At 73.8% G+C, this 225,851-nt stretch carries 205 protein-coding genes and 3 pseudogenes (1 of these 208 running past the window's edge); 105 read left to right on the forward strand and 103 right to left on the reverse strand.

From position 1 onward, the window contains the following. On the reverse strand, positions 1 to 598 hold a 598-nt coding region (locus ACTMTJ_RS18800; protein ID WP_441218253.1), incomplete at its 3' end, for a cellulose binding domain-containing protein. Between the two features lie 237 nt (positions 599 to 835). Here ACTMTJ_RS18800 and ACTMTJ_RS18805 point away from each other — a divergent pair. Further along, entirely contained in the window at positions 836 to 3,049 is a 2,214-nt protein-coding gene (locus ACTMTJ_RS18805; RefSeq protein ID WP_441218255.1) for a DUF6055 domain-containing protein, read from the forward strand. Positions 3,050 to 3,193: 144 nt separating this feature from the next. Then, positions 3,194 to 4,408: a serine hydrolase domain-containing protein gene (locus ACTMTJ_RS18810; protein ID WP_441218257.1), complete on the forward strand. Its 1,215-nt coding sequence runs from the start codon at positions 3,194 to 3,196 to the stop codon at positions 4,406 to 4,408. A 4-nt stretch (positions 4,409 to 4,412) separates the two neighbouring features. On the opposite strand, the gene ACTMTJ_RS18815 is transcribed toward ACTMTJ_RS18810, so the two are convergent. After that, positions 4,413 to 5,030 (reverse strand): putative glycolipid-binding domain-containing protein, encoded by a 618-nt coding sequence (locus ACTMTJ_RS18815; RefSeq protein ID WP_441218259.1) that lies wholly within the window; start codon positions 5,028 to 5,030, stop codon positions 4,413 to 4,415. An 87-nt stretch (positions 5,031 to 5,117) separates the two neighbouring features. On the opposite strand from ACTMTJ_RS18815, the gene ACTMTJ_RS18820 reads away from it, so the two are divergent. After that, entirely contained in the window at positions 5,118 to 5,648 is a 531-nt protein-coding gene (locus tag ACTMTJ_RS18820; protein WP_441218261.1) for a CGNR zinc finger domain-containing protein, read from the forward strand. Positions 5,649 to 5,703: 55 nt separating this feature from the next. Continuing rightward, positions 5,704 to 8,055, forward strand: coding sequence for an Hsp70 family protein (locus ACTMTJ_RS18825; RefSeq protein ID WP_441218263.1), 2,352 nt, complete (start codon positions 5,704 to 5,706; stop codon positions 8,053 to 8,055). A gap of 16 nt (positions 8,056 to 8,071) precedes the next feature. Here the strand turns inward: ACTMTJ_RS18825 and ACTMTJ_RS18830 are convergent, their stop codons facing one another. From ACTMTJ_RS18830 to ACTMTJ_RS18865, 8 genes are all read right to left on the reverse strand, one after another. Then, positions 8,072 to 8,533: a hypothetical protein gene (locus tag ACTMTJ_RS18830; RefSeq protein WP_441218265.1), complete on the reverse strand. Its 462-nt coding sequence runs from the start codon at positions 8,531 to 8,533 to the stop codon at positions 8,072 to 8,074. A 67-nt stretch (positions 8,534 to 8,600) separates the two neighbouring features. Further along, on the reverse strand, positions 8,601 to 9,524 hold the full coding sequence (locus ACTMTJ_RS18835; RefSeq protein ID WP_441218267.1) for an aminoglycoside phosphotransferase family protein: 924 nt from the start codon (positions 9,522 to 9,524) through the stop codon (positions 8,601 to 8,603). Positions 9,525 to 9,646: 122 nt separating this feature from the next. After that, a complete protein-coding gene (locus tag ACTMTJ_RS18840; protein WP_441218269.1) occupies positions 9,647 to 9,841 on the reverse strand; it encodes a hypothetical protein in 195 nt (64 codons plus the stop codon). A gap of 182 nt (positions 9,842 to 10,023) precedes the next feature. Next, a complete protein-coding gene (locus ACTMTJ_RS18845) occupies positions 10,024 to 10,461 on the reverse strand; it encodes a hypothetical protein (RefSeq protein ID WP_441218270.1) in 438 nt (145 codons plus the stop codon). Between the two features lie 122 nt (positions 10,462 to 10,583). Continuing rightward, positions 10,584 to 13,427 (reverse strand): BTAD domain-containing putative transcriptional regulator, encoded by a 2,844-nt coding sequence (locus ACTMTJ_RS18850; protein ID WP_441218272.1) that lies wholly within the window; start codon positions 13,425 to 13,427, stop codon positions 10,584 to 10,586. 164 nt (positions 13,428 to 13,591) lie between these two features. Then, positions 13,592 to 14,224: a response regulator transcription factor gene (locus ACTMTJ_RS18855; RefSeq protein ID WP_441218274.1), complete on the reverse strand. Its 633-nt coding sequence runs from the start codon at positions 14,222 to 14,224 to the stop codon at positions 13,592 to 13,594. Between the two features lie 62 nt (positions 14,225 to 14,286). Continuing rightward, positions 14,287 to 15,855, reverse strand: a complete 1,569-nt coding sequence (locus ACTMTJ_RS18860; protein ID WP_441218276.1) for a flavin monoamine oxidase family protein — start codon at positions 15,853 to 15,855, stop codon at positions 14,287 to 14,289. 126 nt (positions 15,856 to 15,981) lie between these two features. After that, a complete protein-coding gene (locus tag ACTMTJ_RS18865) occupies positions 15,982 to 16,818 on the reverse strand; it encodes an aldo/keto reductase (protein WP_441218278.1) in 837 nt (278 codons plus the stop codon). A 179-nt stretch (positions 16,819 to 16,997) separates the two neighbouring features. Between ACTMTJ_RS18865 and ACTMTJ_RS18870 the strand changes: the two genes are divergently transcribed. Further along, a complete protein-coding gene (locus tag ACTMTJ_RS18870) occupies positions 16,998 to 17,780 on the forward strand; it encodes a hypothetical protein (protein ID WP_441218279.1) in 783 nt (260 codons plus the stop codon). A gap of 91 nt (positions 17,781 to 17,871) precedes the next feature. Beyond that, positions 17,872 to 18,261, forward strand: a complete 390-nt coding sequence (locus ACTMTJ_RS18875; protein WP_441218281.1) for a VOC family protein — start codon at positions 17,872 to 17,874, stop codon at positions 18,259 to 18,261. A gap of 2 nt (positions 18,262 to 18,263) precedes the next feature. Here the strand turns inward: ACTMTJ_RS18875 and ACTMTJ_RS18880 are convergent, their stop codons facing one another. Continuing rightward, complete coding sequence (locus tag ACTMTJ_RS18880) at positions 18,264 to 18,986, reverse strand: DUF899 family protein (protein ID WP_441218282.1); 723 nt, start codon at positions 18,984 to 18,986, stop codon at positions 18,264 to 18,266. A 152-nt stretch (positions 18,987 to 19,138) separates the two neighbouring features. Here ACTMTJ_RS18880 and ACTMTJ_RS18885 point away from each other — a divergent pair, with 152 nt between their 5' ends. After that, positions 19,139 to 20,716 carry a carboxylesterase/lipase family protein gene (locus tag ACTMTJ_RS18885; RefSeq protein ID WP_441218284.1) on the forward strand — a complete coding sequence of 526 codons (1,578 nt, stop codon included), beginning with the start codon at positions 19,139 to 19,141 and terminating at the stop codon, positions 20,714 to 20,716. Positions 20,717 to 20,722: 6 nt separating this feature from the next. Here ACTMTJ_RS18885 and ACTMTJ_RS18890 read toward each other — a convergent pair whose 3' ends face one another. The 3 genes from ACTMTJ_RS18890 to ACTMTJ_RS18900 form a co-directional block, all read right to left on the reverse strand. Further along, positions 20,723 to 21,172 (reverse strand): ATP-binding protein, encoded by a 450-nt coding sequence (locus ACTMTJ_RS18890; RefSeq protein WP_441218286.1) that lies wholly within the window; start codon positions 21,170 to 21,172, stop codon positions 20,723 to 20,725. Positions 21,173 to 21,252: 80 nt separating this feature from the next. Further along, positions 21,253 to 21,903 carry a response regulator gene (locus tag ACTMTJ_RS18895; RefSeq protein ID WP_441218288.1) on the reverse strand — a complete coding sequence of 217 codons (651 nt, stop codon included), beginning with the start codon at positions 21,901 to 21,903 and terminating at the stop codon, positions 21,253 to 21,255. Continuing rightward, positions 21,900 to 23,051, reverse strand: a complete 1,152-nt coding sequence (locus ACTMTJ_RS18900) for a sensor histidine kinase (protein ID WP_441218290.1) — start codon at positions 23,049 to 23,051, stop codon at positions 21,900 to 21,902. Before ACTMTJ_RS18900 ends, ACTMTJ_RS18895 begins: the two co-directional genes overlap by 4 nt. Before the next feature lie 130 nt (positions 23,052 to 23,181). Here ACTMTJ_RS18900 and ACTMTJ_RS18905 point away from each other — a divergent pair, with 130 nt between their 5' ends. Continuing rightward, the gene (locus ACTMTJ_RS18905) at positions 23,182 to 25,248 is read left to right on the forward strand and encodes an MMPL family transporter (protein ID WP_441218292.1); all 2,067 of its coding nucleotides are present in this window, start codon (positions 23,182 to 23,184) and stop codon (positions 25,246 to 25,248) included. Here ACTMTJ_RS18905 and ACTMTJ_RS18910 read toward each other — a convergent pair. Continuing rightward, positions 25,225 to 27,171, reverse strand: a complete 1,947-nt coding sequence (locus ACTMTJ_RS18910) for an outer membrane protein assembly factor BamB family protein (RefSeq protein ID WP_441218294.1) — start codon at positions 27,169 to 27,171, stop codon at positions 25,225 to 25,227. The genes ACTMTJ_RS18905 and ACTMTJ_RS18910 overlap by 24 nt on opposite strands. Before the next feature lie 167 nt (positions 27,172 to 27,338). Between ACTMTJ_RS18910 and ACTMTJ_RS18915 the strand changes: the two genes are divergently transcribed. Both ACTMTJ_RS18915 and ACTMTJ_RS18920 read left to right on the forward strand, forming a co-directional pair. Then, positions 27,339 to 27,923: a LemA family protein gene (locus tag ACTMTJ_RS18915; protein WP_441218296.1), complete on the forward strand. Its 585-nt coding sequence runs from the start codon at positions 27,339 to 27,341 to the stop codon at positions 27,921 to 27,923. Between the two features lie 7 nt (positions 27,924 to 27,930). Then, positions 27,931 to 29,730, forward strand: a complete 1,800-nt coding sequence (locus tag ACTMTJ_RS18920; protein ID WP_441218298.1) for a DUF2207 family protein — start codon at positions 27,931 to 27,933, stop codon at positions 29,728 to 29,730. Here ACTMTJ_RS18920 and ACTMTJ_RS18925 read toward each other — a convergent pair. Then, entirely contained in the window at positions 29,648 to 30,916 is a 1,269-nt protein-coding gene (locus ACTMTJ_RS18925) for an MFS transporter (protein ID WP_441218300.1), read from the reverse strand. The two genes, ACTMTJ_RS18920 and ACTMTJ_RS18925, sit on opposite strands and share 83 nt — an antisense overlap. Before the next feature lie 108 nt (positions 30,917 to 31,024). On the opposite strand from ACTMTJ_RS18925, the gene ACTMTJ_RS18930 reads away from it, so the two are divergent. Together ACTMTJ_RS18930 and ACTMTJ_RS18935 are read left to right on the forward strand one after the other, a co-directional pair. Next, complete coding sequence (locus tag ACTMTJ_RS18930; protein ID WP_441218302.1) at positions 31,025 to 32,440, forward strand: basic amino acid/polyamine antiporter; 1,416 nt, start codon at positions 31,025 to 31,027, stop codon at positions 32,438 to 32,440. Positions 32,441 to 32,456: 16 nt separating this feature from the next. After that, positions 32,457 to 33,701 (forward strand): arginine deiminase, encoded by a 1,245-nt coding sequence (locus ACTMTJ_RS18935; protein ID WP_441218304.1) that lies wholly within the window; start codon positions 32,457 to 32,459, stop codon positions 33,699 to 33,701. Between the two features lie 466 nt (positions 33,702 to 34,167). On the opposite strand, the gene ACTMTJ_RS18940 is transcribed toward ACTMTJ_RS18935, so the two are convergent. Then, positions 34,168 to 35,787 (reverse strand): hypothetical protein, encoded by a 1,620-nt coding sequence (locus tag ACTMTJ_RS18940; RefSeq protein WP_441218306.1) that lies wholly within the window; start codon positions 35,785 to 35,787, stop codon positions 34,168 to 34,170. A gap of 70 nt (positions 35,788 to 35,857) precedes the next feature. On the opposite strand from ACTMTJ_RS18940, the gene ACTMTJ_RS18945 reads away from it, so the two are divergent. From ACTMTJ_RS18945 to ACTMTJ_RS18975, 7 genes are all read left to right on the forward strand, one after another. Next, a complete protein-coding gene (locus tag ACTMTJ_RS18945; protein WP_441218308.1) occupies positions 35,858 to 37,006 on the forward strand; it encodes a CapA family protein in 1,149 nt (382 codons plus the stop codon). Positions 37,007 to 37,030: 24 nt separating this feature from the next. Continuing rightward, entirely contained in the window at positions 37,031 to 38,602 is a 1,572-nt protein-coding gene (locus tag ACTMTJ_RS18950) for a hypothetical protein (RefSeq protein WP_441218310.1), read from the forward strand. Further along, positions 38,599 to 39,102 carry a GNAT family N-acetyltransferase gene (locus ACTMTJ_RS18955; RefSeq protein ID WP_441218312.1) on the forward strand — a complete coding sequence of 168 codons (504 nt, stop codon included), beginning with the start codon at positions 38,599 to 38,601 and terminating at the stop codon, positions 39,100 to 39,102. Before ACTMTJ_RS18950 ends, ACTMTJ_RS18955 begins: the two co-directional genes overlap by 4 nt. A gap of 190 nt (positions 39,103 to 39,292) precedes the next feature. Beyond that, positions 39,293 to 40,510 carry a sensor histidine kinase gene (locus tag ACTMTJ_RS18960; protein ID WP_441218314.1) on the forward strand — a complete coding sequence of 406 codons (1,218 nt, stop codon included), beginning with the start codon at positions 39,293 to 39,295 and terminating at the stop codon, positions 40,508 to 40,510. Between the two features lie 15 nt (positions 40,511 to 40,525). Then, positions 40,526 to 41,170 carry a response regulator transcription factor gene (locus ACTMTJ_RS18965; protein WP_441218316.1) on the forward strand — a complete coding sequence of 215 codons (645 nt, stop codon included), beginning with the start codon at positions 40,526 to 40,528 and terminating at the stop codon, positions 41,168 to 41,170. Positions 41,171 to 41,728: 558 nt separating this feature from the next. Then, positions 41,729 to 42,178 (forward strand): DinB family protein, encoded by a 450-nt coding sequence (locus ACTMTJ_RS18970; protein ID WP_441218318.1) that lies wholly within the window; start codon positions 41,729 to 41,731, stop codon positions 42,176 to 42,178. 136 nt (positions 42,179 to 42,314) lie between these two features. Then, a complete protein-coding gene (locus ACTMTJ_RS18975) occupies positions 42,315 to 44,840 on the forward strand; it encodes a SpoIIE family protein phosphatase (protein WP_441218320.1) in 2,526 nt (841 codons plus the stop codon). On the opposite strand, the gene ACTMTJ_RS18980 is transcribed toward ACTMTJ_RS18975, so the two are convergent. Together ACTMTJ_RS18980 and ACTMTJ_RS18985 are read right to left on the reverse strand one after the other, a co-directional pair. Then, entirely contained in the window at positions 44,821 to 45,471 is a 651-nt protein-coding gene (locus tag ACTMTJ_RS18980; RefSeq protein WP_441218322.1) for a hypothetical protein, read from the reverse strand. The genes ACTMTJ_RS18975 and ACTMTJ_RS18980 overlap by 20 nt on opposite strands. Before the next feature lie 14 nt (positions 45,472 to 45,485). Further along, complete coding sequence (locus ACTMTJ_RS18985) at positions 45,486 to 46,178, reverse strand: helix-turn-helix transcriptional regulator (RefSeq protein WP_441218324.1); 693 nt, start codon at positions 46,176 to 46,178, stop codon at positions 45,486 to 45,488. Positions 46,179 to 46,269: 91 nt separating this feature from the next. Here ACTMTJ_RS18985 and folE point away from each other — a divergent pair, with 91 nt between their 5' ends. The 3 genes from folE to ACTMTJ_RS19000 are packed head-to-tail and all read left to right on the forward strand — an operon-like array spanning position 46,270 to position 49,253. Next, entirely contained in the window at positions 46,270 to 46,866 is a 597-nt protein-coding gene (folE, locus tag ACTMTJ_RS18990; RefSeq protein WP_441218326.1) for a GTP cyclohydrolase I FolE, read from the forward strand. A gap of 39 nt (positions 46,867 to 46,905) precedes the next feature. Continuing rightward, a complete protein-coding gene (tal, locus tag ACTMTJ_RS18995; protein WP_441218328.1) occupies positions 46,906 to 48,036 on the forward strand; it encodes a transaldolase in 1,131 nt (376 codons plus the stop codon). Further along, the gene (locus ACTMTJ_RS19000; protein WP_441218330.1) at positions 48,033 to 49,253 is read left to right on the forward strand and encodes an NAD(P)/FAD-dependent oxidoreductase; all 1,221 of its coding nucleotides are present in this window, start codon (positions 48,033 to 48,035) and stop codon (positions 49,251 to 49,253) included. The genes tal and ACTMTJ_RS19000 overlap by 4 nt, the downstream gene beginning before the upstream one ends. 2 nt (positions 49,254 to 49,255) lie before the next feature. Here ACTMTJ_RS19000 and ACTMTJ_RS19005 read toward each other — a convergent pair whose 3' ends face one another. Further along, positions 49,256 to 49,846, reverse strand: coding sequence for a hypothetical protein (locus tag ACTMTJ_RS19005; RefSeq protein ID WP_441218332.1), 591 nt, complete (start codon positions 49,844 to 49,846; stop codon positions 49,256 to 49,258). Positions 49,847 to 50,019: 173 nt separating this feature from the next. Here ACTMTJ_RS19005 and ACTMTJ_RS19010 point away from each other — a divergent pair, with 173 nt between their 5' ends. The 3 genes from ACTMTJ_RS19010 to ACTMTJ_RS19020 all read left to right on the forward strand — a co-directional run bounded on the left by ACTMTJ_RS19010 (position 50,020) and on the right by ACTMTJ_RS19020 (position 52,858). Continuing rightward, positions 50,020 to 50,931, forward strand: coding sequence for a hypothetical protein (locus ACTMTJ_RS19010; RefSeq protein WP_441218334.1), 912 nt, complete (start codon positions 50,020 to 50,022; stop codon positions 50,929 to 50,931). A 3-nt stretch (positions 50,932 to 50,934) separates the two neighbouring features. Then, positions 50,935 to 52,071: a sensor histidine kinase gene (locus ACTMTJ_RS19015; RefSeq protein WP_441218335.1), complete on the forward strand. Its 1,137-nt coding sequence runs from the start codon at positions 50,935 to 50,937 to the stop codon at positions 52,069 to 52,071. A 100-nt stretch (positions 52,072 to 52,171) separates the two neighbouring features. Then, a complete protein-coding gene (locus tag ACTMTJ_RS19020) occupies positions 52,172 to 52,858 on the forward strand; it encodes a response regulator (RefSeq protein WP_441218337.1) in 687 nt (228 codons plus the stop codon). 8 nt (positions 52,859 to 52,866) lie between these two features. On the opposite strand, the gene ACTMTJ_RS19025 is transcribed toward ACTMTJ_RS19020, so the two are convergent. Continuing rightward, on the reverse strand, positions 52,867 to 53,544 hold the full coding sequence (locus ACTMTJ_RS19025; RefSeq protein WP_441218339.1) for a response regulator: 678 nt from the start codon (positions 53,542 to 53,544) through the stop codon (positions 52,867 to 52,869). Next, positions 53,541 to 55,472: an ATP-binding protein gene (locus tag ACTMTJ_RS19030; RefSeq protein ID WP_441218341.1), complete on the reverse strand. Its 1,932-nt coding sequence runs from the start codon at positions 55,470 to 55,472 to the stop codon at positions 53,541 to 53,543. Before ACTMTJ_RS19030 ends, ACTMTJ_RS19025 begins: the two co-directional genes overlap by 4 nt. A gap of 208 nt (positions 55,473 to 55,680) precedes the next feature. On the opposite strand from ACTMTJ_RS19030, the gene ACTMTJ_RS19035 reads away from it, so the two are divergent. Next, positions 55,681 to 56,283 carry a hypothetical protein gene (locus ACTMTJ_RS19035; RefSeq protein WP_441218342.1) on the forward strand — a complete coding sequence of 201 codons (603 nt, stop codon included), beginning with the start codon at positions 55,681 to 55,683 and terminating at the stop codon, positions 56,281 to 56,283. 1 nt (position 56,284) lies between these two features. Here ACTMTJ_RS19035 and ACTMTJ_RS19040 read toward each other — a convergent pair whose 3' ends face one another. The 3 genes from ACTMTJ_RS19040 to ACTMTJ_RS19050 form a co-directional block, all read right to left on the reverse strand. Further along, positions 56,285 to 56,959, reverse strand: coding sequence for a class F sortase (locus ACTMTJ_RS19040; protein ID WP_441218344.1), 675 nt, complete (start codon positions 56,957 to 56,959; stop codon positions 56,285 to 56,287). Next, positions 56,949 to 57,608, reverse strand: coding sequence for a hypothetical protein (locus tag ACTMTJ_RS19045; protein ID WP_441218346.1), 660 nt, complete (start codon positions 57,606 to 57,608; stop codon positions 56,949 to 56,951). The genes ACTMTJ_RS19040 and ACTMTJ_RS19045 overlap by 11 nt, the downstream gene beginning before the upstream one ends. Before the next feature lie 172 nt (positions 57,609 to 57,780). Then, positions 57,781 to 58,452, reverse strand: a complete 672-nt coding sequence (locus ACTMTJ_RS19050; RefSeq protein WP_441218348.1) for an LPXTG cell wall anchor domain-containing protein — start codon at positions 58,450 to 58,452, stop codon at positions 57,781 to 57,783. A gap of 265 nt (positions 58,453 to 58,717) precedes the next feature. Between ACTMTJ_RS19050 and ACTMTJ_RS19055 the strand changes: the two genes are divergently transcribed. The 5 genes from ACTMTJ_RS19055 to ACTMTJ_RS19075 are packed head-to-tail and all read left to right on the forward strand — an operon-like array spanning position 58,718 to position 63,327. Beyond that, on the forward strand, positions 58,718 to 59,302 hold the full coding sequence (locus ACTMTJ_RS19055) for an RNA polymerase sigma factor (protein ID WP_441218350.1): 585 nt from the start codon (positions 58,718 to 58,720) through the stop codon (positions 59,300 to 59,302). 34 nt (positions 59,303 to 59,336) lie between these two features. Continuing rightward, positions 59,337 to 60,023, forward strand: a complete 687-nt coding sequence (locus ACTMTJ_RS19060; protein ID WP_441218352.1) for a hypothetical protein — start codon at positions 59,337 to 59,339, stop codon at positions 60,021 to 60,023. 4 nt (positions 60,024 to 60,027) lie between these two features. Next, positions 60,028 to 60,402 carry a hypothetical protein gene (locus ACTMTJ_RS19065; protein ID WP_441218354.1) on the forward strand — a complete coding sequence of 125 codons (375 nt, stop codon included), beginning with the start codon at positions 60,028 to 60,030 and terminating at the stop codon, positions 60,400 to 60,402. 1 nt (position 60,403) lies between these two features. Continuing rightward, positions 60,404 to 62,536, forward strand: a complete 2,133-nt coding sequence (locus ACTMTJ_RS19070; RefSeq protein ID WP_441218356.1) for a bifunctional polysaccharide deacetylase/glycosyltransferase family 2 protein — start codon at positions 60,404 to 60,406, stop codon at positions 62,534 to 62,536. Continuing rightward, positions 62,533 to 63,327: a class I SAM-dependent methyltransferase gene (locus tag ACTMTJ_RS19075; RefSeq protein WP_441218358.1), complete on the forward strand. Its 795-nt coding sequence runs from the start codon at positions 62,533 to 62,535 to the stop codon at positions 63,325 to 63,327. Before ACTMTJ_RS19070 ends, ACTMTJ_RS19075 begins: the two co-directional genes overlap by 4 nt. A gap of 194 nt (positions 63,328 to 63,521) precedes the next feature. Here ACTMTJ_RS19075 and chrA read toward each other — a convergent pair whose 3' ends face one another. The 3 genes from chrA to ACTMTJ_RS19090 are packed head-to-tail and all read right to left on the reverse strand — an operon-like array spanning position 63,522 to position 69,090. Then, the gene (chrA, locus tag ACTMTJ_RS19080; RefSeq protein WP_441218360.1) at positions 63,522 to 64,673 is read right to left on the reverse strand and encodes a chromate efflux transporter; all 1,152 of its coding nucleotides are present in this window, start codon (positions 64,671 to 64,673) and stop codon (positions 63,522 to 63,524) included. Beyond that, positions 64,670 to 65,383, reverse strand: coding sequence for an arsenate reductase/protein-tyrosine-phosphatase family protein (locus ACTMTJ_RS19085; RefSeq protein ID WP_441218362.1), 714 nt, complete (start codon positions 65,381 to 65,383; stop codon positions 64,670 to 64,672). The genes chrA and ACTMTJ_RS19085 overlap by 4 nt, the downstream gene beginning before the upstream one ends. A gap of 38 nt (positions 65,384 to 65,421) precedes the next feature. Beyond that, entirely contained in the window at positions 65,422 to 69,090 is a 3,669-nt protein-coding gene (locus ACTMTJ_RS19090; protein WP_441218363.1) for an SCO7613 C-terminal domain-containing membrane protein, read from the reverse strand. A gap of 180 nt (positions 69,091 to 69,270) precedes the next feature. Here ACTMTJ_RS19090 and ACTMTJ_RS19095 point away from each other — a divergent pair, with 180 nt between their 5' ends. From ACTMTJ_RS19095 to ACTMTJ_RS19105, 3 genes are read left to right on the forward strand one after another with little or no spacing between them, the layout of a single operon-like run. Next, the gene (locus ACTMTJ_RS19095) at positions 69,271 to 70,371 is read left to right on the forward strand and encodes a cellulose-binding domain-containing protein (RefSeq protein ID WP_441218365.1); all 1,101 of its coding nucleotides are present in this window, start codon (positions 69,271 to 69,273) and stop codon (positions 70,369 to 70,371) included. A 55-nt stretch (positions 70,372 to 70,426) separates the two neighbouring features. Then, entirely contained in the window at positions 70,427 to 70,789 is a 363-nt protein-coding gene (locus tag ACTMTJ_RS19100) for a VOC family protein (RefSeq protein ID WP_441218367.1), read from the forward strand. A gap of 48 nt (positions 70,790 to 70,837) precedes the next feature. Continuing rightward, a complete protein-coding gene (locus ACTMTJ_RS19105; RefSeq protein ID WP_441218769.1) occupies positions 70,838 to 71,194 on the forward strand; it encodes a tetratricopeptide repeat protein in 357 nt (118 codons plus the stop codon). On the opposite strand, the gene ACTMTJ_RS19110 is transcribed toward ACTMTJ_RS19105, so the two are convergent. After that, the gene (locus ACTMTJ_RS19110) at positions 71,182 to 72,447 is read right to left on the reverse strand and encodes an exo-beta-N-acetylmuramidase NamZ family protein (protein WP_441218369.1); all 1,266 of its coding nucleotides are present in this window, start codon (positions 72,445 to 72,447) and stop codon (positions 71,182 to 71,184) included. The two genes, ACTMTJ_RS19105 and ACTMTJ_RS19110, sit on opposite strands and share 13 nt — an antisense overlap. A gap of 87 nt (positions 72,448 to 72,534) precedes the next feature. On the opposite strand from ACTMTJ_RS19110, the gene ACTMTJ_RS19115 reads away from it, so the two are divergent. Then, on the forward strand, positions 72,535 to 74,256 hold the full coding sequence (locus ACTMTJ_RS19115) for a serine hydrolase (protein ID WP_441218371.1): 1,722 nt from the start codon (positions 72,535 to 72,537) through the stop codon (positions 74,254 to 74,256). Positions 74,257 to 74,265: 9 nt separating this feature from the next. Here ACTMTJ_RS19115 and ACTMTJ_RS19120 read toward each other — a convergent pair whose 3' ends face one another. After that, complete coding sequence (locus ACTMTJ_RS19120; RefSeq protein WP_441218373.1) at positions 74,266 to 74,475, reverse strand: hypothetical protein; 210 nt, start codon at positions 74,473 to 74,475, stop codon at positions 74,266 to 74,268. A 384-nt stretch (positions 74,476 to 74,859) separates the two neighbouring features. Here ACTMTJ_RS19120 and ACTMTJ_RS19125 point away from each other — a divergent pair, with 384 nt between their 5' ends. The 3 genes from ACTMTJ_RS19125 to ACTMTJ_RS19135 all read left to right on the forward strand — a co-directional run bounded on the left by ACTMTJ_RS19125 (position 74,860) and on the right by ACTMTJ_RS19135 (position 78,834). Beyond that, complete coding sequence (locus tag ACTMTJ_RS19125) at positions 74,860 to 75,066, forward strand: heavy-metal-associated domain-containing protein (protein WP_441218375.1); 207 nt, start codon at positions 74,860 to 74,862, stop codon at positions 75,064 to 75,066. Between the two features lie 104 nt (positions 75,067 to 75,170). Next, entirely contained in the window at positions 75,171 to 77,966 is a 2,796-nt protein-coding gene (locus ACTMTJ_RS19130) for a BTAD domain-containing putative transcriptional regulator (protein ID WP_441218376.1), read from the forward strand. Positions 77,967 to 77,976: 10 nt separating this feature from the next. Continuing rightward, positions 77,977 to 78,834 carry a DUF3626 domain-containing protein gene (locus tag ACTMTJ_RS19135; RefSeq protein ID WP_441218378.1) on the forward strand — a complete coding sequence of 286 codons (858 nt, stop codon included), beginning with the start codon at positions 77,977 to 77,979 and terminating at the stop codon, positions 78,832 to 78,834. Here the strand turns inward: ACTMTJ_RS19135 and ACTMTJ_RS19140 are convergent. After that, entirely contained in the window at positions 78,818 to 79,585 is a 768-nt protein-coding gene (locus tag ACTMTJ_RS19140; protein ID WP_441218380.1) for an AbfB domain-containing protein, read from the reverse strand. The genes ACTMTJ_RS19135 and ACTMTJ_RS19140 overlap by 17 nt on opposite strands. 115 nt (positions 79,586 to 79,700) lie before the next feature. Between ACTMTJ_RS19140 and soxR the strand changes: the two genes are divergently transcribed. Then, positions 79,701 to 80,195 carry a redox-sensitive transcriptional activator SoxR gene (gene soxR / locus ACTMTJ_RS19145; RefSeq protein ID WP_441218382.1) on the forward strand — a complete coding sequence of 165 codons (495 nt, stop codon included), beginning with the start codon at positions 79,701 to 79,703 and terminating at the stop codon, positions 80,193 to 80,195. Beyond that, the gene (locus tag ACTMTJ_RS19150; protein ID WP_441218384.1) at positions 80,192 to 81,283 is read left to right on the forward strand and encodes a calcium:proton antiporter; all 1,092 of its coding nucleotides are present in this window, start codon (positions 80,192 to 80,194) and stop codon (positions 81,281 to 81,283) included. Before soxR ends, ACTMTJ_RS19150 begins: the two co-directional genes overlap by 4 nt. A 56-nt stretch (positions 81,284 to 81,339) precedes the next feature. On the opposite strand, the gene ACTMTJ_RS19155 is transcribed toward ACTMTJ_RS19150, so the two are convergent. Genes ACTMTJ_RS19155 through ACTMTJ_RS19170 form a run of 4 tightly spaced genes read right to left on the reverse strand, consistent with a single transcriptional unit; the run spans position 81,340 to position 85,790 of the window. Further along, positions 81,340 to 81,861: a pyridoxamine 5'-phosphate oxidase family protein gene (locus tag ACTMTJ_RS19155; protein ID WP_441218386.1), complete on the reverse strand. Its 522-nt coding sequence runs from the start codon at positions 81,859 to 81,861 to the stop codon at positions 81,340 to 81,342. A 29-nt stretch (positions 81,862 to 81,890) separates the two neighbouring features. Beyond that, complete coding sequence (locus tag ACTMTJ_RS19160) at positions 81,891 to 82,658, reverse strand: hypothetical protein (RefSeq protein ID WP_441218388.1); 768 nt, start codon at positions 82,656 to 82,658, stop codon at positions 81,891 to 81,893. A 46-nt stretch (positions 82,659 to 82,704) separates the two neighbouring features. After that, positions 82,705 to 83,478, reverse strand: coding sequence for an SDR family oxidoreductase (locus ACTMTJ_RS19165; protein ID WP_441218390.1), 774 nt, complete (start codon positions 83,476 to 83,478; stop codon positions 82,705 to 82,707). Beyond that, positions 83,475 to 85,790, reverse strand: a complete 2,316-nt coding sequence (locus ACTMTJ_RS19170) for an FdhF/YdeP family oxidoreductase (RefSeq protein WP_441218392.1) — start codon at positions 85,788 to 85,790, stop codon at positions 83,475 to 83,477. Before ACTMTJ_RS19170 ends, ACTMTJ_RS19165 begins: the two co-directional genes overlap by 4 nt. A gap of 11 nt (positions 85,791 to 85,801) precedes the next feature. Between ACTMTJ_RS19170 and ACTMTJ_RS19175 the strand changes: the two genes are divergently transcribed. Both ACTMTJ_RS19175 and ACTMTJ_RS19180 read left to right on the forward strand, forming a co-directional pair. After that, positions 85,802 to 85,954, forward strand: a complete 153-nt coding sequence (locus ACTMTJ_RS19175; protein ID WP_441218394.1) for a hypothetical protein — start codon at positions 85,802 to 85,804, stop codon at positions 85,952 to 85,954. Positions 85,955 to 86,010: 56 nt separating this feature from the next. Continuing rightward, positions 86,011 to 86,892: an AraC family transcriptional regulator gene (locus ACTMTJ_RS19180; protein ID WP_441218396.1), complete on the forward strand. Its 882-nt coding sequence runs from the start codon at positions 86,011 to 86,013 to the stop codon at positions 86,890 to 86,892. A gap of 195 nt (positions 86,893 to 87,087) precedes the next feature. Here ACTMTJ_RS19180 and ACTMTJ_RS19185 read toward each other — a convergent pair whose 3' ends face one another. The 3 genes from ACTMTJ_RS19185 to ACTMTJ_RS19195 all read right to left on the reverse strand — a co-directional run bounded on the left by ACTMTJ_RS19185 (position 87,088) and on the right by ACTMTJ_RS19195 (position 88,846). Next, positions 87,088 to 87,474 (reverse strand): DUF6896 domain-containing protein, encoded by a 387-nt coding sequence (locus tag ACTMTJ_RS19185; RefSeq protein WP_441218398.1) that lies wholly within the window; start codon positions 87,472 to 87,474, stop codon positions 87,088 to 87,090. 61 nt (positions 87,475 to 87,535) lie between these two features. Continuing rightward, a complete protein-coding gene (locus tag ACTMTJ_RS19190) occupies positions 87,536 to 88,171 on the reverse strand; it encodes a DUF4232 domain-containing protein (RefSeq protein WP_441218400.1) in 636 nt (211 codons plus the stop codon). A gap of 258 nt (positions 88,172 to 88,429) precedes the next feature. Continuing rightward, positions 88,430 to 88,846 carry a DUF6010 family protein gene (locus ACTMTJ_RS19195; protein ID WP_441218402.1) on the reverse strand — a complete coding sequence of 139 codons (417 nt, stop codon included), beginning with the start codon at positions 88,844 to 88,846 and terminating at the stop codon, positions 88,430 to 88,432. 92 nt (positions 88,847 to 88,938) lie between these two features. Between ACTMTJ_RS19195 and ACTMTJ_RS19200 the strand changes: the two genes are divergently transcribed. Beyond that, positions 88,939 to 89,682, forward strand: a complete 744-nt coding sequence (locus ACTMTJ_RS19200; protein ID WP_441218403.1) for an SAM-dependent methyltransferase — start codon at positions 88,939 to 88,941, stop codon at positions 89,680 to 89,682. Here ACTMTJ_RS19200 and ACTMTJ_RS19205 read toward each other — a convergent pair whose 3' ends face one another. From ACTMTJ_RS19205 to ACTMTJ_RS19215, 3 genes are read right to left on the reverse strand one after another with little or no spacing between them, the layout of a single operon-like run. Continuing rightward, positions 89,683 to 90,513: an AfsR/SARP family transcriptional regulator gene (locus ACTMTJ_RS19205; RefSeq protein ID WP_441218405.1), complete on the reverse strand. Its 831-nt coding sequence runs from the start codon at positions 90,511 to 90,513 to the stop codon at positions 89,683 to 89,685. A gap of 2 nt (positions 90,514 to 90,515) precedes the next feature. Next, complete coding sequence (locus ACTMTJ_RS19210; RefSeq protein ID WP_441218407.1) at positions 90,516 to 91,037, reverse strand: hypothetical protein; 522 nt, start codon at positions 91,035 to 91,037, stop codon at positions 90,516 to 90,518. Next, positions 91,034 to 92,080 (reverse strand): LuxR C-terminal-related transcriptional regulator, encoded by a 1,047-nt coding sequence (locus ACTMTJ_RS19215; RefSeq protein ID WP_441218409.1) that lies wholly within the window; start codon positions 92,078 to 92,080, stop codon positions 91,034 to 91,036. The genes ACTMTJ_RS19210 and ACTMTJ_RS19215 overlap by 4 nt, the downstream gene beginning before the upstream one ends. Before the next feature lie 176 nt (positions 92,081 to 92,256). Here ACTMTJ_RS19215 and ACTMTJ_RS19220 point away from each other — a divergent pair. After that, positions 92,257 to 93,222: pseudogene (locus ACTMTJ_RS19220) on the forward strand (lysylphosphatidylglycerol synthase transmembrane domain-containing protein); the annotation flags it as partial. A 42-nt stretch (positions 93,223 to 93,264) separates the two neighbouring features. Here the strand turns inward: ACTMTJ_RS19220 and ACTMTJ_RS19225 are convergent. Further along, positions 93,265 to 94,341: a cellulose binding domain-containing protein gene (locus ACTMTJ_RS19225; RefSeq protein ID WP_441218410.1), complete on the reverse strand. Its 1,077-nt coding sequence runs from the start codon at positions 94,339 to 94,341 to the stop codon at positions 93,265 to 93,267. Between the two features lie 90 nt (positions 94,342 to 94,431). On the opposite strand from ACTMTJ_RS19225, the gene ACTMTJ_RS19230 reads away from it, so the two are divergent. Continuing rightward, positions 94,432 to 95,178 carry a DUF4184 family protein gene (locus ACTMTJ_RS19230; RefSeq protein WP_441218412.1) on the forward strand — a complete coding sequence of 249 codons (747 nt, stop codon included), beginning with the start codon at positions 94,432 to 94,434 and terminating at the stop codon, positions 95,176 to 95,178. Between the two features lie 155 nt (positions 95,179 to 95,333). Here ACTMTJ_RS19230 and ACTMTJ_RS19235 read toward each other — a convergent pair whose 3' ends face one another. Further along, entirely contained in the window at positions 95,334 to 96,302 is a 969-nt protein-coding gene (locus ACTMTJ_RS19235) for an NADPH:quinone oxidoreductase family protein (protein ID WP_441218414.1), read from the reverse strand. A gap of 78 nt (positions 96,303 to 96,380) precedes the next feature. On the opposite strand from ACTMTJ_RS19235, the gene ACTMTJ_RS19240 reads away from it, so the two are divergent. Beyond that, complete coding sequence (locus ACTMTJ_RS19240; protein ID WP_441218416.1) at positions 96,381 to 97,718, forward strand: MFS transporter; 1,338 nt, start codon at positions 96,381 to 96,383, stop codon at positions 97,716 to 97,718. On the opposite strand, the gene ACTMTJ_RS19245 is transcribed toward ACTMTJ_RS19240, so the two are convergent. Continuing rightward, positions 97,707 to 98,966 (reverse strand): CehA/McbA family metallohydrolase, encoded by a 1,260-nt coding sequence (locus tag ACTMTJ_RS19245; RefSeq protein ID WP_441218418.1) that lies wholly within the window; start codon positions 98,964 to 98,966, stop codon positions 97,707 to 97,709. The two genes, ACTMTJ_RS19240 and ACTMTJ_RS19245, sit on opposite strands and share 12 nt — an antisense overlap. An 88-nt stretch (positions 98,967 to 99,054) precedes the next feature. Between ACTMTJ_RS19245 and ACTMTJ_RS19250 the strand changes: the two genes are divergently transcribed. Then, on the forward strand, positions 99,055 to 99,729 hold the full coding sequence (locus ACTMTJ_RS19250) for an RraA family protein (protein ID WP_441218420.1): 675 nt from the start codon (positions 99,055 to 99,057) through the stop codon (positions 99,727 to 99,729). A gap of 22 nt (positions 99,730 to 99,751) precedes the next feature. Here ACTMTJ_RS19250 and ACTMTJ_RS19255 read toward each other — a convergent pair whose 3' ends face one another. The 5 genes from ACTMTJ_RS19255 to ACTMTJ_RS19275 all read right to left on the reverse strand — a co-directional run bounded on the left by ACTMTJ_RS19255 (position 99,752) and on the right by ACTMTJ_RS19275 (position 105,329). Continuing rightward, positions 99,752 to 100,381, reverse strand: a complete 630-nt coding sequence (locus ACTMTJ_RS19255; protein WP_441218422.1) for a DUF3267 domain-containing protein — start codon at positions 100,379 to 100,381, stop codon at positions 99,752 to 99,754. A 109-nt stretch (positions 100,382 to 100,490) separates the two neighbouring features. After that, entirely contained in the window at positions 100,491 to 101,030 is a 540-nt protein-coding gene (locus tag ACTMTJ_RS19260) for a hypothetical protein (protein WP_441218424.1), read from the reverse strand. A gap of 87 nt (positions 101,031 to 101,117) precedes the next feature. Next, positions 101,118 to 101,939 carry a sugar nucleotide-binding protein gene (locus ACTMTJ_RS19265; protein ID WP_441218426.1) on the reverse strand — a complete coding sequence of 274 codons (822 nt, stop codon included), beginning with the start codon at positions 101,937 to 101,939 and terminating at the stop codon, positions 101,118 to 101,120. Between the two features lie 845 nt (positions 101,940 to 102,784). Beyond that, complete coding sequence (locus tag ACTMTJ_RS19270; protein ID WP_441218428.1) at positions 102,785 to 104,200, reverse strand: hypothetical protein; 1,416 nt, start codon at positions 104,198 to 104,200, stop codon at positions 102,785 to 102,787. A 322-nt stretch (positions 104,201 to 104,522) separates the two neighbouring features. Continuing rightward, a complete protein-coding gene (locus tag ACTMTJ_RS19275; protein ID WP_441218430.1) occupies positions 104,523 to 105,329 on the reverse strand; it encodes an MBL fold metallo-hydrolase in 807 nt (268 codons plus the stop codon). 18 nt (positions 105,330 to 105,347) lie between these two features. Between ACTMTJ_RS19275 and ACTMTJ_RS19280 the strand changes: the two genes are divergently transcribed. Further along, the gene (locus ACTMTJ_RS19280; protein ID WP_441218432.1) at positions 105,348 to 105,731 is read left to right on the forward strand and encodes an MmcQ/YjbR family DNA-binding protein; all 384 of its coding nucleotides are present in this window, start codon (positions 105,348 to 105,350) and stop codon (positions 105,729 to 105,731) included. Next, positions 105,718 to 106,830, forward strand: a complete 1,113-nt coding sequence (locus tag ACTMTJ_RS19285) for a hypothetical protein (RefSeq protein WP_441218434.1) — start codon at positions 105,718 to 105,720, stop codon at positions 106,828 to 106,830. The genes ACTMTJ_RS19280 and ACTMTJ_RS19285 overlap by 14 nt, the downstream gene beginning before the upstream one ends. Positions 106,831 to 106,906: 76 nt before the next feature. On the opposite strand, the gene ACTMTJ_RS19290 is transcribed toward ACTMTJ_RS19285, so the two are convergent. The 8 genes from ACTMTJ_RS19290 to ACTMTJ_RS19325 form a co-directional block, all read right to left on the reverse strand. Further along, on the reverse strand, positions 106,907 to 108,652 hold the full coding sequence (locus ACTMTJ_RS19290) for a WD40 repeat domain-containing protein (RefSeq protein WP_441218436.1): 1,746 nt from the start codon (positions 108,650 to 108,652) through the stop codon (positions 106,907 to 106,909). Further along, positions 108,633 to 110,264, reverse strand: a complete 1,632-nt coding sequence (locus tag ACTMTJ_RS19295) for a M28 family peptidase (RefSeq protein WP_441218438.1) — start codon at positions 110,262 to 110,264, stop codon at positions 108,633 to 108,635. The genes ACTMTJ_RS19290 and ACTMTJ_RS19295 overlap by 20 nt, the downstream gene beginning before the upstream one ends. A gap of 170 nt (positions 110,265 to 110,434) precedes the next feature. Continuing rightward, positions 110,435 to 112,579, reverse strand: a complete 2,145-nt coding sequence (locus ACTMTJ_RS19300) for a multicopper oxidase family protein (RefSeq protein ID WP_441218440.1) — start codon at positions 112,577 to 112,579, stop codon at positions 110,435 to 110,437. 242 nt (positions 112,580 to 112,821) lie between these two features. Next, a complete protein-coding gene (locus tag ACTMTJ_RS19305; protein WP_441218442.1) occupies positions 112,822 to 113,775 on the reverse strand; it encodes a hypothetical protein in 954 nt (317 codons plus the stop codon). 40 nt (positions 113,776 to 113,815) lie between these two features. After that, positions 113,816 to 114,370, reverse strand: a complete 555-nt coding sequence (locus ACTMTJ_RS19310) for a flavin reductase family protein (RefSeq protein ID WP_441218444.1) — start codon at positions 114,368 to 114,370, stop codon at positions 113,816 to 113,818. Then, positions 114,345 to 115,541 carry an acyl-CoA dehydrogenase family protein gene (locus ACTMTJ_RS19315; RefSeq protein WP_441218446.1) on the reverse strand — a complete coding sequence of 399 codons (1,197 nt, stop codon included), beginning with the start codon at positions 115,539 to 115,541 and terminating at the stop codon, positions 114,345 to 114,347. The genes ACTMTJ_RS19310 and ACTMTJ_RS19315 overlap by 26 nt, the downstream gene beginning before the upstream one ends. Positions 115,542 to 115,548: 7 nt before the next feature. After that, a complete protein-coding gene (locus tag ACTMTJ_RS19320) occupies positions 115,549 to 116,361 on the reverse strand; it encodes a hypothetical protein (RefSeq protein WP_441218448.1) in 813 nt (270 codons plus the stop codon). After that, positions 116,339 to 117,778 (reverse strand): hypothetical protein, encoded by a 1,440-nt coding sequence (locus ACTMTJ_RS19325; protein ID WP_441218450.1) that lies wholly within the window; start codon positions 117,776 to 117,778, stop codon positions 116,339 to 116,341. The genes ACTMTJ_RS19320 and ACTMTJ_RS19325 overlap by 23 nt, the downstream gene beginning before the upstream one ends. Before the next feature lie 68 nt (positions 117,779 to 117,846). Between ACTMTJ_RS19325 and ACTMTJ_RS19330 the strand changes: the two genes are divergently transcribed. After that, positions 117,847 to 118,542: a nitroreductase family protein gene (locus tag ACTMTJ_RS19330; RefSeq protein ID WP_441218451.1), complete on the forward strand. Its 696-nt coding sequence runs from the start codon at positions 117,847 to 117,849 to the stop codon at positions 118,540 to 118,542. Here the strand turns inward: ACTMTJ_RS19330 and ACTMTJ_RS19335 are convergent. Then, positions 118,521 to 120,011 (reverse strand): arsenate reductase/protein-tyrosine-phosphatase family protein, encoded by a 1,491-nt coding sequence (locus ACTMTJ_RS19335; protein ID WP_441218453.1) that lies wholly within the window; start codon positions 120,009 to 120,011, stop codon positions 118,521 to 118,523. The genes ACTMTJ_RS19330 and ACTMTJ_RS19335 overlap by 22 nt on opposite strands. 349 nt (positions 120,012 to 120,360) lie before the next feature. Here ACTMTJ_RS19335 and ACTMTJ_RS19340 point away from each other — a divergent pair, with 349 nt between their 5' ends. Continuing rightward, entirely contained in the window at positions 120,361 to 121,029 is a 669-nt protein-coding gene (locus tag ACTMTJ_RS19340; protein WP_441218455.1) for a class I SAM-dependent methyltransferase, read from the forward strand. 3 nt (positions 121,030 to 121,032) lie between these two features. Here ACTMTJ_RS19340 and ACTMTJ_RS19345 read toward each other — a convergent pair whose 3' ends face one another. Together ACTMTJ_RS19345 and ACTMTJ_RS19350 are read right to left on the reverse strand one after the other, a co-directional pair. Continuing rightward, positions 121,033 to 122,346 (reverse strand): LuxR C-terminal-related transcriptional regulator, encoded by a 1,314-nt coding sequence (locus tag ACTMTJ_RS19345; protein WP_441218457.1) that lies wholly within the window; start codon positions 122,344 to 122,346, stop codon positions 121,033 to 121,035. Between the two features lie 170 nt (positions 122,347 to 122,516). Further along, positions 122,517 to 122,963: a hypothetical protein gene (locus ACTMTJ_RS19350; protein WP_441218459.1), complete on the reverse strand. Its 447-nt coding sequence runs from the start codon at positions 122,961 to 122,963 to the stop codon at positions 122,517 to 122,519. 96 nt (positions 122,964 to 123,059) lie between these two features. On the opposite strand from ACTMTJ_RS19350, the gene ACTMTJ_RS19355 reads away from it, so the two are divergent. Next, the gene (locus ACTMTJ_RS19355) at positions 123,060 to 123,614 is read left to right on the forward strand and encodes an RNA polymerase sigma factor (RefSeq protein ID WP_441218461.1); all 555 of its coding nucleotides are present in this window, start codon (positions 123,060 to 123,062) and stop codon (positions 123,612 to 123,614) included. Next, a complete protein-coding gene (locus tag ACTMTJ_RS19360; RefSeq protein ID WP_441218463.1) occupies positions 123,607 to 124,380 on the forward strand; it encodes a zf-HC2 domain-containing protein in 774 nt (257 codons plus the stop codon). Before ACTMTJ_RS19355 ends, ACTMTJ_RS19360 begins: the two co-directional genes overlap by 8 nt. Here ACTMTJ_RS19360 and ACTMTJ_RS19365 read toward each other — a convergent pair. Further along, positions 124,361 to 125,086 carry a class I SAM-dependent methyltransferase gene (locus tag ACTMTJ_RS19365; RefSeq protein WP_441218465.1) on the reverse strand — a complete coding sequence of 242 codons (726 nt, stop codon included), beginning with the start codon at positions 125,084 to 125,086 and terminating at the stop codon, positions 124,361 to 124,363. The genes ACTMTJ_RS19360 and ACTMTJ_RS19365 overlap by 20 nt on opposite strands. A 73-nt stretch (positions 125,087 to 125,159) precedes the next feature. Further along, positions 125,160 to 125,909, reverse strand: coding sequence for an arginase family protein (locus tag ACTMTJ_RS19370; protein ID WP_441218467.1), 750 nt, complete (start codon positions 125,907 to 125,909; stop codon positions 125,160 to 125,162). 150 nt (positions 125,910 to 126,059) lie between these two features. Between ACTMTJ_RS19370 and ACTMTJ_RS19375 the strand changes: the two genes are divergently transcribed. The 8 genes from ACTMTJ_RS19375 (at position 126,060) to ACTMTJ_RS19410 (ending at position 133,290) form a co-directional block, all read left to right on the forward strand. Continuing rightward, positions 126,060 to 126,839 (forward strand): alpha/beta fold hydrolase, encoded by a 780-nt coding sequence (locus ACTMTJ_RS19375; protein ID WP_441218469.1) that lies wholly within the window; start codon positions 126,060 to 126,062, stop codon positions 126,837 to 126,839. Between the two features lie 153 nt (positions 126,840 to 126,992). Then, positions 126,993 to 128,294 carry an ABC transporter substrate-binding protein gene (locus tag ACTMTJ_RS19380; RefSeq protein WP_441218471.1) on the forward strand — a complete coding sequence of 434 codons (1,302 nt, stop codon included), beginning with the start codon at positions 126,993 to 126,995 and terminating at the stop codon, positions 128,292 to 128,294. Next, a complete protein-coding gene (locus ACTMTJ_RS19385; protein WP_441218473.1) occupies positions 128,291 to 129,247 on the forward strand; it encodes a carbohydrate ABC transporter permease in 957 nt (318 codons plus the stop codon). The genes ACTMTJ_RS19380 and ACTMTJ_RS19385 overlap by 4 nt, the downstream gene beginning before the upstream one ends. 2 nt (positions 129,248 to 129,249) lie before the next feature. Then, the gene (locus tag ACTMTJ_RS19390; RefSeq protein WP_441218474.1) at positions 129,250 to 130,161 is read left to right on the forward strand and encodes a carbohydrate ABC transporter permease; all 912 of its coding nucleotides are present in this window, start codon (positions 129,250 to 129,252) and stop codon (positions 130,159 to 130,161) included. 98 nt (positions 130,162 to 130,259) lie between these two features. Continuing rightward, positions 130,260 to 130,757, forward strand: coding sequence for a hypothetical protein (locus tag ACTMTJ_RS19395; RefSeq protein ID WP_441218476.1), 498 nt, complete (start codon positions 130,260 to 130,262; stop codon positions 130,755 to 130,757). Positions 130,758 to 130,793: 36 nt separating this feature from the next. Next, complete coding sequence (locus tag ACTMTJ_RS19400; RefSeq protein ID WP_441218478.1) at positions 130,794 to 131,735, forward strand: GlxA family transcriptional regulator; 942 nt, start codon at positions 130,794 to 130,796, stop codon at positions 131,733 to 131,735. A gap of 154 nt (positions 131,736 to 131,889) precedes the next feature. Beyond that, positions 131,890 to 132,873 (forward strand): TIGR04222 domain-containing membrane protein, encoded by a 984-nt coding sequence (locus ACTMTJ_RS19405; protein WP_441218480.1) that lies wholly within the window; start codon positions 131,890 to 131,892, stop codon positions 132,871 to 132,873. A 24-nt stretch (positions 132,874 to 132,897) separates the two neighbouring features. Then, entirely contained in the window at positions 132,898 to 133,290 is a 393-nt protein-coding gene (locus ACTMTJ_RS19410; RefSeq protein WP_441218482.1) for a VOC family protein, read from the forward strand. 35 nt (positions 133,291 to 133,325) lie between these two features. Here the strand turns inward: ACTMTJ_RS19410 and ACTMTJ_RS19415 are convergent, their stop codons facing one another. Together ACTMTJ_RS19415 and rho are read right to left on the reverse strand one after the other, a co-directional pair. Then, the gene (locus ACTMTJ_RS19415) at positions 133,326 to 134,168 is read right to left on the reverse strand and encodes an alpha/beta fold hydrolase (RefSeq protein ID WP_441218484.1); all 843 of its coding nucleotides are present in this window, start codon (positions 134,166 to 134,168) and stop codon (positions 133,326 to 133,328) included. A 15-nt stretch (positions 134,169 to 134,183) separates the two neighbouring features. Further along, a pseudogene (rho, locus tag ACTMTJ_RS19420) lies at positions 134,184 to 135,347 on the reverse strand (transcription termination factor Rho); the annotation flags it as partial. 304 nt (positions 135,348 to 135,651) lie between these two features. Between rho and ACTMTJ_RS19425 the strand changes: the two are divergent. Both ACTMTJ_RS19425 and ACTMTJ_RS19430 read left to right on the forward strand, forming a co-directional pair. Then, positions 135,652 to 136,695, forward strand: coding sequence for an AAA family ATPase (locus ACTMTJ_RS19425; RefSeq protein WP_441218771.1), 1,044 nt, complete (start codon positions 135,652 to 135,654; stop codon positions 136,693 to 136,695). A 9-nt stretch (positions 136,696 to 136,704) separates the two neighbouring features. Then, positions 136,705 to 138,534 (forward strand): vWA domain-containing protein, encoded by a 1,830-nt coding sequence (locus ACTMTJ_RS19430; RefSeq protein WP_441218486.1) that lies wholly within the window; start codon positions 136,705 to 136,707, stop codon positions 138,532 to 138,534. Here ACTMTJ_RS19430 and ACTMTJ_RS19435 read toward each other — a convergent pair. The 3 genes from ACTMTJ_RS19435 to ACTMTJ_RS19445 are packed head-to-tail and all read right to left on the reverse strand — an operon-like array spanning position 138,531 to position 141,561. Continuing rightward, on the reverse strand, positions 138,531 to 139,442 hold the full coding sequence (locus ACTMTJ_RS19435; protein WP_441218488.1) for a sulfotransferase family protein: 912 nt from the start codon (positions 139,440 to 139,442) through the stop codon (positions 138,531 to 138,533). The genes ACTMTJ_RS19430 and ACTMTJ_RS19435 overlap by 4 nt on opposite strands. A 5-nt stretch (positions 139,443 to 139,447) precedes the next feature. Beyond that, complete coding sequence (locus tag ACTMTJ_RS19440) at positions 139,448 to 140,344, reverse strand: sulfotransferase family protein (RefSeq protein WP_441218490.1); 897 nt, start codon at positions 140,342 to 140,344, stop codon at positions 139,448 to 139,450. Further along, the gene (locus ACTMTJ_RS19445) at positions 140,341 to 141,561 is read right to left on the reverse strand and encodes a glycosyltransferase (protein WP_441218492.1); all 1,221 of its coding nucleotides are present in this window, start codon (positions 141,559 to 141,561) and stop codon (positions 140,341 to 140,343) included. The genes ACTMTJ_RS19440 and ACTMTJ_RS19445 overlap by 4 nt, the downstream gene beginning before the upstream one ends. Positions 141,562 to 141,597: 36 nt before the next feature. On the opposite strand from ACTMTJ_RS19445, the gene ACTMTJ_RS19450 reads away from it, so the two are divergent. From ACTMTJ_RS19450 to ACTMTJ_RS19460, 3 genes are read left to right on the forward strand one after another with little or no spacing between them, the layout of a single operon-like run. Next, a complete protein-coding gene (locus tag ACTMTJ_RS19450) occupies positions 141,598 to 142,506 on the forward strand; it encodes a sulfotransferase family protein (RefSeq protein WP_441218494.1) in 909 nt (302 codons plus the stop codon). After that, a complete protein-coding gene (locus tag ACTMTJ_RS19455; RefSeq protein ID WP_441218496.1) occupies positions 142,499 to 143,263 on the forward strand; it encodes a sulfotransferase family protein in 765 nt (254 codons plus the stop codon). The genes ACTMTJ_RS19450 and ACTMTJ_RS19455 overlap by 8 nt, the downstream gene beginning before the upstream one ends. Continuing rightward, positions 143,260 to 144,675, forward strand: coding sequence for a hypothetical protein (locus tag ACTMTJ_RS19460; protein WP_441218498.1), 1,416 nt, complete (start codon positions 143,260 to 143,262; stop codon positions 144,673 to 144,675). The genes ACTMTJ_RS19455 and ACTMTJ_RS19460 overlap by 4 nt, the downstream gene beginning before the upstream one ends. On the opposite strand, the gene ACTMTJ_RS19465 is transcribed toward ACTMTJ_RS19460, so the two are convergent. Both ACTMTJ_RS19465 and ACTMTJ_RS19470 read right to left on the reverse strand, forming a co-directional pair. Continuing rightward, positions 144,659 to 144,928, reverse strand: coding sequence for a hypothetical protein (locus tag ACTMTJ_RS19465; RefSeq protein WP_441218500.1), 270 nt, complete (start codon positions 144,926 to 144,928; stop codon positions 144,659 to 144,661). The two genes, ACTMTJ_RS19460 and ACTMTJ_RS19465, sit on opposite strands and share 17 nt — an antisense overlap. Then, positions 144,925 to 145,743 (reverse strand): phytanoyl-CoA dioxygenase family protein, encoded by an 819-nt coding sequence (locus ACTMTJ_RS19470; RefSeq protein WP_441218502.1) that lies wholly within the window; start codon positions 145,741 to 145,743, stop codon positions 144,925 to 144,927. The genes ACTMTJ_RS19465 and ACTMTJ_RS19470 overlap by 4 nt, the downstream gene beginning before the upstream one ends. Positions 145,744 to 145,822: 79 nt before the next feature. On the opposite strand from ACTMTJ_RS19470, the gene ACTMTJ_RS19475 reads away from it, so the two are divergent. Next, positions 145,823 to 146,575, forward strand: coding sequence for a helix-turn-helix domain-containing protein (locus ACTMTJ_RS19475; RefSeq protein WP_441218504.1), 753 nt, complete (start codon positions 145,823 to 145,825; stop codon positions 146,573 to 146,575). Between the two features lie 106 nt (positions 146,576 to 146,681). On the opposite strand, the gene ACTMTJ_RS19480 is transcribed toward ACTMTJ_RS19475, so the two are convergent. From ACTMTJ_RS19480 to ACTMTJ_RS19500, 5 genes are read right to left on the reverse strand one after another with little or no spacing between them, the layout of a single operon-like run. Then, positions 146,682 to 147,470, reverse strand: coding sequence for a sulfotransferase family protein (locus ACTMTJ_RS19480; RefSeq protein ID WP_441218506.1), 789 nt, complete (start codon positions 147,468 to 147,470; stop codon positions 146,682 to 146,684). Further along, positions 147,467 to 149,038, reverse strand: coding sequence for a flippase (locus ACTMTJ_RS19485; protein WP_441218508.1), 1,572 nt, complete (start codon positions 149,036 to 149,038; stop codon positions 147,467 to 147,469). Before ACTMTJ_RS19485 ends, ACTMTJ_RS19480 begins: the two co-directional genes overlap by 4 nt. After that, entirely contained in the window at positions 149,035 to 150,015 is a 981-nt protein-coding gene (locus ACTMTJ_RS19490; protein ID WP_441218510.1) for a Wzz/FepE/Etk N-terminal domain-containing protein, read from the reverse strand. The genes ACTMTJ_RS19485 and ACTMTJ_RS19490 overlap by 4 nt, the downstream gene beginning before the upstream one ends. A 1-nt stretch (position 150,016) precedes the next feature. Beyond that, positions 150,017 to 151,414, reverse strand: a complete 1,398-nt coding sequence (locus ACTMTJ_RS19495) for an O-antigen ligase family protein (protein WP_441218512.1) — start codon at positions 151,412 to 151,414, stop codon at positions 150,017 to 150,019. Between the two features lie 23 nt (positions 151,415 to 151,437). Then, positions 151,438 to 152,667, reverse strand: a complete 1,230-nt coding sequence (locus ACTMTJ_RS19500; protein WP_441218514.1) for a glycosyltransferase family 4 protein — start codon at positions 152,665 to 152,667, stop codon at positions 151,438 to 151,440. Between the two features lie 317 nt (positions 152,668 to 152,984). On the opposite strand from ACTMTJ_RS19500, the gene ACTMTJ_RS19505 reads away from it, so the two are divergent. Then, positions 152,985 to 153,920, forward strand: a complete 936-nt coding sequence (locus tag ACTMTJ_RS19505; protein WP_441218516.1) for a DUF2332 domain-containing protein — start codon at positions 152,985 to 152,987, stop codon at positions 153,918 to 153,920. Between the two features lie 43 nt (positions 153,921 to 153,963). On the opposite strand, the gene ACTMTJ_RS19510 is transcribed toward ACTMTJ_RS19505, so the two are convergent. Both ACTMTJ_RS19510 and ACTMTJ_RS19515 read right to left on the reverse strand, forming a co-directional pair. After that, entirely contained in the window at positions 153,964 to 154,263 is a 300-nt protein-coding gene (locus tag ACTMTJ_RS19510; RefSeq protein ID WP_441218518.1) for an STAS domain-containing protein, read from the reverse strand. Next, the gene (locus tag ACTMTJ_RS19515; protein ID WP_441218520.1) at positions 154,263 to 154,661 is read right to left on the reverse strand and encodes an ATP-binding protein; all 399 of its coding nucleotides are present in this window, start codon (positions 154,659 to 154,661) and stop codon (positions 154,263 to 154,265) included. Before ACTMTJ_RS19515 ends, ACTMTJ_RS19510 begins: the two co-directional genes overlap by 1 nt. Positions 154,662 to 154,830: 169 nt before the next feature. Here ACTMTJ_RS19515 and ACTMTJ_RS19520 point away from each other — a divergent pair, with 169 nt between their 5' ends. The 3 genes from ACTMTJ_RS19520 to ACTMTJ_RS19530 all read left to right on the forward strand — a co-directional run bounded on the left by ACTMTJ_RS19520 (position 154,831) and on the right by ACTMTJ_RS19530 (position 157,141). Beyond that, positions 154,831 to 155,346 carry a SigE family RNA polymerase sigma factor gene (locus ACTMTJ_RS19520; protein WP_441218522.1) on the forward strand — a complete coding sequence of 172 codons (516 nt, stop codon included), beginning with the start codon at positions 154,831 to 154,833 and terminating at the stop codon, positions 155,344 to 155,346. Then, the gene (locus tag ACTMTJ_RS19525; protein ID WP_441218524.1) at positions 155,343 to 156,551 is read left to right on the forward strand and encodes a hypothetical protein; all 1,209 of its coding nucleotides are present in this window, start codon (positions 155,343 to 155,345) and stop codon (positions 156,549 to 156,551) included. The genes ACTMTJ_RS19520 and ACTMTJ_RS19525 overlap by 4 nt, the downstream gene beginning before the upstream one ends. Before the next feature lie 62 nt (positions 156,552 to 156,613). Beyond that, positions 156,614 to 157,141, forward strand: coding sequence for a GrpB family protein (locus tag ACTMTJ_RS19530; RefSeq protein ID WP_441218526.1), 528 nt, complete (start codon positions 156,614 to 156,616; stop codon positions 157,139 to 157,141). Positions 157,142 to 157,407: 266 nt separating this feature from the next. On the opposite strand, the gene ACTMTJ_RS19535 is transcribed toward ACTMTJ_RS19530, so the two are convergent. Continuing rightward, positions 157,408 to 158,991, reverse strand: coding sequence for a DHA2 family efflux MFS transporter permease subunit (locus tag ACTMTJ_RS19535; RefSeq protein WP_441218528.1), 1,584 nt, complete (start codon positions 158,989 to 158,991; stop codon positions 157,408 to 157,410). 437 nt (positions 158,992 to 159,428) lie between these two features. Between ACTMTJ_RS19535 and ACTMTJ_RS19540 the strand changes: the two genes are divergently transcribed. From ACTMTJ_RS19540 to ACTMTJ_RS19585, 10 genes are all read left to right on the forward strand, one after another. Then, positions 159,429 to 161,165, forward strand: coding sequence for a cellulose-binding domain-containing protein (locus tag ACTMTJ_RS19540; protein WP_441218530.1), 1,737 nt, complete (start codon positions 159,429 to 159,431; stop codon positions 161,163 to 161,165). Between the two features lie 121 nt (positions 161,166 to 161,286). After that, the gene (locus ACTMTJ_RS19545; RefSeq protein WP_441218532.1) at positions 161,287 to 161,817 is read left to right on the forward strand and encodes a SigE family RNA polymerase sigma factor; all 531 of its coding nucleotides are present in this window, start codon (positions 161,287 to 161,289) and stop codon (positions 161,815 to 161,817) included. Further along, the gene (locus ACTMTJ_RS19550) at positions 161,814 to 163,028 is read left to right on the forward strand and encodes a hypothetical protein (RefSeq protein ID WP_441218534.1); all 1,215 of its coding nucleotides are present in this window, start codon (positions 161,814 to 161,816) and stop codon (positions 163,026 to 163,028) included. Before ACTMTJ_RS19545 ends, ACTMTJ_RS19550 begins: the two co-directional genes overlap by 4 nt. A 25-nt stretch (positions 163,029 to 163,053) precedes the next feature. Continuing rightward, complete coding sequence (locus ACTMTJ_RS19555) at positions 163,054 to 163,638, forward strand: hypothetical protein (RefSeq protein WP_441218536.1); 585 nt, start codon at positions 163,054 to 163,056, stop codon at positions 163,636 to 163,638. Continuing rightward, positions 163,635 to 164,690 (forward strand): peptidoglycan-binding protein, encoded by a 1,056-nt coding sequence (locus tag ACTMTJ_RS19560; protein WP_441218538.1) that lies wholly within the window; start codon positions 163,635 to 163,637, stop codon positions 164,688 to 164,690. Before ACTMTJ_RS19555 ends, ACTMTJ_RS19560 begins: the two co-directional genes overlap by 4 nt. A 43-nt stretch (positions 164,691 to 164,733) precedes the next feature. Then, positions 164,734 to 165,402, forward strand: a complete 669-nt coding sequence (locus ACTMTJ_RS19565) for an ABC transporter ATP-binding protein (protein ID WP_441218540.1) — start codon at positions 164,734 to 164,736, stop codon at positions 165,400 to 165,402. A 67-nt stretch (positions 165,403 to 165,469) separates the two neighbouring features. Beyond that, a complete protein-coding gene (locus ACTMTJ_RS19570; RefSeq protein ID WP_441218542.1) occupies positions 165,470 to 166,663 on the forward strand; it encodes an ABC transporter permease in 1,194 nt (397 codons plus the stop codon). Positions 166,664 to 166,682: 19 nt separating this feature from the next. Beyond that, complete coding sequence (locus ACTMTJ_RS19575) at positions 166,683 to 168,356, forward strand: RICIN domain-containing protein (protein WP_441218544.1); 1,674 nt, start codon at positions 166,683 to 166,685, stop codon at positions 168,354 to 168,356. A 134-nt stretch (positions 168,357 to 168,490) separates the two neighbouring features. After that, on the forward strand, positions 168,491 to 169,399 hold the full coding sequence (locus ACTMTJ_RS19580; RefSeq protein ID WP_441218546.1) for an intradiol ring-cleavage dioxygenase: 909 nt from the start codon (positions 168,491 to 168,493) through the stop codon (positions 169,397 to 169,399). 28 nt (positions 169,400 to 169,427) lie between these two features. After that, the gene (locus tag ACTMTJ_RS19585; RefSeq protein WP_441218548.1) at positions 169,428 to 170,225 is read left to right on the forward strand and encodes an SAM-dependent methyltransferase; all 798 of its coding nucleotides are present in this window, start codon (positions 169,428 to 169,430) and stop codon (positions 170,223 to 170,225) included. Between the two features lie 316 nt (positions 170,226 to 170,541). Here the strand turns inward: ACTMTJ_RS19585 and ACTMTJ_RS19590 are convergent, their stop codons facing one another. Beyond that, on the reverse strand, positions 170,542 to 171,537 hold the full coding sequence (locus ACTMTJ_RS19590; RefSeq protein WP_441218550.1) for a DUF5937 family protein: 996 nt from the start codon (positions 171,535 to 171,537) through the stop codon (positions 170,542 to 170,544). 60 nt (positions 171,538 to 171,597) lie between these two features. On the opposite strand from ACTMTJ_RS19590, the gene ACTMTJ_RS19595 reads away from it, so the two are divergent. From ACTMTJ_RS19595 to ACTMTJ_RS19605, 3 genes are all read left to right on the forward strand, one after another. Next, the gene (locus ACTMTJ_RS19595) at positions 171,598 to 172,776 is read left to right on the forward strand and encodes an MDR family MFS transporter (RefSeq protein WP_441218552.1); all 1,179 of its coding nucleotides are present in this window, start codon (positions 171,598 to 171,600) and stop codon (positions 172,774 to 172,776) included. Positions 172,777 to 173,634: 858 nt separating this feature from the next. Next, positions 173,635 to 174,663 carry a trypsin-like serine peptidase gene (locus tag ACTMTJ_RS19600; RefSeq protein ID WP_441218554.1) on the forward strand — a complete coding sequence of 343 codons (1,029 nt, stop codon included), beginning with the start codon at positions 173,635 to 173,637 and terminating at the stop codon, positions 174,661 to 174,663. Between the two features lie 43 nt (positions 174,664 to 174,706). Further along, positions 174,707 to 175,123, forward strand: a complete 417-nt coding sequence (locus tag ACTMTJ_RS19605; protein ID WP_441218556.1) for a permease-like cell division protein FtsX — start codon at positions 174,707 to 174,709, stop codon at positions 175,121 to 175,123. Between the two features lie 32 nt (positions 175,124 to 175,155). Here the strand turns inward: ACTMTJ_RS19605 and ACTMTJ_RS19610 are convergent, their stop codons facing one another. Further along, positions 175,156 to 176,088 (reverse strand): sulfotransferase family protein, encoded by a 933-nt coding sequence (locus ACTMTJ_RS19610; protein ID WP_441218557.1) that lies wholly within the window; start codon positions 176,086 to 176,088, stop codon positions 175,156 to 175,158. A 41-nt stretch (positions 176,089 to 176,129) separates the two neighbouring features. Here ACTMTJ_RS19610 and ACTMTJ_RS19615 point away from each other — a divergent pair, with 41 nt between their 5' ends. Genes ACTMTJ_RS19615 through ACTMTJ_RS19630 form a run of 4 tightly spaced genes read left to right on the forward strand, consistent with a single transcriptional unit; the run spans position 176,130 to position 179,640 of the window. Continuing rightward, complete coding sequence (locus tag ACTMTJ_RS19615) at positions 176,130 to 177,281, forward strand: glycosyltransferase family 4 protein (protein ID WP_441218559.1); 1,152 nt, start codon at positions 176,130 to 176,132, stop codon at positions 177,279 to 177,281. Then, positions 177,268 to 178,206, forward strand: a complete 939-nt coding sequence (locus tag ACTMTJ_RS19620; protein WP_441218561.1) for a glycosyltransferase family 9 protein — start codon at positions 177,268 to 177,270, stop codon at positions 178,204 to 178,206. The genes ACTMTJ_RS19615 and ACTMTJ_RS19620 overlap by 14 nt, the downstream gene beginning before the upstream one ends. After that, a complete protein-coding gene (locus ACTMTJ_RS19625; RefSeq protein WP_441218563.1) occupies positions 178,206 to 179,213 on the forward strand; it encodes a glycosyltransferase family 9 protein in 1,008 nt (335 codons plus the stop codon). Before ACTMTJ_RS19620 ends, ACTMTJ_RS19625 begins: the two co-directional genes overlap by 1 nt. Positions 179,214 to 179,223: 10 nt before the next feature. Continuing rightward, positions 179,224 to 179,640, forward strand: a complete 417-nt coding sequence (locus ACTMTJ_RS19630; protein ID WP_441218565.1) for a DUF2267 domain-containing protein — start codon at positions 179,224 to 179,226, stop codon at positions 179,638 to 179,640. A 444-nt stretch (positions 179,641 to 180,084) separates the two neighbouring features. Here ACTMTJ_RS19630 and ACTMTJ_RS19635 read toward each other — a convergent pair whose 3' ends face one another. Then, positions 180,085 to 180,942, reverse strand: a complete 858-nt coding sequence (locus tag ACTMTJ_RS19635; protein WP_441218567.1) for a glycosyltransferase family 2 protein — start codon at positions 180,940 to 180,942, stop codon at positions 180,085 to 180,087. Next, positions 180,917 to 182,413, reverse strand: coding sequence for a D-glycero-beta-D-manno-heptose 1-phosphate adenylyltransferase (gene rfaE2 / locus ACTMTJ_RS19640; RefSeq protein ID WP_441218569.1), 1,497 nt, complete (start codon positions 182,411 to 182,413; stop codon positions 180,917 to 180,919). The genes ACTMTJ_RS19635 and rfaE2 overlap by 26 nt, the downstream gene beginning before the upstream one ends. Positions 182,414 to 182,433: 20 nt before the next feature. Between rfaE2 and ACTMTJ_RS19645 the strand changes: the two genes are divergently transcribed. Continuing rightward, the gene (locus ACTMTJ_RS19645) at positions 182,434 to 183,558 is read left to right on the forward strand and encodes a glycosyltransferase family 9 protein (RefSeq protein ID WP_441218571.1); all 1,125 of its coding nucleotides are present in this window, start codon (positions 182,434 to 182,436) and stop codon (positions 183,556 to 183,558) included. 180 nt (positions 183,559 to 183,738) lie between these two features. On the opposite strand, the gene ACTMTJ_RS19650 is transcribed toward ACTMTJ_RS19645, so the two are convergent. Next, a complete protein-coding gene (locus tag ACTMTJ_RS19650) occupies positions 183,739 to 184,752 on the reverse strand; it encodes an NADPH:quinone reductase (RefSeq protein WP_441218573.1) in 1,014 nt (337 codons plus the stop codon). Between the two features lie 83 nt (positions 184,753 to 184,835). After that, complete coding sequence (locus ACTMTJ_RS19655; RefSeq protein ID WP_441218575.1) at positions 184,836 to 185,879, reverse strand: TRM11 family SAM-dependent methyltransferase; 1,044 nt, start codon at positions 185,877 to 185,879, stop codon at positions 184,836 to 184,838. A gap of 118 nt (positions 185,880 to 185,997) precedes the next feature. On the opposite strand from ACTMTJ_RS19655, the gene ACTMTJ_RS19660 reads away from it, so the two are divergent. From ACTMTJ_RS19660 to ACTMTJ_RS19690, 7 genes and pseudogenes are all read left to right on the forward strand, one after another. Next, positions 185,998 to 186,318: a PadR family transcriptional regulator gene (locus tag ACTMTJ_RS19660; protein ID WP_441218773.1), complete on the forward strand. Its 321-nt coding sequence runs from the start codon at positions 185,998 to 186,000 to the stop codon at positions 186,316 to 186,318. Then, a complete protein-coding gene (locus ACTMTJ_RS19665) occupies positions 186,315 to 187,382 on the forward strand; it encodes a hypothetical protein (protein WP_441218577.1) in 1,068 nt (355 codons plus the stop codon). Before ACTMTJ_RS19660 ends, ACTMTJ_RS19665 begins: the two co-directional genes overlap by 4 nt. Before the next feature lie 38 nt (positions 187,383 to 187,420). After that, positions 187,421 to 188,173 carry a glycoside hydrolase family 16 protein gene (locus ACTMTJ_RS19670; RefSeq protein ID WP_441218578.1) on the forward strand — a complete coding sequence of 251 codons (753 nt, stop codon included), beginning with the start codon at positions 187,421 to 187,423 and terminating at the stop codon, positions 188,171 to 188,173. A gap of 75 nt (positions 188,174 to 188,248) precedes the next feature. Further along, entirely contained in the window at positions 188,249 to 190,753 is a 2,505-nt protein-coding gene (locus ACTMTJ_RS19675; protein WP_441218580.1) for an ATP-dependent Clp protease ATP-binding subunit, read from the forward strand. Between the two features lie 251 nt (positions 190,754 to 191,004). After that, positions 191,005 to 191,721: a SigE family RNA polymerase sigma factor gene (locus tag ACTMTJ_RS19680; protein WP_441218582.1), complete on the forward strand. Its 717-nt coding sequence runs from the start codon at positions 191,005 to 191,007 to the stop codon at positions 191,719 to 191,721. Beyond that, a complete protein-coding gene (locus ACTMTJ_RS19685; RefSeq protein WP_441218584.1) occupies positions 191,711 to 193,063 on the forward strand; it encodes a hypothetical protein in 1,353 nt (450 codons plus the stop codon). Before ACTMTJ_RS19680 ends, ACTMTJ_RS19685 begins: the two co-directional genes overlap by 11 nt. A gap of 53 nt (positions 193,064 to 193,116) precedes the next feature. Continuing rightward, positions 193,117 to 193,937, forward strand: a pseudogene (locus ACTMTJ_RS19690) (transposase family protein). Positions 193,938 to 194,887: 950 nt separating this feature from the next. Here ACTMTJ_RS19690 and ACTMTJ_RS19695 read toward each other — a convergent pair. The 4 genes from ACTMTJ_RS19695 to ACTMTJ_RS19710 all read right to left on the reverse strand — a co-directional run bounded on the left by ACTMTJ_RS19695 (position 194,888) and on the right by ACTMTJ_RS19710 (position 198,658). Continuing rightward, entirely contained in the window at positions 194,888 to 195,202 is a 315-nt protein-coding gene (locus ACTMTJ_RS19695) for a hypothetical protein (RefSeq protein ID WP_441218586.1), read from the reverse strand. Between the two features lie 10 nt (positions 195,203 to 195,212). After that, positions 195,213 to 196,886: a sodium:solute symporter family protein gene (locus tag ACTMTJ_RS19700; protein WP_441218588.1), complete on the reverse strand. Its 1,674-nt coding sequence runs from the start codon at positions 196,884 to 196,886 to the stop codon at positions 195,213 to 195,215. A gap of 92 nt (positions 196,887 to 196,978) precedes the next feature. Further along, the gene (locus tag ACTMTJ_RS19705; RefSeq protein ID WP_441218590.1) at positions 196,979 to 197,992 is read right to left on the reverse strand and encodes a LacI family DNA-binding transcriptional regulator; all 1,014 of its coding nucleotides are present in this window, start codon (positions 197,990 to 197,992) and stop codon (positions 196,979 to 196,981) included. 72 nt (positions 197,993 to 198,064) lie between these two features. Further along, a complete protein-coding gene (locus ACTMTJ_RS19710; RefSeq protein ID WP_441218591.1) occupies positions 198,065 to 198,658 on the reverse strand; it encodes a nucleotidyltransferase domain-containing protein in 594 nt (197 codons plus the stop codon). 72 nt (positions 198,659 to 198,730) lie between these two features. Between ACTMTJ_RS19710 and ACTMTJ_RS19715 the strand changes: the two genes are divergently transcribed. The 6 genes from ACTMTJ_RS19715 (at position 198,731) to ACTMTJ_RS19740 (ending at position 205,665) form a co-directional block, all read left to right on the forward strand. Continuing rightward, entirely contained in the window at positions 198,731 to 199,639 is a 909-nt protein-coding gene (locus tag ACTMTJ_RS19715) for an NADP-dependent oxidoreductase (protein ID WP_441218593.1), read from the forward strand. Beyond that, complete coding sequence (locus ACTMTJ_RS19720; protein ID WP_441218595.1) at positions 199,640 to 202,351, forward strand: histidine kinase; 2,712 nt, start codon at positions 199,640 to 199,642, stop codon at positions 202,349 to 202,351. A gap of 7 nt (positions 202,352 to 202,358) precedes the next feature. After that, positions 202,359 to 203,012 carry a response regulator gene (locus ACTMTJ_RS19725; RefSeq protein WP_441218597.1) on the forward strand — a complete coding sequence of 218 codons (654 nt, stop codon included), beginning with the start codon at positions 202,359 to 202,361 and terminating at the stop codon, positions 203,010 to 203,012. A gap of 245 nt (positions 203,013 to 203,257) precedes the next feature. Continuing rightward, positions 203,258 to 204,787 carry an alpha/beta hydrolase gene (locus tag ACTMTJ_RS19730; protein ID WP_441218599.1) on the forward strand — a complete coding sequence of 510 codons (1,530 nt, stop codon included), beginning with the start codon at positions 203,258 to 203,260 and terminating at the stop codon, positions 204,785 to 204,787. A 51-nt stretch (positions 204,788 to 204,838) separates the two neighbouring features. Further along, entirely contained in the window at positions 204,839 to 205,432 is a 594-nt protein-coding gene (locus ACTMTJ_RS19735) for a DUF2975 domain-containing protein (RefSeq protein WP_441218601.1), read from the forward strand. After that, positions 205,432 to 205,665 (forward strand): helix-turn-helix domain-containing protein, encoded by a 234-nt coding sequence (locus tag ACTMTJ_RS19740; protein ID WP_441218603.1) that lies wholly within the window; start codon positions 205,432 to 205,434, stop codon positions 205,663 to 205,665. Before ACTMTJ_RS19735 ends, ACTMTJ_RS19740 begins: the two co-directional genes overlap by 1 nt. A gap of 180 nt (positions 205,666 to 205,845) precedes the next feature. Here the strand turns inward: ACTMTJ_RS19740 and ACTMTJ_RS19745 are convergent, their stop codons facing one another. Continuing rightward, on the reverse strand, positions 205,846 to 207,021 hold the full coding sequence (locus tag ACTMTJ_RS19745) for a cellulose binding domain-containing protein (RefSeq protein ID WP_441218605.1): 1,176 nt from the start codon (positions 207,019 to 207,021) through the stop codon (positions 205,846 to 205,848). A 257-nt stretch (positions 207,022 to 207,278) separates the two neighbouring features. Here ACTMTJ_RS19745 and ACTMTJ_RS19750 point away from each other — a divergent pair, with 257 nt between their 5' ends. Both ACTMTJ_RS19750 and ACTMTJ_RS19755 read left to right on the forward strand, forming a co-directional pair. Next, a complete protein-coding gene (locus ACTMTJ_RS19750) occupies positions 207,279 to 207,734 on the forward strand; it encodes a DUF2690 domain-containing protein (protein WP_441218607.1) in 456 nt (151 codons plus the stop codon). A gap of 91 nt (positions 207,735 to 207,825) precedes the next feature. Further along, on the forward strand, positions 207,826 to 208,818 hold the full coding sequence (locus ACTMTJ_RS19755; RefSeq protein ID WP_441218609.1) for a DUF5937 family protein: 993 nt from the start codon (positions 207,826 to 207,828) through the stop codon (positions 208,816 to 208,818). On the opposite strand, the gene ACTMTJ_RS19760 is transcribed toward ACTMTJ_RS19755, so the two are convergent. The 6 genes from ACTMTJ_RS19760 to ACTMTJ_RS19785 form a co-directional block, all read right to left on the reverse strand. Further along, positions 208,801 to 209,445, reverse strand: a complete 645-nt coding sequence (locus ACTMTJ_RS19760) for a hypothetical protein (protein ID WP_441218611.1) — start codon at positions 209,443 to 209,445, stop codon at positions 208,801 to 208,803. The two genes, ACTMTJ_RS19755 and ACTMTJ_RS19760, sit on opposite strands and share 18 nt — an antisense overlap. Positions 209,446 to 209,456: 11 nt before the next feature. Next, positions 209,457 to 211,616 carry a glycoside hydrolase domain-containing protein gene (locus ACTMTJ_RS19765; protein ID WP_441218613.1) on the reverse strand — a complete coding sequence of 720 codons (2,160 nt, stop codon included), beginning with the start codon at positions 211,614 to 211,616 and terminating at the stop codon, positions 209,457 to 209,459. A 141-nt stretch (positions 211,617 to 211,757) separates the two neighbouring features. After that, complete coding sequence (locus tag ACTMTJ_RS19770) at positions 211,758 to 212,129, reverse strand: nuclear transport factor 2 family protein (RefSeq protein ID WP_441218615.1); 372 nt, start codon at positions 212,127 to 212,129, stop codon at positions 211,758 to 211,760. Beyond that, on the reverse strand, positions 212,129 to 212,950 hold the full coding sequence (locus tag ACTMTJ_RS19775) for a VOC family protein (RefSeq protein WP_441218617.1): 822 nt from the start codon (positions 212,948 to 212,950) through the stop codon (positions 212,129 to 212,131). Before ACTMTJ_RS19775 ends, ACTMTJ_RS19770 begins: the two co-directional genes overlap by 1 nt. Beyond that, positions 212,947 to 213,366: an ArsR/SmtB family transcription factor gene (locus ACTMTJ_RS19780; RefSeq protein ID WP_441218618.1), complete on the reverse strand. Its 420-nt coding sequence runs from the start codon at positions 213,364 to 213,366 to the stop codon at positions 212,947 to 212,949. Before ACTMTJ_RS19780 ends, ACTMTJ_RS19775 begins: the two co-directional genes overlap by 4 nt. 54 nt (positions 213,367 to 213,420) lie before the next feature. Beyond that, entirely contained in the window at positions 213,421 to 213,798 is a 378-nt protein-coding gene (locus ACTMTJ_RS19785; protein ID WP_441218620.1) for a nitroreductase family deazaflavin-dependent oxidoreductase, read from the reverse strand. A gap of 51 nt (positions 213,799 to 213,849) precedes the next feature. Here ACTMTJ_RS19785 and ligD point away from each other — a divergent pair, with 51 nt between their 5' ends. Beyond that, positions 213,850 to 215,427 (forward strand): non-homologous end-joining DNA ligase LigD, encoded by a 1,578-nt coding sequence (ligD, locus tag ACTMTJ_RS19790; protein WP_441218622.1) that lies wholly within the window; start codon positions 213,850 to 213,852, stop codon positions 215,425 to 215,427. Between the two features lie 4 nt (positions 215,428 to 215,431). Here ligD and ACTMTJ_RS19795 read toward each other — a convergent pair whose 3' ends face one another. The 9 genes in view from ACTMTJ_RS19795 to ACTMTJ_RS19835 are tightly spaced (at most 18 nt apart) and all read right to left on the reverse strand, a layout consistent with a single transcriptional unit that may run on beyond the window. After that, positions 215,432 to 216,523 (reverse strand): DUF4185 domain-containing protein, encoded by a 1,092-nt coding sequence (locus tag ACTMTJ_RS19795; protein WP_441218624.1) that lies wholly within the window; start codon positions 216,521 to 216,523, stop codon positions 215,432 to 215,434. Positions 216,524 to 216,541: 18 nt separating this feature from the next. Then, entirely contained in the window at positions 216,542 to 217,288 is a 747-nt protein-coding gene (locus tag ACTMTJ_RS19800; protein WP_441218626.1) for an SDR family NAD(P)-dependent oxidoreductase, read from the reverse strand. Then, a complete protein-coding gene (locus ACTMTJ_RS19805) occupies positions 217,285 to 218,238 on the reverse strand; it encodes a hypothetical protein (RefSeq protein ID WP_441218628.1) in 954 nt (317 codons plus the stop codon). Before ACTMTJ_RS19805 ends, ACTMTJ_RS19800 begins: the two co-directional genes overlap by 4 nt. Next, entirely contained in the window at positions 218,235 to 219,449 is a 1,215-nt protein-coding gene (locus ACTMTJ_RS19810) for an enolase C-terminal domain-like protein (RefSeq protein ID WP_441218629.1), read from the reverse strand. Before ACTMTJ_RS19810 ends, ACTMTJ_RS19805 begins: the two co-directional genes overlap by 4 nt. Next, a complete protein-coding gene (locus ACTMTJ_RS19815; RefSeq protein ID WP_441218631.1) occupies positions 219,446 to 222,472 on the reverse strand; it encodes a glycoside hydrolase family 38 C-terminal domain-containing protein in 3,027 nt (1,008 codons plus the stop codon). The genes ACTMTJ_RS19810 and ACTMTJ_RS19815 overlap by 4 nt, the downstream gene beginning before the upstream one ends. Positions 222,473 to 222,487: 15 nt before the next feature. Further along, the gene (locus ACTMTJ_RS19820; RefSeq protein ID WP_441218633.1) at positions 222,488 to 223,294 is read right to left on the reverse strand and encodes a carbohydrate ABC transporter permease; all 807 of its coding nucleotides are present in this window, start codon (positions 223,292 to 223,294) and stop codon (positions 222,488 to 222,490) included. After that, positions 223,291 to 224,232, reverse strand: coding sequence for a carbohydrate ABC transporter permease (locus ACTMTJ_RS19825; RefSeq protein ID WP_441218635.1), 942 nt, complete (start codon positions 224,230 to 224,232; stop codon positions 223,291 to 223,293). Before ACTMTJ_RS19825 ends, ACTMTJ_RS19820 begins: the two co-directional genes overlap by 4 nt. Next, entirely contained in the window at positions 224,232 to 225,500 is a 1,269-nt protein-coding gene (locus tag ACTMTJ_RS19830; RefSeq protein WP_441218637.1) for an ABC transporter substrate-binding protein, read from the reverse strand. Before ACTMTJ_RS19830 ends, ACTMTJ_RS19825 begins: the two co-directional genes overlap by 1 nt. Continuing rightward, positions 225,500 to 225,851 carry the 3' end of a FadR/GntR family transcriptional regulator gene (locus ACTMTJ_RS19835; protein ID WP_441218639.1) on the reverse strand. Its footprint extends 374 nt past the window's final position, so only the last 352 of its 726 coding nucleotides appear in the window; the start codon falls outside the window, past its right edge; the stop codon is at positions 225,500 to 225,502. The genes ACTMTJ_RS19830 and ACTMTJ_RS19835 overlap by 1 nt, the downstream gene beginning before the upstream one ends.

Genomic DNA, 225,851 nt, shown 5'->3' on the forward strand with positions numbered 1-225,851 from the left:
TCGCCAAATAGTAATAACCGTTGTAATACTGCATCCACGGATCCGGACCACGCATCTTGATCGGGTTGGTGAACGTGGTGCGCGGCGGCCCGGTCGTCGGCGGCGCCGTGGTGGGTGGTGCCGTGGTGGGTGGCGCGGTGGTGGGCACGGACGTCGTGGGCGGCGGTGTGGTCGGGCCCGTCGAGCCGTCGCAGGCGACGCCGTTGAGCGCGAAGCTCGTGGGCGCCGGGTTGCTCGAGTTGTTCCACGAGCCGTTGAAGCCGAGGCTGACCACGGCGCCGGTGCCCAGGCCGGCGTTCCAGGTCTGGTTGCGGGCGGTGACCTGGGCACCGCTCTGGCTGAAGACGGCGCTCCAGCCCTGGGTGACCTGCTGCCCCGCGGTGAACGACCAGGTCAGGGTCCAGCCGTTGAGCGGGTCGCCGAGGTTGGTGAGGTCGACGGCACCGGTGAACCCGCCGGGCCACTGCGACCCGACGCGGTAGGTGACCGAGCAGCCGGCGGCCGCCGAGGCCGAGGTCACGGCCGTGACGGCACCGACCGCGCCGAGGGCGCAGACGGCCAAGGCGGCGATGATGGAACGCGGACGCGCGAGGCGCATGGTGGCTCCCGAGGACAGGCGATCATGACGGAGGCGGTCGCCCGGGAGCCGCTCCGGCCTCAAGATAGCCAGTCAGATACATCGATGCAACTCGCCGCAAAGGATTGAGATCAATCGCTTGACAGGCCCGCATGGCGCATCCACGATGTGTTGGCTGGGCCGCGTGCGCATCCTTTCCGGGCAGGGATCAAGGAGGCCTATCCCGTAACCCTGTCCCGACACGTTTGGATGCCAACGATGAAACCTCGGCCCACTTGGCGCCGCTGGCTGGCCGTCTTCGCCCTCGCCGTCCTCGGCACGGCGCCGCTGGTCGTGCCGCAGCTCACCCCGGCGGCGGAGGCCGCCGCGAAGACGGTCTGGATACCTGAGCGCTGGGTCAGCACCGGCGAGGTGCCCTGGGCGCAGAACCGGACCAAGGAGTCGGCCAACTTCATCCTGCTGTGGGGTGAGAAGTCCGGCACCAACCCGCTGACGGCGCCCGGCGAGTTTCGCTTCGACCCGGACAACATCCTCAGCCAGCTGGAGAGCCTCTACTCCTACTACGTGAACACGATGCGGTTCACGCCGGAGACCGGCCTGCTGGCGCAACACAAGATTATTGTGATTGTCACCCGGACCTGGAACCGGACCGCGCTGGACGCGTGGGCGACCGGCGGCTCGACCGACGGCCGGGTCGGCGTCATCAACATCGCGCCCGGCGCGGCCCAGCCCGGCTCCTGGGGCCTGGCGCACGAGCTCGGCCACGTCTTCCAGAACTACACGTTCCTGGGACGCTCCGGCATGGGCTTCACGCACGCGTCGGCCGGCACGTTCTGGGAGGCGAGCGCCGAGTTCATGGCGATGCAGGTGTACCCGCGCACCGCCGCCGGTGACCTGACCCGCTGGCTGCGCACGGAAAACCTGTACTACTCCTCGTCCCGCCACCACTACGGCGCCTGGATGCTGCCGCAGTACATCAAGGACCGCGACGGCATCGAGATGTTCAACCGGATTTGGAACGAGGCCCGCAACACCGAGCACCCGCTCGAGGTGTACCGGCGGATCACCGGCATCAACCAGGCCGAGCTCAACCGGCGGATCGGCGAGTACGCCCAGCGCAACGTCACGTGGGACTATTCCAACCGGGCCGACTTCATGCCGTTCATCAACAGCGTGTACGGCGCCGGGTTCCTCAACGCGTACAAAGGCGTGCCGGTGGAGGCGGTCAACGCGAGCGCCCGCCACTACCGCATCTCCGACGCGATGGCGCCGTCCGACTACGGGTACAACAAGATCCAGCTGGTGCCGGACAGCGACGGCGCGCTCGTCCGCCTGCACCTGAAGGGCCACGCGGAGACCGGCGCGACCGGCTGGACGTTCGGCTTCGTGGCGACCCGCAACGGCGCCAGCCCGCGGTACGGGCCGCTGACCCAGGGCACGTCCGGGCAGATCAGCTTCCAGCTCCAGCCCGGTGAGAACCAGGTCTTCCTCGTCGTCACCGGTACGCCGGCGAGCGCGGTGCCGAAGTACGCGTTCCTCGACGGGTGGCCGAAGAACCGCCGTTACCCGTACGAGTTCCGTATCTCGGGTGCGATCCCGTCCGGCCACGAGCCCGGGTACTCCAAGCCCGCGGCGACCAACGGCGGGCGCTGGCACTCCAACGGCGGCGGCTGGGTCGGCGGCGGCGCGAACGTCGCCTCGACCGCCTACGTCGGGCCGCGCGCGGCCGTCTACAGTGGATCGGTGACGGGCAACGCCCGCATCGAGGACCTCGCCTGGGTCAACGGCGGCACGGTCACCGGCAACGCGGTCGTGAAGGGCAACGCGATCGTCCAAGGTGGAGTGACGATCGGCGGCACGGCGGTCGTCGGCGGCGACGCCGAGCCACCACACGGCCCGACCGGCGGCAGCTGCAACTCCGGCACGTACCTGATGTTCAACCCGAGCCGGGGCTGCGACGGCGGCGGCCCGGAGGCGGATGTCAACCCGGCGCACGGCACGTTCACGTCCGAGGAGCTGGCGATCACCGGCACCAACCCGACCACCGCGCCGCCCACGACCGCACCGCCCACCACCGCACCGCCCACGACGGCTCCCCCGACGACGGCTCCGCCCACCACGGCGCCGCCGACCACCGGGCCGCCGACCGGTGGGCCGGCCGCGTGCCGGGTGGCGTACACGGCGAACTCGTGGAGCAACGGCTTCACCGGCGACGTGACTATCACGAACACCGGCGGCGCCGCGATCAACGGGTGGACGCTGACGTTCTCGTTCGCGAACGGCCAGCAGGTCACCAACAGCTGGAACGCGACGGTGACGCAGAGCGGGTCGGCGGTGACCGCGCGGAACGCGGGCCACAACGGCTCGATCGCCGCGGGTGGCACCGCGTCGTTCGGCTTCCAGGGCACCCACGGCGGCACCAACCAGCCGCCGTCGGCCTGGTCGCTGAACGGCTCCGCCTGCACCACCTGACCACTCAGTCAACCGGGGCGGGCTGCCGCGCGGTCCCGCCCCGGTCACCCCCTGACGTGAACGCGCCAACCTCTCCGGGCGACCAGTGACACATAGATGAACGAACGGTGTCGCCAATCCTGCCAAAACGTGGACCATGGACTGATGGCATGGCGAACGCGGGAGTCCGGGCCCATCTCGGTCCACGGGTACGTGCGCAAGGGCTTCGAGTCCGTCCGGGACGCGTTCGTGGAAAATCTGGTCCGCCGCGGCGAGCTCGGCGCGGCGTGCTGCGTCTACCAGGACGGCGAGCCGGTGGTCGACCTGTGGGGCGGCGTGCGCGACGCGACGACCGGCGCGCCCTGGTCGCGCGACACGATGGTGCTGGTCTTCTCCACCACGAAAGGGCTGGCCGCGATGACCCTCGCTCTGGCCCACTCGCGCGGCTGGCTCGACTTCGACGAGCGGGTCAGCGCGTACTGGCCGGAGTTCGCCCAGCGCGGCAAGGACCGGGTGACCGTCCGCCAGCTGCTCGCCCACCAGGCCGGGCTCTTCGCGCTCGACCGGCCGATCGGCCGCGGCACGGTCCGCGACCTCGACCGCCTCGCCGGGGTGCTCGCCGCGCAGGCACCCGCGTGGGAGCCGGGCAGCCGGCAGGCGTACCACGCGCTCACCCTCGGCTTCTACCAGGGCGAGCTGATCCGCCGCGTCGACCCGGCCGGCCGTTCGCTGGGCCGGTTCTTCCACGAGGAGATCGCCGCGCCGCTCGGCCTCGACTTCTACCTCCGCCTGCCCGGCACCGTGCCGAACGTGCGCCTGGCCCGGATCCAGCGGCCCAACCCGCTCAAGGTGATGGTCAGCGTGTCGCCGGGCCTGCTGCTCGGCGCGCTCAACCCGCGGTCGAGCATCTTCCGCTCGGTGGTGAGCGGCCCGCCATGGCTGCCGATGCACCGGCAGCGGATCTACGCCCGCGACCTCGAGGTGCCCTCGGCGCTCGGCGTGGGCACGGCCCGCGCGATCGCCAAGGCGTACGGCGTGTTCGCCACCGGCGGCCGCGAGCTGGGGATCGCCCCGTCGACGCTGGCGGAGCTGGCCGCGCCCGCGGTGCCGCCGCGCAACGGCCTCCGCGACGCGTACCTGGACGGCGAGATCCCGCACTCGCTCGGCTTCATGAAGTCGAGCGCGGCCTGGAGCTTCGGCGGGTCGGCCGCCTACGGCACGGCGGGCATCGGCGGGTCGCTCGGCTTCGCCGACCCGGAGACCGGCATCGGGTACGCCTACGTCACCAACCGCATGGGCGCGGCCCTGACCTCGGACCCCCGCGAACGCGCCCTGCGCGCCGCCGTCCCGGTCCTGAGCGTCGCCGGCGTGCCGCGCTGAGCGCTCAGGCGGCCCAGGCGCCGACCCGGCGGCCGAGCGACGGGTAGTCGACGACAAGTCCGTCCGCGTCGACGTGCAGGGCGGCCTCGAAGTCGCCGCTCACGAAGTCGATCACCGCGCCGCCGTCCGGGGCGGGGCCGCGACTTGTGTAAGTCTGTGGCGAAAGGTGCACGGCCAGGTCGGGCACGGATATCCAGGCCATCCGAAAGTCCACAGTGACCTCTTCGCCCCGCCGCCCGGCGGCGACGAGGTCGTGGCGGAGCACCGGCATGGTGTTGGTCAGCGGGCAGAGGCCGAGGTCGCAGTCGAGCGCCCCGCGCAGCGCGGCCGGGTCGGCGACGCCGGCCGGGCCCAGGTGCCCGTCGCCCTCGCCGGCGACCGAGGCGGCCCACACCCCCTCGCGCGCCGACAGGTCGAGTGCCCGCCACCACCCGGTGCCCGCGGTGTGCACCCGGACCCGCTCGGTGACCCAGCCGGGCCCGGTGGTCAGGACGAAGTTCAACGCGTACGAGCCTGTGGTGCTGGCGCCCCGCGCGCTCAGCGAGTCGCCGGACAGGGCGACCGCCGCCGTGTCCGCCCGCTCCGGGTCCTCGCCGCGCCAGATGACGAACCGCTCCACCATGATCCCCTCCTCGTAACCGCCTATTCGATTAGACGGTTACATCCTGCGCCGCGCGGGCGTAACCGGTCAAGGGTTACGATGGTGAACATGACCGAGGCGCTGGACCAGGTGCGGGACTTCCTCAACACGTGGGAGGTCCCCAACGACACGCGGGTGCCGGTCGACCACCTGGAGGCGCTTGTGTCCACACCGGAGCGCTGGGCACGCGCCTTTCCGGACCTGCCCCGAGCCGCACGCGCCGACCTGGCCGACCTGCGGGCGCTCCGGGCCGACCTGCGCGCCGTCCTCGGCCACACCCACCCGGTCGGGCTCGGCGACCGGCTGGCCCGGCACGACCTGGTGGTCACGCTGCGGGAGCCTCCGCACGAGCCGGCGGTGCTCATCCGGCCGGCACGGCCGAGCGCGGCGGGCGACCTGCTGGCGGCGGCGGTCAACGCGGTCGCGGCCGGGCGGTGGCACCGGCTGAAGGCCTGCCCCGACTGCCAGTGGGTCTTCTACGACACCAGCCGAAACGCCAGCCGGACCTGGTGCGCGATGACCCCCGGCGGGCCGGCCGGCCGGGGCTGCGGCGGCATCGCCAAGACGCGTGCCTACCGGGCCCGCTCGCGGACCCGGTAGCAGAACCGGCTGACCGGGTGGTGTGCGCGTTGACGTGCATCGCTACGGTGGCGGCGTGCTCGGACTAGAACCCTCCCGGCTGGGCGTCGACCTCGGCACGACGCACACCGTCGCCGCTCTCGCGGTGCATGGTGCGCGCGTGCAGCAGTTGCTCTTCGATTCCAGCCCACTTCTTTCCTCCGCGGTCTACGCCGAGGCCGGCCGGTCGCCGGTCGCCGGGCGGGACGCGGAGCGCGCGGCCCGCATCGACCCGACCCGCTTCGAGCCCAACCCGAAGCGTCGGATCGACGACGGCAGCGTGCTGCTCGGCGACCAGGAGTACAAGGTCGCCGACCTGTTGGCCGCGATCCTGCGCCGGGTGGCCGACGAGGCCGGCCGGGTCGGGGGCGGTTCGCCCGGCGCGACCGTCCTCACGTACCCGGCGAACTGGGCGACGACCCGCCGCGGGCTGCTCGCGGACGCCGCGCAACGCGCCGGCCTGCGGTCCTTGACCCTCGTGCCGGAGCCGATCGCGGCGGCGGCCTACTTCACGACGGTGCTCGGCCGCCCGGTGCCGCCCGGCGCCGGGCTGGTCGTCTACGACCTGGGCGCCGGCACGTTCGACACGAGCGTGCTGCGCCGCCGCCCCGACCAGGGCTGGGAGGTGCTGGCCAGCGAGGGCGTCGACGTCGGCGGCCTCGACCTCGACGCCGAGATCGTCGAGCTGGTGGGCGAGGCGATGTCCGCGCGCGACGCGGCGCAGTGGGCCCGCCTGCGCGACTCCGGCGAGGAGGGGGTACGCCGGATGCGGCGCGCCCTCTGGGACGACGCGCGGGCCGCCAAGGAGCAGCTGTCCCGGGCGCCGTCCGCGGCGGTGCAGGTGCCGCTGTTCGACACCCACGCGCACGTGACGCGGGAGCAGTTCGAGGCGCGGGCCCGGCCGTGGCTGGCCCGCACGGTCGAGCTGACCGCCGTCGCGCTGGGCCGCGCGGGGCTGGCGCCCGGGCAGATCGCCGGGCTGTTCCTGGTCGGCGGGTCGAGCCGGATCCCGCTGGTCGGCACGATGCTGCACCAGCGTCTCGGCGTGGCGCCGACGGTGATCGAGCAGCCCGAGCTGGTGGTGGCGCTCGGCAGCCTCGCGGCCGCGCCGGCGGGCCAGCGGGCGGCCGCGCCGATACCCGCCCCGCCGCCGTACGCCGTCCCGCCGCCGGTCGCGCCGGCATCCGGTGCCCCGGCCCCGACGCCGATGTCGCCGGCCGCGGCGGCCCCGGTGTCCGGCACACCGCTGGCCGGCACGCCGGTTTCGGGGGTGCCGGTGTCCGGCAGCCCGACGTCCGCGCCGCCCGGCGGCCCCTCGCCCACCTCCGGGCCGCCGATGCCGCTGTGGCCCGACCCGGTCGCCGCCGCGCAAGCCCCGGCCACCCCGCGCCCGCGCAAGCGCACCGGCCTGGTGCTGGCGGCCGCCGCCGCGGCCGTCCTGCTGGTGTCGGTGGGTGGGGTCACGAGCTACAACCTGCTGTCCGACGACTCAGGCCGCGACAGGTCCGCAGGAAACTCCAACGGCGGAAACCCCAGCGGCGGAAACCCCAGCATCGCCGTGGGCGGCAAGCCGCAGGAGGCCGCCGAGCCCGGCGCGGACCAGCAGACCGCGAAAATCGACAAGACCATCTGGTACGGCGGCCGCAAGGTCAGCTTCGGCGAGGCGACGTACGACTCCACAAAGGACCCGCCACTCACGGTCACGGCCGCGATGGAAAACCTGACCGACCGCTCGGTGTACGCCGGCATCGACATGGCCCTGAGCCTGGACGGGCAGAGCTACCAGGGCACCGTCGAGTCGTCGGGGCCCGTGCCGGCGAACGCGAAGAGCAACGTGGTCTTCGGCTTCGGGCTCGAGCAGGCGCCCTCGCGTCTGGCCGACAGCGTGCTGACGGTCGGCGGCGGGGGTGAGCTGAAGGCGGTGGTCCCGTTCCGCGAGGGCGGCGCGTTCGAGCCGCTGGAGCCCAAGGCGGTGGTGACCAACAAGCCCGTGAAGGCCGGCGCGCTGTCGATGACGGCCAAGACCTGCGAGGTCCGCGGGGACAACCTGAAGACCGGCTACCAGGTCAAGGAGGACCAGCGCTTCCTGGCCTGCGTCGTGGACATCAAGTACCACGGCGCCAGCGGACGCCCCGGCGGGCAGAACATCGACGACACGAACTTCCGGCTCCGGCTCCCCGACAAGTCGACCGTGGAGGCGCCGACCGACGCGCCGATCGACCTGCTCAACCCGAACGAGGTGGGCAAGGACCAGTACCTGGTGTTCACGCTGACCTGGCCGGCTCCCGGCGACTACGCGGTGCAGCTGCTCGACCTGGGCTGGCTCAACAACGACAGTCCGTCGCCGGCCAGGACCGGAAACATCGCCTTCACGATCCCGGAGTCCTGACCGGCGGCTCAGACCTCTACGCGCGGCGGGTGAACGTGGCGACCCAGTTGACCTCCCACGTTTCCCCGCCGTCCGTCGAGAACGCCTGCTCCCACCGCGGGTGCGCGGTGTCCACTGAGGACCAGCGGTAGCGCACGCGGATCGGTGTGCCCTCCCAGGTGTCGTCGCACTCGAAGACACCCACCCCGTCCTCGAACCGCCCGACGACCGGCACGTCGAGCTGGCCGCCGCTGCCCTTGGAGGCCCACCAGATCCGCCAGACCTTCTCGTCCGGGCTGTACAGCCGCAGGGTGAGCCCCTCGATGTCGCGCTCCGGCGCCCGGAGCACGTCGAAGACGCCGTTGCCGTCGAGCAGCACCTGGCAGTCGAGCGTCGCGTCGAACTCGTACCAGTCGTCGCTGCCGACGAGGACCTTGGTGAGCCGGCGCTGGCGGCTGTCCCAGCTGCCGGCGAGGAAGTCGAAATCCGTGTTCGTCATGGCGGGCACGCTAGGCCGCCCTACCTGACATCTGGTGTCAGGTAGGGCGGGCCCTTTCACGGCGGGTTCAGCCGGCGGTGCGGGGCAGCGTGGTCATGGAGCGCGTGTCCGCGAGGATGCGGGCCAGCGTGCGGCGGCCCATCCCGCTCATGGTCGGGTTGCTTTCGCGGTAGTACCAGACGGTGCCCATCGCCTGCTGGAAGGCCCACGCCTGCCCGCGCCGCCACTCCAGGTCGCCGCAGCCGAGGTCGGCGCGGAGCACCTCCCGCGGCCCGGCTTCGAGCAGGTGCCAGGCACCCACGAGGTCCAGCGCGGGGTCCGCCGGCCCGAAGCCGCCCGCGTCCAGTACGCCGGCCAGCCGGCCGCCGGCGACCAGGATGTTGCCGGGGATGAGGTCGCCGTGGTTCATCAGGTCGGGCGCGTCGCCGCGCGGGAGGGCGCGCAGGGCCGACCAGGTCCGCCGCAGCAGGGGCACGTCGAGCAGGCTCTCGCTGTGCCGGAAGCAGGTCTCCATCCACTCGTCGTGCGCGGTCAGGTCACCGCCGCGACCGCTGCCCCGAAACGTGCGCCCGCGCGTGCCGATCGCGCGGACGTCGCCGATGAACGCGGCCAGGTCGTGCGCGAACGGCACCGACTCCCCCGGGTCCTCGTCGGTCGCGACCACGCCGGGCAGCCAGGTCTGCACCGACCATGGCAGCGGATAGCCACGGCCGGGCTCACCCAGCGCGACCGGCTCCGGCGTCGGGAAACGCGTGCGGCCGGCCAGCTCCGCGGCCGCCTCCGCCTCGGCGGTCAGCCAGCGCCGGGTGGCCTCGACGTCGCCCGGCTGGAGCGGGAAACGGGCGGCCAGGTCGTCACCGATCCGGAAGATCGCGTTGACCGTGCCGGCCGACGCGACCTCCTGGACCGGCCGGCCGCGCCACCGCGGAAACTGCTCTTCGACCAGCTCACGCACGGTCTCCGGGGACACTCTCAGCTGATCGGCATGCATCCGCACACCCCAACCGTCGCCGGTCCCGGTCGCCCGCGGCAACCGACTTTCACCGGGGCCCGCACGGGCTTTTCCAGGCGACCTGCCCGCGGACACGGGCGAATCGGCCTCTGAACGGATCGTCAGAGCAGCGACGGGGCGCGCTCGGGGACCTCGATGTCGTCGGTCTCGCCGTGGGCGCACACGCACACGCCGAGCTCGGCGACGAGGTGGGCGCGGACCGGGGTGTACTCGTTCTTGTGCAGCGCCGGGAGCGGGCGGTCGCACTGGTCACAGCGACGGACGCCACTGGCGGTGCCGGCGCGGATGTCGGTCATTCGGAAAGCCTCCTCGTGGGACGGACGTGCCGCGCGCCTCAGGGGTCGGGCCTCGCGCGCAGACCATCCACGATTACCCTCTGCACGCCCATCATGCCAATCGGTGGATCACACGTGAGGCACTTCACGAACAAACGCCGAGGGTTCGCCCGATGAGCGGATTCTCACAAAAGCGCACATCGCTACGGGCTGGAGCGTTTGCGGCGTGCGGGTGGGCGGCCCCAGGCGACGGCCTCGGTGGGGCTGCCGGTGGCGACGTACGAGAGGGTGAGCGCCCACATCTGCTCCGGCGTGATGCGGGTCTGCGCCGGGTGGAAGGGCGTCGGGGTGCCGTCGAAGCCGAACATGATGTCGCGGTGCCACAGCCGCACGCCGCGGTGCACCGCGTACCCGGTCGTGGGTCGCCCGAACGGGAACGCGAAGCCGCGCTTCTGGTGCCCGACGCCGAGGTGGAGTCCCCGGGTGACGCGCAGGCCACGCGCGTCGACCCGGGCTTCCAGCGTGACGACCACCGGCTTGTGGCTTTCGTGGATCGACACCAGGAGCGGAACGACGTCCTCTGTGCGGTCGAGGTCGTAGCGGTGGCCGTCGGCCCAGGTGGCCAGGTACTGCACAGACATCTGCCGGACGCCCTTTCCGAACAGCACTCACATTTTGTCGAGCACAGTCAGTAAAGACGAGGACGCTCCGGGGTCACAACGGCCTGATACCACTCCGGCCCGGCGATACCGCCACCTCTGCCCTAAGGACTTACCAGGCCCCCGCGCGCGACCTGGTCGAGGCGGGCGCGCACCTCCTGGGCGGTCGCGTGCCCGAGCACCTCCAGCAGCCGGAGGGCGCGGCGCCAGGCATCGCGCGCCGCGGCGGCGTCACCCAGCTCGCGGTGGCAGTCGCCCAGGTGGACCAGCGCGTCGGCCTCGTTGTAGCGGTCGCCGAGGTCCTGGAACATCTCCACCGCGCGGGTGTACGCGGCCACCGCCTCGCGGCGCTCGCCCAGCCCGGCGTGGATGAAGCCGAGGCTGTCCCAGGTGCTGGCCACCGCGTTCGCGATGCCGAGCGCGCTGAGCGCGTCGAGCGCCTGCCGGCAGTGGGTCAGCGCCTCGCCGAAGTGGCCGAGCATCGCGTGGCACCAGCCGGTGTCGTTGAGCGCGCTGGCCACGCCGGCCGGGTCCTCGGCCGTCCGGTACAGCTCCAGCGCCCGCTGGCTGGACGCGAGCGCCAGGTCGTAGCGGCCCTGCTGGCCGTGCAGGTAGGCCAGGCCGCGGTGGCTGCGGCCCTGGTTGGCCCGGTCGCCGACCGCCTCGAAGAGGCCGAGCGCCGCGGTCAGGTGCTCCTCCGCCTCGTCGAGCTGGTTGAGCCGGGCGTACGCGCTGCCGAGGCTGCGGTGCGCGGCCGCCTTCACGCTGACGTCGCCGAGGCGGCGGCCGGCCGCCAGCGCGAGGGTCTGCATGGCGACCTGGTCGCGCCAGTGGCCGTGCCGCTGGAAGATGTCGGAGAGCGTGAGTGCGAGGCGGCACAGGTGGGTGTCGAGCGAGTAGCGGGCGGCCAGCTCGACCGCGGCCACCGCCGAGTGGTGCTCGACGGTCAGCCAGGTGCGGGCGGCCGCCGCGTCGTCGATGTCGGCCGGGGCCGCACCCTCCACAGTGGTCGGATCCGGCTCGAGCTCCCACTGCGGGTCGAGCAGCTGCACGGCGGCGCGGGCGGAACGCGTGTAGTGGTCGAGCATCCGGGCCACCGCGGCGCGGCGTTCCGGCTCGGGGTCGGTGTGCTGCGACCGCTCGGCGGCGTACGCGCGCAGGAGGTCGTGCAGCAGGTAGCGCCCCGGCGACGGCTCGCGGACCAGGCTGGCGTGCACGAGCTCGTCGAGGCCGGCACGCGCGTCGCGGGCCGGCACGCCGGCGAGGCTGGCGACCGTGGCCGCGGCGGCGTCCGGGCCGGGGTGCAGGGCGAGCAGCCGCAGCAGGCGCGCCGCGAACGGGCTGAGCCGCTCGTACGACCACGAGAGGATGGTCTTCAGGTCGATCGCCGGGTCGGTGTCCACAAAGGAGTCGAGCGTGCCGTGGTCGGCCGAGAGCTGTGCGGCGATCGCGGCGACCGTAGTGTGCGGGTTGAGCACGCCGCGCGCGGCGACGAGGCTCAGTGCGAGCGGCAGGCCGCCACAGAGCCGGACAACGTTGTCCACCTCGGCGTCGTCGTCCGCGCCGACCAGGTGGCCCAGGCGGCTGAGCAGGTACGCGCGGGCGTCGTCGTCGGGCAGCACGCACAGCTTCGTCGGCCGGGCCTGCTCGATCGCGACGAGGCTGGGCAGCTGCGGCCGGCTGGTGACGACCACGAGGCAGCCCGGCGAACCGGGCAGCAGTGGCCGCACCTGCTCGGCGTCGCGCGCGTTGTCGAGCAGCAGCAGCATCCGGCGGCCGGCCATCAGGCTGCGGTAGAGCGCCGCCTGCGCGTCGAGCCCGTCCGGCAGCTGCCGCGGGTCGACGCCGATCGCGTCGAAGACCGCCCGGAGCGCCTCCAAGGGGCCCATCACCACGCCGGACGGGTGGAACCCGCGCAGGTTGACGTAGATCTGCCCGTCCGGGAAACGGGCCGCGATCCGGTGTCCCCAGTGGACGGCCAGGGCGGTCTTGCCGGTGCCGGCCATGCCGTGGATCGTGGCGATCAGCATCACCGGTGGCGGCGCGCCGCCGGCCGGCAGCAGCCCGTCGAGCGCGACGAGCTCGGCCACCCGCCCGGTGAAGTCGGGCAGGTCGGCGGGGAGCTGCGCCGGCGTGGCCAGGGTGGTGCGCTGCTTCGGCTGGAGCGGTGACGCGGGGCGGGGCTGCGGCTCGGGCGGGTCGGCGCGGAGGATCCGCAGGTGCAGGTCCTGGAGCTCCGGGCCCGGGTCGACGCCGAGCTCCGCGGCGAGCGCGTCGCGGGCGTCCTGGTAGACGGCGAGCGCCTCGGCCTGCTGGCCGGAGCGCCACAGGGCGAGCATCAGCAGGCGGCGGAAGCGCTCGTCGAGCGGGTGCTCGGCCACCAGCGAGGCGAGCTGGTCGCCGGCCGACACGTATGCCCCGAGGTCGATCTCGGCGGCGAGCAGGGACTCCAGCGCGTTGAGCCGGAGCTTGGCCAGGTGGGCCCGGTAGCGCTCCATCGGCTGGCCGGGCAGACCGGCCAGCGGCTCACCCGCCCACAGCGCCAGCCCGCGACGCAGCAGGTCGGCCGCGCCCGCCGTGTCGGACCGCCGCCGGGCCAGCTCGGCCTCGCCGACCAGCTGCCGGAACGTGGCCAGGTCGAGCTCGTCCGGCCGGACGTCGACGAGGTATCCCGCGCCGGCCGACCTGATCACCGGCGCGGCCGCGCCGTCGGGCGTGAGCACGCGGCGCAACCGGTACACGTACGTCCGGATGGTGGCCTCCGCCGACCGGGGCGCGTCGTCGTCCCACAGGGTCTCCATCAGCTGCTGGATCGAGACCGGCACGCCGGCCTGGAGCAGCATGGCGGCGAGCACGGTCCGCTGCTGCGGCGAGCCGAGCTCCAGCTCCGTCGGTCCACGCCGGGCCCCCACCGGCCCGAGCAGGGTGAACCACAAACGGTCATCCACGCATTCCCCCCGAATGCATCCTGCCGTTGATCTCCGGGTGGGAACGACGCCCCCCGCGCGTCCAGTGCCCGGAGGCACGCCATGCTACCGGGCCACGCGCCTCCCGTGGGTACCCCGCTGCCCTCGCGACCGTCGATGGCTGCCCCGGCGCACACTGTGGACGGTCAGAGCGCTCCCGTCCGGATCGCGTACGCGACCGCGTGGGTGCGGTTGCGCAGGCCGAAACGGTTCATCACGCCGTAGATGATGTTCTTGACGGTGCGCTGCGAGTAGTTGAGCTTCAGCGCCACCTCGCCGGTGTCCAGGCCGTCCGCGAGCAGGCGCAGCACCTCCAGCTCACGCTCGGTGAACCCGCTGACGGTCAGGCCGCGCGGGCCGAGCACGTCCCGCTGTACCGTGCGCAGCTGCTCCAGGAGGCGGCGGGTGACCGCCGCGGGCAGCTCGGCCCGGCCGGACGCCGCGGCCACGACGGCGCGCGCGATCTGGTCGAAGCCGGCCTCCCGGCGCGGCAGCAGGGCGGCGAGCCCGAGCTCGACCGCGCGCAGCAGGTGGTGCTCGCGGATCTCCTGGGCGACCAGCACGACCGCGGGGTCGCGGTGCCGGGCGGCCCGGCCGAAGCGCTCGATCCCCCCGAGCACCTCCTCCGTGACCTGGTCCACGACGGCGAGCAGCACCCGCGCCGAGCGCTGGCGCTCGCCGAGGTACACCTCGACGGCGGCCTGGGTGGCCAGGCCGGCGACGACCCCGTCCCGGGTGAGCTGGTCGCCGGCGAGCACCGCGACCCCGACGACATCCACCGATCCATCAAGCACGCGGCGCGTCGACAGCCGATCGCCACCCGATAGACGAGGCCGGGTGTTCAGCGCCGGGCGCACACCGGCTCGCGGGTGAGGTCGTGCACCGCGAGGGCGGCGCGTACTCCCGACTCGATCGCGCCCTCGACGGACGACCGCTTGAGCGAGGTGTGCTCGCCGGCGAAGTGCAGCGGCCCGACCGGCGCCGCGCCGGCGAGGTGGTGCGCGGTCAGCTGGCCGGGCGCGAGCACCGCCTCGCCGGTGGCCCAGCCGCCGGTGGCGCCGTGGCCGGTGTAGAAGGCCTCGATCCGGTTGCCGTACACCTCCTGGAGGCCGCGCAACGCCCGCGCGTACCGGTCGTCGGGCTCCATCGCGTCCCACCGCACCGCGCCGCCGCCCCGCGCGTGGCTGGCCAGCACGACGCCGCCGTCGGTGCCCGGCACCGGCCCGCCGGGAAACGACGCGAGCCGGTTGGTGGCGCCCGACCTCGCCACCCGCCCGCCGCGCGCCGCCGCGTACCGGTCGTAGAGGCCCGGCGCGAGCGCGTCGAGCTCGCGCCGCCACTCGTCCTCGGTGAACTCCCACCACCGCCGGTCGAACTCCAGCCGCACCGTGGTCACCGGCTCGTACCGTAGCGCCATGACCGCGCGCCGCTTGGCGGCCGGTAGGGACGGCTCGATCCGCACCTGGCGCAGCGCCGCGAAAGGCAGCGTCACGACCGCGGCGTCGGCCGGGAACCCCTCCCGCCGGCCCCGGCTGGACAGCGTCTCCACCCACACGCGCGGGCCCTCCGTGGCCACGTGGGTGTACGGCGCGGCGGGACGGGCCGGGTCGTAGTACTCGATCCGGGTCACCCGCCGGTCGAGGCTGACCATGTCGTCGAGCACCGGGCCGAACGCGTACGGCAGCCGCCAGCTCCCGCCCTCGATCTCCCAGCGGGCCGCGCGCCGGCCGGCGTGCAGGTGGTGCAGATAGAAGTCCACAAAGGACATCGACATCCGGTACCCGACGTGCTCCAGCCGCCCGATCGCGGATACCGCCGTGGTGTCGAGGCCGGCCCACTCGGTGAGGAACCGTCCCAGCGACAGGCGGTCGAGGTCGTGCACGAGCCGCGCCCACCCGACCACGCGGCCGTCCGGGCTGTCCGCCGTGTGGTAGTCCGCCACGGCGTCCAGTACCTCGTCGAGCAGGTCGACCGCGGTGTAGCCGGCGGGCACGACCGCGGGCGCGGCCGGGCGGCGGCGCAGCCCGAGACCGTCCACGAGGGACAGGGCCAGCGTGTGGGTGTCCGGGATGGACACTCCGCCCGGTTCCGCGTACGGCAGCGGGTCCGTCGCCGCCAGGCGTCCACCGATGCGGGCCGGGTCGGCCTCCAGGATGTGCACGTCGTGGCCGGCCCGCCGCAACGCGGAGGCCGCGCAGAGCCCGGCGATGCCGGCGCCGAGCACCAGCACCCGCAGCGGGCGCTCAGACGGTGACGGACCGTCACCGAGAAGCGCCTCCCGGTGCCGGCGGCGCCGCTCCGCGCCGTCCGGTCCCATGGCGGCCAGCTCATCGCCCAACCGCAGGCAGTCCTGCCATTTGTCCTCGGCGTGGCCGTCCCCACGGCGCACACCGTCCCCCCACGAACGCATTTCCGACGCCTCCCCCTGGCCGTCCCCTGTGGACGACCGTCACCCAGCGTGTGCGGGAGGCATAAACACCGGATAGACGTCCGCTAGCCGACCCGGGTCGGGCGGTGCGGCGGGCGGCCTCGGTCGTCAGTGCAGGTCGAAGGTGTCCGGGTGCGGGCCGACCCGCCCGGCCTCGCCCTGGCTCAGGCCGTCGATCGCGGCGACCTCGTCGGCGGAGAGCGCGAAGTCGAACAGGGCGAGGTTTTCCGCCATCCGCTCGCGGTGCGTCGACTTGGGGAAGACGATGTCGCCGCGCTGGATGTGCCAGCGCAGGATGACCTGCGAGTTGGCCCGGCTCCGCGCTTCGGCGATCTTGGTGATCACCGGGTCGTCGAGGACCGCGCCCTGCCCCAGCGGGCCCCACGCCTCCACGGCGATGCCGTGCGCGTGCGACGCGGCGCGCGCGGTGTCGTTGGGGAAGTACGGGTGTGCCTCGATCTGGTTGACCGCCGGGACCACGCCGGTCTCGCCGACGACGCGGTCGAGGTGCGCCGGCTCGAAGTTCGACACGCCGACCGACGTCAGCCGCCCGCCCTCGACGAGCTCCGCCATCGCCTTCCAGGTCGAGACGTAGTCGCCGTCGTACAGCATCGGCACCGGCCAGTGGATCAGGAAGAGGTCGAGGCGCTCGACGCCGAGCTTGCGCAGGGTCTCGTCGAACGAGCGGCGCACGTCGTCCGGGCGGTGGTTGCCGTTGTCGAGCTTGCTGGTGACGTACACCTCGTCGCGGGGGATCCCGGACTCGGCGATGGCCCGCCCGACGCCCTCCTCGTTGGCGTAGCCCTGTGCGGTGTCGATGTGCCGGTAGCCGAGCCGGAGCGCCTCCCCGACCGTCTGCGCGGTCTGCTCCGGCGGGACGAGGAACGTGCCGAACCCGAGCTGTGGGATGGCCGTACCGTCGTTGAGCTGGACGTTCGGAATCATGGCACCACCCTAGTGCGGTCCGGCCGCGGCAGCCGGTCGATCGGCGGCCGCCCGGGGTGACCGGGGCTGGCAGCGAGACGGCAGCGATCCCGCGGCGCACGGCAGCGGCACCGCAGGCCGGTCTGCTCGGATGGATCGGCAGATGTCCGGCCACGGGGGCTCGGACGGAAAGGATCGATGTGCGAGCACGTATTGCCACGCTCGGGGTGCTGCTGGTCGCGGCGGTGCTGGCGCCGGCCCCGCCCGCGAGCGCGGCGCCGTCCAGCCCGCAGGCGACGGTGGTGTGCGACACCGCCACCAACACGATCACAGCGCGGATCTCCGGCGGCGGGTTCACCGGCGGCAGCCTCCCGGTCACCGTCCACTTCGACGTGATCGCCGGCAGCTACGTCACCGCGACGGCGCAGGGCACGATCCCCCAGGTCGGCACGCGGGTCACCAAGCAGGCGGCGACGTCCGACAACACCATCGACGTCGTCGGCTACCAGCGGGCCTGGCCCTCGGCCGGCTACCGGTTCTACACCGAGACGGTCCGGGTGACGGTCGTCAACGACAACACCGGCGGGACCATCGCGCAGCGCGACGGGTACTGCGCGTACGACACCCGCACGACCTACACGTTCACCTGCGACCAGGCCACCCGCACCATCCGCCTGGACGTCGCCGGACGCGGATACCCGCCCAACCTGGCGATCCGCGTCGTGTACACGCACCGGTACGTGTACCAGATCCGCCCCGATGAGCCCGGCTTCGGCACGATCTTCCCGGACCGCTACCAGCCCGTGCGGGTGGGCCCCGACGGCACCTGGACCCAGGTCGGCTTCGAGGGCGTGGCCGGCGAGACCCCGCCGGTGTACCTGTACCACCACTTCACGATCCGGGTGGAGGAGGTGCGCAACGGCTGGCCCCTGGTCGTCGGCCGCGGCGAGGCCACCTGCCTGTACAGCGACAACCGCCGCTGAGCGCCGGCGACCAGACGATCAGGATTCGAGAAGCGAAGGCGCACCCGCCGCGAATAGCGTGACTGGCGTCCACCGGAGAAGGAGAAGGATCGTGGCGGTGAAGGCCAGCGTCATCATGCTCGGCGTCAAGGACGTGGAGCGGGCCAAGAAGTTCTACGTCGAGGGCCTGGGTTGCGAGGTCGTGCAGGACTATCCCGGCTTTGTCCGGTGCCGCATGGGCGACGGGTCCTCGGACTTGGCGCTCTACGAGTGGGAGGCGGTGGCGCGGGAGGCCGGCGTCCCCGCGGAGGGATCCGGGTTTCGCGGGGTCTCGTTCCACTTCCTCACCGAGGCCCGGGACGAGGTCGACGAGACCTTGCGGGCCGCGGAGGCCGCCGGCGGCGCCGTCGTCCGGGCGGCGGCCGCCGAGCAGTGGGGCGGGTACGTCGGCTACTTCAGCGACCCGGACGGCTACCTGTGGAAGGTGGCCACCGCCACCTGACGTCAGGACCCGGCGGTGAGGTCGTCCGACCGTCCGGCCTCGATGCGCGACCACTGGGCGATGGGGCGCCCGTCGACCCGCGTATGGGTGCCCCAGTCCTGTGGCCAGCCGGGCGGCGAGTCCTCCCACGGCTCCTGGCGTCCGTACGCGGTGAGGTCCATGAGCGCGTAGTTGTAGTCCATCGCCTCCGCGCCGCGGCCGGTCGTCCAGTACGTCTCGAAGACGCGGTCGCCGTCGCGCAGGTAGCACACGAGATGGAACAGGCCGATCTGGCGCCCGACCAGGAGCGTGTCGACGGACTCCTCCGCCGAGTACCACGGCATGCGCCAGCCCATGAAGTCGCGGTAGCGGGCGCTTTCGGCGTACGGGCCCTGGCAGAGGACCGCGAACGTGATGTCACGGGAGTGCAGGTAGGACAGCTCACCGACCTGGCCGGCGACCCAGGTGCAGCCCTCGCACTGCTCGGCGGCGGGGTGCCCGTGGTGCCACATGAAGTAGTAGGCGACGAGCTGGCGGCGCCCTTCGAACGCGTCGATCAGGGTGAGCGGTCCCCGCGGCCCGGTCAGCGCGGTGCCCGGGTCCACCTCGACCATCGGTAGGCGCCGCCGGGCCGCGGCGATCGCGTCGCCTTCGCGGGTATGCGCCTTCTCGCGGACCCGCAGCGCGTCCAGCGCGGCTTGGAAGGCCGCGCGGTCGACGACCGCGGGCTGTGATCGATCCTGCATGACCGCGTCCTCCTTAAATAGCAACCACTTGGTTGCCACTCAATCTATAGCAATCAGCTGGTTGCGTCAACCGGTCGTACGCGCGCTGACGTAGGGCAAGACGGTGCCGTCGACGTACGTGCCGGCGCCGGCCGCCGCCGATACTTCGCGACATGTCGATCCGTGCCCTCGCCCGGTCCCTGACCGCGGCCGCCGCGCTCGCGGCCACGTCCCTCGTCGCCTCCCCGGCGCCGGCCGGCCCGCACCCGCCCGAACCAGGGGTGGTCCGGGTCGACTCGGGGTGGCTGCGCGGAAGCGTCGCCGTCGACCACGTGACGTACTCGGCCATCCCGTACGCCGCGCCTCCGGTCGGCCAGCGCCGGTGGCGACCGCCCGCCCGGCCGCGGCCCTGGTCCGGGGTCCGCGACGCCACGGCGCCGGGCCCGGTCTGCCCGCAGCGGAGCGTGGCCGGGCTCGTGGGCGCGGAGGACTGCCTGCACCTCGACGTCACCGTGCCGCGGGACGTCCGGCCCGGCGAGCGGCTGCCGGTGCTGGTGTGGCTGCACGGCGGCGGCTTCGTCTCCGGCGCGGCCCAGGAGTACGGCGGCGCGCGGCTGGCCACCGCCGGCCGGCTGATGGTCGTCGCGGTGAACTACCGCCTCGGCGCGCTCGGCTTCATGTCCACGCCGGCGCTCGACGGAGGCGGCGGAAACTACGGGCTGATGGACCAGGCGGCGGCGCTGGGCTGGGTGCGCCGCAACGCGGCGAGGTTCGGCGGGGATCCGGGCAACGTGACGCTGGCCGGCCAGTCCGCCGGCGCCCGCGCGGTGTGCGCCCAGCTCGCCTCGCCGCTCGCCCGCGGCCTGTTCCACCGGGCGATCGTCCAGAGCGGCGCCTGCGACAACCCGGTGCCGACGCCGGCCGCCGCCCAGGCGGTCGGTGCCCGCGCCGTCGCGGAGGTCGGCTGCGCCGCGGCCGCCGACGTCGCCGCCTGCCTGCGCGGGCGCACGCCGGGCGAGCTGCTGGCGACGTTGCGCGGCGTGGGGACGGCGGTGAACGCCCGCGCCGCGGACAAACCCTGGGGCCCGGTCGCCGGCACGGCGGTGCTGCCGCGGCAGCCGGGCGACGCGTTGCGGGACGGGACCGCCGCGCGGGTCCCCCTGCTGGTCGGTGGCACCCACGACGAGATGCGGGCGTTCGCCTCCGGTGCGGCCGCGCTGACCGCGCCGGAGTATGACGCGATGATCACGGCGACGTTCGGCGACCGGGCCGGGACCGTGCTCGCGGCGTACCCGGTGACCGGCTACGCCAGCCCGGCGCTCGCGCTGGCGACGGTGCTCGGCGACTGGGGCGGCTTCGTCGGCGCCTGCCCCGTGCTGCGCACCGCCGAGGCCGCCGCCGCCCGCCAGCCGGTCTACGCGTACGAGTTCGGCGAGGACAGCGGCCAGGTCACCGCCGACGGGTTCCCGATGGGCTCCTACCACGGGCTGGACCTGCCGTACACCTGGACGGTGAACGCCGCCTGGAACCAGTACCCGCCGCTCACGACCGGGCAGCGGCGGCTGTCGGAGACGATCATCGGCTACTGGTCGGCGTTCGCGCGCACCGGCGACCCGAACGGTCCCGGCCGGCCGCGGTGGCCCGACTTCCGCTCCGGCGGCACGGTGATCGGCCTGTCGACCGCCGGTGTCGCCCCGGTGCCGTACGCCGCCGACCACCACTGCGACCTCTGGGCAGCGCTCCCCCGGTGACCGGGGTCAGGCGAGCGGCTCGCCCGGCCGCCGCAGCGGCGTGCGCATCCGCACGGCGGTGCCGGACGGGCCGCTCTCGATCCGCATGCCGCCGGTCATCCGCTGGGCGATCCACAGGCCCATCCCGCCGTTGGGGGACGGCGCCGGGCGCTCGCGCGGCGCCAGGTAGGGGCCGACGGCGAAGCCCTGGCCCTTGTCGCGCACCTCGCACCACAGGTCGCCGTCGCGCCAGACGAGCAGCTCGCCGGCGCCGCCGCCGTGGCGGATCGCGTTGGCCATCAGCTCGTTGACCGCGATCACCCAGTCGTACGCCTCGTCGGGGGTGAGGCCGCATTCGCGGGCCACCTCTTCGAGCCGACGGCGGACGGCGGGCAGCTCACCCTCGGCGAACGTGGTCTCCAGCAGGGAGTCGGCGGGACGGGGCAACCGGTCGTCCGGATGCCGCCCGACCACCATGCTCTCTCCCATCCCCCGCGCCAACCGCGTGCAACGGGAAATGTACCCGGCTGGGACACGGCAAACCCGCAACGTGGCGGTCAGGTGTCGCGGCGCGGCGTCACGCCCGCGTCGTACGCGTGGATGATGGCGGCGGCCCGGTCGCGGACGCCGAGCTTGAGGAAGATGGCCGAGACGTGGCCCTTGACTGTGCGCTCACTCAGGTGGAGGGCGCCGGCTATCTCGGCGTTGTTGGCGCCGGACGCGATGAGGCCGAGCACGTCACGCTCACGCTCGGTGAGCGCGTCGAGCGACGCGAGTGGCCGCGTCGCGCGGCGGCGCACCGCGTCGAGGACGCGGCCGGCCACCCGCGGGTCGAGCCAGGAGCCGCCGCGTGCGGTGACCCGGATGGCGCCGACCAGGTCCGCGGCGGGTGCGTCCTTGAGCACGAACCCGGCCGCGCCAGCCTCGATCGCGCCCCAGAGCACCTCGTCGTCCTCGAACGTGGTGAGCGCCAGCACCCGCGGCGGCTCCGGGTCGGCGAGCAGCTGCCGGGTCGCCTCCACGCCGTCGAGGACGGGCATGCGGATGTCCATGAGGACGACGTCCGGGCGGTGCGCGCGGGCGGCCGCGAGGCCGGCCCGCCCGTCGGACGCCTCGCCGGCGATGGCGAGGTCGTCGTGCGGCGACAGGATCAGGCGCAGACCGGCCCGCACCAGTTCCTGGTCGTCGACGAGCACGACCCGGATCATCCGTCCACCGCCACGGTCTTCAGCGGGAGTACCGCCTCGACCACCCAGCCGTCACCGTCCGGGCCGGCCGACACGGTGCCGCCGAGCCCGGTGACCCGCTGGCGCATCCCGGCGAGGCCGGTGCCGCCGCCCGCGCCGGGGCGTCCGGGTCGGCGGGCGGGGCCGTTGCGCACCGCGACGACGAGCCGGTCCGCCTCCCGGCCCAGGCTCACCACCGTCTCCGCGCCCGGTGCGTGATGCTCCACATTGGATATCGCCTCCTGGACGACACGGTACGCGGCGAGCCCGGTATAGCTGTCCACGGTGGACAGGTCGGCGGGCAGCTCGGCGCGCACCGCCATGCCGGAGGCCGCGGCGGTCTCCAGCAGCCGGGCGATGTCCGGCGCCCCCGGTGGCGGCGGCTGCGCGGCGGGCCGGTCGCCGCCCGGGTCGCGGAGCAGCCCCACGATGCCGCGCACCGACTCCAGGCTCTCCCGCCCCACCCGCTCGGCCCGCTCCAGGGCCTCGGCGGCGGCCGCCGGGTCGCGGTCGAGGACCTGGCGCGCGCCGACCAGGTTGAGGAGCACGACGCTGAGCCCGTGCCCGATCGCGTCGTGCACGTCGAGCGCGATCCGTCGCCGCTCGGCCGCGGCCGCGGCGGCGTCGAGCCGGCCCTGCGCCTCGGTGAGCGCGGCGACGAGCTGGCGCTCGCGGCGCAGGATCCGCCCGATCAGCCAGGAGAAGCAGGCACCGGTGCCGAAGAAGATGGCCGCGGGGTAGTCCTCGCGCCACTCGCCGTACCGCCACACGTGCGCCATCGGGATCAGCACCGCCGCCGCGAACCCGGTCCCCTCCGCCGCGGGTGACTCCCCCGTCGCGGCGAGCCAGGCCACCGCCAGCAACGCCAGGAAGATGGCGCCCGGCGCCGGGTAGGCGACGCTGACGAACCCGGCGGTGCCGATGCCGGCCACCACCATCACCCACGGCCCGACCCGGACCTGGCCGGCCAGCAGCGCCCACGGGACGAGCGCGGCGACGAGCGCCGCCACCAGGCCGGCCGAGACGCCGGCGGTGGCGAAGACCAGCAGCGCCGCGGCGAGCGCCGCGAGCGGGAAGGCCAGGCCCGTGGTGAACGCGCCACCCCACGCCCGCAGCCCTCGACCGTCCACGACCGCAGGGTACCGCCGGGCGGATGCCGCCCGCCCCGTACCGTGGTACGTCCCGGACCGGACCGGGGTACGCCGTACGACCGGCCGCGGTCCGATGTGGCGGGTGGGGTCCGGGCCGCAGATTCAAGGCATGTTCGCGAGAATCGGTCACCTCACCGTCCGGCGGCGCCGCCTCGTGCTGGCGCTGACCGTCCTCTTCGTACTCGGCGCGGGCGCCGCGGGCTCCGCCCTCTTCGGCAGGTTGGGCGACGGCGGGCTCACCGACCCGGGCGCCGAGTCGTCCCGCGCGGCCGCGTTCGTCGCCGCGGCGGGCGTGCCGGCGCCCGAGCTGGTGCTGCTCGTCGAGGCCGGCGCCGGGGTCGACGACCCGGGCGTGGCCGCCGCCGGCCGCGCGCTCACCGCCGCGATCCAGGCCGAGCCCGGCGTCACGACCGCCCTGTCGTACTGGTCGGCGGGGGGCGGGCCGGCGCTGCGGTCGACCGACGGCCGCTCCGCCCTCGTGGTGGTCGACCTGCCGGAGGAGGCGGCCGAGCGGGTCGCCGACACCTACGCGGGCCGGCACGGGCCGCTCACCGTGCGGGTGGGCGGGGCGTACGCGATCGACACCGCGATCGGCGAGCAGCTCGAACGCGACCTGATCCGCGCCGAGGCCATCGCGGTGCCGGCCACGCTGCTCCTGCTGCTGCTCGTCTTCCGCGGCCTTGTCGCGGCGGCGCTGCCCTTGGCGGTGGCGGCGGTCGCGGTCGCCGGCGCGCTGCTCGCCCTCGCCGGAGTCGCCCGGCTCACCGACGTCTCGGTGTACTCGATCAACCTGATGACCGGTCTCGGCTTCGGCCTCGCGATCGACTACTCCCTGTTCATCCTGACCCGCTTCCGGGAGGAGCTGGCGGCCGGCCGGGAGACCGGCGAGGCGGTGGTGCGGACCGTGGCGACGGCCGGGCGTTCGGTGGCGTTCTCCGCGCTGACCGTGGCCGTCTCGCTCTCCGCGCTGCTGGTGTTCCCGCTGTCGTTCCTGCGGTCGTTCGCCTACGCCGGCGCGGCGGTCGTGCTGGCCGCGGCGGCCGCCTCGCTGCTCACGCTGCCCGCGCTGCTGGCGGTCCTCGGCCCGCGCGTGGGCCGCGCGCGCCGCACCGGAAACCTGTGGGGCCGCCTCGCCCGCGCGGTGATGCGCCGGCCGGTGCCGGTCGCGGTCGGCACGATCGCGGTGCTGCTCGCGCTGGCCAGCCCGTTCCTCCGGGTCGACCCGGGGCTGCCGTCGTACCGGTCGCTGCCGGCCTCCAGCGAGGCGCGCCAGGTGGCCGAGTTGCTGGACGGCCGGTTCGCCGGCGACCGGACCGGCGAGTTCGCGATCGTGCTCCCGGGCGTGCGCGACGGCGCGGCGGTGGCGGCGTTCGCGGAACGGGTGCGCGGGGTCGGCGGCGTCGCCGAGGTCACCGTGCGCGCGGCGGCGGCCGGCGCGTGGCTGAGCGTCGTGCCCTCGGTGGTGCCGCGCTCGCCGGACGGGGAACGGCTGGTCCGGGACATCCGGGCGCTCGGCGCGCCGTTCGGGTACGCGGTCGGCGGCGACGCGGCCGCGCTCGTCGACGCCAAGGCGGCCATCGCGGGCCGGCTGCCGCTCGCGCTCTCGGTCATCGCGCTCACCACGGCGGTGCTGCTGTTCGCCGCGTTCGGCAGCGTGCTCGTGCCGGTCAAGGCGATCCTGCTCAACCTGCTGTCGCTCACCGCCACGTTCGGCGCGATGGTGTGGATCTTCCAGGAGGGGCACCTGTCCGGGTTGCTCGGCTTCACGGCCACCGGGCAGCTGGACGTGACGATGCCGATCCTCATGTTCTGCGTGGCGTTCGGGCTGTCGATGGACTACGAGGTCTTCCTGCTCTCCCGGATCAAGGAGGAGTACGACCGCACCGGCGACAACACGCACGCGGTCGCGACCGGGCTCGCCCGTACCGGCGGGCTCGTCACGGCCGCCGCGCTGCTCCTGGCGATCTCGTTCGCGGCGTTCGGTGCCAGCGGGATGAGCTTCCTCAAGCTGATGGGGATCGGCCTCGCCCTCGCCGTGCTGATGGACGCGACGGTGATCCGCGGGCTGCTCGTGCCGGCGTTCATGCGGCTGGCCGGTGACGCGAACTGGTGGGCGCCGGGAGGGCTCAGGGCCCTCCCGGCGCGGATGGGGCTAAGGGCTGGTGCAGGTGAATGACGCGGGTACCGCGTTCGCGCCGGTCCAGCTGGCCAGGAAGCCGAACGTCGTGCTGCCGTTCGCGGGCAGGTTGCCGTTGTACGCGACGTTCCGGACGGTCACGTTGGCGCCGCTGGTGGTGGCCGTGCCGTTCCAGGCCTGGTTGACCCGCTGGCCGTTGGCGAACGACCAGCCGACCGTCCAGCCGGTGATCGCCCGGGTGGCGCGGACGGTGACCTCACCCTGGAAGCCGCCCGGCCACTGGCTGACGATCCGGTACGTGACGCCGCACGCGCCCGGCGGCACCGTCGTGGGCGGCGCGCTCGTGGGCGGCGTCGTCGGGGGCGTGGTGGGTGGCGTGGTCGGCGGGGTCGTCGGCGTGCCGGGCAGCCCGAACGAGTAGAACGTCGTGCTCGTCGTGCCGCCCCGCGAGTAGCCGTTGCCCCAGTACAACCGGCCGCCGACGATCGCCGGGCCGGCGTTGGACGAGCCGGCGCCCTGGAACCGCCACAGCACCTGGCCGGTGTCCGCGTTCAGCGCGTACATCCAGTTGTTCATCGAGCCGACGTAGACGACGCCGTTGGCGTACGTGACCGGGCCGATCGCGCGCCCGCCGTTGGGTTCCGGGATCTGCCAGAGGATGCGCCCGGTCGCCGCGTCCAGCGCGCCGAACGAGCTGTAGTTGATCGTCTGGCCGTCCGGCAGCGTGTGCTGCGCCCCGCCCATGTTGCTGGAGGTGAAGAAGATCCGCCGCCCGTCGTTGGCGGTGCCCCACTCGATGCCGCCCTGGGTCGAGCCGGGCCCGATCGAGGCGCTCCAGATGATCGCGCCGGTGGCCGCGTCGAGCATCCAGACCTCGCCGCTCTTCTGCCCCGCCATCACCGCGCGGCGGGTGGTGCCGTTCGGGGCGGGCAGATCGAACAGGTGGGTGCCGTCGCCGGTGTCGTGGTCCGGGCCGGGGTTCGGGCAGTTGTTCGGCGGGAAGCCGGGCAGGCAGCCGAAGTTCCACTCGTCGAAGCGGGCCGGCCCGGTGTTCCACTTGATGGCGCCGGTGGTCGCGTCGAGCGCGACGATCGAGTCCATGGCGTTCCACGACGGCAGGCACTGCTGCGGCGTGCCGCCGTTGGCCTGGCACTGCGCGGCGCTCTGCGGCACCGAGTAGTTCTGCCCGGTACCCACGAAGATCGTGTTGCTGGCCGGGTCGATCGTCGGCGTGCTGCCCCACACCGAGGCGCCGCTGAAGATGTCCGCGCCCGGCCCCTGGTCCGGCAGCATGTACGACTTCCACCGCCGCTCGCCGGTGCTCGCGTCGAACGCCACGAGGCTGCCCCGGAACGTGCAGCAGTCGTAGCCGGCCTCGCCCGCGTGGGTGAACTCCAGGGAGGAGACGCCCTGGTACAGCACGCCGTCGTAGTAGAGGGCACCGCCGGTGAGCACCGCGTCGGGGTGCGGGTCGGTCGCCACGTTCCAGCGGAGGTCGCCGTTGGCCGTGTCGACGGCCAGCAGCCGCGCGCCGGTCTGGGTGCCGATGTAGACGGTGTTCCCGACGACCACGGGGTGGGTGCGGGAGACGATCGTGTCGGTGGAGCCCACGTACGACCCGACCGAGCGGGACCAGATCACCGCGCCGGTGTTCGCGTCGACCTTGTGGAACCAGCCGCCCCAGTCCGGGATGTAGACCGCGCCGTCGACCACCGCGGGCGTCGCCGAGACCGGCCCGCGCGTGGTGTACGTCCAGGCCTGCCGCAGACCGCCCACCGTCGACGGGCTCAGGATGGTCTCCGTCGGGTTCGAGCGGGTGTTGCTGATGTCGTGCCCGCCCATCGCCCACTGTGGATCGTCCGCCGCGTCCGCGGGTGTGGCGACCACCACCGCGAGAGCCACCGCCGCGGACACCACGGCCACCGCGGACGCGGCCACCGCCCTACCGATAACAGATCTCACACCGCCCCCTAATCCTGATCGAATCGATGGAGGTAAATATACATGAGTGTCGAAAAGCTTCCGGAAATCGACCGTCGCTTCGGTCCGATGCCCGACATTCCCGCGACTTCACCGCCGCCGGGGCGCACCATCGGGCCGACACCAAGATTTTTTCACCTGGAGTGCATATGAACGGTGGCCTCGTACTGGGCGTCGCGGGTGGACTCGTCTGCCTGCTGGGCGTGGTCGTCATCGGTTGGGCGCTGGCCGCGTACAACCGGCTGATCCGGCAGCGCAACCAGGTACAGGCGTCGTGGGCGCAGATCGACGTGCAGCTCAAGCGCCGCTACGACCTGGTACCCAACCTTGTCGAGACGGTGAAGGGTTACGCCGCGCACGAGCGGAGCACGCTCGACGCGGTGGTCGCGGCCCGCAACAACGCGGTCGCGGTGGCGGCGCACGACCCGGGCGTGGGCGGACGGGCGGCGGCGGAGAACATGCTGACCCAGACCCTCGGCCGGCTGTTCGCGCTCGCCGAGGCCTACCCGGACCTCAAGGCCAACCAGAACTTCGCCGCGCTGCAAGGCGAGCTGGCCAACACCGAGGACAAGATCGCGTACGCGCGGCAGTTCTTCAACAGCGCCGTGCAGACCTACAACACGAGCGTGCAGTCGGTGCCGACCAACATCGTCGCCGGCGTCGGGGGCTTCCGCGTGTGGGAGTACTTCGAGGCCGAGGGCGGCGAGCGCGGCCCGGTCCAGGTCCGCTTCTAGGCCGCCGATGGACGACCGAGCGGCACTGGACCTGGTGGTCGGCGGCGTCGCCGTCGTCGGGTGGTTCACCGCGTACGGGCTGGCCCGGCTCTTCACCCGGCCGGCCAGCCCGCCGCCCGAGCCGGCCACGCCGGACCTCGGCCCCGAGCCTCCCGCCGTGGTGAGCCTGCTGGTCAACCGGTGGGCGGTCACCGAGGACGCGGCCGAGTCGACGCTGCTCGACCTGGCCGCGCGGCGCTTCGTCGAGCTGCGCCAGCCGGGCGGCGACCCGATGCAGACCACCGCGCACCTGCCCGCCACGGTGCCGGACGAGAGCGGGTTGCGGCCGTACGAGCGGCGCGTGCTCAGCCGAGTCCGCGGCCTCGCGGTGGGCGGCGTCGTGCCGCTGACCGCGCTCACCTTCCGCGACGAGTCACAGGCCAAGACGTGGAACAAGCGGCTGCGCGCCGAGGTCGTCGCCGACGCCCGCGCGGCCGGCCTGTCCCAGCGCCGCTTCGGGTCCGGCCTGGTCGCCGCGCTGATGGGCCTCGCCGTGCTGGCCGCGATCGTCACCGGCGCCGCGTCGTTCCACTATGGAGTGTGGAGCGGCTCCGAGGACAACGGCGGGTTCGCGACCGGGTTCGTCACGTTCCTCGTGCTCGCCGGCATCGTCACCATCTCACCCGGCGAGCGGGACACCCCGCTCGGCCGGCAGGCCGCCGCGCGCTGGCTCGGGGTACGCGACTGGCTGCGCGGGCACGAGCAGTTCGCCGACCTGCCGCCGGCCGCGGTGACGGTCTGGGACCGCTACCTCGGCTACGGCGCGGCGGTCGGCGCCACCCACCTGGCCAGCGCCGTCCTCGACCTGGGCATGGGCAACCGCGAGCTGGTGTGGTCGTCGTTCGGCGGCACGTGGCACCGAGTACGGGTCCGCTACCCGCGCCTGTCGACCCGCTACGGCCGCACCTCGGGGAAGCTGATCACCCGCGCGGTATTCGCGGTCGTCGCCGGCCTCGGCCCGCTGGTGTTCGCCGCCAACGTGCTGGAGCGGCTGCCGGAGCGCGTCGCCGACGGGGTCGTCGTAGCCTGCTTCCTGATCCTGCTCTACGGCGCCTACCGGCTCGCCCGCGCCCTCGTCGACCTCGCGACCGAGCGCACGATCACCGGCGAGGTGCTCTGGACGGAGGTGTGGCTCTCCGAGTCGCAGGGCGAGGACCGGCCGTCCCGGCCCTGGCTGCACTACCTGGCCGTGGACGACGGCACCGACGACCGCACCACCGCGTGGGGCCTGCCCAGCGAGTGGGCCGGCCGCTGCCACGACGGCGACACCGTCACCATCCGGGTACGGCCGTGGAGCCGCCGCGTCCTCGACCTCGACGTCGTCGGGCACGGCCGTTCCCGGGAGCTCTACGAGCCGCCCACCGGTGACATCGCCACCCCCACACCGGCCGCCGCGCCGCGCGCGGACGCCGGCGACCTGCTGACCGTCGAGGAGGTCGAACGGGCGCTGGGCCGGCCGGTGCGGGCCGGCGACACGACGGCACTGGGCGGGGTACACAGCGGCGCGCAGTTCCTCTCCGTCGACCGGGGCCGGCCGCTGCTGCTCGTGCAGACCCTCGGCGGCACCCCGGCCCGGTGGGCCTGGCGGGCCAACTCGCGCGGCCAGGCGCTGCCCGGCATCGGTGACGGCGCGTTCGCGGCGGGCGAGCGGGCGGCGCTCCGGGTCGGCGAGACCACCGTCGTGCTCACGCTGATCGGCGAGGCCCGCGACCGCCAGGCGTACCTGCCGTGGCTGGCCGCCCAGTGCGCGGCCCGCGTCCGCTCCTGACCGGGCCCGCCCCGGTGGCGGCGGCCAGGACGGCTGCGGCGAGACCGGTCGTGGCGGCCAGGGCGGCCGCGGCGAGGAACGTGGCGGGCGTGGAGGTGGCCGCGGCCAAGGGACCGAACGCGAGCGGGGCGGCGAACTGCCCGGCGAACCCGGCGGTCGCCAGCAGCGCGGTCGCCTGCCCGCGCCGGCCGGGTGGGGCGTGGTCCCCGGTCAGCACGGTGAGCGCGGGCACGGCCACGCCCATGCCGGCGCCGAAGAGGGCCGCCGCGGCGAGCGGCAGCAGCGGGCCGGCACCGGCGGCGAGCGCGAGCGACGCGAGGGCCCAGGCCGCGAACGCGAGCCGCAACAGTCCACTGTGGCCCAACCGGGCCCGCAGGCGCGGGTACGCGAGGCCGGCCCCGCTCATCGCCACCGACAGGCCGGCGGTGTAGCACGCGACAGCGACCGTGCTGGTGACGCCGAGCTCGGCGAGCCGCACCGGCAGGAAGACCAGGACGGCGTAGAGCAGCGCGGTGGCCACGCACTGGAGGGCGTAGGTGCCCACCAGCGCGGGGTTCCTCAGCAGCGCCCGCGCCGGCGGCTCCGCGTTCGCGGGCGGCTCCGCGTTCGCGGGCGGCTTTGGGTTCGCGGGCGGCTTTGGGTTTTCGGGGAGGTGCCAGGTGAGGGCGGCCAGCGGGAGGGCGAGGAGGTAGACGGCGAAGGGCGCGTGCCAGGAGAGCGCGCCGAGCGCGCCGCCGGCGAGCGGCCACGCCACGCCGCCGAGGCTGATCGCCGTGGAGCGCCAGCCCATCACCCGGTCGCGGCGGGCGCCGTCGTAGCGGTCGAGCAGCGCGACGGTCGTCCCGGTGAATACGAATGCGGCACCGACGCCGAACAACAGCCGGGTCGCGATCAGCACCGGGTACGCCTCGACGACCAGGCCAGCGCCGCCGGAGAGGCCGTAGAGCAGCAGTCCGGCGGCGAGCGGGCGGCGCGTACCCCACCGGTCGACGACCCGGCCCACGAAGGGCCCGGCGACCGCCAGCGACGCGCCGTGGACGGTGACGACGAGGCCCGCGGCGGTGGCGCTGATCCCCCGCTCGGCGCGGAGCAGCTCGACGACCGGCGACAGCACCGCCCCCGCCATCACGGTGAGGGTGGAGCCGAGCAGCAGTACCGCGAGCGCCCCCGAACGCCGTCCTGCCACCCGGCAAGCGTCTGACCTCAAGCGGGGTTGAGGTCAAGGCTGTTGCCGGTTCGCCCGGATTAGTCCTGAAATCGGGCTACGGTGGTCGGGACAGCGTGGGGGAAGCGCATGACCGACCTCGACACCAAGGCCGCCGCTCCACCGACCGCGAAGCTGACGTTCTGGACGATGACCGCGATGGTCGTCGGCTCGATGGTCGGCGCGGGCGTGTTCTCGCTGCCGCGACGGTTCGCGCAGGAGACCGGCGTGGCCGGCGCCCTGATCGCGTGGGTGGTGGCCGGGACCGGCATGCTGATGCTCGCGTTCGTCTTCCAGATGCTCGCGCTGCGCCGCCCGCACCTCGACGCCGGCGTGTACGCGTACGCCAAGGCCGGCTTCGGCGAGTACCCCGGCTTCTTCTCCGCCTTCGGCTACTGGGCCAGCGCCTGCGTGGGCAACGTGACGTACTGGGTGCTCATCATGTCGACCATCGGCGCGATCGCGCCGGCGCTGGGCGAAGGTGACACGGTGCTCGCGGTGGTGCTCTCCTCGGTCGGTTTGTGGGCGTTCTTCGTCCTCATCAGCCGCGGCATCAAGGAGGCCACGGCGATCAACCGGATCGTCACCGTGGCCAAGCTCGTGCCGATCGTCGTCTTCGTCCTGATCGCGGCCTTTTACCTCGACCCGGGCGTGTTCGCCGACAACTTCGCCGGCGCCGACTACGCCGGCTCGCTCTTCGACCAGGTGCGCGGCACGATGCTCGCCACCGTCTTCGTGTTCCTCGGCGTGGAAGGCGCCAGCGTGTACTCCCGGCACGCCCGGCGCCGCGCGGACGTCGGGCGCGCGACGGTGCTGGGGTTCCTCAGCGTCTTCGCCGTCTTCGCGTCGGTGACGATCGTGTCCTACGGCATCATGCCGATGTCGGAGATCGCGGAGCTGCGGCAGCCGTCGATGGCCGGCGTGCTCGAGGAGGCGGTGGGCACCTGGGGCAAGGTGTTCGTGAGCATCGGGCTGATCGTGTCCGTGCTCGGCGCGTACCTGGCGTGGACGCTGATGGCCGCCGAGGTGCTCTTCGTCGCGGCCAAGGACGAGGACATGCCGCGCTTCCTGCGCCGGCAGACCGCCACGGACGTGCCGATCGCCGCGCTGGTCCTCACCACGGTGCTCGTGCAGGTCTTCCTCGTCGTGACGCTCTTCTCCGACGACGCGTTCAACTTCGCGCTCGACATGACCAGCGCGCTCACCCTGATCCCGTTCCTGCTCGCGGCCGGCTACGCGGTGAAGGTCGCCCGGGGCCACCGCCGCGACCTTGCCGTCGCGGTGCTCGCCACCGCCTACACGGCGTTCCTGCTGTTCGCGGCCGGCCTCAAGTACGTGCTCGTGTCGTTCATCGTGTACGCGCCGGCGACCGTCCTGTTCGTGATGGCCCGGCGCGAGCAGGGCCGCCGCCTCTTCTCCCCCGGCGAGGCCGTGCTGCTCGCCGTCTCGATCGCCGGCGCGGTGCTGGGTGTCGTCGCGCTGGCCGCTGGCTGGATCAGCCTCTAGGCACAGGGGGTTTCCGATGACGGGTTCCGGCTACGGCGTCCACTCCGAGGTCGGCCGGCTGCGCAAGGTGCTGGTCTGCGCGCCCGGCCTGGCCCACCGCCGCCTTACCCCGACCAACGCCGACGACCTGCTCTTCGACGACGTGATGTGGGTCGAGAACGCCCAGCGGGACCACGCCGGCTTCGTCGACGAGCTGCGGCGGCGCGGCGTCGAGGTGGTCGAGCTGCACGACCTGCTCACCGAGACGGTCACGCTGCCGGAGGCCCGCTCGTGGCTGCTCGACCGCAAGATCGTCCCGAACGAGGTGGGCGTCGGGCTCGTCGACGACACCCGCGCCTTCCTCGACGAGCTCGCGCCGCGCCAGCTCGCCGAGTACCTCATCGGCGGGCTCGCCACCACGGACCTACCGGACGAGTTCCGCCCGGACTACGTCGCGCTGGCCCGCGAGTCGACCGGCGTCCGCCAGTACCTGATGCCGCCGCTGCCGAACACGCTCTACACCCGGGACACCACCTGCTGGCTGTACGGCGGGGTCACGCTCAACCCGCTCTACTGGCCGGCCCGCCACGACGAGACCACGCTGATGAAGGCCATCTACCAGTTCCACCCCGACTTCGTGGGTGCCACGGTGTGGTGGGGTGACCCGGACCGGGACTGGGGGCAGGCCACGTTCGAGGGCGGCGACATCATGCCGGTCGGCAACGGCGTCGTGCTGATGGGCATGAGCGAACGCACCTCCCGCCAGGCGATCGGGCAGGTCGCGCAGGCCCTCTTCGAAAACGGCGCGGCCGAGCACGTGGTCGTCGCCGGCATGCCCAAGCTCCGCTCCGCGATGCACCTGGACACGGTCTTCACGTTCGCCGACCGCGACGTGGTGACGCTCTACCCGTCCATCATGGACACCGTGCACGCCTTCTCCATCCACCCCACCGAGCGCGCGCCCGGCATCGCGGTCACCGACCACGGTGGACGGTCCTTCGTGGACGTGGTGGCGGAGGCGCTGGGCCTGCCCGGCCTTCAGGTGATCGAGACCGGCGGCGACGTCTACGCCTCGGAACGCCAGCAGTGGGACAGCGGCAACAACGCGGTCGCCTTGGAGCCCGGCGTCGTCTTCACCTACGACCGCAACACCCAGACCAACAAGCTCCTCCGCGCCGCCGGCATCGAGGTGATCACCATCGTCGGCGCGGAACTGGGCCGCGGCCGCGGCGGCGGTCACTGCATGACCTGCCCCATCATCCGCGACCCGGTCCCCTACTGACCCGCGTTCCGCGATCCAGGCGCCATAGGTGGTCCGGAGCTTCCGGAGTATGGGTCGGCCGCCGAAGCCGATTTTCCAGGAGAATTGGGCTACCGCGACGTCCGTCGTGGTCCAGACCGCCGCTCCCGCGGCCTCACCCGTCCGCCGCTGGTCGCGCTAACCCCGTCGGGTCGCGCGACGGTCGCCGTTTGTCCACAATGTCGCCCTCCGCAGCGCAAAGACTCCGGATCTAGGAGAGTTAGGCCGCCATACCCTCGACCTTCGCGGTTTGGCCGGGCTTGAGGCCCGACCAAGCAAGGCTCCGCAAGCCCCGGTGTCCCCCGCGCTCCATGATCCTTAGCCCAACACCCGGAGTCTCTCCGGCGTGTTGTCCGGTTTCCGGGCTAACGATCACCACGCCTTCCAAAAGCGTCGGGGATTTCGGCGCGCGCCAGCTCGCCGCCGACCGGAGCGGTGCCCCCGGGAGCTAGCCCGCGGGGGCGAGGGGGTCGGGGCGGGGTTGGGTGACGACGCCGAGGGGTTCGGGGCCCACCGGGATCCAGTTGACGTGGCGGCCGCGCAGGGCCTGCTGCCAGCCGGCCACTTCGAAGAACTCCAGGTGGGTGCGGATCAGCCAGATCCGGGCGCCGGGGGTGAGCAGGCGTTCGGCGCGGGCCACCGCGTCCTCCAGCGCGGGCTGTTCGCGGGCGGCGGCCACGACGACGTGGGTCCGCGGGGCGTAGTCGGCGGCCCAGCCGTTGCCGAAGTCGGGGTCGGGGACGAAGGTCGGCGGGTCCGGGCGCCAGTAGTAGGCGAAGCCGAAGTTGCCCCAGGAGTTGACCAGGACGACGTCGCCGGGGCGGCGGTTGGCTTCCACGTAGCGGATCTGGTCGCGGATGTCGTAGCGCACGTAGCCGGCGGCGAAGTGCTCGGGCTGGCGCGGGTAGATGCCGGGCGGGGCGTAGTAGCGCAGCCAGCCGGCGTTGGCCAGCGCGAACGCCGCCACCGCGGCCGTGGCCACCACGGCGGTGAGCGGCAGCCGCCACCGGCGGGCGAGGCTCGCGATCCCGACCACCCCGATGCCGGCGCTGACCGCCGTCGACACCAGGAGGAAGTGCGAGGTGCGCAGGTCGAGCACCGGGTAGGCGTGCAGGTAGCCGGCCACGATCATGCCGGCCGGCAGGGCGACCGTCGACGCCGCCGCCACCGGACGTCCGGTCTTCGCCATCGTGACCACGCCGGCCAGCGCCAGCAGCGCGAACACCGGCCACGGCAGGCCGAGCAAGTCGCCCAGGCCGTCCAGCCGCGACGACAGGTAGCCGGGCAGGCTGGGGCCCTCGGTGAGGCTGAGGAAGTAGCCGTTCCAGTAGGTCTCCAGGCTGTCGATCTGCCCGCGCCGGGAGACGGTGAGGTAGACGGCGGCCATGGCCAGCCAGCCGGCGACCGCCACCACGGCGGCCCGGCGCAGGCCGGCGCGGTCGCGGCGGAGGAACGCCACGAGCACGAAGGCGCCCAGCGCGGCGCCGCCCACCAGCAGGGCCGGATGGCTGACGAACATGGCCAGCGCCGCGCAGCCGGCGAAGACGCCCAGCCGGCGGTAGCTCCACCGGGACTCGGCCCACGCGGCCAGCGCCAGCAGCGCGACCGCGACGGCGCCGTCGGCCGTGTACTGCTTGAGGTCGTGCCGCACCTGCTGCGCCGGGAGCAGAAGGGCGCCGGCGGCGCCGGTCAGGCCGGCCAGCACCGCGTACGCGCGCCGCTCCCAGCCGAGCAGGCGGCCCAGCGCGTAGCCGGCGGGGACCGAGGCGGCCAGGAAGAGGAACGGGAGCAGGCGCAGGCGTTCCGGGTCGTCGCCGGGGATCGCCCGCATCAGCAGCGTCCACCCCACGGGGGTGGGGCCGGTCAGGTCGAGCGCCTGCCGCAACGACGCCCGCGCGGACATCGCCACCCACGACTCGTCCAGCCAGAACGGCGCGCGCAGCATCGGGCCGAGACTGTGCACGGCCGGCACGAGGGCCAGCAGCAGCAGGACCGCGCCGGCGTCGACGAGCCGCGCCGTGCGCGCGCGGACGGCGGTGACCGCGGCGCGCGCGGGGCGGTACAGCACACGGCCATGCTAGGGAGTGCTTTCGGCGATCTGGTCCGTGGGTGGCCGGGCCGCGCCGAGAATGCGGCATATGCGAGGTAAGCCGTTGGTAGTCGGCTTGGCGCTGGTCCTGGTGGTACCGGGATGCCGCGAGGGCGATCCGGAGGCCGCCGCCCCGGCGCCCTCCCCCACGCCGCCCCGGCCGATGACGCTGACCGTGGCGGCCGCGGGTGACCTCTTCGTGCAGCCGGCGCTGGTCGCCCAGGCCAAGGCCGACGCGGAGGCGGCGGGCGAGGGCGGGTACGACTTCGGCCAGATCATGGCGGCGATCGTGCCCACCGTACGGGCGGCCGACATCGCGGTGTGCCACGTCGAGCAGCCGCTCGGGCCGGAGGGCGGGCCGTTCACCGGGTTTCCGATCTTCAACGCGCCGGTGGAGCTCGCCGACGACGCGGCCGCGGCCGGGTTCGACACCTGCTCCACGGCCTCCAACCACACGCTGGACTACGGGCCCGAGGGGGTCGACCGCACCCTGGATCACCTCGACAGGGTGGGGCTGCGGCACACCGGGTCGGCCCGGTCGGCGCGGGAGGCGGCCACGCCGAACGTCTTCGACGTGCACGGGGTCGCGGTCGCCCAGCTGTCGTACACGTTCAGTTTCAACGGCATCGACCGCCCACCCGGCCGGCCCTGGATCGCCAACCTGATCGACCCGGACGCCATCCTGGCCGAGGCCCACCGCGCCCGGAAGGCGGGCGCCGAGATCGTCATCCTGTCGATGCACTGGGGCACCGAGTACCAGAACGAGGCCGACGCGGGCCAGGTCGGGCTCGCCAACCAGCTGCTCGCCAGCCCGGACGTCGACTTGATCGTCGGGATGCACGCGCACGTGGTGCAGCCGTTCGAGAAGATCGGCGACAAGTGGGTGGCCTACGGCCTGGGCAACCTGCTCGTCCGCTTCCAGGACGGCTCGCCGGAGAACACCGCCGACTCGGTCCTGCCCACCTTCACGTTCACCGAGGTGGCGCCCCGCAGGTGGGAGGTCACCGGGGTCGAGGTACGGCCGGTCTTCATGGAGTACCACCCGAAGGCCCGGCTGGTCGACCTCGCCGCGGCCAAGAGCGGCGGCGGTGCCCGCGCGGGCGACTACGCCCGGATCCACGAACGGATCGCCGGGTACGTGACCATGCGGGGCGCCGCCGCGGCCGGCCTCCAGGTCACCGACGGCCCGCCGAGGTAGACACGACCGCCTAACGTGTTCGCCGTGACGGACGGGAGCGCGTTCTCGGACTGGTTGATGTCCGACAACTGGCAGGACTACCGGCAGCAGCGGGCCATCCGCGAGCTGGGCGACGAGGTCACCTCGCTGAGCTCCTCGCTCTACACGCAGCAGCGGGAGAGCAGCCGCCTCCGCTCCGAGCTGAGCAAGCTCCAGGGCTCGGTGGAGATGCGGCTCGACCGGCTGACGCGGGCGTTCGACGCGTTCGTGGAGCTGAGCGACCTGCGGATGACGCTGGCCATGTTCGACCCGCCGGCGCTGGTGCGGCACCGGGCCCGCCAGGTTGTCGCCGCGGCGAGCCAGGGCCAGGCGCCGCCGGCCGCGGACGTCGCGGACGTGCCCGGCTACTGGCTCGCGCCGGCGACGGTCGCGCTGGTGGCGCTGCTGCGCGGGGAGGACGCCGCCGCGCCACTCGCCCTCGCCGCCGAGCGGGACGCGGAGCGGACCGCGCTGCTCGTCACGCTGACCGGCGCCGTCACCGGCCGCGCCGAGCTGTACGCGAAGTGGCTGCCCGAGGCGTTCGGCCCGCTGCCCGCCACCGGGCCGGTCAGCCGCGCCGTCCGGACACTGTGGACCGAGGCGGCGGCGGGGCGGTTCGGCCCGGAGGGGCGGGCGCTGCTGGGCGAGCGGCTGGTCGCGCTCGTCGAGGGGCTCGACCCGGAGCCGGAGCAGGTGGCGGCGCGGGCGTGGCGCGCGCGGGTCGACGCGCTGCCGGCGATCGTCCACCGGCCACAGTCCATCGTGGAACCCGTCGCGGACGCCGAGGAGGCGTTGGCCGCCGGCGCCCGGCTCGCCGCGCTGCGCGAGCTGTGTACGAGCACCGCCGGCGGGACGGACGCGCCGACCTCGCTGCCCGGCGTGCTGCGTGCGCTCGTCGACGAGGGTTCGGCCGAGGAGGTGCCGCTGCTGCGCCGGTCGGCCGAGCTGCGCGCGGTCATCGAGGGCGAGGAGCACGCGCCGGACGAGCCGTGGAACGCCCCGGCCGGCACCGCCCTGGAGCTGTTGCTCGCCGACGCGTTCGCGCCGGACGGCACGCCGCTGGCCCGCGCCGCCCGCGCGGCCGGTGCCCGGTGGCTGCTGGCGGACGCGGAGCGGCTGGCCGCCGACGCCGCCACCGACCCGCCGCGCGAGGCGACCACCGCGGTCGAGCACCTGCCGGTACGCGTGCGCACCGGCGCGCCGCCGGACGGGCTCGACGCGGTGCGGGCGAAGATCGACTCCCGGTACCCCGAGGAAGCCGTGCCCACCAAGGCGACCATCGCCACGCTCGCCGGCGGCGCGCTGCTCTGCCTGTCGCTCGTCGCCTGGCCCGACGGCCTGGCCGTGTTCGGCACGCTCGCCGGCGCGGTCCTGCTGGTCGCCGCCGGCGTCCGGTGGCGGCAGGAGCGGCGGCGGCGCGCCGACCGCCACGAGCGGCACGCCACCGACCTCGCGAACGCGCGGCAGCGGGCCGAACGCGCCACCACCGAGCTCGGCGAGCTCCGCGACCGCCTCGCCGTTACGGCACAGCGCGCCGCCGACGACCTCGCGGCGGTGAAGGCTAGCGTCGCGGCATGACGACCTTGCACGGCGAGCGGGTGACGCTCCGGCCGGCCGCGGAGGGCGACGTGGACGCGCTCGTCGCGATCCGCGCGACGCCCGAGGTGCGCCGGTGGTGGGACATGGCGGCCGAGGAGGACTACGCGGCCGCCGTCGTGGAGGAGCTGGACCACACCTACGCGATCCTCGCCGAGGGCGAGATCGTCGGCGCCATCCAGTGGTACGAGGAGGAGGATCCGCAGTACCGCCACGCGGGCCTGGACATCTACCTGGACCCGGGCCGGTCCGGGCGGGGGCTCGGCACCGACGCGGTGCGCACGCTCGCCCGGCACCTCGTCGACGACCTCGGCCACCACCGGCTCGTCATCGACCCGGCGGCGGACAACGTCGCGGCCATCCGGGCGTACGAGAAGGCGGGCTTCAAGCCGGTCGGTGTGATGCGGCGGTACGAGCAGGGCCAGGACGGCACCTTCCACGACGGACTCCTGATGGACCTCCTCGCCGGCGAGCTCACCTGATCGGTCACCGCGATCCAGGCGGCGACGGCCGCGGCGAGCACGATCACGCCGGGTACCAGGAAAGGGGTCTGATGGGTCATGGGGCTCAGGGTGTGCGCGGCGCGCCCCCACCCGGTAGCCGGCGGTCCCGAGTCCTGGAGTAGGGCTGGCCGGGTAGTGCGGCCGCCGGCCGGGAGGCACGCTGTGGTGCATGTTGCGGCGTGCGTGGCGGGCCACCTTCGGCCCCGAGACCTGGCGGCGCCTGCTGTACGCGACGATCTCGGCGCTGCTGGCGGTGCCCGGCGGTGTGTACGCGCTGTTCGTGCTCGGCGAGGCGTTCTCGGTCATCGGGGTGCTGCTGCTCGCCGCCGGCCTGCGTGGCGCGCGGGCGTGGGGCCGGCTGCACCGCGCGCTGATCGCCCGCCTCCTGGACACGCGGATACCGGAGCCGCCGCCACGGTCCTGGCCGACGGGCGTGTTCGACTGGGTGCGGAGCAGCCTCACCGACACGACCGCCTGGCGGGCGCTGCTCTTCCTCGGGCTCAAGCTGCCGCTCGGCATGGTCCAGCTGGGCATCGTGCTCGGCGTGTGGGCGACCGGCGCCTTCTCCCTGCTCTATCCACTGTGGTGGTGGATGGCTCCGGGCGGCGCCCTCACCGGGTTCGACACCTGGCCGCGGGCGCTGGCGCTGGCCGCGGGCGGCGCCGCGCTGCTGGCGGCCGCGCCGTGGGTCACCCGCGGTCTGGTCGGGGTGGACGCCGCGCTCGCCCGCGCCCTGCTCGGCCCGACCGAGAAGAGCCTGCTCCGGGAGGGGCGGGCGGCCGCCGTCGACCAGTCCGCGGCCCGGCTGCGGCGGATCGAGCGCGACCTGCACGACGGCGCCCAGGCCCAGCTGGTGGCCCTGGCCATGCAGCTCGGGCTGGCCCGGGAGGAGCTGCGCGACGGCGAGGTCACCGCCGCGCTCGCGCTCGTCGACACGGCGCACGCCCGCGCCAAGCAGGCCATCGTCGACCTGCGCGACCTTGCCCGCGGCATCCACCCGCCGGTGCTCGACGGCGGGCTGCCGGCCGCGTTCCAGAGCCTGCGCACCCGCAGCGTGATCCCGGTCGACGTGATCGTGGAGCTGCCGGAGCGGCCCTCGCCGGCGGTCGAGGCGATCGTCTACTTCACCGCGGCGGAGCTGCTCACCAACGCCGGCAAGCACAGCGGCGCGCAGCGCGTGACGCTCGGGGTGGCGCCCGCCGGGCCGGGCTGGCTGCGGCTGACCGTGACCGACGACGGCGTGGGCGGAGCCCGGCCGCACCCGGACGGCACCGGCGGCCTCACCGGGCTCGGCGAGCGGCTCAAGGCGGTCGGCGGCCGCCTCGACCTGGCCAGCCCGCTGGCCGGGCCTACGGTGGTGACCGTCGAGCTGCCGCTGCGCGCGTGAGGAGGTGACATTGTCGTGCGGGTCGCCATCGCCGAAGACTCCGCGCTCCTGCGGGACGGCCTGCTGCACCTGCTGCACCGCCGGGGGCACCAGGTCACCGCCGCGGTCGGTGACGCCACCGGCCTGCTCGCCGCCGTCGCCGCGGAGCCACCCGACGTGGTGGTCGTCGACGTGCGCATGCCACCGACGTTCACCACCGAGGGGCTGCGCGCCGCGCTCGCCCTGCGCGCCACCCACCCGTCGGTCGGCGTGCTCGTGCTCTCCCAGTACGTGGAGACGCGGTACGCGGCCGAGCTGCTCGCCGGCCGCTGCGACGGGCTCGGCTACCTGCTCAAGGACCGGGTCGCGGACGTCGGCGACTTTCTCGAGGCGGTGCACCGGATCGCCGGTGGCGGCACCGTCCTGGACCCCGAGGTGGTCAGCCAGATCATGGCGGCCAGCCGCCGCACCGCGACGCTCGACACGCTCTCCGCCCGGGAACGTGAGGTCCTCGCGCTGATGGCCGAGGGGCGCACCAACAGCGCGATCGCCGAGGCGCTGTTTCTCAGCACGGCCTCGGTCGAGAAGTACGTGACCGCCATCTTCCTCAAGCTCGACCTGTCCCCTTCGGACACCGACCACCGGCGGGTGCTCGCCGTGCTGCGGTTCCTCAACGCCTGACCCGCCGCCCCGCCTCCGCGACGAGCTGGACGCGTGGGGCATCACCGCCGCGATCGGCGAGGACCGGATCTTCCCCACCCTCCCGACAGCGCGTCCGCCGCTGGTAACGGTCGAACAAACGCGGCGATGTGGCTCGCGGCCCACGCCGACCCGCGCCAATGGGAAACACCCGGGGACCGCGCACAACATCAACCACGACGTCGGTCAGCCGGTCATCTGCTTGCGGTGGACGCCCTGCGGAATGCCGCCCAGATATGACGTGAATTCGCGACGGCTAAAAACGAAGGGAGCGGCGCCCGATTGACAGTGGCACCGGTAGAGCGAACCAGGCCCAGTCACACAGCCGTGGTCCCTTCGCGCCACGGCCCGCTCGCCGCCGCCACGCCGCGAAGACCCAGGTCGCGACGAAGCGGGGCGGGTCTACCGCACGTGCTGCCCGGGCATGGCCCATCCTGACGTCATGAACGGACCAGACAAGCCAGGCCGGCCCTGGACGCCTTCGGACCGGACCGGTGGCCCACTCGATGGCGTGTTCGACCAGGTACCACCGTTCCTGGCATGACTCCCGAGGTGGAGCAGCTTCGGGCCACGCTCGACGGGCTGCGTGCCGGCGTCCTCAAGAAGCTGGCCGGCCTGAGCGACGACGACGCGCGGCGCAGCACGGTCGGCTCGGGCACAAACATCGCCGGCCTGGTGCAGCACCTGACGTTCGTCGAGTCGATGTGGTTCGAGGAGATCGTCGCCGGCCGGAAGCCCACCAGAGGCGATCGGTCGATGCGGGTCGACCCTTCGGTTCCGCTCCGGACGCTGCGGGCCGAGTACCGCGCCGCGTGCGCGGCGAGCAACGAGATCATCGCCGCGGTGGGCGAGGGTGACGCGCCGGTGGTCCGCAACGGGAAGACCCGCGATCTTCGGTGGGTGCTGCTCGCCGTCATCGAGGAGACGGCCCGGCACGCCGGCCACGCCGACATCATCCGCGAGCAGATCGACGGCCAGACCGGCCGCTGACTTCCGTATCCGATTCAGGCCCGCGACCGGGAGGTGGCGTGCCCCGTGGGACACCGGCGCCGCCGCCCGCGCGATCGTCGGATTGCTGACCGTCCTGGGCGCCACGACGCGGGTACGAGATGCGAGGCTGTCCCCCATGAGACCCGCCGCCGACGCCCGGGCCCGATGGGCGCCGGTGTGGATCGTCACGGTGGTGGCCGCGGGTTACGGGTTGGGCTCGGGATGCGCGTGGCTGCTGTTCCGCGCGTCCGACGTGGGCGCGGTGTTCTTCCCGCCGGCGGGCGTGACGCTCGGCGCGTTGCTGCTCGCGCGGCGGCGGCACTGGGTGTGGGTGCTCGGCGCGGCCGGCGCGGTCGAGCTGGCGGTCAACCTCTGGCAGAGGCTGCCGCCCGGAGCGGCCTGCGGTTTCGTGCTCACCAACACCCTCGAACCGCTGGTCGGCGCGGCGCTCGTGCGGCGCTTCCGGCCCGGACCGATCGACCTCACCCGGGTGCGCGACGCCGCGGTGTTCCTGGTCTGCGCGGTGGGTTTGGGGCCGCTGGCCGGCGCGCTCGTCGGGGCGACCACCAGCGCGTGGACGTCCGGTGCGGGGTGGTGGACGGCGCTGGGCCAGTTCTGGGCCGGCGACGGGCTCGCGGTGCTCACGCTGGGGTCGGCGGTCGTCGGGCTGGCCACGCTGCGCGCGCGGCCGCGGCTGCGCCGGCTGTGGCGGGCCGCGCTGATGCTGGCCGCCACCGCGGCGCTCACCGCGATCGGGTTCTGGCCGCGGGACGTGCCGCTGATCTACCTGCCGGTGCCGCTGCTGCTGGCGGCAGCGTTCGGCGGGCGGGTCGCGACGGTCGGCGCGGCCGGCTTCGTGATGGCGTTCGTGGCCAACCTACAGAGCGCGGCCGGGCGCGGGCCGTGGGCTGTGCTCGCCGACCAGCCCGACCTCGAGGCGGCCACGCTCCAGGTGTACCTGGCGTTCGTGGTGGTGGGCGCGTGGGTCCTCGCCATCGCGGTGGCCGAGCGCGACCGGGCGCGGGCCCAGTCGCGCCGCGAGGAGCAGGCCCGCCGCCGGCTGGAGACGCTCCAGGCGGTGACCGCGGGGCTGGCCGGCGCGGCGACCGGCGAGCAGGTGGTCCGCGTGCTCGTCGAGAAGGGCGTGGCGGTGGTCGCCGACCACGGCTACGTGACGCTGCTCGACCGCGACGGCGTCCACCTGCGGATCTGGCCGACCAGCACGGTGCCGCGCACGGTCGTGGCGCGGTTCGCCGAGGTGCGGCTCGGTGACATCCGCCGCCTGCCGGTGGTCGACGTCGTGCGGGAGGGGCGGCCGGTGGTGCTCGCCTCGCAGGCCGAGATCGCCGAGCGGTACCCGGCGATCATGGAGGTGAACGCGGAGGTCGCCACCCGCAGCCTGCTCGTGGTGCCGGTCCGGGTGGCCGAGCGCACGCTCGGCGCGCTGGCGTTCGCGTTCCACCGGGACGCCGCGGTGGGCCCGGAGGTCGCCGCGCTCGCGCAGAGCATCGCCGACCTGGCCGGGCAGGCGGTCGACCGGGCCGAGCGGTACGAGGCCGAGTACAGCGCCGCCCACGAGCTCCAGCGCTCGCTGCTGCCGCGGATCTCCGGCCACCTGCCGGGGGTGCGGGCGTGGGCCGCGTACCACCCGGCCGAGCGAGGCAACGACGTCGGCGGCGACTGGTACGACGTCTTCGAGCTGCCGGGCAGCAAGGTGGCGATCGCGGTCGGCGACGTCGTCGGCCACGGGCTGGGCGCCGCGGCCGCGATGGGCCGGCTCCAGCAGGTGCTGCGCTCGACCGCGCTCGCCGGCGCGTCGCCCGCCGAGGTGCTGGAGAGCCTCGACGCCGCCTCGCTCGCGATCGACGGCGCCGCGTACACCACCGTCGGCTACGCCGAGTACGACCCGATCGACCAGACCCTCACGTACGCCACGGCCGGCCACCTGCCGCCGCTGCTGGCCACCGGCGACGGCGCGCGCTACCTCGACGGCGGCCGCTCGCAGCCGCTCCAGCTCGCCAACCGGCCGCGCGCCGAGGCGACGATCGCGGTGCCGGAGGGCGCGATGCTCGTCTGGTACTCGGACGGGCTCCTCGAACGCCGCCACGAGATCATCGACGTGGGCCTCGACCGGCTCGCCAGGACCGCCGAGACGCTGCGCGACGCCGACCCGCAGGCCTGGTGCGACCGCGTGGTGACCGCGATGACCGAGGGGTCGGCGACCACCGACGACGTGGTCGTGATGTGCCTGCTGCTGGGCGGGATCACCGCGCCGGCGGACGTGGCCGGCGTCCTGCGACTCACGCTGCACTCGGTCCGGGACCTGCCGACGACCCGCCGCGCGCTGCGGACCTGGTCGGCGGCGCACGACCTCTCCGCCGACCAGACCGACGCGCTGCTCATGACCGCCAACGAGGCGCTGATCAACTCGCTGGAGCACGCCTACCACGGGCGCCCGGTCGGCCCGGTGACGCTGACCGCGGCGCGGGGCGAGCGGCGGGAGATCCGCGTTGAGGTCGACGACCGCGGCCGGTGGCGGCCCAGCTCCACGGATGGCGAACGCGGCCGCGGGCTCGACCTGATCAACCAGATGGCCCGCCGCGTGGTGGTCAACCTCAGCCGCCACGGCACCCGGGTGACCATCACCGTCCCTGAGTCGTGAACCAGTCGTGCGGCAGGTCGAGAGACGGGTAGCGGCCGACCAGCGCCCGCCAGGTCCGCCATTCGTCGCCGCCGACCGACTTCCGCAGCGAGGCCCGGTCCGTCACGCCCACCTCGCGGGCAAGCTCGGCCACGACCGCCGGATCCGGGCGCCCCGCGGCGTACACGAGAAGCAGCCCCAACGAGAGGAAGGGCCGCGCCTCGGCGTCGTAGCGCCAGGTGCCCGGCACCTGCTGCCGGCACCAGGCGAGGAAGCGGACGGCGGCGTCGGTCGCGTCCGGACCCAGCGCCAGTGCCGACTCCACGAGCGCGGCCAGCTGGTCGGCCGGCGCGGGCGTGTCGTCGGCCCGGACCAGCACCATGCAGGCGAACAGCCGCGCGATGTGCCCGCGCGGCTCGTCCGGGCGCCAGGAGCTGGTCAACGCGAGGACCTCGCGGGGGTTCCAGTCCAGCTCGGCCGGCAGGTGGCGGACGACGAGCAGCTCCTCGATCTCCCGCCGGTACTCCTCGACCCGCATGCCGTAGTCCATCTTGGCGATCTCGCACACGATCGCCGCGTCCATCCAGGGCCGCAGCCAGTCCCGCAACGCCATCTCGTCCGGCCGCGGCTCGGGCGTCCACTGTGTCGCCACGCCTCAGACCGTACCTACCGCGGCACAGGGGTGACGGTGACGCAGCACCTGCCGGGCGCGGGCGCGAGCCTGGCGCGGAGGTCGGCGGCGGGCAGGGCGTCGAGCACGCCGGCGATCAGGTGCAGGTTGATGCCGCAGACAAGCGCGGTGTAGCTCTCCGCGAGCTGGTGGAACGGGCAGTTGCTCAGCGTCACGCCGTCGCCTTCGACGCGCGGCTCGTAGCCGGTGCCGGCCAGCACCTGGCTGACCGCGGCGAGGTGGTCGCCCGGCGGCGCGCCGTCCCTGGCCCGCCGCGCCAGCTCCGCGCCGGTGGCCCGGGCCGCGTCGGCCAGTGCCTCGTCGAGCGGGACGCCGGTCTCCTGCGCGGTGGTGATCGCCCGCGCCATGACGTGGCCGGCCAGGTCGTACCGCCGCTCGGGCACGCTGACCGCGATGCTGCCGGCGGCCCGGCGGTAGAGCTTGGCGGGGCGTCCGGCGCCCGGCCCGCCACGGCCCGGCGGCCGGCTGTACTCCGCCTCCAGCAGGCCGTCGTCGACGAGCTTGTCGAGGTGGAACTTGGCCAGGTGGTGGGCCACTCCGACGCCGGCCGCGGCCTGCTCGCGGCCGACCGGCTCGGGCTGGCCGGCGACGTACTGGTAGAGCGCGCGGCGGACCGGCTCGGCGAGGGCCGCGAGCTTGGTCACGCTGGCGTCGAAGTCATCCGGCACGTTCCATATTCTAACGGACACTCTCCTTGACGAAAGAGATTCCGGCGTTCTAACGTCAACTTTGATGTCCGTTACAGGAGGGGCCTGTCGCATGACCGTCGACGTGACCATCGCGCGCGAGGATCGGAGGCCGTCCGTCGACCTCGTGGCGGCGGAGCTGGCGGCCGAGCGGTTCCTCGCCGCGCTGGGCGTCGACCTCGACGGCGACGGGCTCGGTGAGACACCGGCCCGGATGGCCCGCGCCTACGCCGAGCTGTTCGAGCCCCGGCCGTTCCGGATGACGACATTTCCCAACGACGAGGGCTACGACGAGCTCGTGGTGGCGCGGGAGATCCCGTTTCGCACCGTCTGCGAGCACCACCTGCTGCCCTTCGCGGGCGTGGCCCACGTCGGATACCTGCCCGGCGAGCGGATCGTCGGGCTGTCCAAGCTGGCCCGCGTGGTGGAGCACTTCGCGGCCCGGCCGCAGGTGCAGGAGCGGCTGACCAAGCAGGTCGCCGACCACCTCGCCGCCGAACTCCAGCCGCGCGGCGTGGGCGTGGTGCTCCAGGCCGAGCACGCCTGCATGACGCTGCGCGGCGTCCGGGCCGCCGGTGCCACCACGGTGACCTCCACCCTGCTGGGCACGCTTCGCACGGACCCGCGCTCGCGCGCCGAGTTCTTCGCGCTGGCCGGCGTCTCCGGCTGATCGAGCGCCGCGGCGACGCGGCGGGAAACGAGGATCGCCATGACGAGTCCACTGGACGCGCTCACCGGCGCCGGTGTGTCGATCTGGCTCGACGACCTGAGCCGCGAGCGGCTGACGTCGGGCAGCCTGGCCGGCCTGGTCGCCAGCCACCACGTGGTGGGCGTGACCACCAACCCCACCATCTTCGCGAAGGCGATCGGCGACGGTGCGGCGTACGAGCCGCAGCTGCGCGACCTGGCCGCGCGCGGCGCCGGCGTCGAGGAGGCGTTGCGCGAGCTGACCACCCTCGACGTGCGGTGGGCGTGCGACGTGCTCCGGCCGGTGCACGAGGCCACCGGCGGCGTCGACGGCCGGGTGTCGATCGAGGTCGACCCGCGCCTGTCCGGCGACACCGAGGCCACCGTCGCCGAGGCGCGTTCGCTGTGGTGGGCGGTCGACCGGCCCAACCTGTTCATCAAGATCCCCGCGACCCGGCCGGGGCTGGCGGCGATCTCCACCTGCCTCGCCGAGGGGATCAGCGTCAACGTCACGCTGATCTTCTCCCGGTCGCGCTACGCCGAGGTGGTGGAGGCGTTCCTCGACGGCATGCGGCGGGCCCAGCTGGCCGGCCTCGACCTGTCCCGGATCGCGTCGGTGGCCTCGTTCTTCGTGTCCAGAGTGGACACCGAGGTCGACGCCAGGCTCGACAAGATGGCGACACCCGAGGCGGCCGCGCTGCGGGGCCGGGCCGCCGTGGCGAACGCCCGCCTCGCCTTCCAGCACCACGAGGCGTTGCTCTCCTCGGCCCGGTGGGCCACGCTCGCCGCGGCCGGCGCCCGCCCGCAGCGTCCACTGTGGGCGTCGACGTCCACGAAGGACCCGGCGTACCCGGACACCCGGTACGTGGTCGAGCTGGTCACCTCCGGCGTCGTCAACACCATGCCGGAGAACACGCTGCGGGCCGTCGCCGACCACGGGCGGGTGCCGGCCGACTCGGTCCGCGCGCACTACACCGAGGCGCGGCGGGTCATCGAGGACCTGGCCCGCGCCGGCGTCGACTACGACGACGTGATGGAGCACCTGGAGCGCGAGGGGGTCGCGACGTTCCAGGCCAGTTGGGACAAGGTGGGCGAGCGGCTCGCCGCCGTCCTGAGCGACCACGAGGACCGCCGGGAAGGGAGTCGGGCATGACCGCCGACGAGACGTTCGTGATCGTGGGTGCCGGCCAGGCCGGCGCGATGGCCGCGCAGACCCTGCGCGAGGAGGGGTTCGACGGCCGCGTCGTGCTGATCGGGCAGGAGCACGACCGGCCGTACGAACGGCCGCCGCTGTCCAAGGACTACCTGATGGACAAGGCCGAGCGGGAGAAGATCTACGTACACCCCGAGAGCTGGTACGCCGAGCACGACGTCGACCTGCGCCTCGCCACGACCGTGACGGAGATCCATCCCGCCACGCACCGGGTCACGCTCGCCACCGGCGAGGCCATCGGGTACACCAAGCTGCTGCTGACCACCGGCTCCACGCCGCGCCGCCTGCCGGTGCCCGGCGCCAACCGCGACGGGGTCCTCTACCTGCGCCGCGTCGGCGACAGCGACCGCGTCAAGGAGACGCTTCGGTCCGCGTCGCACGTCGCGGTCGTCGGCGGCGGATGGATCGGACTGGAGGTCGCGGCGGCCGCCCGCACCGCCGGCGTGGCGGTTACCCTGCTGGAGGCGGCCGACCTGCCGCTGCTCCAGGTGCTCGGCCCCGAGGCCGCCGCGGTCTTCGCCGGCCTCCACCGCGGCAACGGCGTGGAGCTGCGCTGCGGCGTCCAGGTCGCCGAGGTGACCGGGTCCGGCGTCCGCCTCACCGGCGGCGACCAGATCGACGTCGACGCGGTGGTCGTCGGCGTGGGCATCACCCCCAACACCCAGCTCGCCGAGGAGGCCGGCCTCACCGTCGACAACGGCGTGCGGGTCGACGCGCGGCTGCGGACCTCGGACCCGGACGTGTACGCGGCCGGCGACGTCGCCAACGCCATGCATCCCCACCTGGGCAAGCACATCCGCGTCGAGCACTGGGCCAACGCGCGGCACCAGCCGCGGACCGCCGCCCGGGCCATGCTCGGCCAGGACGTGGCGTACGACCGGCTGCCGTACTTCTACACCGACCAGTACGACCTCGGGATGGAGTACACCGGCTACGCCGAGCCGGGCGGCTACGACCAGGTGGTCTTCCGGGGCGACCTGGAGCGCCGCGAGTTCATCGCCTTCTGGCTGTCCGGCGGGCGGGTGCTGGCCGGCATGAACGTCAACGTCTGGGACGTCACCGAGCCCATCCAGGCCCTCATCCGGTCCGGAAAGCCGGTCGACGTCGAGCGGCTCGCCAACCCGGGCGAGCCGCTCGAAAACCTCGTCGAGGGTTGACCTCAGTCGTTGCGCTCGACGTGCAACGACCAGCTGTCCAGCGTGCCGGTCAGCATGTTGTTGGCCCCGACGTCGACCAGCCGCCACTCCACCTCCACGGTGTGCGGACCCGGTCCGGTCACGATCGCGCACACCTCGAGGGCGTCGGACTGGCCGGCGTCGGTGGTGAAGTTGACGGCGCCCGGTGGCTGCACCGCACCGTCGACCAGGACGCGCACCTGCATGGCGTCGACCGCGGCGGCCAGGAGGTTGGGCTGGCCGGTCAGGTCGGCCTCGCCGGTGAACGTCACGACCAGCTGGTCGGTGTCGGCCGCCCCCGCCGGGCCGTCGACGTCGACGGTCGCGAACGTCAGCGGGTTCCACATGACGCCGGTCTCGCCGATGGTGGTGACCCCGGTCTCGGTCAGGACGACGGCGCTCAGCTGCGCCTTGCCCTCGCACACCAGGGGCGGCACGGGATCGAGCTGTGCCTGGTTGACCGCGGTCGCCACCGGCTCGGCGGCGGCGGTCGCGTGGCCCGTGGCGATGGCGCCGAACACCACCGCGGCCACCGCCGGGATCACGAACAGTTTGCGTTTTGCCCATACACCCATGACGTCCTACTCCCTCTCCCCCGTGCCGCGGTCTGCGGCACCCGGCGACCGTCGCACCCGGGGGTCAGCGTGGCGTCAGCGCCGGGTCAGCGCGGGATACCCCAGCGGAGGTACCCGGACCGTCCCCGGCGGGGTGACGATCGCGGCGCCGGGCGGACCTAACGTCCCGGAGCATGAACGCGCTTCTCCGGCAGGCATGGCTGGCGGTCCGTCCACTGACGGCGCAGCAACGGTTTCTGGCCCGGTGTGGCACGCTGCTGCTGGCCTCCGGCGTGCTGCACGTGGCGGTGGCCATTGTGGACTGGTCGCCGTGGTGGGGCCCGGTGACGTGGCGCAAGCCGGTGGTGTTCGCGCTCTCGTTCGGCATCCTGGCCTGGTCGGCGGTGTGGGTGCTGCGCCAGCTCCCGGCGAGCCGCTTCGGCTGGGTGCCAGCCGGCCTGCTCGGCGGCGGCGCGGTCGCGGAGATCGCGATGATCACGACGCAGCGGTGGCGGGGCGAGCCGTCGCACTTCAACCCGGAGCCCGGCCTCGACTCGGCGATCTGGTCCGCGATGGCTCAGGTGGTGATCCTCGTGGCGGTCGCCCTCGCGATCCTGCTCGGCTGGGCGCTGCTGCGCTTCGAGGGCACGCCGGCCGCCCGCGTCGCGGTGATCGTCGGCCTGGCCGGCATCCAGGTGGCCGGGTACATCGGCTTCGACATGGCGGCCACCGGCGAGGCGGTCGTCGACGCCACCGGGCGGGTGCCGGAGTCGGTGCGGTTCGGCGCGGAGGGCAGCGCCAAGCTCGCGCACGCGCTCGGGCTGCACGGGCTACAGACCCTCGGTGTGCTGGCGGTCGTTTTCGGGCTGCGTCCACTTCCCGGGCGTACCCAGGTGTGGTTGATGGTCGTGGCCTCCGCCGGCTACGCGGGCGTCTTCGCCTCGGTGGCCCTCACCGCCTACGCCGGGCGGCCCTGGACCTCGCCCACGGCGGCGATGGCGCTGCTCGGGCTGGCCGGCGCGGCCGCGGTGGCGGCGGTGTACGCGTTCGCGGCGCGACGCCTGCTGCCGGTGCTTGGGCGGCGGCCGGCCGGCGTGGTGAGGTAAGGCGTGCACCGGCTGGCCGCGCTCGTCTCGTGGATCAACGGCCTGCCCCCGCGGGCCGTCGACACCGCCCTGGCCGCCCTCGCGGTGGCGCTGCTGGCCGGCGAGCGGCTCACCAGCACGCCGCCGCTGGGCGCGCGGCTGCCGGCGGCGCTCGCGCTCGCGCTGGTGATGGGCGGCAGCCTCGCCTTCCGGCGGGTGGCGCCGGTGGCGTCGTTCGCGGTCGGCACGGCCGCGCTCGCCGGCGACGCCCTCTGGCTGGAGCCGGCGGCGCTCTCCCCGGCGGTCAACCTGGTGGGCCTCTACTCCGTCGGCCGCGAGGCCAGCCCGCGCCGGTCGCCGTGGGGGCCGGTGATCATGCTGCCCGGCATCGCGGCGTACTTCTACAGCGAGCCCGCATCGCAGGCGATCGTGCCGCCCACCACGGTGTTCGTGTGGCTGCTCGTCTGGGCGGCCGGCTACGCCGGGGCCCGCCGCCGGGAGCGCCAGGAGAGCGACCGGCGGCTGATGCGCCGGGCGGCGGTCACCGACGAGCGCGCCCGCATCGCCCGCGAGCTGCACGACCTGCTCGGCCACACGATGAGCGTGATGCTGGTCCGGACCGGCGCCGCCCGCGTGGTCCTCGACGGCGACCCGGCGAAGGCCCGCGAGATCCTCGCCGGCGTCGAGCGCACCGGGCGGGAGGCGCTCGACGAGCTCGACCGCGTGCTCGGCGTGCTGCGCCGCGACGAGGGCGCCGACCTGCGCCCCGGCCTCGACGCGCTGCCCCGGCTGGTGCGGCGCACCGAGGAGGCGGGCATGCGGGTGCGTGTCCGGGTCGAGCCGGAGCGGCCCGAGCTGCCCGGCAGCCTCGACCTGTCGGCGTACCGGATCGTGCAGGAGGCGCTGACCAACGCGTTCCGCCACGGCCGCGCCGCCTCGGCCACCGTCACGGTGCGGTGCGACGGGCGGCGCGTCGAGGTGGAGGTCGAAGACGACGGGCGCGGCCCGCGCCCCGGCTACGAGCCGGGCCGCGGGTTGCTCGGCATCGGGGAACGGGTGGCGGTCTTCGGCGGCACCGTCGAGCATGGCCGCGGCGAGGCGGGCGGCTTCCGGGTGCGGGCGGTGCTCCCGGTGCCCACCGCGACCGCGGAGGTGGCGTGAGCGGGGCGAGTTGGCGCCCCGCCGACGAAGTCGGGGTTTCGGGGCGGCGGAGGAAGACGTCGCCGCCAGTGCCGCACGAGCGAGCGAACCGGGAGGCGGCGTGACCATCCGGGTGGTGCTGGCCGACGACGACGCGCTCATGCGTGCCGGCCTCACGGTCGTGCTCGACAACGCGACCGGCGTCGAGGTGGTCGGCGAGGCCGGCGACGGGCTCCAGGCCGTCGAGGTGTGCCGCGCCCGGACGCCCGACGTGGTGCTCATGGACGTGCGCATGCCCGGCATCGACGGCATCGAGGCCACCCGGCGCGTCGTCGCGGCCGGGCTGCCGTGCCGGGTGCTGGTCCTGACCACGTTCCGCCACGACGAGTACGTGTGGGGAGCGCTCCGGGCCGGCGCCAGCGGCTTCCTGCTCAAGCGGGCCTCGCCGGAGCGCCTCGTCGACGCGGTGCGGACCGTGGCGGAGGGCGACACGCTCCTCGACCCGGCGGTCACCCGCGAGCTCGTCGAGCACTTCGTGCTCTCGTCAGGAGCCTCGGGTGTGCCCAGCGGTGACGACGCGCGCCGGGTCGCGATGCTCACCCAGCGGGAGATCCAGGTGCTGCGCCTGGTCGCCGAAGGGCTGTCCAACGCGGAGATCGCCGACCTGCTGGTCATCGCCGAGTCCACCGCCAAGACCCACGTCAAACGCATCCTCGCGAAGATCGACGCCCGCGACCGCGCCCAGGCGGTGGTGCTCGCCTACCGCGCCGGCCTGATGCTCCCCGGCGCCACCCGGACCCGGGAGTAGCGCGCCGCTCAGGTGGCCGTCCGCCGCGGGGCGTGGCCGGTCTCGTAGGCGTAGATGACGAGGTGGACGCGGGTGGTCGCGTCGAGCTTCGTCAGCAGCCGGCTGATGTAGGTCTTCACGGTCGCCGGGCCGATACCCAGCCGGGCGGAGATGTCCGCATTGGACAGTCCCTGGGCGACGAGGGTGAGCACATCGCTTTCGCGGTCGGTGAGCTCGGCCGCGGCGGCGCGGTCGGCGGGTGCCGGGGTGTGCGGCGTGGTGGCGAAGACCTCGACGAGCTTGCGGGTGATGGACGGGGACAGCAGCGACTCGCCGGCCGCGGCGACCCGTACCGCGCGCAGCAGCTCTTCCGGCGGCGTGTCCTTGAGGAGGAAGCCGACCGCGCCGGCGCGGAGGGCGCCGAAGACGTACTCGTCGAGGCCGAAGGTAGTGAGCATGACGACGCTGGTGCCGGCGCAGGCCGGGTCGGTGGTGATGCGGCGGGTGGCCTCGATGCCGTCGAGGACCGGCATGCGCACGTCCATCAGGATGACGTCGGGGCGGGTGGCGCGGGCCAGCCGGACCCCTTCTTCGCCCTGGCCGGCCTGGCCGGTGACGGTGATCCCCGGCGCGCCGGACAGCAGGGCGACAAAGCCGGCGCGGACCAGCTCCTGGTCGTCGACCACCACGACGCGCAACCCGGTCACGTCGCCACCCTACGGTCGGCGTTCAGGCGCAGTGCCGCCTCCACCCGAAATCCCCCGCCGGGCAAGGGGCCGGTCTCCAGGCGGCCGTCGAAGAGCGCGACCCGCTCGCGCATGCCGGTCAGGCCGTAGCCGGCGCCCGGCGACGCGGCCGGGCCGGGGCCGTCGTCGTCGACGCGGACGACCACCTCGTCGCCGGCGAGGTCCAGCACCACGGTGGCGGTCGCGCGGGGCGCGTGCTTGCGGATGTTGGTCAACGCCTCCTGCACCAGCCGGTACGCGGTGATCTGGACGCTCGCCGGCGTGCCGCGCACGGCGTCGGCCACGGTCAGCGACACCGGCCCGTGCGCGGCACGGTGGGCGGAGGCGAGCAGCGGCAGCTCGTCGATGCCCGGACTCGGCGACAGCGGCGCGTCGGCGTGCAGGACGCCGAGCATCCGGCGCAGGTCGTCCAGGGCGCTACGGCTTGCCTGTTCGATCGCGGCCAGCGCGGGCGCGGCCGGGTCGCCGTCGCCGGTCTGGTGCCGGGCGACCGCCGACTGCACGGCGATCCCGGAAAGGGTGTGCGCGACAACGTCCTGGAGTTCGGCGGCCAGCCGGAGCCGCTCGGCCAGGACCGCGCGTTCGGCGTCGACGGCGGCCCGGCGCAGCGCCTCGGCGGCCCGCGCGGCGGCGGCGTCACGGTCCCGCCGCCAGCGCCGCACGATCAGGCCAAGGCCCCACGGGACCAGCGCGGCCGGGGCGGTCGAGTCCTGCAAACCGCCGCCGGTGGCGGGCAGGTCGAGCAGGACGACCAGGAGGTCGAGGGCGGCTATCACGCCCAGGCAGGCGGCCGAGACCGCGAACGGGCGCCACGCGGCGACGGTGTAGAGGGCGACGAACATAGCCAGACCGGGTATGTCGGTACGGGCGTCGACGAGCGTCAGCAGCAGGGCGGCGCCGGCCGAGACGGCGAAGACCCGCACCGGCGCGGTGCGGCGCAAGGCCACCGACAGGCAGCCGAGCAGCACCAGCCCCACCACCGCGACCGACGGATCGGCGTAGTCGTGCGCGACGGACGGATCGGCCACGAACACGTTCGTCAGCCCCAGGACGGCCAGCGCGGCCGCGAGCGCCGCGTCGACGACCCGATCGTCGACCTGCTTGCGGGCCGGCTCCGGCGGCGGTGTGACCGGCTCGGCCACCGCGGCGTCCGCGCGCAGCAGGCCCAGCATCCGGCGCAGGTCGTCCAGGGCCGCCCGGCTCGCCCGCTCGATCGTGGACAGCGGCCCGTCGCCGGCGCGCAGCAGGTACCGCGCCGAACCGGCCTGTACCGCGATCACGGTCAGCGTGTGCGACACGACGTCGTGCAGCTCCCGTGCGATGCGCAGGCGGTCGGCGAAGACCGCCCGCTCCGCGGCGACGGCCCGCGACCGCTCCGCCGCCAGCGCCCGGGCCCGGGCCGCGTCGCGGTCGGCCCGCCACCGGCGGGTGAACCGCCCGATCGTCCACGCCGTCGTCACCGCGAGGAAGTCGAAGACGGCCAGCGGATGCTCGAAGTACGGGACGCGCAGCACGACCAGCAGGCCGAACCCGGTGTACGCGGCGGCGAGCGCGACCGACGCCGGCCGCCGGCCGCGGTGCGCGGCGACCGCGTACAGGCCGAGCATCAGGCAGAAGGCCGCCTCGCCGACCCGGTACGACAGTGCGCCGAGCGCCGTTATGGCGACGGTGACGGTCAGCGAGACGGCCAGCGGCCACCGGCGCCGCACCACGAGTGGCAGCCCGGCCGCTACCGCGAGCAGCACGCTGACGGCGCCGGGATCGCGGAACTCGTACGCCACCGCCGGGTCGTCGGTCACCACGCTCGCCACGGCCACCGCGGTGACGGCCAGGCCGAAGGCCGCGTCGAGCAGCTGCTCGCGACGGCTCAAGCCTCGCGCGGCGTCCATACCCGGCAGCGTAGGCGTGCCGCGGCGGCACCGGTTCCACCGTGCGGCGCCCCCCGCGTTCCGCCCTGAGGGGGAACCGCGGGCGCCGATCCGACCGCGAGCGGAGCCGGCCGGCCCGCCCGGTGGCGGCTGCGCCGGGGCGGGTGTGTGGGCGAGGGTTCGAGGCGCCAACGTCCGGGTTGGCCGTCCGCACCCTATGGAGGAACCGATGTCCACATCCACCCTGGCACCCGACACCGGGACCGCCGGTGCCACCAACCGCACCGCCGTCATCGCCGCCGCCCTCGTGGGCGCGGTCGCGTCCGCCGGGTACGTCTCCGGTGTCGTGTTCTCCAGCGGCATGAGTGACGCGGAGGCCCAACGTGCCCCGCTGACCGTGGTGGAGTCCCTGCTGACCGGCGGCGCGTACGTGGTGCTCGCCATCACCCTGACGGGCCTGGCCGCCGGCAGCCGCCTGCCCCGCTGGCCGCTGGCGCTGTCGGCGGCGGCGTGCGCGTTCGTCGCCATCCAAGCCTGGACCGTCGGCACCGTCTTCGCCTGGCTCGCGACCGAACTGCCCGAAGCCCAGCTGGACGCGGTCGGCCAGGACACGTTCCTGTTCGGCCTCTTCATCTACCCCATGGGCGTGCTCTGCCTGGCCGGTTACACCGCGCTGGCGATCGTCGGCTGGCGCCGCGGCGCGTTCTCCCGGGGCGCGAGCGTCGTGCTGGTCCTGGCCGGCCTCGCCGCCCTGCTCGGCCCCTTCCCACCCACCGGTCTGCTCGGCGCGATCGGCATCGCCTGGCTCGCCCGCACCCTGAAGAGTCGGTGACTCAGGCGATGCCGGTCAGGGTGGCGAAGACGATGACGTTGTCGGGGTACTCGCCGCGGACCGGGTCCCAGCGCCCGCCGCAGGTGACCAGCCGCAGCTGCGGAGTGTCCGGGTCGGCGTAGACCCGGGCGGTCGGAAACGCGGTCTTGGCGAACTCCTCGATCGACGTGACCGTGAACAGCGCGGTGCGCCGGTCCTCCCGCGTCACCTGGATCTCGTCGCCGGGCGCGATCCTGGTCAGGTACCAGAAGACGGCGACAGCCTTCTTGGAGTCGACGTGGCCGACGAGGACGGACGCGCCCCGTTCGCCCGGCGCGGGACCGAGGCGGTACCAGGCGGCGCGGTGGGCGCGCTCGTACGGCGGTGTCTCGATCGTGCCGTCCGGCCGCAGGCCGACGGTGTCCAGCGCGGCGCGCAGGTTGATCGACGGGATGACGATCTTCGTGGGGGCCGACCGGTCGAGGGCGGGTGACCGCCGTGCCAGCACCGCGCGCAGCGGCTGGCCGGTCGGCGACGGCGACGGCGGCGCGACGACGAGTGGCGGCGGGCCGTCGGGCACGAGGCTCGCGGACCGGATCTGCCAGATGCCGGCGGCGGCCACCAGGACGGTGGCGGCGCACCCCGCCCACCAGGCGATCCGGTGGGCGGGGTGCGGTGCGGGCCGGTCAGGCGCCACGGCGGCGCCGGCGGGCCAAGACGAGGCCGAGAGCGCCCGCCCCGGCGAGGGTCAGGGCACCGATGCCGAGGGCCATGCCGCCGGTGGTCGCGACGCCGCCACCGCCGCCGGTCTCCGGCGCGCCGCTCGGTACGACCACCGGGCCGGTCGTCGTGTCCGCGCTCGGCACCGGGCCGGGCGTGGTCGGCGTCGGCCCGGGTGACTCGGACTCGCTCGGCGACGGGCTGGGCGACTTGCTCGGCGACGGGCTGGGGCTGCTGGACGCCGGGCAGGTGTGCGTCAGGTTGAAGGACTTGCCTTCGCCGGTGATCTCCGCCGTCGCGGCGGTCAGCGTCCAGCCGGCGGGCGTGGTGATCCACGCCTTGCTGGTGCCCTTGTCGTCCACGATCGCGCCGCCGTCGGTCGGGATCGTCAGCGAGCCGTTCGCGCCGAACGTGGCCGTCACCGAGACGAACTCGCCCTTGTTTCCGGGCAGGACGAAGACCCACACGTCCTTGTCCGGGAACGGGCCGCCGCCGAAGTCACAGCCGTGGTCTTCGTGGTCCTCGGCGGTGGTGGGCACGTTGCCCGGGTTGATGCTGATGGTGGCGGCCCACGCGGCGGTCGACGGCCCGAGGGCCAGGAGTCCGGCGGCAGCCAGTACGGCCAACCGCGCCACCCAGAAGCGAAACACAATAATACCCCCGTATACGGACAAGCTCGACAGAGCTTACGTCTACGGGGCCGGAGTCCCAGGTCAGCGGGCGGCGTGTCGCATGTGGAAGGTCACCCGACAGCGCCACCGGCCTTCGCGGGTGCGGAAGGCCGGTGGCGCCCGAGCCCTACACCTCGGAGTCGAAGACGTGCGCCTCCTTGCGCCGGCGCAGCGCGAGCAGTGCCGCGCCACCGGCCACCAGCGCGACACCCAGCACCGCCGTCGCCAGCACCGCGCCGCCGGTGACCGGGAGGCTGCCGCCGCCGGCACCGGCGCCGGGCGTGCCGGACACCGAGCCGCCCGGCGTCGCCGGCGACGTCGTGCTCGGCGACTCCGACTGGGACGGCGTGGGCGTCGGCGTTTCGCCGCCGTTGCCGCCGCCGGCCGGGCAGGTGTGGGTGAGGTTGAACTTGTCCGCGGTGCCGCTGATGACGGCCGTCGCACCGGTCAGCGTCCAGCCGGCGGGCGTGGTGATCCACGCCTTGCTGGTGCCCTTGTCGTCCACGATCGCGCCGCCGTCGGTCGGGATCGTCAGCGAGCCGTTCGCGCCGAACACGGCCGTCACCGAGACGAACTCGCCCTTGTTTCCGGGCAGGACGAAGACCCACACGTCCTTGTCCGCGAACGGGCCGCCGCCGAAGTCACAGCCGTGGTCTTCGTGGTCCTCGGCGGTGGCGGGCACGTTGCCCGGGTTGATGTCGACCGTCGTGTCGGCCCAGGCGGGTGACGCCGCCGCCAGTCCGACCACCGCCGCCGTCCCGGCCACCGCAGCCAGCCGCCCCCACCAACGTGTACCCATCGCGAGATCCCCTCCGAGCATGAATGTCGCGACGATGTCAGCAGACCGGCGACAGCCGGCGCGACCCGCGATCGGACCGACACCGCGGCGCGATGGGACGCCCGCCGCCGACGTCCGGACAGACTTCGCGGGAACGCCCGATTTCCGGTAACGCGGCTCCGCCGTTCTTGCGTCGACCAGGCTCAAGTACGGCCGTGTCTGCCCTGCTCAGGGACGTTGTAGCCTGCTCCGTCGGCACTTCCGATGATGCGACGGGACCGGGCTTTTGCAAGACCAGGACGACGAACTCGCCGTGGCGCTCGACGCCGCGCTGCGCGGAGACCCCGCCGCGTTCGCCGTCCTGTGGCGGGCGCACCAGCCGCCCCTGCTGCGGTACCTGCGCGTGATCGTCGGCGAGAGCGCGGAGGACGTGGCCTCGGAGACCTGGCTACAGGCCGCCCGCGGCCTGCGCGGCTTCACCGGCTCGCCGGCCGGGTTCCGGGTGTGGCTTTTCACGGTCGCGCGCAACCGCGCGATCGACGAGCGCCGGCGCGCCCGCCGGCGTCCGGAGGAACCCCGCGACCTGGCCGAGCGGGACCTGCCCGGCAGCCGGCCGGACGTCGCCGACGAGGTGCTCGAACGGTCCGATGTCGACTGGGCGCTGCGGGTGATCGCCACGCTGCCCAAGGACCAGGCCGAGGCCGTGATGCTGCGGGTCGTGGCCGGGCTCGACGTGGCGCAGACCGCGCAGGTGCTGGGCAAGCGGCCGGGCGCGGTGCGGATCGCCGCGATGCGCGGGCTGCGCCGCCTCGCCCAGCACGACGAGGTACGCCGGCGCCGGGGCGATCCGGGTCACACGGACGGGGTGTAACGCGATGCGAGGCCGGGACGCATTTTCCAACGCCATGGGTACACCACGCGGGCCCCGGATCGGGCCGGACGACGCCGAGCGCCTGCTCACCACCGGGCGCGATGCGGCGCACCCGGGCCTGAGCCGGCTGCTCACGGCCGCTGCCGCCGCGCCGCGGCCGGGCGAGCTGGCCGGGCTCCGCGCCGCCGTCGCCGCGTTCGAGCAGGCCGGTCCGGCGGCCCGGCCGACGGTCGTGCCCCGCCGGCGCCGCGCGGTGCGCCCGCTCGCGGCCGCGGCCGCGCTGGCCGCGATGCTCGCCGGTGGCGTCGCCGTGGCCGCCGAGACGGGAAACCTGCCGGGAGGTCCCGTCACGGAACGCAGCACCCCGGCGACCGGCGCGCCGCCGGAGAGCACCCGCCCGGCACCCGAGCGCGGCCCGAGCGGCACCCCCACCGCCCCGTCGCCGCCGGCCGAGCGCGGCAGGACGGTCAGTCCGACCCGGCCGGCGCCGACCGTCCACGGGCTCTGCCAGGCGTGGGAAGCCCAGCGCCGCAACCCGAACGGCGCGCCGATGGCGGCCGAGGCGATGCGCGACCTGGCCGCGGCGGCCGGCGGCGAGAACCGGATCCCGGCGTTCTGCGCCACGGTGCTCGCGAGGCCGGGCACGCACCCGCCGACGCCGAGCCACCCCGGCGGGAAGGCACCGGGCAAGCCGACACCGAGCCCGGCCAAGAAGGGGTAGGCCGGTGAAGCCGGTCTTCGTGGACCGCACCGGACAGCGCCGCCGCCTCGTCCGGGTCGCCGGGGCGGCCGCCGGTCTGCTGCTGGCGCTCGCCTCGCTGTTGCTGGTCGCGGGCTTCACCGGCGCCGGGCCGGGCCACCTGCCGCTGTTGCCGCAGCCGGCGGGTGGCGCGCCGACGGCCCCGCGCTCCCCCGCCGCGACGAGGCCGGCACCCGCGCCCGCGCGGGCCACCGTCCCGGCGCCGGCCGACCGGCCGTCCACCGTGCCACCGCCGACCGCCACCGCGCGGGTCACGCCCACGCCGACGCCGAGCCGGACCAACCACCGCCGGGTGCCGACGCACACGCCCGGCAACAACAGACCGTCGAAGCCGAGCTGAGATGTCCCGGCACGTACGGCGGCGCGAGCCGCGCGCCCACTGGGTGCTGCTGGCGCTCTTCATGGTGGTGCTGCTGGCCGGCCTGTCCTTCAACGGGTACGTCTCGCACGCCGGCGCCGAGGGCAGCGGCCCCGACCTGACCGGCGACGCCAGCGGCCCGGCACCGGCGGAGGTGACCGGAGCCGGCCCGGTCCTGCGCGTCGCACCGGACGGCACCGTCACCAGCCGCACGATGCCGCGCCGGACGATCGCGCTGACCTTCGACGACGGCCCCGATCCACAGTGGACGCCGAAGATCCTGGACGTGCTCGCCGAGCACCGCGCGCACGCCACGTTCTTCCAGATCGGCTCCCAGGTCAACGCCCACCCCGAGCTGGCCCGCCGGGTGGTCGCCGAGGGGCACGAGATCGGGGCGCACACGTTCAGCCACCCGTGGCTCGCGGACACCCCGGCGTGGCGCCGGGGGCTGGAGCTGACCCTCACCCGCAACGCCATCGCCGCCGCGACCGGCCGCGCGCCGGTGCTGGTCCGGCCGCCGTACTCGTCCGAACCGGCCGCGGTGACGGCGGCCGACTTCGCCGCGATGCGGCAGGCCGGCGGCGCCGGCTACCTCACCGTGCTCACCGACCTGGACACCGAGGACTGGCGCCGCCCCGGCGTCGCGGAGATCGTGGCGAAGGCCCAGCCGGCCAAGGACCGCGGCGCGGTGGTGATGATGCACGACTCCGGCGGCGACCGCACGCAGACCGTCGCCGCGCTCGACGCGCTGATCCCGAAGCTCCAGGCGCGCGGGTACCGCTTCACCACCGTCTCGGAAGCGCTCGCCCTCCCGCCGGCCGCCGAGGCCTCCACCGGGCAGCGGATGCGCGGGCACGCCCTGGGCTGGGCGCAGACCGGCGGCGCGTGGCTGAGCCGCGCGCTGACCGTGCTGATGGTCGCCGCGGTGGTGCTCGCGGCGGTACGCCTCGCCGTCCAGTTGGTCTGCGCCCGCGTCCACGTGCGCCGGGTACGCCGCCGGGCCCGCGAGCCGCTGCGCTACCTGGGTCCGGTGTCGGTGGTCGTCCCGGCGTACAACGAGTCGGCCAACATCGCCGCCACCGTCAAGTCGCTCGTGGCCAGCGACTACCCGTGGGTGGAGGTGATCGTCGTCGACGACGGCTCGACCGACGGCACCGCGGACATCGTCGAGCGGCTGCGCCTGCGCGGCGTCCGGGTGGTCCGCCAGGCCAACGCCGGCAAGCCGGCCGCGCTCAACACCGGCATCGCGCACGCGCGCGGCGACATCCTGGTGCTCGTCGACGGCGACACGGTCTTCGCGCCGGACGCCGTCGGCCGCCTCGTGCGGCCGCTGTCCCACCCGGACGTCGGCGCCGTCTCCGGCAACACCAAGGTGGCCAACCGCCGCGGCCTGCTCGGCCGGTGGCAGCACCTGGAGTACGTGATCGGCTTCAACCTCGACCGCCGGATGTTCGAGGTGCTGCGCTGCATGCCGACCGTGCCCGGCGCGATCGGGGCGTTCCGCCGCGCGGCCGTGGTGGACGTCGGCGGCGTGTCCGGGCAGACCCTCGCCGAGGACACCGACTTCACGATGGCGCTCATCCGGGCCGGCTGGCGCGTGGTGTACGCCCCGGACGCGATCGCCTGGACCGAGGCGCCCGCCTCCCTCAAGCAGCTGTGGCGCCAGCGGTACCGCTGGTGCTACGGCACGATGCAGGCGATGTGGAAGCACCGCCGGGCGCTCGTCGAGCGGGGCGCGGCCGGGCGGCTGGGCCGGCGCGGCCTGGGCTACCTGCTGCTCTTCCAGGTCGCGCTGCCGCTGTGCGCCTGCATGGTCGACGTGTACGGCGTCTACGGCCTGCTCTTCCTCCCCCCGGCCAAGGTGGCCGCCGTGTGGGCCGGGTTCACGCTGCTCCAGGTGGCCACCGCCGCGTACGCGCTGCGCCTGGACCGGGAACGCTACGGACCACTGTGGACGCTGCCGTTCCAGCAGGTGGTGTACCGCCAGCTGATGTACCTGGTCGTCATCCAGTCGACGGTCATGGCACTGGTCGGCGACCGCCTGCGGTGGCACCGCATGGTCCGGATCGGAGCGGTCGCGCAGCCGGATGCCGTGCGGATACGATCACGCTCATGACCGACACGCCCACCGATCCCGTCGCCCACAACCGCCGCGCCTGGGATCGCGAGGTGGAGCAGGACAACGAATGGTCGCGGCCCGTGTCACCCGAGGTCGTCGCGAAGGCGCGGGCCGGCCAGTGGTCCATCGTCATCATCGGGTACGAGCCGGTGGACCCCACCTGGTTCCCACCGGACATCGCCGTGTGTGACGTGCTCTGCCTCGCTTCGGGCGGCGGGCAGCAGGGCCCGGTGCTCGCCGCGGCCGGCGCCCGGGTGACCGTCTTCGACAACTCGCCCCGCCAGCTCGCCCAGGACGAGATGGTCGCCGAGCGCGAGGGGCTCGACCTGCGCACGGTGGTCGGCGACGCCCGCGACCTCGGCGCGTTCCCGGACGCCTCGTTCGACCTTGTCGTCCACCCGGTCTCCAACCTCTTCATCCCCGAGCTGGCGCCGGTGTGGCGCGAGTGCCACCGCGTGCTGCGCCCCGGCGGCACGCTGCTGTCCGGCTTCCTCAACCCGGACGTCTACCTATTCGACGCGCACGCGCTGGACACCCGCGGCGAGCTCGTCGTCCGCCACCGCCTGCCGTACAGCGACCTCACCCACCTGGAGCCCGGCGAGCGCGAGCGGCTGTGGGGCGCGGAGGCTCCGCTGGAGTACAGCCACACGCTCACCGAGCAGATCGGCGGCCAGATCGCCGCCGGCTTCACCATCACCGGCTTCGCCGAAGCCCCGCACCACTCGGACGCGACGGCCGGCTGGCTGTCCGGCTACTTCGCGACGAAGGCGGTAAAGCCCGCCGCCTAGACATCACCCATCTGCCAACCGATCGTGGTATCTAACTGTCCCTCCAGCGACGGATACGTACCACGATCTGCTGGCGTGACAGGCTGTGCGCGAGCTTGGCCCGCTTGCCGCGGCCGTCGTCGCCGGCCGCGCGCGGTGCGATTTTGAAACCGCGGCTTCGACGCGGCGGCGACCCTGGTCCGAAGCGTTCCCGGTCACGTCGGGAGTGGGCCGCCGGCGAGGGCGACCACGACACCGACCGCCGCCGCGCAGAGCAGGGTGGTCACCACGCCGCGGCGGGCGGCGAGGAGCAGGACGGCGGCGCCAACCGTGACCGCGTACTGCCAGGGCTCGGTGAGGGCCAGGGTGAGCGGGATCGCCGAGCCGAGGATCGAGCCGATCGCGGCCGGGCCGGCACCGTCCAGGAAGGCGCGTACCCCCGGGTTGCCGCGCAGCCGGTCGAAGCGGTGCGCGCCCAGCAGGATGAACGCGAACGACGGGCTGAACGCGACCGCCGCCGCGAGCAGGCCGCCGCCGACGCCGGCGGCGGCGTAGCCGACCGCGGCGACCGTGTGCACGACCGGGCCGGGCGTGATCTGGCCGAGCGCGACGGCGTTGAGAAACTGGCCGTCGGTCATCCAGCCGTAGCGGTGCACGGCGTCCGACTGCATGAGCGGGATGATGACGAAGCCGCCGCCGTACGACAGGGCGCCGACCTTGAGCGCCACCCAGGCCAGCGGCAGCAGCGCCCCGCCGCCGATCACGGCCGCGGCCAGCAGCGGGGTCAGGTGTGCGCCGGCGGTCGTGCCGGTGCGCCGGCTGGCCTGCCGCACGCCGACCTCGGCCGCGCCGCAGGCCAGCAGCAGGAGCACCAGCCACGGGCCGAGCAGGGCCGCGCCGGCCAGCCCGAGCGCCGCGTAGGCGACCCAGCGCGCGCGGCCGTCGGCGCGTCGCCAGCTCGGTGGGATCAGGCCGATGCCCGCGTGGACGGCCACGGCCGCGACCGCCGCACCCGCGCCGGCTCCAGCGCCGGCCACCCACAGTGGTGGCTTGCCGGCCAGGAACAGCGCCGACAGGGCGAGGATCGCCGCCAGGCCCGGCCCGATGAACGCGATCCCGCCCACCACCGCGCCGAGCCGGCCGCGCACGTGCCAGGCGCAGAAGATGGCCAGCTGGGTCGAGGCCGGGCCGGGCAGCAGGTTGCAGGCGGCCACCGCGTCCTCGAACGCCTTGTCGTCCAGCCACTTCCGCCGCTCGACGCAGAGCTGCCGCAGGAGCGCGATGTGCGCCGGCGGCCCGCCGAACCCGATGCACCCGATCCGCCCCCACTCCTTGAGGACGGTGGCCAGCCCCACGGCCTTGCTCAACGTGCCTCCACGCGGTGCAGCAGGTAGTGGATGCGGACGGTCAGCTCGTCCGCCGTGCGGGCGAAGCCCGGGAGGCCCTCGCGGGCCGGGTCGGGGATGCTCCAGTGCACGACCTCCGGCTCGCCCGGGAAGTCGGGCGCCACCAGACGGACCTTGTCGCACAGCGTGACCACGTGCCCGAAGCGCTTGCCGGCGAACTCGTCCAGATGCTTGCTCCGCCGCCCCGACATGTCGATCCCCCGCTCGGCCATCACCCGTACCGCGTCCGGGTGGACCGGCTTGGGGTGGCTGCCGGCGCTGAACACGGGCACCCCCGGCCGGGCCCGCTGGAGCAGCGCCTCGGCCATCTGCGAGCGCGCGCTGTTGCCGGTACACAGGAAAAGGACCGCCCCCGGCGGCGCGCCGTGGCCGGGTGGCGGCGGGACCAGCGCGAGCGCCGGGTGCAGCGCGGCGCCCGCCGCGGAGAGCAACGCGCCGCACCGGGCCAGGTCGGCGGTGTAGAACGCGACGCGGGCGTCGGCGGCGCTGCGCCGCGCGGACACCAGGCCCGCGGCCCGCAGGCGCCCCAGATGGTAGGAGACGAGGCTCTGCGGCTCGCCCACCAGCACGGTCAGCTCGTCGACCCGCCGGTCGCCGCGGGCCAGGGCGGACAGCAGCCGCCACCGCACCGGGTGCCCCGCCAACGCGAGGAAGATCGGCGGCTCACCCATGGGCCAGACGATACGTCAAGCTGGTTTTATAGATCTTGCTAGGTCATGCGGGCGATGGCGCCGCGCAGGCGGCGGAGGTCGCGCAGGCGCCGCTCGTAGGTCATCGCGACCGCGATCAGCACGAGGCCGCCGACCGCCAGGTAGGCCCAGCGGGGCAGCAGGTCCCACACGAGGACCTCGTGCAGCGCGACCGCGACAAGCGTGCCCCCGCCGACCACGAGCGGCGCCTGCCGCTTCTCGTAAGCGCCGGCCAGCACGGCGAGCAGCGCGCCGAGCCCCAGCAGCAGGCGGCGCACGCCCTGGCCGTCCGCGACGAGGATCGAGGCGAGGCTGGGCAGCAGCGCCACGGCGAGCCCCGGCGCGTAGCCGACCCAGCTGCCGATCGCCGGCCGGGCGCGGAGCGCGACGTGCCCGGCGACGAGCGCGAAGGCGGCGGCCGGCAGCGTGTACGCCTCGGTGAGCGCGACCGACTCCGCGGTCAGCAGCAGCCACCATGCCAGCAGCACGCTCCCGCCGGAGACCAGGGCCAGCGCGCGGCGGGCGGTCTCCCCGGGCGCGACGGCCCGCGCCGCGACGGCGGCCGCCCACAGCGTGCAGACGGCGGCCGCGTGCCGCGCCTCCCCGATCGTCAACACCAGCGCCACGGCGGCCGACGCGTGCGCCGCAGCGTCCAGCGCGACACGTTCCATCCTTCGGCCCCGCAACCGCGGCAGCACGACGAGGCCCAGCGCCAGCGCGGCCACCCCGAGCAACGGGTACGCGCCGCGCGCCAAGGGCTGCCCGCCCGCCAGCGTCGCCGCGATCGCGAACGCGCCACCCGCGGTCACGGCCGCGAGCCAGCCCCCGGTCCGCACCGCCTCGGTCGCGCCGGCCGCTCCCACGACCGCCGCGGCCACCACCACGAAGCCCAGGCCGGAGAGCGTCGCGGCCTCCGTCGGCAGCAGGCCAGCCAGTCCGGGCGCGGCCATCAGGCATCCGATGGGTACGCCGTACGACCGGCCGCCACGCCGGAGCGTGAACGCCAGGACGACGGCCGTGCCCAGCGCGAGCGACGCGCCAGGCACCACGGGCCACGGTGCTTCGGCGGCGGCGACGACCGCGACGACCCCGACCAGTCCGGCGAGCACGGCCGCCGCACGCCACCCGACCAGCGCCAGCGCGGCGGCGAGGAGCAGCACGGCGGCCGGCCCGCCCGACGGCAGCCCTGGATCGGCATCGGCCGGCGCACCGTTCCAGATGTCGCCGAGCCACCGGAACGGCTCCAGGAAGAGCACATAGGACAGTGGAACGAGGACGGCCAGCAGCACGAGGCCATGCGGGACGGCCGCGGCGACCAGCGACTCCCGGCCGTTCGTCGGGCCGCGACCCGCGCCACGGCCGCCGGCCCGGGACCCGCCGTCCGCGGGCCGGACCGCACGGTAAGCGGTGGCCAGCACCAGCAGCCCGAGCGCCGGGTAGAGCCCGGTCGGGTCGCCCGCGCCGGCCAGGTCCGGCCAGAGCGCGGCTCCCGTGACGGCGACCGCCAGGGCGGCGACCGCGTAGGGCCGGGCCGCCCGGCCACCCAGCACCGCGACCGGCAGCAGCAGGAGCGTGGCGGCGACAAGACCGGCCCGCGCGGGCCAGGGCTCCGCCGCACCGCCCGCGAAGACGCCGCACGCCGCGGCCGCCGGCCACGCCACGAGCCCGACCCCGAAGGCCACCCGCCGCACGATGTCCACCCCGTTCGCCCGGCCGCGCGCGCCGGGCGCCGGCGGGATCACGCCGGCCCGGTCGCCGAACGCCGGCGGGATCACGCCGGTCGGGTTGCCGAGCGACGGCACGCGCGCGCCGGTCCGTTCGGCGAGCGCCAGCGCGGCGACGCCGATCGCGACGAGTGTGCCCAGCGCGGCGGTGGCCGACCACGGCCGGATGAGGCTGACCAGGATCGCGTGGCCGGCAAGGACCGCGGCCACCGGACCGGCGACGGCGGCCACCCGCCAGTCCGTGCGCCGCGCCGCGGCTCTCGCCGCCGGCGCCACATCGGGCCGCCCCACTGGGGCCACGTCGGGCCGGGCCGCCGGCGCCACATCAGGCCGCGCCGCCGGGACCACATCAGGCCGCCCCGCGGGGGCCACGTCGGGCCTTGCCGCCAGCGCCGCCTCGGGGGTCGCCGCCGGGGAGGCGGGCCTCGCCGGCAGCAGCCCGAGCGCGAGCACCGCGGCGGCTGCCAGCTCCAATGGCACCAGGGCCCACCACGGCACCGGCAGCGCGAGCAGCGCCACGGCCGCACCCGCCACCGCGATCCCCCGGCGCCAGCCGGCCGGCGCGGCGAGCGCGAGCGCCGCCGTGGCGAGCGCGACCGCGGCCGGCACCTGCCAGTCGAACGGCGGGCCCGTGCCGGAGCCGCCCTCCCAGGCCGGCAGCGACGCCGCCACGGTGCCGAGCGCGTTGGCCGCGGCCATGCCGGCGGCCACCGGCGCCAGCAGGGCGACCGCGACCACCGCACCGATCCGGGCACCGAGCGCGTCCGGGTAGGTCAGCGGGCGCCGCGCGAGATGGGCGGCCAGCGCGAGCCCCAGCACCGTCGCCGCGGCGGCCACCAGGAGCACCGACGGGGCCAGCTGCGCGAGCGGCCGGACGACCGCGCCGCCCAGCGCGAGCACGGCCACCGCCGCCGCGACCGTCCGCAGTGGAGCGGAGCGGGCCAGCCGGCCGGCGGCGACCAGCGCGGCGGCGGACAGCAGCGCCGCCCCGCCGACCAGTGCCGGCACGGCTACCGGGCCCGGCTGGAGGAGCGCGACGAGGGCGGACACCCCTGAGAGCACCTGTCCGCACCCGTACAGCGCCCATGCCACCACCCGCAGCTCGCGGCCGGCCAGGCGGGCTACCGCGAGGCTCGCGACCGCCGTCACGGTGAAGGCGAGGGACCAGCCGCGCACACCCGCCTCCCACTCGGCGGCGAGCAGCGGCGCCACCGGCTGGATCGCCGCGAGCGCGGCGAACCGGGGCGCGGCCAGGCAGGTCGCCAGCCCGTACCCGACGCCGACCGCGGCGGTGACCGCGCACACGCCGGCCGCGTAGCCGGCGCCGGGCACCCCGCCGAGCCCGAACAGGTCGACGTACCAGGCGCCGTACCCGTCGAGCACGACCAGCAGCATCGCGATCGCCGCGAACGTCTCCCCCGTGCCGCGCAGCCCGCGCCGCGCGGCGAGCGGCGGCACGGCGAGCGCCAGGAGCGTGACCACGCCGAGCGCGACCGAGCGGCCGACCGCCCCGTACGTCGCCCACGCCACGCCGGTGAACACCACGGCCGCCGCGCCGACGAGCAGGCCGCCGAGCACGAAGAGCAGGTTCTGCACGGTGACCGGCCGCGTCTCGGGCCGCACGGCCGGCGCGGGAGCGTGGACCGGAGTCGGCGCCGTAGCGGAGACCGCGGCCGGCGCGGGAGAGAGGACCGCGGCCGGCGCCGCCGTCCCGGCCCGCACGTCGACCCTCGACTGCCGTACCCCGATCGCCAGGCCGTCCCGGCGCTCCCGGAGCGCGCGGAACTCCCCCGCGAGCGCCGTGTACGCGTCCAGCGCCTCCTGGACCCGGGGCGCGAGCGCGGCGAGCTCCGCGTTGAGCCGCACCACCTCGGCGGCCCGCGGGTCGGGCGCGCGGCCGCAGCCACCGCACCCCGCGGTGAGGTCCGCGGGCGCTCCGCACACCGGACATGGGTACGTCGTCATAGCCGCATCCTGCCAACCCGCCCCCACTCGGCACAGAGTGCGCGTACTCAAGCCCTACGGATTGACAGCCATCTAATCCCGAGGGAAGATCGGCCCTGGTCGCCTCGCGTCACCGGGCGGGACGTGACGGCACTCTGCCGTGCCGGCGGGCATCCGCCGGCCATTCCCCCCGGAGGACACATGCACCGACGACCAGCCCGCACCAGGCTGTTCACCGCCGCCCTCGCCGCCCTCGTCGTCGGATCGGCCGGCGCCGCGGTCGCCACCGCGACCACCGCGTTCGCCGCCACCGGCTGCCGGGTCGCCTACACGGTCGCCTCGCAGTGGGCGGGCGGCTTCACCGCCAACGTCAGCGTCACGAACCTCGGCGACCCGCTCTCCGGCTGGACGCTGCGGTGGTCGTACGCGGCCGGTCAGACCGTGACCCAGGCCTGGAACGCCACCGTGACGCAGAGCGGCAGCGCGGTCACCGCCGTCAACGCCAGCTACAACGGGAGCCTGGCCACCAACGGCAGCACCTCGTTCGGTTTCAACGGCGGGTGGAACAACTCGACCAACCCGGTGCCCACCAGCTTCACGCTGAACGGCACCACCTGCACCGGCAGCACCACGCCGACCACCGGCCCCACCACCGGCGGGCCGACGACGAGGCCGCCGACCACCGCGCCCACGACCCGGCCGCCGGGCAGCACACCGCCGGAGAAGACGATCCGGGTGTACTGGCTCAAGCCCACCGACGTCGCGTACGACCAGCGCTACCCGGACGGCATCGCCAACGTGATGCGCGAGGCGCAGCGCTACTACCGGCAGGAGCTGGGCAAGACGTTCACGCTCAACAACCCGGTCGTCGAGGTCGTCGACGGCGACCACCCGCGCTCCTGGTACGAGAACACCCCCAACGGCAACGAGTGCTACTGGTGGGTGGTCTTCAACATGCAGCAGGAGCTGATGCGCAAGCTCAACCTGCGCGCGCCGGACAGCCGCTGGATCAACGTCGGCGAGATCAGCGCCGAGGCCTCGTGCTCCGGCGGCGGTGGCGGCAGCGGCTGGGTGATCCTCAGCGGTCACGACGCCGACGGCGCGGCCGGCATCGGCGGCAACATGAACCGCTGGTACGGCGGCATGGTGCACGAGCTGGGCCACGCGTTCGGCCTGCCCGACTCCACGTCGACCGACGGCACGCCGATGTCCGCGTCGTTCTACAACTACCCCAACACCCATTTCAGCCAGGCGCAGAAGAACAACATCCTGAACGGCCCGTACGGCAGCTTCCTGTCCTAAATGGTCCTTGGTTATTCCGGTGCCCGCGTGCCGGGCACCGGAGTAGCCTGGCGCGGTGCGGTTGAACCATCTCGGGCTGCCGGTCCGCGACGCCGAGCGCAGCGTGCGCTTCTACGCGGCCTACTTCGGGTTCGATCCCGCGACCGCCCAGGTGTACGACGACGGCACCGTCATCGTCCGCGACGCCGCCGGCTTCGACCTCGCGCTGCACACCGTCGACGAGGTCGAGCCCTCGCCCGCGTTCCTCCACTTTGGATTCCGCTGGCCCGCTCCGGACGGGGTGCGCGCCCTGCTCGTCCACCTCGAGGCCGGCGGCGTCGAGATCCTCGAGCGCTACGACGAGCCGGCGTACGTGGCCGTCAAGGTCCTCGACCCGGACGGCCACCGCGTGGAGGCCTACTGGGAGCCGCCCGGGTAGGTGGCGGCGGCGGAATACGGCGCCGCCGCCGGGGCGTTGTCCCACTTCGTGAACATGTTCGACGAGTATCGGCGGGGCCTGCTGTTCATGCGGATGGGAGAGCCGGCCAGCGCCGCGCGCATCCTCGCACCCATCGTGTCGGCCGAGCCCGCGAACGCCGAGGCGCGCCTCCAGCTCGCGCTCGCCTACTTCGCCACCGCCCAGCTCAACCGGGCCCGCGACGAGCTGAGCGTGCTGGTCGAGCGCGACCCCAGCGACCACTACAGCCACCACGTGCTCGGGCGCACCCTGGAGCGGCTGGGCCGGCCGGCCGAGGCGCTGCCGCACCTGCGCCTGGCCGCCGCGATGTCACCGGTCCCCGAGTACCGGGACGCGGTGGACCGGGTGTCCCGTCAGCGCGGGTAGAGCAGGTAGGGGCGGCGGCGCGCGGTGAACGCGGACAGCTCCGCGCGCCACGCGCCGACCGCCTCGTCGACGCTCGCTCCGGCGTCGAGCATCGTGCGGAGCCGGGGCGAGCCGGTGAGCTTGTCGATCCAGTACGGCCGCTGCGGATCCCACGCGTCCGCCCGCCACGCGAACGACGGGTATCGCCTCGCCTCGGCGAGCATCGCCACGCCGGTGCGGACCGGGTCGTACGCGCGCCGGTCGGTGACCTTCACCTCGACGCCGGCGCAGAGCACACCGGTGAACTTGTTGAACGTGGGCGTGAAGTACGCCTCGCGGAACTCCACGCCGGGCAGCCGCAGCGCGTTGAGCCGGTCGCCCCAGTGGTGGTCGAGCTCGGGGCCGCCGACCAGCTCGAACGGGCGGGTGGTGCCGCGACCCTCCGAAATGGACGCCACCCCCTCGAACATGCACGTGCCCGGGTAGACCAGCGCGGTGTCCGGGGTGGGCATGTTGGGGCTGGGCAGCACCCACGGCAGGTCGGTGTCGGCGGCCATGAGGCGGCCGTGCCAGCCCCGGCAGGCGACCACCTCCAGCTCGACCCGGGCGCCGGCCTCCGCGGGCAGGAACTCGCCGTTGTAGAAGCGGGCCAGCTCACCCACCGTCATGCCGTGCTGCTGGACGATCTCCTTCTTGCCGACTCCCGACGTGTACCCGGCGGTCATCATCGGCCCGTACGCCGTACCCCCGGCGGGGTTGGGCCGGTCGAGCACCACGAAGCGGAGCCCGGCGCGGGCGGCGGCGACCATGGCGTCGTAGAGGGTCCAGATGTACGTGTAGAAGCGGGCGCCCACGTCCTGGATGTCGAAGACCACGGTGTCGACGCCGGCGGTGGCGTAGAGCTGCTCCCACTTGGCCTGGCTCGCCCCGTACGCGTCGTAGACGGTCAGGCCGGTGCGCGCGTCGACGCCGGTGCCCTCGCTGCCGCCGGCCTGCGCCGAGCCGCGAAAGCCGTGCTCCGGCCCGAACACGCCGGCGATGTCGACCCGCCCGCTGGCGTGCATGAGGTCGACGAGGTGCCGGTAGCGCCGGTCGACGCCGGTGGGATTGGAGATCACGCCGACCCGCTGCCCGGCGAGCGTGGCCCAGCGGCTCTCGACGAGGCGGTCGAGCCCGGTGCGCACCGGGTGGCGATCACCGGCCGCCGCGGGTGAACTGGTGACGAGCACGCCGGCCGCGCCGACCGAGCCCGCGAGAACGTGACGGCGTCGCATCCTCGTAACGTAGTCCCATCGCTCGATAGGTGGCAAGAATCTCCTGAATACTTGAATCGTCCGAAAATTAGTTCCATCCTGGGGCGCATGTGGAAAGAGCTGCTGCTCGCGTCCGTCACCACCCTGGCTCCGAGCGTGACCCCCGGCGACGTCCACTTCGCGCACGACACGCTGCGCCGGGGCACGCCGGCCCAGGTCGGCCTCGACGCGGCGCCGATCGCCCGGATGGTCACCGACGCCGCCGCCTACCTCGTGCCGACGCCCGACCATCCGAACTGGCCCACGTACGCCGGGGCGGTCGTGCTCGCCGCGAAGGACGGCGTGATCGTGCAGCACGCCGCGGTTGGCGACGCGGTGCGGTACACGGCGGTGGGCCCGCCGCCCGGCCGGGTCGGCGAGGAGCTGCCGCCCGCGGAGCGCATCCCCATGCGCAAGGACACGATCTTCGACCTCGCGTCGATCTCCAAGCTCTTCACGACCGTCGTGGTGCTGCGCCAGGTCGAGGCCGGCCGGGTCGACCTCGACGCGCCGGTGGCCCGCTACCTGCCGGAGTTCGCGGCCGGCGGCAAGGCCGATGTGACCGTTCGCATGCTGCTCACCCACACCTCGGGGCTGCCCGCGTTCCTTCCACTGTGGAGCAGCCACCCCACGCCCGAGGCCCGCCTGGCCGCCGCCGTCGCCACGCCGCTCGCCACCGGCGCCCGGCCCGGCGGCCAGTACGTCTACTCCGACCTCGGCCTCATCGCGCTCGGCGAGCTGGCGCACCGGGTGACCGGTCACACCCTCGACGTGCTGGTCCGCGACCAGATCACCCGGCCGCTCAGCATGGTCGACACCGCCTACAACCCGCCCGCGTCGCTGCGCTCCCGCATCGCCGCGACCGAGTACCAGCCGTACGCCGGCCGGGGCATGGTGTGGGGCGAGGTGCACGACGAGAACGCCTGGAGCCTCGGCGGCGTCGCGGGCCACGCCGGCCTCTTCTCCACCGCGGCCGACCTCGCCGTCTTCTGCCAGATGCTGCTCAACGGCGGCCAGTACAAGGGCCGGCGCGTCCTGCGCGGCTCGACTGTGCGGGCCATGCTGGTCAACTACAACGCCGCCCTCGAGCCGTCCTACCCGGAGAGCGACCGCGGCCTCGGCCTGGAGCTCAACAAGCACTGGTACATGGGCCCGCTCGCGTCGCCGGTCTCCTTCGGCCACACCGGCTTCACCGGAACGTCCATCGTGGTCGACCCGCTCTCGCACTCGTTCGTGATCCTGCTCAGCAACCGCGTGCACCCGGACCGCGGCTGGGGCGGCAACAACCCGGCCCGGCGCGCGGTCGTCCGCGACTTCGGCGAGGCGACGCCGGTGCGCCCCCCGTCCCGCGCCGCCTGGCGCGCCACCCCCGGCGACGCGGCCACCGCGACGATGACCGCGCCGCTGCGCCGGCCGGCCACGTCGGGCACCCTCTCCTTCGACCTGTGGTACGACACGGAACCCCGCGTCGACACCGTCCGCGTCGAGTCGACAGTGGACGGTACACAGTGGTCCCCGCTCCCGCTCACCCTGCGCCGCGGCGGTGACCGCTGGTCGGCCGACGGCATGGTCACCGGCTACGGCGGCCGCACCTGGTGGCGCGCGACGGCCGCCATCCCCGACGGCACGACCGCGGTCCGCTGGACCTACACGACGGACGTCAACTCCCAGGGCCGCGGCGTGTACGTCGACCGCGTCCTAGCCCTCGGCCGCGGCGCCCCGCTCTTCACCGGCGAGGGCGCCGACGCCAGCCGCCTCGTCCTCGACCGCTGGGTCGAGGCCCGCCGCTGACCGACGCGATCAGTCCGGTCCGACGCTGGGGTCCGGCGGCCCGGTGGGGATCACGCTGCCGTCCTCGCCGGCACGCGCGCCGCTCGGGTTGCCGGATCCGGCCACTCCGGGCAGCGGCCCGATCGGCTCGCGGTCGGCACTCTCGTCCGGCTGATCGGTGTCCTGCCCGCGATCCGCCGGCGCGTCGGGAAACCTGTCCCGCTCGTCCTCCGCCGCCACCACGACCACCTCCGCTCCGCGCTCTGGTACCCCGCGGCAGCGGACGGAAACGACCAAGCCTCCTGGACGCGTTGACGTGCTCGACGTCCTCGATCGAGCCGGTGCGGCTGTGCGCCGGGATGGCGAGCGCCTTGTCGAGGCCGGCCGGCAGCGCCGCGTCGACCGCGGGTGCCCCGACCATCTTCAGAAACTGACGGCGATCCAGCGCGTCCATACCGCGGCCCTCCCCCACCTGTGGAACCCAGTTCCCGGAAGCTAACCGCGCGGGGTGGACGGCACGTGTCCGGTTTGCGGCCTCTTCGTGTCCTGTGACACACGTCCGTCCCCATTGCATACCCCTACCCCGTACCGGTATCTTGACAGTGACAAGGGAGGTGCTGGGAGATGCCGACCGCGACATACACCGTCGAGGGCATGGTCTGTCCTCACTGCGCCGCCGCCGTCGGCGCCGAGCTCGAGCGGGTTCCGGGCGTGACGGAGGTACACGTCGACCTGGCCGCCGGCACCGCGACGGTGACCAGCGAACAGCCCCTGGACCGCGACGCTGTCCGCGCCGCCGTCGCGGAGGCCGGGTTCCGGCTGAGGCCGTGACCAGCGGCGAAGCGCCCGTGAAACAGGGATGAAGTCGCGTCCTGGTTACGTCGTGGCCAGGCGCTCCGGAAAGCCAACGCAGGCAGAGGAGCCAGGGGGACGACATGCGTGCCACGGGGGTACGGGGACCCGCCGACGTGAGCGTCACGCTGCACGTCGGTGTGCTGGGCCCATTGGATGTTCGACTCGACGGGCGGCTGGTGCGGGTGGCGACCGGCCGCCTCCAGGCGCTGCTCGCGGTGCTGGCGATGTCGGCCGGGCGGGCGGTCCCGCCGGACCGGCTGGCCACCGCGGTGTGGGGTGAGGAGCAGCCCGACCACGCCCGCCGGAGCGTGCAGCTGTACGTCACCCGGCTCCGCCGCACGCTCGGCACCGCCGCGATCCGCACCCGCGCCGACGGCTACGTGCTGGTCGCCGACCAGGTGGACGCCCTGCGGTTCCAGGGACTGCTGGACGCCGCGGCCGCCGCGCCGGACGACGCCGGGGAGCGGGCCAGCCTGGTGGCGGCGCTGGCGCTGTGGCGGGGCGCGCCGTTCGACGGCATCCGCGCCGCCTGGCTCGACCGGGTGGAGGGGCCCCGGCTGCTCGACCGCTACCTGGCCGCCGTGGAGCGCCGCATCGACCTCGACCTCGCCGCCGGCGCGGAGGGCGAGGTGGTCGGCCAGCTGTGGGAGCTGACCGCGCGGCACCCGCTGCGCGAGCGGTTCTGGGAGCAGCTCATGACCGCCCTGTACCGCGCCGGGCGGCAGGCCGACGCGCTGGAGGCGTACCGGCGGCTGTACCGCGCCCTCGCCGACGAGCTGGGCGTCGCGCCCGGCGCCGGCGTGCGCGACCTGCACCGGCGGATCCTGGCCGGCGACCCCGGGCTGCGCGGGCCGGCCGGTCGGGGCGTCGCGAGCGCACCTGTGCCGCGCCAGCTGCCCGCCGCGATCCGGGGCTTCTCCGGCCGCGCCACCAGCCTCGCCGGCCTCGACGCGGTCGCGCGCCGCGCCGACGAGGCGACGGCGATCGCGGTCATCTCCGGCGGCGGTGGCGTCGGCAAGACCACGCTCGCGGTGCACTGGGCACATCGGACGGCCGGCCAGTTCCCGGACGGGCAGCTGTACGTCGACCTGTGCGGGTTCGGGCCGTCGGGGCACGCGCTGCGGCCGGTCGAGGCGGTCCGCGGGTTCCTGGAGGCGCTCGGCACCCCGCCGACCGCGGTGCCCACCGACCTGCCGGCCCAGGTCGGCCTCTACCGCAGCCTGGTCGCCGGCAAGCGGGTGCTCGTGCTGCTGGACAACGCCGCCGACGCCGAGCAGGTGCGCCCGCTGCTGCCCGGCGCGCCCGGCAGCGTCGCCGTAGTCACCACCCGCCACCAGCTGCCCGGCCTCGTCGCCGAGGGGGCGTACCCGGTAACGCTCGACGTGCTCACCGACGGCGAGGCCCGCGAGTTGCTCGCCGGCCGGCTGGGCCGGGACCGGGTGGCCGCCGAGCCGGAGGCGACCGAGCGGATCCTCGCGATCTGCGCCGGCCTCCCGCTCGCCCTCGCGATCGTGGCGGCCCGCGCCACCACCTCGCCGCGGCACGGCCTCGCCGCGCTCGCCGCCGAGCTGGGCGAGTTTCGCACCTGCCTGGACGCGCTGGCCAGCGCCGACGCGGCCACCGACCCGCGGGCCGTGTTCTCCTGGTCGTACTGCCGGCTCGGCCCCGCCGCGCAGCGGCTCTTCCGGCTGCTCAGCATCCATCCCGGGCGGGAGGTCGGCGCGCTCGCCGCGGCCAGCCTCGCCGGCGTCCCCGGCGCGAGCGTGCGGCCGGTCCTGGCCGAGCTGTGCCGGGCCCACCTGCTCACCGAGCACGCGCCCGGCCGCTACTCCTTCCACGACCTGCTCCGCGCGTACGCGGCCGAGCTCCTCGACGACCACGACACCGCGGCCGACCGGCGGGCCGCGCTGCGCCGCCTCCTCGACCACTTCCTGGGTACCGCCGCCGCGGCCGCCCTGCTCATCGAACCGCTGCGCGACCCGATCGCGGTCGTGCCGCCGGCGCCCGGGGTCACGGCCGAGCCGTTCGGCAAGCGCGAGGACGCGCTCGCGTGGCTGGACGCCGAGCGGCCCGCGCTGCTCGGCGCGGTGCGGCTGGCCGGCGAGGGCGGCTTCGACGCGCACGCCTGGCAGCTGGCCTGGTCGCTGGCCGACTTCCTGCACTGGCAGGGCCGCTGGCACGACCGGGTCGCCACGCTGCGCACCGCGCTCGCGGCGGCGGGCCGGCTGGGCGACCACGCCGAGGAGGCGCGGGCCCACCGCTGCCTGGGGCTGACCTACACCCGCCTGGAACGCTACGACGAGGCGCACGCCCACCTCCGGCAAGCCCTCAAGCTCTACCTCAGGTTGAACGACCAGGTCGGCCAGGTGCGCACCCACCAGAGCCTCTCCACCGTGCTGGAACGGCAGGGCGACCACCACTCCGCCCTGCGGCACGCCGAGCGGGCCATGGAGCTGTACGCGCCGGCCGGTTCGAAGGCCGGGCTGGGCCGGCTGCTCAACTCCGCCGGCTGGTGCCACGCCCAGGTCGGCGACCTGCGGCAGGCCCTGGCGCACTGCGAGCGGGCGGCCGCGCTGGCCCGCGAGGCCGGCGACTGGGTGGCGGAGGCGGCCACCTGGGACAGCCTCGGCTACATCCGGCACCGGCTCGGCGAGCACGGGCCGGCCCTGGCCGCGTACCGGCACGCCCTCGACCTGCGCCGCATGATCGGCCACCGGTGCGGCGAGGCCAACACGCTCGCCCGGATCGGCGACACCCAGGACGCGATCGGCGACCGCGCGGGCGCCCGCGCCTCGTGGCGGGACGCGCTCGCGATCCTCGACGACATGGGCGAGCCGGCCGCGAACGCGGTACGCGCCAAGCTGGGCGTCGGCTGATACTTGCCGCATGCCCCTGCCCCACGAGCTCGCGATCGCCCACGTCACGTCGCTCGCGACCGGTGCGGCGACCGACCCGTCCCACCGGGTGACCCTGCACTTCCACCCGGACCGGCTCGTGGGCGGCCCCGACGGCGTGCCGATCCTGGAGGCGATGGCGCGTGACGGGCGCTACCGGTCGCAGTTCGAGACCGGCACCAGCAACGGCGGTCTGACCGCGTACGAGGGCGGCGACCGGTGGCTGTGGGAGAGCCGCATCTTCGCCCGGGTCTACAACACCGGTCCGGCCGCCGACCGCCCGAAGTACGGCTCGCTCAACTTCCGCCGCCGCGCGGTGGGCGGCTCACCCCGCTTCGGCTCGGCGCACCTGCGCCTGGCCGCCGCCACGCTGGCCCGCACCACCTTCTGCTACCCGGACAGCCACCTCCAGCCGGCGCACTTCGGCGTCGCGTCGCGGGTGTCGACGCTGGTCGCCATGGCCGAGGCGGACGACCGGGAGCCGCTGGACGACTACGTCGAGGCGCACGTGCACGGCCCGCTCGACCTCGCCCGCGACGTGGAGGCGCTGGTGCTCGACCCCTGCTACCGGGGCACCCGGGTCGAGGAGCTCGCCGGCAAGCTGGGCTGCCCGGTCGAGTGGCACGGCGGATTCGCGCTCACCGTCGACGAGCTGCGCAGGCATCCGGACTACCGAGGTCCGGAATTCGTGCGGCTGGGCGAGCGGATCGCCCGCGACGGCCGCCTCGACCCGGCCGCGGTCGGCGACGCCTCGCGCACCGGCCGGTACGACGAGCAGGCCCTGAAACGCGTCTGGCACTACGTGGCGAGGTTCGGCAGCCCGGAGATGAGCCCTACAGCGCGCCCTTGACCGCGAACGTCATCGCCGACCGGGCCGCGCCGCTCGCCCTGGCGATGTAGAGCCGTGAGCGCTCGTGGTACAGGTACCGGTCCGGGTAGTTGTACGACCGCAGTGACATGTCCCGGCCGGCCAGCCCCGCCCCGGCGCAGAAGGTCGCGTCCGCGGCGAAGATCGCGCTGCTGTCGCGCCGGTGCAGGTGGATCGCGAAGTCCTGGTGCCGCAGGTAGAACCCCGGATAGTTGACCGCCTCCAGCGACACGCACCGCGCGTCGGCCAGGCCGGCCCGCACGGCGAACGTCGAGTCGGCCCGGTCCAGCGACGGGCTGCCCGCGCCGATGCGGTCGATCCGGCCGACGAAGTCGCGGTGCCGCACCCGGAAGCCGGGGGCGGTGACCGGCTCCAGCCCGACCCGGGTACCCGGGCTCAGCGCCGGCGCGCTCGGGGTGGTGGTGGGCGGCACCGGCGTCACCCGCGCCGGCACGCTCACCGGCGGCCGGGCCGGCGCGGTCCGCCCGCCGTCCGGGCTCGTGGACGGCGCGGTCGGCGGCGACGGACGGGGAGTCAGCGGCGCGGGTGCCGTGGGCCAGTAGCCGGCGTCCTCCGATACCGGCGGCGTCTGCGCCAGCGCGGCCGGAGGGAGGTCGTCGCCGCTGGTCATGCTGGCGCCCAACACGACGAGCCCGACCATCGCCAGGGCCACCAGCGCGGCGCGACCCTGCCACGGAAGCGTGCGGGCGTGCCGGCGCACTGCCGTCCTCATGGGTGTAGACCTCCCCAACACTCGGCATACTCTGTCATTACCGACGCTTTGTGACCAGTATTTGTTACACGCAAGCTCAAGTCGCCTTGAGATCAAGCTGGTAGCGTCGGTTCACGTGTCGAAGGAGCCGGATGACGCGCTCGCCATCGGCGAGGTGGTGCGGCGCACCGGGGTCGCCGCCTCCGCGCTGCACTACTACGAGCAGATGGGCCTGATCGCCGCCCACCGCACGTCCGGCAACCAGCGCCGCTACGCCCGCCACATGATCCGGCGGATCTCACTGATCCTGGTCGCCAAGCGGCTCGGCATCGGCCTGGCCGACGTGCGCGAGGTCTTCGCCACCCTGCCGATGGAGACGGTCCCGACCGTCCGCGACTGGCAGCGCGTCTCCCGCCGCTGGCGCACCCAGCTGGAGGAGCGCAAGCGCGAGATCGAGCAGCTGGAGCGGGAGCTGACCGGTTGCATCGGCTGCGGCTGCCTGTCGATGACCGTCTGCCAGCTCCTCAACCCCGAAGACGAGCTCGGCGCGCGCGGTCCGGGACCGCACCGGCTGGGGCCGTCCGCCGACCCGCCGGCACACCCGCGACGCGAGCTGAAGGTGATCCAGTGACCCGCGTCCTGGCCGCGCTCCGCTCGTGGACGACCTCGGTGCCGCTGGCCGCCGCCGTGCTGCTCGCCGCCGTGTGGGGGCGCCACCCGGGCGTGTTCCTCGCCGTGGTGATCGCCATCGCGCTGGCCGGCGCGGTGCTCGCGGCCGTGCACCACGCGGAGGTGGTCGCGCACCGGGTCGGCGAGCCGTTCGGTTCGCTGGTGCTCGCGGTCGCGGTCACCGTCATCGAGGTCGGGCTGATCGTGACCCTGATGGTCTCCGGCGGACCGGAGACCGCGTCGCTGGCCCGCGACACCGTGTTCGCCGCCGCGATGATCACGATGAACGGCATCCTCGGCCTCTGCCTTTTCGTCGGCGCGGTACGCACCGGGCTCGCGGTGTTCAACGCCGAGGGCACCGGCGCGGCCCTGGCCACCGTGGCGACGCTCGCCACGATGTGCCTGGTGCTGCCGACGTTCACGACGAGCAAGCCGGGCCCGGAGTTCTCCTCGGCGCAGCTGACCTTCGCGGCGGTGGTCTCGCTGCTGCTGTACGGCCTCTTCGTCGTGACACAGACCGTGCGGCACCGCGACTTCTTCCTGCCGGTGGAGACCGACGAGCCGCGACCCGACGCGCACGCCGCGCCGCCGTCCACGCGCAAGGCCGGGGCGAGCCTGGCGCTGCTGCTCGTCGCGCTGGTCGGCGTGGTCGGCCTGGCCAAGGTCGAGTCCAAGTCGATCGAGGACGGGCTCGCGGCCATCGGTCTGCCGCACGCGTTCGTCGGCGTGGTGATCGCGCTGCTGGTGCTGCTGCCGGAGACCATCGCCGCGGTACGCGCCGCGCTGCGCAACCAGGTCCAGATCAGCATCAACCTCGCGCTCGGCTCGGCGATGGCCAGCATCGGCCTGACCATCCCGACGATCGCGGTGGCGTCGATCTGGCTGGACGGCCCGCTGCTGCTCGGCCTCGGCCCGACCCAGATGGTGCTGCTGGCCCTGACGGTGGTGGTCGGCGTGCTCACGGTCGTGCCCGGCCGCGCCACCCGCCTCCAAGGCGGCGTACACCTGGTGCTGCTCGCCGCCTTCATCTTCCTGGCGATCAACCCCTAGCGAGACGACGCGCCGCCGCGACGCGCGAGCAACCGCGGACGCGGGCAGACAGAGGATCAGCGCGCGAAGCGCCAGCGGGTCGCGCCGTGGGGTTCGGCACCGGCGACGCCGACGACCGTGTGGAAGGTGAAGCGGTAGACGTGCCACGGGGGCGGGCCGGCGCTGGGCGCGCTGAACGGCGCGGTCAGCGCGTCGCCCTCGACCTGGCACGGCCAGCCGCCCGCGCGGTAGCCGGCGGCGACCCGTTCGAGCGTCTCCGGGTCGGTGACCCGGGCGGCGCTGCCGTCCAGGACGAGGTCGATCCCGGGCAGGCGGGCGGAGATCGTGCAGAGCGGGTTGACGGCGAGGTCGCGGGCCTTGCGGGCGGCCGGGCTACTGGTGAAGTAGAGGTCGCCGTCGAGCCACTGCGCGCCCACGCCGGCGGCGTGCGGGGTGCCGTCGGGGCGGCACGTGCCGAGGAAGTGGGTGACATCGGCGGTGGGGTCGCCGGCGAGCGCGTCGCGGGCGCGGCTCCACTCCAGCGGGGCGTTGCCGTAGCGGTCGAGGTTGGTGGTCTCGGTGGGCTCGATGTCGGTCATGGTTGTCAGACTGCCCGAGGCCGGCCGACTCATCGGTCGTACGCGGCGAAAAGTGCCTGCCGGAGCCGCTCGTACTCGGCCGGCGTGCCGATCGCCGCGCGGTGCTCCGGGTGGAGCAGGTAGTGGTTGACCGCGTCGGCGAGGAACACCGGGTTGACCGCCACCAGCTGCGGCACCGGCGCGCTCTCCACCTTCCGCCACAGGCGGGCCACGCCGCGCCTGCGCACCAGGCCGGGCCGGGAGAGGCGGATCCGGTTGGGAGTCCAGCGTGACACCCGTGGCGTCGGCCCCACCGCGACCGCCTCCCAGGGCACCACGTACCCGCTGTTGACGTCGAACAGTCCCAACCCGTCCGGCCGCAGCTCGACGCGGGAAAGGTCGAGGAACGACGCCAGCACCCACGGCACGGAGAGCAGGAGCAAGAAGGTCACGAGCACGACTATCAGCACGGCGAGCCCGGTGAGGACCGAGTCCTCGCCGTCCGTGAAGTCGCGCAGCTGCGAACCGAGGAGGAACAGCGGAAGGGCGATCCCCGCCGAGGTCTGCGCGGCGACCTGGAGGTGTGCGGGCGGTGCGACGAACGCGCCGTCGCGGACGTCGAAGACCGCGGGGAACGTGGCCCGGCGCGTCCACAACATCACCGCGATCGTCCCGAACAGCACCACGATCGGCAGGGCCACGCCGACGACGAACGTCCGCACCGTCCCGCCGCGGTCGAACCGCCACCCGCCGGCGACCAGCCAGGACACCGCCACGAGTACGGTGGCCGCGATCAGCAGCCGGGCGCGCGTCCTCATGGCGTGCATTGTGGAGCCCGCGCGCCACTCCGGGCAAGATCGCACCTCAGGCCTTCGCGGCCCAGACCTCCGCCTCGAACTCCTTGCCCTGTTGGCGGGTCGCCTCGGGAAAGACCGTCCGATATGGATGCTCGTCGGACGGTATGACCCGTACCATCGTGTCGATCATCTCCTGTGGATCGTACTGATTGTCCAGATAGGAGCTGAAGTCCGGGCTGTCGAGCAGCGCGGTCTCCGGCCGCCACCACTCGTACATCGCCTCCACGCCGGTGTCGTTGAAGCCGGTGTGGAACGGGCCGGGGTTGATGGTCGCGACGCGGATGCCGCGCGGGCCCAGCTCGCCCCGCATCGCCCAGGCCAGCGCCTCGATGGCGTGCTTGGTCGCGGCGTAGACGCCGATCCACGGCCGGGTGCGGATACCCGCCACCGACGACACCCACACCACCTTGCCGCTGCCCCGCTCGACCATCCGCGGGGCGACCGCCCGGACCAGCTCCAGATGACCGAACACGTTCACCTCGAACGAGCGGCGGATCCGCGCCATCGGGATCTCGACGACCGCGCCCGCCTCCTGTACACCGGCGTTGAGCACGAGGATGTCGACGTCGCGGCGGGCGGCGTGCGCGCGGTCGGTCGGGTCGGTGACGTCGAGCTTGACGACCTCGAGCCGGGCCCGTCGCCGCCACGCGTCGGCGCGCAGGTCGCGTACCTGTGGCCACACCTCGGCGCCGGCGACCACGTCGTGGCCGGCGCGGGCCAGGCCGAGCGCGGCGCCCCGGCCGAGGCCGCTGCCCGCGCCGGTGATGAGGATCCGGCTCATGCGGGCGTCACCTCGACGACGAGGTGCTTGGTCACCGGCTGGCCGCTGTCCGGGCTGACGTCGGCGAGTCCACACAGGACGTTCAGCTCGGGCATGTAGCCGGCGGCGCAGCCGCGCGCGATCTCGTACCGGACGGCGCGGTACCCGTACGCGTGGCGGCGGGTGCCGTCCTTGGAGAAGCTCGTGACGTCGACGAGGTCGAACTCGCCGATCCCCCGCTCGCGCATGTCCTCCTCGTTCATGAAGACGACCGTGCGCAGTCCCTTGAGGCCGCGGTACCGGTCGTCGTTGGAGTAGATGCTGGTGTTGAACTGGTCGTGCGACCGCACGGTCGCGAGCACGAGCCGCCCCGCGCCGGGGTCGACGCCATCCGGCAGCGGCGCATGGGAGAACTCGGCCCGCCCCGACGGGGTCAGGAAGACGCGCTCGCGGGCGGGCTGGCGGATGCGGAAGCCGTGCGGGTGGCGGGCGCGCCGGTTGAAGTCCTCGAAGCCGTCGAGCACGCGCGCCATCGTGTCGCGGACGCGGTCGTAGTCGTCCACGTAGGACAGCCACGGCGTGCGGCTGTCCGGCAGCGTGGCCCGCGCCATGCCGGCGAGGATCGCGCACTCCGAGCGCTGGTGCGGCGAGCCGGGCTCCTTCATCCCGTACGAGATGTGCACCATCGACATCGCGTCCTCGACCGTGACGCCCTGCGGGCCGCCGGCCTGGACGTCCCGGTCGCTGCGGGCCAGGCACGGCAGGATCAGCGCGCGCTTGCCGTGTACCAGGTGGCTGCGGTTGAGCTTGGTGCTCACCTGCACGGTCAGGTCGCAGCCGCGCAGCGCCTCGGCGGTGGCGACGAGGTCGGGCGCGGCGAGCGCGAAGTTGCCGCCCAGCGAGACGAAGACTTTGACGTCGCCGCGGCGCATCGCGTCGACCGTCTCCACCACGCCGAAGCCGGGCTCGCGCGGCGGGTCGATGCCGCAGACCTCGGCGAGCCGGTCGAGAAACGCCTTCTCCGGGCGGTGGTTGACCCCGCAGGTGCGGTTGCCCTGCACGTTGCTGTGCCCGCGCACCGGGCAGGGGCCGGCTCCCTCGCGGCCGATGTTGCCGCGCAGCAGCAGCACGTTGACGATCTCGCGCACGGTGTCCATGCCGTGCTCGTGCTGGGTGATCCCGAGGCACCACGCGATGATCACGCGGTCCGACCGCCGGTACGAGTCGGCGAGCGCGCGGATCCCGGCCTCGTCGATCCCGCTGTCGTGCGTGAGCCGCGACCAGGGCGTGGCCGCCACGAGCTCGCGGTACCCGTCGAAACCGTGCGTGTAGCGGTCGATGAAGTCCCGGTCGAGCGCTTCCGGCGTCTCCAGGAGCGCCTTCGCCACGCCGCGTAGCAGCGCGAGGTCGCCGCCGATCCGCACCTGCACGTTCATCGTGCCGATCCGCGTGGTGCGGAACCTTGCCATGTCGGCGTACTCGTGCGGCACGATCGTGCGCCGCGACGCCGCCTCGATCAGCGGGTTGATGTGCACCAGCCGCGCGCCGCGGCGGTCGGCCTCGGCGAGCCAGGTGAGCATCCGCGGCGCGTTCGAGGCGGCATTGTCGCCCATCAGCCAGATCGCGTCGGCCTGCTCCCAGTCGTCGAGGTCGACCGTGCCCTTACCGGTGCCGATCGCCGGCGTCAGCGCCCGCCCGCTCGCCTCGTGGCACATGTTCGAGCAGTCCGGCAGGTTGTTCGTGCCGAACTCGCGGACCCACAGCTGGTACAGGAAGGTGGCCTCGTTGCTCAGCCGCCCGGACGTGTAGAACGCCGCCTGGTTGGGGCTGTCCAACCCGCGCAGCGTCTCCCCCACCAGCGCGAACGCGTCGTCCCACGAGATCGGCCGGTACGAGTCGGTGGCCGGGTCGTAGCTCATCGGCTCGAACAGCCGACCCACCGCCTCGAGGTCGTGGTCGTTCCATCCGGCCAGCTCGCCGACCGTGTGCGAGCCGAAGAACTCGGCGTCGGCACCGGCCGGCTCCAGCTCCCAGGCGGCGTGCTTGACGCCGTTTTCGCAGACGTCCAGCTTCAGCCCGTTCGGGTCGTCCGGCCACGCGCAGCCCGGGCAGTCGAAGCCGCCGTCCTCGTGGTTCATCACCAGCAGCGCGCGGAACCCTTCGACCGGCTCACCCGCGCGGGCCAGCACGCTCCCGACGCTGCGCGCCGCGCCCCAGCCGGCGGCCGGATGATGGTACTCGTGGCGCGAGTGGTGCCCGGTCGGCGCCGGGCCGCGGCCCAGCGCCGGCGTGCCGGGTGCGGCGGCGAGCATCCGGTCTTCCGTTGACGTCATCGTCCCCCCTCGTGTGGCCCGACCGTAGCCCCGGCGCGGGCGAGCCCGGGCGGTTTCCACGCCAGGCCGGGCCGGCCTCACCCACAGCGGGCGCCGAGGGGCTCACCTGGATGGCGCGGCTGCTCGTCGCGCTCGGCTTCCCGGTGAACGAGCGGCGCGGCTAGGCCCTCCACGAGGCCGCCGCTTTGCACGATCCTCCCGCGCGTGGGAATGTCGGAGCATGTACCTCGACGCGCTCCGCACCCTGCTGGCCCGGCACGTGCGGCCCGACTCGACCACCGCCGTCGAGGGCGTGCTCATCTCCAAAGTGGAGCGGCCCGCCCCGCCCTCGGCGTCGATGACCGGCACGGTGTTCGCGCTCATCGTCCAGGGTGCCAAGCGCCTCGCCCTGGGCGACCGCGTCTACGAGTACCGCGCCGGCCAGTACCTCGTCGCCTCCGTCGACCTGCCGGTCACCGGCCACTTCACCGAGGCGCCGGCGCTCGGCTTCGGGCTGACGCTGCGGCCGGAGACCATCGCCGAGCTGCTGCTGCGAGCCGGCCCGGCAGACCTCCCCCGCGCCGGCGGCCCCCCATCCGGCATCGCGGTGAGCGACGCGCCGGACGAGCTGCTCGACGCCGTCATCCGGCTGGTGCGCCTGCTCGACCAGCCACGCGACCGCGCCGTGCTCGCCCCGCTCGCCATCCGCGAGATCCTGTGGCGCCTGGTCACCGGCCCGCAGGGCGCGGTAGTCCGCCAGCTCGGCCTCGCCGACAGCAGCCTCACCCACGTCGCCCGCGCGGTGCGGTGGATCCGCGACAACTACCGCGAGCCGTTCCGCGTGGAGGACGTGGCGCAGCTGTCCGGCATGAGCGTGTCCGCCTTCTACCGCAACTTCCAGGCGGTGACCGCGATGAGCCCGATCCAGTTCCAGAAGCAGATCCGCCTCCAGGAGGCCCGGCTGCTGCTGGCCACCAACCCCAACGACGTCGCCCGGGTCGGCCACCACGTCGGCTACGACAGCGCGTCCCAGTTCAGCCGCGAGTACCGCCGCCAGTTCGGCGTACCACCCAGCCAGGACGCCGCCCGCCTCCGCGCCCCCGCGGCGCTCACCCTCCCCTAGACGATCTACCCCTGAGCTACCGCGACGTCCGCCGTGGTCCAGACCGCTGCTCCCGCGGCCTCACCCGTCCGCCGCTGCCCGCGGGAGCAAACGGTCCGCGACTGGCGCGGACGGGGGCAAATCTGCTTGAAGGCGTTGGCGCACCCTGGACTGGCGATCACGGTTCAGGCGCGGCGTCCCTGACCGTGAACCGCTCTAGGACGCGAAGGCGAAGGTGGCGTCGTCGATCTCGCGCAGTGTGCCCTCCGCGACCAGGTCGCCGCAGGTGGCCGCGATCTCGTCCAGGGAGACGTCGGTGTCCTCAAGGTAGGAGCGGATGTCCCAGGTCTTGAAGCACGAGGAGTCGCCGCCACAGCCGTCGAGGTGCACCGGCGCGCCCGCGCGTGTGGTGACCGTGTAGCCGATGCCGTGCACGAAGTACTCCTCGCCGCCGGGCAGGGTGCCGCGGCGTGGGGCCGCTCCGCGGATCACGCGGCTGACGAGCTCCTTTGTGGACGTGACGCCCAGGTGGTGCTCGACGGCGGCCTTGAGCTCGTGGAAGACGGCGACCGCGGCGCGGACCTCGGCTGCCGCGTCGGCCATCGCTCGCGCTGCCTGTCGCTCCTCCACGGCACCCCCAACGACCACGCGAAGCATAGCCGTTTCACCGATAGGCGGCCCAGGGCGCGACGCCCACCTTGACGGTATTGCCCAGGTCGACGCCGCCGTCCAGCGCGATCACCTGGGGCCGGTCGCCACCGGAGACGGTGACTTCCAGAAACTCGCCGAGCGTGGCCCGCACCGACGGGTCGGTGACGAGGTTGCGCCACAGCAGCGCGGTCGTCGCGCGTTCCCCCGGCTTGAGCGTGACCGTGGCCGGCGCCGCGTCGAAGCGGGGCACCGTGGCGATCCCCGACGAGCCTTCGCTCACCAGCACGTCGAGCGGGCGCCGGTCGCCGTCCAGGAGGCGCACCGCCGGGTGGCCGCGCACGGTACGCGTCGCGGCGCCGCAGTTGACCACCACGATCTGGAGCACCCGCAGCCCCATCGCGGCTTCCTGCTCGCCCTGCCGCACCGAGAGCCCGGACTCCGGGCAGGCCGCCGGGGTGGGCGAAGGCGGCGGCGCGGACGGCGGGGCCGTGCCAACCCCGGGCAGCGCCCCGCTGCCGCTCCACGAGACGGGTGACCTCGCGCCGTCACCCCGGGCCGCGTCCACCGCGACGATGGCGGCGACGACCAGGGCCGGCACGACGAGTGTCACCAGCGGCGCGAGCCGCCGGATCCGCGGCGAAAACCTCACGCGCAGAGCATAGAGTTCGATCATGCGTGCCGCGCCCGGCCCCACCCGCGCCGATGCCGCGACCACCGGCCTTGGGCTTGCACCGCGGGGCTGGCAGCGGAGGCCGGGGGTTTCGGCGAGCGCTGCGAGCCGCCGGCCGCCGCGGTCTCCGGCCGGAAATGCACCCCAAAAAACGCTCCGCTGCGCTCCACGTTTCCCCGGGGGCCCCGCGCGGCGGTCCGCAGGTGACGCGGGCCCGGGCAATCCGGCCTGTGAACGTCACGGTCCCGGCGTCGGGGACGTCCTGGTGAGCAGGCCGCGGGCGGCCGTCGTCACGGAGGGGCCGCCGGCCAGGCACCACAGGGCGATGACCGGGTCGCAGATCGCGCAGCCGAGCGACGAGTCGTGGGCGAACGGCAGGATGGGCTCGCCGCGCAGGTGGTGGACCACGTCCCAGGCGGTGTGCAGCAGCCAGCCGATCCCGATGAACGTCCACGACCCGAGGCCGCGGAAGGCGACGTAGACCATCACCGCCGTGAAGGCGATCTCGGCCACGCCCAGGCCGCCGCCGCTGAGGTAGGCGGCACCGGCGCCGGCGACCATCAGCGCGTTGAACGTGCGGCGGTGCGGCTCCCTGATCAGCGACATCAGGGTGACGTACAGGACACCGACGAAGAGTGGGACGACCACGGTCATGCCGCGAATCTACGAAGCCCGCGCGCCGCCGGGCAGTGGCCGAAGTGACAAGCACCAACGGGTACTGGCCAACATCGTGTTTGACTTCGGGGGTGGATCGACAACGACTCAGCAGCATCGCGCACGCGCACCACCCGATCGCGGCACCGGTCTCCGGGGTGAACGCGAACCGGCTCCTGCGCCGGGCCGACCGGCGGGCGGCCGCGCGGATCCTCGACCTGGGGTGCGGTGCGGGCGCGTGGGCGTTGCAGGCGCTCGCCCACTACCCCGACGGGCACGCCGACGGGGTCGACACAAGCCCCTACGCGCTGGAGCGGGCCGCCGAGGCCGCCGCCGCGCGGGGGCTGGCCGAGCGGCTGGCGCTGCACGAGCGGGACGCCCGCGCGTACGTGCCGGACGGTGACTACGACCTGGTGCTGTGCGTGGGCGCGACGCATGTGTTCGGCGGGTTCGGCGGCACGCTGCGGGAGGCCGGGCGGCACGTCAACGCGGACGGCATCCTGCTGGTCGGCGAGGGTTTCTGGCAGGTGCCGCCGACCGCCGCGGCGCTGGCCGCGCTCTCCGCCAAGCCGGAGGACTACAGCGACCTGGCCGGCCTGCTCGACCGGGCGGAGGAGGCCGGCTGGACGGCGCTGTACGCGCACGTGAGCGACGCCGCCGAGTGGGACGACTACGAGTGGTCCTGGATCGGGTCGCTGACCGAGTGGGCGCTCGACAACCCCGGCCACCCCGACTCCGCGGCCGCCCTCGCCCTCGCCCGCGAGCACCGCGAACAGTGGTTGCGGGGCTACCGCGACGTGCTGGGTTTCGTCACGCTCGTGCTGCGCCGCGCCTGATCACGGCCGGGTGCGGGGCCGGCGGCGGTGGCGCAGCCGCAGGCGGTGCGCGGTCCGGGCGGCCGCCGCCGGCCCGGCCACCGCCAGGTCGTGTACGAGCACGGCGCGGTGGGCGGCCCGCAGCTCCGGTCCGGGTATGACGCCGAGCTGCTCGGCCAGCAGCTCGCGCACGCACCGGAACGCGTCCAGCGCCTCCGCCTGCCGCCCGGACCGGTAGAGCGCCACCATCAGCCGGCACCACAGCGACTCGCGCAGCGGCTGCCGGGCGGTCAGGTCGCGCAGTTGCGGCACGAGGTCCGCGTGCACGCCGGCGGCCAGCAGCAGGTCGATGCGTCGCTCGGTCGCGGCGTACCACTCCTCGGCCAGCGCCGGCGCGTGCTCGGCGACGAGCGCGTCCGAGCCGACGTCCTGAAGCGGCTCGCCGTGCGCGCGCCAGCAGTCCAGGGCGCGTTCGAGCAGATCCAGCTCGGCCCCGCCCTCGGCGGTGCGGGCGGCGCGCAGGAGAGCGCGGAACCGGTACACGTCGACCGCGTCGGCCGGGACGGCGAGGGCATACCCGCCGGCGGTGCCGCTGATCACGTCCATGCCGAGGTCCTGCCGGAGCCGGGTCACCACAGTGGACAGTGCGCGGCGGGCCGGCGACGGGACGCCCTCGCCCCAGAGGTAGCGGGCCAGCGCGGCGGTGCCGACCGTGCGGCCGGGCGCGAGCGCGAGCGCGGTGAGGATCACCTGCCGGCGCGGGGCGGCGAGCGCGACCGGCCGCCCGTACGCGAGCACCCGCACCGGGCCGAGCAGGCCGACCTCCAGGGCACCATTCACTGCGGCGCGCATACCTACCAGCACCCGCCGCACGCCGGGCTGCTCTCCACACCCGGGTTGTAGCTCAACCTGACGTCCACCAGGGGGTCGTCGGTGGGGAGGGGCCGCACCGCGACGGCCGCGTTCGACACCGGGTCGCGCTCCACCTTCACGCAGACGACCCGCACCTTGTAGTCGGTGACCGCGCAGATGGCCGCGACGTCGGTGGGCAGGTAGGCCGCGCCGGCGTACAGCGTCGGCGCGGTCGGCGCGTACTCCTGGAGGCTCCGTACCTCGCCGCCGAGCTTCTCGACGTAGCGGCCGTACCCGTACGTCGGCCGCGAGTCCGCGGGGGCGGCGCAGTCGAGGTGCCAATCCAGCGTGAGGAACTGGTCCCCCGCCCTCAGCTCCGCCCGGTCGATGCCGCCGGTCGTACACGTCATGGGCGTCCAGCCGCCGAAGAGCCCTCCGCCACCGGCGGGGCCGCCGGCCCGCGCCGGGCCGGCGGTGGCCACCACCGCCACGGCGGCGGCCAGGAATGCCACTACTCGTCTCAACGCTCACTCCCTTCCGCCATCTCCCCGCCGGCCGGGCCGGGCGGCATGATCGCCCGCATCGCGCCGAGGGCCAGACCCAGCTGGAACCGGTTTTCCACACCGAACCGATCCATCAACCCCCGCAGCGTGTACGTCAGCGTGCGGGTGGACATCCCGAGATGCTTCGCCGCGGTGGCGTCCGTGTGCCCGTCGGCAAGCAACGCGACCACCGCCTTCTCCCGTTGGGTGAGCACGACCGTTGGTACTCCGTTTCGCCGTGGATCTGTCGCGCCACTCCATTGGCGGACAAACAAGGTGAGCAGGGACTCGACGGCGGCCGGGTCGGTGAACTCCCACGTGCCGCGGTCGAGGGCGAGCGGGTCGACGGCCACGAGGGCCACCCGCCGGTCGAAGATCATCATCTTGTACGGCAGCCGTTCGGCCAGTCGGTGTTCGCCGCCGAGCCGGACGAACTCCGCCGTGTACGCCGACGACCGGTCGCCGTCGGCGGGTGGCCGGCCGAGCGAGCGCACGCGCACCCGCCGGCGCAGCAGGTCGGCGTCGATGGCCGAGCCGATCGTCAGGGCGTCGGTGGTGAAGACCTGCTCCGGGTTCATCGCGAGGTGCTCGCCGCGCTCGACCGCCACGAGCTGGGCGATGCGCCGGCGGGTCGCACCAAGGTCCGGCAGCAGCCGCCCCTTCGCCGGCCCGGGCCGCGGTCCGCCCGGCTCGGCGCCGGCCATCGGGGCCAGCCGGCGCAGCGCGCGCCGCCGGACCGCCTCGACCGCCGCGTCCGGGGCGACCGCGCGCCAGCTGCCGGCGTCGACGCCGTGCGACGGCCCCGGACCGCCGCCTTGGACGAGGCCCGCGTCGACGAGCTCGTCGAGCGCGACCCGCACCCGGCGCGCGGCCAGGCCCAGGTCCGCCGCGACCTCGGCCGCGCGCTGGTCACCGAAGCTGACCAGGCACCGGTACACAAGGTCGGCGTCCGCGCTGAGACCCCAGCGGACCAGCGACGGAACGGCCTGGCCGAGCGTCAGCACCCCCGTGTTGCTGCCAGCCACCTACACCCTCCCCGTTGGATGGCGGTACGGACGCATACAAACACAGGGCGGCGGGGTTGTCTTTAATCACAAGATCGACTAAGGAGATCCGTTGCCAAATTCCGCAACGCGCGGGCCGGTAGGGTGAGGTGAGGTACTCAGGCTCTTCTCAGAGCCCGCGGGGGAGCATGGGGGGCATGGCGGCAACGCGATCACGGTGGCGCCGGTGGCGGCTGCCACTCGTCGCGGCGGTGGCCGTGGTGGCCCTCGCGGTCGTGGGGCTGCACGGGCGCCTGCCCGACCCGGGCGAGGTCCTCCGCGACATGGCCGGCGCCGACTACGGCTGGCTCGCGCTCGCCGCGTTCCTCCAGGCGGTGTCGCTCGTCGCGTTCGCGTACCAACAGCGGCGCATCCTCTCCGCCATGGGCGTGCGGCTGGGCCGCCGCGACGCGGTGGGGATCACCCTGGCCAGCACCGCCATCTCCATCGCGCTGCCCGCGGGCGCCGTCGCCTCCACCGGCTACACCATCCGGGAGTACGAGCGGGCCGGCGCCACCCGCCAGCTCAGCACCGCCGCCGCGGTCGTGTCCGGGCTCACCGCGATCGGCGGCCTCGGCCTGCTCTACGTCACCTGGGCGGCCGCGATCGTGGCGCAGAAGTCGACGGCGTTCGAAGACTGGCGGCCGCTCGCGGTCGTGGCCGTGCTCGCCGCGCTGACCGCCGTGGCCGTCACGGCCGGGCGCCGGCTGGCCCGCCCCGGCCGGGCCCGCCGCGGCCGCGACGTCGAGGGCCGCGTGTTCCGCGCGGTGCGGCGGCTGATGGTGCTCGCGCGGGACGCCTGGCGGGCCGGCGCCGACCTGCGCGCCCGCGACTGGGCGGCCGGGCTGGCCTACGCCACCGTCAACTGGCTGGCCGACATCGCCTGCTTCGCCGCCACCGCCCGCGCGTTCGACCTGCGGATCAGCATCGGCACGCTGGCCGCTATCTACCTCGCCGTGCAGATCGTGCGGCAGGTGCCGCTCACGCCCGGTGGCGCCGGCATCGTCGACACCGCGTTCATCGCCGGGCTCACCGCCGCGGGGGCGACGGCGGTGAGCGCGACCGCGGCGGTCCTGGCCTACCGCCTGCTCTCCACCTGGCTCGTCATCCCCGCGGGCGGCGTAGCGGCACTCCTGCGCCGCTACGCGATCGCCCGCGCGGCCGCCTCAGCTGAACGAGACCGAGTAGCTGTTGGTGGTGAAGTCGAGGCCACCGGCGGACGAGGTGATCTCGTACCCCAGCTGCACGTCACCGACGGTGATGTCGCCGAACCAGCCACGGCTCCGGATCCAGTTCATGACGGCGAGAACGTCCACGCTGCCCGCGTTGGTGTTACCGCTCCGGATGAACGAGAAGACCTGGTTCGCACCGTTCGATCCCGAGTAGACCTGCCACGTGTGGCCACCGACGGTGGCGGTGGTCTGAAGTGAGCCGAGCGGGCCGACCGGGCCCACCTTGTTCAGCCACAGCATGATCTCGTAGGCGTGGTTGTTGTCCCAGATGTCGTACGCCGTGGCGTACGCGCCACTGTTGGGCACCGTGACGTTGAAGCTGCTGGTGAGCGTGCGCAGCGAGCTCAGCGTGCGGTTCACGTTGCGGGTCGCGTTGGGGTAGGACTTGACGCCGCCCGTGTTCGGGTGGTTGGCCGTCACGCCCCAGTTGCTGAACGAGTTGGCCCAGATCGTCTGCGTGCCCGCCCCGCTGCCCCAGATGTTGTTGTAAAGCGTGTAACCGCCGTTGGTCCACGTCCCCCACTGCTCGGACGAGGTCCACGCCACCCCACCCGGCGGCCGCGTCGTGGGCGGCGCGGCGGTCGTGGGGTTGGGGCTGCCCGGCGTGGTCGCGCCCGTGCAGGTCACCCCGTTCAGCGTGAACGACGTGGGCGTGGAGTTCGTGCCGTTCCAGGTGCCGTTGAAGCCGGGCGTGACCGTCGCGTTGGTGGCGAGGCTCGCGTTGTAGGTCTGGTTGCTGACCGTGACGTGCGCGCCGCTCTGGCTGAACACGCCGTTCCACCCCTGGGTGACGGTCTGCCCGTTGGCGAAGTTCCACTCCAGCCGCCAGCCGTTCAGCGGGTCGCCCAGGTTGGTGACGGCGGCGTTGGCGGTGAAGCCGCCCGGCCACTGGTTCACCGTGTACGCGACCCGGCAGCCGGTGGCCGCGCTCGCCTGGGCGGCGGCCACGACCGCCAGCCCGGTCGCCAACGTCAGCACGGCCGCCAGGGCCATGCCGGTACGTGGTCTCATGCCGATACCCTTCTATATAGTTGGACGTCCATACAAACTGTGCCAGCCCACAAGGACGACGACAACCATCAATATTGTGGAATCGTCGGCGTGCCCTTCACCGGAAGCCACCCCGCCGCCGTACTCCCCCTGATCCGGTGGGGCCTGCCACCCTCCGCCCTGGTGATCGGCAGCATGGCGCCCGACCTGCCCTACTACCTACCGGCGCCGGTGGACGGCGCCACCACGCACAGCCTCGCCGGCGTCTTCGGCGCCGACCTGGTGCTCGGCCTCGTCATGCTGGGCGTGTGGCAGGCCCTGCTCGCCCCGTTCGCGGCAGCGATCGGCCCGGCGGCGCTGCGCGACCGCCTCCACCCACCGGCACCCGGCCGCCCGCGCCCCGCCGCCCGCGCCGTGCTGGTGGTGGTCGCGCTGACGCTGGGCGCGGCCACGCACGTGGTGTGGGACTCGTTCACCCACGTAGGACGGTGGGGCCCGGCGCACATCGACTGGCTCGCCGAGTCGCACGCCGGCCTGCCCGGCTACCGGTGGGCCCAGTACGCCAGCGGCGTCGCGGGCGCGGCCGCGATCGCGCTCTGGCTGGCCCGCTGGTGGCGCGCGACTTCCCCGACCGCTCGCCGCCCGGCGGCACCGCGCGCGGTCGCCGCGGCGAGCTGGACGCTCATCGCGCTGGCCACCGCGACCGGCGCCCTTTTCGCCGCACTCCCCGCCCTACGCGACGCCGACCACCGCGACGCCGCCTTCCTGGCCATCACCCGCGGCGGCGGCGCCGGCCTGCTGACCGCCGCCCTCTGCGCGACACTCGTCCTGCCCGCCCGCGTCCGCGGCACCTTCTAGCGCGCTCTCCATCTCCGATCCCGCGGCCTCACCCTTCGCTGTTGGTCTCGGTCACCCCTCTGGACGGGTGAGGCCGCGGGAGCAGCGGTCCGGACCACGACGGACATCGCGGTAGCTCAAATCTCTTTCTGGATGAACGCCACCCGACTCCGGCGCTAGAGCGCGGGCTTGACGAGGATCTTGCCGGTGGCGCGGCGTTCGTCAAGCTCGGCCACCGCCTCCGCGGCCCGCTCCAAGGGGTAGGTGCGGCCCAGCGGCGGGTCGAGGCGACCCGCCTCCAGCAGGGGCAGCAGGTCGGCCCACTGCTCACGCAGGTAGCCCGGCCGGGACTGCCAGAAGGCGCCCCAGCCGACGCCGACGACGGAGATGTTGTTGAGCAGCAGGCGGTTGACCTTCACGGTCGGGATCTCGCCGCCGGTGAAGCCGACGACCAGCAGCCGGCCCTCGGGCGCGAGGCTGCGCATCGAGTCGGTGAAGCGGTCGCCGCCGACCGGGTCGACGACGAGGTCGACGCCGCGGCCGCCGGTGCGTTCCTTCACCGCGGCGCGGAAGCCGTCCGCCAGCACCGCGTCGTCGGCGCCCGCGGCGCGGGCCACCGCCGCCTTGTCCTCAGTGGACACCACGGCGATCACCGTGGCGCCCGAGGCCTTGGCGAGCTGGATCGCGGCCGTGCCGACGCCGCCCGCCGCGCCGTGCACGAGGACCGTCTCGCCGGCGCGGAGGGCACCGCGGCGAAGCAGTCCGAAGTGGACGGTGAGGTAGTTCATCGGGAGCGCCGCGCCCACCTCGAACGGCACGGTGCCGGGCAGCGGGAAGACCATGTCGGGCTCGACCGCCACCACCTCGGCGAAGCCGCCGAAGCCGGGGAACGCGGCCACCCGGTCGCCCGCCGCCAGGCCCGACCCCTCGGGCGCCGCGCGGACCACGCCGGCCACCTCGCAGCCGAGGATGAACGGGGGCGGCGGCTTGATCTGGTACTGCCCGCGGGTGAGCAGCGTGTCGGGGAAGGTGACCCCCGCCGCGACCACGTCCACCAACACCCGGCCGTCGCCGGAGGGCTCCGGGACGTCACCGACCTCGATCGACCCCGGCCCGTCGAGCCTCGTCACCCGTGCCGCACGCATCCCCGCACTCTAGCCGCGCGCGGGCGGCTCGGGGCGCGACTGGACCTCAAGGATGCTTGAGGTCATAAGGTCATGGTCATGGGCGACATCCGCGGGGACCGTAAGACCTTCTTCAACCTGCTGGTCAGCACGCTGCTGGTCTCGGTGATCAACTTCACGGTCTGGTTCGCGATCACCTTCTACGTGTACCTCCAGACCCGCTCGGTGTTCGCCACCGGCCTGATCTCCGGCATCTTCCTGGCGCTGACCGCGTCGACCGGCATCTGGTTCGGCAGCCTCGTCGACCACCACCGCAAGAAGACGATGATGCAGGTGTCGACGGTCGCGTCGCTGGCGCTGTACACGGTGGCGTTCGCGGTCTACCAGCTCACCCCGAAGCAGTCCTTCACCGACCCGGCCAGCGTCGCGCTGTGGGTGGTGGTGCTGCTGCTGATGTTCGGCGTGATCGCCGGCAACATCCGCACGATCGCGCTGCCGACCCTGGTCACCGTGCTCATCGAGGAGGAGAGCCGGGGCCGGGCGAACGGCTTGGTCGGCACCACCACCGGCGTGACGTTCCTGGTCACGTCCGTCATCAGCGGCGTCCTCGTGGCGGTCGGCGACATGTTCTGGGTGCTCGTCCTCGCCCTCGCGGTGCTCACCCTCGCGGTCGGCCACCTCTCGCTCGTGGCGGTGCGGGAGCCGGCGCCCGCTGACTCCTCGGTCAGGCGTACGGTCGACCTGCGCGGCACCGTCGGGGTGGTGCGCGGCGTACCGGGGCTGATGGCGCTGATCATCTTCTCCGCGTTCAACAACCTGCTCGGTGGCGTCTTCATGGCGCTGATGGACGCGTACGGCCTGTCGCTGGTCTCCGTGCAGGCGTGGGGGCTGCTCTGGGGCGTCCTGAGCACCGGCTTCATCGTGGGCGGCCTGCTCGTCTCCCGCACCGGCGTGGGCGCCAACCCGGTGCGCCTGCTGCTGGGCGTCAACCTTCTGCTGTGGACGGTCACCCTCCTCTTCCCGGTGCGCTCGTCGATCGTGCTGCTCTCCGCCGGCATGTACCTGTACATGCTGTTCGTTCCGTACGCCGAGGCGGCCGAGCAGACGATCCTCCAGAAGGTGGTGCCGTACGAGCGGCAGGGCCGGGTGTTCGGCTTCGCGCAGAGCGTCGAGCAGGCGGCCTCCCCACTGACCGCCTTCCTCATCTCGCCGGTGGCCCAGTTCGTGTTCATCCCGTTCATGACGGACGGTGCCGGCGCCGACGCGATCGGCGGCTGGTTCGGCACGGGCCCTGAGCGGGGGCTGGCGCTCGTCTTCATGCTGACCGGCGCGATCGGCATCGTGGCGACGGCGGTCGCGTTGGGCAGCAGCCCGTACCGCCGGCTGGCCGACCGCTACGCGGAAGCTCCAGCCCCCGTACCCGTGTCAGGGCTGTAGCCACCAGGGGCTGGTGTACGCCACGCCGAAGTCGTTGCACGGGTGGCCGGCCGGACCGGGCGTGCCGTTGGCCGCCGCCGGGTCGGAGACCCGCAGCACGACCCAGTTGCCGTCCGCGGCGTTCAGCGGCACGGTGAAGTCGGCGACCGTGCCGTTGACGGTGTCGACGACGTCGACCACGGTCGGCGCCGACGTGCCGGGCCGCAACACCTGGATCCGCAGCGGCTTGCCGTCCCACGCCGCGCCCCGGTCCACGTCCACCAGGAAGCGCACGTCGGCCGACGCGGTGCCGAGCACGCCGCCCATCCGCACCCCGTTGGCGGTGGCGTCCACCCGCAGGCCGGAGACCCGGGTGGCGAACACGCGCCGGGCGGTCATCGCCGCGAACACCGCGTCGCGGGTGTTCTCGGTGACCCACATGCCGCTGCGGCCCAGGCCCTCGTGGAAGCCCCACGAGGTGCCGTGCTCGTCGGTGACGCCGGTCAAACCCGGCCGCCACCCCGCGTTGAGGCAGGCGACCAGCGGCGAGGTCATCCCGGACGACCAGCCCTCGAAGAGGTAATCGTCGCCACGGTTGAACATCTCCAGCCCCACAAGCTGGGCGCGGGCCGAGGCATTCAAAGAGAAGTTGTCGAACCGGCCCACCTCGCGCCCCGGGTGGTTGAAGCTCGCCAGCCCGCCTGAGCGACCGGTCAGCCAGCTGTACAGGTTGCCGGGACTGCTCGCCCGCAGCAGGTCCGCGAACTCGCTGGTGTTCCAGACGTTGATGTGCCCCTGCAACGGGTGCGACCACTCGAAGCCGCGGATCGCCGTGAACTGCCCCGGGTCGTTGGCGGCGTTGGCCAGCTCGCCCGTGGTCCGCCACTCGCCCGAGCTGAGCCCCTCGATGGCGAAAAGCGTGGCGTGGTCGGTCAGCGCGGCGACGTCGAGGCCCGCCTCCCGCATCGAGGCGAAGGCCGCGGCGGCGCTGCCGTCGCCGTCGGACATGACCGTGTGGTTGTGCATGTCGGCGTGTACCAGCGTTGTGCCTTGGGTGATGGCCGACGCCCGCGCGGCGCCGGCGGCCGCCGCGGCGGCCATCTTCGTGTTCGCGCGGGCCGCGCCCGGCAGGGCGGCCAGCATCAGCGCGCCGCCGGCGCCGGCCAGCAGCGCGCGGCGGCCCAGGGCCGTGATGTCGACGTGGCCGTACGGCACGCCCTCGCGGGGTGCGTGATCGTGGTGGCAGTGATGGGGGTCGCGTCCACTCATAGAGAAACATCAGCAAATCGCGATACGACGGCGCCACCGCGCCGAGTCGTCCGCAAAGCGAACATTGCGGTACCGGTAAGGTCGCGTCGTGCAGCAGACACCCGCTGACCTGGACACCGTCCGGCGGCTCGCCGCCCAGGTCGACACCACCGCGTTGTGCGACGTCACCCCGGACATCCGGGTGATGTCGCCCGCCCTGCGCTGCCGCTCGGCCAACCCGGCGCTGTGCGGGCCCGCGATCACGGTGCGCTGCCGCCACGACTTCCTCGGCGTCATCCAGGCCATCGAGCGGGCCGCGCCCGGCGACGTCGTCGTGGTCGACGGCGGCGGCCACGAGACCGCCCTGGCCGGCGAGCTGTTCGCCCGCGCCGCGCTCGCCAAGGGGCTGGCCGGCATCGTCGTGGACGGCGGATACCGCGACCTCCGCTTCGTCGCCGCGTGCCCGCTGCCGGTCTACAGCCGGCACGTCACGCCGGCCGCCGGCACGACCGTCCGCCCGGCCACCGTCGGCGGCCCGGTCAGCTGCGGCGGCGTCCGCGTCGGCGCTGGCGACATCGTGATCGCCGACCACGACGGCATCGTGGTGCTCGACCCGGCCACCGCGGTCGCGTCACTGACCGCCGCGGCCGCCGTCATGGAGACCGAGGCCCGCGTGGCGGCGCGGCTGTCGGACGGCGCCACCCTCACCGACTGCCTCGACGTGGCGGCACACCTCGAGCGGCTCACCCGGGGCGAGCCGTCGAAGCTCCGCTTCACCGTCTGACCAGCCGCCGGCAGAGTCGCCTTCACCGTCTGACCGACCGCTCCGGCACGTACCAGCTGCCGGCCTCGCCGGGCCGGGCGCCGGGCGCGTCGCCGAAGTAGACCGGCCCGCGGATCCGCACCGCGACGGCGATCATGTAGACGTCACCAATCGCGGCGACGGCGTTGACGAACAGGCCCAGCAAGGCGAACATCGACAGCCCCACCGAGCCGAACGCGACCAGCGGCAGGGCGAGCGCCGGCAGCGCCACGAGCGGCGCCGCGAGCACCACCACCATCGACGCCCGCGGCAGGAACCAACCGGGCGCGTCGGCGTAGGCGTACCAGCCCTTGAACCCGAACACCGGGCGCGTCCCGGTGAAGGCCCACAGCAGCACTCCATGTATCGCCTCGTGCGCGACGAGGGTGAGCACGGGCGTGGCGACGAGGCCGCCGACCAGAACGGCGAGGAACACGGCGGGCGCGGTGTCACGGGCGTCGACCGTCCACCCCTCCGGGCGCACCAGCCCCGCGGCGAACCCGAGCGCGACGACCGATGCCAGGCCCCACGGCAGGGACAGCCACGACAGCGTGCGCCGCAGGCGCGGGTTGCCGTGCAGGCGCAGCGTCCCGCCCAGCACGAACCCATCCGGCAACGACCGACGCGCGCGCATACGGCACGGTACCCGCGCGCCATCCACCGCGGTGGGCCCGTCGCCGGGTGCGCGCGCGTCGCCGTCGACCGGCTTCGCCGGCCCGGGTGGCGTTGGTGTGGCTACCGCATCAGCCGCTGGTGGATGCGGCGACCGCCGGCGGTGGCACGCCGGCGGGCTGGGCCGCCTCGGCGGCGAGCCGCCGGATCCCGCGTTCGGCGAAGATCAGGGGAACCAGGCCGAAGACGCCGAACGATATGTCGACGATCTGCCATCCCCACGGGATCCCGCGGATCGGACCGGCGATCAGGGCGAGCGGCACGACCGCCACGCAGGCGATCATCCCGAAGTGCACCACCCAGATGTTTCGCACGGGATCCCGCAACGGCCCCCAGAACGCGACCGCGATGACGAGATGCGCGAACGCCAGCCAGTCCGTGCCGTACGCCATGAACGGGTAGTCCCGGTTGGTCGCGACGATGCCCTCGTGCGCGCGGTCGACCCAGTCGACGAGCCCGGGCAGGTGGTCGGGCGCGGGCGACCAGTCGGCGTGGATCAGCCGCACCAGCAGACGGGTCTCGGTCTCGAGCGGAAACGCGGTGACGCCGCTGACGACGAGGCCGACCACGAACACCACGAGCCACACACGGACGCGGGTCAGGGTGCGCATGGGCGGAGCGTAACCCGACCGCCGGTGCCACCCGCCGCGCCGCGGTCGATCTCCACAAAGTCTTCACGGTTCGGCCCCGCCCGCGGCTCAGCGCGCCAGGAACTCGCGTGCCCCCCGGAGCCGGCCGGCCAGCCGCGACTGAGTCATGGCACAGTCCAGCCGCACGTCGAGGCCGCCCGCCAAGCCGCTCCCGGCCCGCAACCCGGTCGGCAGCGCGGCCTCGTCGAGCCCGTCGCGGCGGGCGATGAGCACCCCCAGCTCGTGCCGGCTGACCGCGTCGGCGCCGGCCACGTGGTGGATTCCCGGGTACGGCGAGGCGGCCAGCTCCAGCAACGCCGACGCCAGATCCTCGACGTGGATCGGGCACCGCACGTCGTCGGTGAACAGCACACCGCCCGAGGCGCCCGACGCCAGCGCCCGCACGTGCGCCTCGTGCGGCGAGTCGCCGTTTCCGACGATGAGCGAGGTGCGGGCGACGACGGCGCCGGGATCGAGGCCCATGACCGCGGTCTCGGCCGCCGCCTTGGCGGCACCGTAGGGTGTGGTCGGATCGGGTGGGCACGCCTCGTCGTAGCGGTCCGCGAGCCCGGAAAACACCGCGTCGCTGGAGACGTGCACAAGCCGCGCCCCCACCGCCACGGCCGCCGCCGCGACATGCGTGGCACCGTCCGCCGTGGTCGCCCAGTCGGCCTGCCGGTAGGCCGCGTTGACGACGGCGGCGGGCCGGAGCCGCTCGACAAGAGCGGTCACGTCGTCGCGACGCCTGATGTCCAGCGCCCGCCAGCCGACGCCCGCGAGGTCCGGTCGGTGGCGGTGAAACGTCGCCGCGACCCGCGCACCCGCACCCAGCGCCTGCCGCACGACCTCCCGCCCGAGCAACCCGCTGCCACCGACCACGAGAAGATCCATCGCCGCCACGGTAGCGGGCCGCCTATCCGGCCAACTAGATCCTCTCCTGGAGCCTCCGGCCCCAGACCCCCTCAGAGACGGGGAAGAGCTCGCGGGGATGACCCTTGACCGGCGGGCCGCCTCGTAAATCGTGACCCCAAGCGAAGCGCTCCGTGGCGAATTTTGGCCCCTATAGGGGCCATTTCTCGCCACGGACGCGCTCGGGCTGGCTTGTCGCGCGGAGGTCGGGGGATCTCGGCGAGCCGCCGGGCGCCGCGGGAGCGGCGGTCCGCGGTCTAGACGCGGCGGGCGTCGGCGAGGAGGGCGCTGTCGGCCGCAGGGGCTGAAGCCAAGCTCGACCGCTTCGCCGACCGGGAGTGGCTCGCTCTCGCGGCCGAGCAGGTGGACGCAGCCGGCCAGGTGGTAGCGCGGGCGGCCGTCGATCACCAGGACGTCGGCCGTCGTGCGGGCGATACGGGCGGCGTCGGCGGGCGAGACGTACTGCGCGGCGGGCTCGGCCGGCGGGTAGTCGAGCGGCTGGCGCGTGTCGAGCGGCTGGTGGGCCTGGTACTCGACGTCGGGCTCGGCCACCGCGACCCACATCCAGAGCCATTTCGAAATAGGTGAGAGGTGGGTGGTCGCGACGGCCACTCCGCACGAATGGTCGGCGATCTCGGCGCGTTACCCGTTAGCGGATAACGCAGGGGTGACCGGGACCAACGGCGGACGGGTGCGGCCGCGGGAGCAGCGGTCCGGACCACGACGGACATCGCGGTAGCTCAAGTCTCTGTCTTATATAGGGGTTTCAGGGCCTCCGGTACGTGAACAAGACGCCAGCCCCCGACGAATAGGCGAAAAGCGCGGTGTCACTGAAGAACGGGTCGCCGCCGATGCTGCCGCACGTATGTCCATACCGATGTCGCGACCAGCAGCAGGGTGGTGGTGACGGTGACCCATCCGACCCGGATCGGTCCGTGGTGGAACGTGCCCAACAGGCCGATCGCCCAGCCGCCGGCCGCGACCATGAGCAGGCCGTTCGCGCCCGAGATGCTGGCGGTGCGCCCGGCCGAGCGGACCGCCGGCAGGACGGGAAGGCGACATAGCGCAATCCATGTGACGTGCAGGGCCGCGGCGGTCAGTGCCCCCGCGCCGAGGAGCGCGAACAATCCCGGCAGGGATCCTTCGGTCAGATAGGTCGTCGTGTTCCGCGCGAATTGCAGGGCGCCCCAGCCGGCCGTCGCGAGCGCGGCCACGGGCACCAGCACCACGCGCGTGGCGAGGAGGGTCGCGGCCAGGGTCGCGCGGGCGGCGCCGGCCACGATGACGGTCATCGCACGCGCCCAGCACCACGTCCAGTTCACCGCCCAGACGAAGCCCACCTTGCACCAGTACCAGGCGCGCAGCAGCGCGTTGCCGGCCATGACCGTGGCGGCGTGGGCCGCGAACGCGACCGTCTCGGCGAGGGCCAACACCGCCCGACCGATCCGATCAGGCAGCTGCTGGGCACCGGTCAGTCGCCGTGGTGGGCGGCGCCGCGGCGTCGCGATCCTTCTCGGCGGATCGGGGCGCGAGAAAGGCCCTTCACGGTACGGCAGCGTCCAGTCGGCCGTACGCGCGATGGCACCGCAGGTGGCGATCAGCAGCGCCAGCGCGGCGGCGGCGCAGGCGAGGACGAGCACCGCGTTCGACACCCCGGTGGGCAGGTCGACCAGGTGGCGAGCACCGGGTACCACGGCCGCGGCCGACACCGCGAGCGCGGCGGGCGCGACGGCGAAGACGCTGGCGACGAGCGCGGCCGCGGACCCGACGTCCGCGCGTTCGAGCGCGTCCTGCGCGAACTGGAGCAGCCAGGCGACGGCGGTCGCCACGACGAGCGCGGTCCAGATGAGCTGAAGCCGGCCGCGGTCGGACGCTTGAAGGAGCAGCGCGCCGCCGCCGGCGAGGACCCAGCCGGCCAGGGCGTACGCGGCGAGGGCGCCGAAGCGGCGCAGCGGAAGTGCCACGACCGCACCGCCCAGCGCGACCGCGGCGAGAAACACCGGCAACGCGTCGTCGACTGCGGCGGTGAGCAGGAAGGCGAGGCAGACGGCGGCCCGCCACGCGAAGGCCAGCACCGGCCTGAGCCGCCTCGGCTCCGCTCCGGCGAGGGGAAGGAACCGGTCGTGGCTGTGGCAGTAGACGTCGACGTCGTCGATCAGCTCGGCGTCACAGCCTTCTTCGCCACAGCCGGCGGCGGAACGGAAATCACGAGCGCTCGTGATCGGAGCGGTGAGGGTGGTCATGATGGGCCTCCGGACGGGACGTCTCGGGCCTGTCTCGGCTCGTGCCGAACATGGTTCTCCGCCATTTCCGCCCCCGGAACATCTGTGTGCGTGGACCTCGATAACGAAACGCAACGCCGCGTCAGCCGGGTGGAATACACGAATGCCATATCGGTTCGGGTCGCACCGCCAAATGGGTTACCGCAATCAAGCACCTCACGATTTCCCGCTGTCGATCTGTCGGTGTTCAGACAATGCAGCCCGACAGAGATCAATGATCGTGGGGCCGTCGGAATTTCACATGGCGAAGTGGCGCGTGACGACGGCGCCCTCCATCCACGTCTCAGGCCGAGAGGGGCACCCACGTCCCGTGTTCGACGGACCGGAGGGTCGATGACAGGCCGGCCTCTTCGAAGGCTTGCTCCAGGTCGGCGCGGCCCTCCGAAAAATGCGCCCAGCCGTCGTAGTGCGCCGGAACCACGATTGCCGCGTCGAGGACCGCCGCCGCCGCGGCGGCTCGGCGGCTGTCCAGCGTGAGGGGGCGGCCGGCGAACCTCGCCGGCACTCTGGCCGCCCCGGCGAAGAGCACGGCCACGTCGATCCGCGGCGCGCGGCGGGCGATCTCGGCCACCGTCCGGATCGAGGCGTTGTCGCCGCTGACGTACACCGTGGGCAGGTCCTGTCCGGACAGGACGAAGCCGGTGACCTCGCAGATGACGTTGCCGTCGCTGTCTCGCTCGGCGTCCTCCGGGCCGTGGACGGCGGGCACCGCGAGCACCGTCAGCTCGCCGCCACCGTCCGGGCGGGGCAGGGCGTGGGTGGCCCAGGGGGCCAGACCGACCGCCGGCGGGCCCAGCCGGCCGGCGGTCACCGGACCGGTGAGCAGCGCCGGCGCGGCCAGCGCGAAGGCGCGGCCGCGCTCGTCGAGGTTGTCGAGGTGGACGTCGTGGCTGACCAGCACGAGATCGACCGGTCCGAGCCCGCCCTCGGCCACGACCGGCCCGGCGGTCTTGGTCAGGTAGCCGCGCGGTCCGGCGTCGTCGAAGGTCGGGTCGGCGACGATCCGCAGACCGCCGAGGTCTACGACCGTGGTCGGTCCGCCCAGGACCACCGCGGCGCACTCCTGCCGTGCCAGCTGCGTGTCCGTCACAGGCCCTAACCTATCGGCATGAGTGACGCGGACGACGTGCGACGGCTGGCGCTCGCGCTGCCGCACGTGGTCGAGATCGACAGCGACGGCTTCGACTTCCGGGTAGGCGACAAAGGGTTCGTCTGGTCCTACCCGGAGCGCAAGCCCGGCCAGCCGCGCGTCATCCGCACCGACATCGCCGTGCTGTACGTGGGCGACGAGGCGGAGAAGCAGGCCCTGCTGCTCGGCGAGCCGGACCTCTTCTTCACCACGCCCGGCTACGACGGCCTGCCCCTGGTCATGCTGTGGCTGGAGCGGGTCGGCGTCGACCGCCTCACCGAGCTGGTCACCGACGCCTGGCGGATGCGCGCGCCGCGGGAGCTGGCCGGCGACCTGGACGGCGGCCCGCATGTCTCTGCGTGACCGGCTCACGCACCCGGACGACGAGGTGCGCCTCGACGCCGCCCACCTGGCCGGCGCCTCCGGCGACCTGGGGCTGGTGGACACGCTGCTCGACATGGCCTTGCACGACAGCGCCGAGGTCCGCACGGTCGGCGGGCTCGCCGAGGTGTACGAGCACGTGGGCGACGCGGCCGCCGGGGCGCTGGGCGGCATACTCGGGCGGCGGTCGGAGCACGACCCGCGGATCCGCGCGGCCGCCGTCGACCTCGCCCACGACGACGAGCGGGTGGCCACCCTCCTCTACTACCTCGGGCGCCGCTACGAGCCGCTGCGGCGGGAGCTGGAGACGCATCCGGAGGATCGCGTGCGGCTGCGGGCGGTCAACGCCGTGCTGTCGACGCACCGCACGCGGGAGTTCAGCGCGCGTTTCCTCGCCGACAGCTCGCCGGCGGTCCGGATCGAGGCGCTCAACGTGCCGAAGAACGTCCTCGACCGGGACGCCTGCCTGCGCCTCATGCGCCACGACCCCGAGCCGCGGGTACGGGCGGCGGCGGCCGAGACGCTGAGCTACACCTCGGTCCCCGCCGCGCCGTTCGTCGAGGCGGCGAAGGTGGAGACAGCCCCAGGACCGCGGGCCGCGCTGCTGTCCTGCTTCGCCTACCGCCTCGGCGAGCCGGGCGTCGTGCGGGCCGTCGTCGGCTTCCTCGCCGAGGACGCGCCGCCCGTCCGGCGCAGGGCGGCCGAGCTGCTGCGCGGCGTCGCGGACCCGGTGGTGGCCGCCGCGATCGCATTGCGCGTGCTTGTCGAGCCGGACGGCTGGGTGCTGAGCAACCTGCTGGCGTACAAGCACCTGCTCGCCCTCGCGCCGGAGCTGCGCGGCCTGCTCGAGCGCATGCTCGCCGAGGCACGCGGCGACGGGGACCGGTGGCGGCTGTCCACCGCCCTCGCGGCGCCGTCCGCGCCTTCCCCGCCCGGCCCGGCCGGCGAGCTGGACGAGCGGCAGCGGGCCGCCGTCGAGGCGGAGCGGCGGGGTCCACGGTGGACGGCCGATCTGGCGGGGCTCTTCGCCGCGCGCATGGCCGGTGCGGGCGCCGACCCGCTCTCCGTGCTCAAACCCTAGGCGTGCGGGCGCAGCACGCCCGAGACGCCGCGCGGATGGCCGGTGCGGGCGCCGACCCGCTCTCCGTGCTCAAACCCTAGGCGTGCAGGCGCAGCACACCCATGACGCCGTGCGCACCGACCACAATGGAACCGTCGCCGGCCAGCGCGACCGCGTAGACCGGGTGTTCGACGGGGATCCGGTGCAGCTCCCGCCCGGCCGCCAGGTCCCACACCCGCACGGTGCCGTCCCAGCCGCCGGAGACCGCGATCGCCCGGCCGTCCGGGTGCCGTCCACACGCGACGGTGCGGGCGTCGCGGTGGTGACCGGGCAGCGGCTCACCCACCGGCGCCCCGTGGGCCAGCCGGTAGCGGTGCAGCCGCCCGGCGTCGTCGAGTGCCACGACGAGGTCGCCGGCGACGTCGAGCGTCGACAGTGGATCCGGGCCGGCCCGGGGAAAGACGGCCACCGCACGGGCGGACGCCAGGTCGTACACCCGCAGGTCGTCGCCGGTCGTGGCGACGACGACCCGGCGGTCGCCGGTGACGGCCCGCCCCCAGTGGCTCAGGCGCGCGGCGCCGAGCGCCTCCCCGCTGGACAGGCACCACCAGCGCAACCAACCGAGGTTGCCGACCGACACGGCGACCGGGCGCCCGTCCGGCAGGACCGCCGCGGTCACGTCCCGCACGGGCTCCGGTCCGGGTGGCTCGTCGGGTACGCCGGTCGGCCGGTAGCGCCCCGCGCCGGCAAGCTCGCCGCCGGGCGGCACGACGATCGTGCGCAGCAGGGCGCCGGAGTCCACGTCGAACACGCACACCCGCCCGTCGAGGCCACCCGTGACCGCGAGCGGCGGCCCGCCCGGTGCGCGCACGCACGCCACCGCCGCCGCGTCGTGGGAGTCGTGCAGCACCGACTCGGGCGGTGCCCCCTCGGCCAGGTCCCAGGCGCCGATCCGTCCATTGTGGTGGGCGGTGACCGCCACCCACCGCCCGTCCGAGCGGGCGGCGCAGGCGACCGCCGCCGGCGACGCGAGCGGCACGGGCGGCTCCCCCTCCCCGGCGTCGAGCGGCCACGCGCGGACGATCCCGTCGCGGCCGCCGGTCAGCAGGCATTCGCGGCCCCGGACCGCCACCGAGACCTTCGGGTACAGCGGGTCGACCGGCACCGGGTCGGCCGGCGGCGGCGAGGGATGCGGGCGCAGGCGGGGTGGGTCGCCGGCGACCGCCCAGCCGCGCACCGCGCCGCCGGTCGTCGCCGTGTCGAGCATGCTCCAGTCGCCGGACGGCACGGTCACCTCGACGCCGACGAGCACCGGGACCCCGTCGGGCGGCTGGACCGCGGCCAGCGAGCGGAGCGGGATGGGCAGCGTGACCCGGTCGAGCTCCACCGGCGCTCCCCCGGCCGCCTCCCACAGGCACAGCAGCGCGCCTTCGGCGCCGGCCAGCACGTGCCGGCCCGCCGCGGTCGTGGCACCCACCACCGGCCCGGTGCCGCGCCCGCGGACGAGCGGCCCGCCGCCGGTGGACCACACGCCGTACTCGCCGGACCCGGCCACCGCGCCCACCACCTCGCGCACCGTCCACAGTGCCACGATCGGCCCGCGCAGCGCGGCGACCGTGCGGTGCGGCACCTCCTCCACGGGCAGCAGCCACCGGGCCGACCAGGCCAGGCCGCCCTCGTACACGAGCCGGTCGGCGAGCTGGTCCGCGCCGGTCCGGCGGGCGGCGAGCTGGAGGTGGGCGCGCTCGTCCGCGTCGCCGAGGTACGCGCCGGCGCGGTCGCGAGCGGCCAGCTCCACGGCCGGCCGCTCGCGGTCCCGCGGCTCAGCCGAGCCAGGCGCCATCGCGGTCCTGGGCGGGGCTTGCCGCCGTGCGGGCGGCCGCGGCCCGCAGCGGGATGGTGGAGGTGTCGTACGCGAACGTGGCCACCGCCGTCGCGACCGCGTCCGCGTTGGTGTCGAATGCGAACAGGTTCACGTTGCCGAACAGCCGGTACTCGCGGCGCAGCTGCCGGTAGAGCTCGGCGTCGGCGCCGTTCCGCTCGGGGGTGAGGCTGTCGCACGGCGCGTGGTAGCACGGGTCGTACGGCGCGCCCGCGACACCGCCCCACAGCGCGACCTCCGCCGCCGTCTTCGACAGCTCGGCACCGGTGAACAGGCCGCCGGCCGGGATGCCGACGCCGGCCGCGATGAACGGGCCGTAGTCGGAGCGGCCGGTGAAGTCGGACGCGGCCGTGGGTTCGCCGCGGGACGCGAAGAAAGCCTCGAAGACGTCCTCGATCTGCGCGGAGCCGGGCGGGCCGGCGGGTGAGCCGGCGGCGGCCGAGTCGTCGCCGTCGTACACGCCGAACGTGTAGTTGGGCGACCCGATCATGTCGAAGTTGAGGTAGAGCGCGACCCTGTCCCGCTCCGCCTGCGGCAGGTTGGCGACGTAGAACGTGGAACCGGCGAGGTTCGACTCCTCGGCGCCCCACCACGCGAAGCGCACCTTGTTCTTCGTCTTGAACTTCGCCATCCGCAGTGCCACCTCGAGGATGCCGGCGCTGCCGGTGCCGTTGTCGTTGATGCCGGCCGTGTCCGGCTCGGAGTCGAGGTGGGCGCCGACCATCACGACCTCGTCCGGGTCGCCCCACCGGGACTCGGCGAACACGTTGACCGTTTCCCGGACCTCGGAGGTGGCGTCGACCGAGATCCGCACGTTCAGCGTGCCGGCCAGCGCCGCCGCGACGAGGGCCGCGCCGAGGTCGTACGAGATGGAGACGGCGGGGATGCCGACCGGGACGCCGAGCGTGCCGGTGAAGAGCCCGAACCGGTCCGGGTTGGCCTCCGGCGTGCCGTTGCCCTGGTTGAAGATGATCGCGCCGATCGCGCCGGCGGCCTGCGCGTTCCGCACCTTGAGGCCGAACCCGCAGGAGGTGCCGGGCGCGGCGCCGCGCTGCATGATGGCGATCTTCCCGGCGACCTCGGGGCCGAAGTCGCCGGGCTCGCAGCCGGAGGTGCTGGCCCGCGGCGGCGTCAGGTTGACGTCCACGGGTACGACCGCGCCGCTCGCGCTGCCACCACCCGAGCAGTCCAGCACGTCGTAGTCGGTCCCGGCGACGTAGGTCGTGGGTGTGGGTGCGAGCTGCGCGAACGACGAGCCGGTGTCCTCGCAGAACGTGAACGAGAACGGCTGGCGCGTCACCTTGTAGCCGGCGTGCCCGGCGAGCGCCGCAACATAGTCGGCACTGCGGTCGTAGCCTGGCATACCGGACGCCCGGTTGCCGCCGCTGACCGCCGCGATCCCCTGGAACGCCACGAGGTGGCGCAGGAGGCCGGAAAGCGTGACGTCCTTCGTAAGCTTTCGGACGGGATCGTCGGTGGAGTGCGCCCGCGCCGGTGCGGCGACGGTGAAGGCGCCCAGCAGCACGGCGGCGGCGGCCGCACCACACAGGCGTCTGAGCGATCGAGACACCACGGTGTGTTCTCCCTTTCGCGAACACGGAACGGTAGCTCCGATATCCAGCAATCTAGATTCGGCACCGAACGTGTGGAAGGGGTCACTCCCACCCGCGTCTGTCGTGGGTCCCGCGAAAGCCAGGTCAGGGAGGGCACCCCTGCCACGGAGTGCCCTCCCTGAGCGCTGGGTCAGGCGGCCTTGACGCTGAAGGTCGCCATCATGGCCATGTCCTCGTGCTCCAGCATGTGGCAGTGGAGCATGTACGGACCGACGTGGTCGGTGAACGTGGTGACGACCGAGAACCCCGTGTTGGCCGGGACGAAGAAGGTCTCCTTCAGCGCGGCCTCGTGCGCCGCGACCGGCAGGTCCGCCCCCGGTATCGGGTTTCCGCCGGCGTCGAAGGCGAGCTGGAACCGGCGCACCAGCCGCCAGTCGACGTCGTGGAGATGGATGGCGTGTGGCTGCGGTGAGTCGTTGAAGAACGTCCACCGCTCCGTGGTGTTCAACACCGGGTCGGCGTCGATCCGGCCGGCCTGGAACGGCTGGTTGTTGATCGTCCACTGTGTTGGGACGCCGGCGGCGTCGAGGGTCGCCCGGAGCACGAACGACCGGTCCTCCACCGGCTCGGGGAAGGCCGGCACCGGGCGCAGCGCGGCCGGCACCGAGCTCGTCTCGGTGAGGTCGCGGTTGACCCGGAACTGCATGAGCTCCCTCGGCGGGTTGCCCGGCGTCGCCGGTGTGTTGGTGTCCAGCAGTACGAGGTTCTGCCCCAGCAGGCCGGCGAAGTCGAGCACGATCTCCACGCGTTCCGCCGGTTGCAGGATGATCGACGTGCGCTGGACCGGGGCCGGCAGCAGGCCGGCGTCGGTGCCGATCTGCGTCATCGGGGCACCGTTGCTGAGTCCCAGCACGAGCGGGCGCCGGTTGGCCGCGTTGAGGATGCGGACCCGGTACTTGCGGTCACCGACGTCGAAGTACGGCTGCGGCCGGCCGTTGACCAGCCACGTGTCGCCCAGCGTGCCGACGATGCTGAAGTTGTAGGGAATCTGGTTGTTGGCGTCGAAGGTGCGGTCGGTGATGACCAGGGGTACGTCGAACTCGCCCCGGGGCAGCGGCAGGGCGCTGTCGAACCTGTCGTCGAGGATGAACATGCCGGCCAGGCCGTTCCACACGTTGCGGCCGGTCACGTCCATCCGGTGGTCGTGGTACCACTGCGTGACGGCCCACTCGGGCTCGCCGCGCTCCATGTGCTCGTACACGTACGTGCGCTGGCGCCCCCGGGGGATGAGGAAGTCGTTCGGCTGACCGTCCTCACTGGGCCGCGAGTGGCTGCCGTGGTGGTGGATGGTCGCCTGGCCGAAGTTCGCCGGCAGGTCGTTGCGGAAGGTGATCCGGCTGGTCTGGCCGCTGGGCCGCCGGATCGTCGGGCCGGGGAATATCCCGTTGTACGTCCACATGCGCGTTGGTGGGCCGGTCGGCATGACCTGCACGTCGGCCTCGCGCATCTGGATGGTGACCTCGGAGCCCCGGAGGACGGGTGGGATGCGCAGCGGCACGCTGTACGGCACGACGGCCGCCTGCGCGGTGGTGGAGGAGAGGACGAAGTTGCCGACGACTGCCATCAGGACGGTGGCGCCGGCGGCCGCCCAGCGCGAGCGCACCCGCGACAGGCCGGTTCGACGACGTCGCGCCGGCACCACGGCGGAGGGTGCCATGCGGACGGTGAGGCGCAGCCCGCCGGCGGCGAGCGGCAGTGCCGCCAGGGCCACCACGAAGGCGTCCTGGACGGCGTAGGCGGCCGTGTCCGGGCCGAGTCCGGCCTTCTCCGTGCCGTCGAAGGGTGCGGTCATGGCCGCGTGCTCCGCGGGCGAGTGGCCGGTCTCCCGCATCATCGCGTGGTGCACCCGGGCCAGGCCCGCCGCGTCGAGGTTGCCGTAGTCCGCCGCGTACTCGCGGCACTCGGCGGCGGTGAACATCGCCGGGCACGAGGTGTCGTACCCGACGGCGGCGAGGTTCGGCGCGATGGCCGGCGGCGCCAGCCGTGCCGAGACCACCGACTGGAGCGGCGCGGTGGCCAGCAGGAGCGCCGTGAATACGCCGGCGGCGGCGCCGGCCTGTACCAGCAGCCCGCGCGGGCCGCGGTCGTGCCAGCCGCGCCGGCGGGCCAGCCAGGCCATCGCGCCCGCGGCCAGCAGCGCCAGCGGCAGGACCAAGAGCGCGGCGGCGCCGATCTCCCGTGGACCCGACGGGTCACCGCCTCCGAGCACGGTTGGTGGCATGGCCAGCCACGCGGCGACCGTACCCCCGGTCAGCAGGAGTGCGACCAGCAGCACACGTCTGCCGCCGACCGCGGGTCTCTGCCCGACCGTCCTTTGTGGTGGTTGCATCTTCCGCCCGCCTTTCTCGGCTCCCTAGGCGGAGCCTCTCGTCCATCTTGGACCCACCAGTTCACAGATCCAGCCGTGGCGAAACGGACTGCTTCCCCTTGGGGGTAGGCGCTGTGTCCAAACTGGAGACATGGTGGACTGCCCGGCGATTTCGCCAGGCAGTCCACAATGGTCGGACGGGCTTATCGCTACCGGACGAACACCTCCCGCTGGAAGTAGTCCTGCCGGCCGCTGTCGTCGAGGAACTCGTTGAACATCACGAAAGGCAGGATCCCGATGTTGAACCGGGCCTGCATGTGCACCCGCATGAACCCGTGGTCGAACGTGGCGTACAGCGCCGGCCCGCCGTCGGTGGCGGACACGTCGGCGAAGTGCGGCGTGGTCCGCCCGTCGACCACCGGCTCGGCGGCGGCGCGCCCGCCGCCGGTCACGCTGATGTCGGTGTAGAGGCTCACCGGCACGTCGCCCCAGTCGATCGGACCGTCCGGCCCGGCCGCGGTGACGCGCAGGTACGTGCGCCCGTCCCGCGCCGACAGGCTCACCTCCGATACCCCTTTGGTGCCCGCGTCGGTGTTGCGCCACCGGGTGTGCAGCCGGTCCGGGACGATCGGCGCGCGGAGCATCGGCAGCCGGTCCTCACCGCGGGCGTACCCCCGCTCCGGAACGGCGCCCAGCGGGTCGGCGGCCTCCGTCAGGGCCTGCGGCCCGCACCGGTGCAGAAACTCGCGCGAGAAGTAGTCCGTGCGGCCGCTGCCGTCGGTGAAGGTGGTGAACGCGCCGCACACCATCACGTTGTGCAGCATGTTCGCCTGGATCTGCGTGCGGGCGTGGCCCAGCTCGAACGTGGCCCGGTACGCGCACACGTCGCCCGACGCCGGCGAGAGCGCGTACACGCCGTCGACCGGCACCTCGCCCCAGTCGCGCAGCCGGTCGGCGTGCGGGTCGGTGGCCCAGGCGTGCGCCCACACCTGGCCGTCGCGGTCGGTCAGCTCCACGGCGGTGATCCCCCACGTCTGGTGGTTGGCGTTGCGCCACAACCCGACCAGCGGTCCGGTGTCGATCGGCGCGGCCCGCGCCGGCCCACCGTCGGGGAGGCGGTCGATCTCGCGGAGATACTGGGCGGTCGTGGGCATGGTGGCCATGCGGCACCCCCGGATAAATTGTTTGGTTTCGATGCCAATGCTATGTGGACGGGCGCGGCGACCCGACGGGTGAGAACCCCCCGGGGCCCTGCCCGGAGAGTGCGTGCGGCGCCCGGCGATACCAGATCACCGGCTCGATGTCCGGGTCACCGGCGTGCCACCGCGGCGACCCGAGGACCAGCACGTGGTCGGCGACGGCGATCGTCTCCCGCACCACGCAGACCGCGCCCGCGGCCGTGCCGTGCAGGAGCGGCACGCCGAGCGTCCACCGGTACGGCACGCCGGCGAACCGGGCGGTCGGGTCGCCGGCGGCGAAGGCGCGGGCCAGGTGCCGCTGCGCCGCCGACAGCACGCAGAGCCCGAACCGCCCGGCCCGCTCGGCCGCGGCCAGCGTGCGGCTGTGCGCGGCCAGCGAGACCAGCAGCAGCGGCGGGTCGGCCGACACGGAGGCGAGGGCGGTGACCGTGCAGCCGAGCGGGCGCGCGCCGTCCGCGCCGGTCACCACCGCCACGCCCGTGGGCCAGCCGGCCATCAGGTCCCGGAACCTGTCGGCCGGCGGGGCGTCCACCTCAGGGCTTGAAGAACGAGGCGTCATGTTCGCGTCCCAGGACGGCGCGGCCGATGGTGGCGAGGAGGTGGTCGTCGTTGTCGTGCCGCACGTAGAAGGTCAGGTCGCGCAGGATCCGCTCGACCGGGCTGGGCCGCACCAGCGAACGCGCACCGCAGGCCCGGATGCAGTGGTCCACAGTGGACAACGCGAGGTGCTCGACGACGTGCCGGGCGCGGCTGCCGGCGATCCGCGCCTCGTCGACGCGGCCGCCGTCCCACAGCCGGGCCACGTGCGCCAGCCAGAGCCGGGCGGTGTCCAGGTCGACCGCCATGCCGCCGACCCGCTGCTGCACGTACGGGTCGCCGCCCTTGTCCTGCTTCTCGATGTAGGTGATCGCGTAGTCGTAGGCGCCCTCGGCCGCGCCGAGGAAGCTCGCCGCGTAGTGCGGGATGAACGTCGACTGCCACCCCTGGCGCACGTAGTCGCCCGGCTCGCCGAGCTGCCAGGCCGCCCGCACCGGCGTCCGGTCGAAGTGGACGAGGTGGCTGGCGGTGGCCCGCATGCCCACCGGGTCCCACCACGAGGTGTCCACGGTGATCGACGGGTGCCGCAGGTCGCAGCCGAGCAGCAGCACGCTCTCCGGCGCGGCCGCGTGCCGCGCGCCGCCCGGCCCGGCGAGGCTCACCAGCAGGATCGCCCAGTCCGCGCCGGTCGCGCTGGTCGCGAACGCCTTGGTGCCGTCGACGGTCCAGCCGTCCGCGGTACGCGTCACCGTGGTCCCGAAGCGGCGCGTCTCGCCGGGCTTGGGCGCCTGCGGCTCCCCGCTCCAGGCGACCCACTTCTCGCCCCGGCGCACCACGCCCTCGAACCACCGCTCGCGCTGGTCGCCGGTGGCGAAGGCGTCGAGGAGCACCAGCGCGTTCGCGTGCCCCTCCCAGCAGCGGGCCAGCGACAGGTCGACCCGGGCCAGCTCGCGGGTCATCTCCCACAGCGTGTGGGTGTCGCGGCGCAGCGGCCCGAGGCCGAGCCCGCCGTGCTCGGTCGGCACGGTCGGCGCGAGCAGCCCGGCGGCGAATAGGTCGTCCAGGTCGGCGGCGGGAAACTCCGCCCCGCGGTCGTATCCGGCGGCCCGGGCGGCGAACCGGTCGCGGGCCAGGTCGGCGACGCGCCGTACGGCGGCGGCGCCGGTCGCGCGTGTCTCGATTTCGACGCTCATGGTCCCCTCAGCTCGGATAGAAGTGTTCGCGGACATAGAAGGGATAGCGGTGGCCGCCGTCCCCGAACGTGCTCGCGGTCTCGATCGTGAGCAGCCGCCGGTCGAGGTAGCCGACCATCTCCACCCGCCCGGCGGCGAGCTCGAAGAAGGCGGTGAACGCGACCGCCGCGGCGCTGCGCACGTCGCCGGCGTAGGCGCTGCCGACGGTCTCGTGCCAGTCGTGGCGGCGCGGCGTCCACACACCGTGCGGGCGCACGGCCAGGTAGCCGTCGCGCTCCCGGATCCGCACCCAGGCGAGCCGGGTCGCGGCCGGGTCGACGTTGCGCCACAGCCCGACCAGCGCGGTGGGATCGAGCTGCCACGGCCCGAGCGGCGCCGACGTGGGCGCCGGGTGGCCGTACCGGCCGGCCGGTTCGCCCACGGCGGGACCGGCCGGGCCGTCGCGGTGGAAGAACTCCCGGGTCCAGTACGGCGCCGGCCAGCCCGGCCCGCTGAAGGCCTGGTAGGTGTTGACGACCAGCAGCCCGCCCCGGGTGTATGCGGCCAGCCGCAGTCCGCGCAGCTCGGTGTCGTGCACCGCCGTGAACGCCACGGCGACCGGTGAGTTGGGTGTCGCCGCGTACGCCCACGCCTGGATCTCGCCCCAGTCGTACGGCTCCCGCCGCCCCGCGCCGAGCAGGCGCAGCCGCGGCCCGCCGGCGCTCTCGGTCAGCACCAGTCGGCGCACTCCCCCGGCGGCACCGTCGGTGTTGCGCCAGGCGCCGAGCAGCGCGGCGTGGTCGAGCACCGACCATCCATCATGGAGGACCGAGGACCGCATGCGTCATCACCTCCCGGATCGTCGGCTCCGGCGGCATCGGCCGGCCGGTCATCAGCCGGAACTGGTGCGCCGCCTCCACCGCCAGCACCCGCCGCCCGTCGATCGCGCGCAGCCCCCGGCTCCGGACCTCCTCGACGAGCGCGCTCGACCCGCCCGGCGGACACACCATGTCGAGCACGGCCGCACCGGCGGTCAGCCCGTCCACCGGAAACGGCAGTCCGGTGTGTACGGAGGTGGCGTGCACCACGACCATCGGTCCGCTGGGCCGGAACGCGCGCAGCGGCGTGTACGGCAGCCCCAGCAGGTCGGCGGCGAGGCGGCCGCGAGTCCCGCCGCGGTTGACCATCGTCACGGCGGCGCCGGCGTCGCGCAGTGCCACGGCCGCCGCCCGGCCGGCACCGCCGCAGCCGACGACCGCGGCCGAGCGGCCGGCGAGCGGCACCCCGGCCCACCGCAGGGCCACCGCGACCGCGGACACGTCGGTGGTCGTCGCCCGCCAGCGTCCGCCGCGCCGGGTCAGCGCGTTCGCCGCGCCGGCCGCCTGGGCGACCGGGCTGACCACGTCCGCGACGTGCAGGGCCACCTCCTTCAACGGGCCGCTGACCGTGAGGCCGCGCAACGGCAGGCCGAGCGCGCGCAGCCCGTCCGGCACCTGCGGCCAGAACCCGGTCAGGAAGTCGCCCAGCCCGGCAAGGTGGAACGGCAGGTACAGGGCGCAGATGCCGCGTTCCCGGTACGCGCGGTTGTGCAGGCCCGGGAAGCCGGAGGTCAGCGCGAGCGGACCGGCCAGGCCGTACAGGTCGCGCACCGGTGGCAGGTCCGGAAACGGGTAGTCGGCGCAGATCCGCGCCACGTCGAGCGGGTCGCCCTCCAGCGGGCCGGCGACCGCGGGCGCCCCGAGGTACGGCGCGAGCAGCCGGCTCCAGGCGCCGAGCGGTCCGCTCCCGTACGCGGTGACGTCGCGGCGGCCCAGCTCGGCCAGCAGCCGCAGCGGGGTCAGCGCGGCCGCGGCCGACGGCGCCCGCGGCGCGAGCAGGTAGCCGGCCGCCGGTACGGCCGCCATCGCCGCGAACCGCTCGCGCAGCGCGGGCAGCGGCACGGCCGGCCCGTGCCAGGAGATCCGGCGCCGCGCCGGGGGCACCGCCGCCAGCACCGCCGGGGTGAGGTCGCGGTCGGCGTCGAGGTCCACGACGTCGTACCCGGTAGCCGCCGACGCGACCCTCGCCCGCCGGACGGACGGCGGGTCGGCGCGGCCACCCAGCGTGTAGAGCAGCCGCCGGCCGGGGAGCGCCCGGCGCAACGCGGCCGGGTCGAGGTCGCCCACCAGGTCGGCGCGGACCTCCAGCAGCGTGACGGCGTCGGGCACTGTGGACAGATCCGCCGGCCAGCGGGTCAGCGTCGCGGTCACCTGCGTCATGCCGTCACCCACCCGGGGGTATTTGCCGTCTGTACGGCCGGCCGGCGGGAGCGCAGACTTGTCGCCCTGTGGAGGAGAACTGGCCCGGGTTCGCCGCGATAGCCACCGCGCGGCACTGCAAACGCGCCTTCCTCGACCGGCCGGTGCCGCGCGAGGTGCTCGAACGGGTCCTCACCGCCGCCGCGCACGCACCGTCCACCCGCAACATCCAGCCGTGGCGGGTCGCCGTGGTGAGCGGCGCGGCCCGTCTGGCGCTGGGCCGGCGGCTGCGCGCCGAGTTCGACCGGGACGTCCCGCCGCACCCCGACTACCCCAACCTGCCGGCCGCGCTCGACGAGGCGACCCGCGAGCGCGCGCGGGCCTTCGGCGCCGGCCTGCTGGGCGCGATGGGGATCGCCCGCGACGACGCGCGGGGCCGTCGCGCGCACCTGCGGGCCAACCTCGACTTTCACGGCGCGCCGGCGACGCTCGTCTTCCACCTGCCCGCGGACGCCGCGCCGGGCACGTTTCTGGAGCTCGGCTTCTTCCTCCAGAACACGATGCTCGGGCTGGTCGCCTGCGGCCTGGGCAGCTGTCCGCAGTACAGCGTCGCCGGCTACCCGGACGTGCTGCGCGACGCGCTCGGCCTGCCCGACCGGCTGATCGTGTGCGGCCTCGCCACGGGCTATCCGGACCCGGACGCGAGCGTCAACGGCTTCGTGCCCGAGCGGGCCCCGCTGGGTCGGTACGTGACCTGGCATGATCAGCCACCCGCCTGCGGCTGAAGCACCGGCAGGTGCTCGCGCAGCCGCGTGCGCACGTTCTCGCGCAGGGCCTGGGCCGTGCGCAGGTACGCCACCGCGGGGTCGGGCGCGCCGGCCGGATCGGCGATGTCGCGCGCCGGGTCGAGGCAGAACGTGCGCCCCCGGGCCTCCGGCGCGAGCTGCTCGACGGCCGTGCGCTGGGCCCGCGTCATGCAGAACACCGCGTCGGCGTCCCGGCACATCTGGCGGGTGAGCTGGCGGGTGCGGTGCCTCCGGGGCGGTACCCCGATCCCGCGGAGCGCGGCGACCGCGGGCTCGGCCATCGGCGCCCCGGCCACCCGCGGCGCCAGCCCGGCGCTCCGCGGGCTCCAGGTGCCGTCGCCGTCGGCGCGGGCGATCGCCTCGGCCATCGCGGACCGGGCGGTGTTTCCCCCGCAGACGAAGAGCACCCGCCGCCGCCGCGCCCACGTCCACCGCCGGGCGGCGGACGCGCGCAGCGCCGGATAGCCGAGCGCCAGCAGGGCCAGCCCGATGAGCGCGGTGCCGAGGAGCTGGCCGGTGCCGGGCACCGCGATGCCGGTCAGCCAGGCGAGGCCGAACGAGGCGACGAACCCGGAGAGCAGGCTGGCGCAGCGGTTGGCCGGCACGCACCAGGTGTACTCGCGCGGGTCGAGGTAGATGAGCGTGCCGTAGATGAACAGCGCCTCGTACAGCAGGCCGACCGCGAACGCGGGAAGCACGGCCGGCGTCAGCAGGAACGAGGTGAACCCCTCGCGCAGCGCGCCGAGGATCGGACCGATGCCGACCAGCGCCAGCACGGCGCAGAGGCCGACCTGCCACAGCGCCGCCGAGATCTGCTCCTCCACCAGGTATCCCCGGTCGATCGCCTGGTCGCCAGTCTTCGCCACCCGGCTCATGATCTGGAACCGTCCGATGTAGCCGAACAGGTAGACGCCCAGGCTCGCCACCGCGCCGGCGGTCAGCAGGTAGCTGTCCACATCGGCCAGTGCGGCGAAGACCGCGAGCAGGCTGAGCCCGAGGGCCAGCCACGAGTACACCCGCACCGGGCGGCGGCGCGCGGCGTCGACGAGGGGCGAGAGGATCAGCACGCCGCCGCGCATCATCAGCAGCATGAACAGGATCGAGACCCCGGCGAAGGTGTAGTTCAGCGTGGTGGTCGCGATGATCAGGGCCATGAAGAAGCCGGCGGTCACGCCGGTCCGGCCCGGCCAGGCCACCTCCCGCCCGGCCACCCGCCGCCGGCCGGCGTACCGCCACCAGCCGGAGACGGTCAGGAAGACGAGCGAGCCGGCGAGCGTGCCGAGCGCGGCCGCCGGCAGCAACACCAGGCCGCCGACGTGGGCGTCCATGCCGGGCAGCAACCCGCTGGAGAGCGCCTTGGTCAGCGCCGCGTACGGCGTGTACCAGACGAAGTAGCCGATCGCCAGCCCCAGCATCCCGAAGCCGACGGTGCCTCTGCGGGTCGTCACCACGACCGTTCCTCCCTCGCATTAATAGGCGGAAGTAATTGCACGACTGGGCGCTCGACGCGCGCCGCCGCGATGGTCCACCCTGTCTGAAATACCGGAGTATCACGCCCGACAATTGGTCGCAAGTTGAGCACCGAATATTTCTCCCTGGCACCACAGCAATGCGCTCGACTAACCACCCCCGGGGGGTTCTGTACAGGGTATGACCCCCGGGGGATTGGCAAACAAAGGCGACCTCATCTAGGCTCCGACCGCCCCATTTTCCATTTCCGCGAGCCCGTGGAATTGGCGACAGCCGATACGTGTTTGGGCCACCCGTATCTGTACGTGTGCCATTGGAGGACTCATCGTGACGAGCGTCGAACAGCTCTGGAAGTTCTACCTCTGCGACGAGGAGCTGAGTCTCTTCGACATCTGGGAGGGCGGTGCGCCCAACGGCGACTCGGTCACCCCGTCCACGTACAGCGCGCCGTACCGCGCCTGGATGATCGATTTCCTGCGCGGCGTGCTCGACCGCACCAGCCCGCCGACGCTGCTCAGCATCGGCTGCGGCAACGCCTCGGTGGAGGCCGAGGTGGCCCGCGCCGGATACGACGTGCTCGCGGTCGACGTGCTGGAGCGCGCGGTGCGGATCGCCCGGCGCAAGGGCCTGGCCGCCGAGGTGGCGGACATCAGCTCCTGGTCGCCGCCGGAGGGCCGCTGGGGCGTCGTGTACGCGGACGGCCTCATGGCCCACCTGTACGACCCGGACGACGGGCTCTTCACGATCCTCAAGCACCTGCACGGGTGGCTGGTCCCGGGCCCCGGCGTGCTGGTCATCTCCAACGACGGCACCCGTGAGGGGCAGGACGCGCAGCCGGCGCCGGGCGTGCCCGCGCACTGGCTCTCCGCCGGCTACCTCGTCGAGCAGTGCCGCGAGGCGGGCTTCGACGAGGTCTCGTGCACCACGTTCACGTACACGCGCCCGCTCTCCGGGCCGCGCGACCGGGTCGTGGTGACCGCGCGCACCGCCGGCTGACCGCTACCTGACCAGCTGGACGCTCCCGTCGGCGGGCTGGAGCAGACCGAGCGTGTACGCCTTGGCGAGCGCCGCCGCGCGGTTGTGCACGCCCAGCTTGCTGAACAGGTGGCCCTGCGCGTTCTCCACCGTCTTCATGGCGATGCCGAGCGCGCGGGCGGTCTGCCGCACCGTCTGGTTGCGTCCGATCGAGCGCAGGATGTCGTGCTCCCGCGCGGTCAGCCGCGGCACCACCGGCGGGAGGTCGGCCGACCAGTTCCACATCGAGTCGGTGAACAGGCCGGACGAGGCCGGATCCATCACCATGTAGCCGCCGGCCGCCAGGTGCATCGCCGGCATGAGTCGGGCCTCGACGTGGTCGCCGTGCACCAGCGCGAGCACGCCGTTGGTGAGGGCCTCCCCCATCGTGCGCCGGTCGACCCGGCCGTCGTGCACCATGACGGCGGCCCAGCCGAGCGTCGCGCCGACCCGCCACTGATCGGCCGCCGGGTCGACCAGCACGCGCACCACCGGCCCGCGGTGCGAACGGTGCCAGTGGATCTGGGGCGTCGCCTGTGGACAGTGCTCGCGCACGACCGCGACCCGGTGCCCGATCAGCGTGGTGACGACCCGATCGAGCACCGGCCCGGCGAAGCCGACCACGACGGCCAGCGGCGTCTGCCCGCCGTCGCCGCGCGGCCCGTCCGCCGGCGGTGCGGGCTGGGCGGCCGGCGTGCTGCCGATGATCCCGAGCGTCGCGGCCCGGGCCACGGCGTGCGCCGCGCTCGTCGCGTTCAGCTTCGCGTACACCCGGCGCTTGTGGTTCTCCACCGTGCCCGGACTGATGTCGAGCATCTCGGCGATCTCGCTGACCTGGTGGCCGGAGGCGACCAGCAGCAGGATCTCGCGCTGGCGGCCGGTCAGCCCGACACCGTTGGCGTCCGGGTCGACGCCGCTGGCGAGGCCGCGCAGCACCGACACCAGCCCGCCGAGGCCGTGCGCGTACGGCACGACAGCCGCGACACCCGCCTCCCGCGCGGCGGCGAAGTCCTCCGCGGACAGCCGCTCGTACGCCAGCACGAGGCGGGCCGACGGGTGCCGCCCGTGCAGCAGCTGGAGGGTCGGCACGGTGTCGCCCGGCCGCTGCCCGCCGTCGATCAGCACGATGTGCGGCCGCTCAAGCTCGACGAGCGGGACGAGGTGGGTGCCGTCGACGACCCGGCCGACGACGGTGAAGTCGGGCAGGCCGCTCAGATAGGCCGCGAGCGCGTCGCGCCGCAGCTGGTCACCGGAGCACACGGCGATCCGGCTCGTACCTTGCCCGCTTCCCCTGCCCATGAGGGCCCCCAACCGAGGATGCATACGCAACAATCTAAATACATGAATTTATTGCGCGTAGGCCTTACCCCCGGTTGGAAATTCCTAAACCTGTCCCCCTGGGTCTTTTCACGCGAACCTGTCTGAGTCGTCAGCCAGCCCGGCCGAGGCGCGTCGAGCTCGGTGGCGCGTCAGTAGCCGTACCCGGGTCCGGTCTCCTCGCCGCCCGGCATCGAGTCGCCCTCGCCGACGACCACGCTGGTAGAGGCCTCCACGCCGGCCGCCGAGTGGTTGGCGTGGCGCAGCGAGACGTGCATGACGTGCGCGCCGGTCGGCGCCGCGGAGATCCGCGCGGTGTCCGACTCGACCATCACGTAGTTGTCCTCGTCGCCGTCGAACCAGACGTGTACGTGGTGCCGCCCCGACTCGGTCGGGCCGAGCGGCACGCTCGAGTCCACCTTCAGGGTGAACGGCACCGTGACGTCGGCCCCGGCGGCCGGCTCGAGCACGGTCAGGGCGAGGCCGCCGCCGGAACCGCCGCCGTAGCCGCCCGCGCCGTCGTCGCCGCCGCAGGCCACGAGGCCGCCTGCGACCAGCGACAGCACGGCCGCGGCGACGGCGTTCCTGGTAAGCATCATTATCGATCCCATACCGGTACTACCGCCCCGCCGGCGCCCCCGGATTCATCGGCGCCCGATGGATCCCGTGGCGGCCGTTCCCGCGTAGTACCTGATGTGGGGGTCAGTGACGAGGCGCTGGTGGCCGGCATGGCCGCCGGTGACGCGCAGGCCGCGGCCGGCTTCGTGCGCCGCTTCCAGGCCCGCGTGTACGGCCTCGCGCTCGGCGTCGTCGGCGTGCCGGCGACCGCGGAAGACGTGGCCCAGGAGGCGTTCGTGCGGGCGTGGCGGTTCGCCGGCGGTTACGACCCGCGGCGCGGCGGGGTGGTGCCGTGGCTGCTGACCATCGCCCGCAACGCGGCCATCGACGTCGTGCGGATGCGGCGCGACCAGCCGTACCAGCCGGATGTGCTGGTGGCGCTGCTCGGCGCGGGCGAGGCGGCGGCCGGCGAGGAGTGGGCGGCCGACGAGGTCGCCGAGGCGGACCGCATCCGGGTGGCGCTGGCCGAGCTTTCCCGCGAGCAGGCCACCGCCGTGGTGCTGGCCGTCTTCTACGGCCTGACCGCCAAGGAGATCGCCGAACGGGAACGGGTGCCGCTGGGCACCGCCAAGACCAGGATCAGGCTCGGGATGGCCCGGCTGCGCGAACACTTCGAGGTGCGTGATGAGTGAGCCACCCGGCTGCCCCGAAGCGCGCGAGCTGCTGCCCGAGCTGGCCACCGGCGCGCTCGCCGGCGACGAGCGCGCGTCCGCCCTGGCGCACGTGGAGGGTTGCGCGGCCTGCCGGCGGGAGCTGGCCGCGCTGTCCCGTGCCGCCGACGCGCTGCTGCTGCTGGCGCCCCCGGTGGAACCGCCGCCCGGTTTCGAGGGCGGCGTACTGGCCCGGCTGGACGCGGACGCCGGGCGTGCCCTCGGGCCGCCGGCGAGCGACGCGAACCCGGCCGGGCCAGCCCCGGCCAGGAGGCAACGGCGGAGCCTCCTGGCCGGGGTGCCACGGCCACGCCCCCGGCCGGCGATCGCGTTCGCGGTGGCGGTCGTGCTGGCGGCGGGCGCGGGTGCGCAGGCGGTGCGGTGGCGGTCGGCGGCCGACCTCGAGCTGGCCCGCCAGTACCGGCAGACGCTCGACGTGGCGGACGGCCGCTACCTCAAGGCGATCCGGATGACCACAATGGACGGCCAGCCGGCCGGCACCGCCTTCCTGTACCAGGGCAACCCGTCCTGGCTGCTCGTCACCGTCCGCGCGGCCCCGGTCGACGGCGCCTACGACGCGCTCGCGATCGACCGCGACGGCGCCGCACACCCGGCCGGCACCTGCGAGATCGCCGGCCGCGGCGGCACCGCCGGCTACCGGCTGGACATCCCGGTCTCGGCGGTCGCCCAGATCCAGCTCCGCTCCCGCACGGTCCCCGGCGCGGTGCTCACCGGGCCGGCACGCTGACCGCGGTGACCGCGAGGTGCCACGGCACGACGCGGCCGTCGCCGGCGTCCGGGCGCCACGGCCGCAGGCCCGTGTCCAGCTCCTCCACCGAGGAGAGCCGCAGCCTTTCCTCGGCCAGGAACGCGCCGAGGAACGTGGCCAGCGTCAGGTTGCGCGAACCCACCCGGCCGCGCGTCGGGAAGCGGCCGGTCGGGTCGTGCTGGAGCCGCTCGTCGCCGTACCCCGGCACGAGCTGGAGGCGGCGGTCACCGGCCTCGGCGCTCCGGTCGGCGAACGCGCCCACGTACGCCGGGTGCGTGCCGAGGTAGACCAGGCGGCCGCCGGGGCGCAGCACCCGCGCGGCCTCGGCGACGGCGGCCGGGAAGTCGTCGATGTCGGTGTGCGTGAACGTCATGACCACCGCCGGCACCGAGCCGCTGGCCAGCGGGAGCCGCCGCGCGTCGCCGCGCACCACCCGCGGCTCGCGGGCGGCGGCCCGGCGCAGCTGGTCGCCGGAGAAGTCGACGCCGACGACCGTGTAGCCGCTGGCCCGCACGGCCGCGAAGTGCAGCCCGGTGCCGCAGCCGACGTCGACGCAGACCGGCCCGCCGGGCCCGGCCGGGCCGAGCAGCCGGGCGAGCACGCCGCCCGAGCCGTCCGCCGAGCCGTAGCCGCGGAACTTCTCGTCGTACCAGTCGGCGTGCCCGTCGTACCGCGCGGTCTCCACGGTCGCCATCCTCAGGGTTTGTCGGTCACGGGAAGCGCTCCCTCTCCGGTCCGGGCGGGTGGGCACGCGAAGGCTAGCGGACCGGCCCGCCCCGGCGCGCCCCCAGCAGCGCCTCGACCAGCGGCCGGGCCACCTCGCCCGCGCCCCGCCCCGGATGCCAGGTGCAGGCGACCGTCAACGCCGCCACCCGCCCGGTGGCGAGCAGGCGCAGCGCCGCCACCCGGACCGCGTCGACGGCCGGCCCCGGCGTGACCGGGAAACGCAGGCCCGGCAGGGCCGCCGCGTCCACGACGTCGAGGTCGATGTGCAGGTAGATCGGTCCGTCCACATCGGGCACCGCGTCCACCGCCACCCGCCGCACCGCGCTCCCGCCGAGAAACTCCGCCTCCGCGGGATCCAGGTCGCGCCCGTCCACGAGGACCACCTTCTCCGCGGGTACGGGCCGCAGGCCGGTCCGGTCGGCGACGGCGGGGTCGCCGTCGCCCAGGAGCATCCGCAGCGGCATGCCGCCCGGGTACCCCGAAGTGCTGGTCCGCGGCGTGTGCAGGTCGCCGTGCGCGTCGAACCACACGACGGCCGGCTCGATCCCCCGCCGCTGGAGGCCGGCGACGACGCCGAGCGCGATCCCGCAATCGCCGGTCACGACCGCGGGCGCCCCGTCATCGGCCGCGACCGCGTCCGCCACCGCGGCGTGGAGCCCGGCCGTGCGCGCCCAGAAGCCGTCACCCGACAGCTCCGCGGTCACCACGACATCCGCCGTCACCGGCATGTCCACTTCGGACAACCGCTCGTCGAGGTGGTACGGCACGAGGATGGTACGCATAGGTTGATCTTAACGGCTCCCAGGTGAGCGCCACCGCCGCGAAGTCGCGCCGGCCGGGGCGTGGCTGGCCTACGCTCAGGTCGCCGGCCCGTTGCCGGTCACGGCGGGGCACGGCGGCTACGCCGAAACCGACCCACCGGAGGTGGAGACATGGGTACCTACGTCCAGCTGGGCGACGTCCGGACCTGGTACGACGAACGCGGCACCGGCGACCCGCTCGTGCTGATGCACGGCGGCCTCGTCGACGCGCGCTGGTTCGCGCCGAATATCGACGTGCTCGCCGAACGGTTCCACGTGTACACGCCGGAGCGCCGCGGCCACGGCCACACGCCGGACGTCGAGGGGCCGATCACGTACCAGCTGATGGCCGACGACACGATCGCGTTCCTCGAGACGGTGGTGGGCGAGCCGGCCGACCTGGTCGGGCACAGCAACGGCGCGTTCACGGCGCTGCTCGTCGCGATGCGGCGGCCCGAGCTGGTCAAGCGGCTGGTACTGATGAGCTGCGGCTTCAGCAAGAAGGGCGAGGTGGTGCAGGACGCCGAGTGGGACGTGGACACGATCGCCGCGTTCCTCGGCCCGGCGTACGGTGAGGTCTCGCCGGACGGCATCGACCACTTCAAGGTGGTGGCGACGAAGATCGGCGAGATGTCCGCGGTCGAGCCGCACCTGGAGGCCGCCGAGCTGGCCGCGGTGCCGCACCGCACGCTGCTGCTGGTCGCCGACGACGACCTGATCACGATGTCGCACGTCGTGGAGATGTACGAGGCGCTGCCGCGGGCCGAGCTTGCGGTCGTACCCGGGACGTCACACTTCGTGACCCAGGAGAAGCCGGCGCTCGTCAACGCGCTGCTCGTGGATTTCCTTGCCACCGAACCGGTTCAGCTCGTCGCGCCCATCCGCCGCGCCCCGTCGACGCGGGACACCTAGGGCACGAGCCGTTACACATCAGCAACCTCTGATCGCCTTGACGGAGGTGTGACGCGCGCCATACGTTTCCCCTCGCGCAATTTGGTCGCAACATTCTCGATAGTTCAACGTTTGTCGATTTGTCCCCAGGGCACGGGAAGGGTCGACCGTTCTATGCGTCGCCGCGCGAAGGTGTTCCACACGGGCGTGTCACTGCTCGCCATGGCCGCACTGGTCCTGGCGGGCGGCTGCGGCACCGCCGGTCCCGGCGCGTCCCGCGACCGGATCCAGGTCTGGGCGCTCCAGGATCCGCAGAACGAGCCGGTGATCGAGGCCGGGCTCGGCGAGTTCAACCGGGGCTCCCCGGTGCGGGCCGAGCTCGTCACGTACGTCAACGACGCGTACAAGCAGAAACTGCACGTGTCGATGGGGTCACCGAACGCGCCGGACATCTTCTTCAACTGGGGCGGCGGCAACCTCGCCGAGTTCGTCAACGCCAACCAGGTCGTCGACCTCTCCCACGCGCTCGCCGCACGGCCCGACGTGCGGGACGCCTTCCTGCCGAGCGTGCTGGCGGTCGGGCGCATCTCCAACGGGCAGTACGGCCTGCCGATGAACGGCATCCAGCCGGTCGTGCTCTTCTACCACAAGGGAGTGTTCCAGAAGGCCGGCCTGGAGCCGCCGAAGACGTGGACCGACCTTCTGTCCCTTGTGGACGCGTTCAAGTCGCGCAAGATAACGCCGATCGCGCTGCCCGGCTCGCAGGGCTGGACCGAGCTGATGTACCTGGAGTACCTGCTCGACCGGATCGGCGGGCCGGACCGCTTCTCCGCCATCGCCGCGCGGCGCGCCGGCGCCTGGCGCGACCCGTCTGTGCTGCGCGCGCTCCAGATGTGCCAGGAGCTGGCCGAACGGGGCGGGTTCGGCTCCAACTTCGCGTCCATCAACTACGACAACACCGGCGCGTCGAAGCTCTTCGCCACCGGCAAGGCCGCGATGTTCCTGATGGGCAGCTGGGAGTACACCAGCCAGCTGAGCAACAACCCCGACTTCGTCAAGCGCGGCGACCTCGGCTGGACCACGTTCCCCACAGTGGACGGCGGCCTCGGCGACCCGGCCAACGTGGTCGGCAACCCGGCCAACTACTTCTCGGTCGCGGCCAGCAGCCCGCACGTGCGCGACGCCACCACGCTGCTGATCGAGACGCTCTCCTCCGACGCGTACGTGCGCGACCTGGTCAACTCCGGCCAGGTGCCCGCGGTCGCCGGCGTGGAGGCGAAGCTGGCCGGCACGCCGAACGCCGAGTTCGCCACCTTCACCTACGAGATGGTGGCGAAGGCGCCCAGCTTCACCCAGTCGTGGGACCAGGCGCTGAGCCCGGCGGTCGGCACCGAGATGCTCACCAACCTCCAGAAGCTCTTCCTCTCCAAGATCACACCCGACGAGTTCGTGGCCGCGATGGAGAAGCTGTCGTGAGCGATCGCGGCATCCTGGCCCCGCGGCGCGAGGTGCGCACCGTCGTGCTGGTGCAGGCGTCCCAGCTCCGCCCCGCCCGCCGCGAGCGGCCCGGCTTCCTGTGGGCCGCGCCCGCCGCCGTCTTCTTCACCATCTTCGGCATCGTGCCGATCGCCGTCGTGCTCTACCTGAGCTTCACCACCTGGAACGGCCTCGGCACGCCGGAGTGGGCCGGGCTCACCAACTGGAAGGCCCTGCCGGGCGACACGGACGCGCTGCACTCGATCCGGATCACCGCACAGCTCATGGTCTTCTGCTGGCTCATCCAGACGCCGACCTCGCTGCTGCTCGGCGTGTGGGCGGCCGGGCCGCAGCGCAACCGCGCCATACTGTCCACGTTGTTCTTCCTGCCGCTGCTGCTGTCCACGGCGGCGATCGCGCTCACCTGGCTCTCCCTTCTGGACCCCAACTTCGGCCTCGCCGCCAGCCTCGGCTCCTACGTGGGCGTGTCCGACGGAAACTTCCTGGGCGACGACAGCCGCGCGCTGTACGCGGTGGCCGCCGTGATCTCCTGGCAGTTCGTGCCCTTCCACACGCTGCTCTACCAGGCGGCCGCGCGGCAGATCCCGGCCGCGATGTACGAGGTGGCCGAGATCGACGGCGCCCGCACCATGCGGCAGTTCTTCTCCATCACGCTGCCCCAGCTGCGCAACACCGTCATCGCCTCGTCGGTGCTGGTCGTGGTGGGCTCGTTGACCTACTTCGAGTCGATCCTGTTGCTCACCAACGGGGGGCCGGGCACGGCCACGCGCGTGCTGCCGCTGCACATGTACGTCAAGGGTTTCGTCGGCTTCGACATGGGCTACGCCAGCGTGCTCGCGGTGCTGCTGGTCGCGGTGGGCACCGCGCTGTCGGTGCTGATCGTGCGGTCGACCGGATACCACCGCATGAGCAGCGACCGGGAGGGGATGTAGGCGTGACCATCTACACGGCAGCGCGCCACCGCGCGGCGGAGACCCGGCCGCGCGTCACGTACACGCGGGTGCGCCCGCCGCGCGGCACCGCCGGCCGCCGCCGACCGGTCAACGTGGCCGCGGGCATCGCCGCCGGCGTCTGGCTGGTCATCGTCGCCGTGCCGCTCTACTACATCGCGCTGACCAGCCTGCGCACGTCCGACTCGTACCTCACCGACGGCGCGCTGCGCCCACCCTCCGGGCTGACGCTGGAAAACTACCGCCAGGTGCTCGACCTCGGCTTCGACAAGTTCATCGTCAACAGCACGATCGTCACGGTCATCACGATGGCGCTCGTGCTGGTGATGGCGCTGCCCGCCGCGTACGCCATGGTCTTCGGCGGCACCCGCGCGGTGCGGGCCACGTTCAACACGTTCCTGCTGGGCCTCGCCATCCCCGCCCAGGCCGTGATCATCCCGATCTACCTGCTGATCACCCGCCTGCACCTGTACGACTCGCTCACCGCGATCATCCTGCCCACCGCGGCGTTCTCGCTGCCGATGGCGATCGTCGTGCTCACCAGCACGCTCCGCGACATCCCGCGCGACCTCTTCGACGCGATGACCGTCGACGGCGCCGGCACGGTCGAGCTCTTCCGCCGGCTCGTGCTGCCGCTCTCCCGCCCCGGCCTGGTCAGCGTCGGCATCTTCAGCGGCCTCAACGCCTGGAACGGCTTCATCTTCCCGCTCGTGCTGACCCAGAGCGAGGCGCGCCGGGTGATCCCGCTCGGCCTCTGGAACTTCCAGAGCCGCTTCGGCACCGACGTGCCCGGCCTGCTGGCCGCGGTCGTGCTCTCGACCGTGCCGGTGCTCGCCCTGTACCTCTTCGGCCGGCGCCAACTGCTGCGCAGCCTGTCGGCCGGCTACAGCCGCTAGCGGCGGCTAGTGTCGTCCGCGTGGACGACCCCACCGAGATCGTGCGGCGCGGCTACGACCCTGACCACGAGCGGCCTCACATCGATATATTGCGATGCATGAAGTGCTACCCCACGCTCGCGTGCGCCGCCACCGCCGTCGCGGCCGCCGCCACCGCACTCGCCGCGCTCGCCGCCCCAGCGACCGCCGCCGGCCCGATCGGGACGCAGAAGTTCTACGCCGACTCCGGTGACCGCTGCACGTACGGCCACACCGAGGGCATCCTCGACTGGCGCGTACTCAACCCTTCCATCTACCCCGCCGTGCTCGTCGACGGCGCCGTCACCGACCTGCCGGCCCGCAACTCGCCCGGCGTCTGCGCCGACGACGGGATGTACACGGTGGCCAGCTACATCGCCTACGCCGGCCGGACCGTCGTCGACTCCAGCCAGGCCCGCGCCGACAACGGCACCACCGCCGTGCGCGACGTGCTCGGCGGCCCGAGCGCCCCGGCCGTGTTCGACCGGGTCGTGGTCCAGGTGTGCCGGTTCTCGAGCACACCGATCGGCATCTCGTACTGCGGCGCGGCACAGACCTACCCGGTACCGCGCGCGTAGTCACCCTCGCGGGGGCCAGCACCTATCGTTCTCGTCATGCACACCGTGGCCGTGCTGGCCCTCGACGGGGTGATCCCGTTCGACCTGGCCACCCCCATCGAGGTCTTCTCCCGCACCCGCCTGCCCACCGGCGGCGCCCCCTACCGGGTGCGGATCTGCGGCACCGGCGAGACGGTCCACGCGGGCGGCTTCACGCTGAGCCCGCCGTGGGGACTGGACGCGCTCGCCACCGCCGACACGATCGTCCTGCCCGGCCGGGACGAGCTCCGGCCGATACCCGACGAGGTCCTGGAGGCCCTGCGGCGGGCCGCGGCCGCCGGCACCCGGATCGCGTCGATCTGCTCGGGCGCGTTCGTCCTCGCGGCGACCGGCCTGCTCGACGGCATGCGCGCCACCACACACTGGGCCGCCGCCGCCGAGCTCGCCGCCCGCCACCCCCGCGTCCAGGTCGACCCCGACGTGCTCTACGTGGACAACGGCCAGCTGCTCACCTCGGCGGGCGCCGCGGCCGGCCTCGACCTGTGCCTGCACCTGATCCGCCGCGACCACGGCTCGGCCGTCGCCGCGCACGCCGCCCGCCTGTCGGTGATGCCGCTGGAGCGGGAGGGCGGGCAGGCCCAGTTCATCGTGCACGACCAGCCGCCGGCCCCGCGCGGGTCCATATTGGAGCCGTTGCTGTCCTGGATGGAGGAGCACTGCGCGGACGACCTCACCCTCCGCGACATCGCCGCGCGCGCCGGCATGAGCACGCGCACGCTCAACCGGCGCTTCCGCGAGCAGACCGGCACCACGCCGCTCCAGTGGCTGCTGCGCACCCGCGTCCGCCGTGCCCAGCACCTGCTGGAGGCGACCAGCCACCCGGTCGACCGGATCGCGCGCCAGGTGGGCTTCGGCTCACCCACCGCGTTTCGGGAGCGCTTCCGCCGTGTGGTCGGCACCAGCCCGCACGGATACCGCACGGCGTTCCGCACGCCGTGAGGCCGGGCCCCGTACGGGCCGCTGGGCCGGAGTCCTCCCGGGTGCGACCCGCCGGGGCACCACCCGCGCCGTCGTGCGGCGCTGCCGCACCCTGGGCGAAACCCCTGGCGGCCGGGCCGCACACTGGGTGTCCACGCGGGACGGGAGGACGGCCATGGTGGAGTACGCGGCGGGCGACACCTGGGGCATCGGCAGCGCCACGTTCGCGGTGGCGTACGCGCTGCTCGCGGCCGCGGCGGTGGCCGGCGCCCTGCTGCACCGGCATCGCGCCTTGGCCGGCTCGGACCGGATGCCGGCGGCCGACCCGCACCCGCAACAGGTCGCCTACCTCCAGGGCGGCCCCGAGCTGGCGACCTACTCGGCCCTCGCCGCCCTGCGCTGCGCCGGCGCGGTGGGCGTCGCCACCGACCCGGCCGAAACGGGCGAGCGGCCGCGGCGGCGCCTCGTGGCGACCGGGCCACCGCCGGACGGCGCGACCGCCCTGGAGCGTGCGGTCCACGACGCCGCGGCCCGGTCCGCCGATCCCGGCGCCGTCGCGGCCGACCCGGCCGTGGCGACCGAGCTGGCCCGCGTCGAACGCGAGATGGAGAGCGCCGGCCTCGTGCCCGACGCGGACACCCACGGCGCGCTCACCACGGCCCGGCATCTGCTCACCGCCGTGCTGGTCCTCGGCGTGGCCCGGCTCCTCGCCGGCATCGCCAACGAGAAGTCGATCATCTTCCTGATGCTGGTCCTGCTGGCGCTCGGCGCGACGATCGCCGTGCTGTGGCGCAAGCGGCCGCGGCGGACCCGCGCCGGCGACCGCGTCCTCGCGGCGCTGCGCGAAGACCACTCGCACCTCGCGCCCCCCAACAACCCCGCCTGGCAGGTGTACGGGCCGGCGGCGGCCGCGCTCGCGGTCGGGCTCTACGGGAGCAACGCGCTGTGGGTGGCCGACCCGGGGTTCGCCGCGGAGGCCGCCGTCCGGAAGGACCTGGCGACCGCGTACGCCAACTCCACCTCGTCCACCGGCTCAGGCACCGCGCAGACCTGCTCCGGGTCGAGCTGCGGCTGCGGCAGCGGCAGCGGCGGCGGGAGCGACAGCGGCGGCGGCACGGGCGGCAGCGGCGGCGGTGGGGGCGGCGGCTGCGGCGGCTGACCCGAGCGGTACATCATGGACGGTGTGAGCCACCTTTCCTCGATCGTCATCCACTGCCGCGACCCGTACGTGGCGGCCCCATTCTGGTCGCTGGCGTTCGGGCTACCGCCCGTGGAAGAAGACCGCGCCGCGCTGGCCGCGCACACGCTGGAGCCGGACGAGTCGGTGCTGCTGCGCGACCCGAGCGGCCGGGCACCCGACGTGTGGGTCAGCCCCACCGAAGACGACACCGACGCGCGCGGCCGCGGCCTCGTCCACATCGACCTCCAGCTCGACGACCTGAGCGAGCTCGACGCGCTCGTCGCCGCCGGCGCGGTCAGGCGGTGGGAGGTCACCGAGCCACACCGCTGGACCGTCCTGGCCGCCCCCGACGGCGTTCTCTTCTGCGCCATCCACCCGCGCGGCGCGACCGCCTAGAGACCTGAGCTACCGCGACGTCCGTCGTGGTAGCCCTATCGGGTCAGAAACGCCGCGAGGGTGTCCACCAGCCACTGTGGATCGTCGAGCCACGGGAAGTGTCCGGCGCCGGGCGCCACCACGAGCTCCGCGGCCGGAATCAGGGCGGCGAACTCGGCCGCGCGCTTCGGCGGCAGGCCCACGTCGTACTCGCCGGCGACGAGCAGCACCGGCGCGGGCAGGTCGGCGACCGCGGTGCGCACGGCGTCCGGGTCGATGGCGCCGGCCGAGTAGTAGAGGGCGGCCGCGTCGCCGTTGGTCTGTGCCGGCATGCGGGCGGCGGCGGCCCGGCTGGCGGCGTCCCACCGGCCGTAGCTGAACGGTGTGATCGCGCCCCACTCGGTGGCGGTGGCCTGGCCGGCCCAGATCCGCTCGAACGCGGCGAACGCTTCCGGGAACCAGTCTTCGCCGCGGCGGAGCTCGGCCACCTCGCGGCGGTCGGCGTCGGCGATGTCCAGGCCGACGACGCGGGGGCTGGGGTTGAGCAGGGCCAGGCGGCCGACGCGCCGCGGATGGCGGGCGGCGTAGAGCACCGCGAGCGTGCCGCCGGCCGAGTGTCCCAACAGGTCGATCCGCTCCAGCCCGAGGTGGGCGCGGAGCGCCTCGACATCCTCGACCTGCCGGTCGCACCGGTATGTCGCCTGGTCCGCGGGCGCGGCCGAGTCGCCGGTGCCGCGCAGGTCGAGCCGCACCAGCGTGCGGTGCGCGGAGAGCCCGCCGAGGTCGTCGAGGTAGACCGACGCCTGCATCGGGCCGCCGGGCAGGCAGATCAGCGGATCGCCCTCCCCCGCCTCGTGGTACGCGAGCTGTGTGCCGTCAGGAGCGGTGAAGGTAGCCACCCCCGGATCCTAGACTCAGCGCGCGAGACCCAGTAGGAACTCGGCGTTGCTGCCCGTCTCCGTCAGGCGCTCCAACAGGTGCTGGAGCGCCTGCGGTGGAGACTGGCCGTGCAGGGCGCGGCGGAGGCGGCCGAGGATCGCGGCCTCGTCGGCGCCGAGCAGGAGGTCCTCCTTGCGGGTGCCGGAGCCGAGCACGTCGACGGCCGGGTAGAGACGCCGCTCGGCGCTGGCGCGGTCGAGCCGCAGCTCGGCGTTGCCGGTCCCCTTGTACTCCTCGTAGATGACCGTGTCGCCGACCGAGCCGGTCTCGACGAGCGTGCTCGCCAAGATGGTGAGCGAGCCGCCGTCCTCGATGTTGCGGGCGGCGCCGAGGAGCCGCTTGGGCGGGTGGAGGGCGTTCACGCTGATGCCGCCGGACAGGACGCGGGCGGACGAGGGCGCCGTGTGGTTGTACGCGCGGCCCAGCCGGGTCAGCGAGTCGAGCAGCAGCACCACGTCGTGGCCGAGCTCGACGAGGCGCTTGGCGCGTTCGACGGCGAGCTCGGCGGTGGCGGCGTGCTCGTGCGGCGGCCGGTCGAACGGCGATGCGATGACCTCACCCTTGACCTCACGCCGCATGTCGGTGACCTCCTCAGGGCGCTCGTCGACGAGCAGGACCATCAGGTGGCACTCGGGATGGTTGCGGGTGACGGCCGCGGCGATCGCCTGGAGCACCATGGTCTTGCCGGCCTTCGGCGGGGAGACGACCAGCGCCCGCTGGCCCTTGCCGATCGGCATCACCAGGTCGATGACGCGCGTAGTGAGGATGTGTGGCTCGGTCTCGAGCCGCAGCCGCTCGCGCGGGTGCAGCGGCGTGAGGTCGTAGAAGTCCGGCCGCGACCGGGCCTCGCCGGGCGGCATGCCGTTGACGGTGTCCAGCCGCACGAGCGGCGCGGTCCGGCGTCCCCGCTGCTCGGTGCCGCCCGCGCCGGTGACCAGGTCGCCGGGGCGCAGCCCGTGCTGACGGATCAGCGCGCCGGGCAGGTACAGGTCGGCGGGCCCGGCCGTGTAGCCGCCGGTACGCAGGAAGCCGTGGTCACCGGCGATGTCGACGATGCCGGTGACGGGAGTCGGCGGGCGTGCGCCAGCCGCGTTTTTGTTGTCGTTCAACGGGTTTCTCCTGAGCGTGAGGGAGCGACGCGTGGGTGCGTGCAAACGGCCCGTATGTCGCGTGAATCCCCTTAGGACGATGGCGTCCCGTTTGGGGTGATAGAACCCGAGGGGCGGCGTATGCGCCGGCGTCCACTGCGGGTGCTGCCAACCAAGCTAGCCGCTCGCGCGCCGAAAAGCAACGATTCCGCGGCGCTGTCCACATCGGACGCCTGCCGCACCACCTCTAGGGCGTCCTAGGAGGCTGGGCTGTTGGGTGGACGCCCTCGCGTATTGCGGATGCGCACAGGGGTGCCGTTCCCGCACCATGGTCGTCGTGCATTCCGCCATCACCGTGACGCCGGGCCAGCTGCCGGACGTGCTCCTGCACGTCGCGGTGGTGCGGCCGGTGTTCGTGTGGGGCGCGCCCGGCATCGGCAAGAGCTCGCTCGTCCGCGACTTCGCCGCCTCGCTCGGTCTCGAATGCGTCACGCTCGTCGGCACCCAGCTCGCCGCCGAAGACCTCATCGGCGTGCCGGAGCTGCGCGACGGCCGGAGCCGCTTCGCGCCGCCCGAGTCGATCGCGCGCGACGAGCCGTACTGCCTCTTCCTCGACGAGCTCAACGCCTCCACGCCCGAGGTGCAGAAGGCGTTCTACTCGCTGATCCTGGACCGGCGGATCGGCGCGTACGAGCTGCCGCCCGGCTCGATCGTGATCGGCGCCGGCAACCGTTCCACCGACAACGCGCTCGCCCGGCCCATGGCCTCGGCGCTCGTCAACCGCCTCGTCCACGTGCACCTGCGGGCCAGCGTCGACGACTGGCTGGCCTGGGCCGGCGGCGCCGGCATCCACCGGTGGATCGTCGACTACCTCACCGAGCGCCCCGACCAGCTCTGGTCCGCACCGCCCAAAGTGGAGGAAGTGTTCTCCACCCCGCGCAGCTGGCACATGCTCTCCGACGCCCTCCGCTCGTACGGGGAGGACATCCCCGAGCAGACGCTGCGGTTGCTCACCGCCGGCACGCTCACCCCCGCGCACGCGTCGGCGTTCTGCGGGTACGTGAAGATCGTGCGCCACCGCTACGGGCTCGACGCCGTCGTGCGGGGCGACGTGGCGTGGCCCGCCGCGCCGGCCGACCGCGACCTGCTCTACTTCCTGGCCGAGTCGTTCCGGGCGCGGCTCGTCAAGGACCTGCCGGCGGGCAAGCAGCACGCCTCGCCGGCGCTGCGCCAGTTCGCCCACCGGGCCAAGGCGCTGCTGGTCGAGCTGGCCGAGATCTCGCTCGAGTGCGCCCAGCTGGTCATCGCCACGGACGAGGACGGCACCCCGGCGCTGCCGGCCTGGTTTCTCGTCGAGGTGAGCCGCGACCTGCCCCGCCTCGTCGCCGCACGGGCCTAGGACCGGGCGATGCCGAAGAAGCGCAAGGCACCGGTCGACCCGAACGTGGCGGCGTTCCAGGCAGCGTGGCGGGCGCTCGGCGTCCACCCGATGTTCGCGCCGATGCTCGACATCCCGATGGTGGGGTGGCGGCGGCGGGGAGCCGAGGCGATTCTCGTCGACGACCCGCGGCTGCGCGACGCGAAGACGATCGCCCGCGTCGACCGGAGCGGACGGATCACGGCCGGCAAGGCGCACCGGCTCGACGAGGGCGGGTGGACCTGGGTGCTCGCGCACTGCCTGCTGCACCTCGGGTTCGGGCATCTGGCGCCGGACCGCTACGCCGCCGACCCGACCTACGCCGACGTGGCCTGCCTCGCGGTCACCCGGTTCCAGCGGGCGGTGAAGCTCGGCACCGAGCCGCTCCCCCTCCCCGCCGAGCTGCCCACCGCCGACGAGACCGTCCTGTTGCGACAGTGGCGGGAGGCCGGGGTGCCGCCGCACCTCGCCGGCTGCGGGCCCGGCGGCACCGGATCCGACCTCGTGCCCGAGGTGCCGCCGGACACGAGCCGGGAGCTGTCCACAGTGGACTGGCCGGAGCACTTCGCGCTCGGGCTCGCGGCGGCGGCCACCGCCGCCGTCGAGGTGGCCGGCGGGGTGCGGTCGACGCTGACCGGCGAGGCCGCCCGGCGCAAGCCGTGGGACCTGGCCCGGTCGTGGTTCCTGTCGTCGTTCCCGCTGCTGGGCGCGCTCGCGTCCCGGTTCACGCTGGTGGCGGACGCCGACCTGGCCCGCCGCTGGGACATCGCGGTCGCGGCGGTCTCGCCCGCCGCGGGCGAGATCTACCTCAACCCGCTGCGCCAGCTGAGCGGTCCGGAGTGGAGGTTCGTGCTCGCCCACGAGATGCTGCACGCCGCGCTCCGCCACGGCGACCGCGCCGGCCCCCGCGACCCCTATCTGTGGAACGTCGCCGCCGACTACGTCATCAACGGCTGGCTCGTCGAGATGGGCGTCGGCGAGCCGCCGGACGGGCTGCTCCACGACCCCGACCTCGCCGGCCTGTCCGCCGAGGCGGTCTACGACCGGATCGCCACCGACCTGCGCCGGCTGCGCAAGCTCGGCACGCTGCGCGGCACCGGCCTCGGCGACGTGCTCGGCGAGCCGCTCCCCTGGTCCGGTTGCGCCGGCCGCGGCGTAGACCTTGACGACTTCTACCGACGGGCGCTGCTCGACGGGTACACGTACCACCAGCGGGCCGGGCGCGGACTGCTGCCGGCCGGGCTGGAGGAGGAGATCCGGGTCCTCGACCACCCGCCGCTGCCCTGGGACGCGCGGCTGGCCCGCTGGTTCGACGAGTACGTGCCGTCGCCGCTGCGGGTCCGCTCGTACGCCCGGCCGTCGCGGCGGCAGGCGAGCACACCCGGCATCCCGCGCCCCGGCTGGCGGTGGCCGGACGAGGCGGTCCCGCGGTGCACGTTCGGCGTCGTGCTGGACACCTCCGGCTCGATGGACCGCGAGCTGCTCGGCAAGGCGCTCGGCGCGATCGCCTCGTACGCCACCGCGCGCGACGTGCCCGCCGCCCGCGTGGTCTTCTGCGACGCGTACCCGTACGACGCCGGCTACCTGCCGCCGGAGCAGATCGCCGGCCGCGTCCGGGTCCGCGGCCGCGGCGGCACCGTGCTCCAGCCGGGCGTGCACCTGCTCGAACGGGCCGCCGACTTCCCACCCACCGCGCCGATCCTGCTCATCACCGACGGGTACTGCGACGCGGTGCGGATCCGGCGCGAGCACGCGTTTCTCGTGCCGGAAGCCGCCCGCCTCCCGTTCACCCCGCGCGGCCCGGTCTTCCGGCTCCGCTAGTTCTCGTACCCCCACTGGGGCAGTGACTTGTCGAGGGCGCGCTCGACGGCGGCGACCTGGGCGGCGGTGAGCTCGTGCCGGTAGGCCGCGTCGCGCTCGGTGTGGAAGTGGTGCCGCGCGAAGCCGGCCTCGAACCGCGGTGTCCACTCCAGACCGAGGAAGCGGAGCATCCGCGCGGTCTGCTCGTTGGGCGCGCGCACCAGGTCTTCGTATCGCACGTCGAGCCACTGTGCCGCCGGGTGGACGGTGCGGGCCTGCGCGTACGCGTCCATCAGCATCCGCCAGCCGAGCGCGGCGAGCACCGGGAACGACCGGCCGGAGTCCTCCCACTCCTGGCGCAGCGGGGCGGGCAGCGGGCCGTACAGCCAGTTGTCCGGGCCGCGCCAGCCGTCCCACCAGCCCATCTGTAGCCACGAGTTGGCCACCGCGCGGCCGTCCCGGACGACGTGGATGACCCGCAGCTCCGGGTACGCGGCGTGCAGGAACCCGGTGCGCGGCCAGCCGGTCAGGTGCTGGAGCAGCACCTCGCAGCCCTGCCGCTCGATCCGCCGGTCGAAGAACGCGCGCAGCCGGGCCGACATGCGCGGCGTCAGGTCTTCGGCGAGCAGGTCGCGGCAGGGGCGGGAGAAGCCGCCGAAGACGTGCCGGTCGATCAGCCGGTACGCCTCCGAGGGCGCGACCCGCATCCGGCCCCGCTCCAGCAGCCGGGTGCTGTGCCTGAGCGACGTCATGCCGGGCGGGCGGGGCGCCATCCGCCGGTAGAGCCGGCCGTTGAACCGCCCGTCGAGGTTGAGCCGGGAGAGCTTGTCGTCGACGCCGGAGATGAACCCGACCGCCGGATGGCGGGCGAGCAGCTCCTGCACCAGAGTCGACCCGCACCGCCCGGTGCCCACGACGACGGCTAACACGGGCCTCATCCTCCCTTGGCGGCGAAACGGTGCGGCGGGCGGCGCAGGGGGTAGCGCCAGCGCCACAATAAGGGCGCGGTGATGGCCGTGACCAGAGCGTAGGCCGGCCGGGAGAGGCCGCCGACCCATTCGTCGTCGGCGACCACGGCCACGTCGCCGGTCCGGTGGCGGGAGGGATTGCCCGCCACCGCGTGTGTGGGTGCCAAGTGGACGGTGCTCTCGTCGATGTGCGGCGCGGGCACGCCGGCGAAGGACGCGATCCGGCGGGTCACGTCCCCCGGGTCGGCGACGAAGTCCTCGTACCGCACCCGCAGGTAGCGCCCGGAGCGGCGCCACAGCAGTGCCGTCGTGGCGTTCCACACCAGCCAGAGCAGCGCGGCCTTGGCGACCGGCGGGCGGCTCATCAGAGCCGGGTCGCCCGGCCCGTCCAGCCCCTTGCGCCGGCGCCAGGAGAAGGCGGTGGCCCGGGGATCGCGTACCAGGTGCAGCACGCGCGTCTCGACGCCGGGCAGGCCGTCCACGAGCAGCCCGTACGGCGGGAGCTTGGACGAGTCGACCACGAGACCGTCGCCGCCGAGCGCGGCGTAGAGCGCGGGGATCGCCGGGTGGGCCTCGACGCGGCGCCGCCACAGCAGGGCCGGCAGCCGCCGCATCCGCAGCCGCGCGCGCAGGAACCCGGCCACGGCCGCCGGGTCGGCGTCGACCTCCTTCATCACCCGCGTCCACACCGGACACTCCGCGAAGGACTGTCCACAGCCGCACGGCCGGCCGTCGATCGCCCCGCGCTGCCACAGGTAGCGCAGCTCGCCGGCCGCGAAGACGCCGCCGGCCTGCCCCAGCACGTTGGTGACCAGCGTGGAGCCGCTGCGGCCGCTGCCGGCCACGAAGAGCACGCGGGTCACCCGGGCGCTCCACTGTAGACGTCCTTCAGCAGGGCGAGGTGGACGTCCGGTGCGAAGTCGCGCTCCACCTTCGCGCGGCCCGCCGCGCCCATGGCGAAGGCCCGTGACGGGTCGGCCAGCAGGTCGGCCAGCGCGGCGGCCAGCGCCGGCGGGTCGTCGGCCGGCACGATCGCGCCGTCGACGCCCGGCTCGACCAGCTCGGGCAGGCCGCCCAGCCCGGTGGTGACGACGGGCAGCCCGCACGCGAACGCCTCCAGCACCGCCATCGGCTGGTTTTCGTGCCACCGGGACGGCACCGCCGCCACCCGGGCCCGCCGCATCAGGTCGTGCAGGTCGTCCCTGGCGAGCCGGCCGTGGAACGTGACCAGCCCGGGTGCCGACTGCGCGGCCAGCCGCTCCAGCTCCGGCCGGGCCGGCCCCTCCCCCGCGACGTCGACCCGGAAACCACCGAGCCCGGCGGCGGTGACGAGCGTGTCGACGCCCTTCTCCGGCACCAGCCGCCCGGCGAACACCACACCCTCGCCCGGCTCCCGCTTGCGGTCGATCGTCGAGCCGTCGACGAAGTGGCTGACCACGCGGAGCCGCTCGGGGTAGACGCCCGCCTTCGCCATCACGCCGGCCAGAAACCGGCTCGGGCTGACGAACGTGCTCACCGGTCCGTACGCGCCGGTGACCCGATGTAGCCACGTCTCGGCGGCCAGCACCGCGCTCCGCCCGAGCGAGCCGTCTTTGCAGCGCGTGCGCACCGCCTGCCATGGACCGCCGGTGACGCAGGCGTCACAGACCGCACGCCCGGCGAGCAGCTGGTAGCTGGGGCAGGCGAGCTTGTAGTCGTGCATCGTCAGCACGCACGGCACGCCCGCGTCGGCCGCCGCGCGCAGCACGGCCGGTGACAGCTGGTGGTACACGTTGTGCGCGTGCACCACGTCGGGGCGGAAGTCGGCTATCACCTTCGCCAGCCCGCGCCGGCTGACCGGCGAATGGAGCATCCGGCCGACCGCGGCGGCCCGCTTGGCGAGACCGGGCGGCGGTGGCTCCAACTGCACGTACGGCGGGAAGAAATGACCGTATCGCTGAGGCGCTTCGTTGTCCGGATGCGCCATGCCGAAATACGCCACCTCGTCGCCCCGGGCACGCTGAAGCGCGGCGAGGTCGAAGAGGTAACCCTCGGCGCCACCCCGCCGGTAGAGGAACTTGTTGACGTGCAACACGCGCATCGACGGTCAGGCTACAGCCATGCGAAGATGCTGTGCGTGCCAGCAGCCGACCAATCGTCCGCGGTCGCCTACACCGCCCGCCGCATCGCGCGGCACGTGCGGTGGGCGCGCACCGAGGGGCTGCGCCGGCTCGTCGAGGAAGACCGCCTCAACCCGGTCGAGCGCGCCACCACCGCGTGGGCCAAGCGCCGCTGGCGACGCGCGCACGGCGTCATGCCCGGCCAGGCCACGCCGGTGTACGTGGTGGGTCTGCAACGCTCCGGCACCAACATGCTGATGCGCGGCCTCGACGCGGCACCACAATTCCAGGTGCACAACGAAAACGACCGCCGGGTCTTCCACCGCTTCCAGCTGCGCTCCGACGCGGTGCTCGGCGAGGCGATCCGGTCCAGCCGCCACGCGTACGTCATCGTGAAGCCGCTCTGCGAGACACACCGGGTCGACGAGCTGCTCGCGCTGCCCGGCCTGCCACCCGGCCGGGCGGTGTGGGTGTGGCGCGACGTCGACGACCGGGCCCGCTCGGAGGTGGCGAAGTTCGGCACCGCCAACCTCGACGCGCTGCGCGCGATCGCCGGCGACACGATCGGCACGCGGTGGCAGGGGCAGCGCCTCGACGCGGAGAGCCGGGCCCTCGTCCGGAGCTTCGACTACGCGGCGATGAGCCCGCACGCGGCGGCCGCGCTCTTCTGGTACATACGCAACGATCTTTTCTTTCGGCTCGGCCTGCACCGCCGCGACGACGTGCTGTTGTGCTCCTACGACGCGCTGGTCGCCGACCCGGAGGCGGCCACGAGACGGCTCTGCGCCTTCCTCGGCCTGCCGTTCGACCCGCGCCTGTGCGCGCACGTCGAGCGGCGTACGCCGGAGCGCCGGCCGCTCGACCTCGACCCGCGCGTGCGGGCGCTCTGCGACGAGCTGACCGAGCGGCTGGCCGCGCATGGCTGACGCGCCCATCTTCCTGCTCGGCTGCCAGCGTTCCGGCACCACGATGCTGCGCCTGGTGCTCGACTCGCACTCGCGGATCAGCTGCGGCCCGGAGACCCGTTTCCTCACCGACATGGAGCGCATCGTCGGGCGCGACTGGGAGCGGCTGGCCCGGTTCGGCTTCCCCCGCGAAGACTGGCTGCGCCGCATCCGCGAGTTCTTCGGCGGCGTACACACCGACTACGCGGCCGGCCGCGGCAAGGCCCGCTGGGCCGACAAGACCCCGCTGTACGCGCTCGCCATCCCGTTCCTCACCGAGGTCTTCCCCGACGCGCAGATCGTGCACGTCATCCGCGACGGCCGCGACGTGGTCGTCTCGCACCGCAAGCGGTTCGGCTACTGGTCCGCGGTCAAGTGCGTGGTGAAATGGCCGCGCTACATCCGGGTCGCCCGCGCCGCCGGCCGCGCGCTCCCGCCCGAGCGCTACCACGAGCTGCGGTACGAGGACGCGGTGCGCGAGCCGGAGAAGGCGCTGCGGTCGCTCTTCGAGTTTCTCGGCGAGCCGTGGGAGCCGGGCGTGCTCGACTACGGCGACAAGGAGCACGACGTCGCCGACAAGTACACCACCGAGGCCGACCGGCGCCGCGCCGCCGCCCGCACCGACGCGCAGATCTACGGCTCCCGCGTCGGCACGTACAAGCGCGAGCTCGACCCGTTCCTGCGCCTGCTGGTCCGGGTCTTCTCCGGCCGCACGCTGCGCGAGCTGGGCTACCGATGAGGCGCTGGCTCGTCGCGGTCGTGGCGGTCCTCGGGGTGGCCGCCTGCACCTCCGACCCCCGGCCGGCGCCGACGACACCGCCGCCCGCCACCGCCACCCCGGCCGGCACGACGCCCTTCGGCGCGCACTGGGACTGGAACAGGTACGAGCAGTTCACCCCGTACCTGCGGAAGATCACCGGCTCGTCGACCTACCACGAGCTGAGCTGGTGCGACGTCGAGCGCGAGGAGGGCAAGCCGGACTGGAGCGCGGTCGACCAGGTGGCCGAGCGCACCCGTTCGCTGGGCATCACGCTCCACCTGAAGATCCGCACGGGGGTCTGCTGGGCCACCGGCGGCACCCCCCAGCACGTGCGCGGGCAGGCGAACAAGACCGAGTCGGCGATGCCCCGCGACATCGCGAAATACAAGTCCTTTGTAGATAGTCTGGTGCGCCGCTACGCGCCGTACGGCGTGCGCGAGTACGCGGTGGAAAACGAGGTCAACGCGCCGCAGTACTGGGCCGGCAGCGCCACCGACTACGCCACGCTCGTCACCGCCGCCGGCGAGGCGATCCGGGCCGCCGACCCGCGGGCGCGCGTGGTCGACTCGGGGATCAGCAGCGTCGCCTACGGCTGGGGTGTCGCCGACCGGCTGCTGAAATCCGGGCAGGACGCCGAGGCGGTGCGCGCGTACAACGCGTACTTCCAGCGGCGGATCGGCACCCGCGGCAAGCAGATCCCGGCCGTCTCCACGCCGGACGACCTGCGTGCCGCCCTCGCCGTGCCGCAGAACGCGCGCAACCTCGAGTACCTCGCGGCCACCGAGAAACTGCTCGACGGCAAGGCGGTCGACGTCCGGCAGGTGCACTTCTACGAGCACTGGAGCGCCGTCCCGGACCTGCTGGCCTACCTGTCCGCGGAGACCCCGGCCGGCACGCCGGTCGAGGCGTGGGAGGTGGGCCAGTTCTGGCGCGACGGCGACGCCGGCGACGAGGCCCGCTCCGCCGAGATGGTCAAGGTCGCCACCCAGCTCGCGGCCGGCGGGCTACGCGAGGTGATCTGGCTGCCGCTGGCCTACAACCCGGGCAACCGCCAGGGCAGCGAGGTCCGCTACGGCCTGCTCGACCCGGACGGCAAGGAGCGCGTGGCGGGCCAGATGCTGGCCGGCCTGGCCGCGCTCGCCCAGGGCGCCACCGCCGAGCCGGTCCGCGACAAGGGCCTGGCCGGTGCCGCCTTCCGCCGCGGCGCCGAGACCGCGCTGGTGGTGTGGGCCACGGACGGCCTCGTCACGGTGCCGCCCGCGGCCGGTCTGTCCAGAGGGCCGGTCGGCGCGCCACAGACCCGCGAGGGCGAGGCCCTGGTGACCGCCGACGAGCCGGTGGTGCTGCGCGGTCGGGGCGCCCCGGCCGACATTCTCAAGAAACTTGGATAAGCCGCTCGAAGAAGAACTCGTGCTTGAGGTACGACGTGTCGTACTCGTGGCCCGGGTAGGGCGGGATGAGCTGCGCGGCCTGGAAGAGGCGCCAGCCGTCCAGCAGCGCGGCCAGGCCGGTCGGGTAGGGCGGCTCGTCGCTGTCGCCCGTGGTCGGGCTGGTGCGGCCGGTGCCGTCGTAGCGGGCCCAACCCACCACCGCCGAGTCGAGCGCCGACGTGCTCAGGTAGAGCACCAGCACCTGCTGCCTCATGCGGCGCTCCGCACGGTCGGGCGGTTGCTGACCCGGGTCACCCAGTGCTCGATGTCGAAGCCGCCGTCGCCGGTCAGCGCCCGCCACAGCCGGACCCGGTTGTAGATCTCCAGGCGCGCGGTCGCGTGCTCGTACCAGGGGAACGTCCGGCTCAGCTCGGCGACCACGCGCGGGTCGGCGAGGTCGGCGGTGTCCCACAGCCGCACCTGGGGCACCGTCGGGTTGAACCGGATCTTGAACATGTACCGCCGGGTGCCGCTGTCGTTGCGCCGCCCGCCGTGCCAGAGGCCGTGGTGCAGCAGCATGACCGTGCCGGCGGGGCAGGTCAGGCGGATCTGGCCGAGCAGGTTCTGGTAGCGGCCGGTGTCGCTCTCGTTGGTGCGCCGCAGGTGGCTGCCGGGCACGGCGAGCGTGCCGCCCATGTCCGCGGTCACCTCCCGCGGGTAGTACATGAGCTGGACGTCGAAGGCGTCCTCGCGCACGTCGATGATGGCGTCGCCGTGCAGCGGCTGCGCGTTGCCCTCGCGCGGCTCGCGGACGTGCACCGCGTGATGGTCCACAGTGGGCTCCGGCCCCACCAGGCTGCGCAGCGCGCCGGCGACCGCCGGCACCTCCACCAGGCGGCGGGCGAACGAGCCGGCGGGAAAGGCCTCGGACAGCGGCGTGCCGTACGGCACGGCCGGAACGCCGGCGGAGAGCACGTCGACGGCCTGGCGGTTGAGCTCGTCCGGGACGGCGGCGTCCATGCGCAGGTAGCCCTGCGCCACGAAGCGCGCCGTCTGCACCGAGGTGAGCAGATGGCTACTGGTCAACATGCGTCGACCCTACGAACGGTCGGCGGCCACGTCGTGGGTCTCAGTCAACCACCGCTGGTACATTTTCACCATCGATCGCGTGCTGCTCCAGCTCGACGACCCGCCCACGGTGGCGGCCGTCGGCGTCGGCGTGCACGGCACGACGGGCCCGCGCGACGTGTTCGAGCTGCCCGACCTGTGGCAGCTGCACGTCTACGGCTACACCGCCGAGCTGACCGTCGGGGGCACCACGCACGCGATCCGGCCGGGCCGGGTGAGCTTGATCCCGCCCGGCGCCCGCGTCGAGTACCGCTACCGCGGGCGGTCCGAGCACCTCTACGCGCACTTCGCGACCCGCCGGCGGGGCGTGCGGCACGGCGTGCCCGCGATGCAGGACGCCGGCGCGGAGGCGCGGCCGATCTCCGCCCTGCTGCGCCAGGCCATCGCGGCCAGGCCCGGCTCACCGGCCCGGGTGGTGGCCTCGGTGTGGACCGTGCTGTGGCAGGTGGCCCAGCTCGCACCGCACGACGGGCAGCCGCGCGGGCACGCCACGGTGTCGGCTGCCGTCGCGCACATCGAGTCCCACCTGGCCGCCCCGCTCACGGTGCCCGCCGTCGCGCGCGCCGTCGGCGTCTCGCACAACCACCTCACCCGCCTGTTTCGCGCCGAGACCGGTCACACCGTGGTCGGCTACATCCGGCGGCGCCGCCTGGAGCACGCCCGGCACATGCTGCGCGAGTCCACGCTCTCCATCCCGGCGATCGCGGCGTCCGTCGGCATCCCCGACCTCCAGGCGTTCAACAAGGCGTGCCGCCGCGAGCTCGGCGCCTCCCCCCGCGCGGTCCGCGCGTAGGAACCCCGGCTAGTGCGGTGGCCACAAACCTTCACCGGGTGAGCGGCGGCCTTCGGCCGCGGATCACCCGGGCCGGCGAAGCCGGCCCACGTTTGTGGCCACCGCACTAGGCGGGCCAGGTCTCGGACCAGCCGAGCAGGTCGGCGAGCGCGGCGTTGTGTGGAGCGAAGTGCTCGCGCAGCCCGCGCGCCACCTCCGCCGGTGGGCCGGAACGGTCGGCGCGCCTGGTGTGCACCGCGAACTCGGCCGGCGTGAACGGCTCCAGGCCGAGAAACTCCAGGACCCCCGCGTAGACCGCGGCCGGGTCGGCGTAGAGGTCTTCGCTGCGCACGACGTGCAGCCGTTCCCGGGGCACGTGGGCCAGCCACCGCGAGAGCTGTTCCGCGTAGCGGCCGCGGGCGGCGTACGAGTAGCGGCGCCACCCGTCCGGCGACGACAGCCGCGACTGCTCCGCCGCGAGCGCCGACGCGAAGTCGAGCGGCTCGTGGCCGTACGAGCGGGTGTGCAGGTAGTGCGACCAGGCGCGCTCGACCGGGTCGCGGAGCAGCGCGACGAACCGGCCGGAGGGCAGCGTCGCCGCGACCCGCGACGGGGCGTCGGGGTGGAAGAGGTAGAGCGGGCTGGCCTCGAAGGACACGGCGCCCGGCGCGGCAGGCGGGAAGTGGCCCCGGTACCAGCGCTCGCCACGTCCATAGTGGAGGCTGAAGTACTGGAGCTCCTTGCCCGTCGCGGCCCGCACCTGGGGATGGGCGGCGAGGTAGCTGTGCAGGGAGGTGGTGCCGCAGCGCTGGGCGCCGATGACGAGGAAGTCGGGCAGCGCGCCGGGGGTCGAGGCCCAGGCCCGCGCGCCCCGGACGGCGCGGCGCAGCGCGTCGACGGCGGGACGTCGGCTCACGGATCACCCGCCCGAGCGGCGGCATCGCCGGCACCGCCGGCCGCGCCCGCACGCCGCCGGCGGGCGAGGGCACGCAGCACCATGGTGTCCTCTTTGGAGAGTCCTAATAGGAGCACCGCGCCGAGGTAGACGAGCGCGGTCACGAAGAGACCGAGGAGCACGCGGGCGGGGTCGTCGGGCACCAACCACCGGACGCCGAGCGCGGCGGCGAGGGCGGCACCGCCGGCGGCGAGGCCCTTCGCCAGGCCGGCCGTCAGTGGCACCACGCGGACCAGCCACCACACCTGGACGACGCGAGCCAGGTTGACCGCGACCAGCGAGGCGCTCCAGGCGACCGCGGCGCCGACGATGCCGTGGGCGGGGATGAGCCACAGGTTGAGGCCGACGTTGAGCACGAGCGCGCCGATGTTGTCGAACATGTTCAACGACACCCGGCCGGACATGTTGAGCAGCGTGCCGCACGGGCCGGTGGCGGCGTTGACGAGCTGACCCACCGCGAGCACCACGGTGACCGTGGCACCCGAGGCGAAGTCGGAACCGAAGAGCGGCAGCAGCGACGACGGGAATACGAGCAGCGCCACGAACGCGGGCAGCGACAGCCGCACCACCCAGCCGGTCGCCGCCTTGTACACCCGACGGACCTCGGGCAGCGCGTCGCGGTGGTAGAGGTAGGCGATGTACGGGCCGAACGCCGCGTTGATCGGTGCCAGCACGAAGATGGCGACGGTGACCAGACGGGTGGCGACCGTGTAGACGCCGATGTCGTCGTTGGCGAACGCGCCGAGCAGCAGCGTGTCGATCCAGATCAGGCCGGTCGACGCCAGCGACGAGGCCCAGCTGACCGTGGAGAAGCCGAAGAGCTGCCGCGGCCGGTACTCCGCCGGGGCGGGCGCCACCGTGCGCATCAACCGCACCAGCGCGCCGAGCGCCAGGAGGGCCGCCGTCCACGCGGCGACCACCACCGCCCACAGGGCGGCGGTGACCCCCATGCCGGCCAGCAGCACCGCGCCGGTGAGCGCGAGCCGCGCGAAGGGCTCGTAGATCTGACCCACCAGCGTGAACGGCCGCTGCGTGCGCCACCCCCGGGTCGCCGCCAGCGCCGCCTCGCACACCACGGACGCCGGCAGCGCCAGCGCGACGAGGCGGAGGCCACCGGTCAGCTCCGGGTCGTGCAAGGCGTCGGCCAAAGCGGGGGCGACCACCACCAGAACAAGACCGATCAGCACCGCCCCCGCCCCGGAGATCGCCAGCCCGAGGCGTACCGTGCCGCGGATGCTCGCCGGGTCGTCGTCGGCCAGGTGCACCGCCACGAAGCGGGTCAGCCCGGCCCGGAAGCCGGACAGCGACAGCAGCCCGAGGAGCGCCAGCAGCGCGTAGCACTGCGCGTACCGGCCGACCTCCTCGATGCCCAGCGAGCGGGCCAGCAGCAGCATCACCAGGAAGAGCGCACCCTGGCTGCACAGCGCGCCGAGCAGGTTGAGGCCGCCGCCGCGCGCCATGCCGCGCACCTGGCGGTCGCCGTAGTCCGAAGTGGACTCCGGCGTGGCCGACGTGGTGCTCGTGCTCACGCGGCCCGGGAAAGGACCGGTGCCTGCGAAGGGGCGGCCGCCGGCGCGGCACGCCGGGCCAGCAGCTCCAGCACCACGACGAGCAGCACCGCCAGCAGCAGCCCGCCGGCGGCCGCGGGCAGGACGGTGGTGGCCAGCGCCCGTACCCGGGAAACCGCGCGGACGTCGCCAACGCTCGCCACCTGGGCCGGGTCGGCGGCCTGGGCCTGTGCCCTGGCCCCCTGGAGGCCCTGCCGCGCCTGGGAGAGCGCGCCGGTCGCGGCGTCGCGCTGGGCCAGCAGCGACTGGTAGTCGGGCAGCTTGGGGCCGAGCGCGTCGAGGCGCTTCTGGGCGGCGTCGAGCGCGGCGGTGGCGGCGGCGACGGCCCGGCTGTTGCCGACCGCCTCCATGGAGAGCTTCTGCTGCCGCAGGGCGGCGATCTCGGTGAGCGTGGCCTGGTAGAGCTTGTCCGGCTGGGAGACCTTGTTGGTCTTCTCCCAGTCGGCGATCGCGGCGGTGGCCGAGGTGACGTCGGCGCTAGCCGCGTCGACCTGCTCGGTCGCGATGTTGACCTGGGAGGAGAAGAGGAAGTCGAGCGCGCGGCGGGCGGTCGCGGTGAGCACCGGCTCGACGGTGGTCCGCTTCGCCGCCTCGTAGGTGAGCGTGAGCTGGCTGCTCGCACCGACCTGCGCCACGGCGAGCCCGTCGCGCAGCGTGCCGGCCGCGACGCCGGTGTCGGCGGCGACCTGGTCGAGCACCTTCGGCGAGGTGGCCGCCGCCTTGAACGCGGCCACGAACTGGCTCGCCGCCTGGGTGCCGGTGTACTGCTGGGCGGCGGCGCCACCGACGAGGGCGGGCGCGGCGACGTAGCAGGTGGCGGTGTAACGCTGCGGCGACAGGCCGACGAACAGCCCGACCGCGAGCGCCGCCGCCAGCGGCACGCCCAGCAGCACCCAGAGCCGCCGCCGGGCGACCCGCAGGTAGTCGACGATCTCCACGCTAGAGCTCCTCCGAAGGGGGCCGGGCGGCCACCAGGCCGGCCATCGCCGCGAACGCGACGAAGTACCACAGCGTAACGACATTGGATATCACGTTGGAGGCCGCACTCACCGCCACGAACGCGACGGCGCAGCCGGCGAAGCCGACCGCGATCCCCCGTTCGAGCGTGCCCGGCGGCGCGCGGCGGACCGCGAGCGCCGCCGTGTGCAGGCACAGCAGGATCATGCCCAGGTACGCGAGCAGGCCGAGCACGCCGGTCTCCACGTACGCGCGGAGGAAGTCGTTGTGCGGCTTCTTGGCCTCGTCGGTCTCGCGCTGGGTCATGTTGGGGCCGATGCCGGTGACCGGGTTGCGGTTGGCGAGCGTGACCACCTGCGACCAGTAGCCGGCGCGCCAGGCGAGCGTGTTGCCGGTCGGGCCGCCGCCGACCTCGCGGGCCTCACCGAGCTGGGCGAACCGGTCGGCCACCCCGGGCGCCACCGCCACGGCGGCGACCGCGGCCAGGCAGAGCGCGACGGCGAGGCGGGCGCTGCGGTGCAGCACGGCCACGACGACCAGCCCGATGGCGGCGCCGAGGATCGCGCTGCGCGTGTTGGTCAGCGCGAGGAAACCCAGCGACAGCGTCAGCAGCACGCCGAGCGCCACCTTGGCCCGCCGGTCCAGGAACCGGTAGACGCCACACCCGAAGATCACCATGAACATCAGGTAGCGACCGAACGTCGTGGACTGGCTGAACGGCCCGCTGATCCGGGTGAAGCTGCCCTTGACCTCCGACGGCGGCGACCCGAGCAGCGACATCACCAGCGTGTAGCCGAGCGCGAGGGCGAGCGAGACGTACACCGCGACGAGCACCCGGCGCACCATGCCCTGGCGCGGCAGCAGCTGCTCCAGCACCAGGAACATCGCCACGACCGTGAGGATCCGCAGCACCTCGAGCGCGCTCGACGACGGCCGCGCGGAGCCGAGCGTGCTGACCGCGCCGGTCGCGGCGACGAGTACCAGCGCCACGCCGAGCGGTGAGGTGCGCCGCGCCCGCTTCGCGTGGAACTGCGCGGCCAGCCACAGCCCGGCGGCGAGCAGGAACAGCACGCCGACGAGCGTGGACGGGTCGAGGGCCCGCGCCGCGCCGCCGTCGCCGCCGGTGCCCGCCGTCGGCCCGCTCAGCTTGAACAGGTCGACGCAGGAGCGGACGGCGAGCATCAGCAGCACGTACGCGGCGAAACGGGTCAACGCCAGCACCGCGACCAGCACGCCGGCGGCGACCGCGAGCGGGAGGACGGCGAGGGTGCGGCTGCCGCCGTCGACCGCGAAGGCGGACACCACCGCCGTCGCGGCGGCCGCCAACGCCGCGGCGACGGTCAGCGCTCTGCCGGCCGGCCTTGCTACGAGTACGGTCACGCTGCTCCCAGGTCGGCTAGACCTTAGCGCTTCGTGGCCAGATCGAGGTAGAGGCGTTCGAGCTGGCGGGCGGCCGAGTCCCAGCTGTAATGGGACATCACCCGCTCGTGCAGCCCCGCCGCGCCGGCCCGCTCGAGCCGCCGGTCGGCCAGCGCGGCGGTGAGCGCGCGCACCAGGTCGTCTTCGTCGCCGTCGCGGAACAGGCGGTGGCCCGCCCCGTCGCGCTCCAGCACCTCCACGTGCGGGGAGATGTCGCTGGCCACCATCGGCAGCCCGTAGGAGGCGGCCTCCAGCAGGGTCAGCGGCAGGCCCTCCACGTGGGACGGCTGCACGAAGACGGCCGCGTGGGAGTAGAGCTCGGCGAGCAGGTCGCCGTAGGCGAAGCCGGTGAAGACCACCCGTGGGTCGCCCTCCGCGGTCGCCTTCAGATACGTTACGAAATCATCCGTGTACGAAGAGCCACCGACCACGGCGAGCTTGACGTCACCGGGGATCCGGCGGAACGCGCGGATGAGCAGATCGCCGGCCTTCTCCGGCACCAGCCGGCCGACCAGCAGCACGTACCGCCCCGGCGTGAGGCGGAACCGGGCGGTGATCTGGTCGGGCGGCACGTGCTGGGCCCGGTTGACGCCGTTGGGGTGGTAGCGGGTCAGCCGGCCGAACTCCGCGTCGTAGTGTGCGGCGAGCCCGCGGGAGACGGCGATCCGGGCGTCGGGCACGTGGCCGCTGAACCAGTACGCCGTGTTGAGCACCGTGCGCGCCGCCCGCCCCCACTTGGCGCGGGTGTGGTCGAGGCCGTGCACGGTGAGCACGACCTTCGCACCGGACAGGTAGCGCGGCAGCGGCGCCACCAGGCCCGGCCCGAGCCCGTGGTAGTGCACGACGTCCGGCTTTCGCCGCATCGCCGCCACCGTCGACGCAGCACTGTGGACGATCGCGTCGAGGTGCTTGCTCGCCACCGTGCGCACCCGGTGCAGCCGGACACCGCGGTGCGTATCCGTGGTGAGGTCGCCGTAACTGTCGCGGCAGAAGACGGTCACCGAGTGCCCGTACGCCGCGAGGCGGCTGCCGATCTCCTCGACGTGACGCTCCACACCCCCGTACGTGGCGGGCATCCCCTTCTGCCCGATCATCGCGATCGACAGCGGCCGCCAGTCGGGCGCGGGCGCGGCGGTGCGCTGCCGCGGGATGGAATGTGCGGTTTCTCGGCCGAGCTGCTGCACATTCGGTGCGGCGTGCTCGCTGGTCGTCATCGGTCCCCCTCGACGGATCGGCGGAGCAACCGCCGCGCCGACGACGGTGTGGAGGTGCAAGATCGTGTGTCGCTGGGTGGGACGCTAGGCCATCGAGCGGCGTCGCGCCACCCCCTCCGGACACGCGCCGATGTCCACAGTGGTGCTGTCGGGCGGTGGGCACGCCGGACCGACGCCGAACGGTCCGGTGAGCCGGAAACAACCGAGAAACCACGGGCGACGACACGCGTGCCACAGCATGGACGCCGGTGGAAGTTGTTGACATTAAACGCCGTAGATCGCCCGGAGGCAACACCCCCGCCGGGCATCATGGGAGCGTGACGATCAAGGAAAGCTACGTCGACTTCGCCACCCGGGAGGCGCGCGGCGTCTCCCCCGCCTACGAGCGGCTGGCGCTGGCCGTCGCCGAGGACGAGGAGCTCTTGGCGCTGGTCGCCTCGCTCCCGCCCGGCAAGCGGCAGCCCAACCTGCTCTTCGGCGTGGTGCGGCTGCTGGGCGGGCCGGTGGAGGATCCGGCCGCGTTCCGCGCCCACGTCATCGCGCACTGGCCCACCATCGCGGCCGAGGCCGCCACCCGCATCGTTCAGACGAACGAGGCCGGCCGCTGCGCCCTGCTGCTGCCGGTGCTCGCCGCCCTGCCGCGGCCCCTCGCCCTGCTGGAGGTGGGCGCGTCGGCGGGGCTGTGCCTCTACCCCGACCGGTACGGCTACCGCTACGGCGACCGGGTGCTGGGCACGGGTGAGCCGGTGCTGGAGTGCTCGTTGGTGGGGGCACCCGCCCCCTCGTCGGTACCAGATGTGGTGTGGCGGGCCGGATTGGACCTGAACCCGCTCGACGTGGGTGATCCCGCGGACATCGCGTGGCTCGACGCTTTGATCTGGCCGGAGCACGCGCACCGCCGCGCCCGGCTGCGGGCCGCGGCGGCCGTGGCCGCGGCCGACCCGCCCCTGCTGGTCCCGGGTGACCTGGTGGACGACCTGCCGGCGCTGGCTGCGGCCGCCCCGGCCGGCGCCACGCTGGTGGTCTTCCACTCGTCGGTGCTGTACCACCTGTCCGCGGCGCGGCGGGCCGAGTTCGTCGCGCTGGTGCGCGGGCTGCCCGGCCACTGGGTGTCGGTCGAGGGGCCTGACATCGTGCCCTTCGCCGGCCTGCCGGAGCCGCCGGACGGCGCCCACCACAACGTGCTCGCGCTGGACGGCGAGCCGCTCGCCTGGACGCGCGGGCACGGTCAGGCGATGGCCTGGTTCGGCTGAAGCCCCGTCGAGTCCCGCGTACGTCGGCTCGTGCGAGGGCTGGTCAGATGCGCGTGAGGATCCGGAGGACGTCGCAGATCGTCAGGACGCGCCGGACCACGCCGTGCACGTTGGCCAGCGTCAGGTCGATGCCGGCCGACCGGGCCTTGGCCCGCGCCTCCAGCAGGGCTGACACGCCGGTCGCGTCGCAGAAGCGCAGGTCGGTGCAGTCGAGGGTGACGGCGGTGGCGTCGCGGACCTTCTCCACGGCCGCGAGCAGGTCGGTGCACGTGGACATGTCGAGATCGCCGGCGAGGGTGAGAGCGACCGTGCCGTTTCGCGCGGTTTCGGTGATCGTCAGCATCAGTCACCCTGCCGAGGGCACGGGCGCAGGCGTACCCACACCTGCTTGCCGCCGTGAAGGTCCTCCACACCCCAGGCTTCGCCGCACGACTCGATCACGCGCAGGCCGTATCCGCCGCTGCCGTCGGCGTGCGGGCCACGGTCCCGGGGCATCACCGACGAGCCGTCGGCGGCCTTGATGAGCACCTGGCCCTCGTGCGCCTGGAGGCTCAGCTCGATGCAACCGCCGCCGTGCCGGACCGCGTTGGTCACCAGCTCACTGACCACGAGCTCGGCGTCGTCGAGCCAGTCGGGCTCGCTCAGCTCCCACGCGATGAGCATGTGCCGCACGGCCTTGCGGGCCCCGGCCGGCGCGATGACGCCCAGCGGCAGATCCAACGTCGCGTTCAGCTCGCTCACGGTACTCACCTCCTCACGTCCGCGCCGCCGGTTCTACCCAGGCGGGCCGGCGCGGAAACGGGCTCCGTGACCGGACGCGACACCGCCGACAAAGTCGTGGCGGGCGTGCAAAGCTGCGGGTACCTCGGGCGTCTTCACGGGTGGATATCCAAGGAGAGCGGGGACGGGCATGGGGGAAGCGGAGGCGTTCAGCGAGTTCGTGGCGGGCAGCAGTGCCCGGCTGTTCCGCGTCGCGATGGCGCTCACCGGCGGCCACCACGCCGCCGAGGATCTGCTCCAGGGCGCGCTGGCCCGCACGTTCGCCCGGTGGCGGCACGTGCGCGGCGACCCGGAGGCGTACGTGCGCCGCGCGATGTACCGCGCCCAGGTCTCCGTCTGGAAACGGCGCGGCCGGCACGCCGAGGTGCCGCTCGACAGCGTGGGCGAGCGGGCCGACCAGCGCGACGAGTTCCGGGCCACCGACCACCGGCTCGTGCTGCGGGCGGCGCTGCTGCGGCTGGGTCCGCGGCAGCGGGCGGTGCTCGTCGCGCGGGTGATGGAGGACCTGTCCGTGGAGGAGACCGCCGCCCTGCTCGGCTGCTCCCCCGGCACGGTCAGGAGCCAGCTGCACCGCGCGCTGGCCCGGCTCCGGGAGATCGCGCCGGAGCTCGACGAAAAGCACCTGACCGAGGAGAGCCTGACATGACGCGCCTGACCGAGCTGGTCCGCGAGGACCTCAGCGACCTGGCGGACTCGCACCCCGTTCCCGATGGACTGGCCGAGCGGGCGGTGGCCGCGGGCCGGCGCCGGCGCCGGCGGCGGACGGCGCTGGTCGGTGCGGCGGCGGTGGCGGTGGCGGCCGCCGTCGTGGTGCCCGTCGCCGTCCGGCTGGGCGGGGACGTGGCACCGGGGCAGGCGGCGACCGGCCGCAACGTCATCTTCGCCAAGAAGGTCGCGACCCGCCCGAAGGCGGCGTCCGAAGACCCTGGGTGGCAGGTGCTCGACCCGCGGACCGGGCGCTACCGGACCGCCGCCGTCGGAGACGTGTCGGAGCCCTCCGCCGACCGGCGCTACGCCGCGGTCCTGCCGCCCTACCTGGACACGGACCAGGCGCGGATCGGGCGCTACGAGACGCGGACCGGCGAGATCCGCTGGTACGACGCCCCGGCCCCGTCGGTCGACCAGCCACAGATCTCCCCCGACGGGCGGCTCGCGGCCTACTGGGTCGACAAACCGACGCCGGGCGCGGCGATGACGCTCGTCGACTTCGGCAGCGGGAAGGTCACACCGATCGACGCGGCGGCGTTCGCAGGCCTGCGGGCGGAGATCGCGTACGTCGAGGACCCGGAGCTCGGCCCGTCGAGCGCCGGGCGGCCGCGGACCACCTACCTGCTCTACCCGCCGGGCGACCCGATCGGCTGGCGGCTGGAGAACGACCGCCTCACCGTGGGCGCCGCCATCCTCGACCTGAACGGCCGCCGCACCGGCACCCTGCCGCTGCCGGAGAAGGCCGCGCCGGTCAGCATCCTTCCCGGCGGCGCCGGCGCGCTGGTGCGGCCCGAGGGGATGCTCGGCGTGTACGCGCTGACCGACGCCACCGGCGCCGTCACCCATCGGGTCACGCTGCGGATCTGCTCACACCCCGAGACGCCGCACGACCGCACGCGAGGCTCGCTGTGCACCGACGCGGTGATGCGCTTCCACGCCTGGCGCACCCCGGACCAGATCCTGATCAAGGAGGTCGGCTACGGGCCGAACGGCGAGTGGACCAACTCCCTCGAAGCGCTCGACCTGGTCACCGGCGAGCGGCGAGCGGTCTACCGGGACACCGGCGTGCCACCCATCGGCGGCTTGGTGCTGATCTCCGCGGACGGCCTCCCCCGGAAGGTCCAGCGGGAGCTCAGCTTCTGAGCCGACGCGCGGCCGCGCGGCCCGCGAGTGTCCGCCTTCGGCCGGCAGTAACGTGGTCCACTATGGACCCGGTCGTGGTGGTGGTGGCCTACGACCCGGCGTGGCCCGCGCTCTTCGCCGCGGAGGCGCGCCTGCTGGCGGCCGCGCTGCCCGGCACGCTGAGCATCGAGCACGTCGGCTCGACGAGCGTCCCCGGCCTGGCCGCCAAGCCCGTCGTCGACATCGTGGTCGTGGTCGCCGGCGCCGCGGCGGTGGACGTGGCGGCGCTCGTCCCGCTGGGATACACCTTCCGCCCGCACGCCTTTCCCGACGACCCCGACCACCTCTTCCTGGTCAAGGACACCGGCGGGGTACGCAGCCACCACCTGCACGTCTTCGGCGAAGGCTCGCCGTGGCCGGCGCGAAACCGGGCCTTCCGCGACTACCTGGCCGCGCACCCGGACGCCGCCCGCCGGTACGAGGCGGCCAAACACGCCGCCGCCGCCCTCCACCCCGACAGCCGCGGCCGCTACGGCGAGGCCAAGGAGGAGGTCATGCTGCGCCTGGTGGCCGAGGCCGACGCCTGGTCCGCGCGCCGTCGCGCCGACTAGCCCGCCGCCACGGTGGGCGATGTCCCCGACACTGCCCACTCACGCGGCCCGCAACGGGCGTAATGTCCCCGACACCGCCCACCGCCTGGCGGGCTTGCGGCGCGGAGCCGGCAGTGGAGGCCGGGGATGTCGGCGAGCGCCGCGAGCCGCCGGCCGGAGCGGGGCCCGCGGGAGCGGGCGGTCCGCAGGTGACGCGGACGGGGGAAATGTGCGGGACGGCCCTCCGCGGCGGTGCGCGGAAGGCCGTCCGGAGGTGTAGCCCGTGCTTAGTGGATCATCGTGGGTGTCGCCGGCTGGCCGTCGGCGGCGGCGATCGTGTCGTCCAGCGGGCGCGGGGTCTCGCGCTTGCGGGGCAGGAACGCGATCGGGACGAACGTCAGCAGCACCAGCGCGAAGCCGACCCAGAAGGTCGTGGAGAACGAGTCGGCCACGAACTCAAGGCCGCGCTGCAACGTGGCCGGGTCGAGCGGCATCGGCGCCCCGGCCTGGTGGGCGATCGCGGCGCCGGCCTCGGTGACCGGCTCGCCGGTGCGCGGGTCGGTCGCGCCGGGGATCGGGGTCGAGCCGTTGAGCTGGCTGGTGAGGATCACCGACATGGTGGCGGCGCCGACGGAGCTGCCGATCTGCTGGAGGATGTTGACCAGCGTGGAGCCGCGCGCCGTGTCGTGGTGGCTCAGCGTGCGCAGCGCGGAGGTCATGATCGGCATCATCGTGCCGCCCATGCCGAGGCCCATCACGAACAGCGAGCCGCACAGCAGCAGGTAGGACGTGTCGGTGCCGACCTGGGTGAAGGCGAAGAAGCCGGCGGCGATCAGCGCCATCGCGAACGGCACGGTGCGGCCGACCGGGATCTTGTCGGCCAGCATGCCGGCGACCGGCATCGTGAGCATCGCGCCGATGCCCTGCGGCGCCATCAGCAGGCCGGCGTTGAGCGTGGACTCGCCGCGCACCTGGAGGAAGTAGCTCGGAAAGAGCAGGCCGGCGCCCATGAACGCGACGATGAACACGAACAGCGAGACCGTCGCGATCGTCAGGTTGCGGTTGCGGAAGAGCCGGAGGTCGAGCAGCGGGTGGCGCGGCCTGAACGAGTAGAAGACGAAGCCGATCACCAGGAGCGCGCCGACCAGCATGGTGGTCCAGACCTTCGTGGCGGTGATCGTGCCGGTCTCCGGCAGTGACGAGACGCCGTAGAGGAACAGGGCGAGACCGGGCGAAAGCATCAGCATGCCCACGAAGTCGAACGACTCGGAAGGCTCGGCGGAGTCCTTCGGCAGGGCGAAGAACGCGTACACGAGCGCGATCGCGCCGATCGGCAGGTTGATCAGGAAGATCCAGTGCCAGCTCGCGGTGTCGATCAGCCAGCCGCCGAGGATCGGGCCGCCGATCGGGCCGAGCAGCATCGGGATGCCGAGCACCGCCATCAGCCGGCCGATCCGGTGCGGGCCGGCGGCGCGCGTCATGATCGTCATGCCGAGCGGCATCAGCATGCCACCGCCCAGGCCCTGTAGCACCCGGAACGCGATCAGCTGCCCGATCGTGTCGGCGGTCGCGCACAGCACCGAGCCGAGCGTGAAGAGCAGCACGGCAAGCATGTACAGCCGCTTGGTGCCGAACCGGTCGGCCGCCCAGCCGCTGAGCGGGATCACCGTGGCGAGGGCCAGCGTGTAGCCGGTCATCGTCCAGGCGACCTCGGCGTACGTGGCGTCGAACTCGCTCTGGAACGTCGGCAGCGCGACGCTCACGACGGTGATGTCGAGGATGGACATGATCGCGCCGAGCACGACCACCCCGGCGATCTTGAGGACGGTAGCGTCAAGCTTGTCGGATGACGCTGCGGCTTGTTGTGTCACACGACTCTCCAGATCCAGCTCGCCGCGGTGTCGACGGAGCAGCACATCAGGCTACAAGGCACGGAGTCGGGGCCGAAATCGGTTATCCGCCACTCCCCCGCGCGCGCATATGGTCACATTGACATACAGGCGGTGCGCGCGGGACCCAAACGGGCGTGCGCTGGGTCACGCCGCCACCCGCGCGAAACGTCACGCCGCCGCCCGCGCGAATGCCACGCCGCCGCCGGCGATGGGTCGCACGAACGTCACCCCCCGCCCGGCGGCGGGTTGCGCGAACGACCAAGCTAATTGATACTTTTCAATACTTCTGGAGCCGGCGTTGGGGCCCGGGGCAAGCCTCGACGATGTGCCAGCGCGCGGCGTTTCGAAGGACCTGTGCGGATGTCGCCGGCATGCGGTTCCGCATCCCACTGTCCTTCGTCAGGAGGCCCCACAAAATGCACTTCCATCGTTATCGGTCGAGGCTGTGGACGGTCGCGGCCGTCACGGTCGTGGCCGCCGGGAGCGGCGTGGTCACCGCTCTCACCGCACACGCCGCAGCGCCCGGCTGCGGCGTGGCGTACACCGTCGGATCGCAGTGGCAGGGCGGGTTCACGGCCAGCGTGACCGTCACCAACCTCGGCGACCCGCTCAGCTCGTGGACGCTCACCTGGAGCTACGCCGGCGGCCAGCAGGTCACCCAGGCGTGGAACGCGACCGTGTCGCAGAGCGGCGACCAGGTCACGGTGCGCAACGCCAGCTACAACGGCGCCATCGGCACCAACGGGACCGCTTCGTTCGGGTTCAACGGCTCGTGGAACGGCGGCAACCCGGCGCCGACGAGCTTCGCGCTCAACGGCACCACGTGCACCGGCGCGCCGGTGACCACACCACCCGGCGGCGACCCCACGACGCCGCCGCCCACCACGGCGCCGCCCGGCAACCCCGCCTGGGGTCAGGGCCTGCCGCCGGCCGGCGCGGTGCACAGCCGCGCGTACCACATCGTCACGGCCGCCGACGGCACCGGCTACACGCCGCGGGCGGGCGAGTGCTCCCGCGAGATCCACGCGCGGTACTGGACGTACGGGCCGGACGGCAAGGTCTACCCGACGTGGCACCCGGCGCGCGACCCGAGCGGCTGCGCGTTCGGCCACGAGCACGGCGACGACCCGCGCACCTCCGACCTGTTCGGCACCGCCAGCTGGCCGCCCTTCGGGTACACCAGCGAGGTGATGCTGGACAACCTGGCCGAGTCGAGCCACCGGCACGAGGACCACGTCGGGCACAAGGTGCTCGCCGTGAACAACTCCAACGTGATCCAGGGCGACAACGGCACCAGCCTCTTCCCGCCGCAGGGTGCCACGATCGCCACCTGCGACATCCTGCTCAAGTTCCACCAGGGCACCCACTCGCCGGACGCGTTCAGCAACAACGTCCACGAGCTGCTACTCAACCAGCGCTGCACCGCGAGCAACGGCGGCCAGGTCACCGAGGCCCGGTACAACGCGATGATCCCGCTCGGCCGGGCCGGTGGCTTCAGCCCGAGCGAGTGCCCCGGCTTCGGGCGCCCGTTCATCAACGTCAAGCCCGCGGTGCCGGCGGACTCGCCGTCGGACACCCGGTCGCTGGGCCGGCTGATCACCGAACCGGGCTGCGTGCAGGCGATCCGGGAGGGTCGCACCCACCAGGACCCGCTCTTCCCCAACCCGGTGCCGTTCACGGTCTCCGACATGGACGACTTCTGGTTCTCCGACATCTCGGTGACGGGCTCCGGGCTGAGCTTCCGCATCGCGCCGCTGTTCTACGTGGTCAACCCGTCGCGCTACTACGACCCGACCAAGCCGAACAGCAACGGCCGGATCGTGGACCTGTGCTACACGGACCTCGCGGGCGGCAGCAACTGCGACGTGGTCAAGCGGATCACCCAGCAGACCGGGCAGCAGGTGGCGTGGGACGACCCGCGCTCGCCGTTCAAGGGCACGCTGCGGGAGTTCCGGCCGGGCACCTTCACCGTCCAGAACAGCGGACCGACCACGGTCTACACCGACGTGTACGGCCGCAACGCCGCCACCACTCCGTTCGCCGGCTCGATCCGGCAGTACTTCGCCGGCGGCGGCGGCACCGCGCTGTACGTCCGCGGCTCCATCAAGGACTACAGCGGGACCGCGGCGGACGGGATCCACGCGCCTAACTAGCGCATAACGGCTCAAAAGAGGCCCGCGGTGGGTTCCCGCCGCGGGCCTCCGCGTGTTTTCTTTGGAACCCCATGCAACCCATCCGGTACGCCGGGCGCACCTACCCGGTGAGAGGAGCGGGATGCGAAGCGAGCGCCACTTCAGTGAGTACTTCGCCGCGCGGCACGAGGTCGTGCGGCGCGCGGCGTACCTCATGTGCGGTGACTGGCACTGGGCCGACGACCTGACGCAGGCCGCGTTCATCCGGCTGGCCGCGGGGTGGCACCGGATCCGCGACCCGCGGGCCGTGGACGCGTTCCTGCGCACCTGTCTGGTCCGGGCGTACCTGTCGGAGACCCGCCGCCTGTGGCGCCGCCGGGAGCGCCCGATGGCCGACCCGCCCGACGTGGCCGGCGCGGACGACGACGCCGAGACCGCCACGCGGCGGGTGGTCTTCGCGCGGGCGCTGCGCCAGGTGCCGCCGCGGCAGCGGGTGACCCTGATCTGCCGGTTCTACCAGGGGATGGACGTGGCCGAGACGGCCGCCGCACTCGGGTGCTCGGAGGGCACCGTCAAGAGCCAGACCGCCCGCGGCCTCGCCACCCTGCGCACGGCGCTGGGCGACGCGGTCGCCGTCACCGCACCGGCCTGGGCCACGGAGGGAAGCGCATGACCGAGCTGCGGGAGCTCTTCGAAGAGGCGGTCGGGGCGCCGCCGCCGAGCCACCTGACCGCCGGCGACGTGTACAAGACCGGGCGCCGCCGCCACCGGGTGCGTACCGCCCTGGCGGCCGCCTGCGCGGCGGCCGTGGCCGGTGTGCTGCTGGCGGGCGGCGGGCTGCTGCTGCCCGGCCGGTCGGGTCAGGACCTGCCGGCCGGCGACCCGCCGACTCCTCCGGCGGTCAGCGGGACGCCGGTCCAGTGGGCCGGTGCCGCCGACGCCACCCACCTCTACCTGGCGCGGATGGGCTGCGCCACGCCGTCCACGTCCTGCCCGAAGACGATCTCCCAGCTGTACGGCTCCGGCGACGGCGGCCGGACCTGGACCAGGCGGGGCGCGCCGCTCCAGGCACCCCGGCTGGCGGTCGTGGGGCCGCAGACGCTGCTCGCGAGCGTGTTCACCGGCCGCGCACAGACGCTCACCGCGAGCACGGACGGCGCCCGCACCTGGCACCGGCTCCGCGAAGGCGCGGCGGTCGACGCGGTGCCCGGCGGGAGCCTCGCGGTCTGCTGGGCGCCGTCCGGTGAGTCGTGCACGCTGTGGTCGGTGGATCCCGCGGGCGGGCGGTTCGCCCCGCTGCGGGTCCAGCCGGCGCTCGTCGCCGACCCCGCCGACCTCGTGCCGGCCGGCGCGGGCGACCGGATCTGGGTCCGCGGCACCGACCCCGCCACCGGGCGACCGGCGGTCGCGGTCAGCGCCGACGCCGGGCACAGCTGGTCCGTCCAGGTCTTCGCGGACGCGCCCGCCTGCCGGTCCGAGGGCTGCCGGCCGCCGTACCTGGCGACCGACGGTGCCACGGCGTACGCGGTCGTGGCCGGCGCGTCCGCCCGAGCCGTCTACCGCCACACGACCGAGGACGGCCGCTGGACGCGAATGTCCGCTGTGGACGCCGTGCCGGCCGGGCGCCTCGACGCGGGCGACCGCTCGTTCGTCGCGGCGGACGGCACGCATGTGCTCTGCGAGACGGTGACGCTGCCGGACGGCCGCGACGGGTGCCGCTTCTGGGCCGGCCGCGACGGCGCGTACCAGACCGTCGAGCCCACCGGCCTGCCGGCCACCGTCTACCCGTTCCACCGGGCCGCCGACGGCTCGCTCTACACGTTCAGCTACACCACCGACCGGATCTACCTGTCCGCCGACGGCTGGACCTGGTCGGCCCGCTAGCACTTTCGTCCACAAGGGAGAGACGATGAACCGTGCCCTCGGCGCGGGGGCGACCCTCGCGCTGGTCCTCATGCTCGCCACCGCCTGCGGCGGCGAGGCCGAGACCCCTCCGGTGGCCACCGCCGGCGGAGCGTCCACATCGGCCTCGCCGGGCACCGACGCGGTCGCCGCGTACGTGGAGAACCAGCGCCAGCTCGCCAAATGCCTGCGTGAGCAGGGTTTCGACGTGCCCGACCCGGACGCCAAGGGCCACCTCGACGTGGGGCCGGCGATGGGCGGCCGGAAGAAGACCGACCCGAAGGTGCAGGCCGCGTGGAACGCGTGCGAGGCGTTCAGGGTGCCGGTGCCGGACGAGCTACAGGAGAAGCCGGAGCCGGTGACGCCGGAGCAGCTCGCCAACCGCCGCGAGTACGCGAAGTGCATGCGCGCCAACGGCATGCCGGCGTGGCCCGACCCGCTCCCGGACGGCAACTGGCCCCCGGACATGCTGGGCGGCGAACTGACCCCGCAGGAGCAGGCGGCCAACCAGGCGGCGCTCCAGATCTGCGACCCGGTGCTGGACGGCCGCCCGCCGACCACGCCCAACCCGAACGACCTGCCCAAGGGATGAGCGCCCGTTCTGTCGCGCTGGGCTGCGGCGCGCTGCTGCTGGCCGGGGTGGCCGGCGCCGCGACGCTCGGCCTGGGCGGGCGCGGCTCCCCCGGGCCGGCGCCGGACCGCACCGGACCCGCGGCCACCGGGGTGGTCACCCGCCAGACGCTGGTGCGGTCCGTGACACTCACCGGCGAGCTCGGGTACGGCGAGGCGGTGCCGCTCGCCTCCACCGCGCCCGGCACGGTCACCTGGCTGCCGGAGGTGGGCGCCACGGTCCGGCGCGGCGAGGCGGTGCTGCGGGCCGACGAGCTGCCGGTGGTGCTGCTGTACGGCTTCCTGCCCATGTACCGCCCGCTCGCCCCGGGCGCGAAGGGCTCGGACGTGCGGCAGTTCGAACGCAACCTCGCCGCGCTCGGCTACGAGGGTTTCACGGTGGACGAGGAGTTCTCCGCGGCCACGGCCACGGCCGTCAAGCGGTGGCAGAAGGACCTGACGCTCCCCGAGACAGGCACGGTCGAGCGCGCGCGGGTCACCTACGCGCCAGGCCCGATCCGGGTCGCCGAGCGACTTGTCCGCCCGGGCGCACCGGCGGCCGCGGACGTGCTCTCCGTCACCGGCACGACGCGGGTGGTGACCGTCTCGGCCGGGCCCGGTGAGGCGGCCTGGGCCACGCGCGGCGCCGCGGTCACCGTCACGCTGCCGACCGGCGGCTCGGTCGCGGGCGTGGTCGGCTCGGTGGGTGCGGTCACGGCCGCGCCCGCGGAAGGCGGCACCGGTGACGCGGCCGCCGCCGTGGAGGTGACCGTCACGGTCGCCAACCAGAAGGCACTCGGCGCGCTGGCCGGTGCCCCGGTCGAGGTGCGCTACGTGGCCGAGCGGGCGAAGGACGTGCTGACCGTGCCGGTGGACGCGTTGCTGGCGCTCGCCGAAGGCGGGTACGGCGTCGAGGTGGCCGACGCCGCCGGCACCCGGGTCGTGGCGGTGAAGGTGGGGCTCTTCGCGGACGGGCGGGTCGAGGTGACCGGCGCCGGCCTCGCCGAAGGCGCGCGGGTGGGGGTGCCGGAGTGACCGCCGCCGGCCTCGCCTGGGACGCGCCGGTTGGGGTGTCCGAGTGACCGCCGCCGTCGTCGAGCTGGCGGGCGTCACCCGCACGTACCCGGGCGGCGTGACCGCCCTCCGTGACGTACACCTTTCCGTCCACTATGGAGAGCTGGCCGCGGTGGTCGGCCCGTCCGGTTCTGGCAAGTCCACATTGCTCCATCTCGTCGGCACGCTCGACCGCCCGTCGTCCGGCACGGTGCGCGTCGACGGCCATGACGTCTCCGCCCTCTCCGACCGGGCGCTGTCCGGGCTGCGGGCGCGGCGGATCGGGTTCGTGTTCCAGCAGTTCCACCTCGCGGCCGGCGTCCCCGTGCTGGACAACGTGGCCGACGGCCTGCTCTACGCCGGCGTACCCCTTCGCCAGCGGCGCCGGCGCGCCGCCGAGGCCCTGGACCGGGTGGGCCTGGCGCATCGGCTCGGCCACCGCCCGCACCAGCTCTCCGGCGGGGAGCGGCAGCGGGCCGCGATCGCCCGCGCGGTGGTGGGCGAGCCGGCGCTGCTGCTGGCCGACGAACCGACCGGCAACCTCGACACGGCCTCCGGCGCCGCGGTGCTGGAGCTGCTGCGCGACCTGCACGGCCGCGGCACGACGGTGCTCGTCATCACCCACGACCGGGAGGTCGCCGCCGGCCTCCCCCGCCAGATCGCCCTCCGCGACGGCGCGGTGGTCCGCGCATGACCGCCACGCCCCGGCCGGCGCGAGTCGGACCCGCCGACGTCGCACGACTCAGCGCGGTGGTCCGCGCATGACGGCCACGCCCCGGCCGGCCCGGGTCGGGCCCGCGGATGTCGCGCGGCTCGGCGCGGCCGGCCTCCGCGCCCGGCCACTGCGGGTCTTCCTTTCCGCGCTCGGCGTGGCGATCGGCATCGCGGCGATGCTCGCGGTGGTCGGCATCTCCACCTCCAGCCGGGCCGAGCTCGACCGCACCCTCGACCGCCTCGGCACCAACCTGCTGACCGTCGCGCCCGGCGAGACCCGCGGCGGCCAGCCGGCCACGTTGCCGATCGGGTCGACCGCGATGGTCGGGCGGATCGGCCCGGTGGAGTCGGTCAGCGCGACCGGCTCGGTCGACAAGGCGGTGTATCGCAACGACCGCGTGCCGCGGGGCCAGACCGGCAGCATCGCCGTCCTCGCCGCCGGCCCGGACCTGCTCGCCACCCTCCGCGCCACCACCCGGCACGGCACCTGGCTCAACCCGGCCACCGCCGCGTACCCCGCGGTCGTCCTCGGCGCGACCGCCGCCCGCCGCCTCGACCTGCCCGGCGTGGGCACCCGCGTGTGGTTGGGCGGCGAGTGGTTCGCGGTCGTCGGGATCCTCGCGCCGGTGCCGCTCGCCGCCGAGCTGGACAGCGCCGCGCTCGTCGGGTGGGAGGCGGCGCGGCGGTTCCTGGCCTTCGACGGCCATCCCACCCGCCTGTACGTCCGCGCCGCACCCACCCAGGTCAGGGCCGTCCAGGCGGTGCTCGGCCGCACCGCCAACCCGGAGTCGCCGGACGAGGTCGCCGTCTCCCGCCCGTCGGACGCCCTCGCCGCCCGCCAGGCCACCGACCGCGCGCTCAACGGGCTGCTGCTCGGCCTCGGCGCGGTGGCGCTCGTCGTCGGCGGCATCGGCATCGCCAACACGATGGTCATCTCGGTGCTCGAACGCCGCGGCGAGATCGGCCTGCGCCGCGCGCTCGGCGCCACCCGCCGCCACATCCGCACCCAGTTCCTCACCGAGTCGCTGCTGCTGTCCGCGCTCGGCTGGGCCGGCGGCGCGGTACTGGGCATCGCGGCGACGGCCGCCTACGCGCACACCCAGCACTGGCCGGTCGTGGTGCCGGCCTGGGCCACCGCCGGCGGCCTCGCCGCGACCCTGCTGATCGGCGCGGTGGCCGGCCTCGTGCCGGCCGTCCGCGCCAGCCGCCTCGCCCCCACGGAGGCGCTGGCGACGCCCTGACCACATTGACGATCCTGGATTGAATCGTTACGATCCCGGCGGAAAGCGCTTTCCCTGCCACCGGGACAGCACCCGCGACAGCCAGGAGGACATCGTGAGCAAGCGGCACTGGCGGCTGTCACTGGCCGTCCTCGGCGCGGCGGCGCTCGCCGCCACCGCCAGCCTCGTCGTGACCCGCACCGCGGACGCGGCGACCGTCGACACCAACGCCAACTACGTCTTCGTCAACCGCAACAGCGGCAAGGCGATGGACCTGTGGGGCTGGTCCACGGCGGACGGTGCGCCGGTCAACCAGTTCACCCGCAACGACCTCGCCGTGCAGCAGTGGCGTTTCGTCGACGCGGGCGGCGGCTGGTACCAGATCCGGTCCGTCCACAGTGGCAAGGTGCTCGAGGTGCCCAACGCCAACGACGGCGTCCAGCTCGTGCAGATGCCCAGTGTCAGCGGCAACACCCGCCAGCACTTCGGGCTCGCCGACTCGGCCGGCGGGTACGTGCGGTTCGTCAACCGCCACAGCGGCAAGGCGCTCGACGTGTGGGAGTGGTCCACAGCGGACGGTGCGATGATCTCGCAGTTCCAGGACCTGGGCGGGGCCAACCAGCAGTGGCAGCTCGTCAACGTCGGCAGCGGCGGCGGGGGCACCGGGTGCGGCAGCGGGTCGTTCAACGCCGAGGCGGTGCTGAGCGGCGGTACGTGGACCGCCCGCAACGGCGGCAGCACCGTCTACACCGGCACCGACATGCGCGCGGCCGTGCAGGCGGCGGTCAACAGCCTCACCGCCGGCCGCACCGCCAAGCAGCGCGTCGTCGTCCGCGGCTCCGGCTCGATCAGCGCCGGCTCGCGCATCTCGCTGCCCAGCTACACGACGATCGACGTCTGCGGCACGGTCAACGTGACCGGGTCCGGCTCGGGCGACCAGGCGCCGATCTACTCGCGCGGCACCACGCAGGTCGAGGTGCAGCACCTCAACGTCACCGGCAGCCCGCTGTACGGCATCTTCATGCGCAACGTGACCAACGTGATCCTGGGCCAGATCGACATGCGGCTCTCGGCCGGGCTGGGCGTACGCATCGACAACCGCGGCGACACGTCACAGTGGACCCGCAACGTGCGGATCGACAACGTGTTCGTCTCGGGCGCCAGCTCGCACGCCGTGGAGACGTACGGCGTGGACGGCATCACGATCGGCACCGTGACCGCCCGCGACGTCGGCGAGTCCGGCCTGCTGCTCAACGAGACCGTCAACGCCACGGTGACCACTGTGGACGCGGAGAACGCGGGCGCGGGCACCGGCTACGCCGCGTTCCGGATGGCCAACCGCAACGGCCGGATCGGCTCGGCCTACGGCACCAACATCCGGGTCGGCACGGTGCGGGCGCGCGGCGGCGGCCGGGGCATCTTCTGCGTCTCGGAGAGCGGCGGCGCCGCGATCGACCGGGTCGACATCGCCAACACCGGCAACAACGCCATCCTGATCGAAAACTGCTACAACGTGAACATCGCCGCTAACGGCGGCACGATCAGCGGCGGCGGCGAGGTGCGGCTGGCCGAGCGCACCGAGTTCGCCGGCAACCGCGACATCACGCTGCGCAACTTCACCCTCGTCAACAGCCGCATCGTGGAGAACCCCTGCGCCGACAACCTCACCATCTCCGGCGTGACGCTCGACAACTCCTCGGTGGTCCGCTGCTGAGCCATACTCGTGACCGGGGCCACGCTCGCCGCGGTAGCCACAGCTGGCTCACAGCCGGGCCACAACGGGTTCACGGGCGCCGCACCGAATGTTGGTGCGGCGCCGGGTGGCGCCACGATGTGATCGGAGGAGCCATGCCGCACCAGCAGTACGAGGGACGACCGCTGCCCCGCCCCGACGAGGAGCTCGTCGACCAGGGGCTCGGCTTCGACCTCGGCACCCTGATGGGCCGCCGGCGGATGCTGAAGGCGCTCGGGCTCGGCATCACCGGCCTCGGGCTCGCCGCCTGCGGCGCCAACGGCGGCGGCTCGTCCACGCCGTCGTCGACCTCGGCCGCCGCGTCCACCACGACGGCCACTGCCGCCGCCGCCACCGGGGAGATCCCCGACGAGACCGCCGGGCCGTACCCGGGCGACGGCTCCAACGGCCCCAACGTGCTCGACGACAGCGGCATCGTCCGCTCCGACATCCGGTCCGGCTTCGGCGACTCGAGCGGCACCGCCGAGGGCGTTCCGATGACGCTGGAGCTGGTGATCCAAGACCTGGCCAACGGCGGCAAGCCCTTCGCCGGCGTGGCCGTGTACGTGTGGCACTGCGACCGCGAGGGCCGCTACTCGCTCTACTCCGACGGCGTCACCGACCAGAACTACCTGCGCGGCGTGCAGATCGCGGACGCCGCCGGGAGGGTGCGCTTCACCAGCGTCTTCCCGGGCTGCTACTCCGGGCGGTGGCCGCACGTCCACTTCGAGGTCTACCCCGACCAGGGCGGCATCACCGACGCCGGCAACGCGATCTCCACGTCGCAGGTCGCGCTGCCGGAGGACGCGAGCAAGCAGGTGTACGCCCAGTCCGGGTACGAGTCCTCCGTGCAGAACCTCTCCCGCGTCACCCTCCAGAGCGACAACGTCTTCGGCGACGACGGCGGCGCCAGCCAGCTCGGCACCGTGACCGGCGACGTGACCAGCGGATACACGGTCTCCCTCACCGTCGGTGTCGACACGACCACGACGCCGAGCGGCGGGGGCGGTCGGCCGTCCCGCTGAGCTTGCGGCGCTGAGTAGGATCTCGTCCATGGTGGACCCCGACGGCGAGCTCGCCGCGAAGCTCCAGACCGACGTGCCCCACGCGGCCCGCATCTGGAACTACTGGATGGGCGGCAAGGACAACTTCCAGGCCGACCGCTTCGCCGGCGACGCCGTCGCCGAGGTGTACCCGGAGATCGTCGTGATGGCCCGCGAGTCGCGGCGCTTCCTCATCCGCGTGGTGCGCCATCTCGCGGCGGAGGCGGGCATCCGGCAGTTCATCGACGTCGGCACCGGCCTCCCCACCATGCAGAACACGCACGAGGTCGCGCAGACCGCGGCGCCGAAGTCCCGCATCGTGTACGTCGACAACGACCCGATGGTGCTCGTGCACGCCCGCGCGCTGCTGGCCAACACCACGTCGGAGGGTCTGACCACCTACGTGCCGGCCGACTACCACGACCCGGACCTCATCGTGGCCGAGGCCCGAAAGTCGCTCGACTTCGACGAGCCGATCGCCGTGATGTTCATGGGCGTGATGGGCTACGAGCCCGACATGGACAAGGTCCGCGAGATCGTCGGCCGGGTCAGCGGCGCCACCCCGTCCGGCAGCTACCTCGTGCTGTGGGACGGCACCGACACCAGCCAGGCCGTGGTCGACGGCGCCGAACGCCTGGCCCAGAGCGGCGGCGTGCCCTACATCCTGCGCTCCCCGGACGACCTCGCCACCTGCTTCGAGGGGCTCACGCTGGTCGAGCCCGGCCTCGTGCCCATCCCGCTGTGGCGCCCCGACGAGCCCGACCCGGTGGCGATCGACGCCTACGGCGCCGTCGCCCGAAAGCCGTAACCCACGCCGTCCACAGTGTCGACGCCGCGACGTGGGGTGTCTCGCCCTTCGCGAGCGTCGAAAGAGATATTTGCCCACGTCCGCGTCACTTGTAGACCGTTTGCTCCCGCGGGCACCGCTCCCGGCCGGCGGCTCGTAGACCGAGCCGAAACCCCCGGCCGTCCGCTGCCGGGCCCGCGGTGCAAGCCCACAGGCCGCCAGCAGATCTTGGTATTTATCGGCCCCTATGGGGGCCTCTCCGTACCAAGATCTGCCCGCGTTCCGACAGCGGTCCGGACCGCGCACGGCGTGGTCAGCCTGACGGCGCGCGGGCGGGTTACGAGGCGCTCTGGGTGAGGGCGTCTCCGGTGGGGGTGCGGCGGTAGTAGACCTCCTTGCCGACCCGCTTGCCGACGGCCAGGCCGCCGCCGCGCAGGACCGACAGGTGTTGGCTGACCGCGCCGGTGGTGAGCGACAGGCGGCGGGCGAGCGCTGTGGTGGTGGCGGGCTCGGCGAGGGCCACCAGCATGCGGGCGCGGCTGCGGCCGATCAGCGCGGCCAGGCCGTCGGGGGCGGGTGGGGGCGTGTCGTCCCAGAGGGTGCCGACGCCGGCGACCGGGTAGGCGAGCATCGCCTGGTAGGGCGCGGACATCACCGCGACCGCCGGCCAGTGGAACGCGCTGGGCACCAGCACCAGGCCGTCGCCGTGCGGGCCTTCGATCAGGCAATGTGGACGGTCGATGTGGAGGCGGTCGCCGGTCCAGGTGACCGCGGGGTTGAGCGAGTCGAAGAGGGCGCGGGCGCCGCCGGCGGCGAGGGTGCGGGTGCGGCGGATGACGTCGGCCTCGAGGAGGCCGTGCACCCGCGGCCAGTGCTCGCGCAGGCAGGCGTCCCAGTAACGGGCGAGCGTGCCGGCGACCCGCTCGATGCCGGCGGCCGGGTCGTCGAGGAACCCGCGGATCGCCGGCGAGCGGCCCAGGGCCGAGCCCTTCGGCACCTGCGCGGCGAGGCGGCTGACCTCGGCGTGCGCGGTCTGCGGCGGGGTGCGCCTGATGCGGTCCAGCTCGGACGGGAACGACGGCGCCGGCGCCTCCGGCGGCGGGGTGAGGAAGTCGGGCATGTAGCCCTCCGGCGGGACCAGCGCGAAGAGCTCGGCCAGGCCGGCGCCGAACGTCGCGAGGCGCGGGCGCACGGCCGTCACCCAGGGGCGGTGGATGGCCTGGCGGGTGGGGTCGCTGAGCGTGCGGAGGCTGGCGATCAGCTCCCACATCGGCGAGTACGCGAACCGGATGCGGGCCACGTCGTCGGGCCCGAGCAGCCAGGTCACCGTCATTCGTCTTAGCTTACGCTAAGACGTTCGCCAGGAGGGGGCGCCGGAACCCACGCTGTGCCGGTGACGATCACCGCAGAGCGGGCCACCCTCCCGCGTCCCTTCTGGGCGCTCTGGGCGGGCACGCTCGTCAACCGCCTCGGCACGATGGTCATGCCGTTCACCGGCGTGTACCTGACCCAGGCGCGCGGCTTCTCGGTCGCGGTCGCCGGCCTCGCGATGACGCTCTTCGGGGTCGGCTCGCTGATCTCACAGCTCGTCGCCGGCCTGCTGACCGACCGGATCGGCCGCCGCGCCACGCTCTCCGGCAGCATGGTCGCGACCGCGGTGGTGATGCTCGCGCTCGGGTACAGCACCAGCCTTCCCGCGATCCTCGCCGGCATGTTCGTGCTGGGCCTGCTGATCGACGCCTACCGGCCGGCCTCCAGCGCGCTCGTCGCCGACCTCGTCGCACCGGCCCTGCGCCCGAAGGCGTTCGGCCTCCTCTTCTGGGCCATCAACCTCGGGTACTCGGTGGCGATGGTCGCCGGCGGCTGGCTGGCCCGGCTCGGTTTCTCCTGGCTCTTCTGGGCCGACGCGGTGACCTGCGCGGTGTTCGCGGTGCTGGTGTGGCGGGCCGTGCCCGAGACGCGGCCGGTACACGGCGGCACCGAGGCCGGCGGTTTCGGTGCCGTGCTGCGCGACCGCACGATGGTGGCGTTCACGGTGATCACGTTCGGCCAGGCGCTGGTGTACCTCCAGACGGTCACCATGCTGCCGGTGGCGATGACCGACGTGGCCGGGCTGGGCACGAGCGAGTTCGGCATGGCGATGGCGCTCAACGGCATCCTCATCGTCGCGTTCCAGCCGCTGGTCTCCGGCCGGCTGGGTCGCTACGACCCGCCCCGCGTGATGGCGCTCGGCCTCGCGGTGATGGCGGTCGGCTTCGCGGCGACCGCGTTCGCGACGACGGCCGCGCACCTCGCGCTGACCGTGGTGCTGTGGACCACCGGCGAGATCGTCACCGCCGGCATCGGCGGCACGATCGTGGCGACGCTCGCCCCGGCCCACCTGCGCGGGCGGTACTCCGGCCTGTTCGGCTTCGCCTGGGCGGTGGCCTCGGTCGTCGCGCCGCTGGCCGGCAGCCGGCTGCTGACCGTGGGCATGGGTGCGCTGTGGTTCACGGTCGGCGCGGTCGGGCTGCTCACCGCCGCCGGCATGCTCGCGCTGGGCCCGGCCATCCGCCACCGCACCGCCGTCTAGAGACCTTTCGGAGTCGGGCTTTTGAATTCCTTTAGGACGGAGATTTGAGCTACCGCGATGTCCGTCGTGGTCCGGACCGTTGCTCCCGCGGCCTCACCCGTCCGCCGCTGGTCGCGCTCACCCCGTTGGGCCGCGCGACGGTCGCTGTTTGCCCACAATGCCTGTTCCCGGGTCGGCGCTCTGGGAAAGCTGCGGGTTTCGTCGCCGCCGGTAACCGCCGCGGCGGTGTGAGCGGCGCGAGATTCCAGATGGCGGAGCTAGGCCCCGCGAAGTCACCCTTCGGGGCTTGCCCCGCGGACCTGGCAGTGGACGGCCGGGGATTTCGGCTCGCCCCGCGAGCCGCCGGCCGGGAGCGGTCCCCGCGGGAGCATACGGTCTCCAACTGACGCGGACGGGGGAAATCTGCCGGAGCGCCACCACACGCGTAACCGCTGGTCGCGCTCACCCCGGCGGCTGCGCCGGGCCTCACGGCCCCGGGCCTGGTAGGTACGCGCGAGAAGCCTTTGCTCTGCTTCCCTAGAGTGGCCACCCCCATCGGCCCACCGCCCTACGCACAACGGCGTGAACGCAGCGGTGCGCTCAGCCCGACAGACCAGCCGCAACCAGCCCGCGAAGGCCCTCATCGGTGGATCGTGGACCGCGGGCCTGGCAGCGGAGGCCGGGGGTTTCGGCGAGCGTTGGTCGGCTTCGCCGGCCCGGGTTTGTGGCCGCCGCGCCGCGGTCCTCCACACTGGACGGAGGGTCGGCCGACCGGACGCGTGCGGCGCGCCGCTACCATCGACAGCCGTGGTTGGCGTCAACGGGGGTACGCACCGACCCAGCTGTTCCACGTCGAGCCGCGCACCCGAAGGGAGTCTCGTGACAGTCGCAGCGAACAGGGTCGGACGGTCGACGTGGGTGGCGATCGCGCTGGTGCCCGTGCTGGCGCTCGGCCAGCCGGCGTCCGCCGCGCCGGCGCCGGGAGCGGGCTTCGATCCCGGCGCCACGGCCGCGGCGTGGGCCGCCGGCCGCGCCGCGTTCGGCCCCACGGCCACCGAGCACCAGGCGATCGTGGCGTACTGGACGCCGGCGCGGATGCGGGCCGCGAAGCCCGCCGAGGAGCTGCCGGCGTACCGGGAGGCGGTGCGGCGGTACGTCGACAGTGGACCGGCGCACCGGCCCGCCGAGGCCGGCGCACCGGCGACGTTCCCACCGGCCGCGGGGAGCGACCCCGACCTCGCGCCGCACCACCCGACCGCCCGCACCAGCGGCAAGGTCTTCGGCAGCAACCCGGAGGGCCTCGACTTCATCTGCTCCGGCACGGTGGTCAACTCGGAGGGCAAGGACACCGTGTGGACCGCCGGGCACTGCGCCGACGGGCAGGCGGGCAACTGGGCGTTCGTGCCCGGCTTCGACGACGACCTGGCCGACCCGCGGCCGTTCGGCACGTGGACGGCGTCCCGCCTGTTCGCGGCGCCGGGCTGGTTGGCGTCCGGCGACCTCACCGAGGACATGGGCGTGGCCGTCATGAACACACTGGACGGCGCGCACATCGTGACCCGGCTCGGCGGGCAGGGCTTCACCGTCAACCGGGGCCGGTTCGTGCGCGTCGACGCGTTCGGCTACCCCGCCGAGCCACCGTTCGACGGCGGCGACCTGAGGCGCTGCCACGGGATCTCGTCGCCGGACTCGTCGGGCGAGACGCCGCCCGGCCAGCGCATCGAGATCCCGTGCGACATGACGCGCGGCTCCAGCGGCGGCGGCTGGCTGATGGACTGGGACGGCCGCTTCGGCCTGCTGTACGGCGTCAACAGCCGCATCGACCGGCTCGTCGACCCGACCATCATGATCACGCCGTACTTCGACGGCACCGCCCTGCGCCTCTACAACCGGACCAGGCGCCTGTAGCCGGGTCAGCGGCGGGGGCGGCGGTCGTGGCAGATTAGGCGGCATGCGAAGGGTCCTGGCTCTCCTGCCGTTCGTGGCCGCGGCCGCGCTCGCCGCCTGCTCCGCGCCGGCCGCGGCTCCGCCGCCACCCCGGCCGGCCGTCGCGGCGCAGCCGGTGCAGGTCGTCGTGCTCCTCCGCCAGGACGCCACCGCCGAGCAAAAGCAGGCGATCGAGGCGGCGCTGCGCGACGAGCCGGGCGCGTCCGGGCTGCGGTTCATGAGCGCGGCGCAGGCGTTCGCCGAGCTCAAGCGGGTCTACCACGGGCGGCCCGACACCCCTCGGCCCGAGACCGTGCCCGCGTCCTACCGCCTGACGCTGGCCAACCAGGCCGCCGCCGAGGTCGCGGCGAGCCGCCTGCGCGGGCTGCCCGGCGTCGAGGACGTGGAGATCGCGCCTACGCCGACGCCGTCCCCCGGCTGAGCGCGGCGGCGCGCTCAGGTCGGCAGCTCCTCTCACGTGGGCGAGTATCCGGTTCGGCCGAACGCGAGCGGTGCCAGGCGGCGGACCCGGTGCAGGCGCGCCGACAGCCGCTCGCGGACCTCGGGCCCGGCGCGGCGGCGTACCGCCGGCGGGTGGTCGAGGTAGCCGAACGCGGCCATCTCCGGGCCGGCGATGTCCTCGATCGCGGCCGCGTCCTCGTCCGGCAGCACCTCCCGCCAGGCCGCGGTGCGGTCGGTGGTCACCGCGTCCAGGGCGCTCGACTTCCACCACTCCCACTCGTGGACGATGCCCTCGGGCGCGGCCGCCGGGCCGCCCGGTCGCACGGCGAGCAGGGCGCCGATCTGGCGGCGGGCCGCGTCCGGGTCGGCGGCCACGTCCTCGTACCGCAGCAGCAGGCACCGCCCGGGCCCGAGATGGCGGGCGGCGGCGCGGAGCTGGCGCTGGTCGAGGGCCCACTCCTCGGCGAGTACCGCGGCGTCCTCGACGCCCCACGGCACCGAGCGGTGCGAGGCGGCGACCGCGCGCGGGTCGCGGACCACGCCGACGAGCCGCAGCCCCGGGTCGGCGTCCGCGAGTGGCCGCCACCAGAGCAGGTGCTCGGGCGTCTTCTCGCCGTACCGGGCCGCGGGCGGGCACAGCGCCACCACCACGGCGGCGAAGAAGTCCAGCAGGGTGTCGCAGCGCCGCCCGACCAGGTCGAGCACCTCCCCGGTGTCCAGCCGCAGGCCGTCGCTCGTGGGCAGGTGGCGGAAGTCGTCCAGCTCCCGCGCCACCTCGCGCCGGGTCAGCGGGAAGCGGCGGCGGGCGAGCAGCCGCGGCGCGTACCGGTGCAGGAAATGGGTCTCCGGGGGCATCGCCACGCCGGGCAGCTCGCAGCAGAGGCGCTGGGTGAGCGTGGTCCCCGAGCGCGGCGTACCGACGACGAGAAAGGAGAGCGCGCTCACCGGCCGGGCATACCCGGGCAATTCAGGGGCAAACGTCGCCGGTGACGATCCGGACCGCGATGATCACCGGGCCCGCGCCGGCCCACCTCGACGGGGTGAGCGACTACGCCGAGCGGCTGGCCGGCGCGCTCGGCGGGGCCGGCGTGGAGGTCGACGCCGTGCCGCTCCGCCCGCCCGCGCCCGGCCGCTGGCTCGCCGCCACGGTCGCCGCGGCCGAGGAGGTGCGGCGGACCCGGCCCGACCTGGTACACGTCCAGTTCGCGCCGTCGGCGTACCGCTTCTCCGCCTTCCCCGGTCTCCTGCCGCGCCTGCTGCCGCCGGGCACGCCGCTGGTCACCACCATCCACGAGTACGGGTGGTGGACCGCGCCGCGCTGGATACCCGGGCCGGCGTGGCGACCCCTCGAAAAGCTGCGGCTGTGGGACCGGGAGACCGCCCTGCTCGTGCCGGCCAGCCGCGCCGTCGTCGTCACCAACCCGGACCACGGCGCCGAGGTGCTGCGACGGACCGGGCGGCGGGCGGTGCTGATCCCCATCGCGCCCAACGTGGACCCGGTCCCGCAAGCCGACCGGGCGGAGACGCGCGGCCGGTACGGCGGGGACTTCCTGCTCGTGTTCTTCGGCTTCGTACACCCGGTCAAGGGCGTGCGCTACCTGCTCGACGCGCTCCCCGCCCTGCGGTCCATCCGGCCCGGCCTGCGCCTGGTGGTCGCCGGCGGGTTCACCTCGCAGGCGCTGCCCGAGGGTGAGGCGCGCGCGTTCCGCCGCGAGCTGGAGGCACTCGCGGCGCGGCGCGGGGTGGAAGGCGCGGTCACGTTCACCGGCTATCTGCCCGCGCCGGAAGTGTCGGCGCTGCTGGCGGCCGCCGACGGCGCGGTGCTGCCGTTCACCTCGGGCGTGTCGGTCAAGAGCGGCGCGCTGCTGGCGGCGCTCGCGCACGGCGTGCCCACGGCCGTGACCGTCCCGGACGAGCCGGACCCGCGGCTGCGCGACGGCGAGAACGTGGTCGCCATCCCGATCCGGCGGGACGCGGCCGCCGTCGCGTTCGCGGTCCGCCGGCTGCTGGTCGACCCGGCGCTGCGCGCCCGGCTCGCCGCCGGTGGGCGGGCGCTCGCCGCCGGGCACACCTGGCCCGCGGTGGTGCGGGCGCACGTCGCGCTGTACGAGCGGGTGCTGGCCGATGCGGTTCGGTGAGATCCTGTTCGTCGACCTGCTCGGCGGCATCGGCGACCTGGTGATCGCGCTGCCGGCCATCCACGCGCTCGCCGCCAGCCACCCCGGCGCGCGGCTGCGCGTGGTCACCCACGAGCCGGGCGCCGGCCTGCTCCGCGGCGATCCGGCGGTCGGCGCGGTGCGGGTCGCCGCGGCCGGCGCCGAGCGGGAGGCCGTGATCGCGGCGCTGGCCGAGCGGCCGCCGGACCTGGCGGTCACCACCACGCGGTACGGCGGCATCCCCGACCTGCTCCGCGCCTCCGGGGCCCGCTGCGTCACCGACCTGTGGCGCGGCCCGCCGCCCGACGAGCGGGTCGGCGCCCGCTACCTGCGGATCCTGTGCGCGGAGGGCGTCCTGGATCCGTCCACAGTGGATCCCGTGCCCCAGCTGCGGCTCGCGACGGGCGAGCGGGCCGACGGCGCCCGCGTGCTGGCGGCGCGGCTCGGCCCGGTCCGCCGACGGCCGGTCGTGCTGATCCCGGACGCCGGGATGGCGGTCAAACGCTGGCCCGGACGCCGCTGGAAAGAACTGGCCGCCCTCCTCGACGGCCTGGGCGTCCCGCTGGTGCCGATGCCGCACGGCGACCTGCGCGCGCTCGCCGCCTTCTTCGCCGAGGTGGGGCGGCGGGGCGGCGCCGTCGTGGGCGGCGACACCGGCCCGCTGCGGGTGGCGGCGGCGAGCGGGGCCCGGACGGTGGCGCTGTTCGGCCCGACGCTCGCCAGCCGGTACGGCTTCGGCGCGCACCTGCAAGGGCTGCCCGGCTGCCCGCACCGCCGCCCGACCGCGATCACCGCCCAGGTCTGCTGGTGGCACGGCGACTGCCCGCTCTCCCCCACCGAACCGGCGTGCATGGCGGACATCCCGGCGGCGGCCGTCGCCCAGGCCGTCGTCCGGAGCCTGGCGTGATGGAACACCCCGCCGCCCTCGCCGGCCCGCCGGTCGACTGGGCGGCGCTGCGCCGCGTCCTGGTCGTGCGCCCGGACAACCTCGGCGACGTGGTGATGGCCGGCCCGGCGGTACGCGCGCTGCACCACGCCGCCCCGCACGCCCGGCTCGACCTGCTCGCGGCACCCGCCGGCGCGGCCGTGGCACCGCTGCTCCCCCACGTCGACGCGGTGCTCACCGCCTCGGTGTCGTGGCAGCAGCTCGACGCCGGCGCGGTACCCCCGGACGCCGACCTCGCCCTGGTCCGCCGCATCGCCGGCGGCCGCTACGACGCGGCCGTGGTGCTCACGTCGTTCTCCCAGTCGCCGTGGCCGGCCGCGTACCTGTGCCGGCTGGCCGGGGTGCCGGTGCGGGTGGGCGCGTCGAAGGAGTTCGGCGGGGCGGGCCTCACCCACTGGGTGCCCGCGCCACCCGACGCCATCCACCAGGTCGACCGCATGCTGCACGTGCTGGAACGGGTGGGCGTACCCCCGGCCGGCACCGACCTGCGGCTGAACCTCGCGGCGAGCACACGCCCGGAAGAGCCCTACGCGCTGCTCCTACCCGGCGCCTCCTGCGCCTCGCGCCGCTACCCGCCCGGACGCTTCGCTCGCGTCGCCGAGCTGCTGTCCGAGGCCGGCCTGCGGGTCGTGGTGGCCGGCTCGCCGCGGGAGGCCGACCTGGGCGTCACCGCCACACCCGACGTGCCCGGCCTCGCCGCGCTGGTCGCCGGCAGCGCCGTGGTCGTGTGCAACAACAGCGGCGGCGCCCACCTGGCGAGCGCGCTGCGGCGGCCGGTGGTCGTGCTCTTCGCCGGCACGGAACAGGCCTCCCAGTACGCCCCGCGCGACACACCCGCCACGATCCTCACGGTGCCGACGGAGTGCGCGCCGTGCCGGCAGCTGCGGTGCCCGTACGCCCTGGAGTGCCTGGCCATCCCACCCGACGACGTCGCGCGGGCCGCGTTACGGCTCGCCGCGTCCGGGTAACCGCCGTGACGTGACCGATCAACTCACCGACCACGTACGCCCACACCTCGAACCCGGCGGCGAACGCGCGGGCGCCGACCACATCGTGCACGCCGTCCTCCGCGCGCTGGGCGACCGCCTCCCGGCCGGCGAGGCGGCCTACCTGGCCGACGGGCTGCCCGCGGCACTGCGGCCCTTCGTCCGCCACCCCGGCGAACCGTCCACATGGGACGACGGCCCGCGCAACCGGGAGGACCCGGTGGCGCGGATCGCGCTCGCCTGCGAAACCGACGAGGCGCAGGCCCGCCGCTACGCCCGCGCCGTCCTGGCCGAGCTCACCGAGGCGGTGTCACCGGGCGCGGTGTACGAGGCCCAGGTCCAACTGCCGGACGACGTGCGCGAGCTCTTCCCCGACCCGGTCCACGCCGTGGGCCACGAACACGACTAGCTTCGCCGCTCGGCGTCGGGTGGCTGGGCCTCTGAATTCCTGTTAGGACGATTTGAGCTCGGGATAACGATCATGACGCAGCCCACATGCCGAGCCACATCTCCCAAACAGTGGAAGGTGGGGCCGGCGATCCGCCGGTCGGGCCGGTCAGCCCCTACGCCACAGCCAGCGCGTGAAGCCCGAGCCGTGGCGGGCCCGGCGCTGGTCTGCTCGGCACAGCCTGGACGATGGCATACGGCGCGGCTCCCACGGCAACCACCCACCGACCAAGAAGACCAGCCCCGTCCGGAGCCCGACGCCGGAAAGTCGAGGAGCCGAGGGGCTTGCACCGCGGACCCGGCAGTGGACGGCCGGGGGGTTTCGGCGAGCGCTGCGAGCCGCCGGCCGGGAACGGTGCCCGCGGGAGCAAACGGTCCGCAGGTGACGCGGACGGGGGCGGATGGGTCATGAGGTCCGCAGGGTGACCTCCCACGCTTCCAGGCCGCGGTCGACGACGGTCGTGGGGACCTCCAGGTGGAAGGCGCCGCTCGGGACGATGCCGGCGCCGCCGTGGCGTTCCAGGACCGCGAGTTGGGCTGCCGCGTCCTCGCCCTGGTGGTCGGGCGGGAGCCGGCGCCAGAAGTCGAAGCCGCCGGAGTCGACGAGCTTGGCGCGGTCGAAGAGTACGCAGCCGCCGATCCAGGAGACCTTGTACGGGCGCCATTCGCCCGGTGCCAGCCGGAGCTTTTCGGTGACGTGCAGCAGGTTGGCGGCGGCGTGCAGGCCGGCGCGCCACCACTCGGGGCTGCCGGGGCGTACGCGTTCGGGGTGGGGGCGGCCCGTCCAGGGCTCGAACTGCCGGTGTGAATCAGGGCGCACGTCGTCCCGATAGGACAGTCCGTGCACGGCGTTGCCGACGAAGCCGCACCGTAGCTCGGCGATCGCGGCCACCAGGCGGGCCAGGGTGGCGGGCTCCAGCCAGACGTCGTCGTCCAGACAGAGTACGTAGCGGGCGGACGAGCGGGCGAGCAGGTGGGCGCGGTGTTCGGCCAGGCCGCGGCGGGGTTGGTGGCGGCCCAGCAGCACGGGGTGGCCGCGGTGGCGCAGGACGCGCACCATGCCGGCCGCCGCGGGGTCGGTCCAGCCGGGTGGGCCGTCGGACTGGTCGCTGACCGCCACGCCGAAGGGGACGCCCTCCTGGGCGGCCACGCCGGCAAGCGTGGTGGCCAGCGCGGCGGGGCGGTTGCGGGTGGGGACGAGGACGTCCACCTCGCGGGGTGCGCGGAAGGCGGCCGGGTCACCGGTGTCGAGCGGTCGGTCCACGGCGGATCCGGTCGATGATCACGGAGGTGGAGCGGTCCGGGACGTAGCCGAGTGTGCGTACCTCGCCGCCCAGCCGGCGGACCAGGGCGGCCTCGGGGACCAGCTCGGGCGGGTAGTCGCCGCCTTTGACGTAGAGGTCGGGCCGCACGCGTTCGATCAGCGCGGCCGGTGAGTCCTCGTCGAAGACCACGACGTGGTCCACGCACGACAGGGCGGCCAGCACCGCGACGCGGTCCTCGACCGGCACGACCGGGCGGTCCGGGCCCTTGAGGCGGCGTACGCCGGCGTCCGAGTTGACCGCCACCACCAGCACGTCTCCCAGCTCGCGGGCCTGGCACAGGTAGCTCACATGGCCGCGGTGCAGCACGTCGAAGCAGCCGTTGGTGAACACGACGCGGGCGCCCTCGGCCCGCTTGCGGCGCACGATGCGGTCCAGGCCGTCCGCCTCGACCAGGGTGGCCTGGCCGGTGAGGGCGGCGCGGAGCTGTTCGGCGTGACAGACGCAGGTGCCCTCGCAGGCGACACCGACGGCCGCGGCCGCCCGGGCCACCTCGGCCGCGGTCTCCACCGGGGCGCCGGTCGCGAGGGCGAGGGTCATGGCCGCCAGGTAGGCGTCGCCGGCGCCGACCGTGTGCGACTCGGGCGCGGCTTCGGCGCGGGTGGCGTGCGTGCTGTTCGGGCCGGCCACCACCGCGCCGTCGCCGCCCAGGGTCACGGCGACCACCTGCGCCCCGAACTCCTCGCGCAACCTCCGCGCCACCCTCCCGGCCGAACCCGCGCCGGACTCCGAGAGCCGCCGCGCCGCGCTCCCGGCCGATCCCGGGCCGCCCGCTTCCGCCAGGCTCGGGGTCATCACCGTGGGCGCGAGGTCGCGCCAGGGGCGCAGGTCGTGCGCGTCCAGCGCGACCAGCGCGAAGCGCTCGCGGTGCCGCACCAGCCACCGGCGCACCGGCTCGGGCAGGCCACCGAGGCCGTAGTCGGCCACGACGAGCACCCGCTCGGGCGCGCGCTCCAGCGTGGCGATCAGGTCGTCGACCGCGGCGGGTGGCAGCGGGCCGCCGCCGGCCTCGTCCTCGCGTGCCACGATCTGTCCGCCGGCGAGCAGGCGGCGCTTGACCGGGGTCGCGCGGCCGGGTACCCGAACCATGCGGTCCTCGACCCGGTCGGCGGCGAGGCGGGCGGCCAGGCGTTCACCCGCGGGGTCCACGCCGGCCACGGCGGCGAGCGCGGGGCGGGCACCGAGCGCGGCAAGGTTCACGGCCGCGTTGCCGGCGCCGCCGGCGGAGAGCTGGCGGCGGCGGAGGGTGAGCACCGGTGCGGGCGCCTCGCGGGAGATCCGGTCGGCGTCCGCGAACCGCCACTCGTCCACCAGCACGTCGCCGACCACGAGCACGGGGAGGCCGCCCCACGCCTCGATTGAGTCTTCCACGCGCGCCGGTTTCCACGTTGATAGGCGGATAAACACGGACATTCCCGGGTAGCCGAACCGGTATGGGTGGCCTCGTCGACGGCGTGGGGCGCATGGCGGTCCTGCGCGCCAACGCCCTCGGCGACCTCGTGTTCGCGCTGCCCGCCCTCGACGCGCTGCGGGCCGCGTACCCGGCGGCCGAGATCGTGCTGCTCGGCGGCCCGCTCCACGCGGAGCTGCTCACCGGCCGGCCGGGTCCGGTCGACGGCGTGGCGATCCTCCCGCCGGTCGAGGGGCTGCGTCCGCCGGCGCCCGGGGAGACGCCGGTGCCCGTGGAGGACTTCCGCGCGGCGGCCCGCACCGCTCCCTACGACCTCGCCGTGCAGATCCACGGCGGCGGCCGCACCAGCAACCGTGTCGCCGCCGCGCTCGGCGCGCGGGTCACCGCCGGACTGCGGGCCCCGGGCAGCCCGCCCCTGGACCGCTGGGTCCCGTACGTCTACTACCAGCCGGAGATCGCCCGCTACCTGGAGGTGGTCGGGCTGGTCGGCGCCGCGCCGGTCACCCTGCGGCCGTCACTCGCGGTCACCGCCGCCGACGTGGCCGAGGCCCGCCGGGTCGCCGGGCCGCCGTCGCGGCGCCGGGTCGTCATCCACCCCGGCGCGACCGACCCGCGGCGGCGCTGGTCCGCGGCGCGGTTCGGCCTCGTCGCGCGCGAGCTTCTTTCCCAGGGGTACGAGCTGGTGGTGACCGGCACACCGGACGAGCTCCCGGTCGCGGCGGAAGTGGCCTCGGTGGACAGTCGCATCAGGACACTCGTCGGCGAGCTGTCGCTCGGCGGACTGGTGGGGCTGCTCGCCGGCGCGGCCGCGGTGGTCGCGAACGACACCGGCCCGCTGCACCTGGCGGCGGCGGTCGGCACGCCCACGGTGGGCGTCTACTGGGCCGGCAACGTCATCAACAGCGCGCCGCCCTTTCGCGCCCGCCACCGCCCGGTGCCCTCGTGGCGCGTGCACTGCCCGGTGTGCGGTGCGGACTGCACGCGCGACCTGTATCCCGCGCGCCCCGGCGGCGGCTGCCTCCACAGTGAGTCCTTTGTGGATGACGTGCCGGTGGAGGAGGTGCTCCAGGCGGTGTACGACCTCACCGACCCGCGGCACGCGGCTACCGGCCCGCTGGCCGGTAGCCGCTCGGGTGTCGGCTACTGACCGCCCGTCAGCCGGAACCTTGGATGCCGGCCTGCGCCGCCGTCGCGATCAGCACCGCGGTGCCGGTGGCGGCGGCGGTCAGGACGGCGAGCAGCCAGGTACGTGCGCGCCTACTCATATCGACCTCCCTCCCTCGGAGGCCGCCAGTATGGGTGGCGCGCGGCCTGCGCGCCAGAGCAATCAGTCGTCACTGGTCAGGATCAGCACCTTGCCCACCGCACCGGCCTCGACGGCCGCGTGCGCGTCGGCGGCCTCGGCGAGCGGGTAGTAGTGCAGCGGCAGCCCCGCGTCGGGACCGACCCGCAGCACCCGGTCGGCGGCCGCGGCGGCGACGTCGTAGACCGCCTTGGCCTTGGCCGCCTCGGTCAGCGTGTAGACGAGCACGAACTGCCAGCGCGCGTTCGGCGCCATCAGCGGGCGGACCGGCAGCGCCAGCGAGCCGGTGCCGTCGTCGGCGTACACGGCGACGCAGGCGTGCGGTGCGGCCACCGCGACGTCGATCTCGGCGTTGGCCACCGGCGCGACCTCGACGATCGTGTCGACGCCGCGCGGGGAGATCCGCTTGACCTCGGCGACCACGTCCCGCTCGCGGTAGTCGACGAGGTGGTCGGCGCCCGCGGCGGCGGCGAGCTGCGCCTTCTCCGGGCCGCTGACGGTCGCGATCACCGTGGCGTCGGCCCACTTGGCGAGCTGGATCGCCGCGTTGCCGACCGCACCCGCGCCGCCCTGCACCAGCACCACCCGCCCCTCCATCGCGCCCGCGTTGATCCGGTCGGGCATGCTCTCGCCGGCGGTGAGGCAGCGGTGCGCGGTCAGGAACGGGATGCCGAGGCTCGCGCCCAGGTCGAACGAGGCCGGGCCGAGCCGCACCACCTGGCGGGACGGCACCAGCGTGTACTCCGCGGCCGTGCCCCACGGGCGCCGCCAGGCGGCCTCCCACACCCACACGCGCTCGCCGACGAGGCCCGCGTCGACGCCCTCGCCGACCGCCTCGACCACCCCGGCGCCGTCCTGGTTGGGGATCTGCCAGCCGCCGGGCGGGACGGCGGACCGCCGCGACTTCCAGTCGGTCGGGTTGACGCCCGACACCGCCACCCGCACCAGCACCTCGCCCGCCCCCGGCTCGGGGACCGGGCGCTCGACGACCTCCAGGACGGACGGATCCCCGGTACGGGTGTACACAACCGCTCTCATCGGCGCTCCTCCAGACGTGGGCCCTCGGTCAGTTAACCGAAGTTCCCCGTCCGGTGGTACGCAATCCGGCGCGGAGCGGCGACTCAGGCCGGCTTGGTCGCCACCAGGACGTCGCGGACGATGGCCTGGTCGACCCGGTGGCGCAGGCTCGCCCACGGGCCCTCGTCGCGCACGTCCAGGCCGGCCTTCGCGAGCACCTCGGCGGCGTCCTCGCGGCGGGCCACATACGTATTCCACGAGATGCCGAGCGCGCCGCCCGGCCGCAGCAGCCCGGCCCACACCGGCGCGGCCGCCGCCAGCAGCGCGAGCGGGTCGCGGGCCAGGCCCTTGGCGGGGGTACGGCTGCCGTGCTGCACGCCGTACGGCGCGTCGGCCACCACGACGTCCACAGTGGCCGGCCGGAAGAACTCGCCGGCCCGCGTGGTGTCCGCGTTCACCACGTCGAGGAGCTGGCTCTCGCCGGCCTTGCGCTCCTCTTTGGACGGTGCCAGCTCCACCCGCAGCCGCCGCCCGACGACCTGCCGCTCGCGCCGCACCGGACCGGACTCCAGCACCCGGTGCTTGACCCGCTTGCGCTTGAGCCAGGTGGTGATGAACGCCTGGTAGGCCTCGAAGTCCTTCTGGTCCAGGTCGACGCCGGCCGCGTCGTAGCCGTACATCAGCGCCTGGTTGAGGGTCGTGCCCCGCCCGCACAGCGGGTCGAGCACCTTGAAGCGGCGCTCCAGCAGCTCACCGGCCCACGCGCTGGCCAGCAGCGTGGCGTTGAGCAGCAGCTTGGTGAACTGCTCGTTGGTCTTGCCGGCGTACTTCTGGATGGTGACCAGGTCGTCGTCGTAGCGGTCCAGCCGGTGCAGCTCGACCGGGCGGAGCAGGTCGTGGTCGACCCGCTCGAAGAGGGCGAAGGCCGACGACATGTTGCTGAGCAGGGCGAGGTCGCGCCCGGTCAGCCCGGAGGCCTCGAACGTCACGTACCGCACGCCGCCGATCGTCGCGACCTCCGACCCGCCGATCCGCCCGCCGAGCACCGACTCGGCGAAGATGTCGAGCTCGGTGCGGGTCAGGTCGACGGCCGAGTCGGCGTAGACGCGGTTGGTGCCGGGCGAGATCAGCAGGGCGTACACGGTCATAGTCGGGCGAGTATCGCACAGCGCGTGATCGCTCAGGGAGGAGGATGCCCGTTCGAGCGGATCGACAAACGCCTTGACGATAGATTGATCACTTAGCTATCGTGCCGGCGTGACCGCGATGCGCGAGCCGACGTTCCTCATCCTCACCGCCTTGGCCGACGGCCCCCGCCACGGCTACGGCATCCTCCAGGAGGTCGAGACCGTCTCCAAAGGACGGGTGCGGCTGCTGCCCGGCACCCTCTACACCGCGCTCGACCGGCTCGCCGCCGAGGGGCTCGTCGCCCACGAGCGCGACGAGCGGGTCGACGGCCGGCTGCGCCGCTACTACCGGCTCACCGCGGACGGGTTGGCGGCGCTCGACGCCGAGGCCGCCCGCCTCCAGCAGCTCGCCACCGCCGCCCGCACCCGGCTCCGCGCCCACCGGCCGGCCAGCGCGTGAGCGGGGCACTCGAGCGCCGCTACCGGCGCCTGCTGCGCGCCTACCCGCCCGCCTACCGCCGGACGCGCGGCGAGGTGCTGGTGGGCGTGCTGATGGACGCCGCACCGCCCGGCCGCACCCGCCCCACCCTCCGCGAGGCGGCCAACCTTGTGCGGCACGGCCTGCGCGCCCGGCTCGGCCGCCCGGCCAGCCGCACCGTCGCCGTGTGGGCCACGCTCACCGCCGCCATCTGCGGGCTCTTCACCGCCGCCGTCGCCACCCGGCTCGCCTGGGAGACCGGGCGCCCGATGCCCGACCGCGCGGAGACGGCCGCGATCCTCGCCGAGGTGGCGCCGGAGCACCGGTTCACCGACGTCCAGATCGCGCCGGCGCTGTTCACCTGGTACAGCCAGCGGGTCCGGCTGCGCCACCTCGACAAGATCCTGCTCTTCGACGGCGGCGAGTACGAGCAGGGCTCCGGCACCGCCAGCGCCGCCGGCACACCCCCGATGCCCGGCGGGGCGGCGGTCGCGGCCGCCGAGGCACACCTGCGCGACGCCGGGTGGCGCGTCCACCAGCGGACCACCGAGGCGTACGACAGCTGCACCGACATGACCACGATCACCATGACCACCGTCGAGGCCCGGCGCGGCGACACGCTCCTCCGGGTCACCGTCACCGACCCGCGCGTCGAGCCCGACCTGCCGTACCTGACGGTCGCCCTCCAGCGCACCACCCCGCCGGCCGTGCTCCCCGCGGGCGTCGCCGGTGTGCTGCTCGGCGCCGCGCTCGGGTGGCTCGTCTTCGGCTGGGCCAGCCGGCGGACCGAGGGGCGCGTGGCGCCGACCCTCTGCCTGGCCGCCGCGCTCCTGCTCTGGTGGTCGCCGGCGGCGCTGGCCGTGCCGTCGATGCTCGGCCACCACCTCGACCAGCCACACGCGGTCTGGCACCCACTCTGGGAGTGGCTCGGCCAGCCGACCCTCAGCGTCTTCTTCGTCGCCGGCACCTGCGCCGCGCTGCTCGGCCTCGCGCTCGCCGCCACCCGGTCCGGCGCGGGCGCGGCGACCACCCGGAAGGTCGGCTGACCCGGCCGCGCGGCACCGGCGGCGGTAGCGTGCCCAGCATGAACGGCGGACGTCACAGCCTCGACGAGCGCTTCGCCGGCGAGGCCCTCGATCCGGACGTGTGGTTGCCCTACTACCTGCCGCACTGGAGCTCCCGCGCGGCCAGCCGCGCCGCGCACTCGGTACGCCGCGGCGAGCTGCGCCTGACCATCCCGCCCGACCAGCCGCTGTGGTGCCCCGACCGCCACCCCGAGCCGCTGCGCGTGTCGTGCGTGCAGAGCGGCGGCCGCACCGGGCAACAGCCGTTCCGCGAAGGGCTGACGGTGCGCGAGGAGCAGCCCGAGTTCTGGGGCTACACGCCCCGATACGGCCACATCGAGATCCGCATGCGCGGTATCGTCACGAAGCGCTCGATGTTCGCGTTCTGGCTTTCCGGCGTCGAAGACCGCCCCGAGCACTCCGGCGAGATCTGCGTGGCCGAGATCTTCGGCGACGCGGTCGGAGACGGCACGGCCGCCGTCGGCATGGGCCTGCACCGCTTCCGCGACCCGTCGCTCACCGAAGACTTCTCCGCCGACCCGCTGGCCCTCGACGTGGCCGACTTCCACACGTACGCGGTCGACTGGCGGCCCGGCTCGCTGGTGTTCACAGTGGACGGTGAGGTCGTGCGCGAGGTCGGGCAGGCGCCGGACTACCCGGTGCAGCTGATGCTCGGCGTCTTCGACTTCCCCGCGAAGGGCGACCCCGCCCACGCCACCCCGCCGGTCCCCGAGATGGTCGTCTCCCACGTGACCGGCCACCCCCTCGACTGACCGAATCCGTTTGTCGGGATCCTCGCCGGGTAGCCCGACCTGGTAGGGACGCGACGGCAGCGGGGGGTGGCCGACATGACGAGCCCGTTCGGGCAGGATCCTTTCGAGGAGTTTCTCGCGCAGTTCTTCGGGTCGCAGCAGGGCCAGCAGGGCCGGCGCATCGACCTGGCGCGCCTGATGAGCCAGGACGCGCGGGAGCTGATCCAGAGCGCGGCGCAGAAGGCCGGCGAGTGGGGCAGCCGCGACCTGGACACCGAGCACCTGCTGTGGGCGATCTGCCAGCGCGAGCCGCTGCGCCAGCTGCTCGCCCGCGCGGGGGCCGAGCCGGGCGCGCTGGCCGCGGAGATCGAGCGCGGCGTACGGCCGGGTGAGCCGCGGCGGGAGCCGCCCACGCTCACCCCGGCGGCCAAGCGGGCGCTGCTCCAGGCGCACCAGATCTCGCGTACCCTCGGCGCCTCCTACCTCGGGCCCGAGCACATCCTGCTCGCGCTGGTGGTCAACCGGGAGTCCGAGGCGGGCCGCATGCTGTCCGCGCACGGCGTCACTCCGGACTCGCTGCGGCAGGCGGCGCAGAGCCAGGTCCAGGGTCCGAACGGCGCGCCCGCCGCCACGCCGACACCGACGCCGACCGTCGACCGGTACGGGCGAGACCTCACCGCGCTCGCCCGCGACGGGCGGATCGACCCGGTGGTGGGGCGGGCGCGGGCGATCGAGCAGTGCGTGGAGGTGCTCGCCCGGCGTACCAAGAACAACCCGGTCCTGATCGGCGAGGCCGGCGTCGGGAAGACGGCGATCGTGGAGGGGCTGGCGCAGCGGATGGTGGACGGCGACGTGCCGCGGACGCTGGCCGGCAAGCGCCTCGTCCAGCTCGACCTGACCGGGCTGGTGGCCGGCACCCGCTACCGCGGCGACTTCGAGGAGCGGCTCAAGAACCTCGTCGACGAGGTACGCGCCAACACCGACGACCTCGTCGTCTTCATCGACGAGATCCACTCGGTGGTCGGCGCGGGTTCGGCCGAGGGCGCCACCGACGCGGCCAACATGCTCAAGCCCTCCCTCGCCCGCGGCGAGCTGCACGTCGTGGGCGCGACCACGCTCGACGAGTACCGCCGGTACGTGGAGAAGGACGCCGCGCTGGAGCGGCGCTTCCAGCCGATCCTGGTGCCCGAGCCGAGCGTCGAGGACACCGTGGAGATCCTGCGCGGGCTGCGCGACCGTTACGAGGCGCACCACGGCGTACGCTTCGGCGACGAGGCGCTGGTCGCGGCCGCCGAGCTGTCCGACCGCTACCTCACCGACCGGTTCCTGCCGGACAAGGCGATCGACCTGATCGACCAGGCCGGCGCGCGCGTGCAGCTGCGTAGCCGGGCGCCGGCCACCGACGTCCGCGAGCTGGAACGCCAAATCGAGCACCTCTGCCGCGACAAGGACCAGGCGGTGGCGGACGAGCAGTACGAGCGGGCCAGCGAGCTCCGCGACGAGGTGAGCGACCTGCGCCGCCAGATGGCCGAGGCCGAGGGCGGTCCGGGTGGCGTGCCCGAGGTGACCGCCGACGACATCGCCGAGGTGGTCTCCCGCGCCACCGGCATCCCGGCCCAGCAGCTCAGCGAGGAGGAACGCCACCGCCTCGCCAACCTCGAGCAGCGCCTGCACGAGCGGCTGGTCGGCCAGCAGGACGCGGTGCGCGTGGTGGCGCAGGCGATCCGCCGCTCCCGCACCGGCCTCGGCGACCCCAACCGCCCGATCGGCAGCTTCCTCTTCCTCGGCCCCACCGGCGTCGGCAAGACCGAGCTGGCCCGCGCGCTGGCCGAGTCGATGTTCGGCGACCAGGACCGCATGGTGCGGCTGGACATGAGCGAGTTCCAGGAACGCCACACGGTCAGCCGCCTGGTCGGCGCCCCGCCCGGCTACGTCGGCTACGAGGAGGCCGGCCAGCTGACCGAGGCGGTGCGGCGGCGCCCGTACTCGGTGGTGCTGCTCGACGAGATCGAGAAGGCCCACCCGGACGTCTTCAACCTGCTGCTCCAGGTGCTCGACGACGGCCGCCTGACGGACAGTCAGGGCCGCACGGTCAGCTTCAAGAACACCGTGCTCATCATGACCAGCAACCTCGGCTCGGAGGCCATCGGCCAGGACCAGGCGTTCGGCTTCGGCAGCGAGACCCGTGGCGCCGACCAGGACGCCCGCGACCGCGTACTGCGCCGGCTCCGCGACGAGCTGCGCCCCGAGTTCCTCAACCGGATCGACGAGATCGTGGTATTCCAACGCCTCGACGCCGAGCAGCTCGCCGAGATCACCGACCTGATGCTGGAGCAGACCCGCCGCCGCATGCACGCCCAGGACATCACCACGCACTTCACCCGCGGCGCGATCGGCTGGCTGGTCGACCAGGGCTACGAGCCGCGATACGGGGCCCGCCCCATGCGCCGCACCATCCAGCGCGAGGTCGACAACCGCCTGTCCGAGATGCTGCTCGACGGGCGCCTCTCGCCCGGCCAGGAGATCCAGGTGGACGCCGGGGACGAGGGAAAGCTCACCTTCGAGGTCACCCCGCGCCTGGAGACCGCCCCCACCGCATAGCTCGGCTACCGCCCGTGAGGGTCGGGGTAGGCAGGGGCCGGAAGCTACGCGGGCGATGGGCATTGGCCCCGACTCGCAGGCGCGCGTCACCTCCCTGCTCAACGCCGCGGAATTCACGTCCGCAATGAGCCATTCCGCGTAACGACGGGTAACGCTGCGTAGTAGGCCGTCGCCCAGGGGTGTGACACTCAGGGATGCGTGGTGGTGCAACGGTGTCTCGCCACGTTGGGGTGGTTTCGGCGGTGAGGCCGTTGGGCGAGGTTGTCGATCGTTGCGATGTCTGGACACCGGATGACTTCTGGCAGGTGGCTGCGGCCGTTGATCCCTGCCAACGCGTCGCGGGAATGATTGACGACGCGGTGGTCTCGCAGGGCAATCACGAGGCAATCACCCCATCCCGTCCGCGCCTCAGATCGATTCGTGGGGTGGACGCGATGTTGATCTCAGGGTGGGTGCAACCATGCTGGGTGGTGGTGCGCCTGTGTGATGTGACGGTGCTTTCCGGGTCAGCCGTACGGGATGACTTCGACGCGGTGTATTCGGAGCATTTCGCCCCGATGGTCCGGCTCGCCTATGTGACTACCGGCAGCTTGCCCGCCGCGGAGGACATCGTCCAAGAGGTGTTCGTTGCCCTGCTCGCCCGCGCCGACGTGCGCGAGCCGGGCGCCTGGCTGCGCCGGGCCGTGATCTCCCGGTGCACGTCCTGGGTGCGGCGGCTGCGTTTGGAACGCAGGCACTCAGTCCACGGCCGCCCAGAGCCGGTCACCCCGCTCGGGCCGGACGGGGTGGCGGTCCGCGCTGCGCTGGGCCGGCTGCGGCCACGGCACCGGGCCGCGGTCTTCCTGCGCTATTACCTCGACCTGACCGAGGCCGAGATCGCCCACGCGCTTGGCTGCCGGCCCGGCACGGTCAAGTCCCTGCTGCACCGCGCACACGCCGCCCTGAGGGAGTACCTGGATGAGCACTGATCGGAGCGAGCTGATGCGCCGCGGGATCCGCGAACTAGCTGACGCGGTTCCCGTCCCGGAACGCGGGCCGGCCGAGTTGCGCGTCGCGGCAGGTTGGCGGCGCCCGCGGTCGGCCCGCGGCGCTCTGCCGGCGCTCGTCGGCGCTGTGGTGGTGCTCGTGGTCGCCGGGGTTGGAGTGTTGCCGGCCGTCCTGCCCGGCCCAGACGTGCGGACCGGCGCTGGCGCGAACGCCGCAGTGCTGCCACGGACGTTCGCCACGCACTCGCACCGCACCGCGGACGTCTCTGCCGCACCCCCGGGATCGGTGGTTGCCCTTTACAGCTATGCCGTCGGCGGCTCCGTGCGTAACCGCCGGGTGCTCGTGGTCGGCGCGGATGGGCGCCGGTACCGCGAGCTCGACGCCACCACCGGCCGTGGGACATCGACGCTGCTGGCTCCGGACGGCACCCGGGTGGCGGTCCGAGGGGTCGATGACATTGCCGTGGTGGACCTGGTGACCGGCGCGGCCCGGCGTTACCCCGTTGACACCGGCGCCGCCCCGCAGCTGCTCGCCTGGTCATCGGACACCGACACGCTGCTCTACCTAACCATGCCGGAGCAGCCCGACACGTTCGACGAACCGAGCAATGGCGTGCCCGTGCTGCTCGACCTCACCAGCGGTGCCCGTACCACGATCCCCGGCCAGCGCGGCACGGTCGACGCGGCGTTCGCCCCGGACGGGCGGCTGGCCGTGCAGCTGGCGGGGCAGCTGCGGATCGTCCGCCTTGACGGCACCGTGGACAGGACCGTGCCGGTGCCGGCCCGGCACCGGTTGGCCGGCGCTGCGGCCTGGTCACCGGACGGTACCCGGCTGGCCCTCTACCGGATGGGCGAGTCGGGGAATCCGGGTACCCCTGCCCCGGTCTACGGCCTGCGCGGTGCGGGGTTCCCGGACGGGCTCGCCATTGTCGATCTGGCCGGCGGCGGCACGGCAACCACGAGTGCCCCGGACGATCTGACGACGCTGCTCGGCTGGCGGGGCGATCGGCTGCTGGTGCACCGTGCGGATCCCGCGAACACCATCGTGGCGGTGCCCGCCACTGGCGCGCCGACCGAACCGCTGTCGCGGCTGCGGCCGGGCAACGATCATGTCCACGACGTGCAACTGGCCACCGGGCTGCTGCCTCGGCTGGAGGTGCGCGACGCCGGTGTGGATCGGGGTCCCTTGCCGGCGTCGTTGCGAGTGCTTGCCGCAGTGGGCGTACTCGTCGCCGGCGGCCTGGTCTTCCTCGTGGCGCGACGAATTCAATCGCGCCGCAGATCGACCGGTCCGTCCCGAGGCTCCGTCCACGTCTTGTCCTGAGGTTCCGCAGGTGGTCGTAAGACCGAACATGTCCTTAAGGGCCTGCCTCGGCTATGAGTATCACTTACACCGCGCAGCTGCCGGTACGCGACCAGACGGTGGACGTTCTGGCCAAGCTGCTGGCCCACGAACGAGCACGCCGGGGCACCCGCGCCGGTACCCGCGCGTTGTCCTGTCATAACCAGGCGGTGCTCGTCTTGCGGTGGTTCCTGGACGGTACCCGGATGAGCCAACTGGCCCAGGACAACGCGATCGGCAAATCGACCGGCTACGACTACCTGCACGAAGGCATCGACGTACTCGCTGCGAGGGCACCGGGCCTGCACGGGGCACTACTGGCCGCGAAGGCCGCCGGGTACAGCCACGTCAACATCGACGGCATGCTGGTGGAGACCGACCGCTGCCGCACCCCAGGCCCCACACCGGGTGTCGACCTGTGGTGGTCGGGTAAGCATGACAACCACGGCGGCAACATTCAGGTGATCACCGTCCCGGACGGCTGGCCGATCTGGACCTCGGATGTACGCCCAGGCCGGGAACACGACACCACCGCACTACGCACCCACACCGAAATCCTGCCCACCTCGCCGTGGCGGCCGATGCACTACGCACGCTGGGTGATCTGGGCTACGAGGGCGAGTCCGACACGATCACCGTGGCGTTCAAGAAACCCAAAGGCGGTCGCCTCACCAAACTGCAGCAGCAGCTGAACAAGGCCCACAACAGCATCCGGGCAATCGGCGAGCGCGGCAACTCGCTGCTGAAGATGACGTTCAAGGCGCTACGCAACGTCAGCCTGGATCCATGGCAGATCGGGAAGATCGTCGCTGCGGCCCTCGTCATCCTCCACATTGACCATGCCCGCACCACATGACCTTCAGTAGTCAACGCGTTGCCCGGAATGGCTCGATAAGCTGTGCGACTGGGTACAGACCGCTGCTACTACGGGCGGACTGCGCGTCCGGGCTAACGTCGCACGTTCAGTCGAACGCCGCCTGAACGAAATGTCTGGACAATGAATAGCAAATCTCGACGCGACAGCAACTGCAAAGCCGGTCGGCCGGCAATGTTGGCGCGGCACGAAATGCGGCCCAGGTCGACGGGCAGAAGCAGTTCGGCCGGATACGGACGATGATGAGTGGAGCGGCGATCTCGCCGGTGAGTGTTCACCCGGCGCGGGTATCGGCCGCTGGGACGGCTCGGTATGGCCGCGACCATCGCCCTGCCCGGCGGCGTGGGCAGGCTGACCCCGCTCGGCCGCGTGTGCCGGGTGTCGCTGCGGGGCAGCCGCTGAAGCCGAGGCCACGGGCCGAGTTGGCTCCGGTGGACGGCTCTCGTGCGGGCCTGCCGCCGGGGTCGCACGAGAGCTGTTGCGCAGGCGACGCATGCGCTCACCATGGCGCTGGGCCAGTCCCCAGTCGCGGTGGCGTTTGTGCTCGCGACGAAACTCCTCACACGCCGGAGAATAGTTACGCGACTTGGTACGGTCACGCATTTCGGCGAGCGCGGCCGACGTGAATAGTTGAAGCTGCCGCATGCACCAATTATCTCGCGGCCGCCCGGGGAGTTGCTGCCCCGACCGACGATCGATCATGCCAAATTTGTTTGGCGACTGCGGTGTCCGACATGCCAATAGTTGGGATACGCACAATAACGTGAATTCAGGACGGCGAAAGGGCCAACAAGGTCGACGGCGAACACATCATCCCCGCAGGCCGCCGGAGGCGCCATGGGCGCCGTGACCAACGGCGGAGGGTGAGGCCGCGGGAGCGACGGTCCGGACCACCGCGGACGTCGTGGTAGCTCGATGGAATGTGATCGTGGTCAACCCGCACCGCCGACCGGCGGTGGATTGTCGTCCGGCGGGGGTTCGGTCTCGTCGGGGTCGACGATGACCGGGCGGAGCCAGGCCCACAGGACGAACAGGACGCCGAAGATCAGCATGGCCAGGCCGGCCCACAGGTTGGCGTTCACGTCGCCGGTCTTGGCGCGGTCTTCGGCGGACTCGGCGACGATGCCCATGATGACCAGGACGACGCCGTAGAAGCCGACCAGCAGCCCGATCACGGTGCGCACGTCGGAGATGCCCGCGCGGTGCGGGGCCGCGGGGCGGCCGCCGGTGCCGGAGGTGTTGGACATGACGGGACTCCTAGCGGAAGACGACGTTCAGGGCGATCACGAGCACGAGTGAGATGCCGGCGAGCTTGACCGGCGAGCGGTACCAGGGCAGCCGGCTTGCCATCGGGTCGGTGCGCTGCTCCTTGGGCGTCTCGGAGTAGACCAGGCCCTTGAGCTCGGACGCGGGCTTCGGCGCGGTGGCCCGGCTGACTAGCACGCTGACCACCACGTCGACCACGAAGGCGGCGCCCGCCGCCACGAACGCGGCGCCCTGGCCGGGCAGGTTGTAGACGCCGCCTTCGTTGAGGCCCCACACGGTGACCGCGGCGGCGGTGCCCGACACCAGGCCGACCCAGCCGGCGGTCGGGGTCATCCGCTTCCAGAACATGCCGAGGATGAACGTGGCGAACAGCGGCGCGTTGAAGAACCCGAAGAGCGTCTGAAGGTAGTTCATCAGGTTCTCGTAGCCGGACGCGATGAACGCGGTGCCGATCGCCAGGACCGTCGCGCCCACCGTGGCCAGGCGGCCCACCCGCAGGTAGTAGTCGTCGGGGCGGTCCTTCTTCACGTACCGCTGCCACAGGTCGTAGCTGAAGACGGTGTTGAAGGCGGAGACGTTGGCCGCCATGCCGGCCATGAACGCGGCGAGCAGGCCGGCCAGCGCGACGCCGAGCAGGCCGTTGGGCAGCACGTCGCGGATGAGCAACAGGATCGCGTCGTTGTACGTGGTGCCGCCGCCGTCGCCGCCGGCCTTGAGCGCGGCGGTCTCGGCGACCAGCACGCCGGCGATCATGCCGGGGATGACCACCACGAATGGGATGAACATCTTCGGGAACGACCCGATGATCGGCGTGCTGCGGGCGGCGGACATGCTGTGGGTGGCCATCGCGCGCTGCACCTCGACGAAGTTGGTGGTCCAGTAGCCGAAGGAGAGCACGAAGCCGAGGCCGAAGACGATGCCGAGCACCGACAGGAACGAGTTGCTGAAGCCGGCCAGGTCGTTGCCGGGCCACGAGCTGAGCTGCTCGGCGCCGCCGCCCGGCGCGTCGGTGATCTTGTCGATCAGGCCGTTGACGCCGCCGACGCGGTGCAGGCCGATGAGGGTGAGCGGGAGCAGCGCGGCCACGATCACGAAGAACTGGAGGACCTCGTTGTAGATGGCCGCGGAGAGCCCGCCGAGCGTGATGTAGCTGAGCACGATCACCGCGGCGATGATCAGCGCCACCCACAGCGGCCACCCGAGCAGGCTGTTGACGACGCTGGCCAGCAGGAAGAGGTTGATGCCCGCGATCAGCACCTGGGCGAGCGCGAAGCTGAGCGCGTTGACCAGGTGGGCGCCGGTGCCGAAGCGCCGCAGCATGAACTCGGGCACGCTGCGCACCTTCGACCCGTAGTAGAAGGGCATCATCACGACGCCCAGGAAGAGCATCGCGGGCACCGCGCCGATCCAGTAGTAGTGCATGGTCGGCATGCCGTACTGGGCGCCGTTCGCGGACATGCCGATGATCTCGACCGCGCCGAGGTTGGCGGAGATGAACGCCAGGCCGGTGATCCAGGCCGGCAGCGAGCGGCCGGCGAGGAAGAAGTCGAGGCTGTCCGAGATCCGGCGGCGGGCGGCGAGGCCGATCATCAACACCACGGCGAAGTAGACGGCCACCAGCACGTAGTCGATCCAGCTGGCGTCGATCCGCAAGGCGTCTTCCACGGGCCCGTCTCCTCCGCTCGTGACCGGTGGCAACGACCGCCACGTACCCACGAAACAGGAAAAAAAATCATCGCGGGGCGGAAATGGGCGAGTCAGGCGGGCGGAGGGGCGTGCGTGTCGCGGAGTACCACGTCGGGGTGGAGGACGACCGACTCGGCCGCCGCGGTGTCCGGAGTGGAGTCGAGCTGGGCGAGCAGCAGCCGCACCGCCTCGGCGGCCATCCGGGCGGCGTCGTGGCGGACGGTGGTCAGCGCGTACGGCTCCCACCCCGCCATCGGCACGTCGCCGAAGCCGGTGACGGTCAGCTCGCCCGGCACGTCCACGCCGCGTGACCGGGCCTCGTGCAGCACGCCCAGCGCGATCGTGTCGCTGGCGCAGAGGATCGCGGTGGGGCGGCGGGCCGCCTTGAGCAGGGTGCGCGCGGCGGCGACGCCGGTGGCGTGGTCGTGGTCGTACCCGCCGCGCAGCACCCGGGTGCGCACCGCCGGCTCGGCCGCGAGCACGCCGCGAAAGCCGGTCTCCCGGTCGAGGCTCGTGCTCAGCCGGCGCGGGCCGAGCACCAGCGCGACCTCGGTGTGGCCCAGCCCGGCCACGAGGGCGGCGATGTCGGCCGCGCCCTGCCTGTTGTCGGCCACGCAGGTCGCGTGCCCGGCCTCGGGCGCGAGCCGGTCGACCAGCACGTGCGGGACGCCGCTCGCGGCCAGGTGGCGGGCGACGGCCGGGCCGATGTGGGTCGCGGCGAGCAACACGCCGTCCACCGAGCCGTCGGCCACCTGGGCGAGCACCTCGGCGTCCTCGGTCTCGGCCAGGAGCGTGGTGCGGTAGCCAGCTGCGGCGAGCGCGTCGTACAGCGGCACGATCAGCTGGGGGTGAAGCGGGTTGAGCAGATCGTCCGGGCTGGAGACGACCGCGACCCGCCGGGTGCGGCGGCTGCGCAGGACGCGGCCGGACTCCTGCGGCACGTACCCGAGCTCCTCGGCCGCCTTGCGCACCCGGTCGCGGGTGGCCGCCGAGACGTGCGGGTGGCCGGCCAGCGCCCGGGAGACGGTGGGCTGGGAGACGCCGGCGACCCTGGCGACGTCTTTGCTGGTCGGTGCCCGGGTCATCGGCGGCCCCTCGCGTTCTACATACGTATGCGGACAGTGTCGCGTACCCACTGGCGATTTCTGAGGTGCAGCCTAGCCGCCGGCGAGCCCCGCCCAGGGATGCCCCGGATGTACGAGCGCGAGCGTGTCCGCCAGCCACCGCCGCCGCTCGCCGCCGAGCCGCGGCAGCACCCGCTCCAGGTCGGCCACGTCCTTGTCGCGGGCGCCCTTGGCCTTGAAGAGCAGCACGATCTCCGGCGCCAGGTACGGGATGCCGTCCGGGTCGTGCCGGATCACCTCGGCGTACGGCAGGCGGATGCGCGCGTCGCGGCGGCAGACCCACCCGTCGCCGTCGCGCTCCTCGCGGAAGACGTCGAACCGCCACACGCCCGCCGCCCGCTCCCACGCCCACGTCTGGTGGCCGCGCCGCAGCTCCTCATCGGACAGTGGCCACACCGCCCCGTCGCGCGGCACGGCGAAACCGCACTCGGGGAAGCGCTCCGCCACGGCTGTGAAGTCGCCCGCCGGCACCGCGATCTCCAGGTCTTCGTGGGGGCGGGTTTGCTCGCCGAGGAAGAGGTCGACCGCCCAGCCGCCGGCCACGTACCAGGGTGCGGCGAAGCCGTCCATCCGCGCCGCCAGCACCCGCGGGTGCCAGCCCGCCCACGCGTCGATGTCCGGCGTCATCCGCCAATGATGCGCCACTAACGGCGTATCAGCTCGTGGCGTCGGCGGGCGTGCGGCCGTACCGTTCCTCGGGTGCGAGCCATCCGAATCCACCGCTACGGCGGCGCGCCCAACATCCGCGTCGAGGACATCCCGCGCCCCTCGCCCGGCGCGGGTGAGGTGCTCGTCGAGGTCGCCGCGACCTCGTTCAACCCCTCCGACATCGGGTGGCGGCGCGGCCTGATGCGGCCGCTGATGGAGCTCGACCTGCCGTGGACGCTCGGCGGCGAGGTCTCCGGCACGGTGGTGGCGGCCGGCGAGGGGGTAAGCGCGCCCGCGCCCGGCGACCGGGTCGTCGGGCGGGTCGACCGGGGCGGTGCGGCCGCCGAGTACATGACGGCCCGCGCCCGCGAGCTCGTCGCCGCGCCCACCACCATCCCGCTCGCGCACGCCGCCGCGCTCCCGATCGCCGGGGTCACCGCGTGGCAGGCGGTGCGCGAGCACGCGCGCGTCGAGCCGGGGCAGCGCGTGCTGGTCAACGGCGCGGGCGGCGGGGTGGGCGGGTTCGCGGTGCAGCTCGCCAAGCACGCCGGGGCGTTCGTGATCGCCACCGCCAGCCCGCGCAGCGCCGACGTGGTCCGGCGGCAGGGCGCCGACCAGATCGTCGACTACACCGCCACACCCCTCGCCGCCGCGCTCGACGAGCCGGTCGACGTGCTGCTCCACCTGGTGGCCGCCCCGGCCGAGGAGGCGGCGGCGCTGGTGCGGCCCGGCGGCGTGGTGGTCTCGGTGACCGGCCCGGTGGCCGCGCCGGCCGGCGTGCGCGCCGGATACTTCGTCGCGCGCAACGACACCGCCGACCTCGCCGCTCTCGTCGCGCTCGTCGACGCCGGCACCGTGCGGGTCGACATCGCCGACACCCGCCCGCTCACCGAGCTGCGCCAGGTGCACTACGACGCCGAGGCCGGGCTGCTGCACGGCAAGACCATCCTCGTGCCGTAGATGGCGGCTCGCGTCTGGTGGCCGCCCGCCGCCCTGGCGGTGGCCCAGCTCGCCTGGTGGCCGGTGGTCCCCGCGCTCCTCGACGAGCCGGTGCGCCCGGCCGCCGTGGTGCTGGCGCTGCTCGGCACCACGGTCGCCTGCGGCGCGCTCGCGTGGCGGCACACCGCGCCCGGCCCGGCGCTCGCCGCCACCCTCGCCGCCGCCGTGCCGCTGGGCGCGGGGCTGGGCTGGTCGGCACCCTTCGGGTTCGTCGCGGCGGGCGTCGCGCTCTTCACCCTCGCCGCCGTGCGCACGGCCGGCATCGCCGCCGCCGGCGCCGCCGCCACCCTCCTCGCCCTCACCGCCACCGTCGCCCTCCGCGACACATCGGTCCGCGTCGTCATCGGGTACGGGCTGATCGTCCTCGCCGCCCTGACCGTGATCTGGGTCGCGGGCAGATCGCGGCGCCGCCGCCACGCGGGCCGCGCGGCCGTCGCCGTGTTCGAGGCCGAATCGGCGGGCATGGCCCGCCACGCCGCGGCGGCCGAGCGGCGGCGGCTCGCGGCCGAGCTGCACGACGTGGCCGCCCACCGGCTGACCGCCATCGTGGTCTCGACGGCCGCCGCCGCCCGCCTCGACGATCCCGCCCTGGCCGCCGAGGCCACCCGCCACGCCGTCGACGCCGGCCGCCAGGCCCTCACGGAGCTCGACCGCCTGGCCGACATCTCCACGGACGGCATCGACCCGGCCGCCGCCGAGGGCCAGATCGAGGAGGAGGGCGCCGCGCGCGACAAACGGCGGCCAGGTGCGGCCCCGGGAGCAGCGGACCGGACCACCGCGGACGCCGGCGCCGGCCTGGAGGGCATCGCCGGGGCCGGGCTGGAAGGCATCGCCGGGGCCGGCGGGCTGGAGGGCATCGAGCGGCTGGTCGCCGAGCGCCCCGAGGTGACCTACACGCGCCCGGACAGACCTGTGCCCCCCGAGGCGGCGGCGGTCGCCTACCGCGTGGTCCGCGAGGCCCTGACCAACACCGCCCGCTACGCCGCCGGCGCCCCGGTCACCGTAGCCCTGGAGGCAGCCGCCGGCGAGCTCGTGGTGTCCGTTGTGGACGGTGGTGGCACGGCCACCGCGCCCGACCTCGGCAGCGGCTCAGGCCTCGCCGGCCTCCGCACGCTCGTCGAGGCCGCCGGCGGCACGTTGTGGGCCGGCCCCGATGACACGCCCTCGCTCACGAAGCCGGCGGCCGGCACGCAATCGGCCGGCCCGGACGGCGCGCCTCCGCTTACAGAATCGGCGGCCGGCACGCGGTCGGGCGGCACGCTTTCGGCCGGCCCGCTGTCAGGCGGCCCACTGTCAGGCGGCCCGGTGTCAGGCGGCCCACTGTCAGGCGGCCCGGTGTCAGGCGGCCCACTGTCAGGCGGCCCGCTGTCGGCCGGTCCCGATGGTGCGCGCGGGTGGCGGGTGCGGGCCGTGCTGCCGATCGGCGCTCCGCCCGGCGGGCGGCGGCCGGAGTGGCGCGGCCCGGCGGCGCTCGACTGGGCGCTGACCGTGCTGGCGGTGGCACTGCCGGTCGGCGCCGGCTTCCTGCCCGGCAACCAGCCCGACCCGCTCGGCCGCGCCACCCCGGGCACCGCGCTGCTGCTGCTCTTCCTCGTGCTCTTCGCCGCTCCCCTGCGCTGGCGGCGGGTGGCGCCGATGCGCGCCGTCCTGGCCAACCTCGCCGCACTCCTCGCCTGGCTCGGCGCCGAACGCGCCGGCTGGACCCCGACCGAGGGCACCGACCTGCTCGGCTACACGCTGTGGGCGCAGTTCGTGCTCGCCTACTCGGTCGGCGCCTACCGGCAGCCAGCCGGCCGCGGCCGCGCGCAACGCCCCGACCGCGCCCGGCGGAAGGCGGCGCGGGGCGCGCGGCGAATCGACCGCGCCCGGCGGGAGGCGGCGCCGGCTGCGGGGCGAGGACGTGGCTGGCCGGCCCCGCTCGCCATCGCCGCCGTAGACGCCTTCGTGATGGTCAGCGGCCTGACCGGCGACGTCGTCGCCGGCTGGGCCATCTTCACGGTCCTGCTGGCCGGCCCCGTAACGCTGGCCTGGGCGGCCGGCGTGTGGACGCGCGCCCGCCGACGCCGGCGCGGACGCAGACGCGAGGCGGTGGAGGGCGACGCCGCGGCGGCCGCGCGAGCCGAGCGTTCCCGGATCGCCGCCGGCCTACGCGCCACCGCCCGCCGGCACACGGCGGCCACCGTGGTCGCCGCGGAGGCCGGCCACCTCCCGGAGGTGCTGGCCGAAGCCCGAGCCGGCCTCGCCGCGATGCGCGACCTGCTGACCGACCTCCACGCCGACGGCGACGGCGGCGACGAGCCCCCACCCACCCTGGCCGGCGCCGCGGTGCTCGCCGCCCGGCGCCGGGCCATGGTGCGCTACACCGGCACCCGCCGCGCATTGCCCGCCGAGATCGAGGTCGCCGGCTACCGGCTGGCCGATGCCCTGGTCCGGGCCGAGGGCACCCTCGCGGTCACCTACCTGCCCGACGGCGTGCGCCTGGCCGCGACCTGGCCCATCCAGGCGGACCCCATCCCGCCCTCTCGCGCGGACGGCCTGCCCGAGACGACCCGGGGGCTGGCAGCGGAGGACGAGCCGGTGGACGAGCGGCGGGTCCGCGACTTGGCCGACGCGGCCGGTGGCGCGGTCACCGGGGCGACGCCGGGCGCGGCGACCGTGTGGCTGCCGGGATGATGGGGCCATGATCCGTGTGATGGTGGCCGACGACCAGGCCATGGTGCGCGCCGGCATCGCGGCCGTGCTCGCGGCCGAGCCGGACATCGAGGTGGTCGGGCAGAGCGCCGACGGGGAGGCCGCCGTGGCCCAGGCGGTCGCGCTCCGGCCGGACGTCGCCGTGCTCGACATCCGCATGCCCGGCATCGACGGCCTCACCGCCACCGCGCGCATCACCGCCGAGGTGCCACAGACGCGGGTGGTGGTGCTGACCACGTTCGGCCTCGACGAGTACGTCTTCGCGGCGTTACGTGCCGGCGCCGCCGGTTTCGTGCTCAAGGACGCCGACCCCGAGCGCGTCGTCGACGCGGTTCGCGTGGTGGCCGGCGGCGACGCGCTGCTCGACCCGGGCGTGACGCGGCGGCTGATCGACCAGTTCGCGGCGGGCCCCGGCCCGGGTGACGCGGACCGGCTCGCCTCGCTCACCCCGCGCGAGACCGACGTGCTCCGCCAGGTCGCGCGTGGACTGTCCAACGTGGAGGCGGCGGCCGCCCTCGGCATCAGCCCCGCCACGGTGAAGGACCACGTCGCGGTCATCCTCGGCAAGCTGGGCGTCCGCGACCGGGTGCAGGCCACGATCGCCGCCTACGAGACCGGGCTGATCCGCCCCGGCATGCGGTAGCCCGCGTGTCGCGACCCTCGAAAAGATCGTGGTACTTGAGACCCCCTATGGGGGGCCTGAAGTACCACGATCTCTTTCGGCGCGAGCGATGACCATGGGCCGCGCGGTGCTCGCGCTGTCGACGAGCCCGGCTGGCCCCCGCCGTGAGGCGGGGGTCGCACCCCGCGCGACGGGTGCCGGCGGGGGTCGCACAACCGTTCTGCGGCACGACGGAAAGTCCACTTTGTCCGCATAGCGTTTGAGGCATGGTTCGCACCTTCCTCCGCCGCACCGCCGGCGTCACGCTGCTGCTCCTCGCGCCCCCGCTCGCCCTCGGTGCCGGCGCCCTCGCCTTCCTCGGCACCGCGCTCGCCACCTCCGCGATCCCGCTCCTCGCCGCGGCCGGCCTGGTCGCGCTGACCGGGATCGCGTTCCTGGTCGCGTGGCCGGCCTTCGCCCTCCTGGCCGGACGGCGCGCGACCGTCCCGACCACCCCGACCACGACGACGGCCGGACGACGCGCGACCACCCCGACCACGACGACGGCCGCTCGGCGCGCGGCCGCGACGACCGCCGCGACCGTCCCGAGCACAACGACCGGCCCGACCACGACGACCGGCCCGACCGGGATGACCGCCGCGACCGTCCGGACCTGGGCGGCGGGCGGCCCGACCACCGTGTCGGGCGGCGCGGACCGCGGGAGCACCGCGCGGCGGCGAGCGCGAGCGGCCCGGGCGGCGGCCGTGCTCGCGGGGGTCCTCGCTCTCGCCACCGCCGGCCTCGCCACCGTGACCGTCTTTCGGCCGCTGCCCACCGGCACCGCCGCACCCGCGCCGGCCGGCACCCGCTACTGGGACCTGCCGACCGGCTCCCGCCTCGCGTACGCGATGGAGCCCGCCCGCGGCACCCGCCGCCCCACGCCGGTCATCGTCCTCCACGGTGGACCGGGCACGCCGGGCGACGGCATCGACGGCATGGACCGGGCGCTGGCGGCGGACGGGTTCGACGTGTACGAGTACGACCAGCTCGGCGCCGGCCGCTCCACCCGGCTCGCGGACCCCGAGGGGTACACCGTCGCCCGCCACGTCGCCGACCTCGATGCGGTGCGCCAGGCGATCGGCGCGGAGCGGGTGATCCTGATGGGCGCGTCGTGGGGTGCCACGCTGGCCGCGTACTACCTCGCCGCCCATCCCGACCGGGTGGCCCGCGTGGTGTTCACGTCGCCGGGCGCGCTGTGGGAGGGCGCGTTTCCGGACGGGAAGACCGGTGACATCTGGGACAAGCTGACGCCGGCGCAGGAGGACGAGATCGACGCGCTGGCCTACCGGCCCCGGTTCCTCGCCGCCACCCTGCTCCAGGGCCTGAATCCGCGCGCCGCGCACGCGCTGCTCACCGACGCCGAGGCGGACCAGATGCTGCGCCAGATCCTGGAGACCGCCGCGCCGGCCGCGCAGTACCCCGGCGCTCCCCCGCTGACCCCGCCGGCCAACGCGCCCGGCTTCTGGGTCAACCAGTTCACCAGCACGGACGCCGAGACGGTCGCGGACCCGCGGCCGGCCCTGCGCGCGGTACACGTGCCCGCGCTGGTGGTGCGCGCGGAGGGCGACTACAAGAAGTGGGCCGTGACCTACGACTACAAGCGCACGCTCCCCGAGTCCACGCTGGTGTACGTGAAGGGCGCCGGCCACGCGGTCGCCAGCGACAAGCCCGTGTTGTACGAAGGCCTGGTGCGCGCGTTCCTGCTCGACCGGCCGCTCCCCCTGCCGGCGTGGAAGTCGGCCGACCCGCCCCGGTGACTTGACAGCGGCCGCCTCCCTTATCGACTATCGATAAGGGAGGTGTCCCGTATGACCATCCAGCAACGCGTGGCCCGGCTGCACTGGCTGGGCCTGCTGTGGATCGGCCTGGTGGCCGGGCTGCTCTTCGTCGGCGTGGCGGCGGTGGTCCAGGTCGTCACGGCACCCAGCGCCCAGTTCACCGTGTGGGTGCCGCTCGACCAGGCCGGCCGGCTCGCGGGGCCCGACCGCCTGCCCGACGGGATGAGCGTCGACGCGTCCGCCCACGTGCGGGCGCTGGTCGAGGAGCCCACCGCGACCCAGTCCCTGTTGCACGTGGGCACGTCGCTGCCCACCAAGTGCGTGGTCGCCGCGATGCTGCTCCTGCTGGTGCGGATCGTCCGCCAGGCCCGCCGGGGCGACCCCTTCACCGCCGGCAACGTGCGGCTGCTGCGCCAGCTCGGCGCCACCGTCATCATCGGCGGCATCGCCGCGGACGTGGTGGAGGCGCTGGCGTTCAAGGCCCTCGTCGGCCCGATCGTCGACGGAGCGGCCGGCGGTTTCGTGTGGAGCGGCTGGTGGCTGGTCGGCGTCGCGTTCCTGGCGATCGCCGAGGTGGTCAGCCGCGGCCTGCGCATGCGGGTCGAGCTCGACGGCGTGATCTGATGCCGCCCGAGGAGGACCACCGCGTCGAGGTACATCTCGACAAGCTGCTCGCCGACCGCGGCATGAGCCTGACCGAGCTCTCCGCCCAGGTCGGCATCACGCTCGCCAACCTGTCGATCCTCAAGAACGGCCGGGCCCGCGCGATCCGCTTCAGCACGCTGACCGCGCTCTGCGAGGCGCTCGACTGCCAGCCCGGCGACCTGCTCAAGATCCGCCCGGCGCCCCGCCGCTGAGTAGAGGTTCGCGCGCCGGGCCGGGCTGACCCGACCACCGCCTCCGACGACGGCGGCGTCGTGCGGCAGGAGCGCAACGCGGGGCCGCGTCTACGCGGACTGCCGCACCCGGGTGCGGCGACGACGTCGGCCACCGTCCATGTTGGAGGCGTCCGCACGGTGCCGTGACAGGCACACGCCTCAGGCGGTGACCACGCACCCGGTGCCGTTGAGGGTGAACGCGCCCGGCGCGGCGTTGCTACCCGTCCACGTCCCCTGCATGCCGAACGTGACACTGCCGCCGACCGGGATGTTCCCGTTCCAGTCCTGATGCTGCGCGGTGACGAGCGCGCCGGTCTGCGTCGCCCGGGTGCTCCACGCGGACGTGATCCGCTGGTCGCCGGGGAACGTGAACGTCAGCGTCCACCCGTTGATCGCCAGCGACGTGCTGGCGTTGCGGATCGTCACCGAGGCCACGAAGCCGCCGGTCCACTGTGACTGGTTGGTGTACGTGACCGTGCACGCCCCCGGAGTCACCGGCGGGCTCGTCGAGGTGTTCGGGAAGCCCGCCACGTTGACGCTGTTGGACGCGGCCGACAGGTTGCCCGCCGCGTCCCGCGCCCGCACGTAGAAGACGTTGCGCCCCACCGAGAGCGGCACCGTGTGCGTGGTGCCCGTGACGGTGGCGACGAGCCGCGAGTTGAAGAGCCCGTCGAAGCTGTACACGTCGTACCCGGTCACGCCCACGTTGTCGGTCGACGCGGTCCAGTTGAGCTGGGCGGTCGAGCCGGTGGGCGCGCTGACGGCGGTCAGGCCACCCGGCGCGGACGGCGGGACGGTGTCGCCGGTGTCGGTGTTGGGCGTGACGACGGTGACCGTGTTCGACGTCGCCGAGCGGCGGCCCATGTCGTCCCGCGCCAGCACCGAGAACGTGTACTGCTTCGTGCGCGTGATGCTCGCGGTGACCGTCGCTGTCGTCACGTTGCCGACCTGCTGAATCCAGACGATGTCGTTGAACGCCTGGTAGTACGTGATCTCGTAGCCGGCGATAGGGCAGCAGCCGCGCGTCGAGGCGGTCCAGCTCAGCGTCACCGACCCGGTCGTCACCGCGGTGGCCGTCAGGTTGGACGGCGGGCCCGGTGGAAACGGCGAGATCGGCGGCAGGCTCGGCGTGGGCGACGAGGCCGTCGGCGAGACCGGCGGCAGGATGCTGCCGCTGGGCAGCCAGGTGTCCATGGCGGCCGCCGCCCGCGACGTCGCGCTCGCCCCCGGCATCGCGACGACCAGCGCCGCGAACGCCGCCGCCGGCAGCAGGGTCGCGGCCAGCAGAGCCGGCAGCAGACGACGGGTGACCACAGTGGAGCGCAGGCCTCGCATCCTCCGACAATGCGTCACCCATCGACACCCGTCAAGGTCGCCCCTTGAGCTTCACTAGAACGCTCTGGTCGGAGGAGACGGAGCGCTGCCGACCGGGTGCGCCACCCCGGTGCCGCCGAGCCCGGTGACCACGTCACCGCGCCAGTCTGGCAGCCGGGTCCGACACTTCGGCCTCGGTTTAAACGTCTTGTCCTCCGTATTCACGGATCGCGATGCTGTCCGCGCTGAGGTAACCACCAGGCGTATCGGAGGGAATCATGGTCCTGACCGGGGTAAGACGGCGGGCCGTCGCGTACCTGGCGATGGTCGTGATGATCGGCGCCGTGGCGCCGGTCGTGGCCGCGCCGCCCGCGCTCGCGCAGTGCTACGGGTGCGACGGGGTCAACCCCCAGACTAACGGGTGCACGGGGGCGGAGCCGGTGCGCGAGTTCACCGCGGCCAAGACGGGCATCCGCGTCGAGCTGCGCTTCTCCGGCGCCTGCGGCGGGGCCTGGACCCGCCACACGCAGCCGGGCAACGCGCGGTACGGCACGACGACGTTCCTCCAGTCCAACGACGGCCAGATTTTCTACACGCACCCGATCGGCCACAGCTCCCAGGAGTGGACCCCGATGGCGCGCTGGACCCGCACGCTGCGGGCCTGCTACGGGTACGGGTACGAAGGTCCGGATTGGAACGACTACGACGTGTTCGAGTGCACTTCCTGGTGGTGATGGCCTTTCGGACGACTGCCGGGTCTGGGCGCCGTACACATACACTCACGTCAGTGCGCGCGAGATAGCTGGGCGTCGACGGGGGGCCGACGTGATCCGCATCTACTTCACGCCGGACGACATTGGCCGGGTCCGGGTCGCCGGCAGTCCGGATCCCTTGTGGGAGACGGTGTTCAGCCTGTTTCGCCTGCGCCGCCCGGGACCCGCGCCGGTGTTCGGGCGGTGGCGGGCACACGCGCTGCGGGCCAGCCGGCGGGCCGACCTCGAGCTGCTGCTCCCGCTCGTGCAGTTCGGCTACTATCCCGACTTCCTGACCCCGGCCGAGGGCCGGCACGGGCTCCCGGCCGGGCTCGACGCGGTGCTCTCCACGCCGGTGTCCCGGCTGCGCACCGACATGTCCGCGCTGGCCCGGCTCGGCCGCCCGACGCCGGCCTGGATGCGCCGGCTCGCCGAGGGCGACCGGGAGACGCTGGAGCGCCTCGCCGGGGCGATCCGCTCGCACCATGCGGCGGTGGTCGAGCCGATCTGGCCGGAGGCACGGGCCGCCGTGGAGGCCGACCGGTCCCGGCGCGCGCGGATCCTGCTGGAGGAGGGCTGCGAGGGCCTGCTGCACAGCTACCGGCCGATGATGCGCTGGCGGCCCCCGGTGCTGGAGATCGACGTGCGGTACGAGCAGTCGCTGCACCTGGCCGGCCGCGGCCTGCTGCTCGTGCCGTCGTACTTGTCGTGGGACTCACCCGACGTCCTGCGCGATCCCACGCTGCCGCCGGTGCTGGTCTACCCGGTGGAAAACGAGGTCCGGCTCGGCCTGGGCCGGCGCGCCGCGGACACCGACCTGACCGCCCTGATCGGGCAGACCCGCACGTCGGTGCTGGAGTCGATCGGCGAGGGGCGCACCACGTCGGAGCTGGCCCGCCACGTTGGCGTGAGCGTGGCCTCGATCAGCCAGCACACCGCGGTGCTGCGCGAGGCCCGGCTGATCCACAGCAGCCGGGCCGGCAAGGCGGTGTTGCACACGATCACCCCGCTGGGCGCGGCGCTGCTGGGCGCCGCGCCCGCTCCCCCGTCAGCGCGGGCGGGGTAGCTTCCGGGCCTTCTCCCGGCGCTCGGGCGTCGCCGGGTCGGCCACGTTGCCCGCCGTCTGGGCGGTGAACACGGCCTGGCTGCTGGTGTCGAGCCGCCCGGCGACACGCGCCAGCGTCCGGTCCCCGGGGCGGGCGGCGATCTGGAAGTGCGACGCCTTCGCCGGCGTCAGGTCACCGCCCCACACCACCGTGCCCTCGCAGTCGACGAGGATGTCCCGCACGATCACCTCGTGGTACGGCCACAGCCCCTCGCTGCCGCCCACCGGGTACGCGGTGGGGTGCAGCGCGACGGCCGTGCCGGAGAAGTAGTTGGACTCGTAGGTCGCCCGCACGGCGCGCTTCGCGGTGTAGCCGGCGACCCCGCCGCCCTCCCCCGTGTCCAGCGGCGCGATCTCGTAGTGCCAGCGGCGCGCGACGTGCAACAGCACCGCCGCCACGACGCCCTTGCGCAGGGCCACCGAGGCCATGGAACCTTCGATCCGGTACCTGGCGATGGCGGCCGGGTCGATCCGCCAGCCGTTGGCGGAGGTGCTTCCGGCCGGGGCGGCGTGGGCCGCCGCGGCGGGCACGAGAGCGAGTGCGCCGGCACCGGCGGTGGCGCTGAGAAGAGTGCGTCGGCTGATCATTCATGACCTCACTAAGCGGTGACGAGGGTGGACACGCCGGGGTCGGCGCCCTGCCGCCAGACGTCGTGGTCAAGGCCCCAGCCGGGCTGGAACTCGAACTCCCGGATCTGGTTGAACGCCCAGTTCTCCGGCATCGGGAAGCCGAGGTTGCCGGAGAAGCCCCATGACATGCCGGAGACCAGCGACCAGCGGGCGCCGACCTCCTCCGCGATGCGGCTGCACACGTTGCGGGAGCCGTACGTGCCGAAGGTGTACCGGTTGCCCAGCTCGGCGAGCGCGGCCTTGACGCCCTGGAAGTACGGCTTGACGTTGCTGTCGATCTCGGCGTCCATCGCGTCGTAGTCGACACCGAAGTAGATGCAGGTGCCCGGCGGGATGCGGTGCTCGACGGCCTTCTGGTGCGCCTTCGTGCCCTGGTCGTACCCCTTGTCGAAGGTGAAGTTGGCGAGCTGCCGGCCGTTGTACTGGAAGAGCGGGAAGAAGCGCAGGCCGGCGTTGAGGATGGTCTGCGGTTCGCCGGGCTTCAGCGCCTTGCCGAGGTAGTACGGGTCGGTCGGCGGGAGGTGCTCGTCGAGGTACCGGCCCACGATCCGGTAGCCGGCGGCGTACAGCTGGGCGCCGCGCGTGGCGGTGATCTCGGTGATGCAGTCGCAGCCGGTGGCGGGCCGGGTCGTGTCGCCGGAGGAGACCAGCAGCTGCGCCCAGGTGGTGTAGTCGTTGGTGCCCGTGATCGGAATCTGCGAGAAGTCCTGGAAGGCGCGCACCCAGCCGATGTGGGTGCCGGTGCCGACGTCGGTGCCGATGTCGCTGGCCAGGTAGCTCAGCGGCGTGTAGATGTTGCCCTCGCGCACGTACGTCGGCGAGTTGAAGTAGCACGCCGACCGGAAGATGTAGCGCAGGTCGCCGGTGAGCGTGCCGGAGCCCCGCCCCCGCAGCCCGGCCTGGGTGCCCGGCCCGAAGTTGCCGTTGATGGCGTTGACGTCCAGGCCCAGCTCGTACTGGAGCCCCATCATCAGGCCTTGCTGGACGTCGCGGGAGTAGATGCCGTCGCAGGGCACCAGGCTCATCGCGGGGATGCCGACGCTGGCGACGTAGCGGACGTTCAGGCGGCGTTGGATCTTCTGGATCTCCGGGTCGGCGCCGGGCACGAGGCGGAACTGGTCCATCCGCATCAGCGCCTTGACGATGTGCGGCCACATCTTCTGCCGCATCGTCGCGTCCGCGTAGGAGAGGCCGGCGTGGCCGTACAACGTCTCCAAGGACTCCTGCGAGTCGCCGGTCCACTGGCCCTGGTCGACCGACGCCCAGTAGCCCTTGGCGAACAGCGCGCCGTTGTACAGCCGGATCAGGTTGCCGTTGGTCTCCTGGTTGGGCAGCTTGTTGCGGGCCTTGACCGCGTTGAACGTGCCCGGCCCGAAGTTCTGCACGGTCGGCGAGATGCCCAGCTCGTGCTGGAGCCCCTGGGTGAAGGAGAGCACCGTGGACCAGCCGGTGCGCCCGTTCTCCGGGCACCAGACGTATCCCGGCGCGACGCCGGCGTAGGTGGAGTTCACCCAGCGCTGCGCCTTGTAGACGTGCAGGTCGCCGACCCCGATCCAGGGCGCGGCGGGGTCGATCGTCGAGCCCTCCTTGGCGTACATCAGCATGTTTCCCGGGCACACCGTCGCGGGGTTCTCGAAGGAGTGCGGCAGGATCCGCAGCCCGGTCGGGCGCGGCGCCTCGGTCCGCAGGTGCTGGATGAGCGCCCGGAACGTGCGCAGCAGCGGCTCGTTGGCGGTGTGGTTGGTCTGCATCAGCGCGCAGATGGAGTAGAACCCGGTGTTGCGGCCGACCTCACCGACGTAGCCCGGTGAGTTCGCCTCGCCCCGCTCGTAGCCCCGGCCCTCGTAGATGTTGCCGTGCTGGCAGACGAAGAAGTTGTAGGCGACGTCGCCGTTGAACTCGTCGTCGGACACGTGGTCCATGTAGACGTTGGCGATGTCCTCCAGGCAGTCCTCCTCCGTGACGTAGTCGCCGCCGCCGAGCGGTGCCGGGCCACGGTGGTGGATGAACACGCCGACGGTCGGGTTCCAGGGGTTGGCGCTGGGCACGGGGTCCGAGGCGGCGTGCACCCGGTGCATCGGGTCGACGTACTCCGACCAGGTGACACGCTTGTGGATCGTCACGGGCATGGTGCCGAGGATCCGGCGCGCGGGAGCGGCCCGGCAATAGGTTTCAGGCGAGGCTGAAACGTGCCCGTCCGCACGATCGGGGTCAGCACCAGCGCGGCGGTTGGACGCCGCTCCGCGACGCCTGGGAGAAGTACAGCCGAGCTACCCGACCGGTGACTTCTGGCTGAAGGCGCAGCGCCACCGCGCCGCCACCCGCACGTAGACCTCGCTGATCCACTCGTCGGCCGTGTACGCCACGCCGTCCCAGGTGCCCGAGCTGGCCTTGCGCGCCGAGACGACGACGGTGTCGTCACCGACCCGCGCCACCCGCTCGGCGCCCACCGCGCCCATGCTGTGGTGTGCCAGCCGCCCCGACGCGATCCAGCCGATGATGTCCGCCTTCGGCGTGACGCCATCCGGTCCGACGTAGACCCAGTCGTCGGTCAGGTAGCCGGCGATCCGCGCCGCGTCGTTGCCCACCAGCGCCTCGTCGCGCACGGCGGAGAAGGCGCGCACCTCGTCTTCGATCGTCATCACGCCTCCGCGGCCGCACGCATGGAGGGCGACGCCTGCACGAACGTCCAGCGGTGCCCCTCGACGTCCGCCGCGACGTACGACCGGAACCCGTGCTGTGTCACGCCGGTGACGATCGTCGCGCCGCGCGCGGTCGCGTGGGCGAGGTGCGCGTCGAGGTCGTCCACGTACACCCAGACGGTGTGCGAGACCGGCTCGGGCGCCGGCTTGCCGTCCGCGGGGAAGAGCAGCACCGCCCCGTCGCCCACGTGCAGCTCGATCCACGATGGACGCTCGCCCTCGCCCGGCACGCGGTCCCACGACCGCAGCCCGAAGGCGTCCGCCAACCAGCGCGCGGCGGCCGGCGGATCCTGGTAGTACAGGCCGACAGCGAGCCGGCCGAGCCGCCGCGGCGGCGGATCGGTGTGGCGGACGCGGCACCACGACACCAGCCAGTGCAGGACGTTGGGCCAGAAGAGCGCCGCCTCGTCGACGTCGCCGCCAGGCAGCACCGAATGCTCGACCCGCACCCGCGTGCCGCCACCGTCCGCCTCGAAGCGCACATCCACCTCGGTGGCGTCGACGCTGCTGCGGTAGACCAGCCGCCGCCCCGGCTCCCACACGGTGACGCGGCCGAGCTCCAGCACGCTGGCGTCGTCGTAGACCTCCAGCACGCGGCCGCCGACGCCGGGCTCGATCCGCCGGCTCAGCGCCCGCCCGAAGTCCCAGGCGTTGATCGGCCCGGGCACCCACCATCGGTCGATCTCCCCGGTGAACGCCTCGAACGCCACCGCCGGATCCACATCCACGTGCACCGACGCCGTAGCGGACCTCGCCGTCATCCCCGCTCCCCCTCGCCTCCGGCGGCCTCGCGGTGCCGCGTGCCCCGACCTTCGACGTGCCGCCTGCCCTGGCCGTCGACGTGCCGCCTGCCCTGACCTTCGACGTGCCGCTTGAACGAGCCGAGCTGCTCCGTCCAGTGCGCCTGCACCTGGTCGAGCCAGGCCCGCAGCGCCACCAACGACTCCGGCCGCAGCCGGAACACCCGCAGCCGGGCGTCGTCGGCCACCCGCTCGTCGGACACCACACCGGCGGCCAGCAGGATCCGCAGGTGCCGGCTGACCACGGGCGCCGAAACGCCCGCCGCCTGCGCCAGCTCCCCCGCCCGCCGCGGCCGCTCCCCGAGCAGCTGCACCACACGCCGCCGCGTCGGATCGGCCAACACCGCGAACAGCTCGTCCACCTGCTCGCCACTCACCCTCTAATAGTTCACGCCAGCGCTAACTATTGTCAACGGTCGCGCCCAGATCGGTCAGGGGGCGGGGCGGAGGTGGAGGAAGTCCTTGACGCCGATCGCGGCCAGGATGGGGCGGACGGGCAGCGGGACCGCCTTGCGGGTCGGGTCGTGGACCAGGCGGGGGTCGGTCAGGCGCACCGGGTGGCGGCGGATGTCGATCTGGCAGCCGCCCGCCGCGAGCACGTTGCGGGTCCAGTCGCCGACGCCGTAGGTCAGCGCCACCACGTACCCGTCGGGGGTCTTGAAGACGTTGACCGGGGTGCGGTATTCGCGGCCGCTGCGGCGGCCGTGATGGACCACGATGCCGAAGCCGGGCAGCACCTGGGCGAGCGGGCCGAGGACCCGGTTGCTCACCACCCTGTTGATCCTGGCCAACCGCCGAGGTAGAACCACCCGCCCACCATACGCGCGGTAGCCGCCGTCGTGGTTGGGTAAAAAGGATCCATGGGTACGCTCGCCGAGTACCGGCGCAAGCGCGACTTCGCCCGGACGCCCGAGCCCTCCGGCGACGGTGGCGGGCCTGAGCCGGGCGCGCCGCGGTTCGTCGTGCAGCGGCACCGGGCGCGGCGCCTGCACTACGACTTCCGCCTGGAGGTCGACGGCGTGCTGGCGAGCTGGGCGGTGCCCAAGGGCCCGACGCTCGACCCGAAAGCCCGGCGCGCCGCCTTCCACGTCGAGGACCATCCCATCGAGTACATCGACTTCGAGGGCATCATCCCGTCGGGTGAGTACGGCGGCGGCGACGTCATCGTGTGGGACGCCGGCACCTGGCGCCCGGCCGAGGGTGTCGAGGATCCGGGGCGGGCGCTGGCCGGCGGCGAGCTGCACCTGGACATGTTCGGCGAAAAGCTGCGCGGCCGCTTCGTGCTGGTGCGCACCGGCAAGGACGGCGACCGGGAGCGGTGGCTGCTGCTGCACAAGAAGGACGAGTTCGCGCGGGGTGGCTGGGATCCGGAGGACCACCCGCGGTCGGTGCTGAGCGGCCGCACCAACGACGAGGTCAAGGCCGATCCGGAGCTCATGTGGCGCTCCGACCAGCCGGCCGCCCGCGCCGCCGTGCCGCTCAAGGCTTCCGCCGACCCGGCCGGCGACGAGGCGCTGCGCGAGCTGGACGAGCTGCGGCCCGCCGGCGGCGTGTGGCACGTCTTCGGCCGCCAGCTCAAGGTGACCAACCTCGACAAGGTGCTGTTTCCGGGCGAGCCGCCGGTCACCAAGCGGGAGCTGCTCGCGTACACCGCCCGGATCGCGCCCACCGTGCTGCCGTACCTGAGGCGGCGGGCGCTCAACATGCACCGCTTCCCGAACGGCGCGCAGACGAAGGGTTTCTGGCACAAGGAGCTGCCCCACCACGCGCCGGAGTGGCTGCCCCGCTGGGACAACCCGGACGCCGACCCGGGCGAGACGCGGACCTACCTCGTCGTCGACGAGCCGGCCGCGCTGGTGTGGGCGGCCAACTTCGGGGCGCTGGAGTGGCACGCCTGGACCTCCACGGTGGACCGTCCGGACCGTCCCTCGTGGGCGCTGATCGACCTCGACCCCGGCGAGGACACCGGTTGGGACGACATCCTGACGCTGGCCCGCCTGCACCGCACCGCCCTGGAACACGTGGGTGTGCGCGCCGGGCCGAAGGTGACCGGGCGGCGGGGTATCCAGATCTGGGTGCCGATCGCCCAGGGCCCGGACTTCACGGCCACCCGCGCCTGGGTGGAGAAGCTGTCGCGCGCCGTCGGCGCCGTGGTGCCGGACCTGGTGAGCTGGAAGTGGGAGAAGAGGGACCGGGAGGGCAGGGCGCGGCTCGACTACACGCAGAACGCGGTCAACAAGACGCTCGTCGCGCCGTACAGCCCGCGGCCGGCGCCGGGCGCGCCGGCGTCGGCGCCCATCGACTGGGATGAGCTCGACGACCCCGCGCTGCGCCCGGACGCCTTCACGATCCGCTCCATAGTGGATCGGGTCGCGGAGAGGGGTGACCTCTTCCGCGACCTGCTCGACCACCCGCAGAAGCTGCCGCGGCTCGACTGACGGCTCAGGCCAGCGTCACGTCGACGAACCGTCCACGGTAGATGGTGACGTCCCGGTACAGGTCGTCGCCGTTGAAACTGTTCACGTTGTACGACACGAGCAGGCGCCGGTCGGTGCTCAGCTCCGGGTGCACGTGCGGGTTGTACGTGTACACGTTGGCGTTGCCGTACGTGCCAAGCGCGCCCGTCTCCGGCGTGGTGTAGAGCAGCGTCTTGCCGGTGAACGGACCGGTGGGGCTGTCCGCCACGTACCCGACGATCTTCGCGCTGAACAGCTCGGTGGTGTCCTGCGTGACGAGCAGCCACTTGCCGCGCCACGGGGTGACGCTGTACTCGTTGCTGACGCCCTCGATGACCCGCGCCGAGTCGGCCTCGGCGGTGGACCAGCCGGAGCCGGTCCAGAACTGCCACGGGCCGCGCAGGTCCCGCCCGGCCACCCGGGCCACGTGCATGTACTTGCTGGCGCCCCGGTCCTCGACGCCGTACACGTACAGGTGGTTGCCGATCGGCTGGAGCCACGCGGCCCAGGTGATCTCGGCGCCGGAGGGCAGCGGCCGCAGGTCGATGACGCGGTTGAGCCGGCCCGTGGACATCCGCGCGACGTGGGTGCCCATCCAGGCGAAGTCCCACGGCCCGGTGCCGGTACGGCCGAACTCGACGACAGTCTGGTGGAGCACCCCGCCGACCGCGATGCCGGCGCCGATCCAGTACCAGTTGTCCCCGCTTGCCGGGGCGAGCAGCGTGGTCGGCTCGTCGCGGGTGCCGCCGTGCACGGTGGTGAGCCGCTGTCCATCCTGGACGATCATCGAGTTGCGCAGGAACGGCGTGTCCAGCGGCCGGCTGAGGTCCGGGTTGACCGGGCCGAGGAATGTGTCCGAGTACATCCACAGTCGACGGCCGCCGGGCAGCGGTGTGGAGTAAGTGCTGTCCGCGCCGGTCCAGCCGACACCGGAGTTGCCGTAGGTGTTGAAGAGGGTGTTGAGCGCGGTGTTCGGGGTGCCGGTGGCGGCGGATGGCGCCGCGGAGGCGGGGCGGGCGGACAGCACGGTGAGCGCGGCCGCGCCCGCCGCACCACCGAGGATGGTGCGACGTCGCATGGTTCTCCTATCCGAAACCTAGGAAGGGGGGAGCGATGCGGGGTTGACGGCGAGGAGGCCGCCGTCGACCCGGTACTCGGCGCCGGTGACGAACGACGCCCGGTCGCTGGCGAGGAAGGCGACCACCTCGGCGACCTCTTCGGGCCGGGCCACCCGGCCGAGCGGGTGGCTGCGCCCCCACTGCGCGACGGTCTCGTCCACGGTGGACTCACCGCGGAAGAGGTCGGCCGCCCAGCGGAGCATGGGAGTGTCGACGGAACCCGGGCAGACGGCGTTGACCCGGATCCGGTCGGCGGCGTGGTCGAGCGCCATCGACCGGACGAGCGCGTTGATGCCGGCCTTGCTGGCGGCGTAGGCGGCGACGCTCCGCTGGGAGACGAACGCCTGCACCGACGAGACCGCCACGATCGCGCCTCCGCCCCGGGCGCGCAGGTGCGGGACGGCCGCGCGGCCGGCGAGGTAGACGCCCTTGAGGTTGACGTCGAGCACCTCGTCCCACAGTGCCTCGGAGGTCTCCTCGACGGTGCCGTACCGCTGGACGCCGGCGCTGGTGACGAGGATGTCGAGCCCGCCGAAGCGCTCGACCGCGGTGGCGACGAGCCGCTCCATGTCGGCGGCGACGGTCACGTCCGCGCGGACGCCGTCACCGTCGACGTCGCCGTAGACGACGGAGGCGCCGGCTTTCGAAAGGCGGGCGACCACCGCCGCGCCGATGCCCTTCGCGCCGCCGGTGACCACGGCCACCTTGCCGTCGAACTCGCTCATGGCAACACCTCCACGGACCAGTCGAGGGACAGCGACGACAGCGGCGCCAGCGTGAGCGCCGAACCGTTCGCGACCGCGGTCGGCAGCCCGTCGGTCGGGTAGCTGGAGAAGGGTTCGACCCCGACGACGTACGCCTGGCCCCACCACGGGTAGTCGGTGGTGTCGCCGAGCTCGTGCCAGAGCCACAGGTACGGCAGCACGGTCGCGTCCCACTCGACCCGGACGCCCGGGCCCGAAGGCCGGCGCAGCGAGAACCATCCGTCGTCGAACCCGGTGAGGTAGACGACGTCGCTGGGCGCGCCCGGCTCGGGTATCACCGACAGGTCGACGGTGCCGCCGCCGGGGGTGGGTACCACCGGCCACGGATAGGGGCCGCCGGGCGCGACGGCGCGCCGGGGCGGGTTGATGGTGGACTCGTGCGGGATCACCCGCACACCGTCGGGCAGCGTGAGCCGCGCGCCCGGCACGAGGAACGGCTCCCCGAAGGCGAGGTGCTGACCCCACATCGCGTGCACCTCGACCGGGGCCTCGTTCTCCAGGGTCTCCGACACGACGAGGCGCGCGCCGTCGAGGCGCAGCACCTTCGAGACCCGGAACGGCGTGCGCTTCGCCGCCACGGACAGGCGCACGCCGTCGTCGAGCGGCACGCACTCCCACGGCAGCGCCGCCACCTCGCCGTGCTGGTCGAGCACCGCACCCCGGTACGTCGCCGGCGCGCCCCCGTTGGGCAGGACCTCCTGCCAGCCGCCCGGATACGTGTCGAAGAAGTCCGCCGACGGCGGCTCCGGCCAGCCACGCCGCGGCGAGCGCCAGGTGAGGTCGAGGTCGAGCGGCTTGTGCCGGAACTCGACCACGTGTCCACCGTGGAGCAGCACGGTGACGCGCAGCACGTCGTTCTCCAGCCGCACGGCCGGCACGTCGCGGACGATCACCTCGGTGGCCCGGGTCACGAGGGGTCCGCCCACCGGTCGTTCGGCACGAGGGGGTACCAGCCGGGCCGGGCCGGGTCGCGGTCGTACGGGTAGCCGCCGAGCTCCTTGTACAGCTCGGCGTAGCGGGCCACCCGCTCGCGGTCGAGCCGCACGCCCAGCCCCGGCCCGTCCGGCACGGCGATGGTGCCGTCCACATAGGGCAGCTTGCCGCCGGCGACCACGTCGTCGCGCAGGTGGTGGTAGTGCGCGTCGGCGGCGTGCGTGAGGTTGGGCAGGACGGCACCGAGGTGCAGCATGGTGGCGAGCTGGATGCCCAGCTCTCCGGAGGAGTGCACGGCGACGCCGAGCTGGAACGTCTCGCACACCGCGGCCGCCTTGACGCACGGGCGGATGCCGCCCCAGAACGTCGTGTCGAGCAGGATCACGTCGACGGCGGGATCGCGCACGTTGGTGGCGAGCTGCTCGAAGTTGACGACGACGGTGTTGGTGGCGAGCGGGATGCCGAGGTCGCGCAGCTGCCGCATCCCGTTCAGGCCCCAGGTCGGGTCCTCGAAGTACTCGTTGGGCAGGTCACGGATCGCCTCCCCGAAGCGCCGCGCCTCGGCCACCGAGAGCGAGCCGTTGGGGTCGTACCGGAGCCGGTCGCCGGGCGGCAGGGCGGCGGCGAGCGCGCGGTAGCACGCCAGCTCGTACTCCGGCGGGAAGACCCCGCCCTTGAGCTTGTGGACGGTGAAGCCGTGCTCCTCCTTCAGCGCCAGGGCGTGCGCGACGAGCTGCTCCGGGGTGCGCACGTCACCCTCGCCGGACTGGTTGGTGAGGCGGAAGAACAGGTACGACGCGAACGGCACCCGGTCCCGCAGCTTGCCGCCGAGCAGGTCGTACACGGGCACGTCGAGGTGCTGGCCGATCAGGTCGAGGCAGGCGAACTCGATGGCGGCGAGCAGCTGGGTGCGGTTGTTGTAGAGGCTCGCGGTCGGGTTGGCGATCGCGAACCGGAGCGCCTCCAGGGCGAACGGGTCGTGCCCGACCAGGTACTCGCGGAGGCCGCGGATCGCCTGCTCGGCGCTCTCTCCCCCGCCGCCCAGCTCGCCGAGCCCGACGAGGCCGTTGTCCGCCTCGACCTCCACGATGGTGCGCACGAAGCGGCCCCAGTGCGCCCCGTTGGAGTGCCGCAGCGGCGCTTCGAGCGGCACGGTCACGGTGGTGGCCCGGATGTCGACGATCTTCACGACCGCGCCCTGTCGATGGCGACGGCGACGAAGCCCCCGGCCGGCACGGTCACGGTCGCGGTACCGTCCGAGACGGACAGTGGGGCGAGGGAACGCTCCAGGCTCGTGCCCACGAAGGCCGCGCGCATCCCCGGAACGGTCAGCGACACGGCCGCCGGATCGCCAGCCGCCGACGCCAGGTACACCACCAGGTCGTGGCCGCGCCGGGACGGGCCGATCGCGGCCACCCGCACCAGTGGATGGTCCACTGTGGCCCAGCGCCCGTCCGGTGGTGCCGCCGCGCCGGTCCCGGTCGACGGCACGGCCACGAACGCGTCGGTGAACCCGGCGGCGACCGCCTGCCCCAGCTCGCGGGGTGAGGCCCCGGCCGCCGACCCGATCGCGTACCGGAAGGTGGTCTCCCCCTGCTGCTGTGCGGGGAAGTTGGTGTCCCAGATGTTGTTCATCGCCCAGGAGTAGACGGTGCCCGGCTCGGCCGGCTCGGGCGCGATGGTCGGCGGAAACGGCGCGTACGGCAGGTAGATGTCGCCGAACATGACCAGCGGCGCGTGCAGCGTGGCCCAGGCGGCGGTCACCTCCCCGTCGTCGAACGCGACCCAGTGCCGGATCGGCGTCATGTGGTGGGCCGCGCCGGGCACGGTGGGCGCGTCGCCGCCGCCGACGCCGCCGGTCAGCTCCCAGGCGACCGGTGCCGGCATCGCGAACGGGAACGCGAAGAAGACGCTCTCCTTGGCCGGCGCGCCTTCCTTGTAGAGCCGGTTGGTGACGTCGACGCGCGCGACGCCGGCGGTGAGCGTGACCGTGGTGCGCAGCCACCGGGCGCCGTCCGCGTCCAGCTCGACCTCGAGGGTTTCCCCCACCGCCGTGCGGGTGGCGCGGACCAGCGAGGCCCGGCGCCCGATCGACCGCCCGGCCAGCAGGGCCAGGTCGCCGTGGGGTGCCTCGACGTGGCCGGAGAGGTGGTTGACGTGCGGGGCGGTCGAGTACCGCTCGTGCACGTACTGGTTCATGCCCGCGTACGCGGCGGCGTTGACCAGCTCGCGCCCGGCCCGCTTGTCGAACACGGACGTGAGCGTGCCCTCGCGCGGGTCGACGCTCACCCGGTAGTACTCGTTTTCGATCTGCCAGCCGTCCAGCTCCTCGGCGACCGCGGGGCCGGTGCCGGCGACCACGTCGACGCGGGCGTGACCGACCGCCGGCACGCCGGCGAGCACGAACGACAGGCGCCGCCCGGCCGGCCGGGTCGGCCAGTCCTCGGAGCGCACGGCCTCCTCGTGGTGCGGCACCGCCGAGCCGGTGCGGGCGTCCACGATGGACACCTGCTGGTCGAGCGGGACGACGCTGGCCGGCAGGAAGACCTCCGCGAGGTCGGTGCGGTCCGCGGGACCGAGGTTGGCGACGAGGTACGAGGCGAGCGCGCCGCCGGCCGCCGCGAACCGGGCGCCGAGCCGGTGGGCCCCGGCGTGCCGCAGGTCTTCGGCGTCGTCCGCGCCGGAGTACGCCATCTCGCACTTGCGCGCCCACTGGAGGCCACCGGAGTCGAAACCATCCTCGTGGTCGTGCCACGGGTTGGCCGCGCCCCAGGTGTGCTCGTCGAAGAGGCCGAGCTTGTCGTAGACCGCGTCCACTTCGGACGTCGCGGGCGTGCCGGCGAGCGTGTGGAGCGTCTCGGCGTGGCGGACGGCGTGCTGGGCCCGCCGGGCGTACCCGAGCGGCCGGGCGCCGGAGCCGAGTCCGTCCGCCCACCAGTCGGTCCAGTCTCCACTGTGCTCGGGGATGGCGTCGCCGATCCGCTCCTCGGCGTCCTCGAAGAACGCGCTGTTGGTCGACATCCGCAGCTTGGGCCAGGCGTAGGTGGCGTTCCACTCGCGGACCACCGACGGCGGCACGATCGACGGGCCGGCGTTGTCCGCGTTGCCGCCCTGTACGCGCAGGTGCAGCACGTCGTGCGGGTACGGCGGCTTGTGCAGCTCGACACCGTCGAGTCCGCTCCAGCCGAACGCCTCCTTGCGGTACGGCACCGGGCGGTGGGCCAGGGACCACAGGTAGCCGGGCAGCAGCGACGACGCGGCGGCGAAGCTCTCCGCGAGGCCGACGACGTTGCCCTCCATGTACGCCATGCCGTGCGCGGTGTCGGTGAACCAGACCAGCACCCGCTCGCCGGCCGGCGACCGCCACCAGAAGGGCCGGCCCAGGTCCTGCCCGCCGGTGAGGAACGGCACCGAGCGGCCGGCCCAGTTGTGCGCCGCGGACAGGTACCGCACGCCGCCGGCGGCGAGCGCGTCGACGAAGCCGACCACGGCGCCGGGCACGTCGGTGTGCATCGCCGACGTGACGGGGATGCCGTGCCGCTCCCGCAGGTCGTCGGTGAACCGCAGCATCCGGTGCAGCTCCTCCACCGAGCAGGCCTCGGTGTGCAGCTGGAACGGCATCGCGGTCACCTCGACGCGCCCGGCGCGGGCCAGCCCCACGAACCGGTCGACGGCGGCGGCGTCGCGGGAGTCGAGCCAGCGGCGCACCGGCAGCGCCGACTCGACCGTCCACCGGAAGCGCGCCTCGTCCGGCCAGTCGTCGGTGGCGGCGGCGAGGTCGAGCGCGGAGTCCAGGTACTCCAGGTGGTTGCGGAGCACCACGCCCTGCCGGTCGGTGTAGCCGATGTCGAGGTGCGAGTGGTGTACGACGTGGACCGTCCACTTGCGCTGCGGCGTGACGACGAGCTCCGCCTCGCCGATCCCCTCGACCGCGACGGTGAACGTGCGCGGCGCGTCCACTTCGGGCACCCACAGGTCGGTGCCGGCGGCGGCCCGGTCGACGAGCGTGTCGCCGTCGCGGACGCTCACCGTGGCGCCCTCGGGAGCGCCGGTCACCCGCACAGCCTGCCGCGACGGGTCCGCCCGGAAGAGGGGCAGGCAGGCGACCCGCACGTCGCCCGCCACGGCGGTGGCGCCGGCGGCACGCAAGGTGGCGCGCATGTCGTCGTAGCCCGGCGAGCCGAGGCTCGCCCGCAGCAGCCGACTTGTCAAGGTGGGACTCCTTCGTCAGTACTGGCCCAGGGTCAGGCCCCGGGCGAAGATGCGCTGGGCGCCGAGGAACACGAGCACGGTGGGCAGCGACATGACCAGGCCGGCGGCGAGCACGACCGGCACCGTCGACCCGGAGTAGGCGCTGGAGAGCGAGGAGAGCGCCGTCATCACCGGCCGCACGGTCTCGTTCTGCGACAGGGTGAGGCCGAAGAGCAGGTCGTTCCAGACGAACGCGAACTCCAGGATCGCCACCGCGCTCAGCGCCGGCACGGCGAGCGGCAGGTACACCCGCCAGAAGATGCGCCACACCGACGCGCCGTCGACGCGGGCCGCCTCGTAGATGGTGTACGCGACGCCGGTGAAGAAGCTGCGCATGACGAGCGCGGCGAGCGGCACGCAGACCGCCGTGTAGACGAGCACCAGGCCGAGCCGCCGGTCGTACAGGTCGGCGCTGCTGTAGCTGATGAACAGCGGGATCACCAGCATCTGGATGGGGAAGATGGTGCCGCCGAACAGCAGCATGAACCACCAGAAGCCGGCCTTCAGGCGCAGCACCACGATGGCGAAGCCGGCCATCGCACCGACGACCACCGCGGCGAGCGGCGAGACCGCGCTGTAGAGCAGCGTGCTGAGGATGCTGGGGCCGAGCCCGGCGGCGTCCCAGGCGAGCTTGACGTTGTCGAAGAAGCCGAAGTCCGCGTCCGGCACCCAGATCCGGTCCGCGTCGTACTGGGTGCTGGGCCGGAAGGCGTTGACCAGCAGCAGGTACACCGGGATCAGCCACACCAGACCCATGGCGCCGAGGACGAGTCTGCGGATCATCCGAGGGCCTCCCGTGACTTGACCTGGCGGCGCAGGTAGGCCAGCGTGACCGCGCCCGTGGTGAGCGTCAGCACGAGCGCGACCGCGGAGCCGTAGCCGTACTCGCCGGAGACGAACGCGTCCCGGTACATCGTCACGGCGAGGGTCTCCGAGTTGCGGCCCGGGCCGCCCTGGGTCATCACCCACACGATGTCGAACGTCTTGAGGCTGGCCACCAGCGCCAGCCCGACCACGACCGTCGTGAGTGGAGCGAGCAGCGGCCAGGTGACGTGCCGGAAGAGCGACCAGCCGTTGGCGCCGTCGAGCCGGGCCGCCTCGAGCGGCTCCTTCGGGATCGACTGGAGGCCGACGAGGAAGAGCAGCGCGTTGACGCCGGTCTGCTGCCACGTCCAGGCGACGATCATGCCGAGGGTGTTCCACGGCTCCTCCTGGAGGAACGACGTCTCCGCCCCGGGCAGGTGCAGGAAGCCGAGGATGTCGTTGGCCGCGCCTCCACTCTGGAGGATGAAGCCCCAGATGACCGCGAGGCCGGCGCCGGACAGCGCGTACGGCAGCATGAACGGCAGCCGCAGCCAGGTGCCGCCCTTGATGCCGAAGCTGAGCACGGCCACCAGCAGGCCGAGGGCCACCGGCACGACCGTCGTGCCGACCACCCACATGAGCGTGTTGCGCAGCGAGGTGGTCAGGGCCGGGTCGTCGAAGAAGCGGGTGAAGTTGTCGATCCCGATCCACTGTGGCGAGTTGAGCCCGTCGTAGTCGGTGAAGCTCAGCACCACCGTGTAGAGGAAGGGCGCGTAGAGCAGCACGGCGACGAGGAGGACCGCCGGCGAGACGAAGCCCAGCGCACCCCACCGGGCCCCGCGATCACCGCGCTTGGCCCGCCCCCCGGCGGCCGGAGCCGCCGGGGAGTTGACCGGGGTCGCCGTGGCGACCGACATCAGCGGCCCTTCCAGTACTCGTCGGCCGCCTTCTGGATGTTCTCCAGCTGTTTCATGTAGCTGTCCGGCTTGACCATGAACGCGCCGAACGCGTCCAGCGCGGCGGTCAGCACCGGCGCGGGCGCGGCCTCGAAGTACCGGTTGGCGAGCGTGTACTCGCCGGCGCCGGCCGACTTCGCGATCGCGCTGAGCCCTGGGTCAGGGATGCTCACCTTGGGGTTGGCGGAGACGTCGCCGCGGCTGTTGGCCCACTTCTCCTGCGCCGGCTGCCGCACCCACCACTTCATGTAGTCGTCGCTGGCCTTGGTGTCCGGCGCCTTGGCGAGCGAGCACAGTGGACCGCTCTCGAACGCCATCGTCACCTTGCTCTGCGCCGGGTCGACGTTGGGGATCGTGAACATGCCGTAGTCGGTGCCGGGCTTGAGCCCCTGCTGGGTCATGCTCGTGTTGAACCAGGTGCCGAAGATGCCCATCGCGGTCTTGCCGGACTTGAGCTGGACGGCCGGGTCCTCCTTGCTACCCGCGTCGGAGAAGTAGCCGCCGTCGATCATCTGCTTCCACCGCTCCATGACGGCCACCACGCCGGGGTCGGTGTACTTGGCCTCGCCGGTCGCGAGCTTGTTGTACAGGTCCGGGTTGGTGCCGATCAGCAGCTGCTGGAACCACACGAAGCTGAACAGCACGGAGGTCTGGTAGAACGGCGTGACGCCCTTGGCCTTGAGCTTGTCCGCGTTGGACATCAGCTCCGCCCAGGTCGTCGGCGGCTTGAGGCCGGCCTCGTCGTAGACCTTCTTGTTGTAGAACATCACCCAGTAGGAGATGTTCAGCGGCACGCAGTACTGCTTGCCGCCGTACGTGTAGGTCTCCTCCAGCTCCTTGGAGAGGTCGCCGGCGGCGATCGCCTCCTTCCACAGGTCGGTCGTCTCGGCCACCTGCCCGGCCTCGACGATCTCCTGGAGCCGCCCGCCGGTCGACCAGGTGAACAGGTCCGGCTTCTCGTTGGTGCGGAAGGACGCCTTGATGAACGCCGAGTACGTCGGCTCGTCGGTGTAGCCGACCGGCGTCATGCCGATGCCGATCTGCTGCTTGCTCAGCTTGCCCAGTTCTTCGAAGAACGGGCTCCAGGCGCCCTTGTCGTTGTACAGCTTCAGCTCGGTCTTGCCGCCACCGCCGCCGCCGTTGTCGTCGCCGGAGTCGCCGCCACATGCGGTCAGCGCCAGCGACGCGGCGGCGACCAGAGCGGTGAGTACGCGTGCCCGCACGGACATCACCTTTCGTGAGATTCGTCGAGAGTGGACAGGCGGCGCGCGACCACGTCCGCCACGTCCTCCAGGTGTCGCCGCATCAGTCGAGTGGCCCGCTCCTCGGAGCCGGCCTCGATAGCGGCCAGGACGGACCGGTGCTCCTCGTGGTCACGGGACCGGTCGTCGAATATGTGCAGGATCTCGCGCTGCTCGCCGGCGTGCACCGAGAGCAGCGAGTCGAGCACTTCGTGCAGGATGCGGTGGCCGCTCGCGGTGGCGACGGCGCGGTGGAAGGCCATGTTGGCCTCGTGCAGCCGCGTGTCGTCCCCGGCCAGGTGCTGCTCCGCCGCATCGAGGGAACGGCGCAGCGCCGCC

The sequence above is a fragment of the Phytohabitans sp. LJ34 genome (genome assembly GCF_052068095.1).
Taxonomy (GTDB): domain Bacteria; phylum Actinomycetota; class Actinomycetes; order Mycobacteriales; family Micromonosporaceae; genus Phytohabitans.

Excerpts from the sequence above, each read along its gene's own strand:
- ACTMTJ_RS19245 (WP_441218418.1), bottom strand. The coding sequence starts at position 98,966 with ATGAGTGGACGCGACCCCCATCACTGCCACCACGATCACGCACCCCGC.
- ACTMTJ_RS19500 (WP_441218514.1), bottom strand. The coding sequence starts at position 152,667 with ATGACGACCAGCGAGCACGCCGCACCGAATGTGCAGCAGCTCGGCCGA.
- ACTMTJ_RS19620 (WP_441218561.1), top strand. The coding sequence starts at position 177,268 with ATGCGGTTCGGTGAGATCCTGTTCGTCGACCTGCTCGGCGGCATCGGC.
- ACTMTJ_RS19345 (WP_441218457.1), bottom strand. The coding sequence starts at position 122,346 with ATGGGCAGGGGAAGCGGGCAAGGTACGAGCCGGATCGCCGTGTGCTCC.
- ACTMTJ_RS19605 (WP_441218556.1), top strand. The coding sequence starts at position 174,707 with ATGCGAAGGGTCCTGGCTCTCCTGCCGTTCGTGGCCGCGGCCGCGCTC.
- ACTMTJ_RS19325 (WP_441218450.1), bottom strand. The coding sequence starts at position 117,778 with ATGACGCAGGTGACCGCGACGCTGACCCGCTGGCCGGCGGATCTGTCC.
- ACTMTJ_RS19290 (WP_441218436.1), bottom strand. The coding sequence starts at position 108,652 with ATGGCGCCTGGCTCGGCTGAGCCGCGGGACCGCGAGCGGCCGGCCGTG.
- ACTMTJ_RS19655 (WP_441218575.1), bottom strand. The coding sequence starts at position 185,879 with ATGACCGTGTACGCCCTGCTGATCTCGCCCGGCACCAACCGCGTCTAC.
- ACTMTJ_RS18970 (WP_441218318.1), top strand. The coding sequence starts at position 41,729 with ATGACTCCCGAGGTGGAGCAGCTTCGGGCCACGCTCGACGGGCTGCGT.
- ligD (WP_441218622.1), top strand. The coding sequence starts at position 213,850 with ATGGGTACGCTCGCCGAGTACCGGCGCAAGCGCGACTTCGCCCGGACG.
- ACTMTJ_RS18880 (WP_441218282.1), bottom strand. The coding sequence starts at position 18,986 with ATGCAGGATCGATCACAGCCCGCGGTCGTCGACCGCGCGGCCTTCCAA.
- ACTMTJ_RS18975 (WP_441218320.1), top strand. The coding sequence starts at position 42,315 with ATGAGACCCGCCGCCGACGCCCGGGCCCGATGGGCGCCGGTGTGGATC.
- ACTMTJ_RS18945 (WP_441218308.1), top strand. The coding sequence starts at position 35,858 with ATGCGAGGTAAGCCGTTGGTAGTCGGCTTGGCGCTGGTCCTGGTGGTA.
- ACTMTJ_RS19095 (WP_441218365.1), top strand. The coding sequence starts at position 69,271 with ATGCACCGACGACCAGCCCGCACCAGGCTGTTCACCGCCGCCCTCGCC.
- ACTMTJ_RS19060 (WP_441218352.1), top strand. The coding sequence starts at position 59,337 with ATGGGTACACCACGCGGGCCCCGGATCGGGCCGGACGACGCCGAGCGC.
- ACTMTJ_RS19510 (WP_441218518.1), bottom strand. The coding sequence starts at position 154,263 with ATGCTGACGATCACCGAAACCGCGCGAAACGGCACGGTCGCTCTCACC.
- ACTMTJ_RS19030 (WP_441218341.1), bottom strand. The coding sequence starts at position 55,472 with ATGGACGCCGCGCGAGGCTTGAGCCGTCGCGAGCAGCTGCTCGACGCG.
- ACTMTJ_RS19135 (WP_441218378.1), top strand. The coding sequence starts at position 77,977 with ATGCCCCTGCCCCACGAGCTCGCGATCGCCCACGTCACGTCGCTCGCG.
- ACTMTJ_RS18885 (WP_441218284.1), top strand. The coding sequence starts at position 19,139 with ATGTCGATCCGTGCCCTCGCCCGGTCCCTGACCGCGGCCGCCGCGCTC.
- ACTMTJ_RS19770 (WP_441218615.1), bottom strand. The coding sequence starts at position 212,129 with ATGACGATCGAAGACGAGGTGCGCGCCTTCTCCGCCGTGCGCGACGAG.
- ACTMTJ_RS19270 (WP_441218428.1), bottom strand. The coding sequence starts at position 104,200 with ATGACCACCCTCACCGCTCCGATCACGAGCGCTCGTGATTTCCGTTCC.
- ACTMTJ_RS18820 (WP_441218261.1), top strand. The coding sequence starts at position 5,118 with ATGACCGAGGCGCTGGACCAGGTGCGGGACTTCCTCAACACGTGGGAG.
- ACTMTJ_RS19185 (WP_441218398.1), bottom strand. The coding sequence starts at position 87,474 with ATGGCCGACGCGGCAGCCGAGGTCCGCGCCGCGGTCGCCGTCTTCCAC.
- ACTMTJ_RS19235 (WP_441218414.1), bottom strand. The coding sequence starts at position 96,302 with ATGCGTGCGGCACGGGTGACGAGGCTCGACGGGCCGGGGTCGATCGAG.
- ACTMTJ_RS19205 (WP_441218405.1), bottom strand. The coding sequence starts at position 90,513 with ATGCGCGCCGCAGTGAATGGTGCCCTGGAGGTCGGCCTGCTCGGCCCG.
- ACTMTJ_RS19110 (WP_441218369.1), bottom strand. The coding sequence starts at position 72,447 with ATGCGACGCCGTCACGTTCTCGCGGGCTCGGTCGGCGCGGCCGGCGTG.
- ACTMTJ_RS19180 (WP_441218396.1), top strand. The coding sequence starts at position 86,011 with ATGTACCTCGACGCGCTCCGCACCCTGCTGGCCCGGCACGTGCGGCCC.
- ACTMTJ_RS19350 (WP_441218459.1), bottom strand. The coding sequence starts at position 122,963 with ATGATGCTTACCAGGAACGCCGTCGCCGCGGCCGTGCTGTCGCTGGTC.
- ACTMTJ_RS18895 (WP_441218288.1), bottom strand. The coding sequence starts at position 21,903 with ATGATCCGGGTCGTGCTCGTCGACGACCAGGAACTGGTGCGGGCCGGT.
- ACTMTJ_RS19240 (WP_441218416.1), top strand. The coding sequence starts at position 96,381 with ATGGGCGACATCCGCGGGGACCGTAAGACCTTCTTCAACCTGCTGGTC.
- ACTMTJ_RS18930 (WP_441218302.1), top strand. The coding sequence starts at position 31,025 with ATGACCGACCTCGACACCAAGGCCGCCGCTCCACCGACCGCGAAGCTG.
- ACTMTJ_RS19710 (WP_441218591.1), bottom strand. The coding sequence starts at position 198,658 with ATGACGCCGGACATCGACGCGTGGGCGGGCTGGCACCCGCGGGTGCTG.
- ACTMTJ_RS19130 (WP_441218376.1), top strand. The coding sequence starts at position 75,171 with ATGCGTGCCACGGGGGTACGGGGACCCGCCGACGTGAGCGTCACGCTG.
- ACTMTJ_RS19685 (WP_441218584.1), top strand. The coding sequence starts at position 191,711 with ATGAGCACTGATCGGAGCGAGCTGATGCGCCGCGGGATCCGCGAACTA.
- ACTMTJ_RS19085 (WP_441218362.1), bottom strand. The coding sequence starts at position 65,383 with ATGGGTGAGCCGCCGATCTTCCTCGCGTTGGCGGGGCACCCGGTGCGG.
- ACTMTJ_RS19550 (WP_441218534.1), top strand. The coding sequence starts at position 161,814 with ATGACCGAGCTGCGGGAGCTCTTCGAAGAGGCGGTCGGGGCGCCGCCG.
- ACTMTJ_RS19650 (WP_441218573.1), bottom strand. The coding sequence starts at position 184,752 with ATGAGAGCGGTTGTGTACACCCGTACCGGGGATCCGTCCGTCCTGGAG.
- ACTMTJ_RS19405 (WP_441218480.1), top strand. The coding sequence starts at position 131,890 with ATGGTGGAGTACGCGGCGGGCGACACCTGGGGCATCGGCAGCGCCACG.
- ACTMTJ_RS19645 (WP_441218571.1), top strand. The coding sequence starts at position 182,434 with ATGGGTGGCCTCGTCGACGGCGTGGGGCGCATGGCGGTCCTGCGCGCC.
- ACTMTJ_RS19005 (WP_441218332.1), bottom strand. The coding sequence starts at position 49,846 with ATGGGTGTATGGGCAAAACGCAAACTGTTCGTGATCCCGGCGGTGGCC.
- ACTMTJ_RS19800 (WP_441218626.1), bottom strand. The coding sequence starts at position 217,288 with ATGAGCGAGTTCGACGGCAAGGTGGCCGTGGTCACCGGCGGCGCGAAG.
- ACTMTJ_RS19070 (WP_441218356.1), top strand. The coding sequence starts at position 60,404 with ATGTCCCGGCACGTACGGCGGCGCGAGCCGCGCGCCCACTGGGTGCTG.
- ACTMTJ_RS19775 (WP_441218617.1), bottom strand. The coding sequence starts at position 212,950 with ATGACGGCGAGGTCCGCTACGGCGTCGGTGCACGTGGATGTGGATCCG.
- ACTMTJ_RS19585 (WP_441218548.1), top strand. The coding sequence starts at position 169,428 with ATGGTGGACCCCGACGGCGAGCTCGCCGCGAAGCTCCAGACCGACGTG.
- ACTMTJ_RS19430 (WP_441218486.1), top strand. The coding sequence starts at position 136,705 with ATGCCGAAGAAGCGCAAGGCACCGGTCGACCCGAACGTGGCGGCGTTC.
- ACTMTJ_RS19460 (WP_441218498.1), top strand. The coding sequence starts at position 143,260 with ATGAGGCGCTGGCTCGTCGCGGTCGTGGCGGTCCTCGGGGTGGCCGCC.
- ACTMTJ_RS19670 (WP_441218578.1), top strand. The coding sequence starts at position 187,421 with ATGAACGGCGGACGTCACAGCCTCGACGAGCGCTTCGCCGGCGAGGCC.
- ACTMTJ_RS19760 (WP_441218611.1), bottom strand. The coding sequence starts at position 209,445 with ATGATCAGCCGACGCACTCTTCTCAGCGCCACCGCCGGTGCCGGCGCA.
- ACTMTJ_RS18955 (WP_441218312.1), top strand. The coding sequence starts at position 38,599 with ATGACGACCTTGCACGGCGAGCGGGTGACGCTCCGGCCGGCCGCGGAG.
- ACTMTJ_RS19285 (WP_441218434.1), top strand. The coding sequence starts at position 105,718 with ATGTCTCTGCGTGACCGGCTCACGCACCCGGACGACGAGGTGCGCCTC.
- ACTMTJ_RS19465 (WP_441218500.1), bottom strand. The coding sequence starts at position 144,928 with ATGAGGCAGCAGGTGCTGGTGCTCTACCTGAGCACGTCGGCGCTCGAC.
- ACTMTJ_RS19265 (WP_441218426.1), bottom strand. The coding sequence starts at position 101,939 with ATGGATCTTCTCGTGGTCGGTGGCAGCGGGTTGCTCGGGCGGGAGGTC.
- ACTMTJ_RS19590 (WP_441218550.1), bottom strand. The coding sequence starts at position 171,537 with ATGACGGTGACCTGGCTGCTCGGGCCCGACGACGTGGCCCGCATCCGG.
- ACTMTJ_RS19730 (WP_441218599.1), top strand. The coding sequence starts at position 203,258 with ATGGTTCGCACCTTCCTCCGCCGCACCGCCGGCGTCACGCTGCTGCTC.
- ACTMTJ_RS18835 (WP_441218267.1), bottom strand. The coding sequence starts at position 9,524 with ATGCATGCCGATCAGCTGAGAGTGTCCCCGGAGACCGTGCGTGAGCTG.
- ACTMTJ_RS19705 (WP_441218590.1), bottom strand. The coding sequence starts at position 197,992 with ATGACCCGGGCACCGACCAGCAAAGACGTCGCCAGGGTCGCCGGCGTC.
- ACTMTJ_RS19075 (WP_441218358.1), top strand. The coding sequence starts at position 62,533 with ATGACCGACACGCCCACCGATCCCGTCGCCCACAACCGCCGCGCCTGG.
- ACTMTJ_RS19395 (WP_441218476.1), top strand. The coding sequence starts at position 130,260 with ATGAAGTGCTACCCCACGCTCGCGTGCGCCGCCACCGCCGTCGCGGCC.
- ACTMTJ_RS19725 (WP_441218597.1), top strand. The coding sequence starts at position 202,359 with ATGATCCGTGTGATGGTGGCCGACGACCAGGCCATGGTGCGCGCCGGC.
- ACTMTJ_RS19370 (WP_441218467.1), bottom strand. The coding sequence starts at position 125,909 with ATGCGTACCATCCTCGTGCCGTACCACCTCGACGAGCGGTTGTCCGAA.
- ACTMTJ_RS19260 (WP_441218424.1), bottom strand. The coding sequence starts at position 101,030 with ATGCGCACCCTGACCCGCGTCCGTGTGTGGCTCGTGGTGTTCGTGGTC.
- ACTMTJ_RS19255 (WP_441218422.1), bottom strand. The coding sequence starts at position 100,381 with ATGCGCGCGCGTCGGTCGTTGCCGGATGGGTTCGTGCTGGGCGGGACG.
- ACTMTJ_RS19820 (WP_441218633.1), bottom strand. The coding sequence starts at position 223,294 with ATGATCCGCAGACTCGTCCTCGGCGCCATGGGTCTGGTGTGGCTGATC.
- folE (WP_441218326.1), top strand. The coding sequence starts at position 46,270 with ATGACCGTCGACGTGACCATCGCGCGCGAGGATCGGAGGCCGTCCGTC.
- ACTMTJ_RS18815 (WP_441218259.1), bottom strand. The coding sequence starts at position 5,030 with ATGGTGGAGCGGTTCGTCATCTGGCGCGGCGAGGACCCGGAGCGGGCG.
- ACTMTJ_RS19830 (WP_441218637.1), bottom strand. The coding sequence starts at position 225,500 with ATGTCCGTGCGGGCACGCGTACTCACCGCTCTGGTCGCCGCCGCGTCG.
- ACTMTJ_RS19525 (WP_441218524.1), top strand. The coding sequence starts at position 155,343 with ATGACGCGCCTGACCGAGCTGGTCCGCGAGGACCTCAGCGACCTGGCG.
- ACTMTJ_RS18840 (WP_441218269.1), bottom strand. The coding sequence starts at position 9,841 with ATGACCGACATCCGCGCCGGCACCGCCAGTGGCGTCCGTCGCTGTGAC.
- ACTMTJ_RS18810 (WP_441218257.1), top strand. The coding sequence starts at position 3,194 with ATGGCATGGCGAACGCGGGAGTCCGGGCCCATCTCGGTCCACGGGTAC.
- ACTMTJ_RS19380 (WP_441218471.1), top strand. The coding sequence starts at position 126,993 with ATGCGTCGCCGCGCGAAGGTGTTCCACACGGGCGTGTCACTGCTCGCC.
- ACTMTJ_RS19560 (WP_441218538.1), top strand. The coding sequence starts at position 163,635 with ATGAGCGCCCGTTCTGTCGCGCTGGGCTGCGGCGCGCTGCTGCTGGCC.
- ACTMTJ_RS19555 (WP_441218536.1), top strand. The coding sequence starts at position 163,054 with ATGAACCGTGCCCTCGGCGCGGGGGCGACCCTCGCGCTGGTCCTCATG.
- ACTMTJ_RS18830 (WP_441218265.1), bottom strand. The coding sequence starts at position 8,533 with ATGACGAACACGGATTTCGACTTCCTCGCCGGCAGCTGGGACAGCCGC.
- ACTMTJ_RS19470 (WP_441218502.1), bottom strand. The coding sequence starts at position 145,743 with ATGTTGACCAGTAGCCATCTGCTCACCTCGGTGCAGACGGCGCGCTTC.
- ACTMTJ_RS19195 (WP_441218402.1), bottom strand. The coding sequence starts at position 88,846 with ATGACCGTGGTCGTCCCACTCTTCGTCGGTGTCCTGTACGTCACCCTG.
- ACTMTJ_RS18805 (WP_441218255.1), top strand. The coding sequence starts at position 836 with ATGAAACCTCGGCCCACTTGGCGCCGCTGGCTGGCCGTCTTCGCCCTC.
- ACTMTJ_RS19765 (WP_441218613.1), bottom strand. The coding sequence starts at position 211,616 with ATGCCCGTGACGATCCACAAGCGTGTCACCTGGTCGGAGTACGTCGAC.
- ACTMTJ_RS18960 (WP_441218314.1), top strand. The coding sequence starts at position 39,293 with ATGTTGCGGCGTGCGTGGCGGGCCACCTTCGGCCCCGAGACCTGGCGG.
- ACTMTJ_RS18935 (WP_441218304.1), top strand. The coding sequence starts at position 32,457 with ATGACGGGTTCCGGCTACGGCGTCCACTCCGAGGTCGGCCGGCTGCGC.
- ACTMTJ_RS19570 (WP_441218542.1), top strand. The coding sequence starts at position 165,470 with ATGACGGCCACGCCCCGGCCGGCCCGGGTCGGGCCCGCGGATGTCGCG.
- ACTMTJ_RS19320 (WP_441218448.1), bottom strand. The coding sequence starts at position 116,361 with ATGCGGTCCTCGGTCCTCCATGATGGATGGTCGGTGCTCGACCACGCC.
- rfaE2 (WP_441218569.1), bottom strand. The coding sequence starts at position 182,413 with ATGTCCGTGTTTATCCGCCTATCAACGTGGAAACCGGCGCGCGTGGAA.
- ACTMTJ_RS19115 (WP_441218371.1), top strand. The coding sequence starts at position 72,535 with ATGTGGAAAGAGCTGCTGCTCGCGTCCGTCACCACCCTGGCTCCGAGC.
- ACTMTJ_RS19035 (WP_441218342.1), top strand. The coding sequence starts at position 55,681 with ATGTCCACATCCACCCTGGCACCCGACACCGGGACCGCCGGTGCCACC.
- ACTMTJ_RS19140 (WP_441218380.1), bottom strand. The coding sequence starts at position 79,585 with ATGAGGACGGCAGTGCGCCGGCACGCCCGCACGCTTCCGTGGCAGGGT.
- ACTMTJ_RS19125 (WP_441218375.1), top strand. The coding sequence starts at position 74,860 with ATGCCGACCGCGACATACACCGTCGAGGGCATGGTCTGTCCTCACTGC.
- ACTMTJ_RS19530 (WP_441218526.1), top strand. The coding sequence starts at position 156,614 with ATGGACCCGGTCGTGGTGGTGGTGGCCTACGACCCGGCGTGGCCCGCG.
- ACTMTJ_RS19660 (WP_441218773.1), top strand. The coding sequence starts at position 185,998 with ATGCGCGAGCCGACGTTCCTCATCCTCACCGCCTTGGCCGACGGCCCC.
- ACTMTJ_RS18860 (WP_441218276.1), bottom strand. The coding sequence starts at position 15,855 with ATGCGTTCGTGGGGGGACGGTGTGCGCCGTGGGGACGGCCACGCCGAG.
- ACTMTJ_RS19520 (WP_441218522.1), top strand. The coding sequence starts at position 154,831 with ATGGGGGAAGCGGAGGCGTTCAGCGAGTTCGTGGCGGGCAGCAGTGCC.
- ACTMTJ_RS19795 (WP_441218624.1), bottom strand. The coding sequence starts at position 216,523 with ATGCGACGTCGCACCATCCTCGGTGGTGCGGCGGGCGCGGCCGCGCTC.
- ACTMTJ_RS19310 (WP_441218444.1), bottom strand. The coding sequence starts at position 114,370 with ATGACGCCTCGTTCTTCAAGCCCTGAGGTGGACGCCCCGCCGGCCGAC.
- ACTMTJ_RS19455 (WP_441218496.1), top strand. The coding sequence starts at position 142,499 with ATGGCTGACGCGCCCATCTTCCTGCTCGGCTGCCAGCGTTCCGGCACC.
- ACTMTJ_RS19375 (WP_441218469.1), top strand. The coding sequence starts at position 126,060 with ATGGGTACCTACGTCCAGCTGGGCGACGTCCGGACCTGGTACGACGAA.
- ACTMTJ_RS19750 (WP_441218607.1), top strand. The coding sequence starts at position 207,279 with ATGGTCCTGACCGGGGTAAGACGGCGGGCCGTCGCGTACCTGGCGATG.
- ACTMTJ_RS19695 (WP_441218586.1), bottom strand. The coding sequence starts at position 195,202 with ATGTCCAACACCTCCGGCACCGGCGGCCGCCCCGCGGCCCCGCACCGC.
- ACTMTJ_RS19745 (WP_441218605.1), bottom strand. The coding sequence starts at position 207,021 with ATGCGAGGCCTGCGCTCCACTGTGGTCACCCGTCGTCTGCTGCCGGCT.
- ACTMTJ_RS19050 (WP_441218348.1), bottom strand. The coding sequence starts at position 58,452 with ATGGGTACACGTTGGTGGGGGCGGCTGGCTGCGGTGGCCGGGACGGCG.
- ACTMTJ_RS19360 (WP_441218463.1), top strand. The coding sequence starts at position 123,607 with ATGAGTGAGCCACCCGGCTGCCCCGAAGCGCGCGAGCTGCTGCCCGAG.
- ACTMTJ_RS19225 (WP_441218410.1), bottom strand. The coding sequence starts at position 94,341 with ATGAGACCACGTACCGGCATGGCCCTGGCGGCCGTGCTGACGTTGGCG.
- ACTMTJ_RS19740 (WP_441218603.1), top strand. The coding sequence starts at position 205,432 with ATGCCGCCCGAGGAGGACCACCGCGTCGAGGTACATCTCGACAAGCTG.
- ACTMTJ_RS18890 (WP_441218286.1), bottom strand. The coding sequence starts at position 21,172 with ATGGTGGTCGGGCGGCATCCGGACGACCGGTTGCCCCGTCCCGCCGAC.
- ACTMTJ_RS19445 (WP_441218492.1), bottom strand. The coding sequence starts at position 141,561 with ATGCGCGTGTTGCACGTCAACAAGTTCCTCTACCGGCGGGGTGGCGCC.
- ACTMTJ_RS19000 (WP_441218330.1), top strand. The coding sequence starts at position 48,033 with ATGACCGCCGACGAGACGTTCGTGATCGTGGGTGCCGGCCAGGCCGGC.
- ACTMTJ_RS19735 (WP_441218601.1), top strand. The coding sequence starts at position 204,839 with ATGACCATCCAGCAACGCGTGGCCCGGCTGCACTGGCTGGGCCTGCTG.
- ACTMTJ_RS19580 (WP_441218546.1), top strand. The coding sequence starts at position 168,491 with ATGCCGCACCAGCAGTACGAGGGACGACCGCTGCCCCGCCCCGACGAG.
- ACTMTJ_RS18905 (WP_441218292.1), top strand. The coding sequence starts at position 23,182 with ATGTTCGCGAGAATCGGTCACCTCACCGTCCGGCGGCGCCGCCTCGTG.
- ACTMTJ_RS19160 (WP_441218388.1), bottom strand. The coding sequence starts at position 82,658 with ATGAGGACGCGCGCCCGGCTGCTGATCGCGGCCACCGTACTCGTGGCG.
- ACTMTJ_RS19280 (WP_441218432.1), top strand. The coding sequence starts at position 105,348 with ATGAGTGACGCGGACGACGTGCGACGGCTGGCGCTCGCGCTGCCGCAC.
- ACTMTJ_RS19170 (WP_441218392.1), bottom strand. The coding sequence starts at position 85,790 with ATGACGTCAACGGAAGACCGGATGCTCGCCGCCGCACCCGGCACGCCG.
- ACTMTJ_RS19675 (WP_441218580.1), top strand. The coding sequence starts at position 188,249 with ATGACGAGCCCGTTCGGGCAGGATCCTTTCGAGGAGTTTCTCGCGCAG.
- ACTMTJ_RS19155 (WP_441218386.1), bottom strand. The coding sequence starts at position 81,861 with ATGACCGACATCGAGCCCACCGAGACCACCAACCTCGACCGCTACGGC.
- ACTMTJ_RS19090 (WP_441218363.1), bottom strand. The coding sequence starts at position 69,090 with ATGACGACGTACCCATGTCCGGTGTGCGGAGCGCCCGCGGACCTCACC.
- ACTMTJ_RS19545 (WP_441218532.1), top strand. The coding sequence starts at position 161,287 with ATGCGAAGCGAGCGCCACTTCAGTGAGTACTTCGCCGCGCGGCACGAG.
- ACTMTJ_RS19625 (WP_441218563.1), top strand. The coding sequence starts at position 178,206 with ATGGAACACCCCGCCGCCCTCGCCGGCCCGCCGGTCGACTGGGCGGCG.
- ACTMTJ_RS19315 (WP_441218446.1), bottom strand. The coding sequence starts at position 115,541 with ATGAGCGTCGAAATCGAGACACGCGCGACCGGCGCCGCCGCCGTACGG.
- ACTMTJ_RS19825 (WP_441218635.1), bottom strand. The coding sequence starts at position 224,232 with ATGTCGGTCGCCACGGCGACCCCGGTCAACTCCCCGGCGGCTCCGGCC.
- ACTMTJ_RS19305 (WP_441218442.1), bottom strand. The coding sequence starts at position 113,775 with ATGGCCACCATGCCCACGACCGCCCAGTATCTCCGCGAGATCGACCGC.
- ACTMTJ_RS19400 (WP_441218478.1), top strand. The coding sequence starts at position 130,794 with ATGCACACCGTGGCCGTGCTGGCCCTCGACGGGGTGATCCCGTTCGAC.
- ACTMTJ_RS19010 (WP_441218334.1), top strand. The coding sequence starts at position 50,020 with ATGAACGCGCTTCTCCGGCAGGCATGGCTGGCGGTCCGTCCACTGACG.
- ACTMTJ_RS18915 (WP_441218296.1), top strand. The coding sequence starts at position 27,339 with ATGAACGGTGGCCTCGTACTGGGCGTCGCGGGTGGACTCGTCTGCCTG.
- ACTMTJ_RS19540 (WP_441218530.1), top strand. The coding sequence starts at position 159,429 with ATGCACTTCCATCGTTATCGGTCGAGGCTGTGGACGGTCGCGGCCGTC.
- tal (WP_441218328.1), top strand. The coding sequence starts at position 46,906 with ATGACGAGTCCACTGGACGCGCTCACCGGCGCCGGTGTGTCGATCTGG.
- ACTMTJ_RS18845 (WP_441218270.1), bottom strand. The coding sequence starts at position 10,461 with ATGTCTGTGCAGTACCTGGCCACCTGGGCCGACGGCCACCGCTACGAC.
- ACTMTJ_RS19720 (WP_441218595.1), top strand. The coding sequence starts at position 199,640 with ATGGCGGCTCGCGTCTGGTGGCCGCCCGCCGCCCTGGCGGTGGCCCAG.
- ACTMTJ_RS18865 (WP_441218278.1), bottom strand. The coding sequence starts at position 16,818 with ATGATTCCGAACGTCCAGCTCAACGACGGTACGGCCATCCCACAGCTC.
- ACTMTJ_RS19165 (WP_441218390.1), bottom strand. The coding sequence starts at position 83,478 with ATGAGCCGGATCCTCATCACCGGCGCGGGCAGCGGCCTCGGCCGGGGC.
- ACTMTJ_RS18920 (WP_441218298.1), top strand. The coding sequence starts at position 27,931 with ATGGACGACCGAGCGGCACTGGACCTGGTGGTCGGCGGCGTCGCCGTC.